The following is a 230,686-nucleotide window of genomic DNA, read 5'->3' on the forward strand; positions in this document are numbered from 1 at the left end:
CGCACAAATAGCAATGCGATTTAATCGCWAATTACAAAATCCCTCCAGCCCTCAACACGTCCATAATAGAAGGGAAAGTATTTTTCACTACCGGGCCAAGATGGTTTTACGCCTGCRCTCGTTTCTAACGAGCGCACAAATAGCAATGCGATTTAATCGCTAATTACAAAATCCCTCCAGCCCTCAACACGTCCATAATAGAAGGGAAAGTATTTTTCACTACCGNCGCACAAATAGCAATGCGATTTAATCGCTAATTACAAAATCCCTCCAGCCCTCAACACGTCCATAATAGAAGGGAAAGTATTTTTCACTACCGGGCCAAGATGGTTTTTATCTAACCAAACGGCCTCGTCTATACCCTCTTCCTTTTGAGGAACCAACTTTGGCTCGCCTTTTACAGTCATCCGGTACCAGTTGGTTTTCTTAATCACCATTTTTGAACCATAAGGATAAACATGGTAAGTTTTACAAAGCTTTTCTTCTCGTTTAGCCACTTTAATTCCGCATTCTTCCTCCACTTCCCTTACCGCTGTTTCCTTCATATTTTCACCTTCCTCCAGCTTTCCTTTTGGCAGATCCCACTTTTTGTTCCTAAAAATAAAGAGGTAATTTCCATTAACGCTTTCTACCAAACCGCCAGCTGCTTTAATAATCTCACAGTTCTTTTTAAGCTTCCTGAATGTTTCCTGAGGGTTTTTGGTTAAGAAGATGTAGCTTTTTTTAGACCCATTTTTTAATTTTTTGTAAAATGTCTGCAAATCAAAATCCTGAAATTCAAGCTGTTGAATTTTTTCTTTTTGTTCTGGCAAAACATCTGATATAAAGAGGGTGTTATCGTTAATATAAATTCTGTATTTTTGAGCCATGTATAATAAAAGTGATATTGAACTAAAGGTAGCGGAATTTTTATTACAAATAAAGGCAATTAAATTACAACCTAATAATCCTTTTACCTGGGCATCTGGTTGGAAGTCGCCAATTTATTGCGATAACCGAATTACGTTATCTCATCCTCAGGTGAGAACGTACATACGCCAGAAATTAGCACAGGCCATCCAAGAAGAATTTGGTTCGGTAGATGTTATTGCTGGAGTAGCAACCGCTGGAATTCCACAAGGCGTTTTAGTAGCTCAAGAGTTGGGATTACCTTTTATTTATGTTAGAGCTAAAGCAAAAGAACACGGTACAGGAAGCTTAATTGAAGGTGAAGTGGTAGAAGGGCAACGAGTAGTGGTAATTGAAGATCTTATTTCTACAGGAAAAAGCAGTTTACAAGCCGTGGATGCATTAAGAAGCGCAGGTTTATCGGTTGCTGGTTTAGCGGCAATCTTCACTTACGGATTTGAAAAAGCAGAGGAAAATTTTGCTGCCGCTAAGTGTCGTTACCTAACTTTATCTAGCTATGCTGCCTTAATTGATTATGCTGCCGAGCACAGCATCATCGCCAAAACCGACATGGAGTTATTAGGAAAATGGCGTTTAAACCCATCACAGTGGGGACAAGTTATCAGTCCTGAGTCTTAAGTCCAAAGTCCGCACTATTTAAAATTAACCTATAAAAATATATAATGACGATTATTGAAAGCGCTGTAGAGGTAAGTAAGCCCGTTGCGGAAGTTTATGCTTTTCTCTCAAACATGAATAACCATCAACAATTGATGCCCGAAAATATTTATAACTGGGAATCTACAGAAGACGAGGCACGTTTCACCATTCAAAACATGGCAAAATTAGCGATCGCCATTTCTAATCGTGTTGAAAACCAAGAATTAACAGCAATCCCCACTGAAAAAGCACCTTTTGAGGTGGAATTAAAATGGACAGTTGCTGATAATGGAAATGGCACTACCATTGCAAAACACATCATCTCTGCAGATTTAAATATGATGATGAAAATGTTGGCTTCTGGTCCACTCCAAAAATTAGTCGATCATCAGACACAGAAATTAAAAGAAATCTTGGGGTAAAATACCGCTAATTGCCGAATGTTTTAATTGATCTTGAAGAAAGTTAATTAGCAAAACATATCGAAAAGCATCTGTTGACCACAAATACAGATGCTTTTTTTGTGCCTTTAGGTTTTTTTCATAGCTGCAGTACTCTGGCCACCTAAACCTTATTGAAATGGAAAGCTCCCGATTTTTATCGGGACTTGTAATGGAAAGAAGGGCTACAGTTGCCAAGAACCAGTTACTTAGGTTTCCAAATTATTTCAAATATTTAATACGACAAAATTTCAGTACAAACCTCTAATAATCAGTAAATTAGTCATTATAACTTGAATCATACAGACAAAATTTCCGATTGTAAAATCAAATTTGCTGTGGCATTTGTTTTGATTAAAACGGTTATATGAACTTCAACAACTTTACAATAAAAGCCCAGGAAGCAATTCAACAGGCTTCTGAAATAGCCCAAGGCAACCAGCAACAGGCTATTGAATCGGCACACCTGCTTAAAGGTTTGCTTACTGTTGATGAAAACGTGGTTTCTTATGTTTTGAAGAAACTAAACGTGAACCTTAATTTACTCAACCAAAATCTTGATGCAGAGATTGCAAGATTCCCGAAAGTTAGCGGAAGCAATGTCTATCTGTCATCAAATACAAATAGTGTTCTGCAAAAGGCACAAACATTTTTAAAAGAATTTAAAGATGAATTTGTATCGGTAGAACATCTCCTGTTAGGAGTTTTGGCAGTGAATGACAGTACATCCAAATTATTAAAAGAGCAAGGTGCTAACGAAAAAGACCTTAAAAAAGCCATTACTGAACTCCGTGGCGATAACCGCGTAACGGACCAAAATGCCGAGGCATCTTATCAGGCTTTGGGCAAATATGCCCGTAATTTAAATGAGTATGCCGAAAGCGGAAAGCTCGATCCGGTAATTGGCCGTGATGAAGAAATCCGTCGGGTAATTCAAATATTATCTCGAAGAACAAAGAATAATCCCATTTTAATTGGTGAGCCTGGTGTGGGTAAAACGGCAATTGCGGAAGGAATTGCTTTCAGAATTATTAAAGGTGATGTACCTGAGAATTTGAAAAGCAAAACCGTTTATTCCCTCGATATGGGCGCATTAATTGCTGGAGCGAAATACAAAGGTGAGTTTGAAGAACGATTGAAAGCGGTAGTGAAAGAGGTAACGCAAAGCGATGGCGATATCATTTTGTTTATCGACGAAATTCACACCCTCGTTGGTGCAGGCGGCGGCGAAGGTGCTATGGATGCGGCTAACATCTTAAAACCTGCTTTAGCTCGTGGCGAATTAAGGGCAATTGGTGCCACCACTTTGGATGAATATCAAAAATATTTAGAGAAAGATAAAGCCCTGGAACGTCGTTTCCAAAAGGTGATGGTAGAGGAACCTGATACACAGGATGCAATTTCTATTCTTCGCGGTTTGAAAGAACGCTATGAAACCCACCACAAAGTGCGGATTAAAGATGAAGCAATTATCGCTGCAGTAGAAATGAGTCAGCGTTATATTTCTGATCGTTTCTTGCCAGATAAAGCCATCGATTTAATGGATGAAGCGGCTTCAAAATTACGCATGGAAATGGACAGTGTTCCAGAAAATGTAGATGCTTTGGATCGCGAAATTATGCGACTTGAAATTGAACGTGAGGCGATCAAACGCGAAAAAGATGACCGTAAAGTTCAGGATCTATCAGAAGAAATTGCCAATTTATCTGCTGAACGCGATGAACTGAAAGCAAAATGGCAGGGAGAAAAAGACCTTGTTGATGCGGTAAATAATCAACTGGAACAGATTGAGCATTATAAATTAGAGGCTGAACAGGCCGAACGTGCCGGAGACTATGGCAAAGTTGCCGAAATCCGTTACGGAAAAATTAAAGAAGCGCAGGATCAGGTAGAAAAGCTGAAAGCTGATTTGGAAAACCAGCAGACGGATAGCCGAATGCTAAAAGAGGAAGTAACTGCCGATGATATTGCAGGCGTGGTAGGTAGATGGACGGGTATCCCGGTTACCAAGTTAATTGCCAGCGAAAGGGAGAAATTGCTAAACCTTGAGCAAGAATTACACCAGCGTGTAGCTGGACAGGATGAGGCTATAGAAGCCATTTCTGATGCTATTCGCCGCTCGCGTGCAGGTTTACAAGACAAGCGCAAACCAATTGGTTCGTTTATTTTCCTTGGTACAACTGGGGTAGGTAAAACAGAGTTGGCAAAGGCTTTGGCAGAATTTTTATTTAACGATGAAAATGCCTTGACCCGGATCGACATGAGTGAATACCAGGAGCGACATGCTGTTTCCCGCTTAATTGGTGCGCCTCCAGGATATGTAGGCTACGATGAAGGTGGGCAATTAACAGAAGCCGTTCGGCGTAAACCTTATTCGGTTGTATTACTTGATGAGATTGAAAAAGCGCATCCGGATGTGTTTAACATTTTGTTGCAGGTGTTAGATGATGGCCGTTTAACTGATAATAAAGGCAGAACGGTGAATTTTAAAAATACAATCATCATCATGACATCGAATATTGGAGCGCACTTAATTCAAGATAATTTCAAAAATTTAAGTGATGAAAACCGGGATGAAGTAATTGCAAAAACTAAAAACGAATTGTTCGAGGTATTGAAACAAACCATCAGACCGGAGTTTCTAAATCGAATTGATGAGTTAATCATGTTTACTCCGTTAAATCGCAATGAACTTAGAGATATTGTGGCTTTGCAATTTAAACATGTACAGCAGACACTTGCTGAAATGGGAATTGAAATGGATGCAAGTGAAGAAGCACTTGATTGGTTGGCACAGCTTGGTTACGATCCGCAGTTTGGTGCCCGACCACTGAAAAGAGTTATTCAAAAGAGAATCTTGAATGAATTATCGAAGGAAATATTAGCCGGCAAGATCGATAAAGACAGTAAAATTAAGTTAGATATGTTTGATCACAATTTTGTGTTCCTGAACCAAAAACAAGATTAAATATTATATCAATAAATGAAATCCCGCAGATTAATTTCTGCAGGATTTTTTTTGTGCTTCAGCTTCAATATTCAGCGTTAAACTGAACATTCCGCCTACGCTGCTTTTCTATTGCTTTTTACTCCAATTATGATTAATATTGGTTACACACAAAAACACAACACAAATGAAACCTAAATTAATCATCTTGGTGCTTCTATGCGCCATCAGTTGGCATAGCCATGCGCAAACTGAAAAGGGTTCTGGCTTCGCCGGAATAAGCCTGAGCTTCGGAACCTCGAAACAAAACGATGCTACAGCCAGTATTAACACCTTTACGGCAACGCCGAGGGGCGGCTATTTCATTGCAAATAATCTCGCTATCGGGCTTGAAATTCCTTTAAATCTTTCAAAGCTCCGCGGCGAAAGTTACATTACATGGGATGAAGAAGATGGGCGCTACGAAGACCGTTATGGTCCGAAAGAATTTAGCTTCGGACTCTCGCCTTTCATTCGCAAGTATATAGACGTTAAAGAACGTTTTAAATTTTTCGTTCAGGCAAATCTGCTCCTGCAAATCAACACATTCAATCGGGTAGATGATGCAGGTTATCTGATTCGAACAGATGCACGAGCAAAAGGTTGGGGCGCTAGCTTAGCTCCGGGCTTTACCTATTTTTTATCTGATGATTCAAGCCTCGATTTTTCATTCCCAATCTTAAGCTTTTTCCACCAAAATTATTATGCCGAAGAATCACTATATAATTTTGATAAGAAGAATAACCTGAGACTGGCACTTGATAACTTCACACCCACTTTTACCATAAACTTCCACTTCTAAAAATCCTCTTATGAAAAACCTGTTTAACCAAGTTATGGGCTTAAGAAGCTCCGTAGTCGTTATCCTGCTATTCATTACGATGCAGGCAAATGCACAAAGATTCCGTGGGAAAATAGAATATTACAGTAGCGCAATATCTGAATTTGATGGAAAAATTAAATCCATTGATCATGTACAGATTGAATATTATCTCAGTGCACTATCTGAATTTAATGGAAAAGTTAAAGCCATTGGAAATATTTCAGTAGAATATTACCTCAGTGCCATACCAGAATTTAATGGTAAAATAAAATCTATTGGCAATAAAAACGTAGAATATTATTTATCTGCCTTACCCGGGATTACAGGTAAGATAAAATCCATCGGTTCCGTTAAATTCGAATACAATTTTAGTAATTCCCCGCAAAGTGATGGGAAGGTAAAATCTATTCAGAATGAAGGTGACGATCTGGATTCTGAAGATGCATTAGACAATTACTATTTAATTGAACGGTTAAATCGCCAATAATTTAAGATTTAGAAGTTTATAGGATGTATCATAAATCAATATCACCGAACATTGTCGTGTAAAGCTTTTCGAAACTGCTTTAAGGCTTTTGAGCAAGTTTTTACGATAGTTTAGGGCTGCCATTTCGTATTTATGATACATCCTCTTTTTTATTTACTATCCACTGAAAATCCATTTACACGATAAGCCGACAGAATTTATTCCGTTATAATTTCCTTAAAAATTCTTTTCTTATATGTTTGCATCGCCAAATCGGCTTGCTAAATATCCTTATAGCAATTACATCCTGTAATACCAGCTTTATTTAAGCTGCTTTAAATTTAAATTTTTCTTTGTAAGCGGTTATCTCCTATCGGGATAATTGATTTCGAACATACGCTTGACGTTAGTTTTGGAATACAGGCAGAGAACGAAGACCAGAATTTATTAATTACCCATAAAATCAATTGTTTGAAATGAAAAGAATTATTACTAGCTTATTTTTACTGGTTATTGCTTACACACAGGCAAATGCACAAAGTGATGCCTAAAGCAAAAGATGATTTAAGATTTCAGGTTGGTGCAAGTCTCCAAAAATGAGGTGCCGGAATTGTCACGACGCTTGATTATGGCTTAGGGCAAAGCTTCTTCATCGGCGCACAAGCAGTTTATTTACTTGGCATAAAATCCTTCGAAGGGATAGAAAAACCAGGCTTCCGCGACCGTTTTGATCTTAAAGCTAGATTTAATGCAAATTTAGGAAGTGTGATTGGTTTGCCCGCTAATATAGATTTATACCCTGGATTAAATCTGGGCCTTAAAAACTTTGGCGCTCATGTTGGCGGAAGAGTTTTCTTTAATAAAGGCTTCGGGCTTTTTACAGAAGCACAATTTCCGATCGCAAAGTATAATGTTGATGCAATCGGCTATGAGCGATTGAACAACCAATTCTCTTTTAACATTGGCGTTACATTCGATTTAGGAAAATAGTATCCTAACAAATCGCAGTTTTCAGTTAAAATTCAACCATTTTAAAGCATCGGCATTTAAGCCGATGCTTTTTCATTTCCTAAATTTAAACTTTCCATTAAAACCATCTAAAAAGCTAGTTCTTATTTTTTTTTGTGTTATAATTTCGTCAACCTAATTTCGATGTTGTATTTTGAAAATTAACCAATCATTTATTTTTTATTGCTTTCAATATTGGGTAAAAATCCGGTTAGTAACCCGATCAGGGGCAAAAATGCACAGATACTAAAAACATATTCAATACTGGTAGAATCTGCAAGTTTGCCTAACAGTGCAGAACCTATCCCACCCATTCCAAAAGCAAAACCGAAAAACAGTCCAGCCACTAAGCCAACCTTCCCGGGAATTAATTCTTGTGCATAAACCAGAATGGCAGAAAAGGCCGAAGCCAAAATCATCCCGATAGGAACGATTAAAATACCTATCCAAAATAAATTGGCATGAGGTAGCAATAATGCAAATGGTGCTGTGCCTAAAATTGAAGCCCAAATCACATATTTACGCCCTATTTTATCGCCAATTGGGCCACCTAATAACGTTCCTGCAGCTACTGAAAATAGGAATACAAATAAGTAAATCTGCGAGGTTTGTACAGAAACGTCAAATTTATTGATGAGGTAAAAAGTAAAATAGCTGGTTAGACTGGCCATGTAGAAATATTTCGAAAAAATAAGCAACAACAGAATCACTACCGAAAAAACAATTTTATTTCTCGAAAATTGATTGGCGACAGTAGCAACAGCAGCTTTTTTGCTTCTGGAAAGGACAAAACCTTTGTACCAATTACCTACATAACTCAAAATCACGATGGCCAATAATGCGATGATCGAAAACCAAACCACACTAAATTGGCCATAGGGTACAATAATCCATGCAGCTAACAGCGGCCCTAAAGAGCTCCCTGCATTTCCACCCAATTGGAAAACCGATTGTGCCAAACCTCTTTTCCCTCCAGATGCGGCATGCGCCATTCGGGATGCTTCAGGGTGAAATATAGATGAGCCAACACCGATTAGCGCCACCGAAATTAACATGGTGTAAAAATGGGTGGATTGTGATAAGGTAATTAAACCGATTAAAGTGAAACCCATGCCGACTGCTAATGAATATGGTTGCGGTTTTTTATCGGTATACATCCCTACAAATGGCTGCAATAAAGAGGCGGCCAGCTGGAAGGTTAGCGTAATTAAGCCAATTTGAGAGAAACTGAGTTTGTAATTTGTTTTAATGATAGGATAAATTGCCGGAATAAGCGATTGAATAGTATCATTTAATAAATGTGAAAAACTTAAGGCAAACAATATCGGGAATACGGTTTTTTCGATAATGGCTTTTGAAGGATTCTGCTCGTTCATAAAAGAAAATAAATACGATGTCAAAAGTAGTGATAAAAATTTCTAACTTAATTAAGCGCTACAGCGTGACTCTCAAACATTTTTACCGAGATGTGGTTTAATCCTTATGGAAAAAAACAGAAAAATTGTGGGCCTTTGTGGAAGTCTTAGAAAAGGCTCTTACAACGCGATGTTGCTTAAATTTGCCGGAACGTTAGTACCAGAGGGTACAGAATTTGAAATCGTTTCTTATGATGATGTTCCGGTTTATAACGCCGATTACGATACACCTGAAATGCCAGAAAGACCATCAAGCGTAGTTAAATTTAGAGAAGCTTTGGCTCAGGCAGATGCTTTTATTATTGCCTCCCCAGAGTACAATTATTCTGTTCCCGGAGGATTGAAAAATGCAATTGATTGGGCCAGTAGAGGAAAAGATGCGCCATTAATGCACAAGCCCGTTGCGCTACTAGGTGCTACTCAGGGCATGTGGGGTACAGTTAGAATGCAAACTGCATTTCTTCCGATTTTTACTTTTTTGAATATGAACCCCGTTTTACAGCCGGAAGTTTTAATTGCCCAAGCACAAGATAAATTTGATGAAGATGGAAATTTAACAGATGATAAAACCATCAGTTTGATCAAGAGAAAGATTGAGAATTTGATTCTCTCCTGTAAAGTTTAAGAGATTCTACAAAAGATTATAAAACCTTTGTTTGAGATGATGTTTATTATCCGTTGAGGTTGATTAGCTTGTTGAAAGACCTGGTTAAATATAGATCGGGTGTTTCGACAGGCTTCACAGGACAGCATTTGGGGAAAAATAGTCATTAAGATACAGCCTTCTCACTTTGTAAGTTAACAGAAATTGCTTCTCACAGTTGTGATTTTATGTTTGATTGAATTAACCCGCAGCATGACTGCAAACCTTAAATGATATCTAAGGCTCAGCTTGGATATCCTCCACTACAACTGAAAAATTCCTTTCAGTGATATTCCTAAAAGATGTCAAAGCTTCCGAAAAAAGCTGACAAGAATCGGAAATAAAACTAAATTGTCAATTTGGCACCTGGCAAAAATTAATCACTCGATTAAGTTTTAGTCACACAAAAATAATAAAGAATTAACATGCATTTTATATCTAATTCGCTATTAGGCGATTGGCTAAAAACTGATTTTTTAATGACGCTGACAGCATTTTCTGGCACTGACATTGACTTTTAACCAAATATAGTCAGATATTAAAAAAGTAAAACTGGCTGTTTTTTTTAAACAAATAAATAATAAAAAAGATGAAAAAACTATTATTATCAGTAGTAGCAGTTGCAGGTTTAGTGTATGGAGCAAATGCACAAACAGAAAAAGGAAAAGTAATTTTAGGTGGTAATGTGGGCTTCAATTCTACAAAAGTAGAAGGTGCAGCAAAATCTGATGTTAGCTTCAGCATAGTACCAAGTGTTGGTTATTTTGTTGACAATAATTTCGCAATTGGTACCGGCGTAGGTTACAATTACAACAAACAAGTAAGTGAAAATAGCTTAAACCAGGCATTCGTAGTAGCACCTTTTGGCCGTTACTATGTTGGTTTATCAGATCAATTCAAATTCTTCGGACAATTATCAGTTCCGATGGCGTTTGGAAACAATAAAATAGTAAATGACAATGGCGATACTGGCGCTAAAGTAGCCTCTACAACCAGCATTGGCGTAAACATTGCACCTGGTTTTGCTTTTTTCCCTACCAAAAGAATTGGTATCGAAGTATCAGTTAACGGTTTAGGGTACAATAACCTAAATGTTAAAAATGAGATCACAGGTGGTGAAGTTTCCTCAAACTCATTCGGTTTAGAAGCAAATACTTTCGCTCCAAAATTGGGCGTTCAGTTCCACTTTTAATCGGAACATTTTAGTTAAAAAAAAGCCTCAGAATCACAGATTCTGAGGCTTTTTTTGCTTTCGGCATTTCGACCGAAGTGGAGAAATCTTTAAAAAATGAGTAAAATCCTTAAATAAATTCAAAAGGCCGAACGTGTGAAATGATAATCAGGTAATCTGTGAACGACTGATTCTTATTTCTTTTCTCTTATCGCTTTAAATTCCGATCCATCTTTCCACTTCGGATAAACATCTTCATTACTTAAACGGTAACCCATATCAAAAACCAATCTCACGTCTTGTACAATTCCAGATAAATCCCAGGTTTTTGCATCAAAATTATCTTGCGGTGAATGATATCTGAATTTGGTAAAATCAGCTACTTGTTTTAAACCCCACTCCCGGCCATTCTTTACATTATCAACTCCAGAACCCGTAAATAGCGATGGTACGCCAACTTTCGCGAGGTTAAAATGATCAGAGCGGTAGTATAAACCAGAAGAAGGAACCGGATCTGGAACCACAACCCTACCCTGTTTTTTAGCAGAAGCAGAAGCGTAATCTTCTAACTCAGACTGACCGAAGCCATACACCACAATGTCTTTGGTTTTGCCGGCAATCCCCATCATATCCATATTGATATTGGCAACCGTTTTATCTAGAGGAAAAGAAGGATGTTTGGCATAGTATTCTGATCCCAGTAAACCCTGCTCCTCCGCGGTATAGGAGATGAATAGAATAGTCCTATTTGGTGCTTTTGGCGATTTCTTAAATGCCGAAGCGAGTTCAAACAACGATGCTACACCAGTTGCATTATCAACCGCACCATTATAAATAGAGTCTCCCTGAATCTTCTCACCAATGCCTAAATGATCCCAGTGAGCCGAATAAATAATAGCCTCATCTTTTCGGGTAGTGCCCGGTATTTTTGCCAAAACGTTATAAGTAACCGACTTTTTGATCGTATTCTTTACAGTCAAAGAAGTGGTTGCATTTAAATCTACCGCCTTAAAATTTTTGCTCCTGGCAGCCGAAAATAAGGCATCACTCTCACCAGCCATTTTGAAAAGTGCCTTGGCCTTATCCAAAGAAATCCAGCCTTCAATAACCGTTCTATTCATGCCGTTATCTGCCGATTGCAAATTCAGCTTCGATTTCGACCAGCCACTGCGCACCACCGTCCAAGGGTAAGCTGCAGGTTCAGTATCGTGAATAATTAATACTGCAGCTGCACCCTGCCTCGAGGCTTCCTCGAATTTATAAGTCCAGCGACCGTAATAAGTCATGTTTTTGCCCTTAAATAAATTCGAATCCGAAAAGCCCGGATCGTTGATCATAACCACAACCGTTTTACCTTTCACATCCAGATTTTTATAATCATCCCAACCGTATTCTGGAGCTACAATGCCATAACCCGCAAAAACCAATGGCGAATTTTTTATGTTCACTTCATCTTGTACACGGCGTGATCCTGCAACGAAATCCGTCAAATAATCCAAACTTAAACTCCCTGATTTCCCTTGAATCACCATCTTACTTTCAGGTACCGATTTAATCTCCACCATAGGCACTTCCTGAAAAAAGCTATCGCCATTGCCAGGTTCTAAACCCAATTGCTCAAATTCTCGCTTTAAGTAATTGATGGTTTTGGTTTCGCCGTTGGTAAAAGGTTTTCTCCCTTCCAGGCTGTCAGCAGCAATTGCTGATAAATAGTGAGTTAAGCTCGAATCGTTGATGGCTTTGATGGCCAATGAGTCTGGCCCGTTGTTAGTATTATTTTCTTTTGCCTGCTTGCAGGAGTGAGCAAACAAGGCAATTGCCACCCCGTAAAATAAGATTTTGTTCATTGAGGATATTTTAAGCTGGTAATTTAGGAATTTTTTTGATTTAATGTTTTTAAGGATCTGGAGCGCAACAACAGAAGCATTTTTTTGATTTAGCTTCCCGCTTATCATCTTAAGTTTTAAACATCGATAAGATGGCGATAGCAAAGTAATTACAAATTAAAACTTAATCATTACTATCGGGGCTAGATGGCGAGAACAGTAAAAATATCAAAGCTCCAAATGCGAAGCAACTTCCGGTTTCCCCTATTGCGATCGTGCAAATTTTTATTTTAGAAGGATCAACTGGTGTTTTATATGTTATGTACTTAGCACTAAATCTGAAAAGCGATTTATTTGATAAAAGATTCGTAAAACCACCAATTTGTTAAAGATTTACGAATGTTATTTAATTCGGCTTTGCGAAATGCGTAAATTTAGATGTTGGCAGTAATTTTACAGACCGACTGCTACCAAAAGAAAACATTGACATAAATGAAAAAATGTTTTTACATTTCAGGACTATTACTAATTATTTTTGGTTGTTTATCAGGAATGATTTTAGATGCACTCACTTTTATTATAGCAATTTTAGGAATAATTTTAGCACTAATTTCTAATCAGAAGCTTCGGTTAAAATTACTCACAGTTGTTGTTGTTCCGCCAATAGTAATTTACGGACAAATAATATTCTTCTTCTCTAATTCCTAAATACATATTATGAAAACAATATTTGCACTTTTACTTTTGACAATTTGTACCCAAACATTTGCACAAACCACAAAATGGACAAAAGAACAAGAAGACGAAATTACAGGAGATCAATCAGCTAAATTTGATGATGATAACCTGGTTGATTATTTCAGTACTACACACTTAAATGATGAAGATAATATGCTGCGAAATGTACTCTCAATCAATTTATCTTCGTTGAAAAGTGAAATTAAAATTAACTTATTGAACAATAGCATTCTCTATAACAATAAAAAATCTGCTTACTATACATTCTGCACTATTAATGAAAATAAAATATGCCAAGTAGTTTTCGACTATATGGACCAAATTGCAATTCCCAATATTTCTGGTGAAAAAAAAGATTTGAAAGAAAAACTAAAATTTCGATTTAATCCAAACAACAAAAAAGTTCAAGTTATTGGTTATGAATTAAGTTATAAAAAAGGTTCAAAAATTGTTAAAAAATCTTTCAACTTTTTGACTGGAAAATATATAGCTACCTGTAAAAATAATGGGAAAACAACTAATGGAAGCGGTTGGGCTAAAGAACTTCAAAATATTTATGTAGAAAATTGGAATGTCGCATTTTTACGTGACAAAATATTTTGGTATGGAGAAGAAGTGGAATAAAAACTACCGCCAACAAGGATTTTGCGTCAGGCGGGCTGATTGCAAAATTCAACAGTTGTTTTTCAATTAAACAGTAGTAATAAAACCAGCATTTGTGCTTTGATTTCCTGCCCGAACGCAAAGCCCCGAAATGTTAGCGGTAATTTTGTCGAACACCGACATCTGAAACAGAGAAAGTAAAAGAAAATGACATTAATTGACTTCTACGAAGGAGTAAAATTGAACAGTGGATGTGACAGAGAAATTGGTTAATTGAAAATTATTGATATTCATCAAATTCCTGTCCCAATTCTCTAGTTTCAACTGGCTAGTTTTTAGGGAGGGGCTCAGGTGAACCTACATAGTTCATCCCTTGCCGCGGACTATCAATATTAGATAAACATTTCGCTGTAGTTTTACAAAATCGACCTTAAAACACTATCAAAATGGAGAAAAAAATAATCTCAACCATAATCATTGCAACGTTTCTAACAATTATGGGTTGCAGAAGCGACAAAAAAGAACAACCAAGAGATGCTATTGTTAAAGTACAGAAAAATCGTAATCCACAAAATGACAGCCTACATCGTGAAGACACCCTAACTGAAGACAAAAAAGATCCAAATATCAATCCTGTTTACACTTCAAAGTCTATCAACATTGAAAATGCATTAATAAACGGACATAAAATGATATTATCTAAAACTGAATTTAACACCATATATCCAAGAAACGATTCGGTAAAAACGACGCTCTGGGAATGTGGAAATCCTTTTGAATGGTTGGATAAAGAATGGATGATAAAAAAGTATGGCCCTGAAAATAAAGAAAAAGGAACGTTTGAAAGATTCAACAGTGAAATTACAACTATCTACCTGAAAAAAACTGAATATAATACCAACAACCACCTGGTATTATTTGATCGGGCTTCAGCTGAAAACAATTCTTTTAAAATAATCAGTCATAATATTACATTAGATAGGAATACAACTCTGGAAGGATTCAAACAAATATTTCCGAATGCGGAAATTGAAAAATTAGCTAATAAGAACGAGGTTAGAGCCAGATTTTCCTTAGGAGAAAAGAGAGATGATGCCTTTTTATTTTATTTCAAAAATGGAAAGTTAAATTACTTTACTTTATGGTGGCTTTTGTGTTAAAGAACATGGCTGGAAGCTGGGACAATTGATCATGAATATTTCCTCGTCGACAAAAAAGGAAATCGGAAAAAAATAAATATGCTTTGGAATTACAAACAACAGACGACAGAATTACCAGGAGTATTATTATCTGGCTCTGGTAGTACAACTGGAGCAATGCCGGATGGAGGTTCATCAAGTGGATCTCCTTTAGCAATTCATTTCACAGACTTTACGGTTTTTAACAAAGACACAACTATAAGAGACGAAAGAAAAGAATTCAAATTTCAACAACGGTTTGACTCATTGACAACCACATTAGTAGACGAATATAGAAAGAAATCAGGCATATAGCATCACCTTGCCAAAAGTAAAGCGGATGTGAGAATGTACATTGAAGCAATAATAAATGGTAATTTTAAAGGTTCCGACAGAATATTTATATGAAGTAACATTTTGTAGATTATTAACCTTTTTTTCTTAAGATTGTCTGTAGTTGCATCTTTCGATTACCAATAAAGTGTAATAGCGCTCATAACAACAATACATGAATAAAGTAATATTTAGATTCTGGTTAACTAATATCCTAACAGGCATAGCTTTATATATCATCTTTAGAATTGTAATTTCGGAAACAAATCATGAGGACGGAGATTTTTGGACGTGGCTTTTACAGATTTTAGATATACTGTTAAACTTAGCCTATTCGTTTATATACCTAATCGCAATGGCGATTTGTTCATCAACAATTTTCCTTAACTTGATTGATAAAATAAGAAATAATGTTTACCTCTCTTTTTTAACATTTCTAGGATTACCAGTATGCGGTGTCGTTTTTATCGCAGGAGTAATGATAACTGAAAAGCTTTTAGAACACGATGAAGTTACTATATTTAGAAATCTATTAACCTTCTCGATAGCCTATCTACTGTTTACCACTCTACAATTCTTGCTATTCAGAAAAAAAATAAACAAACCGGATTTTAATGAGGTAAAGAGTTATTGAGAAAAGAGTAAGGTTAAAGAACACAAGTGCCCATGCCATTTAAATGCAACAAACCCATCGATCCCTCGATGGGTTTGTTTTTAATCGGCTAATTCTTTAATAAATTTACCGTCTGCATTATACCAAACATTCACATCGGGTGTGCCTTCAATATCTACCTTATAAGTAATTTTTCCACCAGTATTTATCCAGTCTACATCCTCAATTCGTCCTTTCGGATATTTAGATTTAATACTTTTTGCTATTGAAGCAGGCAACTGATTATGGGGGATGTCTTTTTCCTGCGATACAACTTTTCCAACACTTGTATAAGTTACTTTGTGATCAACTTTTGCTAAATCGAAGTCAGCTTCATAGTTTCCACTCTTCATTTCCCAATCTATATCAGTAGCTTTTGGAAAAGCCTTCATAAAAGCATTTTTTACCGCTGCAGGTACTTTGCTTTTGTCTATATCTTGAGCATTGCTGCTGGCCACTCCTCCCACCAGGAAGAATGCTGCCAAAATGGTGCTTTTGTAATTCATATTAAAATAACATTAGGGCACAAAAAATGTTTGAATAGTTGCCTCAAGTGATATTTAGTAGCCATTAACAAAAATGGCTACTAAATCGTAAGCCATTTTATACTGGATTAAAAAAAATTTTAATTACTTACCGGTTTTCTCCACATCTCTATCCATCTCTACCAAATCAACTTCGGCGGGATCAGAAAAATCACCAATCAAGTACTTGTTAAAATGATCTGCCAATTTCCAGAAGGCATATTCCGTCATATCGCCGAAACCATGGCGCTGACCAGGGATAATTAGAAAATCGAAGCGTTTGCCAGCTTTCATTAAGGCGTTAGCAACCCGAATGGAGTTTGCCGGATGCACATTGTTATCTACATCGCCATGCATCAATAATAAATGACCTTTTAAATTTTTTGCCAGATCAGGGTTTTTATCGATGCTATATTTAAATGAAGTATCACCTTTTATAGATACAATTTCCTTTACACCATGGTGTTTTTCACTCCACCAACGGTTGTAAATACTATTGTCGTGGTTACCCGCATTAGAAACTGCTGCTTTAAAGAAATTGGGATAAACCAACATGGCAGCGGTAGACATAAATCCACCACCTGAATGCCCGGTGATGCCTACCTTTGTATCATCAATATAGTGGTATTTAGCGGCGAGTTGTTCAATTGCAGTTTTCTTATCTGCCAAACCATAATCGCGAAGGTTTCCGTAACCATAAGTGTGGTACCATTTGGAGCGGGAAGGATTTCCACCGCGGTTACCAACTGTAATCACAATATAACCAAATTGCGCCAGGCGTTCAGTACGATCCATTGATTTACTGAAAGCTTTATTCACCGCTTCTGTTTGTGGCCCAGGATAAACATACTCAATAATTGGATATTTCTTATTCGGATCAAAGTCAAAAGGTTTGTACATTACACCATAGAGATCGGTAATTCCATCATCAGCCTTCACAGTAAAAGGTTCAGGAAATTTATAGCCAGCAACCATTAAAAGCGATAAATCAGCTGTTTCCAAGTCCATTACTTTTCTACCGTTTTTATCATTTAAAGTAGATTTCGGCGCCGTGTTTACCCTCGAATAATTATCAACGAAAAAAGTATTATTATCATTCATACTGATGGCGTGATCGTAATCGCCGGCATTTAACAATTTAAGGTTAGAACCATCAAAATTGATGCTGTACAAATGTAAATAATATGGATCCTCTTTAGCCTCTCTCCCATTGGCTGTAAAATAAAGTACGCGGTTTTTTTCATCAATATTCACAATGCTTTCACAGTGAAATGAACCTTTTGTGATTTGATTCTTTAGCTTTCCGTTTCCATCAAATAAATAAAAATGTGCCCAACCATCGCGTTCACTCCAGTGGATTAATTCTTTGCCGTTGTTTACCAAACCAGGGCGGTTTACCTCTACGTAAGTGTTGAAACGCTCATCAATTAAAGGCGTAACTTTGCTCGTGGCGATATCAATTGTACCAATATCAATTCGTTTTAAATCGCGGCTGGTACGTGAAAAATAAAATCTGCTGTCATCACCTAACCAGATGGAAGGACGAAATTCGTTGTCGCGATCTTTTGCCAAAGAAGGTTTGCTCCAAACTGAAACACTTTGATCTTTAAAGGCTGAAACATTTAATTTCTTGAATGATTTCGCTGCAAAATCGAACAACAAAATCTCGTCTTGAGGTGCCTCAGCTTCGCCCGGCATTTGGTATTTATAAGTTTCTAAAGTGGGGCGGCCAGGCGTAACGCTATTGATTACCCACAAATCTTTAACCTTGCGGGAATCGGTACGATTTAAAATGAAATATTTAGCATTTGGCGACCAAAGCACATAAGCACCCCTGCGCTTTTTATTGTTTTTTTCGTTTTCTACATTGTTTTCACCATCTCCATCACTTCCATAAGAATAAAATTTAACCCCATCCTTTGTAAGTTGATGGTCGACAATGGTACTATCTTCTTCGTTTTTAACGGCTTTTTTATAGTTATCCTTATCCATCCAATACAGGTTGTAGTTGCGGGAAAAAATAATTGCCGATGAATCCGGCGCAACAGCTCCCCAACTTGGTTTTGGTTTTGGTTTGCTAAAGTTTGCAACCTCGGTGAGTTTAGCTGTAGCCAGATCATATTTAAATGAAAAGATTTTCTTCTGTAACGAATCGGCCGCTTTTTTATCTTTACGATCGGGTTTTACCTCATCAATGGAGCTTTTAACCTCAAAAGAAATACTCTTCTCATCCGCAGCAAATTTTAGATTTTCCAAAGGAAGGTGTTCCGCATCAAAGGGATCGCGTACAATTAGCGTAATGTCTGCAGCAACTTTGGCGTTATCGAACATTAATTTTTTGCTTTTCGCAGCCGGATCTACTAAATACCAGAATTTCCCTTTCGGACTTTCGAAAGTATACCAAAAACGATTGGTCAATTTTAGCCAATGCGGGTCAACCGAGGTAGAATACACCATTTTCTTCAACTTATTTGGCGAAAATCGCGAAGCAAGTTGATAATTCGCCTTAGGCTGAGCCGGATTATTTTCTGTTAAAGTAAAAGTTTTGTTTTGTGCCGCTACCGTTAGCGATAAAAACTGCGCACAAAGAACGAGTTTGTAAAGTTTGTTCATCAAAGTTGGTTATGAGCCGCTAAATTATTTAATAAAAGCTGATTATATCCCCGCAAATTGTAATAAAACAGTTAGCTAGCTTTATTTCCTAATTGAGAAAATATTTATCAACAACAGTTGTTTACCTGTATAATAACTTAGCAGAATTTATAGTTTTGTAGACATATCCATAAATATGAAATACAAATTATTAACGATTATATCAGCTGGAATAATATTATTTACTAGCTGTCAATCTAAATCTCAAACCAGCGATGCTGATGGCAAGGATTCTACAGCACAAGCATCCACATCGGTAGAAAATACAGAAACTGCTGTTGATGTATCGAAGATAAAAGTGGCGGATGCGAAAACGGTTCTAGCCAGAAAACAAGTTCCTATTTTGTGTTATCACCAGGTAAGAAACTGGAAACCAACTGATGGCAAAGTAGGTAAAGATTATATTGTAGAGATCCAAAACTTCAAAGATCAAATGAAAATGTTGGCCGACAGTGGCTATCACACCATTTTGCCCGATCAGCTTTATGCTTACTTAAATACGGGTGCTGCGCTACCGAGTAAGCCTATCATGTTAACTTTTGATGATACGGATTTAGATCAGTTTACCATCGTAAACCCAACTTTAAAGAAACTAGGCTATAAAGCTGTCTATTTCATCATGACTGTTTCCATTGGCAAAAAAGGAAAATTTGTTGATTACATGAGCAGCGACCAGATTAAGCAACTTTCTGATGAAGGAAACGTGATTGGTTCTCATACTTACGACCACAAAAATTTTAAAAAATACGCCGGTAAAGATTGGGAGGAGCAGTTAGATAAACCTACAAAACGCCTGGAAGAAATTACGGGTAAAAAGATGACTGAATTTGCTTATCCATTTGGATTATGGAATGCCGAAGGAATTCCTGAATTAAAAAAACGTGGTTTTAGAATGGCTTACCAACTATCTACCAAACGCGATGAAAAGGATCCATTATTTACCATCCGTAGAATTATTGCAAGCGGCTATTGGAGTCCTAAAACATTAAGCAACAGCATTAAAAATAGTTTTTGATGATCATAAACCTCGGCGAAAGTCGGGGTTTTGTTTTATAAATGAAGTTCAATTGAATTTGATTTAAAGGTCCTTGCTTTAAAATCTGGCATTAGTAATAAAGAATGGGATGCCTTTGAAAAAGAATTTATTTTATCTGAAAACGCAGTATCTTTGATCAAATAAATACATCAAAAATTGATCTCGAATCTCAAACAAACTGCTCAACGCCTTCTGCTGATCACATCTATTGGATTAGCATTAGCTTCTTGCAACAGCAATAGCGCTGAAGAAAAATCTGAACAAAAAAATAATGCATTTGCAGCTGTAAACGACACCACAAAGGCCGAAGTAAAACCTGCTGATGCAAAAACGATCCTGGTCCGAAAAGAAGTGCCGGTATTATGTTATCACCAAATTAGAAATGCCTTAGCCAGCGATAGCAAACGAGCTGGTGATGATATCATTTCTCCTGATAAATTTAAACAACACATTAAAATGCTCGCCGATAGCGGTTACCACACAGTGCTTCCCGATCAACTTTACAATTATTTGGTTTATGGAACTAAACTGCCTGAAAAGCCAATCATGATCACTTTTGATGATACAGATATGGATCAGTTTACAGTTGGAAATTCTACCCTTAAAAAATATGGTTTTAAAGGGGTTTATTTCATCATGACGGTTTCCATTGGGAGAAAAGGCCGCATCAGTTATATGACCAAAGAAAACATTAAGCAATTGGCTGATGAGGGAAATACCATTGCCAGTCATACCTACGACCATAAAAACTTTGCACAGTTTACCGAAGAGGATTGGAGAACCCAGATAGACGAACCCACGAAAAAACTTGAGGAGATAACCGGAAAAAAGGTCGAATATTTCGCTTATCCTTATGGTGTTTTCAAAGCGGCAAACTTGCATAAATTAAAAGAGCATGGATTTAAAGCGGCCTTTATTTTATCTACAGCGAGGGATGAGAATTATCCACTTTACACCATCCGCCGCATCATAGATCCCGGTAGGTATTCTGCTAAAAATCTGTATTATAGCATTAATAAAAGCTTTAATAAAACAAAAAGCTAGTTCTATCTGTAACTGATGTAGATTAATATACAATCGTTTTTATCCCCTCAAAAAAATTTATTGATACAGATGAAAAATTATTTCCTTTTGTTACTCCTAAGTGTTTCACTACTTTTTGCTTGCAATAGTTCCAAAAACGATAATGCTGCAACAGATGATTCTGGCAAAGAGGCTACTGTAAAAACTGAACTTGAAAAAAAATTTTACAAAAGGCTTGAGGGAACAATTGCAGGAAAGCCTGTTGTGATGAACCTGCAAAGGTTAAATGACGAGATTGAAGGCAATTATTTTTACGAGGGCTCTTGGTTAAACCTGTCTATCGATACCCTGATAGGTAAAGATAGTGTAGTACTTTTTGAGAATAGCTTTTACGATTATTATTTTGATAAAGATGCAAAACAAAACCATTTAGGATTAAAATGGACTGGTAATGGCTTCAAAGGCACTTGGTCTGATGGTAGTGGAAGTAAAACTTTCCCTGTTTTACTTGCAGAAAAGTACCCAGAGGGAAGTTACCAGTTTACCACTGGATCTTATGCCGATTCTATTAAAGCTTTTGCAGGCGATGAAAAGTCGCCCCATGCCACTATCGGCTTCGAATATTTAAAGGCAGTTAACAATGATAATGCTGGAAAATGGCTAGATGATCAGCTTAAGCTAATTTCGGGAATCAATAAAGGAACTGCGGATAGAGCAACAGGTTTCAAAAAAATTGCAAGTACCTACTTGGATGATTACAAAAAAGAAATTGGAGCGGAAAAAAAATCTGGTCCCGATCGTGGATATGAGCTTTGGATGAACTACTCAAGCAATAGCCAGCAATCTATCTCCTATAATCAAAATGGTTTTGTGGTTATCGATTTCTTAACCGATGCATACACAGGCGGTGCGCATGGGAACTACGGAAGTACCATGTTTTGCCTTGATGTAGTGAATAAAAAACAGATGTCATTAAGTGATATTGTTAAAATTGATTCAAACTCACTGCACGGTTTGCTGGAAAAAAACCTTCGCAAGCAATACAATATTAAGCCTCAAGATCAAATCAGTACGGTTTTATTCGATAATTTCTTAAAGCCGAACAATAACTTTTACTTCAATAAAAATGGGCTGGCGTTTATGTATAATCCTTACGAGGTTGCCAGTTACGCTCAAGGTCAGATTGTAGTATTTATTCCTTTCAGCGAGTTAAAAACCTATTTAATTCCTGATTTCGCAAAAAGACTCGGAATAAGTTAATGGTGCTGAAAAAGTTTTGATGGCTCGCTGGTCTGGATTTGCAATCCAAAACCCAGAACTGTAATTTTAAATCAATTTTAAGATGAAATTGCAAATCTCGACTAACTGTGGTTACAATATGAACATCGCTGGTCTGGATTGCCAATCCAAACCCCAGCACTGTGGATTTAAAAATCCACAAACCAATAACAAATTTGTAAATCTCCAGAGATAAAAAACCTAGAGAATTTCTTTGATCAAGTATTTATTTCCATTAAAGCTGATTTCATCGCCCACTTTACGCCAAATGAACGCTCTACCGATGGGTGCCGCTTGAGAAACAGCGATAAATTTTTGGGTTTCAAGGTTTAATTCGCCAGCACTAATACTGATATAAAAATTGCCCTCGGAAGTTAGGACCAAACTACCATTTTTTACTTCTTTGGCTGTATCAACATTTTCAATTTGCTGTAAAGCGATTTTCTGCTGACCTGCCTCATAAAGCAATTTGCTGTTTCTATCCATTTCCTGCTGCATCATTTCACGTGTAGTTTCGTATTTATCGCCTGCACTACTTTTGGTATCGTCGTTTGATGCCTGCCTGGCTTGCAGCATGGAATACTCAATATTTTCTATTCTATTTTGAATAAAAGTTAAGCACAGCTGATACAGTTGAGATTTTAATGTGGACATGTTTTAGAGAAAAATATTAAATGAATATTGAAGTGATGGAAATTAGCAAAGAGACTTGAGACTTACGCCTAATAACTCCAGACTTATTCTTCAATCCACTTTACTTTTTCTTCCATTGAACTGCGGTTTGGCATCCATGGTTTTTCGTTATGATACCCCATATAGAAAAGTCCGATACATTTTTCATTTTCGTCTAAACTTAGAAATTCTCCTAAATGATCGATTAGTGGTGGTGAGCTCCAATAAGCACCAACTTTTAAACTTTCGGCGGTTAGGGCCATATTTTGAACAGCACAAGAAACAGCAGCTAACTCTTCCCATTCGGGTACTTTACCACTTACTGCCATTTGAATTGCAATGATACAATCTGCGTGGCCGGTTTTTTCGGCAAAACTATCATATTTTTTTTGAAGAAATTGTTGCGGAGAAATATGCGACTGATAAAGTCTTCCAAGCTCCTCCCCTAATTTTTTTAGACCTGCTTTTCTAATTACGGTAAAGCGCCAAGGTTGGGTTAATTTATGTGTGGGCGCATAATTGGCGCTTTCTAGAATCTGATTGATCACCTCAACCGAGATTTCTTTTTTAATATAACTCGCTGGAAAAATACTGCGACGTTCTTTTATAATTTGAGATACAATTTCGTAATTGGTCATTTGGTAAAAATAGTTAAAAGCAAAAAGATTACAACTGAAAGCCTATATCAAATATGTTAAAACCTAAAATTTTTTACTTTCCGCTGTCTCGAAACTTTCACTTTCAACTTTTCACTTTTTACTTTCCACCTTCCACTTTCTATGCTGAACTTTCCACTTTTCACTTTCTACTTTTTCAGTTGTTTCCTAATCTGTTTTACTTTTGCAAAAAAAGCGATACTCTCCTGATCCACTAAAAATTCCATTGTTTCAATTAATTCGTTTCTAATCCATGGATGTTTGGGAATTAAATTGGCGAGAATATTTAAGCAGTGCGATTTTACCGCGACAGGTATCTTTCCGTCAATCAGCCAGGCAAAAACCACCTCAACAATGCGATCAGTATCATAATTCCCTATTAATTCCTGCACTTCCGTGGTGGCTTTCTTATGCGTCATAAAAGCCAAAATTTTTACATAATGCCGAAGTGTAGATAAATTTTGCTGTGAATGAAGTTTTTGCAGAAAATAATATGCGAATGGCAAAAAGCGTTCCTGATGATTGGAGTAAACACGCTCTAAAATCCAAGCTGCCCTAAAAGAGATTTGTTCATGATGATGAAAACTTAAATCGATTAAATCTTTGGAAGAAAAATTTTCCATCGAGGCCAATGCCTCAACTTCTACTTTCCCAATAGGACGGTTTATGACAGCTAATAAATTTTGCATCGTACCATAAAATTAGCTAATTTTTTTTAGTTCCGACAGCTGAAGCCGAAGGCAATGGACAAGAAAAATCTAACATCATCGCTTATGATTTCAAAGAAACAAATTAGTGAACTCAATGCGCTGATTTGCAAAAAAATACGTAGGCATATTACCTTTTTCATTGTTATTGGTTAAAAACTAACCAATACTGTATTGCATTTAATTGCCGTAGATTTCAAACAACGGACTTAATAATTTTGAAATTTAGTTTTTGCCAAAAAATGGAGTGTAGCTGTAAACCTTGCCAAAAGCCCCTTACTTAGTTTAATAAACCAGATTGAACGGAAATACTTTTTGTTGTAGATTTTAACATGCTCATCCCTACCAAAACAAAAAGATTGGAGGGAAAGCGGGACTGCAATTGCGATGAAATACCGAACACTGATTTTCAAATAAAAGCAAATACTACCTCACTATTGCCTTTTCTCTTCGGACTATAAACCCTATCTTTGCGGCTTATTTCTATTTATTATGATTTCAGTTTCTAATTTATCATTACGATACGGCAAACGCACACTATTTGAAGATGTTAACTTAAAGTTTACCCAGGGCAACTGCTACGGTGTAATTGGAGCTAACGGCGCAGGCAAATCTACTTTCCTGAAAATTTTATCGGGTGAAGTAAACCAGACTTCGGGTAGCGTTGCCTTTACTCCAGGCGAAAGAATGGCGGTTTTAAAACAAAATCACTACGAATTTGATGAGGTTTCGGTATTGGAAACGGTGATGATCGGCCATAAAGAACTGTATGCCATCATGAAAGAAAAAGACGCCATTTACATGAAAGAAGATTTTACCGAAAAGGATGGCGAACGTGCCGGAGAGTTGGAAAATATCTTTGCTGAAATGGATGGTTGGAACATGGAAAGCAACGCAGCAACTATGTTGAGCAACCTTGGTATTACGGAAGACAACCACTATAAATTGTTGAAAGAGCTTGATAATACCCAAAAAGTACGGGTTTTGTTGGCTCAGGCATTATTTGGCAACCCAGATATTTTATTACTCGATGAGCCGACTAACGATTTGGACATCGAAACGATTGCCTGGTTGGAAAACTTCTTGGCAGATTACCAGAATATTGTACTGGTAGTAAGTCACGACAGGCACTTTTTAGATGCCGTTTGTACGCACATTGTGGATATCGATTTCGCGAAAATGAGCATCTATACGGGTAACTATACCTTCTGGTACGAATCGAGTCAGTTGGCGTTGAAACAACGTAGCGACCAGAACAAGAAGATGGAGGATAAGGTAAAGGAGCTGCAGGAATTTATCCGCAGGTTTAGTGCCAATGCATCAAAATCGAAGCAGGCTACCTCGCGTAAGAAAGCTTTAGATAAAATAGATATTACTGAGATTAAGGCGTCAAGTCGTAAATATCCAGCTATTATCTTCAACAATACCGGCCGCGAAGCGGGTGACCAAATTTTACAGGTTGATGCTTTATGCAAATTAGGAAATGATGGTGTATTGTTCGATAAAGTAACCTTCATGGTAAATAAAGGCGACAAAATAGCCGTGTTATCTCAAAACAGTTTAGCTACCGCAGCATTTTACGATGTTTTAACAGGTAGAACACCAGCAGATAAAGGCGAATTTAAATGGGGTGTTACCATCAGCACAGCTGATATTCCGAATGATAACTCTGAATATTTCGATGGAAAAGATGAAAACCTTGTCGATTGGTTACGTGAGTACTCTGGAACAGATGCTGATGAGCAGTTTGTACGCAGCTTTTTAGGTCGGATGTTATTTTCTGGCGAAGAGGTGTTGAAAAACGTAAAAGTACTTTCGGGAGGAGAAAAAATGCGTTGTATGTTCTCGAGAATGATGTTGCAACAAGCCAATCTTTTGATGTTTGATGAGCCAACCAACCACTTGGATTTAGAATCAATCGAAGCGTTGAACAATGGTATGAAAGATTTCAAAGGAACCATTTTGTTTACTTCACGAGATCACCAGTTAACGGAAACGGTGGCAAACAGAATTATTGAGATTACGCCAAAAGGTACTATTGATAAGTTGATGACTTACGATGAGTATATTAACAGCTCTGATGTTGCAAAACTGCGTGAGGAAATGTATTCGTAATAGTTATTGCTAAAATATATTTTGAAAAGCGTTTTGATATTAACTCAAAACGCTTTTTCTTTTACGAAACCCAACGCCGTTAAAATGTACTATAAGAAGCTACGTCAGGTCAATAAGAAGAAATAAAAATTAATAACCATTGTAGCGTTTTCATCCCGTTAATCGTTTTATGATAAAAAGTGTTAATGGCCATTAACCAATTTTATTTAGAAATTGATTTAAAACATGAAAACTCATTTGAAAAACTTTAGCTTAACTACAAAAATTGTACTCTCTCTTCTCGTTATAACTACTATATTTTCTGCCTGTAAAAAAGATTGGGATGATACCCCAATTGAAGCCGCTGGTATTGGATATGTTCATGCATCGCCAGGCACCGGATCGCTTGATTTTGTTTTAGACAACTCTAAGATCGGCAATTTTACCTACACTAATGATCGGGGTTACTATGCAGCTTACCCAGGCACCAGGATTATCGGTGTAGCAAAGAAAGACTCATTGAAATATTTGACAAGTGGCACAGCAACTTTAAAAGGCGGGTCTTTCTATTCGGCTTTTGTAGTCGATACATTGAAATCGACCAAAATTTTATTGGTTGAAGATGATTTGAAAGCTCCTGAAACTGACAAGGCCAAAGTGCGCTTTATTAACTTAAGTCCAGGTTCTGGTAAGTTAGATTTAGCTGTTGAAGGTAATGCTACTGCATTGTTTACAGCAAAAGCATTTAAAGAATATTCTACCTTCAGTTCCGTTAATCCTTCAGATAGCTACACTTTCCAGGTAAAAGAAGCCGGCTCGGCAACGGTTAAAGCAAGCTTACCAGCTGTAAAAATCGAAAAAGGAAAAATTTATACCATTTGGGCAAAAGGACTTAGCAGCACTACCGACAGTACTAAATTTGGTTTGGCTGTAATGACTAACAAGTAAAATCTACCAATGAAATAACATCGTTCTAAATTGGAATGGTGTTATTTCGTTAATTTTGCAACCGGAAAAGTTAAAAACCAGCATACTAATCAAAGTAAAAATAGTCCTTCCCAGGAGTGATAAAAAAGATACTCAGTTTTGAGGAAATTTTAAAAGGCTGCGTAAAAAACGACAATAGCTGTAAAGAAATGATGTACAAATCTTTCTATGGCTACTTAATGGGTATTATTTTAAGATACACTAAGAATGTTTCGGATAGTGAAGAACTTGTGAACGATAGCTTTATTAAAATATTTAAACACGTTGCTAATTTTAAATCTCCAAAAAATCCTGAAGAATTACAACGCTCCTTTAAAGGTTGGATTGCACAAATCGCATCCCGAACTGCGATAGATAAAATCAGAAGTACAAAGGCGCAATTTTATGTTGATGATTTGGGTGAAGACGAACATCCTGTAACGCAGGTTTCTATTGCATCAGAACTGCATGTAAATGACATCTTGAATTTGCTCAATCACTTACCTGATACACAAAGGTTGGTTTTTAACCTGTATGAGATTGAAGGCTTTGCACATGAAGAAATTTCGAAAATGCTAAATATCCCAGAAAGTTCCAGTCGGGTTTATCTCACGAGATCTAAAAATAAACTTCGCACACTTTATCAAAATACAATGGTTGGATCATATAAGAAAAATGGATAAAGAATTAATTGAGCATATCGCCACGCAACTTCAACAGCACGAGGAACAATACGTTCCAGGTGCATGGGAGCGTTTTTCTGAAAAGAAAGATAAGCGAAGCCGTTTCGTTTTGTGGCCGATGTGGGTTGCTGCTGCTTTGCTTTTGGTTGTTGGAGGTACGTTCTTAATATTTAATAGTCAAAATCACAAGAGTGATTTAGCGGCTATTAAATCAAAAAAAATTGATCAAAAAGAAGTTGAGGATAAACGGATACCTGAAGTACCAAACTCCAATGTAGCGCCTAAAACCGCTTTAAATTTACCAATAGCAAAAAATAATCAACCTGAAAATAGAGCGATACAAGCAACCACTTTAACGGTGAATCGCCACAACACCAATCCTATTATAAAAAGCATTCATAATACGCTAGCCAATACATTACCTCCCATTTCACTGAGCTCATCCAGCAACAAAAAATTTGAAATTAAAGGAGAAACCAAACAAGAAAAAACATTTAAAAAGCCAACTTTTGAGGATCTTTTAGCACGAGATAGCAGAGCAAATGAATTGAAAGGCACAACAAAAGCGCCAATTAATTCTAAATGGGAACCTGGAATTTACGTGGCGCCTGCAATGGGAAATGATAACAAAGTAAACATGAATTATGGTTTTTCACTTTCATATAACGTAGCCGATAACCTTTCTATAAGTTCGGGAATTGCCTATTCATCATTGAGTTCTACCAGCAATCCATCAACCCAAATTGGAGCCGCAAGTGATGCTGTAGCGAGTTCTGTGCCGAATTCGAGTCCGATAAACTCTTATTCAAGCAATTCGAGAAGTTTAGAATCCGTTAATGCCAGTGTTAGGGGTATTAATATTCCACTAGAATTAAAATATAATATTAGTAAGAAGTTTTATACTGGGGTTGGGGTTTCGGCCTTGGCCATTCTGAACAACAAGCAAGATAATAATTACTTAGTTAGCACTGGCAGAAATATCACCGTTGCTAATACTGCAGGCGTTGCAGAGCAGAAAATGCTCATCGTTACCGAACGTGTTTCAGAAACTCAAGCCCAATCGCTGCGGGTTGCTGATAAATATATTGGCTTTTATAATTTTTCATTAGGCTACAAACAAAAAATTTCGAAGAAAACCGATTTCGCCATCGAACCGTTTTTAAGGCTTCCGATGAAAACCTTTTCAAATGACAACCTCAATCTTACAAACGGTGGTTTGAGGTTGAAAATCGATTTTTAAAGATTGTTATAAATGATTTACAATTGCCATTATACATCTTTATTATATTTGTAGATGATTAAGATGAGCGCAAAGCTGCAACAGCTAGGATTTATATTCTTACTTTTTATTGGTTTTAGTGCGAAAGCACAACACGACCCAAGCGATCAGATGGATTCTCCAAACTGGGATGTAATTGGAGGCATCAGTTTCAAAACCGTTAAACCGACAGAGAAATACGCGGTTTACAATGCGAAGATTAAAAAATTTGAAAATAAGCCTTTTGAGCTTTCAGGCTATATTGTCCCCATAAAAGATGGGATGAAGCAAACTAAGTTTATGCTCTCTACCCTTCCTATCAACCAATGTTTTTATTGCGGTAAAAATGGAATTCCGATTATGGTTTTGGTAGAAATGGCCGAACCTATAAAATTTACTTATCAACCCATCACGGTTAAAGGGGTGCTAAAATTGAGTAACGCCAATACGATGGATAATCCACCAGTGCTTTTATCTACTTCGAAATTGCTTTAAACAAAAAATCCCGATCATAAATCGGGATTTTTCTTTATAAATCATCTGATACTAGTGACCAGAATGACCGTCAGCTCCATGAGCATGACCATGCGCTAATTCATCCTGAGTTGCTTCGCGAACGTTTAAAATTGTTCCTGCAAATAAAAGATTTTTTCCAGCCATTGGGTGGTTCAAATCAACTGCAACAGTTTCATCATGAACGGCAGTAACACCAGCTCTAAACTGGTTTCCGTTGTTATCCTGCAAAGGAATCACATCTCCAACAGCCGGAACTTCGCCACCTGCTTCTGTAAACATCGTTTTAGGCAAATCTGCGAAAGCACCTGGATCAATTTCTCCATAACCATCAGCAGCAGTTAATTCGAAGCCATATTCATCGCCAGTTGTTAAGCCTGCTAAATGTTCTTCAAATTTAGGCAACATCATGCCAACGCCATATAAAAATACTAAAGGATTTTGCTCATCAGCTTTTTCAACAAAAACTTGTTGTCCTTCTTCGTTAGTAGTGTGCAAATCGTAAGTTACTGCGACTACTGTGTTCGGTGAAATATTCATTTAAATTGTTTTAATGTAAATACGCTAATGCTTCCTCAACAGTTTTAACCGGTAACTGGCATACTTTATTTCGGCAAATATAAACTTTTGTTTCATTGCTTTGCTTACCTTTTAACAGCGGCAAGTTACTTTTTGTTCCACCCAATGTAATTTTATTTGGAATATAATGATTGCTTAACTCCAATTTAATAGCATCAGTTTCTAAACCAACAATAGCAATTTCATTTATTCCCTGTATCTCATTGAGCAATTGAATAGCCCAGTTGGAATAGGCCGATCCGTAGGTTTTTATTTTTGGAAAAATTGCTGTCAACATTTCGTCGGCCTTGGTAATGTAGGCTTCTACATCGAAAAGTAAACCAAGTTTTTTTAAATTCTGAGCCATTGTAGAATTTGAAGCAGGAATCACATTGTCCATGATCTCATGTTTACGGGCAATCAGACTTTCGCTTTCAGCCGAAGTATAGAAAAACATTGGCGAATCTGGATCACTGAAGTTTGTAATCACATAATCGGCTAATGCCTTTGCTTCAATCAACCAATACTGATCAAAATCGTATTCATATAAACCAATAAGCGCTTCAATTAAAAACGCATAATCATCCAGAAATCCGGTGATGGATGCTTTGCCATTTTTAAAATTCCGGTACAATCCACCGTTTTTGTCTTTTACATTTGTTAGCACAAATTTCGCTGCAGCCGCAGCTTTAGCATAGTACAATTCATGGTTCAACACTGTTGCTGCATCTGCTAATGCTTTAATCATCATCCCATTCCAGGCAGTAAGGCATTTATCGTCTAAACCAGGTCTTATTCGCCTATCTCTTACTTCGATGAGTTTTGCTCTTGCAGATTGAACTTTATCATACAGCGTTGCGGCATCAATTCCATATTTTTCAATCAAGTCATCATCCGCAATTGTTTTGCGCAGAATATTGGTTTGCTCCTCTTCCCAGTTCCCGTCTGTTGTAACATTGTAATAGTCTGCCAACAACTTTGCGTCATCACCTAATATGGAATTAAACTCTTGTTTATCCCACACATAAAATTTCCCTTCAACACCTTCACTATCCGCATCTAAAGCTGAATAAAATAAACCATCGGGCGAGGTCATTTCCTTAAATACCCAATCGATTGATTCGACAGCGGTTTGCTTAAATGAATCGAATTTAGTGCATTGGTAAGCCTCAATATATAAGCTGATCAGCTGGGCATTATCATAAAGCATTTTTTCAAAATGGGGAACATGCCATTTATCATCAACAGAATAACGGGCAAAACCACCTCCAATCTGATCATAAATCCCTCCGCGGCTCATCTCTTCTAGTGTATGGCAAACGGCCGTAAACACTGATTCATCGTCTTTTAAAAATCCGTAGCGTAAAAGAAAAGCCCAGTTATTGGGAAGGGGAAACTTCGGAGCACGATTATATCCCCCAAAACCGATATCAAAATGTCTTTTCCAGGGTTCGATAATTTCCGTTAAATGCACCTCTGTATACTCTTCCTCTTTAGGAGACGGAATGATTTTCTCGCTATCCTTGATGCCTGATATTAATCTATCAGCATACTGAATGGCTTTATCAGGTTCGTTCGCCCACAATGCGGCAACATTTTCCAAAATATTGATCCAATCATTTTTTCTGAAATAGGTACCCCCGTAAACTGGGCGCTGATCGGGTAAACAAATACAGTTTAATGGCCATCCACCGCTACCGGTCATCAGTTGGATGGCATACATATAGATCTGATCAATATCCGGCCGCTCTTCCCGGTCGATTTTAATACAAACAAAATGCTGGTTCATCACTTCGGCAACTTCATGATTTTCAAAACTCTCCCGCTCCATCACATGGCACCAATGGCAGGCAGAATAACCAATACTAACTAAAATGAGCTTATTTTCAGCTTTTGCTTTCTCTAACGCCTCTGTTCCCCACTCGTACCAATGAACAGGATTGTAAGCATGTTGCAAAAGATATGGTGAGGATGCATTAATTAAACTATTGGGCTCAGAATGTGTATTTGACATGGCGGTTTGGATCAATTTAAAAAATGTAAATCTATAAATTATCTACAAGCCTGTTTCGATTTAGTTTTTGTTTTTATACTTTAGTTGGAAATCTACTTGATCATGGAACGGAGGGAAAATGACTTATTGAGTGCAATAAGGGAGGTTGTTAATCAATCTCGCTTGAGGGTTTTCCGTTTGGCAAATTCGGCCCTACTAGAATCTTATTGGCAAATTGGTAAACTCATTATTGAGGATGAACAAAATGGGAATGTTAGAGCAGATTATGGAAAGGCTACCCTGAAAAATCTTTCCAGCCAGTTAACAATAGAATTTGGGAAGGGTTTCGATGAAAGTAACCTACGTAACATTCGAAGGTTTTATTTGTCATTTCCAATTCGTGACGCACTGCGTCATGAATTGAGTTGGACACATTATCGATTGCTTTCCAGATTAGAATCAGAAGACAAAAGGATATTTTACATTAACGAAGCCATAGCATCTAATTGGAACAGTAGAGAATTAGAAAGGCAAATCAATTCTTTATCTTTTGAGCGAACAATAGCCGAACCCAAAAAAAATGATTCAAAAACCGACATACAGCACTATATCAAAGACCCATACATTTTTGAATTTTTAGGGCTAAATGCTTTGGAGGAAAATACAGAGAGGAATTTAGAATCAGCTATTATAACCCATATCCAAAAATTTTTACTTGAATTTGGAAAAGGTTTTGCTTTTGTAGCTCGTCAACAACACATCATAACAGATACTTCAGATTTTTTTATTGACCTGGTATTTTATAATTACATTTTGAAGTGCTTTGTAGTGATCGATCTTAAAACTAAAGCATTGAGTCATTAAGATATTGGACAAATTGATATGTATGTAAGAATGTACGATGATTTAAAAAGGAATGAAGGAGATAATCCAACCTTAGTACTGTTGCTCTGTACAGAAAAAGACGAGACTATCGTGAAATACTCTGTACTAAACGATAATGATAAGTTATTTGCAAGTAAGTATTTACTGTACTTACCAAAAGAGGAAGAATTGATTGCGATCATTGAACAAGATAGACAACGCTTTGAATTAGAAAATGAATAGAGAATTATGAAAATCACCCATACCGAAATCTACCGCTTCAGCATCCCGATGGAGCCCTTTGTAATTGCCACGGGCACCATGCATTTTGCACAAAATGTGCTCATCAGAATTTACACTGATGCCGGAATTCATGGAATAGGCGAATGCTCGGCTTTTCCGATGATTGTTGGCGAAACCCAGGAAACCTGTATAGCGATGGCGAAAGACTTTGCTGCTATTTTGAAAGGAAAAAATCCTCTGGAAATCCCTGAGCGGATGAACGACTTGCTGGGTTATGCAGACCATAACAATACCATAAAGAGCGCTTTTGACATGGCATTGTTTGATATTGCAGCAAAACATGCGGAGTTGCCACTCTACCAGTTTTTAGGCGGAACAAGAAGAACCATCGAAACAGATATGACCGTTGGTATTGATACGCCTGATGGAATGGCAGCCACGGCGCTAAACTATGTACTAAAGGGTTGCAGAATCATTAAAATCAAGCTGGGTAAAAAAGTGAGCGATGATATTGAAAGAGTAAGATGCATTAGAGAAGCTGTTGGAAACGATATTACTTTACGTTTGGATGCGAACCAAGGCTGGAGCTTTGACGATGCTTTATTCGCCCTTGGTGCACTGGAGAAATACAACATTGAGTTTTGTGAACAACCCATGAGAACCTGGTTCGATGATAAATTGCCGGAGTTAAATGTCAATTCCCCGATTAAATTAATGGCTGATGAGAGTTGCTACAACCATCACGATGCCCGGAAATTGATTAATAGTCAATCGACAACCTATTTAAATATCAAATTTTCAAAATCAGGTGGAATTTTAGAAGCGCAAAAAATTCATGAAGAAGCGCTGCAAACTGGCGTAAAATGTATGATAGGGAGCATGCTGGAAAGCAGAATAGCACTGACTGCGAACCTTCATTTTGCACTGGCCAGTCCTAATGTCGAATTTTTTGATTTAGACACAGCGTTGTTAGGTCATCTAGCTGATCCATGCGTTGGGGGTTTAACCTACAATGGTTATTTTCTTGATGTTCCTGAAGAAATTGGAATAGGCGCAGAAGCTGATGAATTTTTCCTGGAGAAATGTGAAAGCTGGACGATTTAGTCCAGTTGTTCATACTTTCATTGGTTTTCCTGCATGCGCCTTTAGAAATTAAATTATTTGTTAGCGAATTTGGTGATTAATCAATGATTGATAACCAATTAAACCTAATAAGAGATTGCTTTGTCGGCTGAAAAATCCTTCTCGCAATAACGAAAACGGTTATGCATCATTACTGATGGAATAATGACTAGTGAACCAATGCCTAATGAACTAATAATCTAACCAACGCCAAACTATCGCCATTAAAAGCGTTAAAATCCACTACGTGACCAATGCCATTAATTTTTGCTTTATCAGAATGCTGCCAAAACTTCCAGCGACTTTTATCCATCCTTAACTTTGGTTGGTAGTAATGCGCAATCCATAAGGGATATTCCTCGAAATGTTCTTCCAGATAATCCTCATAGAACTTTAAGCCCGAATAAATAATAGGCCTTACTTTGGTTTTAACTTCAACATAATTGAGAAAATCGGCCAGCTCGGCTCTCATTTTAACTGGAGAAACGCCGTCTAAACTTTCAATATCGACGACTGGCGGCAAATCGCCCTTTTCAATATTCACCACCTGTAGAAAAAACTTCGCCTGGGTTTTTCCATCTCGCTTAGGCCTGAAGAAATGATAAGCACCACATATAATCCCCACTTTCGGAGCTTCACGCCAATTCCTCTGAAAATAAGGATCCACTTGTAAAAGACCTTCTGTCGCCTTAATAAATGCGAATTTCACTTTCACCCCATCATCTTCCATATCTTTCACTTTTTGCCAGTTTATTTTTCCCTGGTAATAAGACACATCAATTCCGTGTATGGTATATTTTTTCGGGATTTTAATGTTGAAACTTTCATAAGTGCGGTAGTTGGGGTCTTGCCCCCAATCTTTTATCCATCGCCAGGTGGCCACAAAGCCATTCAGAATGTAGCCGTAATAGAATGGGGAAAGTAGAATCAGCAATAAACCGGCAATAACCACTTTCCACTGCGTAGGAAAAGGCTTAGATTTCTTTTTACGCACCGCAGGTTTTCTGGTAACAGGTTTTCTCGTAACGGGTTTTCTCTTCTCTGGCGGCATACTTTATTTGAGGGTACTAAGTTGAGGAAAATGAAGAACAAATAAAAAAGGTTTTGCTGCATACTTCGAAAGGATGTTGACTTTGTCGAACTGGAATTAAATCCAATAGTTAAATAAAAAGTTCATTACTTTTGCGCACCAGATAAATCATGTTCAAGCTTATACTCAACACCTATAAAACGTCTTTCAGCGGATTAAGCCGAGAAACCTGGCTTCTAAGCATTGTGATGATGTTTAACAGATGCGGAAGTATGGCCGTTCCATTTATGGGTTTATATGTTACGCAAAGCCTGCACCGCTCCGAAATGGATGCTGGTTTAATTATCACGCTATTCGGCGTGGGTTCCATCCTGGGTTCGGCAACTGGCGGAAAATTAACGGATATGATTGGTTTCCGCCCAGTACAAATCCTTTCCTCCATTATCGGTGGCATTTTATTCATCTTGTTTTCCACCATTACACATTTTACTAGTTTGTGTATATTGGCAGTGGTGATCAGCTTTTTTTCTGAGGCCTTTCGACCGGCGAATTTTACGGCGGTTGCACATTATGCCACCGCAGGAACGATTACGAGGTCTTACTCATTAAACAGGTTGGCAGTAAATATTGGTTGGTCAGTTGGCATCAGTTTAGCTGGAATAATTGCCTCATTCAATTATAAACTACTTTTTATCGTTGAAGGTGGTGTAAGTATCATCGTAGGTTTGCTTATTTTATCTTTTCTTCCACAGGTAAAAGGATTCATAAAAAAGGCTAAAGAGAATGCCTTGAATATGGTAATTATGAAACCTTGGAAAGATATATTTTATGTGAAATTTATCTTATTAACCACCATATTTATTACCTGTGCGTTCTTGATGTTTAGGGTAGTTCCGGTTTTCTTTAAAGAACAATGGCACATTGATGAGTTTGCCATTGGGATTATTATAGGAATCAACGGCGCAGTAATCGCTTTGTTTGAGATGATTATGATCAATAAAATCGAGGCTAAACGACCGCCAATGTTCTTTATCATCATCGGAGCAATTTTCTTCTCAGTCTCTTACCTGATGCTTAGCGCACCAATTGGCTTCCATTTGTTGGGGGCAGTTTTGGTAATCGTAATATTTACCGGCGGGGAAATGTTCTCGCTGCCTTTTATCAACACAATCGTTATTAGCCGAAGTAATGAGCATAACAGAGGCTTATATGCTGCTGGTTATACCTTAAGCTGGTCTTGCGCTCAGGTAATCGGCCCCTTGGCTGGGTTTTTTATTGCTAAAAACCTGGGCTACAACTGGCTTTGGTTCAGCCTTGCCTGTATGTTATTGTGCTGCGCCTGGGGATTTGGCAGGCTTGGGAAGGTGAAGGCTGAAAGTTTGGAGTTGAGGGTAGAAGGTTGAAAGTTCAATGTTGAAAGTTCAAAGTTGAAGATTGAGAGTTTAAGGTTCAAAGTTTATGGATGAAAGTTCAGGGTTCAAAGTTAAGTAGGAACTTACTATTGTAAACTGGATTGGCTAATTATCAAACTTACCATCATTACCCTACCATCTTGTACTTCCAACTTATAGCCTGTAACTTTTAACACAAAATCCATAACTAAAAAAAGTTCAAAGCGAGGTTTTAAATTAGCTCCGCTTTGAACTTTTCTTCATATAGAATTAACCTCCAGGCTACCTACACAACATTTGTTATCTGTAAAAACTACTTCACCTTTTGTGCTTTTACGCCTTCGTTTGTGATTTTTACAGGGAGGATCTTCCCATTGGCATCAAATTTCATTTCATCGATGCAGGTAACCCGATGATTACCATCCGTTTCACTTAATGGCCTGCGGTGATAAACAATGTGATAAGTACCTTTTTTCTCGTTAATTAATAAGGAATGGTGCCCCGCCCCTCTTGCCACTTCCGGGTCTTGCTTCAAAATTTTATCAACCCTTTTAAACGGACCAAACGGCGAATCTGCAATGGCATAGGCTACAGAATAATCTGGACCAGTCCAGCCGCCTTCGCTCCACATAAAGTAATATTTTCCGTCTTTGATAAACATGTAAGGACCTTCAACATAGTTTTCTGGCGTAATTTCTTTGAAAGTAGTTCCATCTTCAAATGGTACAAAACCGGTAAAATCCTTGTTCAGTTTGGCAATGTTACAGTGTTTCCAACCTCCGTAAATTAAATAATACTGACCATCTTTATCTTTAAAAACGAACTGATCAATGGGCTGTGCACCATTATGAAATTTATCAACCAAAGGCTTCCCTAAATGATCTTTGTAGGGTCCTTCAGGCTTATCAGCAACGGCAACTCCGATTCCACCTATTTCGTTGTCGCTTTGAATGTCGTTTGCTCCGAAGAACAGGTAATACTTTTTATCTTTTTGAACAATTGCCGGAGCCCACATGGCCTTATTCGCCCACTTCACCGCAGCAGTATCCAAAACACGGGAATGTTTTTTCCAGGTAACCAAGTCATCAGAAGAGAAAGCATCCAGAAAAACCTGCTCTTTGTACCTTGCAGAATAGGTGGGATAAACCCAATATTTGTTATTGAAAATCGCAGCTTCCGGATCTGCATACCAACCCTGAAATATGGGGTTTCCTGATTGCTTAATCGTTTTACTACTTTGAGCAAAAGAACTAAATCCTGCTAAAAGTAAAAGAGATGAGAATATGTATTTCATGTGCACAATTTATGAAAAAATATGAATTATAAAATTGAATATGATTTTGGGAAAAGCAAAGATCTCGTTACCATCAGTTTCTTCAGCCCCGCTCCCGTTTCTGCTCCGATGAAACCTGTGCAACAAGCAAGCATGCAAACAAAAATAAATGCAGCTGCTACATCGGGAGCATCCACTTTAATCGGGTTTAGGCGGCCAGTATGGTGGTGATGTGAAACTAAACCCGTTAACCATAAACCTGACAGCGCTAAATAGCCCGGAATGAAGCGCAGCGAAGTGAGGACTATGAGCAATGGCGGGACTACAGTACCAATGAAAATCTGCCTCTCATTTTCAAAAAAAATCCCTGTCTGAACAAGCAAACAGGGATTTTAACTTAGAATTATAAAAAACGACTTATTTACTTAGCTCTGCAAAATATTTATGGAACAAAGGCAAAGTTTCAATTCCTTTATAGTAATTGTAAATGTCGTATTTCTCGTTTGGTGAATGCAAAGCATCGCTATCTAATCCAAAGCCAAAAAGGACAGATTTAATACCCAAAACATCTTCAAATAACGCTACGATTGGAATACTTCCTCCTCCACGTGTTGGAATGGCTTTTTTACCGAAACTATCTTCAATCGCTTTTTCTGCAGCCTGATAGGCAACACTATCGGTTGGGGTAACCACCGGTTCGCCACCATGATGAGGCGTTACTTTTACCTTTACATTTTTAGGGGCAATGCTTTCAAAATGTTTGGTAAAAATTTCTGAGATTTCCTCAGAACTTTGATTCGGCACCAAACGCATCGAAATTTTCGCATTCGCTTTGCTTGGCAATACGGTTTTAGCGCCTTCACCAATGTAACCACTCCAAATTCCATTAACCTCCAATGTCGGGCGGGTTCCTGTACGCTCTAAAGTAGAGTAACCTTTTTCACCCCAAACCTCATCAATAGCTAAATCTTCCTTATATTCAGTTTCATCATAAGGAGCAGAATTTAAAGCCTTCTTCTCTTCATCACTCAATTCTACCACTTTATCGTAAAATGCAGGAATGGTAATATGGTTATTTTCATCGTGTAACGAGGCAATCATTTTGCACAATATTGTAGCTGGGTTAGCCACTGCGCCACCGTAAACACCTGAATGTAAATCGCGGTTCGGCCCAACAACTTCCACTTCCATATATGCTAAACCACGTAAACCCGTTTCTATTGAAGGATGCTCCATGCTGATCATCGAAGTATCAGAAATTAAAACCACATCGGCTTTTAAACGTTCTGCATTGTCTTTAACAAAAATACCAAGATTTGCCGAACCAACTTCCTCCTCGCCCTCTATCATAAACTTAACGTTACAGGCCAAAGTATTAGTTTGCATCATCAACTCGAACGCCTTCACATGCATGTAAAACTGGCCCTTATCATCACAAGCACCACGGGCGTAGATTTTTCCATCGCGTACGGTCGGCTCAAACGGCGGTGTTTGCCATAATTCCAGGGGATCTGCAGGTTGCACATCGTAGTGACCATAAATTAAAACGGTTGGTAAAGCACTGTCTATTATTTTTTCACCATAAACAATTGGATAACCGGCGGTTGGACATATTTCAACGTGATCTGCACCGGCATCTTTTAGTTTTTGCGCCACATAGTCAGCTGTTTTTAAAACATCAGCCTTATATTTTGGGTCGGCACTCACTGATGGAAAACGCAATAGTTCGAACAACTCGTCTAAAAAGCGTTGTTTGTGCGTTTCTACGTAATTTTTAATCTCTTGCATAACAAAATGAATTTGAGCAAATATATGATTTTACCATAAAAGCCCTTGATTTATCGTTTGTATTTTACTTTTATGAAATGTGTTTTTTGAGGAAAAAATTAGTTGATATCATTTAAATTTGACAAGGCACTTAGTTTGTTAAGTAATTGTTGTTTTTAAATAAAATTCAACCTTACGAAATATTTTTTAAACCATTTTTTCGTAAATTGCACTTTTAAAATTATCCAAAAAGCCGAGAAATGATTCTTCAAAATGAAAATTAGCATTAAGTTCAGTACTTTTTTAGTATTGCTATTTTCCATCAGTATTTCTGGTTTTACGCAAACAACAAGCCCGCCTCGGGTAAGTTGCCCTGAAGCAGCTCAATTTTACGCTAGAGACAGTATTAATATTGTAACGTTTGGTGCAAGTACGGTTGAGGGGGTTAATGGAGCGGGCTTTCAAACTATGTTGAGAAACAACTTTTTGAATTGTTATCAAAACAAAGTTGTTGACATTACTAACCATGGTATTGGAGGCCAAACTACTTTTCAAGGCTTGTTACGAATAGATAATGCGATAAAAGACCGAACAGGTTTTATTGTAATTTCGATGGGCATTAATGATGCGTTGGCAATGGTTAACGGTAAAGGAAGCGTGGCCGAAACGGAGGCCAACATGCGTTCTTTGATTAGTATCAGTTTAAAGCAAAACCTGGTTCCAATTCTTTGTACGCTACAAAATGTAGACGATAGAAACAGCGCTCCGCTGGCTCAGGCGAACGTAAACATCAGGGCTTTAAATGTTGTTTACAGGCGTCTGGCCATTGAATATAAAATATATCTAGCAGATGTGAATGCAGCCATGAGAAGAGATTTCACCTTGTATCAGGATGCTTTTCATCCAAACGCCAGAGGTTATAGATTAATCAGCTATGTCATTTTCGATGCCATTAACAAAGCGATTTTTGATAAGTTTTTGATGTTTGTGGTTTCACAGAACTATCCAAATCCAGCCGGAACACAAACTTACCTTGATGTGGTTTTGCCAGAAACAGATAAACTTACCATACAGGTTTATGATATGATGGGCAGGTTAGTAAAAACTGTTTTGAATGAATATATTAATACTGGTAAGCATACTCTGGAAATAAATACCTCTACTTTTGTACCGGGGATTTATTTTTTCAAACTCACTTCCGATTCAGGGCAGTACAATGCCGCAAAAAAGTTTATCGTAGCGAGGTAACAAAAGATTACAGCTTTAGTCTTAAAACAGATTAATAAGTTTTATATCTTTAAAAATGCCTACTGACACTTTTACAAACGAAGAAATTGATATTAATTCGTTACCAAAATACGAAGAAATTTCTTTGAAAAAACCCCACTCCAATTATTGGAAAATCATCTGCATCAATTTAATCATCACTTTTCTAGTTATTGGCATTACTGCTACTTTACTAATTTTTTTCAATGAGAAAACACAGCCACATGCCTTAATCATCGTTGGCATTTATTTAGTAGTTACCATTGTTACCGTTTTGCTTTTCTATGTTAGTTTTAAGAAACGTGGATATGCCATCAGAACCAAGGATGTAATTTATAAGAGTGGCATCATTGCCGAATCAACTACGATTGTGCCGCTAAACAGAATTCAGCATATCGAACTAAATGAAGGTTTTTTTTCAAGAATGTTTAGTTTGGGTTCGCTGCAAATATTTACTGCAGGCGGCCAAACAGGTCACATCCACATTGCGGGCATACCAATTAATGAAGCAAAAAGCATAAGAGATTTGCTATTAAATAAGCTTGAATTGCTTGAGACACCTGAGATTGAAACTAAACTGAAAGTTAATGAATAGCGATTTCAGTAAACCCCAGCGAGAGTCTGCTTTCGGAATAATCGTAATGGCAGCCCATACTGCGTTTAAAATTGGTAAGGCAACATTTTTCCTGGTTATTTATGCGTTTGTAAAAATGAGTGCAGCCTACACCGCATATGTACTTCTTGGTGTTGGTGTAATTATTTTGCTTTGTGTAGTCTTTTCTTATTTATGGTATCTGAACTTTACTTTTTTTCTAGATAAGGAAAAGCAGGAATTCGTAGTTAACAAGGGAATTTTAAATCGCGATCAGGTAATTATTCAGTTAGACAAGATTCAGCAGGTTAATATCAACCAAAATATCTTACAGAAAATGATTGGCGTTTATGGCCTTAAAATAGATACTGCCGGAACAAGTGGAGAAGAAGTAAGTATCAAAGCCATTGACGAAGTTTCTGCTTACAATTTAAAGGAGCATTTATTAAGAGGCAAAACTGCTGCTACCGAACACGCCAATGTATTGACAGATGAGCTACCAATAATCGATGAAGTTCCTTTTTTGAGGGTAAGTACTTGGACACTGTTTAAGGTGGGGCTAACCTCTAATTACGGCCAAAGTTTAACCGTAATTCTCGTTTTCTTTATGTACACCGTTCAGGAAGCAAGGCATATTATGGACATTTTCGGCCTTGATAAAGGAGCTGTGCAAAGCACTGTTTTAGGTTTAGCCACCTTATTTTCTGTTGCAGTAATTGTGGTTATTTTTTTGATTGTGCTATTGTCAATCAACCTCATCAGAACTTTTTATAGATATTTCCAACTGGAGGTAAGTCAGCATAAAAACTCCCTGCTATTATCTTCTGGATTGATTGCTAAAAAAAATACTTTAATTAACCCTACCAAAGTTCAAATTACGAAACATAGCCAAAACTACTTTCAAAAGAAACTTAATCTCCTCAACATCAGTTTAAAACAGGCGCATTTTGGCGAAAGTAAAAAGGGTAAAGAAATGCAGGGCAATACGCTTGAAATTGTGGGATGTGATACCTTTGAAAGGGATGAACTATTGAAGATGATCCTAGGACAGGTTCCAACTCTAGGGAAAACTTTCGTTCCAGATTGGCGCTTTTTGAATTTGCCTATTTTCTTTAAACTGATCTTACCAGTGACGATCTTTATGCTTGTTGCTTTGAATGTTCCAGAAGTGAAACCCTTTCTGGGCTTCGCAGCAGCCTATTTCATTGTCGGAATTCTGATGATTTACATCAGTTACCGAAGACACCGGATCTCCGTAAATCAGCAGTTTATTATCAAAAAAAGTGGAATTTGGGATATTTCAAATGAAGTGATCGTTCCACACAAAATCCAGGCAATTACGGCTTCACAATATCCATGGCACAAAAGCGTAGATGTGGGACATTTGTGCCTACATACTGCAGCTGGACAAATTCATTTCAAATATGGGAATTACAGCGAGATCAAAACTTTAGTGAACTATTGGCTTTACCAGGTGGAGAGTGGTAATAAAAATTGGATGTAACAGTTTCAAGGTTGTTGCTCCAGATCACTAAGGTTATTCTTTTTTGCGAAAATCACCTTTAGTCTGCCGGAACTAAAAAGATTCAAGACACGAAAATAAATGGCAAATTTTTCCCGCAGACAACGCAGATTTTCGCAGATTTCCTACCAAAACTATTTACAATCTGCGGGAGCAATTATAGCGTCATAATCCCTTTTATATTTGCTGTCTGTTTATAAATCGCAATTACTTCATCAGCATTTTGAACTTGCTTCTTTACCGTTATTGAAACATATTTGCCTGTTTTAGAAGGTTGCTCTAAAAATTCATCATTTGGCAAAACAGCACGTAGATCTTGGATTTTCTCTACGCCGCCCGTCAAAATAAATTTGAAGTTGTAGATGCCTGGAAATTTTTCTACATTTTCCAGCTTCTCTTTTAAGTTAGCATAAATATCTGTACTGTTTCCCTCTGGGATGTTAGTGAATTCTATGTCCTTGTTTATTTTTTTCTCTTCCATAAGTACAACATATCAAATTTTATTCCCAAATCACTAAGGTGAAATTTTGGCAGAAAATTATCTATGATTGCCAATTCACTAACTAATTTAACCAGTGAGATTTCAACATAGATTGCAGTTCTCTTATTCATTATGTAATTAGTGATCACTATTTCGAAGTTTATATTTTACGCGACTTTTGCTTTTCAAAAAACACGGGCCTCTATTTCTCCACAAATTCAATAAAAAACTTTTGAATTGTTATTTTTGAACCTCAAAAAAACAGGAGCCGATTTGGACTATTTAGAAGGATTAAACCCACAACAAAGAGCAGCAGTAGAGAATACAAAAGGACCGGTAATGATTGTTGCAGGTGCTGGTTCGGGCAAAACCCGTGTAATTACTTATCGTGTAGCGCACCTCATTCAAACAGGAACCGACCCCTTTAATATTCTGGTTTTAACCTTTACCAACAAAGCCAGTAAAGATATGCGAGAGCGTATTTCGAAAGTGGTTGGCGCTGAGGCTAAAAACATTTGGATGGGTACTTTTCACTCTGTTTTTGCCAAAATTTTACGGGTAGAGGCAGAAAAAATTGGTTATCCAAACAACTTTACTATTTACGATACCGATGATAGCAAGAGTGTTATCCGTGCTATTTTAAAGGAAATGCAGTTAGACGATAAATTATATGCCGCAAACTTTGTTTTTGGACGTATTTCTTCTGCAAAAAATAATCTAATTTCCTGGGGTGAATATCAATCAAACGATCAGATTCAGGCCGAAGACATTCAAAACAAGCGTCCTTTAATTGGCCAGATCTATGAGCAATACGCGAAACGCTGTTTCAGGGCTGGTGCCATGGATTTTGATGACTTACTATTTAAAACCAATATTCTGCTAAAAGAACACCCTGAGGTGTTGAATAAATATCAACAAAAATTCAGGTATTTAATGGTGGATGAGTATCAGGATACCAACTTTTCTCAATATACCATTGTGAAAAAACTGGCCGCTGCTTACCAGAACATTTGCGTGGTTGGAGATGATGCACAAAGTATCTACGCCTTTCGTGGAGCCAACATTCAAAACATCTTAAACTTCGAACGCGATTATCCTGATTTAAAGGTTTATAAACTAGAGCAGAACTACCGCTCTACCCAAAATATTGTTGATGCTGCAAGCAGCATTATCGCCAACAACAAAAATCAGTTGGAAAAGAATGTTTTTTCAGAAAATGTAGAAGGCGATAGAATTAAGGTTTCCCGTGCTTTTACTGATAATGAAGAGGGCAAATTGGTTGCCGAATCAATTATACAGGAACGCGGTTTAAAGGGTTACCAATACCATGATTTTGCCATTCTGTACCGTACCAATGCGCAAAGCAGAGCAATGGAGGAAGGATTGCGCAAGCTGAATGTTCCTTATAAAATATATGGAGGTACCTCTTTTTATCAACGTAAAGAGATCAAGGATTTAATTGCTTACTTCCGTTTAACTTTTAATCCGAAGGATGAAGAAGCCATTAAAAGGGTAATCAATTATCCAAAACGTGGAATTGGAGATACTTCCATTGATAAAATCATCGTAGCTGCCGATCAAAATAATATCACCATGTGGGATGTAATTTCGAATGCGCATCAATACGTTGATGGTCGATTGGCTAACCAACTGAACGACTTTTCGATGATGGTTCAAAGCTTTCAGGCAGAGGCTAAAAAGCTTGACGCTTACGATTCAGCTTTGTTTATTGCACAACACGCAGGTATATTGAAGGAACTTTATACCGATGATAGCGTTGAAGGGAGGGCAAGATACGAGAACATTCAGGAGTTATTAAATGGTATCAAAGAGTTTGCCGAGCGTGAAGATATCGAAGAGAAAGGCCTGGATATTTTTATGCAGGATGTAGCACTTTTAACCAATGATGATAAGGATGGCGACAAAAACAAGGATACGGTTTCGTTGATGACGATTCACTCTGCCAAAGGTTTGGAGTTTAAAAACGTATTTATTGTCGGCTTGGAGGAGAACCTTTTTCCATCGCAAATGTCGGTTAATTCCCGTTCCGATTTGGAAGAAGAACGACGGTTATTTTATGTGGCCATTACACGTGCTGAAATTAAGCTAACCATAACCTATGCTACTTCTCGTTACCGTTGGGGAACATTAACTAACTGTGAGCCAAGCCGTTTTATCAACGAAATTAATCCCAGATTTTTAGAGTTAGATGTGAAACCTGCTAAAAGCAACGTTTTTGAAGGCAACTTTGATGATGAACGCAAAACCTGGACTTCGCAACCTCGTGATTTCTTTAGCAAACCCAAACCTGCGAGCACTACTTCTGCCCCACCGCCTCGTCCGAAAACAACTTCGCTATTGGCAAAGGCACACGTTCCAAGCCCTGGCTTCGCCCCCTCACAACCACACGAATTTCAAGGTGGCATGGAAGTAGAACACGAAAAATTTGGCTTTGGAAAGATTATTAGCCTGGAAGGAAATTTACCCGATGTTAAGGCAACCGTATTTTTCCAGGATTTAGGCAACAAGCAGTTGTTATTGAAATTTGCAAAGCTAATGATTGTGAAAAATTGATATTGTATAAGGCTTAGTTGCCTTACACAATATCAATACAACCCCATTTAAGCTGGCACTATACCAAAATACACTTTGTAATTTGCATTGTGGCCGCGAAGGTTATTGGTAGAAAACTTGTAACCTACATTTTTATAATTTGAATTGTTGGTTCGTCTGGCCAGGAGGATAAGGTCTTTCCCGGTGAGTACAATCCTTTCGCTTCCAATCTTATCATCGCCAAAGCCAAATAAATTATTTACCGCTTTCGCCACCTCGGGAATAAATTTTTGAATCAACGGACCAACCACCGCTGCAATTGCACCGCCAACAACGGGAATCAGTCCCAAAGCGGCAGTTCCTAAACCATGCGCTGCTGTCATAGCGGTCTGAATTTCCTTTCTAAATTTTTCCGGATCACCGTGATCATTCTCCATTAACGTGATTTCAAGAATCAAACCATTGGGTTTGCCTCTGTAAATTTCAATCAAGTCAGGTCTTGATGTATCAGAATCTACACTGCTATAGGTTTGCGATCTAAAGGCGGCACTAGAAAATGGTGAAACCACTCCCATCAATACATATGGCTCGTCTGCGCCCGATGTTTCGCCTGTTTCTCTCAAACAAACTAAGCCGGTATAGTGAAGCACAACATCATTTAAATCTAATGCACCGGTATCTGGCCACCAGTAAATACCGCCGCGTTGAAAGGAATTAACCCTTCCACCATCTGGAAAGTTACTTTCATCTGAGGTTGGATAACCTAAATACGATCTTTCCCAACCCAAATCTGCCCATCTCCGGCGAATGTCGCCCCAAATTGCTTGAGCTCCAGTCTGTGGCGACCATATGATGGTGGCCTGATCGCCGTTGAAGTGATTGAATCGCCCTGTTCCATCCCAGCAAGGCGATTCATCGGTATTGGGTATGCCCCAATTTACGCCACCTAAGGCGACCCACTTTTGATAAATGGCACCATGGATTTCCAATACAGATCTAGTATTGCTATTGTAACAAACACAGGCCAATTCGCCGTACCAGGCAATCCCATCTTTCCTTAAAAGCTGACCAAGAAATTTACTTCCACCCAATTCATCGAAGCGCTTTTTCAACTTCGACTCAATACTTGAGATTACTGCGGTTTCTAGTTTCTTAGGAAACTTGTAATCTTTTAAAGCTTCTACAGAAACTTTTAATGATGATAACTTTGACATAACATTTATAGTTTAAATAAGAGGTAAAATAATTCTTTAACTACATCACTTAAATCGATTAAGCTGATACGAAGTTGTAAAATTAAACTGCTGTTAATCAGAGAAATGAGCAAATTACGGTTACTACCTAGCGAATTGCCAGTATCAGTGAGTAAGAATTTGACATTAGCGCTAAGAATTGACTGATGCGTTGTAATTTATTTATTTCGTGGACAACAAACACTTGAAAAACCCCAAAATTTCCTTAATATTGGATTCCGTTCTCTCGTTGAAACACCATGCAACTCACCCGATTAGAAATTAAAGGATTTAAAAGCTTTGGCGACAAGGTGACCATCAATTTTAATGAAGGTGTTACAGCGATTGTTGGCCCGAACGGTTGCGGAAAATCGAATGTAATTGATGCCATGAGATGGGTGCTTGGTGAGCAAAGTACAAAAGCCCTGCGTTCTGAGAAGATGGAAAACATCATCTTCAATGGCACAAAAAACCGTAAACAAGCCCAATTAGCTGAGGTTTCTTTAAGCTTTGATAATACTAAAAACATCCTCCCAACAGCTTACTCTCAGGTTACGGTAACCCGAAAACTCTATCGTAATGGCGATAGCGAATACCGTTTGAATGATGTTCAATGCCGTTTGAAAGACATTACCGACTTATTCTTAGACACCGGAATTGGCTCAGATAGTTACTCTATTATCGAGCTAAAAATGGTCGATGAAATCATTACAAATAAAGAACATAGCCGACGATCTTTATTTGAAGAAGCCTCAGGAATATCGAAGTACAAACTTCGCAAAAAACAAACTTTCAGCAAGTTGAAAGATACTGAGGCAGACCTTGAGCGTGTGGAAGACTTGCTTTTTGAAATTGAAAAAAACTTAAAAACACTTGAAAATCAAGCTCGTAAAGCCGAACGCTATTATAAATTAAAAGAACAATATCGCGAGCTAAGCGTTGAATTGGGAACCCATCGAATTGCTTTTTTTCGTACTGATTTAAATGCATTGGAGAGCCAGGAGCAAAACCAGCAGGTACTAAGAACTGAACTCAGCACCAAAATTGATACTCATGAAGCTGACCTGCAAAAGCTCAAACTGGGCAGTATAAATCAAGAAAAAAACCTTTCCATTCAGCAAAAAGCAACAAACGAACTGGTTTCAAAAATTCGTGCTTACGAAAGTGAAAAGAAAGTAAAAAATGAACAAATGCGTTTCTTGCAAGAAAAAGAAACGCGTTTATCGGGAGAGCTGGAGAAAGATAAAAACCAGGTTAACCACATCAAATACAATATCAAGCGTTTGAATGAAGAGGTTTTAATTGAAACAGAAGTTTTCAACAAACTGGAATCTGACTTAAAACTTCTGAAATCTTCTCTTGATACGCTTCGCGAACAACAGCAGATAGAAAAAAATAGAGTCGAAAACTTGGTAAAATCCGTTAATGAATTACAAAACCAGGTTTATCAATCGCAAAAGGAAATTGATATTTTAAACATCCAAAAAGATGCCCTGGTGCAGGAAACCAACAGAAATTTTGATGATACTGAAACAAAAACATCAGAATTGAAAGCCTTTGACCATGCTTTGGCTGAATTGGATATTCAGGTTGCGGAAAAGCAAAGCCAGATTAAACAGCTAAAAGAGGCTGAAGAAATTCTAAAGGAAAAACTAACTCAATCGGAAATTAGCTTAAGCACTAACAAGGAAAAACTGACGGCCGAAAACCGTAAGAAAGATGCCAAGCAGAATGAATACAACCTTACAAAATCGCTTGTAGACAGTTTGGAGGGCTTTCCAGAGTCTATACGTTTCTTAAAAAAGAACAATGCTTTCGCAAAAAGTGCATTGCTCCTATCTGATATTTTGTTCTGTAATGAAGATTATCGGATTGCTATCGAGAATTATCTGGAACCAGTAATGAACCATTATGTGGTTGATCAATATTCCGATGCCGTTCAGGCAATTAACTTATTGACGGATGCTAGTCGTGGGCGGGCAAACTTTTTCATTTTGGAAAATATCCCTGATAAAAACCCAACGTTGAATACACATGAAGGCTTAATTTCAGCCCTATCTGTTATCGAAGTAGATAAAAAGTACCAGCATCTCTGCAACTTACTTTTGCAAAATGTATATATCGCTGTTGAAGAGCAGGAAAATCTTTTCAGAGCCAAATCAACCGAAACCGTAACCATTTTGGCAAAAAATGGAAAATATGCGCAGACAAAGTTCACTTTGGCAGGTGGTTCAGTAGGATTGTTTGAGGGTAAAAGAATCGGTCGTGCCAAAAACCTGGAGAATTTAGCAAAGGAAATTAAAGCTTCAGAATCGCTAATTAACCGATATACTACAGCAATAACCGCTGACACTGATAATATTTTTAATCTAAAAGAGGCTTCAAAAGTTAATCAGATTAATGCTTTGCAACAAGAGTTGAATCGTTTCATTAACGAACAAATTTCTGTTCAAACACGTCGCGATCAATACCAGGAATTTATTACAACCAGTGAAAATCGCAAAACCGATATCGCCCAAAAAATTGTTTCCATAGAAAAATCTCTATCGGAAAAATTGCCTGCTTTGGTTGATTTGCAAAGAAAGCAGCAGCAAGATCATTTAAACCTGCAGGAACAACAAATCAATTATCAGGAGCTGGCCGACCAGGTAAATGACTCAGCTGGTAAGTGTAACCAGGACAATATCCGCTTCCATCAACAACAAAACAAACTATCGAGCCTGGAGAAAGATTTAGACTACCGGTTTGTACAGGAAGAAGCTTTGAACAAGCGCATTGCCCAAAATGACAAAGAACTTCAGGACACTTTAACGCAAATTACAGCAACTTTACAACATACCGATTTGAGCGATGACACACTTTTAGAAATGTATCAACAGCGTGAAGAAATGGAAAAAGGTCTTGCTGATGTTGAAAAAGAGTACATCGAAAGCAAAGGCAATATTAATGAGCTGGAGAATAATCTGACCAATATTCGCAAGAGCCGGGAGGAAACGGATTTCCTTTTAACCGAGATAAAGGATAAAAAAAATACACTTAAAATCGACCTAAACTCGCTCAAAGAGCGATTAGCGGTAGAATTCAATATCGACATTAACAATCTTCTGGATACGGAAAGCGAAGTAGAAGCATCTGAAAGTGAGTTTGAAATTCGTCAGAAGGTAGAAAAAATGAAGCGCCAACTGGATGAATTTGGTTCCATTAACTCCATGGCGATGGAAGCCTTTAAGGAAATGGAAGAGCGGTATACCTTTATTCAAAATCAGAAAAAAGATCTCAACGCGGCAAAAACCGATCTTTTGCAAACCATTAAAGAGATTGATGATACTGCAAAAGAAAAATTTATGCAGGCTTTTACACAGGCACGTGAACATTTCATTGTGGTTTTCCGGTCTCTTTTTAACGAGGAAGACAGCTGTGATTTGATCTTATCTGATGTTAACAATCCTTTAGAGGCAGATATAGACATCGTTGCGAGGCCTAAAGGTAAAAGACCGTTATCAATCAACCAGCTATCTGGGGGCGAAAAAACTCTTACTGCCACTGCTTTACTGTTCTCACTTTACCTTTTGAAACCTGCTCCATTCTGTATTTTCGATGAGGTTGATGCCCCATTGGACGATACCAACATCGATAAGTTTAACAATATTATTAGGAAATTTTCCGACCAATCTCAATTTATTATAGTGTCTCATAACAAAAGAACTATTGCCAGTACCGACATTATTTATGGCGTTACGATGGTAGAACAGGGTGTCTCTAGAGTTGTAGCGGTTGATTTAAGAGAAGTTGCAGCTTAAGCTGAAAGGCTTAACGGATAAAGCAGAAGACTTATATCTAAAAATGCTTTCTAGAACATTATTAAATTGCAGAAGATAATCTAACTGTTGTCATGCTGAGGAAGTAATTTATTTCATAAAAATCAATATAAATGACGTTAAGAACGCTCGTCGTTGCGGGGCACGAAACAATCTCTTTAATAAAATAATACACCAAATTAGATTTTACCAAAGGTATTCCTCTGGAACTTCTCCCGATGAAAAATCGATTTCGCCTGCCTGCCGCAGGCAGGCAATGACGGAAAGTTAAAACCGTCAATGGTAGTCACGAAGCATGACAAAACCACAACTCCATAACAGCATAAAAATATATTTCCATTTCAATCTCTCAATAATTAATATCTTTAAACATAATTTAATCACACGTCATTGCAAAGCATGAAGCAATCTCCTTCTTTAATTTCTGTTTAAGTTTTAGGGTTGCTTCGTGCCTCGCAATGACGAAAAAAAACAATATGAAAATCCTTTATATTATCCCCTTAGCCATGATGCTAAGTTGCTGTTCTTCAGTTAAAAATCAAACTTCCGCTGGCTCAGGCAAACTAGATAACCAACTTTTAAAAGATGTGGAAGTTTTATCTTCCGACGCCTATCAGGGGAGAAAAACCGGCACAAAAGGTGCTGAAATGGCAAGAGCTTACATTATTGAGCGTTTTCAAAAACTTGGTCTAAAATCTTATCCTCAAAATGTTAAGTACGCACAAGAGTTTACATTTAATGCCAGAAGTGGCGCAAAAGTAAACGGCACAAATATCATTGGCTACATTTCTGGCAAAGGAACAGATGTGATTGTAGTTTCAGCTCATTACGACCATTTGGGAGTCGTGAAGGATCAGGTATTTAATGGTGCCGATGACAATGCATCGGGTACGGCAGGCTTACTTAAAATTGCTGCCTACTTTGCGAAGAACAAGCCTAACAATACGATTATCTTCGCCTCATTTGATGCAGAAGAAATGGGTTTACAGGGCGCAAAAGCATTTGTGGCTAACCCACCTGTAAGTATCAATACCATAGCAGTAAACATAAATATGGATATGATTAGCCATAGCGACAAAGCTGAACTGTACATCGCTGGTACATTCAAATATCCAGAGTTAAAGAAATATATTGATACCAACAGAAAAGAAATCAAAGTTATTTTAGGTCATGATGACCCCAAAATGGGGCATGATGATTGGACAAACCAAAGCGACCAAGGAGCATTCAATGCTAAAAATATTCCTTTTTTATATTTTGGTGTGGAAGACCATAAGGATTATCACAAAGCAACAGATGAATATTCAACCATCACCAAACAGTTTTTCAGCGATGCCGCAAATGCTGTTCTAGAGGTTGTTAAAGCAGTAGATAAACAAACTGGCTTGCAACAATCATTAAAAGACAAAATGAGGATGATGGATAATCCGCAGAAGGTTAATAAGTTTTAATTACTGCGGCACATATACCACATACTTAGTTTCAAAAAAATCTTCCTCAAAAAATTCTGAAAGCGGATACAATTCTGCTTTCAATTTTGATTCTTTTATTTCTTCATCTAAATCGCCACCTTTCAAATATAAAATACCATTTGGAATGGCATTAATGGCGTCTTTTTTAAATTTACCTTGAATCCAGGGATAAAATTCGCCTAAACGAGTTACCGCTCTGGAGACAACAAAGTTGAATTTTTCTTTAACCTGTTCTGCCCTTAAATGATCGGCTTTTAAATTATTCAATCCCAAAGCAGAAGCCACTTCCTTAACCACTTTTATTTTTTTTCCAATTGAATCGACCAATTGAAACTGGGTCTCTGGAAACAAAATGGCTAATGGAATGCCAGGAAAACCTCCGCCTGTACCCACATCTAAAACCGATTCACCGGCTTTGAAAGTACAGATCTTTGCTATCCCAAGCGAATGCAGTACATGGCGTTCGTATAATTCTTCAATGTCTTTTCTGGAAATTACATTGATTTGAGCATTCCAAAAAACGTATAATTCAAACAGTTGCGCAAACTGATCGATTTGTTGCGCAGTTAAATCAGGAAAATATTTTAGAATGATATCAGGTTTTACATCAGCCATGCGGTAATTCTTAAAGGGTTTTCACTTACTTCCAATTCACTTTTTTCTTTCCAAAAAGGGCAAGAAATCCGTTAAGGGTTAAAAAGAAAAACAAAAGTATATCTAAAATCGGGAACCACCAACGTAAATCGCCATAGTTTAAACGTTTCAACAATTTTGGATAGACGAAACACCTGATCACGATGCTCAGCAGCAATATTCCACCAGCAATATACTGGGCTTCCCGGCTTAAAAACATACATCCTGCAAAGAATCCATAAAATAGAAATTGGATAATGATCTGCAGACTTAAAATGAATTTATGTTTCGGCTTATACATTTTACCCGCACCGAAATGACGCTTTTTTTGGCGCAGATAGCCGGCCCAGGTATGGTTCGGCTCACTCCAAACATGACTTTCTTGATTCATTCTAATTTCGGTATTGTGCTTGTTGGCATGTGCGTTAACAAATAAATCATCATCCCCCGAAGGGATATGCATGTGAGCGGCAAAACCTTTGTGCTTAAAAAAAAGCGATTTTTTATAGGCCATGTTTCTACCTACTCCCATGTAAGGCATCCCTTTTATAGCAAAACCCAGATAGTTTACCGCTGTAAAAAAAGTTTCAAAACGAATTAAGGCATTTAATAGGCCTGTTCGCTTTAAATAAGGTGAGTAGCCCAAGACGATTTCGACATTTTCATCGCTTGGCTGTTGCATATCCATTAACCAACTTTGAGAAGCAGGTGTACAATCAGCATCAGTAAAAACCAACCAATCGTATTTTGCAGCCTTAATTCCCATGGTAACAGCAAACTTTTTACCCGCGAGGAATTTATCATTATCTAAAATCTTCACTACTTTCAGGTTGGAATACTTTTTCTCCCAGGCCTCCAAAAATTCTTCTGTACCATCCCAAGAGCGGTCGTTAACCACCACAACTTCAAAATTTGGGTAATTCTGGTTGAGCACTGATGGAAGATATTGTTCGAGATTTTTGATCTCATTTCTCGCACAGATGATTACACTTAATGGCTTCTGAGCTATTTTGGGTACTTCTTCAATACTGGTATTAGCGAGTTTCAAATGAACGAAAAGAACATAATAAAGTTGCACTAGTAAGCAAAATGCCAATAAAGAGAGCAAAATAATTTCAAGCAGGGTTAATATCACGATGTTAAAATAAATAGGCGCAAATTTCACATTTTTAATCTGCAATCCGCCTGATGTTGAAAAAAATAGGTCGCATAAACCAATAAGTAAATTTTAGGGATCATTCTATTCATTAGCTTTAGGCACTAAACGCTAGAACATTACCTACAGGTGCGCTAAATTTGTTACTTTTGCAACCTATATGAAATTTACTTTACAGGCTAAAGATCCTTTATCAAAAGCCAGAGCAGGAACGGTTACAACCGCCCACGGGGAGATACAAACACCAATTTTTATGCCTGTTGGCACCGCAGGAACCGTTAAGGCTGTGCATCAGCGAGAGCTAAAGGAAGATATTGAAGCTCAAATTATACTGGGAAATACCTACCATTTATATTTAAGACCTGGGTTGGATATTTTAGAAGGTGCTGGAGGTTTGCATAAATTTATAGGTTGGGATCGTCCGATTTTAACAGATAGCGGCGGTTATCAGGTATACTCGTTAAGTAAAGTTCGTAAGATAAGAGAGGAAGGCGTAACGTTTCATTCGCACATTGATGGCTCAAAACATTTGTTTACACCAGAATATGCTATGGACATTCAGCGAACGATTGGCGCTGATATTATTATGGCCTTCGATGAATGCACACCTTATCCTTGCGATTATACCTATGCAGCAGAGTCAATTAAAATGACCCATCGCTGGTTAAGACGGTGTTGTACCCATTTTGACAATACAGAACCAAAATATGGCTTCGACCAAACGTTGTTTCCTATTGTACAAGGCTCGGTTTATAAAGATCTGCGGATAAAATCGGCAGAATTTATTGCCAGCATGAACCGTGAAGGCAACGCCATTGGCGGTTTATCTGTTGGAGAGCCTGCTGAGGAAATGTATGCGATGACGGAAGTGGTTTGCGATATATTACCTTACGAAAAACCCCGTTATTTAATGGGCGTTGGAACACCAATTAATATCCTGGAAAACATTGCCCTTGGAGTCGATATGTTCGATTGTGTAATGCCTACAAGAAATGCCCGTAACGGAATGCTTTTTACCCGAAATGGGATAATCAATATCAGAAATAAGAAGTGGGAAAATGATTTTTCTCCTTTAGATGCAGAAAGTGACTTACACACTGACCAGGTGACCAGCAAGGCTTACCTAAGACATCTCGTTCATAGCAAAGAGATGCTTGGCGCACAAATTGCAACATTGCATAATTTGCACTTCTATTTGTGGTTAGTGAAGCAAGCCCGCGAAAAAATAATTGCTGGCGAATTTTACGAATGGAAAAACAAAATGGTCAAAATTTTAGGCAATAAACTATAAAATGAGTCTAATAAAAGGGAGAATTAAAATTATCGATCAATATATTATTGGTAAATACCTGGGCACTTTCGTGTATACCTTGGCTATTTTCGTGATCATTATTGTTGTTTTTGATTTATCAGAAAAGATGGATGATTTCATGAAAAGCGGGCTTAGCTTCTGGGGTGTACTCACCAAATACTACGCAGGCTCCATCCCTTTTTACGTTAACATGCTCTCCCCACTCATCAACTTTATAGCCGTAATATTTTTTACTGCTAAGATGGCTGATCAAACTGAAATTGTTCCCATATTAAGTGGGGGTGTAAGTTTCAATAGATTCTTGTTCCCTTATTTCGTATCGGCTACCATCATATTTTCAGCAAACTTGGTCTCTAACCTTTACATTTTACCCTATACCAACACCTTAAAAAACAGCTTCGAAAATACCTTCGTAAAACGAAATGACCCGTCAACGAAATCAAATATTCACATGAAACTGGATAACAAAACTTACATTTATATTGAGAGTTTTGATAATAAAACCAACTATGGTTATCGCTTCACACTGGATAATTTTAATGGAGATGTGATGGTAAAAAAAATCGTTGCAGATAACATAAAATGGGATTCGTTAAAGAGAAAATGGCAGTTGAGCAACTATTCTATTAGAAAAATTGATGGTCTGAAAGAAAGCATGATTTATGGAAGTGGTAAAGTAAAAGATACCATTTTAGACATGCGTCCTGATGATTTTTCTGCTTATGATAATGTGGTTCAAAATCTATCTACAAAGGAACTTTCAGAGAAGATCAGAAAGGAAAAAATTCGCGGAACTGGTATCATGAACGATCTTGAATTCGAGAAATTCAAACGCTATTTGCATCCTTTATCTGCCTACATTTTAACACTGATTGGCGTAGCGTTATCTTCCCGAAAAGTTCGCGGTGGAGTTGGAGTATCATTGGGAATTGGAATCTTTATTAGCTTTGCCTATATCGTGTTTAATCAATTCACACAAATGTTTTCTACAAAAGGTGGGTTACCCCCATTTTTGGCAGTAATCTTACCTACAATCGTATTCGGTATGTTAGGCATTTACCTTCTCCGAAAAGCTCCAAAATAGAGATGGACATCAATAAAAAGAATTTAATTATTCTTCATTTAACGGTTTTAATTTGGGGCTTCACCGGAGTGCTGGGCAAAGTAATCTCGATAGATGCAGTACCTTTAGTTTGGTATCGTGTTTTGATTGCAACCTCAACTCTTTTCCTTTGGTTTATCGCTACTAAAAAGAATATAAAAATCACAAAACGGCAGTTTATACAGTTCTTTTTAACAGGTGGAATTGTAGCCATTCACTGGATATTTTTCTTTTATGCAATTAAGGTTTCTACCGTTTCGGTAACGCTGGTCTGCCTCTCCTCTTTTACATTATTCACAGCCATTTTAGAACCGCTGATCAAAAAACAATCCATTCAAATGGGTGATGTTCTAATCGGGTTATTAATAATTCTGGGAATTTATATGATCTTCAAATTCGAAGGCCAATATACTTTGGGGATTATTTTCGGACTTTTAGCAGCAGTCGCCTCCAGTCTTTTTTCTACTATAAATTCTACACTCGTTCAAAAAAGTGAGCCCTCTATTATTGGCTTTTATGAATTGGTTGGTGGATTATTTTGGATTACCCTATACCGCATTTATGATGGCTCATTGCAAAATATGAGCTTTAATTTAAGTGTAAATAACTGGATTTATATTGGCATTCTTGGTACACTTTGCACCTCGGTTGCCTATATTGCAGGCGTATCAGTAATGAGAACTTTATCGGCCTTTCGCGTAGCGTTAGTAACCAATTTAGAACCCGTTTATGGAATCATACTCGCTTACTTTTTCTTTAAAGATAAGGAGCAAATGACTGGTGGTTTTTACATTGGAGCAATGATTATTTTAGGCGCTGTATTTCTTTATCCTGTTTATAAAAAGAGGTATAATAAGGGATAATTTAAATTTGGAATTTATGCTATAATTCCCACTTCAATTAGCCTTATTTAAAGTGCGAACGAACTGGAATTCGTATGGTATTCGTTGTCGATTTGAGACAATGGAAAACGATGCAAATTCATAGGATAAAAGGTATAAATTCAAGTCTCCACAGAACCAGATTTTATTTAAATTTCCAATTCGACAGCCAGCAATTATAAGTGAAAAATTGCGAATTCTCAGTAAAAAATACCAAGAATTCTAACAACAAATTTCTCAAATAGACACCTAAATTTTAATGGTATTCCATTTAAATTTAGATGTCTATTGGAGCGTTAGTGCGAGCTGATAGTGCATATTCAATAAAATTTCCCGCTAGTGATAAAAAAATAGATCACTTATTAAAAAACATCCTAAACAATTCATAAACAGCAAATTAAGTCAATAAAATAATTTTTTCATTATATCTTATATTCTTTAATTTATCGACGGATATTGCAAGGAATTGCAATTTAAAAAGGCAAACCAGGCATTTTTGATACTTAAATCTCCCCTTAAAATATACATTTAGGAGGAAGGTTAAGTCCAAAATACCTAAAAAAAACGATGCATTTTCGCCATATAAAAATTATTGAAATGTACTTTTTTTGGATTTCAAAGAGCCTAATACCCAAAACCGTTAAACTAAATTCTTTTAAAAAATTTTGGAAACGAGGTTCTCTCAAAGATATTAGCCGAGTTTATTTAATGACATATTGTCATCGCACTTAAATATGGAGTGTTTAGTTTAACTGATTAGACTATTCCTACAAGCTACAATCACCAGATGACTTTAGCGATCATGAGGCGAATTATGATCACAAAAAACCAGGTCTATGACTAAAAAATCTATGGACAAAACGAGAATCGAAGACAAAAAATATCATCAAATTTTACAGAATTTACTTAAAAAGGAATGTTAATTAAGAGCAATTCAGATCGAAAATTTCGATAGGAGTCGGAAAAAATAAATTCAAATCCGTAACACCCCCCGCAGTATTGAGCAAAAAATTTTGAAGAAAATCGATTAATAAGTGTACATTAATGGCAGATTTAGACAGATTAAAAAAAATAGAAAATCATATGTCGAGATCTAAATTATAGATTAAATTGTCATATAAAAATTGGTAACATCTAAATTTACTTAATTTACATATAATTTTTAAAATCAATAACTTATATGTTTCCATATCAATAAAAAATCTACAAAAATTAAAAGTCAAAAAACAATTAAAACTAAATATTTTAGCAATCAATTCAAATGCATTCAAATAAAACAAACATCGTACTATTTATCAGGCATTTAACTACTATTATATTAAGCTTTGTTTCACTATCTGTTTTTGGGCAGATTTTTAGCACAGCACAGAACCCACTTAGTGTAAGATGGAACTATATCCAGTCTGGAGGCTTCAAAATTATCTATCCTCAAGAGATGGAGAAGGAAGCACAAAGAATGGCGAATACACTACCCTTCATTTACCCTAAAATCGGCTTAGACTTGAGGCAACAAAATACCTCCATCCCACTCCTCTTACAGAACCGCGGAACCATAGCAAATGGCTTCGTTCAGTTAGGCCCGAAGAAGTCTGAATTCTACACCACACCACCACAATATTTTGATAGTCAAGATTGGCTGAACAACCTTGCAGTTCATGAACTTCGACACATTGCTCAGTTTGACAAGTTGACAGGATCACAAAGACGTCCCTTTCCAGAGCTGGTTTACTTCGCCTATTTCGGTGCCGGCTTACCTACCTGGTTTTTCGAGGGAGATGCCGTGGTGAATGAAACTGCACTCACTCAATCAGGACGAGGGCGGCAGCCCAACTGGATCATGCCTTTTCGGACATCAATTTTAGAAGGCAAAAAATTCTCGTACAGCAAAGCCTATTTCGGATCGAACAGAGATGTAACACCGGGCTACTATCAAACCGGATACTTAATGGTTGCCGACATGAGAGAAAGGTATGGACAGTTCATTTCCGACAGCTTACTGGCCGACATCAGAAAAAGACCATTAAGGATTTATCCTTTTTCGCAAAGCCTGAAAAAAATCACTGGAAAAAATACAAGAAAGTATTTCCTTTCCACACAAGAAAAGCTAACAGAAGATTGGAAAAAACAGGATGAAAAAACTTCAAAAGATGAGTATGAAAATTTAAATAAAAAAACATCACTGGCAACGAACTATTTTCTTCCAGTTCGTTTTAATAAAACCAAGATTTTAGCGCTCAAAGAAAGCACCCAAGATGCCCGTTATTTTGTGATCGTAAATGAAGATAAAAGTGAACAAAAATTATTTGGAATTGGTTACCAGGAACAGCCCTGGTTTAGTTACAAAAATGACGTTTTGGTTTGGGATGAAATTCGCTACGACCCCAGGTACAAGCAGCGAAGTTACAGTGTAATTTGCTCATACAATTTTAACACGAAAAAATTCAAAAGGCTCAGCAGTCAAAGTCGGCTCTTCTCCCCTAGCCTTTCGAGTGATGGCAAGAAAATAGTCGCTGCAAAAGTTGAACTCAACAACCAGTTTAACCTTGTAGAAATTGATGCCTCATCTGGTAAGATCTTGAAAACTTATTCTAACACTGAAAACGAAATTCTACAAACACCGAGTTTCGACAAAACCGGAAATCGAATCGCTTACATTAGCGTAAGCGAGAATGGAAAAAACTTATGGCTGCTGGAGGACGAGAAAAAAACGCAACTCATTTCTAACAGCCGACAACAACTCAGTCGGCCAATTTTTATCGGCGACAAAATTCTTTTCAACGCACATTTTAATGGCATCGATAACATCTACAGTATTGATATCAATTCTAAAAAAATAAATGCTTTGAGCAATTCAAAGTATGGCGCTTTTAACCCAACCGAAACTGATAATGAAAAAATCATTTTTAACGATTATAATATCAACGGTTATGAAATTGCAGAGAAAGCAATAACGGAGAATCCAGTTGGAGAAAACACCTTTGTAGATTTTTCTGCAGCAGCAGAAAAGCAAGAACGTGCGGGTAATGTTTTCGAAAATATTCCCGACAGCGTTTTCCAGAGCAAGCGCTTTCGTCAGGGCTTAAACCTGTTTAGTTTTCATAGTATAATTCCCGTAATCGACAATGAATATGTTTTCGGCCTTGAGCTGCAGTCGAACAATTTGCTTAATACGATGGACTTCTATACCGGTGCAAAATACCATCGCGACTTGAAGCGTTTTGAGTATACCGCAGATATTAGCTATAAGGCGCTCTACCCTGTTTTTAGCGTTCTCTATCGGAACCGACCAAAACGAACGTTCTATCGAGCTAAAAACGCGATTCAGCAAGGAGATTGGAGAGAGAACTTCATCAAACTTAACGCATCGGTACCGCTATCATTTAATGCAAGGAATCAAAACTACTCATTCACACTCAATGCGGCAACCAGTTTTACACAGCGATACCTTGCAGAGAATATGCCGACTAATTTCATTCGAGAGTTGAAATTTCCAATGGAATATAATTTTACTTTTAATCACAGTGTGCGAACTACCGAACGAGACATTGCGCCAAGATGGGCACAGATTTTAAGGGCAACTTATAACCACCAACCATTTGATAAAAATTTAACCGGCGAAATCCTTGCGCTGGAAAGTTTCTTGTACTTCCCAGGGCTGGCGAAAAACCATTCTTTCCTGGCCAGTTTCAACTACCAAAAAGCGAGCGGTGCCAATCAATATGCTACTGAAATTGCAACGGTTTACGGCTACAACAATATCCTCGCGAAAAGCAAATTGCAAAACAGCATGCTTTTCAATTATCGTTTTCCATTTGCTTTTCCAGATTGGGAATTGAGCTCTTTAGCCTATGTGCGAAATGTTAGAGCGGGTTTGTTTTGTCATTATGAAAACATTGGTGTAGACAGCAACATTGGCCAACCTAAAACCTATGGCGTAGAACTAAACAGTAGTTTAAATCTTTTAAGATACCAACCCGTAGTTGATGTTGGGGCGAGATTGGTTTTCGTTAACAAAATTTACAATCAAAACCCGATATTAGAATTTTCTTTCAATTATTCATTTTAAGTGAAGCAAACCATATTCTTATTGAGATTTTTCTTTCATCAAAATCAAAAAAAAGACTATTTTCACCATACTTGAACAAAGAAGCAAACCAATAATACAATTTGTTGTTTATCAATCAGTTTTAACAAATACCAGACTTATGAGTGGAAAAACCATATTCATCATCATCCTTACCGCATTACTAACTGCTTTCTTATTCCTAAACAGTGATGAAGTAGCATTCAATTTCATTATTGTGGATGGTGTTTTTGTTTCTAAACTGATCGTAGTCGGAGTTTGTGTAGTGATTGGGTTTATTATTGGCTTCGTTGCAGGCCGACCTAGAAAAACGGTGAGTAGTTACGATACTGAAATTGAGAAAAATCAGCCAGTTAGCAACAAAAAGGAATTAAGTGATGAGGACAGGGATTATATTTCTTAACACCACTTGATTTGAACTCATGGCTCATGTACAATGAATATAAGTCTTTGAAAAGCAAAGCCTGAAGACCGATCAATCGTGAGTCGGGCTTTTCTCTAAATCTTTTAAAAGGCTTCTATCGTATGGAGGCACGAAGCCTATGTTTCATCGGAGACAGATTCTTCGTACCTCAGAATGACAGCATTAAAGAAGCTGCTGCAATTTTAAAAGAATATCGCTGCAATCCCATTTAAGAAAGCAAGGTAATTGCAACTATTCAGGTTAGCCCAGCGCAGTCATAATTTCGCCATAAAGCAATCCACTTCCGCCACCGTAATGCTGAATAATCTTCACATTACGTTTTAGCTCGTTTATACGCTTTCTAAGCACCTTTTCACACTCAAGATCAATTCCGTTACCTAAAAGCACCAAATCAACATCCTGCGTCTCTAAAATAGAAAAAGCTTCCTCGTCTGTACAAACACAAATGCCTTTCCATTCAGGTCGGGCGTTAAGCAATCTGTTCATTACGACAGTAATTTCTGTGTCTCGACCGATATAAAGTATAGTAGTTTGCATCATATTTTCGTTAAATTTAAACGTAAAAAGTTGCGAGTAAGAGCTTTAGCCCTATCACCCGCAACTCTTAACACGTAAATGAATTATAATTCCATCGGAACATCCATTAATAACACTTCTGCGTCTGCAGAGTTTGCTTTAAAACTGATGCTGTCCTTATCCCAAATCCCCAAACCATCTCTTTTGTTTAATGTTTGGCCGTTAATGGTAACTTCTCCATTAATCACAAAGGCGTAAACACCGTTTCCAGCTTTTTTGATTTTGTATTCGGTTTCGAAGCCTTCATCAAATTTACCCAATGAGAACCATGCATCCTGATGAATCCAAACTCCCGCATCATCTTGGTTTGGTGATAAAATCTGTTGAAAGTTGTTATGACGAGCTTCAACATCTAATGTTTGCTGGTCGTAACGTGGCGTAACATTTTTCTTGTTAGGGAACAGCCAGATTTGTAATAAATTTAACTGTTCGTCTGCCAAAGCGTTAAATTCACTATGGCTAACCCCGGTTCCGGCGCTCATTACCTGGATTTCTCCACTTTTAATTACTGCGGAGTTTCCCATGCTATCCTTGTGTGCAATGGCTCCTGCTAATGGAATCGTAATGATTTCCATATTATCGTGTGGGTGAGTTCCAAAACCCATTCCACCATCAATCAAGTCATCATTTAAAACCCGCAAAACTCCAAAGTGCATTCTTTCAGGATTGTAGTAGTTGGCAAAACTGAATGAGTGGTGAGCATTTAACCAACCATGATTTGCATGGCCTCTGGTGTTTTCTTTGTGCAAAATAAACTGTGACATAAATTTCCTTTCTTGTTTATGATACAAATTTACTGCAGGTTCGAAACCTGTGCATTGATGTAGGGTAAGAAAGTTTGCGGTTTTGAGTTTCGAGCTAGTGGTTCGAAGTTAGGAGTGCTCCATATCGCGTTGTTGAAACTGATCACCGATAAGGGCATGCAAGGCATCAAAAACAAAAGCGGGGCTATCGTAACCGACGCCCCACTGCAATTGCTTTTCTAAAAATTCGTAATTCGTAAATCTAGAATTGTTTACAAAAGCGCCTGTTCAATATCTGCTAAAATATCATTAACATGTTCCAAACCGATTGACAAACGGATAGAGCCTTGTTCAATACCCACAACATTGCGTTCTTCTTCTGTAAGTTTGCTATGTGTACTTGTTGCCGGGTGCGTAGCGATTGAACGTGTATCGGCCAAATTTGCAGAGATGGAGAACATTTTCAGGCCATCCATAAATTTGCGGGCGCCTTCAACGCCACCTTCAACCACAATAGTGACGATACCACCACCCTGCTTCATTTGCTTTTTAGCAATTTCATACTGAGGGTGAGAAGGAAGAAACGGATATTTAACCAATTTAATTTTTGGATGTTTTTCCAAATACTCAGCCACTTTTAAAGCACTCTCGCAGTGGCGATCCATGCGAACAGCCAGGGTTTCTAAACTTTTAGATAAAATCCAGGCGTTAAATGGCGACAAAGCCGGGCCACTATGACGTGCAAATGCAACAACTTCAGTAATTAATTCCTTCGTACCTAAAACAATCCCACCTAGCACTCTTCCTTGTCCATCGATGTATTTGGTAGCCGAATGGATAGAAAGATGCGCACCTAATTTAATCGGCTGCTGCAAATATGGCGTTGCAAAACAGTTATCAACTACTAAAAGCTGATGATGTTTTTTGGCTAAATCGCCAAGGAAAGCTAAATCTATAATATCAATACCAGGATTTGATGGCGTTTCAACGAAAATCATTTTGGTATTCGGCTTAATCAAAGCTTCCCAATCTTCCGGTTTATCCAAATCAGCATAGTCAAAAGTTACACCCCATTTAGAGAAAACATTGGTTAATAACTGATGTGTCGAGCCAAAAACTGAGCGACTGGAAACGATATGGTCACCGGCTTTTAAGAAGGCTCCAAATGTGGTGAAAATAGCAGCCATTCCCGTTGCAGTAGCAAAACCATCTTCAGCACCTTCTAACAAACACATCTTCTCTATAAACTCTGAGGTATTTGGATTTGAATAACGGCTGTACACATTGCCCTCTTTCTCGTTTGCAAATAAAGCCCGCATTTCTTCAGCATCATCAAACTTATAACTCGAGGTAAGATAAATTGGTGCAGAGTGTTCTTTGTGCGAACTGCGTTCGGTTTGAGTGCGTATAGCTATGGTTTCAAAATTTTCGGATTTCATTTGTTTTGTGATATTAGTATTGAGATTTGTGATACGAGATTCCAGACCTTAAGCCATAAAACTTTTACCCTAAACCTTATTTATGTTGTATGTAAAATTAATCTTCGCAGAGCGACCTAAAATGTTAGATACGGAACAATATTTATCGAACGTCATAGCCAAAGCCCTTTCCACTTTTGTTGGGTTTAAATCGCCTGATAAATCGAAGTGAATTTCAATTTCATCGAAAATAGGCGGCATCTCTTCATCTTTTCTAGTGGCATTGATGGCGATTTTAATATCTTCAAGTGGTTCTTTCTGTTTGGTTAACACATTTACCATGTCTATTCCACTACAACCACCAAGGCCAACCAAAAGCATTTCCATAGGTCTGAAACCTTTGCCTTCACCACCAATAGCAGCTTTCGCATCTAATTCGACGGTAAAACCGCTTTCATTTACTGCTTCGAAATTAAATTTTCCGCTTTTGCGGATGAGATTTATATTCATTTTGTAGTATCGAGTATTTAGTATCAAGTATCAAGACGATTTTGCTTTAGTCTTTCAGCTTTTACCTTTCAGCTCTTTTTAAATATTATAATAAACTAAATTGTCTTTTTCCAGTTCGGGCAGTTTAACGGGTGCGTTAAAAATTGCAAAAACAGACGAGCCGCTACCACTCATTAAAGCGAATGTTGCGCCTGCATCGTATAAACTGGTTTTTATTTGATGAATTTGGGGATATTTTGCGAATACCGATGGCTCGAAATCGTTGATAACCTTATTCTTCCATGTTGTTGGCGACAAATGTATGATTTCTTTTAAGGATTGCAAAGGCTTTTGAGGTTTTACAAGCGCATAAGCATCCGCTGTGCTCACGTGTACAGGCGGTTTCACTAAAACTTTAAACCAGGCTGACAAATCTACTTCGCACATTTCAAATTCATCGCCTTTGTTAAAGGCGTAAACAGGTTTATTTTCGATAAAAAAAGCACAATCTGCACCAAGCTTACGGGCGTAATTCTCCATGTCTGTAACCGATAGGCCCAACTTAAATTTATCATTTAACAATTTTATAAGGAAAGCGCAATCTGATGAGCCACCTCCCAAGCCTGCACCCACGGGAATGTTTTTCAATAAATTAATCTGCTGCGCAGGAATTTCAAAATCTTGTTTAATCAGATTGTAAGCTTTTACACATAGATTATCATTAGCATCGCCTGGAATATTAATGCCATGAAGTTTGCAGGAGGTGAAATCAGCATCGGTAATTTCAACTGAATCTTTGATATCAATTGGATAAAAAACAGTTTCGAGGTTATGATAACCATCGTTGCGTTTCTCCGTAATATTTAAGCCAAGGTTTATTTTTGCGTTTGGAAAAGATAACATTCGGATTTGAGATTTGAGATTTGAGATTTGAGATTTGAGATTTGAGATTTCCCCTCAAAGTCAAATACAGTGCTGATGCAAACATACAAAAGTCAGGCTTGTTTAAAAATCCGTTAATGTAGAAAACTAAAAGATTTCGTGATTAAGATTTTTTACATATTTGTAATTAATAATTTATTTAAGATTTGGAAGCCCCTTCAGGGTTCGGAGTTATGAAACAATATTTAGATTTAATGCAACATGTGCTGGATCATGGCGCACAAAAACACGACCGCACGGGAACAGGAACGATTAGCGTTTTCGGTTATCAAATGCGTTTCAATTTGCAGCAGGGCTTTCCGATGGTTACCACGAAGAAGCTACATTTAAAATCTATCATACATGAATTAATCTGGTTCTTAACTGGCGATACAAACATTAAATACTTAAAAGATAATGGCGTTCGCATTTGGGATGAATGGGCAGATGAAGATGGAAATTTAGGCCCTGTTTATGGTTCGCAATGGAGAAGTTGGCCAACGCCAGATGGACAACACATCGATCAGATTACCAACATTATTAACACGATTAAAAACAATCCAGATTCGCGAAGAATTATTGTTTCTGCTTGGAATGTGGCAGAAATCGAGAATATGGCTTTGCCTCCTTGCCACGCTTTCTTTCAGTTTTACGTTGCCGACGGAAAGTTAAGCTGCCAACTCTATCAACGTAGTGCCGATATTTTCTTGGGCGTGCCTTTTAATATCGCTTCTTATGCTTTATTAACCATGATGGTGGCGCAGGTTTGTGGTTTAGAAGCGGGCGATTTTGTTCATACTCTAGGCGATGCGCATTTGTACAATAACCATATTGAACAGGCACATTTGCAATTAAGCAGAGAGCCGAAATCACTTCCAGCTATGAAAATCAATCCTGAAGTAAAAAGCATCTTTGATTTTAAATTCGAGGATTTTACATTAGAGAATTACGAGGCTCATCCGCATATTAAAGGAGTGGTGGCGGTATAGTTCATTAGTAATTCGTTCAATAGTTCATAAGTATCATTAGGCTAAACGCTTATAAAAAATCTCTATTCTAAACTCATCCCTTATAATTAATGTGTGAACAAAATAATTATGAGTTATAATCGAATTGAAGATTTGGAGGTGTATATGCTTGCTGAAAATTTATCAAATGAAATTTGGGATATTACAACGACATGGGACTTTTTTGCTAAAGATACCATAGGAAAACAAATTTGCAGGGCTGCAGATTCAATTAGTGCAAATATTGCCGAAGGTTATGGTCGTTTTCATTTCAAGGAAAATAAGAACTTTTGTTGCTACAGCAGAGGTTCTATTTTAGAAACAAAGTCTTTCTTAAGAAAAATGCGACATAGAGGGCTCGTCAATGAAGAAATTTACACACAACTCTTTGCCAAACTAGAAACAGTACATATAAAGCTTAACGCTTATATAAAATACATTGGAAAAGGTCAGTCTGGCACAAAATCATGAACAGATAAACCCAATGAACAAATGAAACTATTGAACTAATGAACTATTGAACTAATGACTAATGACTAATGAACTAAAAAATCCTTCGCTTGCTATAGCAGTTGCGGTGGGAGAAAACTTCGCGATAGGAAAAAACAACCAGCTTTTATGGCACATGCCTGCTGATTTAAAGTTTTTTAAACAAACTACTTCTGGTCACACGGTTGTAATGGGCCGTAAGACCTTCGATTCTGTCGGTAAACCTTTACCAAATCGCAGAAACATTGTCATCACGAGAGATTCATCGTTAAAAATTGATGGCGTTGAGATTGTGAATAGTCTTGATGAAGCATTAGAAATTACTAAAGCAGAAGAGAAACCTGTTTTTGTTGTTGGTGGTGCGGAAATTTATCGCCAGGCTTTACCAAAAACAGACCTACTTTATTTAACTACAATTCATCATACTTTTGACGCTGATACGTTTTTCCCAGAGATCGACAGAAATGAATGGGAAGTGGTGAGCAGCGATCCGCATAAAGCGGATGAGAAAAACAAATATGATTACACTTTTGAAGTGCTTAAAAGGAAATAATCATAGAAAGTGGTAATTCAGAGCCTCGAAGCAATCTTAATGCTTTTGCTATAAAGGTTTGCTTTTATAATTGCTTGAAATCTTTCTATTGTTGCCAAATAGGCGAAAGCCTTGCAAATAATAGAAGCATTATGCATTTAGCCGAAAATAGGATTACCTGTCTTCCCACTTAAACCTGACAATAGCGGCAGCCTCCGATTTTTTGATCGGAGCTACAGCGGTTGGCAGGACTGAACCAAAGCCGAATACTACTGCAATTGCTTTCCAAATAAATCAAATCTTAATTTTGGTGCAAAAAGAAGATCTATGTATCGAATGCATGGGTATAATTATCTGCCGAAAATTAATCTTAATAAATTATCAACTAAGGGGTTCTATAATTTAAAAATTTAATTAGATTTGCCGACTTGTTAAAAAACAGCGAAAGACAAATTATTTTAAACAAACAATGCAAGGAAAAGGTTTTATTAAGTTTATAGCGATAGTATTGGCTATCGTTTGTGCGTATGCACTTTCCTTTACTTTGGTAGCATCCAAAGTAGAGAAAGACGCAAAAAACTATGCGAAAGGTGATGCAGCCAAAGAAAAGGCTTACTTAGATTCGATGAGTACCGAGAAAGTTTACCCGCTTGTTGGGTTCACTTACGGCGAAGTTAAATCGAAAGAGATTAATTTAGGCCTAGACTTAAAAGGCGGTATGAACGTAACGATGGAGATATCGTTAGCGGAATTGGTTAAATCTTTGGCGGGCAACCCTACTGATGCTAACTTTAACAAAGCAGTTCAGAACGCACAAATTCAGCTAAATGCTGGCGGTAAAGATTACATCAAAATTTTTGTTGATGAATTTGAAAAATTAAGTCCGGGTGTAAAACTTGCTGACTATTTTTCTAATCAAGACAATGCATCGCAATTAAAACCAAGCGCTAGCAATGGCGAAGTTGAATCTTTCTTAGAGAAAGAGGCTACAAGTGCTATCGATCGCTCATTTACTGTTTTACGTTCTCGTATTGATGGTTTCGGCGTTGTGAGTCCGAACATGCAAAAACAAGAAGGTAGTAACCGCATCTTAATTGAGATGCCAGGTGTGCAGGATAAAGAACGTATTGCTAAACTTTTACAAGGTTCTGCCGAATTACAATTCTGGCAAGTATACCAGGTACAGGAAGTAGCACCTTTGTTAGAAAACATTAACAAAACTTTAGCTGCAACTTTAAAAACTGAAACTCCTGCGGCTACTACAGATACGGCTGCTAAAGCTGGCGGCAAATTAGCCGGCTTAGAGAATGCTGCTAAAGACTCCACTGCAAAAGGTGGCAAATTAGCTGGCTTAGGTAAAAAAGATTCTACCGCAGTAAGAGCTGAATTAGCAAAATCAAATCCATTATACGCAGTTTTAAGTCTTCCTATTTATCAGGGAGAAAACGGACAACAACAATTAATGCCAGGTGCAGTTGTTGGTATGTCGTTACAAAAAGATACTGCAAAAGTTAATAACTACTTAAAACTTCCTGAGGTTGCCGCAGCAATTCCATCTACGATGAAATTTATGTGGAGCGTTAAACCTAGAGAAGGTTCTAAAGTATTTGAACTTTATGCTATTAAAGTTACCAGTGCTGATGGTAAACCAGATTTAGGTGGTGAAGCAATCAGCGATTCACGTGCTGACTTTGATCAAAAAGGTAAGCCAGAGGTAACCATGTACATGACCAGCGAAGGTGCTGCAAAATGGAAAAAAATTACTGCTGAAGCTGCTGCTGATCCTAACAATAAAAAATCTATCGCTATTGTGTTAGATAACATGGTTTATTCTGCTCCTACTGTTCAGAATGAAATTGGTGGTGGTGTTTCATCAATTACCGGTAACTTCACACAGGCAGACACTAAGGATTTATCAAACATTTTAAAAGCCGGTAAATTACCTGCGCCTGCTCGTATTGCTGGTAGTTATATTGTTGGTCCAACTTTAGGTGCACAAGCTATCCATGATGGTTTAATTTCATTTGTGATTGCGTTTATCGTAATCCTGATCTTCATGGCATTGTATTATCACCGTGCTGGTTGGGTTGCAAACTTTGCTTTATTGGTTAACTTGTTTTTCATCATCGGTATTTTGGTATCGCTTGGTGCAGTGTTAACATTACCTGGTATTGCGGGTATTGTGCTAACCATTGGTTTATCCGTAGATGCGAACATTCTAATTTTCGAACGTGTACGTGAAGAGCTTGCCTTGGGCAAAAATATTCCTACAGCAATTAAAGAAGGTTTTAAACATGCAATGCCATCTATCTTAGATGCAAACATTACCGTATTTATTTTAGGTGCTATTCTTTACGCTTTCGGTAGCGGTCCAGTTCAAGGTTTTGCAACTACCTTGTGTATCGGTATCCTTTCTTCATTATTTGCTGCTGTATTAATTTCAAGATTGGTTTTCGAAGCGATGTTAGATCGTAAAATGGAAATTAGCTTTGATAATCAGTTTACACGTAATGCATTTAAAAATTTAGCTTTCAACTTTGTTGGCCGTCGTAAAATCTATTACATCATTTCAACGGTGATCATCTTAGCTGGTATCGGCATGTATTTCAAACATGGTGGTTTAAATCTTGGCGTAGATTTTAAAGGTGGTAGAACTTACCTTGTACACTTCGATAAAGCGGTTAACACTGAAGATATCAAATCTCAGTTAACTCCTGTTTTCGGTAACGAAACGCCTGAGGTTAAAACAGCAGGAGAAAACAGTCAGGTTAAAATTACCACAACTTTCCACATCGAAGATCAAGATGTGAAAACTGATAAAGTGGTTGAAGATGCTTTAAACAAAGGTTTAGCAGGTTCGAAATATGAAATTGTAAGTTCACAAAAAGTGACGCCAATTATCGCCAGTGATATTGTTAACGGAGCTTTTTACGCGGTATTGATTTCATGTATCTTCATGTTTATCTACATCGTAGTAAGATTTAAAAAATGGCAATATGGTTTAGGTGCTGTGTTGGCATTGGCCCACGACGTTTTGATGGTACTTTCTTTCTATACTATTTTAGATGGGGTTTTACCATTCTCATTAGAAATTGGCCAGGATTTTATTGCAGCAATTTTAACAGTAATGGGTTATACCATGACAGAAACTGTTGTTGTGTTTGACCGTATTCGTGAAAAACTTAAAGAAGCTGGTAAAGAAGATTTACATGGTGAAGAACGTAACCAATTAATCAACTTTGCGTTAAACAGTACATTAAGTCGTACGATTTTGACTTCGTTAACTGTGTTCTTCGTGTTATTGGTGATCTTCATTTTTGGTGGCGATAGCATCCGCGGATTTATCTTCGCCTTGTTAATCGGCCGTGTTATCGGTACATATTCATCATTATGTATCTCTACTCCTATAGTAATTGATTTGGGTAGTTCGGAAGAAAAGAAAAAATAAGATCCAGATTCTAACAATGTATAAAACGCCTTCCTGATCAATTGGGAAGGCGTTTTTTTTCAGCCTCACCCTTTGGAAATTCGTGGTATGGAAAGTTTTCCAGCCACCCTCTCCGGACGAGTGGGTTTTGGCAGACTGTGATTTAAACCCATCGGTTCAAACCACATCATTTTGTTTCCTTCTCTCCCGGAGAGGGATTTGCACTAACTTCCCATAACCACAACCGTTAATAGGGTGAGGCTTTATGTTCCTAATCCCCTATCTATCGACGATTGACGTGTACTAGATAACCAATATTACAGACAATAATACGGTGAGGCTTTTTGACAAACAAAACCCGAATTTCTTCGGCACCTTCAGCCCTTTTGTACACTTTATTCGCTGCGCTCCATGCTCGTTTCCATCTGGTTTATTTTAGCCAAAATGTGCTAAAAACCAGCAAAAACCAACTCGGTCATATCAAAGTTATATCTATGTAGAAGCGCTTAAGAAACGGTTTCAAAACCTCAATTTCTAAACCTTTTGGCTATCTTTTTGTTACATTAGTAACAGATAAAGCGATTTAAGATGGATTTACAACTTCCTAAAAGTGAATACCCAAGAGTAGTTATAGTTGGCGGTGGATTTGGCGGGATAGAACTAGCTAAACGATTAAAGAATAAACCTTTTCAAGTAGTTATGCTTGATAAACATAATTATCATACTTTTCAACCTTTACTTTACCAGGTAGCAACAGGCGGATTGGAAGCTGATTCCATTGCATTTCCCTTGAGAAAGATTTTTAAAGGGCAAAAAAACCTAATCTTTAGGGTAACTAAAGTGACGGAAGTAAATGCTGCTGAAAACTGTTTGATGACAGATATAGGAAAAGTGAGTTATGATTATTTAGTAATTGCAACTGGTTCGACCAGTAATTTCTTCGGCAACAACGAAATTGAAGCGAACTCAATGCCTATGAAATCGATTCCAGAAGCTTTAGACTTAAGAAGTCTGATTTTGCAAAATTTCGAGAAATCGTTAATAGAAAAGGATTTAGATAAAAAAAGCGCTCTATTAAACTTCGTGGTAGTGGGTGGAGGCCCAACAGGTGTGGAAACTGCTGGAGCAATTTCAGAACTGAAAAGGCATGTTATTCCTAACGATTATCCAGAAATGGATGTGAGTAAAGTGAACATTTATCTGATTGAAAATTCTCCTGAACTCTTAGGACCAATGTCGCCACAGGCACAACAAAAATCTAAAGAATTCTTAATTAAGATGGGTGTTCAGGTAATGAACGATACCCGTGTTTTAGGTTACGATGGTCATACCCTTTCTTTACAAGATAAGGCACCAATCTTAAGTTCGACAGTAATTTGGAGCGCTGGAGTAAAAGGCGTGGTATTGCCAGGCCTTGATCAAGCGGAAGTGGTTCGTGGTGGAAGATTAAAAACTGATACCCAAAATCTGGTTGTCGGTTATCGAAATATCTATGCCATTGGCGATGTTGCGGCGATAATTGATGAGGCCACTCCAAACGGACATCCTGGAGTAGCTCCAGCAGCTATCCAACAGGGACATCATCTAGCTAAGAACTTAATTAACATCAAGGAAAATAAACCGTTAGAAAAATTTAAGTATTTCGATAAAGGTTCTATGGCTACAGTTGGCCGGAACAAAGCTGTGGTTGATATTGGCAAAATTCGTTTTCAAGGAGTTTTCGCATGGTTTACCTGGATGTTCGTTCACTTGATGACACTTGTGGGATTTAGAAATAAAATTATTGTATTTGTAAATTGGGTTTGGAGTTATTTTAGTTATGATAGAGGAACGAGATTGATTATCAGAACGTTTGCTAAAGACCGGAGTGTCGACTACAGAGCCGAAGTACCCAGCGTAAAGGAGGTTCATTAGTTATTGGTCATTGGTCATTGGTCATTGGTCATTGGTCATTGGTCATTGGTCATTGGTCATTGGTCATTGGTCATTGGTCATTGGTCATTGGTCATTAAAGTAAACTCGATTTGGCGATCACAGTTTTCTCTAATCTTCTTTTCTTTGCGAAAAACTTTGCGCACTTTGCGGTTAATAACAACTAAGCCAAATGAGTAATCAAAAATTCAAACTTGTGGAATGCCCACGTGATGCCATGCAGGGTTTACACAATTTCGTCCCAACGGATTTGAAATCACAATATCTTAATCTTCTCCTTCAGGTAGGTTTCGATACACTCGATTTTGGAAGTTTTGTATCACCAAAGGCTATTCCGCAAATGGCAGATACGGCTCAAGTATTGGACCATTTAGATTTAACTCAAACGTCAACAAAGCTATTAGCAATTGTAGCCAATTTAAGGGGTCTAGAAGACGCTATAAAACATGAACAAATCAATTACTTAGGTTTTCCATTTTCCATATCGGAAACATTTCAGCGACGCAATACAAATTCGAGCATTTCGCAATCGTTAAATACGGTTGAAGGAATGTTATCTCTTTGTGATCAAAACAACAAAACTGCTGTTATTTATCTCTCCATGGGGTTTGGAAATCCTTATGGGGATGAATGGAATTACGAGATTGTAGAAAAATGGGCTGACATTTTAGTTGCAAAAGGCGTTAAAATTCTTTCATTAGCAGATACGGTTGGGGTTTCGACTCCCGAAAAAATCACATCTATCCTTCCAAAACTGATTACAAAATTCAACAAAACTGAAATTGGTATTCATTTGCACTCTACCCCTGTAGAACGATTTGAAAAGATTGAAGCCGCATACCGCTCTGGTGTAAAACGGATAGATTCTGCCTTAAAAGGTTTTGGGGGTTGCCCTATGGCTGCAGATGATCTTACCGGTAATATAGCTACTGAAGATGTAATAAGCTTTTTGAACTCAAAAGGTGAGACACTCCATCTAAATATCGATAAATGGAATCAGGCGATGGCTTTGTCAGGACAAATATTTGGGTAAGCTAATTTGTTGTGCTTTTTCAGTCGGTCGTCATTGCGAGACACGAAGCAATCTTACTACTGGGAGTGATAATGTAAGCTTAATGATTTACATCAAAAGCCTTTAATCAATAGCCAAAGCATTAAGATTGCTTAGTACTTCGCAATGACGACTAGTTAACAACTACACTTTTTTCACCATCTTGAAATGCTGAATTCCTGCCTCTTCAAATTGTTCCCCTTCAGCAACAAAACCGAACTTAGCATATAAACTCATCGCATCTAATTGGGAATTTAAGTAAATATAATGTGCGTCTTCGGGTAAATCAGAAAGCGCTTCTGCAATTAGTGCTCTCCCTACACCCTGACCCCTAAAATCTTGCAACACTGCAAAGCGTTCTAATTTGTAGCCTAAATCCGTTTTGCGCCACCGGCATGCGCCACAAGGTTGGCCATTGTGCGTAGCCAAAAAATGAATTGATTCATCTTCATGCTCCCATTCTAATTCTGGTGGGCAGTTTTGCTCATCAACAAATACAATTTTTCTAATGGCAAATACTTTATCTAAATCTTCGGGGTGGATCACCTTTTGAACCTGTAAGCTCATTATTTTTCTTTTTTAAAGTGTTTATTCAATTTCAATTTCTCCTCATTTAATTCTTTAGCCACATCTATAGAATGTGAGCAGCGAATATCAGCCTCTTTCTTGGCAAGTGCAGCAATGGTTACATAAAAGTGATGTAACTGATCTAATTCTTTTTCACTCAAATCCTCAATATCAACCATCCGGTTACTTGCGCCCTGTTGTGCCGCAATAAGTTCGTTCAATTTAAGCTGGATAGCCTTTCCATCTTTATTCTGTGCTTTTTGGATCAGGAAAACCATTAAGAAGGTGATAATCGTAGTACCAGTATTAATAACCAGTTGCCAGGTTTCAGAATAGTGAAAAACCGGTCCTGTAACTGCCCAGATTACAACAATTGCCGTGGCTGCAATAAACGCAGCAGAGCTACCTGTAAACTTGGTAGCGGCGTTAGCGAAACGTTCAAAAAGGTTATTATTTACTGGCTCGTTAGTTCTATTTATCATCGCAATATGTTTGCTTAAATGTAAAAATAAAAACAAACAAAAGCGCCATAAGTTTTTAAACCTATGGCGCTTCCGTCTAAATATCGAATGATGATTTTTGAATGACTGATTAACTATTTTCAGCTTAAAAAATTCAATTCAACTTATAATTTATCGTTCGCATTGATGCAATTCAAATCTTCGAAAGCAACGGTTAAACGTTTAACAAAAGCTTCTTCAGCTTTACGTAGCCAAACACGTGGATCGTAGTATTTCTTATTTGGTTTATCATCACCCTCAGGGTTACCGATTTGGCCTTGAAGATAAGCCTCATTCTTTTTGTAATACTCTAAGATACCATCCCAGAATGCCCATTGCATATCTGTATCGATATTCATTTTGATAGCACCATAAGAAATTGCTTCTCTGATTTCTTCCTGAGAAGAACCAGAACCACCATGAAAAACAAAGTTGATTGGTTTTTCAGCGCTCAGGTTAAATTTCTCTTTGATAAAGTCTTGAGAATTTTTCAAAATAACCGGTTGTAATTTTACATTACCAGGCTTGTAAACGCCATGTACGTTTCCAAATGCAGCAGCAACAGTAAAGCGAGGAGAAACTTTGCTTAATTCTTCGTAAGCGTAAGCAACTTCGCTTGGTTGGGTATATAATTTCGAGCTATCTACATCGCTATTGTCTACACCATCTTCTTCACCACCTGTAACACCAAGTTCGATTTCGATGGTCATGTTCATCTTCGCCATGCGTGCAAAATATTTTGCAGAAATCTCCATATTTTCTTCAATCGGCTCTTCCGAAAGATCTAACATATGTGATGAAAACAAAGGTTTTCCAGTTTCAGCGAAGAATTTTTCACCGTGGTCTAAAAGGCCATCAATCCAAGGCAACAATTTTTTAGCGGCGTGGTCGGTATGTAAAACCACAGCAACACCATAATGTTCTGCCAATAAATGCACATGTTTAGCTGCCGATACAGCACCTAAAATACATGCTTGCAATTTTTCGTTATCCAAAGATTTACCTGCATAAAACTGCGCTCCTCCATTAGATAACTGAATCATAACTGGCGAATTTACTGCCTTTGCAGTTTCCATTACAGCATTAACCGTGTTTGTACCGGTTACGTTAACTGCTGGTAAAGCAAACTGATGTTTCTTAGCCTGCTCAAATAATTCTTGAACGGCATCTCCGTAAATTACGCCTTTGTAGCCTTTTAAACTCATCTCTTGTTAATTTTATTAAGTTCGAAGTTATAAAAAAAAATTACAATCCAAGCTTTTGTAACAACAGAATTATTTGCCTTACAAGCATATAAGGCCAGTTTAGTGTAATAATAACATTATCCTTAGTGTAAAATTCACACTCTTAACACTAATAGCTTTTTTTTATCCACAGGCTATTACTTAGAATTAAGTTGAAATAGCGCATCAGTAACGCTTAAAACAGTCTGTCGATAAAAATAGTTTGTCAGCGTTACTTTATTAATTTGATAATTTAAATTTGATTATTGGTTAATATCAAACTTGCATATATTTTTCGTTTCTTTGCAATCCAATTCTTTAAAAAATTATATGGCTTGGTTTAAGAGAGAAAATAAAGGTATCATTACCACAACCGAAGAGAAGAAAGAGGCACCAGATGGCGTGTGGAATAAGTGTCCGAATTGCAAAAAACCGCTACATCAGGCAGAGTTACAGGAAAACAAGTACGTTTGCCATTACTGCAACTACCACTTGAGAGTAGGTTCTAAAGAATATTTTGAAGTTTTATTCGATAATAACGAGTTTAAAGAGCTTTTCCCAAATTTAACATCAGGCGATCCTTTAAATTTTAACGATAACAAACCTTATACCGATAGAATTATTGAAAGTCAGGCTAAAACTGGCTTAAAAGATGCTATCCGTGCTGGTGTAGGAAAAATCGAAGGACAGGACTTAGTGATTGCCTGTATGGATTTTGCTTTTATTGGTGGTTCAATGGGTTCGGTTGTTGGCGAAAAAATTGCTCGTTCAATCGATTATAGCATCAAACACAAAATTCCGTTCCTGATGATTTCTAAATCAGGCGGTGCCCGTATGATGGAAGCTGCATTTTCGTTGATGCAAATGGCTAAAACTTCTGCAAAATTGGCGCTGTTAAGTCAGGCTAAAATTCCATACATCTCTTTGCTTACTGACCCTACGACGGGTGGCGTTACAGCATCTTATGCCATGCTTGGAGACATTAACATTGCAGAACCAGGCGCATTAATTGGTTTCGCTGGCCCAAGGGTGATTAAAGAAACCATTAAAAAAGACTTACCGAAAGGATTCCAAACTTCAGAATTTGTTTTGGAACATGGTTTCCTTGATTTTATTGTAGATAGAAGAGCTATGAAAGCTAAAATAGGCGCTTTTATTAAGATGATGAATAATTAATTTGGTTTAATAGCCATTGGTCAATAGTTCACCGGACATTGGTTCATTAGTCATTGGTTCACTATTGCAAACTGACTAATTGATTTAAAAAAAGATATGAAAAGCAGGGCTTGAATAACTTCGGTTATTTCAGTCCTGCTTTTTGCTTGTAGTCCCGATCGAAAAGATCGGGAGCTACCGCGGCAATCAGGTTTAACTAACGGAGAGTTTCCGCTTTATCAACCAGCCAAAAACGAACGAAAATTTGGAGTGTGTTACCGAATGTGATTTACTTAAAATAACCAAATAGATTTGGATTTATTAATTCAGTAAATCGCAACAACTTGTACCTCATGAGTATTAATCCAAGCTACGAATACATTAAACCTGAAGGGTCAATTGCCGATTTTGTGGATCGCTTTTCCTCACTTGAAAATCTATCTGACGCAAACAATGGCGTCATTATTCCAAACGGGAGGATTGATCTACTGTTCTCTAAAACTGTAGACAATCATTTTCAAATCACACTAATGGGACTAGAAACAAAGCCAAAATTGACACCGAAACTCAATGTTTCATCATTTTTTTCCATCAGTTTCACGCCACTTGCTATAGAATACATCTTACGTCATCCCATTGCTGACATATTAAACAGCGGCAAAATATTAGCAAGCAACTTTTGGGATTTTAACGTAGATGACCTCAATAATTTTGGTGAATTTTGTGAAAAAGCATCACATAAAATAAAATTACTTATTTCTAAAGAAGTAGATGAGCGCAAGCGAAACTTATTTCATCTAATTTTTGCCACTAATGGCGAAATGAGCATCAAAGAGCTTTCTGAAAAAGTAGCCTGGAGCGAACGACAAATCAATCGCTATTTTAACCAGCAACTAGGAATTTCATTAAAAGCCTACTGCAATATCCTGCGTTTTCAAGCCTCACTTCCACACATTAAAAACGGACAACTTTCTCCCCAGCTGAACTTTACCGATCAATCGCACTTTATCAAAGAAATAAAAAAACTTTCCGGCGTCTCTCCGAAAGAGTTATTCAAAAATCAAAACGACCGTTTTTTACAATTTTTAGTTTACGACAAGAAATAATTTTGTAGCATAAATTTTAAATTATGTTACTACAAAATAAATCAATTGCCATTATTGGCGGTGGTCCCGGAGGACTGACACTAGCCAGACTCTTAGCACTTAAAGGTGCAGATATTAAAGTTTACGAAAGAGATTTCGATAAAAATGCACGAGTACAAGGTTCTCCGCTTGATCTGCACGACGAGTCTGGTTTGGCGGCGCTTCGCAAAGCAAATCTATTGGAAGAGTTTAAAAATAATTTTCTTCCAGGAGCCGACAAAAAACTCATCATGAATGAACAGGCTGAAATACTTTTTAGCGATCATGACTATAAAGTCGAAGAAAATTTTGAGAACGAACACTTCCGTCCAGAGATAGATCGCGGTGTACTAAGAAAAATTTTGTTAGCATCTATAGATCCTTCTACTATCATTTGGAACAGTCACTTTATTGCTATGGAACAAAAAAACGATGGTTGGATGCTACATTTCGAAAACAAGGCGTCTGTATATGCCGACGTTGTGATTGCCGCTGACGGAGCCAATTCAAAAATCCGTCCTTACGTTACAAATATTAAACCATTTTATTCTGGTATCACTATGCTAGAAGGAAATATTTACAACGCGGAAAAAGCAGCTCCAAATATTTTTAAGCTATTAAGAGGTGGAAAAATCATGGCTTTCGGAAATGAGAAAAACATACTAATGGGTCAAAAAGGCAATGGAGAGATTGGCTTTTATGCTAGTTTTAAAACTGATGAAAACTGGGCCAAGAATAATGGACTGAATTATAGCGATAGAGCCCAAATGTTAGATTGGTTTAAGGCAAATTATACCGAATGGAGTAATATTTGGGGCGAATTATTTGAAAGTACAACCGTCCCATTTATTCCACGTCCAATTTATTGCATGCCTTTAGATCAAAAATGGAAGTCGCTATCCAATCTAACTTTAATTGGAGATGCAGCACATGTTATGCCTCCATTTGCCGGAGAAGGCGTAAATATGGCCATGCTTGATGCTCTCGAATTAAGCGAACATTTAACATCTAACCAGCATCAAACTTTACTTGAGGTTATTTCTACCTATGAAAGTAGCATGCTTAACCGAGCGGCCATTGTGTCGAAGGAATCGCTTGATAATGGTTTTTTAATGCATACTGAAAATTCGCTAAATGATATGTTGAGTTTCTTTTCAGCACATTAACAACCAAAACATAAGATAGCAGACTTACGCGACTGGACTTAACTTTGCAACATTTCTATTAAAAAGGCTTCAAAACCGACTTATTACCTAATTTAGAAGTCTATTATAAACAGAATAAGCCTGCAAATGAACCTACCATAACAATAAATTATGGTAACTCCATCTGACAACCTAAAAAATAAATATATACAGATGAATAAAAAACTACTTTTGCCAACATTACTCCTCTTCACTTCCTCTTTTGCTTTTGCACAAGACAAAAAGTTAATCGACAACATTGTAAAAGAAGTAAATGAGAACTCACAATTAGAAAAACTAGCGCATGAGCTTTTAGATGTGGTTGGGCCGCGTTTAGTGGGTTCACCGCAAATGAAACAAGCGAATGATTGGGCGGTAAAGAAATACAGCGATTGGGGAATCTCTGCCAAAAATGAAAAATGGGGCGAATGGCGTGGATGGGAAAGAGGTGTTACGCATATCGATTTGGTTAGTCCGCGGTTAAGAACTCTAGAAGGCACGCAACTAGCCTGGAGTCCATCAACCAATGGGAAAGCGATCAATGCTGAAGCCGTAATTCTACCTGCAATTACCGATTCTGTTTCTTTTCAAAAATGGTTACCAAACGTAAAAGGCAAATTGGTTCTCATTTCTATGAATCAAATTTCTGGCAGACCAGAGAAAAACTGGGAAGAATTTGCAACAAAAGATTTATTCGAAAAATATAAAAAGGAAAAAGCAGAAGCATTAAAGGTATTTGCAGCAGGCATCGCTAAAACAGGGCTAAATGCAAAAGCACTGGCACTTGCCATCGAAAATGCAGGGGCTGCTGGAATTATCATCAATAATTGGTCGCAGGGTTTTGGTGTAGATAAAATTTTCGGTGCCAATACTACAAAAATCCCAACTCTAGATTTGTCGGTTGAGGATTATGGTTTAGTTTACCGTTTAGCACAAAGTGGGAATAAGCCCATGTTAAAAATTGAATCTGCGTCTAAGGAACATGGTGTAGTACCAACATTCAATACTATTGCAGAAATTAAAGGCAAGCAAAAGCCAAAGGAATATGTGATGCTATCGGCCCACTTCGATTCGTGGGATGGTGCCAGCGGTGCAACTGATAATGGTTCTGGAACAATTATGATGATGGAAGCGATGCGCATTTTGAAGAAATTTTATCCAAATCCGAAACGCACCATTTTGGTTGGTCATTGGGGAAGTGAAGAACAAGGATTAAATGGCTCGAGAGCTTTTGTAGAAGATCATCCGGAAGTTGTTGGTAATTTGCAAGCATTATTCAATCAGGATAATGGTACAGGACGTGTGGTTAACATAGGTGGCCAAGGTTTTGCAAAATCAAAAGATTACATTACCCGTTGGTTAGCGGCTGTACCAGATACGATTAAAAACCAAATTAAAACTAGTTTCCCTGGCACCCCTGGAGCAGGTGGTTCTGATTTTGCATCTTTTGTAGCTGCAGGAGCATTAGGTTATTCGCTAAGCTCTACAAGCTGGGATTACGGAACATATACGTGGCATACCAATCGCGATAGCTACGACAAATTGGTATTTGACGAAATTCGAAGCAATGTAATTCTAGCTGCGATTATGGTTTATATGGCTTGTGAAGATCTTGAAAAAACTTCGACAGAGAAAGCAACGGATTTACCAGTAAACGAGCGAACCGGAAAGCAAGTTACATGGCCTGAGGCGAGAAAAGCTACCAGAAAAGGCGGTTTATAAGCAACTAAGAGCTAAAGAGAGCATTCAAAATGGATGCTCTTTTTTGTTTGATATGGATATGTTAATCCGTTTCCTTCAACAATAAACCCGATAAAGTGGAAGTACTTTTTTGTAGCCTATATTTAAAATATTGCTTCGTCGTTCGCCCATGGGATTAACGAAGGGCTGCAAGCTGACAAAAGTTAAAAAAGATTGAAACGATAGCGGGACTTTCGGAACCGAAGAACTACTACAAGTGCTTTCCAAATTAAATCGTTAGAAAAAGGTTTCTAAGTAGTAACGGAGAGATAAGTGCTACTCTTCTTTTTTCTTAAATTTATAAAACAAATAACCCAGAAACGGCAAAATTAAGATGCTACCTAACAATAAGGCTACGCCCAAACTATAAATCGTTTTTGGTGGACCAATCGCCTCAAACAACGAAATGGCATCACCATTTTTCAAGAGTATAAAATTTGGAAAGTGTGCGTAACTAATGGCCAACAAAATCATTGTTACCTGAAAGCCAGCTAAAACTCTCAAAGTTTTTGTTTCTCCTTTTATCAGAAGATACCATAATAAAATGAGCGACAGACTTGCTAAAATAATAGAAGCAAGACCAACTGTATTTTTGAAAACCCAATCGATTAGTGGAATACCATCAAACTGCGCTGCAATGAAAACCATTGCCCCAAATACGACGGCAGCAATATTCATGTACTCTGCTTTTTTAATAAACCTTCGCTTATCTTGTTCATCGTCGGTTTCGCCAATCAGGTAAATGGCTGCAAGGAAGCCACATAAAGCGACAGTAAATAAGCCGACGGATATAGAGAACCAATTTAACCAACTCCAAACGTAGGCAGTTAAAAAATCTTTAGCATTAAGATCAATGTGGCCAGAAATTACACTGCCTGCGATGATTCCTAAAAATAAAGGCGTTATGAAACTGGAGTACCTGAAAATTCGGTTGTAAAGCCATTGCATGTCATCCTTAATCGCATCGTAATGGCGGAATACAAAGGCCGTACCGCGGGCGATAATTCCAATGAGCATGATTAACAATGGGATATGGAGATGCACAGACATGGTGGTATAAATGTATGGAAAACCCACAAAGAGAATTACAATTGCGATGATTAGCCACATGTGATTTGCCTCCCAAACAGGACCAATAGCCTGATACATTGTTTTCCTGGTTCTACTTCTATTCTTTGTAGAGGTAAAGAGTTCGATAATCCCGGCACCAAAATCAGCACCTCCCAATAAGAAGTACAGCAAAATAGCCAGACATAAGAAGGTAACTACAACATATTCCATATTATGATTTCAAATCGTGGCTATCAGATTTATCGTAAACAACGGGCACCATTTTAATCTGCCTGTAAAGGAGAAAAGTAACTACAATGCTTAACGAGATATAAATTGCTGAGAAAATGTAAAATGAATAAGCAATACCGGGCATAGGCGTAACAGCATCTTTCGTACGCATGATTCCATAAATAATCCATGGTTGTCTTCCTACTTCAGTTACCACCCAGCCAGCTTCTAAGGCGATGTAGCCCAAAGGAATAGATGCTACGAAGAGTTTAAGCAGCCAGCGTTTATCTATTACTGATCGCTTTCTGATCATATTGATAAAGAAAATCACTGAAATAAGAGCCAAGAGCGTACCGATACCCACCATAATTTGAAAGGCATAATGCGTAATCGCGACCGGTGGATGTTCATTTTCAGGAATTTGATCTAAGCCCTTAACCTCTGCATGAAAATCGCCATGCGCAAGGAAACTGAGCGCACCAGGTATTTTTATCGCTCCCTTTACAGTTTTATCTTTTTCGTTAACAATTCCTCCGATTAATAGCGGCGCTGGTTTCTCTGTTTTATAAAGCGCTTCCATCGCAGCAAGTTTTGCAGGCTGTCTTTCAGCTACATCTTTCGCAGAAATATCTCCACTCAAAGGTTGCAATATAGCTCCAATACAAGCAAAAACAGCCGCAATTCTAAATGCTTTGAAATGAAAATCTCTGTTTTTATTCCGTAAGATCATAAGCGCGTGTACGCCCGCAACTGCAAAACCTGTAGCCGTAAAAGCAGCTAAACACATATGCAAAGCTTGCGAAAACCATGCCTTGTTAAACATAGCTTGTATAGGGTCGATATTCAAGTACCTGCCATTTACAAAGTCGAATCCTGCAGGGCTGTTCATCCAGGCATTTGCAGCAACAACCAATATTCCTGAAGCCAGGCCGCTAACACCAACAACTACCCCAGTAAACCAATGAAACCATTTATTTAGCTTATTCCAACCGTAAAGAAAAAAGCCTAATGCAATGGCTTCGATAAAAAATGCCGTACCTTCCAGAGAGAAGGGCATCCCGAAAATAGGCCCTGCATGTTCCATAAATCTTGGCCATAACAAGCCCAGCTCAAATGATAACATCGTGCCAGACACGGCACCCGTGGCAAAAAAAATGGCAACTCCCTTACTCCAGGCTTTTGTTAGGTTTTTGTAGACTTCCTGATTGGATCGTAGCCACTTATAGTGAGAAACCGCCATGAAAAACGGCATCACCATTCCGATACAAGAAAAAATAATATGAAAGCCCAGGGAAAGAGCCATTTGCGAACGTGCCGCTAAAAAATCATCCATATCTGATATTGGATTTGAATAGACAAATATAACAGATAAGAGGTAGCTTTATATAGTTAACAAATGGCTATCTCCTTATTTTTCAAATATAGAATGTTTATAAATTGGAAAAAGATTTGGCAAAATTAAGCCGCAGATTTGTAGGTGAATTTTAAAACATCTAAATCTACGGCAAAAATTTTAAACGCCTTTTAGCTCATCATAAGCAGCTGTTAAACTTCGTTGAATACCTTCTCCTTGCCATTCCGGAGCATTTGGTATTGCAGTTGCTTTTAATATATCTTCTTTTGATTTACCTGCCTTTATTTCAGCACCGACAAAACTTAGTAGATTTTGAAGATAATTTTGAAATGCCTTGATATCCGCTTTGTTTCCAGTAACTTTTTCTGGCTCACGGCTATGGCCAAAGATAAATAAGGTATCGTTATCAAACTGATTATGTATTTTTTCTAAAGCAGTAACCCAATTGCCGATATGAGCACCATTTTCTCTATCGATATAAGGATATTTTCTATTGGAAACCAGGTCGCCGACATGAACGATGTTTGCATTTTCAAAATGGTAAACAGCGTCGCCATTTGTATGGGCAGAACCATAGTAGTAAGCACTAATCTTTTCATCGCCCACAGGTGCTTTCCAACCGGTACCGAATGTAGTATCTGGCAACAATTGTTTATCTAAACTATTTGCTTTCTCTGCCCCTCTTTTCTGATTAACAAGCGAGTTTTGATGCGCCACTACTTTTTCCGCCAAACCTTTGAAAGCGATGTTACCCGCGGTATGATCGCTATGATGGTGCGTGTTGATTAAATATTTAAAAGGTTTTTCGCCAAGTTTTTTCAATTCTTCGATAACATGCGGTGCCGATGTTGGAAACTGCGCATCAACAACAAAAAAGCCATTTGATGAATTTAACCAGCCTATAGTTCCACCCTGCTCGGTGAAAATGCCGACGTTGTTTCTCAATGGCTTGAAGTTATATGCCCGCAACATTTCTTGCTGAGCGAAAACATCCGCTTTATAAATTGAGAGCAAGGCCATTGCCAATGCAGAATTTTTAATAAAATTTCTTCTTTCCATTTTTTTAATCAACATAAAAAGCCACAACAATGCTGTGGCTTAAATTTAAAAATTTATACGCTAAATACCAATGCGCTAAATGCCAGAACCTGGTGTAGTGCCTGGCTCGTGACCTGGTCCAAATGCATTGTTCTTTCGGTTTTTATCCTTTTCGAATAAATTCGTAGCCTGTTTAGAAGATTTATTATTGTCAAGAGAATCATGCTCTCTTACATCTTCAACTTCTTTATCTAGTAAGTCATTCTGAATAACTTTTCCCTTTTCTTTATTAGTTTCCATAGTATTTCAAATTGATGTACTAATGCAACAAGCGAAAATGGAATATTGTTTTTTTTAGTTCTTTAAGGAATCATTTTGACACAAGATACCCACTCCTTTCAATTGAAAAGTTTTATTTGCTTTAAATTTGAACTTACAGCATTGAACCTGACAGCTTTCTCAACTCGTGAATACAACCAAAAGAATTGAATTTACGTTTATGAATTTTGTTAAAATGATGCGATGACTCAAACGAAAACGGTGATAAGATGAATTTGTAAATATGCTTTCTGCTGTCTGATGTGTTCAGATTCTCGGTGTTTGCTACTTGAGCATTAGTTTTTTGATTTTCCATAACGATAAATTTATAAAAGCAGGCTGCTTTTGAGTGTGAATTAAATTTTCGAAAAATGCATTTGTCTCTCTATCGAAGAAATTTCTGCAAAGCTGTTTACTAATTGCTTAACCTTATCCTAAAGAGATATTTGATAAGATTTCGTTGAGGAACTCATGTCTCTTGGCTGTTGGATAGCCTTTATCTTAATTAAATGTAAGTTTTTGTTTTGAGATTTGCAAGGGATTTAGAAATTGACGTTGACTGACGTCAACAGTAATGAAATGCAACTAACTTAGAACTAAAGCTATTAATATCATTGCCGTTCTGCTTCAGCAGGCGGATTTGAAAATTTAATACCTTTCCCAAGCACTCAAACCTATGTTAAATAAACCTGATTGCCATGGAAACCAAAAGCTTTTTCTGCTTTGGTTGGAATAAAAAGCAGGACTAACCTTAATCAATGAGCTGCATTTGCTTTCTAAAAAAAACGCCAAAAAAAAGTCTCGAATTGCTCCGAGACTTTTTCCTATTTGGTTACTGATATTTTTAGGCTAAAGCATTTTGCTTTACCACCATTTTAACTTTATCAATTACGTAATCCAGTTCCTCTTTAGTAGTATATTTACTGAAAGAAAAGCGAACTGATGGACGATTTGGGTCGGCTTTGATGCCATTTAAAACGTGAGAACCAATGTTCGAGCCTGAAGAACAAGCGCTGCCGCCAGAGGCACAAATTCCATTGATATCCAAATTAAACAACAACATATCGGCCATGTCCATTTCTGGAAATGACACATTTAAAACAGTATAAAGACTCTTGTCTGCATCTGTTTCTCCGTTGAAACCAATTCCCGGAATCTCTGCAATCAATTGTTCTTTTAGATAATCTTTCAACCCCTGAATGTGGCTTTGATGCTCTGCCATTTCTGCATAGGCAATTTCCAATGCTTTGGCCAGACCAACAATGCCGTAAACATTTTCGGTACCACCACGCATGTTACGCTCTTGTGCACCCCCATAAATCATCGGTGGAATTTTGATATTGCTATTTACATACAAGAAACCCACCCCTTTCGGACCATGTAGCTTATGTGCCGCACATACAATGAAATGGGCTTTTAATTCACGCACATTGTGTACGTAATGCCCCATGGTTTGCACTGTATCGGCATGATAAATGGCGTTATATTTTTCGCAGATATCGCCAACTTTAATCATATCGGTTAAAGTACCCAATTCGTTATTTGCATGCATTAGCGATACAAAAGTGCGATTATTGTTTTGCAATAACTCTTCCAGGTGGGCATAATCTACATTGCCTTTTTCATCAATATTTACGAAACTTAATTTATCAATTTCGCCATTTTTAAGCATCGTATTTAAGGTATGTTCTACCGCGTGATGCTCTATTTTAGAAGTGATGGCATGCTTAATTCCATAAGCAGAAATGCCACACCGGATAGCAGTATTATCAGCTTCGGTACCTCCAGAAGTGAAAAATATTTCGGAAGGTGATGCACCTAAAAGACCAGAAACCGTTTTACGAGCTTTTTCTACCAGCGTTCTAACCTCTCTTCCTAGTGCATGAATAGCAGATGGATTGCCAAAATGGTTTTCCATTACATTGGTCATTTCAGCAATTACGTCTTTATCCAATGGCGTTGTAGCTGCATTATCTAAATAAACTCTTTTCATGTACTAGTTTAATTTAAGTATTTCTTTGATGTCTGAAATAATTTTGTTCGCTAAATTTTCTGCTGTGGCTTCGTTCTCCGCCTCGCTATAAATGCGGATAATTGGCTCGGTATTAGATCTGCGCAAATGAACCCAGGTTTTATCGAATTCGATTTTTAACCCATCGATAGTGCTATAAGGTTGGTTTTTGTACTTTTCTTCAACCTGCTTTAACAAATTATCGATATCCATTTCTGGTGTAAGGGTAATTTTATTTTTTGAAATATGATATTGTGGGTAACTGCTTCTCAACAATGAAATAGATTTTCCGAATTTGGCTAAATGGGTTAAAAATAATGCAATACCAACCAAAGCATCTCTGCCGTAATGCGATTCTGGATAGATAATGCCGCCATTACCTTCGCCCCCAATAATTGCATTGGTTTCTTTCATTTTGTTAACTACATTCACCTCGCCAACCGCTGATGCATTGTATTCAGAACCAGCTTTTTCAGTAACATCTCGTAACGCCCTTGTAGAAGAAAGATTCGAAACGGTATTTCCTGGCGTATTTTTCAACACATAATCGGCAACGGCAACTAAGGTATATTCCTCACCAAACATGCTTCCATCTTCATTCACAAAACATAAACGATCCACATCTGGATCAACCACAATACCTAAATCGGCATTTTGCTTTTGTACTTCTTTTGAAATCTCAGTTAAATTTTCAGGAAGCGGCTCAGGGTTATGTGGAAAGTGACCGTTAGGCTCGCAATATAGTTCGGTAACTCTTGTTACGCCCAAGGCTTTCAACAAAGCAGGAATAAAAATTCCGCCTGTCGAGTTTACACAGTCAATAACAACCTTAAAATCAGCTTTTTTGATGGCTTCTACATCAACCAATGGTAATGCTAAAACCTTATTTATATGTTTCTGCAGGTAAGTATCATTTTGAATAACCTTACCTAATTGATCCACCTCCGCAAATTCAAAACTTGCACTTTCTGCTAAATCGAGCACTTCTTTTCCATCTAAATCGCTGATAAATTCTCCATCTGCGTTTAGCAACTTCAGGGCATTCCATTGTTTCGGGTTATGGCTTGCGGTTAAAATAATTCCTCCTCCTGCTTGTTCATCCGGAACTGCAACTTCTACTGTTGGTGTTGTTGAAAGGCCTAAATCGATTACCTGAATCCCTAATCCTTGAAGGGTTCCAATAACCAAATTGTTCACCATTTCGCCCGAAATACGTGCATCGCGACCTAATACGATTCGTTTGTTTCCTGTTTTTTGTACTACCCAGCTACCAAAAGCCGCTGTAAATTTTACTATATCTATCGGAGTTAAGCCGTTTCCAGCTTGTCCGCCAATGGTTCCTCGTATTCCTGAGATCGATTTTATTAAAGTCACTTTGTGTATTTTATTTGAAGCTCAAAAATAAGAAAAAAAACAAGATAGCAGCTATTTTAGGCAGCCCTGGCTTGTTAATTTACATTGTATTTATATCTATTTATACGATATATTTAATAGAAATTCGGTTAAGGTTTTAGTCAAACGTGAGATTGGTTTTTATTTTTTTTTGGAAAGCAAGAGTACTAGTGCATCTGTTTCTGCAGTCCCGCCATTCATTACAATCTTTTTCAAACCTCTGTCATTCTGAGGTACGAAGAATCTGTTCATCGGTTGCAGATGCTTCGTGCCTCAGCATGACAGTATATTCAAGGTTGCTGCAGTAAAAAAGTATTTCCATTACTGTCGGGTTTGGAGGAATCAAGAATTTGAGGGAAAACTAATAACTGCTGCCGTCATTGCGAGGCAAGAAGCAATCTTACTACTTAAACTTTGTCTTCGTTTAACCAAAAGCTTTAAGATTGCTTTGTGCCTCGCAATGACGATTGATCTAAAACAAACCTTTCTTTCTAAACCTGACAACAGCGGCAGCCCCGAGTTTTCCTACGAGGGCTACAGCGAATGGCAGGACTGCAAATCCCGATAGAAATGTGAATGCCGATTTCCAAAACAAAATCATTTTAACAATTATAAATTGCGTCGCTGTGAAATTAATGTACTTTGTTTATCTCAATTTTATCTAAGTTTGCAAATTCCAAAACAAAAAGGCTTTTTATATGCAACGTAAGTGGTTTCAATATTGGTTTAATTCGCCATATTATCATATTCTTTATCAACAAAGAAACGATGCAGAAGCCGAATTTTTCATCGATAAGTTAACAGAATATCTTAGTCCGGCGGCCAATTCGAAAATGCTTGATATTGCTTGTGGGAAAGGTAGGCATTCTATTTATCTCAATAAAAAAGGCTTTGATGTTACAGGAATCGATTTATCAGAACAAAGCATAAAATACGCCAGGCAATTCGAAAACAATAAACTGCATTTTTTGGTGCATGATATGCGTAAATTGTTTTATATCAACTATTTTGATGTTGCGTTAAACTTATTTACCAGTTTTGGTTATTTTGATACCGAGAAAGAACACGTAAATGCGCTTAAAACGTTTAGAAAATGTTTAAAAACCAATGGAACCCTGGTTATAGATTATTTTAACACAGAAAAAATCGTTCGAAATTTAAATCATTGCGAAATTAAATCGCTTGATGGCATTGCTTTTAATATCACTAAAAATGTAGTGGAAGGGAAGATTATCAAAAAAATAAATTTCGATGATAAGGGCAAAACATACAATTTCGAAGAGCGGGTTCAGGCTTTTAGTTTTGAAGATTTTGAGCGTATGTTAACCAAAGCAGGCCTGGTGGTTCAAAAAGCTTTCGGGAGTTATGCGCTCGACAATTTCGATGAATGCAACTCCGATCGTTTAATTTTAATTTGTAAAAAGGCATGATAGAAAGCATACAGCAATTTGATGTTGAGCTTTTTCTGAAAATCCACCGTGGACTTTCTAATGGCTTTTTCGATTGGCTGATGCCTTTAATGCGCAATCGTTTTTTTTGGTCGCCGCTGTATATTTTTATTATTGTTTTCTGCATTAAGCAGTACAAAAAACAAGGATACTACATTATTGGAATGGTACTTTTTACCTTCGCCACAGGCGATCTGATCGCATCTCGTTTAATAAAGCCGTTTGTGGCCCGTGTAAGGCCTTGCAATGATTTCAGTTTGGCAAATGATATTATTCACCGGGTGCCATGCGGCAGTGGATTAAGCTTTCCATCAGCCCATGCTACCAATCATTTTGCTATTGCTGTGTTTTTAATTTGCGTATTTTACAGTCGCTGGAAGCCTATTTTGCCTCTTGGACTATTTTGGGCAGCAATAATTAGCTTTGCACAAGTTTACGTGGGCGTTCATTACCCGATAGATGTAACTACAGGTGCACTATTGGGAACTTCAATTGGTTTTATCTGTTCGAGAATATTTAAAAAATTACAACCCGAATTTTAATGGAAGCTTGGAAATTTGCCGTACTTTTTTTCTGCGCTTTTTTAGGCGGCTCGGCCATTTTTTTGGTCAAAAGTGATAAATCAAAATTACTGAAATTAATCCTTTCTTTCAGTGGCTCTTACCTATTTGCTATTACAGTTCTGCACCTTATACCCGACGCCTATAGCGGGCCCGACAAAGGCGAAATTGGTATCTTTATATTGGTAGGTTTCTTATTGCAGGTTTTTTTAGAGCAGTTTTCTGAGGGTGTAGAACACGGGCATATCCATAAACACCACGATGGAAATGTTTTTCCGTTCGGAATTATGATTAGCCTTTGCCTGCATGCTTTTTTAGAAGGTATGCCACTTGCCAAAGATCAGCATAACGAACTTATTTTTGGAATCTCATTACACCACATTCCAGCGGCATTTGCTTTGGCAAGCATTTTAATGCAAAACCATTTCAAAAAAGGAAGTATCATCATGTATTTGATAATTTTCGCCGTGATGGCCCCTCTTGGCTTTTATGTAAGTGTTGGTTTGAGTAACGGAACCATTGGAGGTATCGATGCTTATTTCAACAAAATTATGGGAATTGTAATTGGCATTTTCCTACATATTTCCACTACGATTTTATTCGAATCGAGTGCAGACCATAAAATTAACACCCGAAAAATGATTGCTGTTCTACTGGGAATTGGCGTAGCATTAATTGGTTTCTTTGCCGGGCATTCACACTAGCATTTCCAATTTGGCAAGGTTTTATCTGAAAATATTCAGTATATTAGAACATGGAAGAAGTTGTAAATGAGCCAAATGTAGAATACAAAAAAAGGCATTTCACTGTTACTGAATACCTAGAGATGGAAAAGGCATCACAAGAAAAGCATGAGTATTTTCAGGGCGAAATATTTTCAATGGCTGGCGCAAGCACAAATCATAATGAGATTTTCACCAATATCTTTTTAGAAATTGGAGGTAAGCTGAAAGGTAAACCGTGCCGCCCTTATGGCAGCGATCTTCGTACTCAGATAACAGCAAATGGTTTATTCACTTATCCTGACATTTCAATTTATTGTAATGGCTTAAACCAAAGTGATATTGATAAAGAAAGCTTTGTTGAACCCACAGTAATTATCGAAATACTTTCTCCATCGACAAGGGATTATGATAGAGGTCATAAATTCGACCTTTATAAGGATATTCCAACGCTTAAAGAATATATTCTTATTGATTCAGAAGCTATATCAGTTGAGGCTTTTTACTTAAACGAAAAACAAAACTGGGAACTGATTGAATACAAACAAATTGAAGACACCGTTAAGTTTGTTTCAATGGGTTTTGAGGTAGCTTTGAGTGATATTTACAATCGAGTTCGGTTCTAAAACTTAAAATCTAAAAAATTACTTTTTCTCTTTCTTCTTCCCATAACCCCAGGGACAATGTTTACACTTGTTCTTACAACAATATCCACGTTTTAAATGATATGCCGCTGTGAAAACCATTAATCCGTCTTCGTTAAAATAAAAGTCTTCGCCCTCTTTCATAATTAATGAGTGAATGATTGAATTTTGAATGAGTGAATGTTTGTAATCATCATAATTTTAAAAATCCTTAAATACTAAAATACCTGATCCTTAGTTTAGTATTTTTACCTCCAGCTTACCAATGAAATATTCTTTTAAGTGATTGCCATCTCCATGCAAGGTCCAAACCTGTTTCGGTTGAACTTTTTTAATAGTTTCTAAAATCGCATCCCAATCTGCATGATCGGAGATGTAAAGAGAAATTCCATTTTGTTGTTGCAGATTCTTCCAACCCGACGCAAAAGCCCGAACAACATTTATCGCTTTGTGGTAACTATGAAAAACCATCGGCGGAACAATATAAACCTGGTGCTCATGATTATTCTTCATCACCTTTCTATCATAAATTTTATAGTTACCAATTTTCATCCCGAAGTCTTCGTAAATTTTAACAAAGGGCATAATACTATGGTGAACCATCACATTTTTTGTAGGACAATGTTCACTTAACAACTGAATAATACGCTGACTTTTCCCTAAAGCATAGGCACCCAGCATAATATTAGCTGAAGTTTCGTTCAGTTTCATAATTTCATCAACCGGAGAAGGGTGCTTGGTTTCGGGGTTGGCGAACGTGCTTTCCGTAATTAAAACATCTGCCTTCACAAACTCGAAAGGCTCGCAAGTAGCATCTGGCTCTATTTTATAATCCCCTGTGTAAAGGTATTTTACATCTTGATATTCCATTAAAACCTGCGCTGAACCTAAGATATGCCCTGCAGAATAGAATGTGATGGCTACATCCTTAATTTTAAACGTTTCATGGTATTTTTTGAGATGAAAATCTACCGCCGCAAATTTACGGTAACGGTGTTTCATAAAGCTTTCTGTTGCAGCAGTGCAGTAAACATTCTGACTTCCACCGATAGCGTGGTCGCCATGCGCATGAGAAACCACCGCATCATTTACAGGTTGTTGTGGGTCTAAGTAAAAATCGCCATAAACACAATATAAACCTGTTGGCGTGATGGTGATAAAATCGTCTAAAATCATGACCAGGATATGTTGGATTTGGGGATAAGGCAGGATTTTAGGCTATTACACATATTATTAAGAAATGATTTGATAAAATATTTGAGATGCATATTAACTACGCTGATTGGCGGCCCGGTTTAAAAACTCTTTATGGAGCGCAAGAACTTGTTCAATAATAGAATTTGTTTCATCATTCATGATAAAATGATTGGCCATTTTAGCTTTTTCGGCATCACTCATTTGCTTGTCCATCCTTGCTTTAACCTGTTCTGCAGTACTATTGTCGCGTTGCATCACACGGTTTATTTTCACATCCGTTGCCGCAGTAACCAAAATTGTTGTATCGCACATTTTATAAGAACCACTTTCGAAAAGCAAAGCAGCTTCTTTTAACGTGTAAGGAGCTTTAGGATTCACATTGGCTTCCCACCTATCAAAAGCCCTAAAAACTGCAGGATGAACTAAGGCGTTTAACTTCGCCAATTCGGCTTCATTATTAAACACAATACCTGCGATGTGTTTGTTGTTTAGCTTTCTGTCTTCGAAATAACTTTCCTCACCAAAGGTTAATTTTATAGCTTCAATAAGCAATTCATCTTCAACCATCATACTTTTGGCTTCAGTATCGGCATAAAAAACCGGGATACCCAAAACCTCGAAAACCTTACAGACTGTTGTTTTGCCACTACCAATTCCACCTGTTATCCCAACTTTATACATTATTTTTCTACTACAAAATCTATTTTCGATGGGCTTACACTAATCAGTTTGCAATAATCCGGAAACTCAGTAATTTTTACTGCAAACTGGCGATGGTTTAGGTTTTTCCATTCATCAACATCAATGGTTGCCGTAATAAAATTTGCATCAACTTGCGCATAACTGCCCAAGGCAACCAAAAACGTTACCTTAACTTTCTTTGGATAAAGCTTTATACTATTATAATTTCTGTTATTTAATATCTTTAACGGCACCTCAACAGTTTTCTCGGTAAACTCATCAACTGTAAGTTTTACTTCGGTTGATGATGGATAAATACTTACGTTTTTATGGATACTATGTTGGAGACCAATTCGAGCTGTGGTACTGTTCTGTAAATTATTTATTTTTAAAGTATCTGTAGGCCAAGCAACTATTTTGCTTAATTCTTCTTGTGGCCCGGCTACAGTGACTGTTTTTGGGTTAAGTATTACCTCACTCGCCAATCCATACTGTTTATGAAACGCCAGTTGACTTACCAATTTTATATTAACTTTTTTAATGATCTGCTTTGTAAAATCGAAATACAAGGTATCTGGCTTAACCGAGATCACCTTTTGTGCACTTCCTACTTGTTTGTTGATATTGTAAAGCTGATCGGATAGAACCACAAAGTCCCTTGCGTTTAGTTGACTCAAATTAACTGAAATTGATGGCGGACTAATCCTTAATCGGGCAAAGACAAGTTGCCAACCTGTGCCTTCCACCTCTAAATCTAATGTATCAGTTTGTAAAGGATAAAAAGCTCTTTTAGCAGGTTTATTTTTGAATACAATAACCGTTTTCGCTATGTAATTGTATTTGTTATTCAATGCCATGAAGAGCCAAGCCGCTATAGCCAAAAATAAACAGGCTAATAGTGTTAAAACACGTCGTCTTTCAATTTTAGTTAATCTAATAAAGGGCATATTATAAATTAAACAACTTACCGCATCATTTGTGCTCGATAAAGCAATTCTTCCAAATGTAACAATTTATTAATTCCTATATAATAAAAGAAAACGGAATTTGAAAAGAGGTTTTCTATATTAGCATCATCAATCTGAATTATGAAAAAAAACATCTTATTACTGCTGCTCTCCGCATTATCATGTTATGCATTTAGCCAAAAACGTTCAAACGTTTATTATTTTAAAGATGGGGTTCCTGTAAAAAACAATGAATCAGCCGATTACCGAAGGGTTATTCAAGAACCAGACTCTGGATCTAAATTTTATAACCTTTACGAGTTTTACGCAGATAATACGGATAAAACAATTGGCAAGCTATCTAAATTTGAACCCAATCTGGTTTATGAGGGAGAGCTTAAACGCTTTAGTAAAAAAGGAATTTTGATTGAAAAAACTAATTATCTTAATGGCAAGCCAACTGGCGAATCATCATCATATTATGCTAATGGGCAGTTGGCAAGAGTTATTCTATACGATGATGTGGATAAATCTGATAAACAGAAACGTTCTGCTTTCAAAGTGATTTCGGGTTTCGATTCGTTAGGAAATCAGTTTATAAAAGATGGCAACGGACGTTTAAATATGAATAAACGTGAAGAAGGAGATTATGTGAATGGTTACAAAGATGGTGAGTGGAAAGGCAAAATAGGTAAAGATAGCTATGTTGAGAGATATAAAAATGGATATTTTGTTGACGGTATTACAACATTTGAAAACGGAGAGACGAAAAAGTATAAAACCGAAGAAGAAAAGCCAGATTATCCGGGTGGAATAACTGAATTCTACAGGTATTTATCCAAAAATCTTAAATACCCATCTGAGGCGCTTAGAAATAAGATCTCTGGAAAATTATTTATCAGTTTTGTTATTGAAAAAGACGGAAAATTATCTAACTATAAGTTTAAAAACGACCTGGGTTATGGAACCAGGGAAGAAGCCATCCGTGTTTTGAACGAGTGCCGCAATTGGAACCCCGGTTTACAACATGGCATTCCAGTAAAGGTTTCGTACAATATTAATATCAACCTGGCGCAACAATAACAAACAAAAAAGGGTTCCGAAATTCGGAACCCTTTTTCATGCTAAATGCATTGATTATGCTTTTGCTACAGGAGGAACAACTGCTTTAGTTGCATCTAAAGAAACCGCCGATTTATCGAAGCGAATTTTCACTCCACCTTCTACTTCGATTAAGAAAGTAGTATCGTTCATATCGGCGATACGGCCGTGAATACCTGCAGTAGTGATAATCTTATCACCTTTTTTTAATCCTTCTATTAATTTTTTATGGTCTTTAGCTTTTTTAACCTGTGGACGGATCATGAAAAAATAGAATACTACCGCGATAGCACCTAACATAATTAATTGTCCGTATTGGCCAAATCCACCTGCTGCTTGTAAAATTACTGTTGATGTCATTTCTTATTTATTTGATTATTGATTGTAAGTAAGGGTATAGGTACAAACCAACCTTACCATTTTATTTTTTTGTAAGCACCTCGCCTACCAAGTGTACCGTTGAAACTGTTGGGTTTGCATTTGAAGTTACTGTTACCACTTTATCCTGCATTCCTTCTTTTCCTGTACTATTAAACACAACTTTAATTACACCTTCTTTTCCCGGTAAAATAGGTTCTTTCGGCACTTCCGGAACTGTACAACCACAAGTGGCTGTAGCATTAGAAATAATTAAAGGGCTTTTACCTGTATTCTTGAATTTGAATTGGTGTTCCACACTTTCACCTTGGTTAATTTTTTCGAAATCAAAAATATCTTTCTCAAAAACGATTATTGGTGCATCAGGTGAGGCAATTGTAGCTGCTGCCAACGAATCATTTCCTGCAACCTGATCTGTAGAATTGTTTGCATTTCGGCAAGCTGTGAAAGAGATTGCTGCAATAGCAATGATGAATAGTTTTTTCATTATTAGTCTTCAATTAATCCGCGACCGATTTTTTTAATCGTATTTGTCTTCTTCAGGTCGCCTAAAATTTTGTCTAAAATACCGTTAATAAATGAATTACTTTTCGGCGTACTGTAATCTTTTGATAGCTCCAAATATTCGTTAATGGTTACTTTAACAGGAATAGATGGAAAGTTTAAAAGCTCGCAGATGGCCATCTTCATCAAAATGGTATCCATTAAAGCGATCCGTTCAGACTCCCAATTTTTTGTACGCTCTGCAATCAATTCCTGATATTTAGCATCATTCTGCAAGGTGTGTACAAATAAATCTTGCACAAATTTGCTGTCTTCTACCCAATCTGCGCTTATTTCGGTGAGTTTATTTTTGAAAGGATCGTCGAAAGTAAAGTTCTTCAACGTTTTTGCAACCATTCCTTTCATCACCTCGTGATCTACCTGCCAATTGATAAATTTCTCTTCGAAGACCTGGATAATACCCTGGTTTTTTAAAATAATTTTTCTGAAAATATATTTGATAATATCTTTTGACGATTCTAAGCTTTCGTTCGGATCTGCAAGATAATCGGCATATTCCTGAGATGCTTTTAAAGAATTATAAACTGTTTTACGAATTTCTGGATCGAAGCCCCAGTCTACTTTGTATTTTTTTACCGCAGAAACGTATTCTGGGTTTTGCTGCATTAAAACGCTAAACTTATTGTGTAGCAGTTTCATATTTGGATTTAAGTCCTCAGCGGTTTTAAGGTATTTGTTAGCACGTTCTGCAGCATCGTTTGCTGTAAATTCTGTAACTTCAACCATCAATGATAACATCCAGATGTACATTTCGTACACGCTATCAATACTTTGCATTAAAGTTTTCAAATCTCCTTTAATGTCTTTTTTGTCTGCCATGTGCCAAGCAAAAATATTTTGCAAAGCTTTGATTCTTAAGTGCCTTCTATTTAACATGAATGTAAGAACGAGTGCGGTTTATAAAACCTATTTTAATAATTATTTAATATGATGATTTAATTTTTTTAACATCTGCAATACGCTTTTCAGCAATTCTGTTTGCAGCAATATTTGTTGATATTTTCTCGGCTTTACTCAACTTGATTACGTTACGTGTAGCCTCGTAAATATTTTCGGTAAGTTGCACTGTACGTTTTTTTCCAAAGCCAGTCCATTCAGAGTAACAAGCAATTAAGCCACCAGCATTAATTAAATAATCTGGCGCAAATAAAATGCCTTTTTTCAAAAGCAATTCGCTGTCTAAAACCTCATCTTTTAACTGATTATTGGCCGAACCTGCAATAATTGCAAACTTCATTTTTTCAATGGTTTTATTATTAACCGTTGCTCCCATCGCACATGGCGCATAAACATCGGCATCGCAACCAAAAATTTTATCAGCTTCAATGGGTTTTGCTTTATATTTTCGGGCAACATAAGTCAATTGCTCCTGGTTAATATCACTAATTAAAACCTCCGCATTTTCCTTTCTAAGCAAAGCTACTAAATGTTCGCCCACGTTGCCAATTCCTTGTACTACAATTGTCCTACCCGCGAGCATATCAGTTCCAAAAACCTCTTTCACACTAGCTTTAATGCCTAAATAAACCCCCTGTGCCGTAAACGGAGCTGGATTTCCTGCACCTCCAATTGATTCGGGAACGCCTGTTACATAATTGGTTTCCATGCGGATATACTCCATATCCCGAGTATTGGTCCCCATTTCTTCAGCTGTAATAAACTCGCCATTAAGATTTTTAATAAACCTACCATAGCTACGCATTAAAGTTTCGGTTTTATCTTTACGAGAATCGCCGATAATTACGCCTTTCCCGCCACCCAAATTTAATCCGGTTATTGCCGATTTATAGGTCATCCCACGCGATAAACGCAAGGCATCTTCCAAAGCTTCGCCCTCAGTCGCATAGCTCCACATCCTAGTTCCGCCTAAAGCCGGACCTAAGGTAGTATCATGTATCGCGATAATTGCCTTTAAGCCCGTATCAGGATCATTACAAAAAACCAATTTTTTATGCCCGTAAGCACTCAATTGCTCTAAAATGGAAAAATCTGACGAAGAATTTGCTGGCATATTGAACGTTCGGCTAATCTGCTGCAAAATTAAAATAAAAAACGATTAATACACTTATATAAATAAACTATTTGCGCTGCTACTATAAACAATTATTGAGCTGGTTTTCTCAAAAGCAATTTCTGCTATATTTTTGCAAATACAATCTCTCGATTGCTAAAATTTTGACAAGTTGCGCAATAATATTTGTTGGTGTTAGCTTAAAATGTCTTAACAAAAGGTATTGTTTAGGCACTTGGTTATATAATTAGCTGTTATTGATAATGCTTTAAATCAAACAACCTCTTCGATCTCTTTAGCTTAACCTTTCGCAACCTAATAATGTCATTATTTTTTTAAAGCTTAGCTATTGAAACATAAATATGCGGCACGAAATAACAAATTTATCTAAGTTTGTATTGCATGAAACATCTAAGCAGATTAAACAAATACTTTTTAAAATATAAGTGGTGGATTATTCCGGGCAGTATTTTCGTGGTCATCTCCAATATTTTTGGCGTGGTGCCAGCTCAGGTAATCGGCTATGCGGTAGATTTAATTACTGAAAATGTTCAGGTTTATAATCTTTTTGGAGGTTTTAATCGTCAGGAAATCATTTACGATATTTTTAGCAGCAACCTATTATTTTTTGGATTGCTGGTGGTGGCATTGTACGTATTAAGGGGTTTGTTCCTGTTTTTTATGAGGCAAACCATCATTCTCATGTCTAGGCACATTGAGTTTGATATGAAAAACGATATCTATCAGCATTATCAGAAATTAAGTCTGGGTTTTTACCGCCGCAACAATACCGGCGATTTGATGAACCGGGCAACTGAGGATGTGAATCGCGTGAGGATGTATGTTGGACCAGCGATTATGTATACCATTAACACATTTGTTTTATCTGTGCTGATCATCTGGTCTATGTTTGATGTAAACTCGAAATTGGCCATATATTGCTTGTTGCCTCTTCCCTTTTTAGTTATCATTATATATTATGTAAACACTTTGATTTTCAAGAAAAGCGGAAAAATCCAGGAACGTTTATCAGATTTATCAAGCTTTGTGCAAGAACGCTTTTCAGGTATCAGAATTATTAAATCTTATGTACGCGAAGATTATACCCGGAACATGTTTGAGATTCAAAGCAATGAATATAAAAAAGATTCTATGAGTTTGGTAAAGGTTTCTGCCCTTTTTTATCCTACTATGCTTTTGTTAATTGGCTTGAGTTCCATTTTAACTATTTATGTGGGTGGTAACCAGGTAATGAATGGCAGTATTACAGCAGGAAATATTGCTGAGTTCATCATTTACATCAACCAGTTAACTTTCCCGGTAACCATGCTGGGTTGGGTAACCTCTTTAATACAACGGGCGGCGGCATCTCAAAAGAGAATTAACGAATTTTTAGACATTCCTTCCGATATTCAATCAGCAAACAATGAAGAAAAAGAAATTCAAGGCAACATCAAATTTGAAAATGTTAGCTTCGTTTATCCTGATACCGGAATATTAGCACTTCAAAATTTAAGTTTTGAAATTAAGAGTGGTGAGTTTGTGGCAATTATTGGAAAAACAGGTTCTGGAAAATCAACATTGGCAAACTTAATTATGCGGATGTATGATGTGGAGCAAGGAGCTATCAGTGTTGATGGGGAGAATTTAAAATCGTTAAACCTTAAATATTACCGCAACCAGATTGGCTTTGTGCCACAAGAGGTTTTTCTATTCTCTGATACGATCAAAAATAATATTGCTTTTGGTTTAGATAAAGTTACGGATGAAGCAGTATATGATGCTGCCAAAAATGCATCGGTTTATCATAACATCATTGATTTTGATGAAAAGTTTGAAACCATGTTAGGCGAAAGAGGAATCACACTTTCCGGGGGACAAAAACAACGTGTATCCATTGCAAGGGCATTAATTAAATCTCCAAAAATTTTGATATTCGACGACTGTTTATCCGCTGTTGACACTAAAACAGAAGAGGAAATTCTCCATAATTTGGGTAAAATTATGAAAGATAAAACCAGTATCTTAATTGCGCACCGGATTTCAACCATAAAAAATGCCGATAAGATTTTGGTACTGGACGACGGTAAAATAATAGAACAGGGTACACATGATGAATTGCTTAACCTAAACGGAAGTTATACTGAGCTTTATCATAACCAATTATTGGAGGAGGAAACAAGAACAATTTAAATTGTATCAAAATTGTATTTTGTACTTTAAATATTTGCTTTATATTTACCGAAACCAAAAACCAACATCAATACCAACCATGGGAGAATTCGACAACAAGGAAAGAGAAGAAGTTTTTTCAAAGAAAGTAAGAGCAGGTAAGAGAACTTATTTCTTCGACGTGAAGGCTACTCGCTCAGGTGATTATTATTTAACCGTTACTGAGAGCAAGAAAAGATTAGAAGACGGTGTATTCGTAAAGCATAAAATCTTTTTATATAAAGAAGATTTCGAAAAATTTGCTGAAGGATTAAACGAAACTGTTGACTATATTAAAACTCACCAGGATGTTGTGGAAAAACGTTATGAATATTCTGAAAACGGAGAACACACCACAAAAACAAATGATGATTTTTCTTTTTAATAAATTATAATTTCAAAATAAAAAGCCCTTGTTTCATCAACAAGGGCTTTTTTATGTACTGGGTTTTCTACTGCATTATGCACCGGCCATGCCGGCACCAACCATAAATATTAGCAAAAAGTAAAAGGCTATTATGGCAATGGTAATCGATCCCCAAAATTTAAATAAGGATTTTAAGCTCGCCATTGCTGAATTTAAACTTTCCTGATCACCAAATAAGACGCCCTGTTTACCTTTATTAGCTATTTTATTAAGCAAAATGCTTGGATAAAACAGCAGCAAACCCAGTACGAAATAAACTATTGTTACTATTGTTGTTCCACTTGAACCCAATTGCCCCATTTGAGTGGCCACAGCAGGGTTACTATTAATTAATGCAGGTATGCTAAAGGCCGCAATAATTACGAAAATTGAAACAACAAAACCAACTACGGAAAGAAATTTTGCCCATTTAGTGATATCATAAAGATAACTGCGTATATCTTCTGTTACTACTAATTTCACTTCAGCTGGTTTCTGCTCCTCAAATTCTTCTATCATCTTATTTTAATTTTCGATAAACTTAGATAAAATATACTGGCGCTACAAATTCGGATCTCTAAATAAAGGTTTAAAAGCTTATCTTTGCCGCCTGAAAAAGGTGAGAAGTGAGAAGTGAGAAGTGAGAAGTGAGAAGTGAGAAGTGAGAAGTGAGAAGTGAGAAGTGAGAAGTGAGAAGTGAAATCGTAAATCGTAAATTAAAAAATATAAATGGCATTACAATGTGGTATTGTAGGTTTACCAAATGTTGGAAAATCGACTCTTTTTAACTGTTTATCAAATGCAAAGGCACAAGCTGCTAATTTTCCGTTTTGTACAATTGAGCCAAACGTTGGCGTAATTACTGTGCCTGATGATAGATTGACCAAACTTGCTGAATTGGTTAAGCCAAACAAGGTACAACCCAATACGATTGAAATTGTTGATATTGCAGGTTTGGTAAAGGGCGCTTCGAAGGGTGAAGGTTTGGGTAACCAGTTTTTAGGAAACATTCGTGCTACGAATGCAATTATCCATGTTTTGCGTTGCTTCGATGATGGCAATGTGATCCATGTTGATGGTTCGGTTGATCCCATTCGCGATAGAGAAATAATTGATACAGAGTTGCAATTAAAGGATTTGGATACTGTTGACAAGCGTATTCAAAAAGTGGAAAAGATGGCAAAAACGGGTGGCGATAAAGATGCTAAACGTACTTATGAAATTTTAACGGTTGTTAAATCTCATTTAGAAAACGGAAAATCTATCCGCACCGCAGCAATGCCTCAGGAAGACTTCGATTTTATCGAAGATTTAGGCTTATTAACTCAAAAACCAGTAATGTATGTTTGTAACGTTGATGAAGCATCGGTAGTAACTGGAAATAAATATGTTGACTTAGTAAAAGCAAATGTTGCAGATGAAAAAGCTGAAGTTTTGGTTATTTCAGCAAAAATAGAATCGGAGATTGCCGAACTGGAAAGCTACGAGGAGCGCCAGGAGTTTTTAGCAGATTTAGGCTTAGATGAATCTGGGGTAAACAAATTAATTCGTGCAGCTTATAAATTATTAAATCTCTACACTTATTTCACCGCAGGTGTACAAGAAGTAAGAGCCTGGACCATAACAAAAGGCTTTACGGCCCCACAAGCAGCTGGTGTGATCCACACCGATTTTGAAAAAGGATTTATCCGTGCTGAAGTAATTAAATATAATGATTTCGTAACCCTGGGTTCGGAAAATGCTTGTAAAGATGCAGGTAAATTAGGCGTTGAAGGAAAAACCTATGTAGTAGAAGATGGCGACATTATGCACTTTAGGTTCAATGTATAACCCGTAAATTCTCTAAAGTAAATTTAAAGGTATAGAGCCACTCCAAAGAGTGGCTTTTTTTTGGGATTTATTTGCCACGGAAACACTCAATTAGGCTTGAATCGCCGTATTGAAAGGCCAACTCAGCAAAACTTAAATAGTTGCTCAATCTTAATTTCTTAAACCCGATCGAAGTGACATCCCCCTGCTTTTTCATCAGGGATATAACGGCAAGCGGGAACAGACAATAAAAAGAGATGCTGTCTTTGCTTTCCAAATAACTGAAACAGTACAAAATTCGACCTTACGATCTCATTTCAAACCGGCACAAGCGAAACTAAATTGCTAAACCGTAAGCTGCCAGTTGCGCTTTCGTATCCTCATAATTGATATGATGAATGCCTTTCAGTCCTAAACCTTCGGCAACCTGAACAAAAAGCATTCTATCGTCTATATATAAACTGGTTTCTACATCGCTCTGCGAAATATCTATCGCCACTTTGAATATATCGGCATCGGGTTTGCGGAAATGAACGAAACTAGATGACACAAAAAAATCAACAAATTCATTCAATTTAAAAGTGCTGATTCGATATTGATTTAACTCTCTCCCTTCGTTACTGATTACTGCAACTTTTAAATGATACTTTTTCTTCAAATCACAAACCAATGCTACCATTTCAGGATAATCTAGGGATTTACTAAACATGAATTCTTTGAAGTCATCATAGCTAAACGACCGTTCTTGAAAGAAAACAATGCGTTCTAAATATTCATCCAAGGTAAGTTTCCCCACCTCATAAGTATCAAATGTAAGGTGATGGCGTTCCTCCAGATCAACAGAATCCAGATTAAATAATACCGCAGCTTCGCCCCTTGCTTGCCTATCCCATCCGTTTGTTAACAATACCCCACCAATATCGGTGAAAAGCGTAGTAATTTTCGTTTGCATTTTTAAAAATTAAAGTAAGATTCCACTTAAAAACAATATGGCAAAAGAGAAGTAAATGATTAAACCGGTAACATCGACCAACGTAGCCACAAAAGGCGTAGAAGACACTGCCGGATCGGCACCTACCTTTTTTAGAAGCAAGGGCAACATAGAACCCATTAGGGTTCCCCAAAGTACAACACCTATTAAAGAGCAGCCTACCACCAGCCCAATTCTAATATAATGATCGGTAAAGCCAGGCCAAAATAGCTGCCATGAGGCGATAACTGCGAAGCTTAATAAACATAAAGTACAACCTAATAATATGCCAGAGAAAATTTCTCGTCGCATTACATTCCACCAATCTCTAACGGTAACTTCGCCAAGAGCCATAGCTTGAATAATTAAGGTTGCAGCTTGCGAACCACTATTGCCACCGCTTGAAATGATTAAAGGAATAAATGTTGCCAAAATTACAACCTGAGCAATTTGATTCTCGAAATTCGACATTGCAGCGATGGTAAGCAGCTCTCCGAAAAATAAAACAATCAACCAAACCACACGCTTTTTATATAATTCAAAAACAGGGACATCCAAGTAAGGTTCATCTAATGCTTGAGACCCCCCTATTTTGTGAATATCTTCTGTATATTCTTCGTTTGCGATCCAGAGAATATCATCAACGGTTACAATACCCAAAAGAATATTATTCTCATCAACAACAGGCAAAGCCACCCGATTATTCATCCTGAAAATGCTGATGGCGTCTTCCTGCGGATCATTCGCCTTCAACGCGATAAAGCGTTTATCGGTTAACTCCCCTATTATCGCTTCGGGATCGGCCAGTAAAACTTCCCTGATTCGAATATCATCAAGCAAAACTCCATCTTTATCAATTACATACACCACATCGATGGTTTCCGAATTTTTACCATACCGTCTGATGTGTGCCAAAACTCGGGAAATAGACCACTCTGGCTTCACAGCGATGTAATCCGGAGTCATTAAACGACCGATACTATCCTCTTTGTAACCTAAAAGTGCAAGAGATTCTTTTCTTTCTTCCGCAGGCAAAAGGGTAATCATTTTCTTAACTACATCACCCTTCAGCTCGCTAAAAAGTGCGGTACGATCATCCGGAGGCAGATCTTTAATGATCTGATTTAGTTTATTTCCAGTAAGTTTTTTAATAATTCTTTCCTGAGTTGGAAAATCCAGAATTCGGAAAACGTTAACAGCCCTGTTTGAAGATATTGTTTCGATAAATTTGGCTGCGTGTTGTGGAAGCTCGTCAATTAACTCTTCTACATCCGAGATATTCAGTTCATCAAGATAACGCTTTAACGCCTTATCATTCTCTTTTTCAAGCAATTGCTGAACCTCTTCTACAACCAATTCTTCCATAAACGATTCCTTTATTCTTTACATGCCTAAACCTTCATTAGCGGTTCGCAAAGGTGCATTTTTATTTTTAGAAATGCCAATTTAGACGTTAACAGCATGTTAAATTTTGACTTCCCAGTTAGTTAAACTAACACAATACCTAGATTAACAATTTAGAAAGGTATCGGTAAAACATAGACTAAGATTAATTCCAACAAAAAACCACCATAAAATAACTATGGTGGTTAAAGATGTGCTCCCGACGAGATTCGAACTCATATCGATGGTACCGGAAACCATAATTCTATCCATTGAACTACGGGAGCAAGGCTGCAAATATAGAAAATCAAAATGTTAGTTTCTTGTATTATTGAAGGTAAAATCACCATTATTTGAATAAAGTTTGAGGTTGATGTTCCTGATTAAAAAGAATTCAATACAAGTTCTTCGAAAAAATTCCGTTATAGGTTTAATCGTTATTTGTAGTTTTGACTGAAACACAAATTAAACCTAAAACAAAAATTTTAATATGAACATTACCAAAAATCTTTTTTTAACTGCAATTATTGGCCTTTCTACTGTAACAATTTACTCTTGCAAGAGCAAGAAATTAATAACCAAACCAGATCCTGCTCCTATTTCAAAACCGACCCCACCAGTTGAAGAAAAGAAACCAATTGCACCTCCACCAGCGAAAGAGGAAGTTGTAGTTGTTGAAAAACCAAACTTCAATTTAGACAATATTCAATTTGAGTTTAATTCGTTTGTGTTAAAAACGTCGTCGTTTGGTATCTTAGATAAAGCTGTAGCTGAAATGAAGAAAGCCCCAAATACTAAATTTGTTCTCCATGGCCATTCATCTGCAGAAGGTACTCCAGAACACAACATGTCGCTTTCAATTGATCGGGCGAATGCGGTAAAATCATATTTTGTTAACGCCGGCTTGGATGGTTCAATTTTCACAATTGTGGGTCACGGTGAAAAGGAGCCAATTACGTCAAATGCAAGTGAAGAGGGAAGAGCTGTAAACAGAAGAACTGAAATTAAGGTTCAGAATTAGCTATCGGTTCTTGCTACGCTCAAACGGATTTAAAAAAAATGAACAAGCCGTTTGAGTAACATCCAAATAAATAAAAAATCACTTTAAAGCCTCTAAATGAGGCTTTTCTGTTCATTATAAAATTTATTTGAAAATATTCACCTATTTTTCTAACTTTCACACTTTCACAAACTGCTTATTATCTCTTTCATCTAGACATCTGTATCGTGCATCCTATACTCATCAGGAATAATTTAAAAATACTCGGTAAAGGTAATCAAGTTATTGTATTTGCACATGGCTTTGGGTGCGCACAGAGTTCATGGAAGTACATGACAGATGCATTTCTAGATGATTTCAAAGTGATACTCTTTGATTACGTTGGTTCTGGCCGCTCGGATAAAACTCAATACGACTACCACAAATACTCCACTTTAGATGGTTATGCCTGTGATGTTCTTGATATTATCGAAACTCTTGGACTAAAAGACATTATTTTCGTTGGCCATTCGGTAAGTAGTATGATTGGGATGATTGCCGCTTTGCAAAAACCCGAAGCTTTTAAGAAACTCATTTTTATTGGGCCTTCTCCGAGATACCTTAACGATAGGGATTATATTGGTGGTTTTGAAGCTGCTGATATTGAAACCATCTTCACACAAATTGCCGAAGATTATGTTAGCTGGACTAAGGCAATCGCTCCAATAGTGATGAATAAAGCTGAAGAACCAGAATTAGCTGGTTTTCTGCAAGGCTGTTTTGAAGAAACAGAGCCAAGCATTGCTCTGGCCTTCGCTATGGCAACATTCAAAGCAGATTACCGCGATCATTTAAAGAAGTTTGATATTCCGAGTTTAACGCTGCAAAGTAGCAATGATATCATGGCACCCTTCTCTGCTGGTGAATACATTCATCAAAACACAAGAAATAACTTCTTCGTGGTGATGAAAGCGACCGGGCATTTTCCACACATTAGTGAACCTGAGGAAACCATAAGGGAGATTAAGGATTTTATCGCTCATGAAAATATTCACACAACACGTGATGAGCTCTACGCCTAGCTTATTTCTGTTTTACTGAATCTACAAAATGTTGGGCTTCCGCTTTTGCTTTATTGCAAATGGCGTGAATACACTCCAATTGTGATCCCATCTCGGATAAATCCATATTTTCTAATGAACGCAAACTGGTCTCCAATTTAGACCTTAAGCCCACAATATAAATTGTTGACAGCGTACGAAGAGCAATCATCTTGATCTCTTCTCCTCTCTTTTCTTCAAAAATTTGTTGTAATTCTAACAAGTCCTGGTTAATCGTTTCGATAAATTTCTCTATTACTTCGATCTCATATTCCTCATCGCCTAAACTAACATCTTTTAAATAGCTTAAATCAATAACTTCATAGGCATATTGATCCCCAGATTTTAGCTTCTCCTTTGGTAAAAACTGGGTAAGCATCCCCAACAGTTCAATCTTCTGGATAGGCTTACTAAAACATCCATTCATGCCAGCGGCAAAGCATTTATCCTTAACTTCGTTAATATTAAAAGCGGTTACAGATACGATCGGTACCTCTAGCCTAAGTTTTTGACGAATGATTTTAGTCAGTTCGATACCATCCATTTTCGGCATCGTGAGATTAAGTAATATTAAAAAAAATGAGTGCGATTCAAGCAAAATTTGCGCTTCCAGTCCGTCGCTGGCAATTTTGAAACTAAAATCGTATTCTCGTAAATAGTTGGCTATTAGCTTTTGATCGATTAGGTTATCTTCTACTATTAAAACGTCAATTTGTTCTCTCATAAACATCTAATCACACACTAAAGAGTTTGCATCCGCTTGTTTAGTGATGATTTATAGGCATCAGAAACTGGAACAAAATGTTGCTGAATAATCAGCGTTCCGCCCTCAATGGTATCTATTTTGCTAATATTTACGATAAACAACCGGTGTACCCGAGAAGACACATCTATCGGCAACTTATCTTCCAGTGACTTTAAAGAGGAATGAATTGCGTATTTTTTTTCATCCAGGTAAATTTTCACATAGTCACCTTTAGCTTCCAAATAATTAATGTCTGCAAGTTTTATTCGTCTGATAATGTTAGAATCCTTAATGAATATAAATTCATTCTTTTTGGAAGGCATAAACAAATTTTGATTCTTGTAAATTTCTTTCGCCTTGATAATCGCTTTTAAAAACCGATTGGGCGTTATGGGTTTGGCAATAAAGTCAACTACATTTAAATCGTAGGCATCAGATGCATAATCTCGTTTCGAGCTTATAAAAACAATCAACAGCCTTTTATCTCCTAAAGCTTTAACAAGTTCAATACCAGTAATACCTGGCATTTCAACATCAAGAAGCAGTAAGTCATTTTTATTATTTGCTAATATCTTGTAAGCATCTGCAGCATTCTCACATTCTGCAATTAGTTTTAAAGAGTCCTCAATTTTGAATAAATTTTTGAGGACACTTCTCGCTATTGCATTATCATCATCAATAATCAGACAGTTCATTTTATATGGTTAGCGTGACACTAAAACTAATCAATTACTTGAAAAGTCAATTGAACGTAATTAAAATGAATGAAATGAATAATTACTTGCAAAACTAAAAACCGATAAAATTTTCACCACGTATATAAGCCCATTCAACTTGCAAAAGTGCCTTTCTAACGACTGAATATTAACCTGCTAAGCCTTTAGAAACACTTTTGACGACAGAAAATCATTTAAAAAAATTAGAATAATCTCATGAACACAATTAAAACAATTACACTTTCGCTTTTAAGCTTAGTATCCATCTCTCTACATGCGCAATCGTTCAAAGAACCTGTTGCTTACAAACTTAAAAATGGAATGACCATCATCATTTCGGAAAATGATCACTCACCAAAAGCTTACGCAAGTTTTACTTTAGATAAAAAAGCATTCGCTGGCAGCAAAGACGGTATAGTTGAAATGCTAAACGCAGTTTTGAACGAAAGCATTACAAGCGACAATTTATCTTTTAAAGATAGAAGCGGCAAATTAGCTGCCTCAGCAGATATTTTTGATAAAGAACTTTCAATTATGGCTTCTCTTTTGCAAAATGCAAACATCAATGAGAAAACATTTAATACAGGAAAGGCAAAACTATTAATGAGCCTAAAGTTGCACGATTATGATTACGATCAAAGCGTTAATGAAACTTCAATAGCAAATCTAACATTTAGCGATGTCTTAAATTTCTACAACGAAATTTCTCCTGAGAAAACATTTTTAACAATTGCTGGTGATGTAAACACAGTTTCAGCTAAAGCTTCAGTGAAAAAGGCCTTCGGTTTATGGAACACCAATAAAGTGTATCGAAACGAAGTCGCTTCGAAATAGCATTTTATAATTCAGTGATTTTGCCCTTTGATTAAACCTCAAAGGGCTTTTTTATGCTTAAATGTTACAGATTTTTGCTTTAATCGCTGTTAACATTAAGTAATCATTCGATATATTAGCCTAATAATTTATTTCTCAAGATGAATAAAATTTACACTACTATTTTCCTGATTGCTTTTGGCACTTATACCCAGGCTCAGACAATTGTTAATCGAAATCAGGATATCGAATCGATGGTAAAATCTGTTAATAAGGATTCGCTTAAGCAGTATATTTCGACCATGGTTAATTTTGGCACAAGAAGTACTTTAAGTGATATAAAAAGTAAAACCAGGGGAATTGGCGCAGCGAGAAATTGGGTAGTTGCTAAGTTTAATCAATTTGCAAAGCAAAGCGATGGAAGATTAACAGCCTTTTTAGACACTACAACTTTTCAACCAGACGGAAAACGAATTGATAAAGCAACTTTGTTAGGCAATGCGGTAGCTATTTTAAAAGGAACTGATACAAATGATAAACGGGTTTATGTTGTTAGTGGTCATTTAGATAGTCGGGTAACTGACGTAATGAACCGAACCAGCGATGCGCCCGGTGCTAATGATGATGGTAGTGGGGTTGCCGGTGTGATTGAAGCGGCCCGTCTCATGAGTAAATATAAATTTTCTGCCACAATTATTTTTGTTGCGGTAAGTGGCGAAGAACAATCATTATTAGGATCTGGATTTATGGCAGCCAAAGCCAAAAAGGAAGGTTGGAATATTGATGCAATGCTAAACAATGATATGATTGGCAGTAACAACAGCAGCGAAACGCAAATTATCGACAATACCCGACTGAGGGTTTTTAGCGAAGGCTTACCCAGTTACGAGTTGGATAAGAATGCAAAAGCCATTCGTCAGTTTGGGCTAGAAAATGATGGGAAAAGCCGGCAATTGGCTCGATATGTAAAAGAAGTTGGCGAAAGATACGTGGATCAACTCGAAGTGAAGCTTATTTATAGAAATGACCGTTTCTTGCGGGGTGGAGACCATACACCCTTTGTTGAAAATGGATTTCCGGCAGTGAGAATTACAGAAATGAACGAAAATTTTGACCACCAGCATCAGGATTTAAGAACCGAAAACGGGATTCGTTATGGCGATTTACAAGAGTTTATGGATTTTGAATATCTCCGGAAAAATACTGCTGTAAACATTTCAGTTTTGGCTAGTCTGGCAAAAGCACCATCGAGTCCTGTAGAGGTAAAAATCGATGTAAAGAACCTGAGCAATTCATCATCTTTGTATTGGAAAGCGCCAACAAATGGCCAGGTAAAAGGTTACTATGTACTGATGCGTGAAACGAGCAGCCCAATTTGGGAAAAGAAATTTTTTACCACAGCAACCGAATTAAAAATTCCTTATAGCAAAGACAACTATCTATTTGCGGTACAAAGTGTTGGTAAAGATGATAGTGAGAGTTTGCCTGTGGTTCCAGGAATTGGCCGCTAATGAAACTTTTAAGATTTGTGGTTGTTTAATTTCCAAAAATTAGAATGAAATTTAAACCTGTAGCTTTTTTAATAAATATTTTCATCACCTTGGGTATTGGTGCTTTAGGAGGTTTGGCAACTTCTGAATCGGTTAAAACATGGTATCCTACATTAAACAAACCCTCATTTAATCCTCCAAACTGGTTGTTTGCTCCGGTTTGGACGAGCCTTTACATATTAATTGGCATTGCGGCTTATTTAGTTTGGATAAAACGAGATAAAATCGCTCATTTTCCAAGGGTTTTAGCGATTTATTTTATCCAATTAATCTTAAATTTATGCTGGTCGTTTATCTTTTTTTCCCTTCATGAAATAGGCTTCGCATTATTCGAAATCATCATCTTACTGATCGTAATTGTGGCTAATGCAATTGCATTTTACAAGATCGATAAATGGGCGGGCTATTTATTCATACCTTATATTCTTTGGGTAAGTTTTGCATCATTTTTAACTTATAGCATTTTCATGTTGAATTAATTTTAAAAGAAAACACTATTTTAGAGGAGTGGTAGCTTTTAAAAGATTTTTGCTGATGCTCTTCATTTTGTGCTGTGCTAAGCTACATGCGCAAAAAGTAGGCCTTGTATTTAGTGGTGGTGGCGCCAAAGGACTTGCTCACATTGGCACACTTAAAGCATTAGAGGAAAACCAAATTCCGATAGATTATATTACCGGAACATCAATGGGCGGGATTGTCGGTGCAATGTACGCCGCAGGCTATTCACCTAAGCAAATTGAACAAATTGCGGTAAGCAAAGAATTTCAAAACTGGGTAAACGGAAGATACACGAGCGATTATACCTATTACTTTCAAAAAAACGCACCAAATGCATCGATGTTAACAGCCAAAGTGGCCATTGATACTGGCTTTCACTTTAGTTTTCGCTCCAATATCATCAACGATATTCCACTCAATTTTGCTTTTTTAGAACTCTTTTCTCAAGCATCCGCAGTTTCGAAAGACAATTTTGATAACCTCTTTGTGCCTTATCGTTGTATGGTTGCCGATGTACTTTCGCAGAAAAGCATCACCGTAAGTAAAGGAAGTTTAGCCGAAGCAGTAAGGGCTACAATGACCGTTCCCATTGTTTACAGGCCAATTAAGTTGGATGGGAAATATGTTTTTGATGGAGGTTTGTACAATAACTTTCCAGCCGATGTAATGGAAAAAGAATTTAAACCCGATTATGTAATTGGCGCAAATGTTTCGTCAAAAACTTATAACGAATATCCAAAAAATATTGATGACAGATTGATGAACCGCTTTTTGGTTTACATGTTTCTATCTAAATCCGATTCTACCATGATTGGCAAAAACGGCATCTATATTCAGCCAGATTTAGGCACCTATAGTGTAACCAATTTTGCACCGGTAGAGGATTTAATTAAAAAAGGATACGATGCCACCATGGCTGACATGCCTCGAATTAAAGCCCTGATCACGAAAAGAGTCGACCCACAGGAGCTGGAACGGAAAAGGGCAGCATTTAATTCGCGTAAACCCGATTTAAATTTCAGCAGTATCATTGTTTCCGGGGTAAATAGTCAGCAAAAAAAATATGTGGAGCGGCTCTTTAAAAGTGATAAGGCCACCTTTAATCTAGAAGATATCAAACGGGGTTACTATAAACTAGTGGCCGATCAAACTTTCGAAACCATTTACCCTAAAATATCATACCAGGCCCTTACTGACAATTATACTTTTGAAGTGGTTGCACAACCGAAAAAAAGCTTTAAACTCGATTTAGGTGGCAACATTTCGACCAGGCCAATAAGCAACGTTTTTTTGGGTGCAGAATATAATTACCTCAATAGAAAAGCTTATACTTTTGGTACCAGCTTTTATTCAGGTAGATTTTACGAATCGGTTCAGGTTAATGGCCGGATCGATTATCCCACAAAACTGCCCATTTTTTTAGCGGCTGAGCTTACTTATAATCACTGGAATTTCTACAATACGAGTAAAATTTTTATCGAAAATCCCCGTCCCATTTATATAGAGCAATCGGATAGAAAGATAGATTTGATGATGGGTGTACCACTAAACTACAATACAAAGGTAGTTTTGCATGCTAATTTCATCAATAATAACGATCGCTACAGTCCCAATAATACTTTTTCTGTAGGTGATTTATTGGATCAAACCATTTTCAACGGTTTTAGAGGGTCGTTAAATCTGGAGAAAAATTCGTTAAATAGAAAACAGTATGCCACCAATGGTCAAAGTTTTTCTCTCAGTGTAAATTACACAACCGGTCGCGAAAATTATAATCCAGGTAACATATCACGTAATATCCCTGGTTTTTCAAAACCAATTGGCGTAAGCAGGTTACGGCAATGGGGAAGTATCAAACTCACCCAGGAAAACTATTTTTTACACCTTAATAAATACACTTTAGGCTACATTGTAGAAGGTGTAATTTCAAATCAACCCCTGTTTAACAATTATTATTCTACTCTTTTGGTTTCTCCGGCATTTTACCCGATACAAGATAGCCGATCGCTCTTTTTAGATAAGTTTAGAGCCACCACATACGCAGCTGGAGGAATAAAAAACATTTATAACTTTAGAAAAAATTTGGATTTTAGATTGGAAGGATACTTATTTTTGCCACATAAAGAGTTCGAATTAAATAATTTTCAAGATGTAGATTATGCAAGAGCCATAAGCAAAATACGCTATGCGGCTACAGCTGGCGTAGTTTATCATACGCCTGTGGGCCCTGTAAGCTTAAGCTACAATTTATATAATGATGCAATTAAAAGAAATGGTGTATTATTACATATCGGTTATCTAATTTACAATAAACGTTCTATCGAATGAAGCGAATCATTTTACTCTTATCCCTGTGTTTAATCGGTTTTTTTAGCTCGGCACAAACTGCAGCCATCAACAATTTTTTGGTAAAAGAAAATCTGCTTAAAAATAATAAGCTGGCCATCATAGCTGCTGATTCATTAAATGTTCCAAATGAAAATATTAATGGCACCTATACCTTTAGCGTTAGCGGCTTTACCCAGGTATTAAAATTTAACGATGGAATTGCGGTGCTCCCCCTTCCTATCGATAAATCGACATTTGTATATATCAAACATCAAAACGATACGGGCACCCATAGCAAGCTGGTTTACGTGTATAAGAAAGATGCTGACCTCACCCCGTATGCTATCAGCAGCTTATGGCTTTTTATTATTCCTATTGCACTGGTTATCATCGCATTTGCATTCAGAAAACTTATCATTTTTGTTGTAATAGCTTTTTTGATATTTGTTTATTTTAACCACAGTAGCGGTTTGAATATTGGCACATTTTTCGAAAGTATTTTTGATGGTTTGAAAAATTTATTCTGATTTGGAAAGCAAAAGCAATGACCTGTTTAACGCAAGTCCGGCTTTTTGCTAAATTCCCGATGCTATTTCAGTGCGGATTGTTCTGCAAAGCCATCGGGAGATATCGCTTCAATCCGGTTTATTAGATTAATACAATGCTACTATTAAAGTTCGCCCTTCCACCGTTTTAAAATTATCACACTAAAATGCGTATTGCCGTAATAGACTTAGGAACGAATACATTTCATTTGCTTATTGCAGAAGTTGTAAAGCAAAACTTCGATATACTTTACAAAACCAATGTACCTGTTAAACTCGGCGAAGGAAGGATTAACGAGAACATGATCATACCGACAGCTTTCAATCGTGGTCTAGCCTGCTTGGAAAACTTTGCAGAAACCATCAAAGAATTTAAGGTAGACCAGGTTAAGGCCACCGCAACTTCAGCTGTGCGAAGCGCCAAAAATGGAAAGGATTTCGTTGAAGCTGTTTTACAAACCTGCGGAATTTTGATTGAAGTGATTAGTGGCGATGATGAGGCAGAGCTGATTTATCAAGGTGTAAAGCTGAGCGGTGCGATCAAACAATCATCTTTGATTATGGATATTGGAGGCGGAAGTGTAGAGTTTATCCTTTGTGATACCGAAAAATTGATTTGGAAAAAGAGTTATAATATCGGTGCAGCCCGTTTAGCGCAACATTTTTTCAAATCCGATCCTATTAATGATGAAGACAAAAACGCACTTTTATATCACATCCAAGCCGAATTAGCAGCGCTATTTGAGAAATGTGAACACTACAAACCCAAAATTTTAATTGGATCTGCAGGTGCATTTGAAACCTTTGCTGAACTAATCATCAAGAGAAAGAATTATCCTGTAGATATTGCGACAGCCAAAACCTACGCATTTAACTACGATGAATACATCGAAACCGCTATTGAACTTTTAAATCGCAATCACTCGGAACGAGCAGCCATGAAAGGTATGATTCCGCTTCGGGTAGATATGATTGTGATGGCCACCCTAATTACAAACTACGTACTGGGCAGAGCAAAAATTAATGAAATCATCCTCTCCACCTATGATTTGAAGATGGGTTCGCTCGCAGGCTTTTTATAAGATTAATTTCCCTTTCTCGGAACATACATTATTTCCCCTACAATCATTGGTTCCATTTTTAATAGCAAATCAACTTGCTTTTCTACAGCGTAATTTAAGGTCATGTTGGCAGAGAACCGGGCGCTTTGAACAGCAAGGATTTTGTTTTCCTTAGTGATTCCGCTGGTGAATTTTATCTCGTAATGACCATTCTTATCAGTAGAAGCATAATATCTGGTATTCAAAATAACCACTCTAATTCCTGTCAGTGGTTTTTTATTTGCATCTAAAATTCTGCCGCTAATCTTTTTTATGGTGATTGGTTTCTTCTCATCTGCATAGCTACGCAGTTTTTCGACGATCTGCGTTTCTGGCTTTTCCGTTAGTACCGAAGCATTAACGTTCTGCGTAAAAATGCTTACGCCTATGGCTAAAACCCCAATATATTTCATCCAGTTTCTATTGGCAGGCGCCACTACCAGATGGTAATTAAGTTGGTTGAGTTGAGTCTCGGTTAACCTTCCGCAAACTTCTGATGAAGCATTCGCTAATGTTTTAATAATATCAGCGTTACTATATCCGGTAAAATCTACCACACATTTATTGCAAGCCTGGCAAAAATTAAATCCATCCTTTTGATCCATCTCCTCCCAGTTTTGAGTGCAAGGTTCAGCAATGGTCACTAGTGCGTTTGAATTTTTCATCTTTCGGTGTATTTGGTTACATGATGAAAAATCGTTTAGGATTCCACAGATGGAAATAAAAAAATAAGGTTAATTCATCTGATTGGAATTTAATGATATGAATACTTTTGAAATTTGGTAAAAAGTTTAATGTTTGCAATTCTAATTCAGTTACTTCTTAAGCAAAATAGAAAAGCTACTACAAAGATTATATCGCGTCTGTTCATTACAACTCGGAAGATGAAGTGTTTTTTGGAAAAGTGATTGGGATAAATGATCTCATTACTTTCGAGGGTTCTTCTGTGAGCGAATTAAAAAATGGCTTTTTTGAGGCTGTTGATGATTATTTGGAAACTTGCAAAGAACTAGGTAAATCGCCCGACAAAACCTACAAAGGAGTTTTCAATTTAAGGATTTCATCAAGTTTGCATAAACAAGTAGCACTCTCTGCATCGCAATATAAAATGACTTTAAATGATTTTGTAAAAACAGCATTATCATAAGCTGTTAACCATAAAAGCGATGTTGTGGCTGAGTTAACAAAGTAATCGCTTAAATAAATTCAAGCAATTCTCGATACAATTTCTCTGTAGGTAAACCCATTACGTTGGTGTAAGATCCTTCAATGCGTTCTACCACTACAATTCCCCACCAATCTTGAACGCCATAACTTCCTGCTTTATCAAATGGTTTGTAGTTGTCGATATAAAAGTCAATTTCCTCACGTGTAACAGCTTTACAATAAACCTCGGTTCGATCATAGAAAGAAAACATTTTGTTGCCTTTAACAAGCGTTACTCCAGTATAAACCTCATGTTTATTTCCCGATAGCTTAGCAAGCATTTCCTGTGCATGATTTTTATCTCTTGGTTTTCCCAATATTTCTCCATTCAGGGCGACAATTGTATCGGCAGTAATCACTACTTCATTGCCTGCTTCAAAGGCTTTTGCTTTTTGCTCCGAAATATAAACGGCTATTTCTGCGGGACTCAAATGTTCGGGGTAGCTTTCATCAACATCTCTAAGTTCGACTTTGAAGTTTAGGCCCATAAGTTTAAGCAGCTCTTGCCTGCGTGGAGATTTTGAAGCAAGTATAACGGGAATTTTATTCAACATAATTTTCGGAAAGCGCTAAAATAACAAAAGCGACAGAAATGCCGCTTTTGTTATTATCATTTTTTAAAACTTAGTTATTTCCACCGCGTTCCTGCATGCGTTTTTGCATTTCAGCACGTTGCTCCTCTTGCCATGTTTTGTAAAGCTTTTTTTGGTCTTCAGTTAAAACGGCGTTCACTTTAACATCTCCTTCCGCACGAAATTTTTGCATTTTCTCTCTCATCGCGTCTCTGTCTCCACCTTGAGCTTCCTCACGCATTTTTTTCATTGCATCAGCTTGCTCAGTAAACACAGTGGTCAGCTTTGTTTTTTGATCATCGCTTAGCTTCAACTTTTCATCAAGTTGTTTTACACGATCTTCTGGTTTCATCATCATACCACCGCGACCACCACCTTGCTGCGCATTTGCATAAGTTATTACCGAGAATAACAATGCACAAATCATCATTAATTTTTTCATGTTTTTTGTTTTGAAATTTAGACTTGTTGGAGTAAATCTGAAATCAAAAGTTTAAAGGAAGAGTGTAACTTCGCTGTTGCAAATCGAACTGGCTTTTCGATTGCTGATAGCGGATAGAAAGTAGCTTAAGTTTTAGGAAATACAATTATTTGCTTGAATCAGCAGCATTAGGATGTTCATCATACCACTTGCCTTGCACCTTCATCACTTTTTCGATAATATCGCGAACAGCGGTTTTGCCGCCGGGGTATGGGGAAATAAATGTCGATACGGCTTTGATTTCCTCTACGGCATCAGCGGGACAAGTAGCTAAACCAACCAATTTCATCACATTTAAATCAGGAATATCATCACCCATGTAAAGCACTTCTCCGGCCGTAATTTTCTTATCAGAAAGATATTGTTTAAAGATGGGAACCTTATCGCCAGACCCCAAAAACACATCAGTTATACCTAGGTTGAAAAAGCGTTTTACCATGGCAATGCCATCTCCACCTGAAATAATGCACAAGTTATAACCTTTTTTTACCGCCAGTTGCATGGCGTAACCATCTTTGATATTGAAAGTACGCAATGATTGGCCGTTATCAGTTACCTGAACAGAACCATCGGTAAGCACACCATCAACATCAAAAATGAAGGTTGTAATTTCTTTTAATTTTTGGAGAAACATTTGGAGTTGAAGGTTAAAAGTGGAAAGTTAAAAGCCGGCTTATGAATGCAGACTCCAAACTTATTACTAATCTTGATTATCTCTCCACTCGTAAACCCAGGCAGATTGAATTTGCTCTAAATGGCCTTCGCTACTTTCTTCACGGGTGCCTTTGAAGTTAGGTAATTCCAAAACCCACTCTAACAAATCGGTAAAACGGATGCGGTAAATCTTGGTTTCGCCAAACTCATCTCCAAATTTTTCATATAAAGACATTGCAATATCTTCATAATCGTTCCAGTAAAAGGGTAAGGCAAATTTATCGTTGTTCATGTTTTTATTTTTAGGTTGTAATGATGGGTAATTTTTGTTGGAAAGTTTAAGGGTTATAAAGCTATCAGTTAGAAGCTTAATCTCTTCGGACTTCGGACTGAATACTTCAGACTAAAGAAGCCTAGTGTCCCATAAATCCAGATTGATCAGGAATGGTAACTTCAATATCGCCATTAATCACTACACATTGGCAGCCCAAACGTGAGGTTATTCGTGGTCTTACCGCCCTGTCAATAAAATCTTCTTCTTTATCAGAAATTTCTTCAATGTTATCCATTCCCTGGGTAACGTAAACATGGCATGTACTGCATCCGCAAACACCGCCGCAGTTGTGTTGAAGTTCGATGCCGTTATCCAGACACACATCCAAAACCGACTCTCCAGCCGCTATAGGTAATTCTACAGGTGCATGATCTGCTTCTTCGAAATTTATTTTTAGTTTAAAAATGCTCATAATATTTTGCAAAAGTAAGAAGCAAAAGCCGTAAAAATGCTATTTAGGCATTAATTTTATGCTCTTGCTTAAAGTTTGATAAATGTTCTGCAATTCAGGTTGGCTTTCCAACAAACCTAAATGCTTATTCATAGTGTTCTCATCTCCTCGCACAGCGGGACCAGTCTGCACTTTCTCTGGTAAATTATTCATCACCTTATCCGCCGTTTCGGCAATTAATGGCCTGATGATGTTGAAATCAAGGCCATTTTCTACAAGAACTTGATTCGCTAAAGCATAAAGATGATTGGGAAAATTACAGGCAAAAACAGCGGCAAGGTGAAGTGCTTTTCTTTTTTCTCCATCTAATTCATAAACCTGATCGCTTAACGTTTGAGCAAGTTTTTTCAAAATCTCTAGCTCATTGACGTTACTCGCTTCAATGCAAAGCGGAATATGATCAAAAGAAACTTCTTTCACTTTGGAGAAAGTTTGCAGTGGATAAAAAACTCCGGCTCTTGCTGTGTAATTCTTAATCGAAGAAATATCGGTTGTACCTGAAGTATGAACTACAAGCCCCTCAACATTTTTTAACGCAGCAGCAACGCGTTCAATAGCATCATCCTTAACTGAGATGATGTATAAATCGGCAGTCTGATCCACTTCGGATAACTCATTTATGGCTTCGGCATTTATTTTTTGCGCAAGTAAATTGGCGTTCAACAGATTCTGGCTATAAACCTGCATCACATTTTCTGCTTTGGCAACTAATGCCTTAGCTAAGTGTGTGGCTACATTTCCAGATCCTATTAAAACAATGTTCATCTACTTATACTACTTTGGCTTCTTTTCGTCTTCTGAAAATAGATAGCAAAAAGCCTATTACCATAATAATAGTACCTGCCCAGTATAAGTTAATGAAAGGAAACTCAATGGCTTTAAAAACTACCCAGTCTTTTGCTTGTTGAGGTTTCTCAAAGATCTGAAGTTCAACCTTTTTCTCGTCAGGTAAAACCTGCGCAAAACGGAATTTCAAATCCAACTCATCCACTTTACGAGCAAAATCAAATGTGTTATTTCCTTTGATCAAAAACATTGGCTCGGCAGTATAGACTTTACCGGCGGCATTAATTTCTAAAGGTAAACCAACAGCATAATCACCTTGGGCTAACACTAAATCTTTAGCAACAGGCTTGTTATTTAATGCTTTTACAGTTATAATTCCACTTGAAGTATGAATGGTATCCCCTACCGAAACCTTAACAATTCTTGGTGCTTTATAATTTTCATCGTCCGAGTGACCTTCGTGATCTTCATGCGACTCCTGTTTTACTGCAGCACTTGTAATGTGCGTATACACATCGTAAGTTAAATAGTGCTTTGTATCTGGTGAAGCAATTAATCCCATCTTTTCATTATCCTGAACGTGAGGATGTAAATTGAAATCCTCTTTCACTTTACCTTCCTTATCTAAAACCTTAAAATTTAGGGTATAAATAGTGTTTGGCAGTTGCGTGGTGTCAGAGACATAAGTTACCGTATACTTACCCATCTGTTTGGGCTCGTTTTTATATAACATGATGTTTTCACCCGGCTTTTCAGTCTTCTCGAAATCCTTTACAGGAATGAAATTATTTGCGTTGATAGATAGTGGTTTATTCGTAGCCGCAGAAATAAGTGCACCCAAAATTAAGAATGCAAAACCAATGTGTGCTATTGCTGAACCAGCCAATTTTACCTTTCCTCCGAAAGCTTGATATAGAATTGCAGCATTTGAAAGTACAGCAAAAATACAGCTAAAAGTTATCAGGATGTACATGGTATTGGTATAGATATCGGCAACGTATACCAAACCAGCGGTTAAAACCAGCGAAAACAATATCACTGAGATTAAGCTGCTGTAGAATTTCCTAGGATCAGTTCTTTTGTATTTTAAGTATTGGGAGAACCCTGAAATTAACGTTACCAAAACCGCAAAAGGCGCTTGCCACTTGTTGTAATACTTAACCGCATCAATCGGCGGCGAAAAATTAGTACCAAAGGCTTTATTAAATACCGGAACTGATGTAGAGAAAATAACCTGAATACAAGCAACAGTTACCACTAATGCACCAATAAACATCCAAAATTCACGCGAATAGGTTTCCTCATCTTTAGTAGTAATTGGTAATTCTTTCCACCTTTTAACCACCAAAAATATAGCAAGGGCAGCAAATACCACGTTGTATAAAATCAAGTGACCAAACATGCCCATATCGGTAAATGAGTGTACAGATGTATCACCTAAAATTCCGCTTCGGGTTAAGAATGAAGCATACAATACCAATAAGAAACTTAAGAAAACCAGGGCAAGTGCGGTAAAGTAAGCATGACCTGTATTTTTGTAAGCAATCATTACGTGTACTGCACCGATTAAAGTTAACCACGGAATTAGCGAAGCATTTTCTACCGGATCCCAGGCCCAGAAACCTCCAAAGTTTAGCGCTTCGTAAGCCCAGAATGACCCCATAATAATTCCGGTACCCAAAACCATCACCGCAAAAAGCGTCCATGGCATTGCTGGTTTAATCCAGTCTTTATAACGTTTTTGCCACAAAGCAGCAATTCCGTAGGCAAAAGGTACCACCATACTTGCAAAACCTAAAAACAGGGTTGGCGGGTGAATAACCATCCAGTAATTTTGCAATAGTGGATTCAAACCTCTTCCGTCGGTTATAAATGTTAAGTATTTTGCAAAGTTTTCAGGATTTGCGAAAACTACGGGAGCCATCGCTTTCAAATCAACCGCATCTCTCAATAATATAAATGGAGAACTACCAATGCGTTCGCCAAAAATTTCTACACCCAACATCATCGAGGTTAAAAAAACTTGAGAAAATGCTACAACGGTCATTACAGGCCGTTCCCAGGTTTTGGCCTTCCAAATTAAAAGCGCACCTAAAAATGATTGCCAAAAAGCCCAAAGCCAAAAACTTCCCTCCTGTCCTTCCCAGAAAGCAGAAACGATATAGTAAATCGGAAGTTCTTTTGAAGAGTGAAAATAAACATAGTTGTATTCGTTATAATGGCCAAGGATCAGGTAAAAAAGCACCACACCGATGCCAATTATACTCGCCCAGTTAACCAAAAAACCTATTCTACCAAGGTTACGCCAAGATTTATCTTCTAAATTTTCTTTGCGACTGGCAAAAAAATATGCAATTGTTGAAAGTAACGATGCACTAAAAGCCAACACAATAAAAAACTGCCCGATTTTACCCGGCAACAGGTTTTCGCCTACAAACTGAATATCCATTAAAATTAATTATATTTTTTTTCGCCGTACTTACCAACTGTATCCACCTTACCATCTTTATTCACTTCAACAAGATTATCATTGTATTTAGATGGGCATTTCATTAAAATTTTCGACGCGTAGAATTTGTCCTTATCCATTTTTCCGATAAGAACTAATTTCTCAGATTTTTCAAAATCCTGAGGTTTTGTGCCATTATAAATCACCTCACGAACTTCTCCTTTTTCATCTTTCATATGGAATGCAAAATGATTAGCATCTTTCACAGCATCGTAATACATTCCTTTTGATTTTTCCCAATAACCCATTACGTGCTCCTCTTTTTGTGAAGAAGCCGCTTCTTTGAAATTTGAATAAGTATCTGTATTGGCGTTTAAGCTAAATAAGATTCCCACCGAAATAGCAATGGTAATCAAACCGATGATTGCACTTTTTTTCATTTTGTATGTTATTGTAAAAGCTGGCAACAAAGATAGAAAAATAGCCATAGCGAACGCCAGTTAACAATTTTCTTGTCTTTATATTGACAATTAGCTGATTAATACGGAAACCAAATTTTGGTTAAGATTTACAAATCGATAACTGTTAAAAAAATTCATTAAATAATATTTAGAAAATGAGCAAACAGCAATTCTTAGTTTAATTAGTCCCGCCATTTGCTTTAGCCCTCATCCAATGAAAAATTGGCTTTCGGGGCTACCGCTTTTTGTCGGGTTTATTAACCCAGGTTAAGTGCACGGAAGCGAACACCGCTTAAAATTTCTTATCGGATAGTCCCTTCACCTGCCGAAATCCGAAGTGCTTTCAAATTGGAAATGAAAATCGATTAAAATTTCGCCTTTAATGATTAAGTTTGAAGCTTCAGATTATTCCTCAATTGCGTCCCATTTATTTAAAGAATTTTTATGAACCTTAGACAGTTCTACATTTTAGTTGCAGTTGCATTTATCATACCCATATTGAGTTCATGTTTTCAGGTTGTTGAAGAGATTACCATGCGAAACGACGGCACAGGCGATGTAATGCTAACCATTAATTTGAGCCAGAGTAAAACTAAAGTGGCATCATTAATGCTGTTGGATAGTGTTCAGGGATATAAAGTGCCCAGTAAGCAAAAAATTCAAAAAGAACTAAATGAGGCAGCAGCCTATTTGCGCAAAAGCGAAGGCATCACCAATGTTAAAACCACCAGCGATTTTAATAATTATATCGCTACCATAAGTTTTTCTTTCAAGGATGTTTCGAATATCAACAACATTACCAAAAATATCCTTGCGCAGCAGAAAATCAAAGCAACAAATACCTCTTCTTACACTTATAATAAAACAACCAAAACTTTTAACCGGAAATATCAAGCAGTTGCATCAGCAAAAACCGAGTACAATAAACTTAAAAGTAAAGATAAGGCGGTGTTTAACGGCGCAATGTATACCAGCATTTACCGCTTTGAGTCTCCAGTTACTAGCACCTCTAATTCCGCCTCAAATCTTTCCAAATCCAAAAAAGCGGTGATGCTTAAAGCAAGTGTGATGGATTTAATAAATGGAAAAATTAACGTTTCCAATCAAATACAACTATCTAAATAAAAATGAAAAAAATTCTAATTGCGGTCTCCATTCTATTTCTCGCTAAATTAAATTACGCTCAAGATCTAGTCAAAAAAATCCCTTCAAACGCTTTTACTGTTGCTACCATCAAAGGCGACAATGTGTTTAAACTGATGTTTGTTAAAGATTTTAATGAGTCGTTTCTCGGCAAAAAATTATTAACAGAAACTTCAAAATCCCTTGATCAAAATCTAAATAGTGTTGAAGATTTTGGTGTGAATTTGGAAAAGAACATGTACTATTTCAACCAATTGAGCGATAGTATTACCTACAATTGTTTTTTGATTCCGCTTAAAGATGCTACGAAATTTGAAAGCCTGATAAAGGATAAAGACAAAAAAATCATAGTTGAGGGAAATGTGAGCACATTGAAAATGCCCGATAACGGGGGCATTATTATCAAGTGGAATAAGGATATGTTGTATTTCATTACAGGGAGCATCCGAAGTTCTTTCTTTGCCGATTCTGCAAATTCTGCCCGCTACGGAATTAAGGACATTAAATATCAAACTAATTATGAAGATGTTGCTGCGCTAGAAAGTACTACAACTGTAGATAGTACGGCAGCTGTTGCCAGCGATGTGATAGTTGTAGACGTTCCTGCACCTCCTACTATTGGCGAATCATATCCTCAAATGGAAAGCCGTGAGGTAGTAAAAAAGAAGCAGCCGACACAAAAAAGGAAGATTGCTACGAAGAAATCAAAGGGAAAAAAGAAAGGTGCAAAAAGCAAACCTAAAGCGATTGCTAAAAAACCGAAAGAAGTTATAGAAATAAAGGAACCAATGATTGAGGTTGTGGATTCACCTCACATGGAAGATGGATATACAACAGATAGTACCGCAGTAATGACTGAAGCCGGCTATGCTGACGACCGATATGATGAATATCAAAAGGAAAGAGCAGAACAGGACAGCTTGAAAAAAGAGCTGGCTATGGTTTGGATGACAGCAGAAGCCAATAAAATATTCACCGCGAATTATGAATCCATAGAAAAAAATAAATCTTACACCTCTAGTTTAGATAGCAAAGCCATCGCCGAACTTTGGGTTTCCAGCCTACAGGATGCTTACAATTCCATTGCTCCCGAATTTGGTACTTACGGAAAATCGGGTTTAATGAAAGGTTATGGCAGTTTAAATGCAAAGCTTTTTATGGATGAAAAAAGTTTTCGCATTTCTACAGGATTAGAATTAGCCAAAGATCAAGCCGATGCCTACAAAAAAATAATAAATAGGAAATTAAATAAAAAGTTTCTGAAGTATGTTAATAGTGATAAAGCAATTGGCTTTATGGGTTATTCTATTGATACAAAAGCCTATTTAGAAGAGTTTCCTAAATTAATGAAACAGACTTACGGTTCGTTTTTAGGAAAAAATATGGAAGAAGAAATTGAATTGGGAACCGATTTATTTTCGCTTTTGTTAGATGAAGAAGCGGTAAGTATGGTGGTTAAAGGCGACGCCATGTTTGTAATTAATGGCTTAAATACCAAAGATGTTACCTACACCACTTACGATTATGATGATGATTATAACCGTAAAGAAGTAACAAAAACCAAAAAAGAAACTTTGCCTGATTTCTTGTTTATGTTTTCATCAGAAGATCACCGATTGATGAACAAGCTGATTAAGTATGGCTTGAATAAAAACTATGTTACGGTTAACAACAACATTTATAAAATTGAGGAGAAGAAAAGCCCAGTTGATATTTACTTTATGATTAAAGATGGTATCGTTTTCTTTGGCAATTCTTTAACAGAAATGGAAAGTATCAGCAACAATACTTTCGTTCCGGCAATTAATAAGTCGCACAAAACGCTTTTGGCAAAAAACAATTTTAGTTTCTTATTCAATGCGAAAAACCTGGTAGGCAAAGTGCCAACGGAAGAAATTGGTGGGGAAGAAACGGCAAAGAAATTCAATGAAACTTTGGGCAAAATGGGCAATATTTATATGAAATCGAATCCAATTAAGGGAAATGTAGTTTCTGCAGACATTAGTGCTGAAATACCTAATGGACATGAGAATGCTTTAAAATATCTGTTTTCGTTAATTGAAAATGCTTCGAAATAATTCACCAATTAACCACAGGTAAAAATGATGAACACAGATTTAACTTGTTAAAAATCTGTGTTCATTTATGAAAATCTGCGGCAACAAATGACGTATGAAGAAATTTCTAAAAATAGCAGCAGTGATTTTAATATCGCTGCTGATTTTTTTTATTGGTACGCTCAAGTACAGGAATTACAGTGCCAATCAAATAACTATTCCAGAAAATACCACTTCTTTAGTAAAGATAAGTGTTGATGAAATTTTAAAAACCTTGGCGCTCAATGCCATCTCAAACCCGGTTCATTACTTTAAATCAGATACGGAGAAAAATATTGGGCGTTCATTTAAGCGCATAGACCATGGATTAAGCATTCCTGCAAACCTATATTTGTATACCATAAAGGATCAACCGAACACCTCGTTTTTTACCAAATTCAAAATCATAAATCTCAAAAATTTTGAACATTTTATAAGCAAAACCATAGGTTTTCAAATTAAAAAGGGTAGCAAGAAGCTTAATTATGCAAAATCTGTATTGGGTAACGTAGCAATCTGTTACGACGAAAAAAGTGCTGTTGTAGTTTTTTCAAGTCAGATTGCAAACTTTGATGCGGCCCTGAAAGATGTTCTAAATGAAAAAAAATTCAAAAAAATGAGTGATGGTGGATTTAGCCAGCTGATCAGTTCCAATAGTCACGTCGCTTTTGAAGAAAATGCTCAGTTTGCAGAGCTTAATTTTAAAAGTGGCGAAATCAGTTTCAATGGCATTTTTAACACACCAGAAGGAGTGAAAATTAAGACCGGGCTTTACAGCTACCAACCGGCCAATACAAACAATGTAATGAACTTTTGGCTGAATGCAGATTTCGAACGAAACACCAAAAAGGAACTCAAGCTAAAAAATGTGCTTATTGAGCAAGATAGCCTGGTAAAATACTATCAAGGTTACATTGATATGGAATGGACAAATACCATAAAACAAACGGATTCGATCATAACTTATGAATACAACGATGATTTCGAAAAGGTGCAGAAAGTAACACTTCAGCAAAAAGATGTTCCAAACTTCCTGATCAATATTTCTGCTGATGCTTTGCCGTTAAAAAATTACCTGGCCCGTCAAAACTTTATAAATTTGGATAGTTGCGTAGTTAACAAATCGGTCTTTCCTCTTTACCATGTATTTGTTGGGGGAGATAGCAAGCAACTTACCCTCAGCACAAAGAAAGGAACTTCCCTTCATCAATATTCGCAAAAAACCAATAATTTCCTTTCCTTGAATCTAAATTTTAAACAACTAAACCGACAATTTAGCTTGCCAATAATAACCAGGTATCTGCAGAGCTTGAAATATTTAACCGTCACAGCTCAAGCTACCGGTGACCAGAAAATTGCCTTACAAGGCAAATTAGAAATGAATAATCAAGACATTAATGGCCTTTATCAACTCCTGAAAACCCTGTAGAATTTTATCATTCCAATATTCTTAATAAATTTATTGCAACAAACTAATAGCAAATATGCTCCACGACAATCTTATTTTAATCCTCATTTTGTTACTCGGCGTGACATTATTGGTGATGGTTGGTCAGAAATTAAAGATTTCATACCCTATTTTTTTAGTATTAGCAGGATTAATTATCGGATTTATTCCTGGTATCCCTCATGTAAAAATCGATCCTGATATTGTCTTCCTGCTCTTCTTACCTCCACTTCTTTATGAGGCCGCATGGTTTACCTCATGGAAAGATTTTTGGGAATATAAAGGAGGGATCTTTCTAATGGCCGTTGGTTTGGTGATTATTACATCAATGGCTGTAGCTTATGCTTCCGTTGCATTTATACCGGGCTTCACTTTGGCATTAGGATTTTTACTGGGTGGAATTATTTCGCCCCCAGATGCCGTTGCTGCAGCCGCTGTACTTAAAGGATTAAAAATTCCAAAAACGGTAAGTGCTTTACTAGAGGGCGAAAGTTTAGTAAACGATGCTTCCAGTTTAATCGTGTTTAAATTCGCATTGGTCGCTGTTACCGCCGGAACTTTCGTTCTGCATGATGCAGCGATAGATTTTGTTTCCGTAGCGGGTTGTGGTATTTTGGTTGGTTTGGCTATTGGCGGTATCTTTTACGCCATACACAGATGGCTTCCTACAACCGAAAACATTGATACTGTGCTTACGTTGATTACGCCTTACTTTATGTATATCGTAGCAGAACATTTTGAGGGTTCGGGTGTAATGGCAGTTGTTTCTGGAGGTCTATTACTCTCCAGTCAATCACATATTATTTTAACTTCAAGCTCGCGAATTAAAACCGTTTCGGTTTGGTCTGCCTTGATATTCCTTTTAAATGGTGTAGTTTTTATTTTAATAGGTTTGGCATTGCCAGATATTGTAGCAGGGCTTGGCCCAGATTACCCGATAGGTAGAGCAATAGGCTACGGCGTGGGAATAAGTGTACTTGCTTTGGTAGTCCGTTTTATCTGGCTCTTCTCCACTGCCAGGATCACCAAGATTTTCAATAAAAAATCAAGAGTACGTTACCAAGACATGACCTGGCATTCATCGTTAGTAATTGTTTATGCCGGAATGCGGGGCGTAGTTTCTTTAGCCGCAGCATTATCTATTCCGGTAATGATTTCCGATCAGATTCCATTTCCATTAAGGAACTTGATCTTATTTATCACCTTCGTGGTTATATTCGTAACGCTGGTGGTACAGGGCTTAACGTTACCGTTTTTTATCAAGTGGCTAAATATTCCAGCTCCGAAACATAAATTATCTGAACAGGAACAGACCAGCCAGATTAAACTTAAATTAATTGATCTCTCGTTGGATAAACTAAAAGCTGATTATCAATATCAATGTACCCACAATGAGTTAATGGTAAATTTAAAAGCCGAACTCCAACACTCGTTAATTGAAAAGAAAGATACTCTGAAAGCCTTTAAAGCTGGACAGATCGATCAGGTAGATTTGAAAGCATATCATGAAATTGTGCTGGCTTTGATTCAGGTTCAAAGGGATGAACTACATCATTTGAAAAGTAACAAAAACTACGACGATGATATCATTAGAAAAGAAGAATGGCGTTTAGACTTGGAAGAGTTGAGTATCACATCCTCTGAATAAGGATTTACCATTGGAGTTTTAACTTTGAGTATTTGCTTGCCTGCAGCAAACAGGCGAAATCGATTTTTAATCGATTGAAGTTCCCGAGGAATGCCTTTGGTACAATCTCATTTGTGGTATTATTTTATCATAAGATTGCTTCATACCTCGCAAGGACGACTGTTCAAAGCAAAAGAACTAACATTTCAAAAAAAAATCCTTGCAAATTTTACATCTGCAAGGATTTATAATAAGATTGCGAATCTTGATAAAATCGAGATTCGCAATTACAGTTATAGGCTATGGCCAAACACCTAAGTTCATGTAAGAAACAGCAATTTTATCAATCGAATTAACAAATGCCGCAGTTCTTAATGTTTGGGTCGCTGGTTTATTTACCAAAGTCTCACGGATCTCGTGGTAAGAATGAATCATTGTATCTTCCAAACCAGAGTTCACCAATTCGATCTCAGATGCACCTTTAACAATCATTAAGCGGTGTTCTGGAAGGATAGTTTTCCCTGTCAAATTTTCTAATGTATTAATTAGGTTAGCATTTGAGTTAGCTGCATAACGGTTCTCCATGCGGCCAAAAGCCACGTGAGAAAGATTTTTTAACCACTCAAAATAAGAAACCGTAACACCACCGGCATTGCAATACATATCTGGAATAATAATTCCGCCCATTTCTGTGAAAATAGCCTCAGCTTCTGGAGTTGTAGGTCCGTTAGCGCCTTCGGCAATAATTTTTGCTTTAACGTTGCGGATGTTATGCTCTGTAAATTGGTTTTCTAAAGCTGCAGGAACAAGGATATCACAATCCTGCTCTAAGCCGTCCATCGAATTTTTGAAATCTGTAGCACCTGGGAAACCAAGGATTGAACCCGTATTTTTACGGTGTGCAAAAACTTCATCCACATTTAAGCCGTTAGGATTATAGATTGCTCCTTCGTACTCACATAAACCAACGATAGTTGCTCCAAATTCGGCCAGGAATTTAGCAGAGTGATAACCCACATTACCCAAACCCTGAACAATTACTCTTTTATCTCCTAAACCAGCTTTGAAACCAAGTTTAGCCATATCTTCTGCAACATCTACGCATTCACGAACGGCATATGCAACACCACGGCCAGTAGCTTCTTTACGTCCGCGGATACCGTGGAGCGCAATTGGCTTACCCGTTACACAACCTAACGCATCTAACTGACCAGGATTCATGGTCATATAAGTATCTGCAATCCAACTCATTTCGCGTTCACCCGATCCATAATCAGGAGCAGGAACGTCGATACCAGGACCAATAAAATTTTTCTTGATTAACTCTGTTGTATAACGACGAGTGATGGTTTCTAACTCGGCAACACTATATTGTTTAGTGTTGATTTTGATACCACCTTTAGCGCCACCAAATGGAACGTTTACAATGGCACATTTGTAAGTCATAAGGGCTGCAAGCGCCATTACCTCATCTTCGTTAACCATTTCGCTGTAGCGAATACCACCTTTTGTCGGACTCATGTGATGCGAGTGCTCGACACGCCAAGCATCAATTACTTCGAAACCATTTCCACGGCGAATTGGAAATTGGAAACGATAAACACTATTACACGCTTTAATCTGGTTCAATAAACCTTCAGGATGGTTGGTGAATTGAGCCGCACTGTCAAAGTTCTTGCATACATCAGCAAAAAACTTGTTCTCGTCTGCTAGATTAGCCATTATTTCTTTTTTATGAATTAAGTATGCCGCAAAATTGCCTAAAAAAAACGCATATATCCAAATGAAAAAATACTTAGTGTAAAGCCAACACCAATCAAAACTGAAGAGAAAGACAGCTTCAAACTGTTTAAACTTAGTTTTTAGGTGAGTTTTCTTTTTCGATTTTTTTTAATCTTTTATCGATAGAGAAAAGGTAAGCCAATAATCCAAGCAAAATGATCACTATGCAGGCAACAACAACGTAAATTTTACCATCGCTACGCAACTTATCCGCCATTTCTACGCCGTTATCTTGCGCAAATAGCTGAATTGTAGCAAGCATTAATATTAAGGAGAACAATATCATTTTCATGTTAGTTTTTAATTTTTGGTGTTTTAATTTTGGGTGGCGAGTTTGTAATCCTTTGTCCTTGCTCATTATTCTTTTATCCCTGCTCTTCCCTAATTCGATTGTTGCTGTCTGTTTTGTAATGAGCGTAGTCTGAATTTAATGGTGTAAACCCAGTACCCAATTAATATCCAGCCTAAGCATGCCGGATAAAATACCATCCGCATTCGGCTATCTAAATCGTAGCTGTTAAAACCAGGGTTACCGCCATTACCAGGATGTAGTGAATCTTTTAAACGTGGTAAAACGAATAGTAGAACCACCATCATTGGGAAAGCGAAGATGTTATAGATAGCAGAAATTTTAGCTCTTTTTTGTTCCTCATCTATCGCATTGCGAAGAATTAAATAAGCAAAATATAGTAAAACTGAAATGGCTGCAAAGTTTTGTTTAGGATCGAAACTCCAGAACTGGCCCCAGGTATATTTCGCCCAGATGGCACCGGTAACTAATCCTAGAAGACCGAAAATGATCCCTGCATTTACGCTCTCTACAGCTTTCATATCATCAATTTCACTTTTGGAGCTAAGAGATTTAATGCTGTAAAAGACAGAAATGGAGAACAATACAATCATGGCAAACCACATAGGAACATGGAAATATAAATTCCTGATTGATTCATTTAAAATAGGCAAGCGAGGCACGCCAAGCAACAAACCTGCAATTGCAGTATAAACTACCAGCACTGAACCTAAAATTTTCCACCAAGTTTTATTCATACATATATTAATTTTGAAGGAGTGATTTTTGTATGAGTGAATGTTGCCGCTGTTACTCAATAATTTCAAGCGATAGAAATCAACATTCTCTCAACCATTCATTCTATAATTCAATCATTTTTTAGTCCCTCCAAAGGTAAGGAAATAACAATAATGAGGTGGCAACTGTAAGCACATTTACAACCAACAACATTCCAATTTCATCGTAACTATTCTCCCAGGGCAAGCCATCAACTGCATTCTTTGCTAATTTTATTAAAAGTATGAGTACTGGAATAATAATCGGGAAGCTTAAAATTGCCATCAGCATTCCGCCGTTTCCTGCTTTACTTGCAATGGCTGAAACCATGGTAAAAACCGTTGAAAAACTGATGCTACCCATCACGACGGCTACGTAATATAAAAGCAAATCGGGCGGTGTAAACGAATCGAACACCAAAGTATAAAAACCTAATGCGATGGTAGTTAATACCAACATTAGCAAAACGTTATAAACTGTTTTCGATATTATAACCGCAGCCGGACTCGCTAAAACGTAGCTATATAACTGTTGTCCTTTAGTTTCCTGCAAAAAACTTTTTGAAACCCCGTTGATAGATGCAAATAAGATAATTATCCAGAACAATGCATTCCAGGCAAGCTTATCGCCTAAGCTGACAAAAGATAAATAGCAGGTAAAAATGGTGGAAACTACATACAATAATACACCGTTGATGGTATATTTGGAGCGCCACTCTAACAGCACTTCCTTGTGGATTAAATATTTAACCTCATTGGCCAATTGCATAACCGCAAAGATACTTTTATTGATAAATATTGTAAGGGTAATTTGTTGGATTGTTGTAATATTGTATAAAGTTTTAGCTGTTAAATATTAGCACGGAAACACTGAATACAAGAAAAACTATCTGTTAGATTACTTAAAAAGTATATAATGTTTTTTTTATTCCGTGGACTCCGTGCTTCCGTGGGCAAAAATATTTTATGGATTATAAGAAAAAACGAAGCTAGCTACAAAATTAAGTCTGCCTCAGAAACACAGAATACACTGAAAATATTAGCCACTGATGAAAAGGATAAACATAGATAAGTTATTTCATTATTATTGTAAGCCAACATCTGTGTTTATCTGTTAACATCTGTGGTAAAAAATATGGATTACGCATCAGTATTAGAATCACCAATTGGAAAAATAACCATCTTAGCTGACGATGATTTTGTTTACGCCATCACTTTTTCAGAACAAGATATTGATGAGTTAAGGGAAAATGAGTTGACCAAAATTGTGGCAAAGCAACTTGAAGATTATTTTGAAGGGGATTTAGAAGCTTTCGATTTCCCAATAAAACAAAAAGGAACTGAATTTCAGCAAGGGGTTTGGCAAAACCTACTCACCATTCCTTATGGCGAAACTACCTCCTATGCTAAGTTTTCGGCACATCAACCCTTAGCTATTCGGGCAATAGCTGCTGCTAACGGCAAAAACAATATTGCTATAGTGGTTCCTTGCCATCGAGTAATTGGTAGTGGAGGAAAATTGGTAGGTTATGCCGGTGGCTTATGGCGAAAACAATGGTTGCTGCAACACGAGAGAGAGGTTTCACAGAAAGGTCAAACAGAATTAAAATTTTAGCATGGACAAATTATCAGATAAAGCCGATACCAAAAATATAAAAGCCATTCGTTTAATCAATATTACCGACGGGAAGTGTGATTTTGAATCAGGAACAATACCAATCAGACAGCATATCAACGCTAATTACTTCTTCGCTCAAACAGATGTCTCCTTGCAATACAGTCCTCATGCTGCACCACGTAGACAGTACGTTATTACGCTTAAAGGGAAATTAAAATTTACGGTGAGTAACGGTCAATCCTTCATTCTTGAACCCGGAATTATTTTAATAGCTGCAGATACATTTGGTGAAGGACACACTTGGGAAATTTTAGATGGAGAAGAGTGGGAAAGGATTTATATCCCGCTGGAAGATGGTGCTGATGACCATTTTACAGCGGTTTAATCAAACAAAGGCCAGATGCTTTCAAGTTAGATTAACTGACGGTGGTTGAGTTTCCTAATTCTTTCCCTTTTTGAGTGCTAAAAAGCATAAAAATTACGCCCACTAAAAGCACAATCCACCCCCATTGAAAATGCACCACTTTACCAATTAATTTATTGGCAAAACCGTACTTCGTATAATTATTAGCTGTAAAATAAACTGCAATAACTGCCAGCACATACCAGATGGCCATTACGAAACTCATAAACCGAAAGGCACCTGCTTTTCTGATAAAAAGGAAAAGAACAGAAATTGCAATGATTGCATAGGTAATAAAAAATAGACGGGCATCAGACTGATATAAGTTCCAATTTCCTTTTATCGGCACCTTTAACATTGGACAAAAACCTGCCACTACGCATAACAAAATGCCTAACCAGGCTCTGAATTTATTTAGAATTAACATTTTGATTCAAGATTTAAATTTTTCCTGCGGGTTGATTACACTGATTTAAAGACTCCATAGACTTTAATAATTGATTTTGCTATTAGATCATATCTTATCACTAATTTGTTTCGCATTTTCTAATGACTAATGACTAATGACTCAATTACTGCCCTTCAATAATACCCATCTTTTCCGCGAAATGCGCACAGTAATCACGTAAATCTTCAACAATTAAGGTTTCGTTTGTAGCCTTTAAAAAGCTATCACCCATGGTTTGCAACGTTTCGTAGAAAAACCGTTTCATCTCATCAACAGGCATATCCTTTGTCCAAAGATCTATTTTCAAAGTATTTTTATAGTTGTGATCCCAAACGGATAAAAACATCGCTTTAGCTGGTACTTTATCTGCATTACCAGAATCAGTACTTTCCCATAGGATGTTATCAGGATTATTTGCCTCATCTAACTCAACTGTTAGTTTTATTTCTGCTGTCTTCATTTTCAAAAATTGATTATACCGATAAAAAGTATGCAGTTATCAGTTTATTTTTACGGTTGCAAAGATGCTTATTTTTTGATTTGATTGCACCGATGAATGAATTGGAAAGATTTTTTTACGCTTGAATTACGCTATTTTTCTAATGATAATGATCAGGATGACGGTGATAACAATAAAGATAGATTCTACAAGCCAAATCTTCTTCAAATCTTTAAGTGTGAAACGGAAAATTAAATCGGTAATAAAAGTAACCAAGATCAGGCATCCTAAAATAAGCAGATAAAAACCACTCATGTCGATCTGTCTCGGTGCAGTATCTTTAGCAGTTAATAGATTAAAAACCGCTAGGCCTAAACCAGCGGCTCCAATGATGTTTAAAGGGGTAATCCTCAATTTCATTTCACTACTTCTTCTTATCGAAACGTTTACCTTTTTTAAAACTTTTAATTTCTTTTCCAGCCTTAGCTTTAGCTTTTTCTCTTGCCTTCTTATCTATTGCTGCAGCATGTTTTTTCTCATGGAAAGCGCCTTTAAAATCAGGGTCTTCCTTGCGTTTTTGCATGTCAATTTCCTTGGCAATATGCTGACGTTCCTCGTAAGGCGTTTCATCAATGTAAACACCTTCCGGGATTTCAGCTACAGGAATATATTGGCGAATTAGCTTTTCAATTTTACGGATGTAGTATTTTTCAGCATCAGTAGCGAAAGTAATGGCGTCGCCCTTGGCAAAAGCCCTACCCGTTCTACCAATTCTATGCACATAATCCTCAATAATAATGGGTACATCAAAATTAATTACATGACTTACGTCACTCACATCAATTCCCCTACTGGCTACATCAGTGGCCACCAATACCCGGATATTACCTTCTTTGAAACTATTTATGGAGTTAATTCTGGTATTTTGTCCTTTATTAGCATGAATCACCCGAACGTTGTCGGCACCATATCTTCGTTCAATAAAACTAAAGATATTATCTGCTACTGTTTTAGTTTTACAAAAAATAATCAACCTGGTAAAGGCCTCATCATTTTTTAAAAGATGTTGTAACAGATTGATTTTTGTTTTAAAATTTGGAACGTAATATAAGGTTTGCGTTACATTAGCAGCAGGTGTAGCCTGTGCAGATGCCTCAATTACAAGCGGGTTATTTAAAAAATCTCCAGCAATTTTTTGAACTAAATCGCTCATTGTTGCAGAGAACAACAGGTTTTGGCGTTTGCGTGGAACGATTTCTAAAATCCGATGTATCGAACCAATAAAGCCCATATCCATCATTTTATCGGCCTCATCAAGTACCAAAAACTTTAAGCTTTGCGTATTAATATCTCCATCCAAATATAAATCCAGAAATCTTCCAGGCGTAGCAATTAAAATATCAACGCCTTTTGCTATTTGCTCTTTCTGCGTTTTCGGACCAATTCCGCCAAAAATTACCAGCGAACGCAAGTCTGTATAAGTGGAGAACAGCTTCACCTGCTCAGCTATCTGCATGGCCAGTTCACGTGTCGGCGATAAAATTAAAGCCCTCGGATTTTCACCCTGAGCATATTTTAACTGCATTAAAATGGGCAAAACGAAAGCCGCAGTTTTTCCAGTTCCGGTTTCGGCAATACCAAAAATATCTTGTCCTGATAGCACCGGTGCAATTGCTTTTTCCTGTATGGGAGTGGCAACGGTATAACCTGCATCGGCAACTGCATTTAAAATTTGCCTATTTAATTTAAATTCTTCGAACGATTTTGCCATAGCGCACAAAGATAGGCTTTTTAAGCTGAAAGGCTTAAACTAGTGTGAAGTTCGGAGTCGTGAGACGTGAGCTAATGAAGCTAAAATCACTTAAAGAGATTTAGGGGAAAGCAATATCAGTAGTTCTTCAATGTCGGTATCTCTTTTATTATTTCAATCTTTTTTAATCTATGTCATTCTGAAGCACGGAATCTCTTTCGTCGGTTACAGATGCTTCGTACCTACTATTGACGTTTTTAACTTTACGTCATTGCCTGCCTGCGGCAGGCCGGCGATCCCGATTTTTTATCGGTAGAAGTTCCAGAGGAATACCTTTGGTACAATCTCATTTGTTGTATTATCTTATTAAAGAAGATTGTTTAGTGCCTCGCAATGACGACAGTTCTTAACCTCATTTATATTGAGTTTTATAAAATTCAGGCTTATTTAAGTCAAAACAACAACACCACACTTAATTTACACCTTTCGTCCGCCCAATCTCGTCACTTTTTACTTTATTCTTTCGGCTTTGTACTTTCTACTAAAACACTACCTTTGAAACCATGAATGCTTACCTGATAAAAGCTGCAACAATTGTAAATGAAGGTCAGAAATTTGTTGCCGATGTATTAATTAAAGATGGATTTATTGCCAAAATAGGTCAAAACCTTTCTGCAGCCCATGCACAAGAAATTAATGCTGAAGGGCAATACCTTTTACCAGGAATGATTGATGACCAAGTGCATTTTCGCGAGCCAGGTTTAACGCATAAAGCGGATATTTTTACAGAAAGTATGGCAGCTGTAGCAGGTGGAATTACGTCTTTCATGGAAATGCCAAACACGGTTCCAAATACTTTAACGCAAGATTTACTTGCTGATAAATATGCAATTGCTGGCGAAACTTCATTAGCCAATTACTCATTTTATATGGGTGCCAGTAATGACAACATTGAAGAAGTTTTAAAAACCGACCCAAAAAATGTGTGTGGCATAAAAGTTTTCATGGGTTCATCAACTGGGAATATGTTGGTTGATAATGAAAAAACATTGGAAAACATTTTTAGCAAAGCACCAATCTTAGTGGCCACACATTGCGAAGATGAGGCCACTATCCGCCATAATTTAGCCGAATTTCAGGCAAAATACGGCGATGATTTAACGATAGAAATGCATCCCTTAATCCGTAGTGCTGAAGCATGTTACAAATCTTCTTCTTTAGCGGTTGAGCTGGCGAAAGCCTACCAAACGCGTTTGCACATTCTTCATATTTCAACGGCGAAAGAAATTGCACTTTTCGATAATAGCATCCCATTAAAAGATAAAAAAATAACTGCAGAAGCGTGTGTGCATCACCTTTGGTTTAATGATAAAGACTACGCAACTAAAGGAAATTTCATCAAATGGAATCCTGCTGTTAAAACGGAAGAAGATCAGAATGGTATTCTTCAGGGTGTTTTAAATGATAATATTGATGTGATTGCAACTGACCATGCGCCACATACCTTAGAAGAAAAACAACAGCCTTATTCACAAGCTCCATCAGGCGGACCATTAGTTCAACATGCTCTGCCTGCTTTATTGGAAATGCATTTACAAGGCAAAATTTCATTAGAGAAAATAGTGGAGAAAACGGCGCATAACCTGGCTATCTGTTTTGATATCGAAAAACGTGGATTTATTCGCGAAGGCTATTGGGCAGATTTAGTTTTGGTTGATTTAAAAGACTCATGGAAAGTAACCAAATTAAATAATTTCTACAAATGTGGCTGGAGTCCTTTTGATGGAGATACTTTCCAAGCCAGCGTTACACACACTTTTGTGTCAGGAAATTTGGCTTATCAGAAAGGCAGATTTACTACCGACCAGATTGGAAAGCGCCTAACTTTTGCCAGATAGGTTTGTTATATTTGTTTATCAATCAAAATGCAAACATTAATCGTGTATCCTAATTAAATTCATGACGACGGCATTATTGTTATCTTAAAAATTCAATCTTTAAAAGGCCACTATTAACAGTGTTTAGACATTCAATATACAAAACACTTTTGGTTTCAATCAGTCTAGCTACTCTGATTTTCCTTTTCGGCTTATTCCCAAGCCTTATTCAAAAGTATTATTCAACGGGTATTTATCCCTACATTTCTTCGTCACTAAGGTTTGTATCCTCTATTTTTCCTTTTGCCATTGGTGATATTGTTTACGCATTAATTATTGGTTTTATCGTTTACAGAATCATCAGGTTTTTCAAAAAAAGAAAATCTTTAAAGAGAAAACACAGAATTATTGTACCGCTACAGGTTTTAAACTTTTGTTTAATTTTTTACATTATCTTCAAGCTGGTTTGGGGCTTAAACTACAGTCGGCCAAGTGTGAGTGAAGTGTTAGGTATTGGAAGCGAAAAGTATAGCGTACAAGAGTTGTGTCTTTTGGGTGAATATTTTGTTAAAAAAACAAATGATTTAAAGTTAAAGCAGACGGGAATTCCCTCTTACTCTATTAAGGAATTGGAAATCAGCTCAGCCAAAGCCTATAACTTCATGGAGAGAAGGAATTCGCTATTCCGCTATAAAAATTCCTGTTTAAAATCTGTTTTAAGTCCGTATTTAGTGAGCAAAGCAGGAATAGAAGGTTATTATGCGCCATTAACCGGCGAGGCAAACATGAATATGGCCTTGCCTGATTTTGTAAAACCTTATGTTTCTTGCCATGAAATTGCACATCAAATAGGCACTTCGTACGAAGATGAGGCTAATCTTTTAGGCTATTTAACTGCAAGCAATAGTCCCGATGTGAATTACCAATATTCGGCCAACTACGAGATGCTGAGGTATATCTTGTTTGAAATTAGAATGAAATCTCCCGATGATTACAAAATACTTCACGATAAATTATCTCAAAAAGTTTTAGATGATTTTAGAACGGAGAAAGAATTTTGGCGAAAATACAATGGCGACATGTTCGGATACATGGATGCCGCATTTGATAGTTTCTTAAAGCTCAACAACCAGCCTAAAGGAATCGATAGCTATCAGGATATTGTGATTTGGCTTTGGAATATACATAAGAAGGAGTTAAAGGTTGAGCGTTTACAGTTATAGGTTGAAAGTTAAAAGTTCCAGGTTGACAGTGCAATTTGAATGGTATTTACGCCCAGAACATACAACCTATTACATACAACTTATAACGCTTATCCATGTATCGCCTCTCTCGTTCCGAAGCTTTGGATTAACTCCCCTTCAAATTCCAGCCACTCTTTCCAGCGCTTATCTACATCAACATCAGTAGAATATTTACGGGCAAAATTTAGAAAAGTAGTGTAATGTCCAGCCTCCGAAACCATAAGCTCGTGGTAGAATTTCGCTAATTCTTCATCTTTTATATTAAGAGAAAGCACTCGAAAACGCTCGCAACTTCTGGCCTCAATCATTGCAGCAAACAACAGCCGATCAACAAAAGCCTGGTTTCTGCTACCGTCTTTTTTACTGAACTTCACTAAACGGCCAACGTAATCGTCCTTCCGTTCGCGACTTAAAGTGTAACCGCGTTGTTTAATAATTTCAATTACCATTTGAAAATGCTGCATTTCTTCAATTGCAATGGCTGTTAGTTCATCAACTAAATCCTGGTGCTCAGAGTTTTGGGTGATTAAAGTAATGGCGTTCGATGCTGCTTTTTGTTCGCACCAGGCATGGTCAGATAAAATTTCTTCTAAATTCGATTCAGCAATATTCGCCCAACGTGGGTCTGTCAACAATTTTAATCCTAACATGTGGTGGTGTAATTGAGCTGCAAAATTAAGAATATTTAAGATACGTTTAATATCTCCCGCAGATTTAGAAGATAAATGCAGATCAAAATTTTAATCTGCGAAAATCACATTTATCTGCGGGAGCAAAAAAAAAGAGCTTATTTTGTAGAAGATGAATAGAAGCGCAAAAAAAATATTGATCATTGGATTGGTTTGGCCTGAGCCTACTTCATCGGCAGCTGGAACAAGAATGATTCAATTGGTTGATTTATTTTTGCAGAAAGGTTATCAGGTCACTTTTGCCTCGGCGGCATCGAAAAGTGATTTCAGTTTTGATTTCTCACACACTTCAGTAGTTGAGGAGTCAATAAAACTAAATGATGAAAGTTTCAATTTATTTCTTCAAAAGTTAAACCCCGATATTGTACTCTTTGATCGTTTTATGGTTGAGGAACAGTATGGTTGGCGGGTTCAGCAGGAATGCCGCGATGCGCTTCGGATTTTAGACACTGAAGATTTACATAGCCTGCGAAGTGCCAGACAGCAAAGTGATAAAAAGCAGTCGGAAATCGATTTATTTTCTGATACAGCAAGGAGAGAAATTGCTTCTATTCTGCGTTGTGATCTTTCGTTGATTATTTCTGAGGTGGAGATGAAAATTTTGGAAGAAACTTTTAAAATCGATCTTTCGTTACTCTACTATCTCCCGTTTCTTGAAAACGAAATTACAGAAGAATCCATTAAAAACTGGACTTCTTTTGAAGAAAGGGCAGATTTTGTTTTCATTGGTAATTTTCTACATGAACCGAATTGGAACACTGTTCAGGTTTTAAAAACCAAAATTTGGCCCACATTAACGAAGAAACTACCTGGGGTAAATATGAATATTTATGGTTCTTATGCTTCTCAAAAAGTATTACAGTTGGAGAATAAAAACGAAAAGTTTTTTATTCGTGGAAGAGCCACTGATGCAAGGCAAGCGATTTCAACGCACCGGATTTTACTTGCTCCTATCCAGTTTGGTGCTGGTGTTAAAGGAAAATTTATCGATGCCATGCAAGTTGGAACGCCATCTATTACCACTTCAGTTGGTGCCGAGGCCATGAAAGGTTCGCTGGATTGGAATGGATTTATTGAAGATGACTTAGAAAACTTTATAGAGAAAGCAATTTTGCTTTACAATGATGAAACGGTTTGGTCTATAGCTCAACAAAATGGCATTAAGATCATTAATGAGCGATATTCGCCTACGCATTTTGCCGACTTATTTATAAGTGTTTTGGAAAATCTGGATATCCAGAATCATCGTCAGCATAATTTTATTGGTCAGATTTTAAATCATCATACTATGCAAAGCACAAAGTATATGTCGTTGTGGATTGAAGAGAAGAATAGAAAGTAGTTTGTCTTAGCCCGACAGGCTTTCACTTTTTCTTGATAAAAACGGACAAAGCCGTGTGTTTCTATCTGTTTAGTAGCAGTGTCTAGCTCCCCTCCTTATTTTCATGGAGGGGTTGGGGGTGGTTTTCTTCCTAAAAGCGTTTTACTTCTGTTTATAAACCTGATTGGCGGGGAAAGCCCAAACTTTTTTCTGTTTGGCTTGTACCAAAAGCAGGGCTGCTTTTCACGAAGCATTACAGAACCATTCATTTCCAATCAGATTTTGGGATTTTCAGGATAAGAAAAGATTACGGACCAGGATTTTAGGATTGAAAGATGAAACAGAACTTACGGCTTTTATCTCCGAACTTTCCGTTCTTGGGCTTACCGGCTTTCTTTACAACATTAAAACATTTCAATCTCTAAACATTGCAACAATCTGCGTAAATTCGCAGCATGGCAAAAATTTCAATTAACCTTGCTACAGGTTCGTTTCAGAAGGAAGAAATTATAGTAGGCATAGATTTAGGCACCACAAACAGTTTGGTTGCTTTTATCAATCCTGATAAAAATCCGCAGGTAATTAATGATGCTGGTAAGGGAATTTTGGTTCCTTCGGTAGTATATTTCAACAGCCAAAACGAAGCAATTGTGGGTAATGAGGCGAAAGAGTTCTTAACTACAGACCCGGCTAATACCATTTTCTCGGTGAAGCGATTACTTGGCCGCTCTTACAAAGATGTTGCTGAACACAAAGATATATTTTCTTACAAAGTGATTGATGATGACACAGATGCTTTGGTAAAAATTCAAGCGGGAGATCGTTTTTATACGCCAATCGAATTATCTGCTGAAATTTTAAAAGAACTTAAAGGGAGAGCAGAACATGCTTTAAAAACACCTGTGAATCGGGCTGTTATAACTGTTCCGGCGTACTTTAACGATAGTCAGCGACAGGCCACAAGGGATGCCGGGAAACTTGCCGGACTTGACGTCATGCGGATTGTTAACGAACCAACCGCAGCAAGTTTGGCCTACGGAATCGGGCTTGATCCGACTGAGCAAAAAACCATTGCCGTTTACGATTTAGGTGGTGGAACTTTTGATGTTTCTATCCTCCAAATTCAGAATGGAATTTTCGAAGTTTTGGCTACCAATGGCAACACTTACCTTGGCGGCGATGATTTCGACCGGGCGATTTTAAACTATTGGATCGAGAAAAATAAATTTGATTTTGCAGCAGTTGCTGCAGATAACATTTTAATGCAAACCTTGCGTTTAAAGGCTGAAGCAGCTAAAAAAGCGCTTTCTACGCAAAATTTATATAACGAGCAGGTGGGCGAAATCTGGTGTACTTTGGATAAGCAAACTTTTGAGCAATTGATCACCGCAAAGGTGGATGAAACCATCACCGCATGTAAAAACGCTTTGAAAGATGCAGATTTAACTTCAGCAGATATTGATGAAGTAATTTTAGTGGGCGGTTCTACCCGTACGCCATTTGTAAAGCAAGCGGTAGAGAATTTCTTTGGCAAAAAACCGCAGGATAATATTAATCCTGATGAGGTTGTGGCTTTAGGTGCTGCTATCCAGGCTGATGTTTTGGCTGGAAATCGTTCTGATATTTTATTGCTTGATGTTACTCCTCTTTCGCTTGGTATCGAAACGATGGGTGGTTTAATGGATGTAATTATCTCCCGTAACAGCAAAGTGCCTACCAAAGCCGGTCGCCAATACACCACTTCGATTGATGGGCAGGTAAATATGAAAATTTCTGTTTATCAGGGTGAACGCGATTTGGTAAAGGAGAATCGTAAACTAGCGGAATTCGATTTGAAAGGAATTCCGGCGATGCCTGCAGGTTTGCCGAAAGTAGATATCAACTTTTTGCTAAATGCTGATGGAATTTTAACAGTACAAGCTATTGAACTCCGTTCGGGTGTGAAGCAGGAAATCGAGATTACACCAAGTTATGGGTTAAGTGATGATACAGTTGAAAAAATGTTGTTGGATAGCATTGAATTTGCGCAAAGCGATGTGGAGCAACGCATGTTGATTGAGGCTCGAAGTGAGGGCGAGCAACTCCTTTACACTGCAGAGCGTTTTATTGAAAAGCATGCTGAACATTTAACAGACGCAGAAATTGCCGAAACAAAAGTTCATATCGAAGCTTTGAAAACTGCTTTAGCCACACAGGAAAAAGATACGATTTTGAAAAAAGCCGATGAGTTGAATGAGTTCACTCGTCCGTTTGCTGAACGTGTAATGGACGCGGCGATTTCCACAGCGATGAAAGGTAAGAAGATAGAGTAAGTCCGAGGTTGGGAGTTGGAAGTCCGATGATATTAATTCTAATTCATTTAAAGCATTTCACTTTGAGCTTGTTTCATAATCATTTGCGCTATATGGAAAAACAAATCTAAATTCATCATTCAATTAAAAACCAATGCTGAGGAATTTGTTTTGTATTATTTTCAGTTTGTTAATTCTATCAAATTGCAGTAACAAAAAGAAAAACATTGAAGAAGAAGAAACCATCATTACCGCACTTCTTCCTGCAATAATTGACTCAACCTGCATGGATTTGAGGATATACGAATTTCGACTACCTGTACCTAAATCAGTTTATGATAAAAATAATAAGTTTATCAGATTTGATTATTCTAATTTAGCAAAAGATTCAATCATCTATAAAGGAAGACTAGATTCTTTAAATAAAGACACGAGTACCTTATATGTGCAGTTTAATCCTATATTAAAAGATGTTGATGAAAAATACAAACAGGAATTATTTTATCACTTCAAAATTAAAGAGGAAAAAGAAAGGCCAAGAAATGAAACGCTAACAATTCCTTACCAAAACATCAAAACCAAAAAGAAATTTAAACTTCAAATTTCTTCAAAAATGCCAAAAATTAATAAGGCCGATGGTGTTTTTAGCAATTATGGTTCAAGTTTTTCCGGTTCGTTTTCTATCTCTAGAATTTATTTTGACATGGAAAGGAATTTTGGAGTTCTAACTGTTGGTTATTTCTGTGGAACGAGATGTGGAGAAGGGTTTACCATTTTTATTAAAAAAGTAAGCGATAAATGGATAATCGATGAAATTGTAAATACTTGGATTGCTTAATGACAATGAATTTTCTTACCATACATCAAAACTTCTCTGCCCCTAACCTATTAACTTTGCTATATAAATTTTAGCAATTATGGAATTAGGTATCGGCATGTTCGGCGATTTGCAAGTTAATGCAAAGGGAGAAATTCAACCCGCCCAACAAAGACTTCAGGAAATTATAGAAGAAATTAAATTGATGGATGAAGTAGGATTAGACTTCTACGGCATTGGTGAACACCATCGTCCTGATTATGCAGTTTCGAGTCCGGAAATTATTTTGGCTGCAGCCGCAACGGTTACCAAAAATATTAAGTTGAGTAGTGCAGTATCGGTTTTGAGCTCATCAGATCCAGTAAAGCTTTACCAAAATTTTGCTACTATCGATTTAATTTCTAATGGAAGAGCCGAATTAATGGCTGGTCGCGGGAGTTTTATCGAATCCTTTCCCTTATTCGGCTACAATCTTCAGGATTACGATGAACTTTATGAAGAGAAATTAGCGCTGCTTTTAAAAATTAACGAAGAACCAAAAATAACCTGGAAGGGAAAATTCAGGCCCGAGCTTGTTAACCAGGAGGTTCTACCCCGTGCTGTTAATGATCATTTAAAGATTTGGGTGGCTGTTGGCGGTACACCAGAATCAGTTGAACGTGCCGGACGATTGGGTTTACCTGTGATGTTTGCGATTATTGGTGGGCAACCTTCGCAATTTAAGCCATTATTTGATTACTACAAAAAAGTTTATCAGGCTTATGGCCACGATATGAGTAAATTTGAAGTTGGTGTACATATGCACTCACTATTTGGCGAGGATAGTCAGGAAACAGCAGATTATTATTATCCTTTATACTCCGCTCAAATGAATAGAGTAGGAAAAAGCCGTGGTTGGCCTCCGTTCCAAAGAAACCAATTTGAAGCCGGCAGAAGTGCTAACGGCGCTTTGATTATTGGCGATGCCGCAGAATCTGTTGATAAAATTCTTGCTATGGAAGAAACCTTTGGCTTAACCCGTTTCTCAGCACACATGGACGTCGGCGGACCATCACACGCGGCAATGATGAAATCGATAGAAATCTTCGGGAACAAAATCGCCCCGGAAGTGAGAAAAGCTTTGTCGAAATAGTCTCAGAGCCTCCTTTCGAAATGGGCTATTCGCGATCGAGAAATCTTTGAAATGGCAAACTTCGGTTTTTAAAAATTTTCAGCTGTGCTCAGTAAAAGCAGCTAATAGACGCTTAATACTTATTGCCTTTCGAAATCAGATTGACGAAAGTATAAACATAACAACCTATACAAACGCCTAGAAAGCTTTCGAGCAAAGCAAAAATTATCATCATAACGGATAGCGTTAAGGCCACTGTCAAAAAACTAAGTATAAATGTCGCGGTAATCAATAGGCAGAAAACAAAGCCCATGGTTGCCGCGAATTTTTTAGGCGCTAAATCGGTCATGTTAGGCTTTAAGCTCAAAGCCTTAGCTAAATTAATAGCTATAAACTTCATCGGACTGAACTTTCCAGAACTAAAGGCCCTTAAAGCGAAATCGCCAGTTAGGAAAAATATTGCCCAATAATTTGAGAATACAACACAGCCAATTGCAATGCATGCAACCATAAATGCAATCAATCTAACTACATTTTCATTTACTCTTTCTGCTGAGATGGGACAGGATATTTCCATTTATCTTTTTTCAAAGCTACCAATTTAAATACACCAATCGAATATTTTCCTTAACCTTGTAAAATTCATTCCTATATTTAATAAATTAACGACTACCGAAATATAGAATGGATAATTCAGAGAGATTAAACTTCCTTTTAATGAAGCTCGAAAATTTATTGCTTAGGCAACAAGGTTTTGAGGCAGAAATAGAAGCTTTAAAACAAGAAGTAAGGGCTTTACAATCGCCAAGCGCTGCTTATGTTCAACCGTCAACACCAATTGCCGAACCTATTCTTGCACCTCCGCCTAGAAACACTCCGCCAAGTACGGTAAATCAAAATGACCCTGCACCACAAGCTGTTCCAAGTCCATTTCAACCGCCAGTAAATCAACCGCAAAATAATTTTGCAGATCGGTTTACACGTGAAAACATGGTTAAATCGGATTTTGAGAAGTTCATCGGAGAAAATCTGATCAGCAAAATTGGTATTCTTATATTAATTCTTGGTGTATGCATCGGGGCAAAATACGCTATAGATCATGATATGATCAGCCCGCTCACCCGGATTGTTTTGGGTTATGCGGTCGGAGCCGGATTAATGGCTTTCGCAATTAAACTCAAAGAGAAATACGAAAACTTTTCGGCTGTATTGGTTAGTGGTGCCATCGCCATCATGTATTTTATTACCTATGCAGCTTATGATTTCTATTCGCTTATTCCGCAGGCTTTAGCATTTCTGTTGATGGTTGTCTTCACTTCTTTTACTGTTGTAGCTGCCATAAAATACAATAAGCAGGTTATTGCCCATATTGGTTTGGTTGGTGCTTATGCTGTTCCTTTTTTACTCAGTGATGGTTCGGGAAAAGTTGGAGTATTGTTTACCTACATGGCTATCATTAATATTGGCATCTTGATTTTGAGCTTTAAAAAGTATTGGAAGCCACTTTTTTATGCATCTTTCGGCCTAACCTGGATCATATTTCTTTCCTGGCGATTAAATTTAAGAGGTGAAGAAGATCATTTTGCCCTATCGCTTTTATTTTCTTCAGTGTTTTTCATCATTTTTTACGTCACCAATTTAGCTTATAAGGTGTCAAAAAAGGAAATCTTTGGCTTTAGTGATGTCGTTATTTTGCTTTTGAATTCTTTCATTTACTACGGAATCGGATATTTTATTTTAGCTGCCAACAAGAATAGTATTGAATTATTGGGGCTTTTTACGCTCGCAAACGCCGTGATCCACTTTGTAGTAAGCTTAATTATCTACAAGAAGCAGCTTGCTGACAAAAACCTATTTTACTTGATTTTAGCCATGGTGATCACTTTTATTACGATGGCGGTTCCGGTGCAACTTAATGGCGGTTGGGTAACTATTTTCTGGGCAGTTGAGGCTGCTGTACTCTTCTATTTGGCAAGGATAAAAGGCATTGCTATTTACGAAAAGCTATCATTTCCATTAATATTTTTAGCGTTCTTTTCCCTTTTAGAAGATTGGGCAAGGTTTAATGACGTAAATTATGGAAATGCACCACATGTGCTTCCATTTTTAAATGTCAGCTTTTTAACTGCTTGTATCTTCATTGGGAGTTTTGCTTGGATGCTCAACATCAATACTAAGGAAACAGAAAAATCAGGCGATTGGCTCTGGATAAGAAGCATTTTGAATTATGCGCTTCCATCGATTCTGGTTTTAACTGTTTACATTACTTTCCGAATAGAAATTGTCCGTTATTTCAGCGGTTTATTAGAGTCAACAAAAGTTACACTCCGTCAAAGAAATGGTTTTGACGATGCAAGCCATGCTTTTAATTATAATTACGAAACCCTTACAACGGCCTGGCTTTATATCTATTCTATGTTTTTTGCAGCTGCGCTAACCTTTCTAAATATTAAAAAAATTCAGAAAAACGAGCTAGCCATTGCAAATCTTATCATCAACCTTGTGATGATACTACTTTTCCTAACGAATGGATTATACACGCTTAGTGAGCTGCGTGATAACTATTTATCAACGGAAAACGAATATTTTAATATCAGTTCATTTAATATTGTTATCCGATATATATCAATAGCATTTTTTGCACTGCTTATTGCTCAATGTTATTATTTGCAAAATTCAGGCTTGCTTAAAAAGAACTTCAAAACTATGTTCGAGTACCTGCTTTACATTTCAATTTTATGGGTAATTAGCAGTGAGTTGATTAACATTTTGGAGCTATCTGGAACAGATAAGAGTTACAAACTTGGTTTGAGCATTCTTTGGGGAATTTACTCCTTATTCCTCATCGGAATGGGACTTGCAAAAAACAAAAAACATTTAAGGATTGGGGCAATAGTATTGTTCGGCATAACGCTAATTAAACTTTTCTTTTATGATATTTATTCGTTGAGTACAATCGCTAAAACTGTGGTTTTTGTCTCGTTGGGAGTGCTTTTACTTATAATTTCTTTTCTCTACAACAAATACAAATATTTAATTATTGATGATGTTAAAACTGAAAATTAGTATTCTTTTGGTGTTTTTGCTTGGTCATGGAATTGCTCAAGCACAAATTAGCAGCTATAAATTCAAAAGAGATATTAGCGGTGTTAATTCAATTTGGCATGGCATAAAACTACCCGAACAATTGTATGCAGCCGAAAATAAAGGCTTCCAGGATTTAAGGATTTTTGGTATGACTGGAAAAGATACCACTGAAGTTCCTTATTTGCTAAAGCAGCGGGTAGATCAAATTATTTCGAAGGAAGTAGACTTTAAAATAATTAATAAAAGCTCAGATTTAGGCCTTTATTATTTCACATTTCAAGCCAATGTGGCGACTGCAATTAATCAAATTAATTTATCATTCAAACAAAGTAATTTTGATTGGCAAGCTACTTTGGAAGGCAGTAACGATAATTTAAAATGGTTTTCTATTTTGAAAGATTACCGCATTCTTTCAATTAAAAATAATGATACCGATTATCAGTTTACTAAATTGAGTGTTCCAGATTCAAAATATCAGTATTTCAGAATTGCCTTGAAAAGCCCGGTTCAGCCAGAATTATTAGAAGCAAAAATTTTGAAAACCGATACTATAAATGGCACTTATCAGGATTTAAAATATAGAGCTTACCATTTATATAATGATGCCAAAGCTAAGGAGACAGTTATAACCGTTGATTTAACCCGTCTAATGCCTGTATCTAATTTAAAACTTAATGTTAACAGCGACTTTGACTTTTATCGCTCTTTTAAAATCGAATACGCTACTGACAGTGTCAAAACAGAAAAGGGCATGCAATATAATTATGCTGAGTTATATAACGGAACTTTGAGTTCCCTCGAGCAGTCAACATTTAATTTTCCAAATACCATTGCCTCGAGAATAAAAATAACCATCCAAAATAACGACAATAGACCTTTAAGCATAAGCGGCCTAGAACTGAAAGGAAATATCTTCGAGCTGGTTGCTCGTTTCGATAACCCAACTCTCCAGTACGCTCTATATTATGGAAATAATAAAGTTGCTGCCCCAAATTATGAAATTGAAAAGTTTGAAAGTAAAATCCCTTCTGTTTTAGCTGCTTTAACCATTGGCAAAGAGCAGCAAAATCCAGCGTATGCTGAAAAAATTGAGAAACCATTATTTGAAAACAAGGCTTGGTTATGGGTTTTAATGGCAGTTATTATAGCATTGTTAGGTTGGTTCTCATTTAAAATGTTGAGGAATTAAGATCGTATTAGAATGAAAGTTAAGCATAACATAGAAAACTCGATATGCTAAGAAGTTTGATACTTCATATTAAACATATACAGACAAATACAGAGATCATTTGATAGATTAAAAACATGAAAAATATTTTTCAACCCGCTGTAAATAAAGAAGTTATTGAAATAATTAACAAATTAAGCCCAAATACTTCACAGCTTTGGGGTAAAATGAACGTTTCTCAAATGCTGGCACATTGCAACGTAAGTTATCAATTGGTATATGATAGCAAACATGCAAAGCCTAATCTATAATGAAATTCATCATGAAAGCTTTTGTAAAGAACATTATCGTAAGTGAAAAACCTTATAAAAGAAATAGCCAAACTGCGCCATCGTTCGTAGTTACCGATGAAAAAAAAATTGAGAAAGAAAAAATCGCTTAATTTCTTACATCAATCAAACACAAGAGTTGGGCGAAAATCATTTCGACGGAAAAGAGTCACACTCTTTTGGGAAGCTAACCAAACAGAATAGAACAAAATGTTTTACAAGCACTTAGCCCATCACTTAAATCAATTTGGAGCTTAGAATTTAACTAATTTATGTAAATTCATGGTATGAAAAGATTAACTATTTTAATTGTGTTAATCATCCCGTTCATTCTATGCACTTCCTGGGGTTTCTTTGCGCACCAAAGAATAAACAACCTTGCAATTTTCACCCTTCCGCGAGGCATGATCCTATTTTACAAAAAAAATATAAAGTTCATTACTGAACATGCTGTAGATCCTGATAAACGAAGATATGCCGATACCCTGGAAGCACCCAGGCACTATATCGATGTAGAAAATTATGAGAAAAATATCGATAGCATTCCGGAAAAGTGGAACGATGCATTAGCGAGATATGGTCAAAAACATTTAAATGCAAATGGTATTGTACCATGGCAAATTCAGCGTACTTATTTTAGTCTGGTAAAAGCATTTGCTAATCGTGATTCGATAAAGATTTTAAAATACTCTACAGATTTAGGCCATTATATCGGTGATGCCCATGTACCATTGCACACCACTGCAAACCACAACGGCCAATTAACAAACCAAGTTGGCATTCATGCTTTTTGGGAGAGTAGATTACCGGAGTTGTTTGCTTCGAACTATAACTTTGTTGTCGGCAAAGCGAAATACATCGAAAATCCTTTGAAAGAAGCCTGGAAGATCGTTAAACATACTCATAGCTTGGCAGATACAGTTTTGACTTTAGAAGCAAGGTTGGCAGCCGCTTTTCCTTCCGATAAAAAATATAGCTTTTCTGAACGGAACAATACCGTTTTAAAACAGTATTCCGTAGAATACTCAAAAACATATCATGATCAAATGAATAAGATGGTTGAGCGCCAAATGCGAGCTGCTATTATAGAAATTGGATCATTTTGGTATTCTGCCTGGATAGATGCAGGACAACCGGAGCTTAAGAACCTGGTGAAGCTAGAACCTAACCCAATTGAAAAACAAGCAGCCGAAGAGGCGGAAAAGAAATTTCTGCAAGGCACCGTGATTGGGAGAGAACTTTAACTTAGGCGTAAGCATAAATGAAAAAGCCGCAAATAAACAGGTAAATCTGCTTATTTGCGGCCTAAAGTATCAAACTAATATTTTAGTCTTCTTTAATTTCTTCTTCGATAATCTCTTCAACTTTTTTCTTTGAAAAGATTGACTTCGCGGCACCATAAATTACAGGCACGAATGTTCCAACTGCAATGATTAGCACCAAAATTTCAAAATTCTTTTCTACAAATGGAATTTTACCAAGCAGATAACCTGCAAACAATAAACTCGCAATCCAGGCAATACCCCCCAAAATATTGTAATAAGTAAATTTACCGAACGACATTCTTGCTGCACCGGCTACGAAGGGCGCAATAGTTCTGATGATTGGTAAAAACCGGCTAAAAATAATGGCTTTAGCACCGTGTTTTTCAAAATACTCATGCGATTGGTGGTAATATTTCAGCTTGAGAATTTTGTTATTTTCTTTAAATACTTTGATTCCAAAAAATTTACCAAGTTGATAGTTAACGGAGTTGCCTAAAATAGCAGCAGCAATTAAAATAAAAAGCATAAACCAGATGTTTAAGCCAGTACCATCGCCAGCCACCAAAGCACCTACAGCAAACAGCATGGAATCGCCGGGTAAAAATGGGGTAACCACAAAGCCGGTTTCAGCGAAAATAATAATGAAAAGGATCAGGTAAGTCCAGGTTTTATATTCCTGCATAATTACTTCTAATGTTTCTTTTGTATTAGTAAGTAATTGTATGAGTAAGTCGAAAAATTCCAAGTGATGTTAATTTTAATTTGTCAAAAGTATGAATATCGAAGGGATAATTTAGTAACTGTTCTAAGAATTAATTATTTGCCACTAATCGCTCTTTAAGCTTTCCATTTTTAGCACCCTCAATAATTACAGTGTAGACCTTGCCTTTTGCGAAGTTGGTGTATGAAATTGAATCCTGCACGCCTGCAGAGTCAACCAGATTTAGTAGGATCGAAGTGTTACTCCTGCCTACATCAGAAATTTGTTTATAAGTTGTTTTCTCTCCATAACCAATGCTTTCTACAATCTTTCCACTTTTATCTTTAATATCTACTTTGGAGCCTAATGTATGGCCTAAATTAATAAACATGATTTGTGCTACGTTATTATTTTGCCTAACGGTATCTTGATAAATAATCATTTCAGGTTTTGTGGTAGCCAAAGTGTTTTTTATCGTGTAATAAACTGAATAATTTTTACCTAGCGCAAAACTTTGTTTCAGAGAACTGTTTGTAACGCCGGTAACGCTATTTCTTGAATCAATTAGATATTCTTTATCGCCTTCTACAACAAAATACGAGGTGTTGGTACTTGTTGCCAAAGCAGAAACCCCGGTAACACTATTGAATAAAGCTTGATTGAAATAAAAATTTTGAGAGGTATCAGAAATGACTGTGTTAAATATCCTCACCTTTGCATCTCCAACAATTGAATTATCGTTTTTAATACAAGCACTAAATAAAACAACGGTAAAAACTAAAATTATCAGCTTGGAAGAATTCAAAAAATTACGTCTTTTCATAAAAAGGAATACTGTTGTTATAAAACGTAAAGATAATGGAAAGCATATAAACTTATGAATTAATTATCAGTTATAATGTGGGCTTCTAAAGCTGTGGACGTGCTTCCACTAAACCAGATGGTGTAAATTTTTCCTGCTTCAAGTAAGGTTCCATCAATGGTTTTAATACTTCCTGAGCCTACAACATTATACCTAAGGCTCATTCCAGCATCCACCTGAAAGTAAGTAGATGCTTCTTTGTAGAGTAAACCGTTAACAAATTGAGTGCCCGCTTGAACGCTGACATTTATGCCCGTTAAAAAAAAAGGGGTTAAGTTAATGAGTTTAATTTTCGCTTTGCCCGCTTCGGTATTGCTTAAATTATCCTCAAAAGTTATAATTTCTCTCGCTCCGGTACGATTACCAACTAAAAATGTAGAGTAAGTCAAAGATGGAGTAAAATTAAAGACTGATTCTGTTGGGAGATTTGCTGATCCCATAAATTTAACACTTCTGCTTCCCGAAACAACCTTTAAATAATCAGTTGATTCAGTAAAGGCAATTGCAGTAGTAGAATTCTTTTGGCCATCTACGTAAATATCTTGATTTGCTTCTGTTAAGGTAGCATTTATGAATTTAACTTTAGCCTCTCCTTTTACTACTATATTCGGATCTGGCTTTTTACAGGCTATTATGCAGTTAATAAATAGGACAAAGCATAGAAAGTGTGAGCGTTTAGTAAAGATTTTCATAGTTAGATTATTTGGTCGGTAAACAAAGATGGCTCGGTCAAAAACCAAGCCACCTTTAATATTCTAACTTTTGAAAATATATTTTAATAACTGTTGTTAAGCATTACAGGCATTACCAACATCAATACATCTTCATTTTCATCGTTGGTTTGAGGAATCAAAAGTCCCGCTCTATTTGGCGTAGATAATTCTAAAGTAACTTCATCACCGCTCAAATTGCTCAACATTTCGATTAAGAAACGGGCATTAAAACCAATTTCAAGATCTTCGCCATCGTATTGGCAGCTTAAACGCTCATGTGCTTCGTTAGCAAAATCCAAATCTTCTGAAGAGATATTCAACTCGCTACCGTTAATTTTTAGTCTTACCTGATGGGTGGTTTTATTTGCAAAAATAACTACGCGACGTAGAGTATTTAAAAATAATCCCCTGTCTATAACCAGTTTATTAGGATTATTTTGAGGAATTACTGCTTCATAATCAGGATAACGTTCGTCTATTAAACGACACACTAAGTTGATATTTTCGAACTTAAAGAATGCACTTGTAGCATTATAATCAACGGATACATTAATATCTGTTGATGGCAAAGCTGCCTTTAAAAGTGTTAAAGCTTTTTTGGGCAATATAAATGATGTTGCTTTATCAGCTTTACTATCCATTCTGCGGTAGCGAACTAATTTATGTGCATCAGTTGCCACAAAAGTAATATGCTGAGGAGATAACTGGCAGAATACACCAGTCATTGCCGGGCGTAACTCATCGTTACTCACTGCAAATATCGTTTTTGTAATGGCTTCAGTTAAAACTGATGCAGGCAAATTAACGGATGATGCATTTTCAACCACCGGGATTTTTGGAAAATCATCGCCATTTTCACCACTTAGTTTATATTTACCGTCGCCAGCACTAATTTCTATTGCGAAAGAAGTATCATCAATATTAAAAGCAATTGGCTGATCGGGTAACGTTTTAAGTGTATCTAATAAGATTTTAGATGGAACCGCAACCTTTCCCTCCTCCTTTGATTCTACAGCCAAAGCAGTTGTCATGCTGGTTTGTAAATCGGTTGCAGAGATCGTTAAGTTTCCGTCTTTAATTTCGAAAAGAAAATTTTCTAGTATTGGTAAAACCGTACTGCTGCTTGACGCACCATTTACAGTTTGCAAGTGTTTTAATAAAGTTGATGTGGATACAATAAATCTCATGATATCATTTAGTCTTCTTCAAAAATATAAAAATTATTTAGCGTACTTGTATTTGCGGTAATAATGTTGAAAAATTGCAAAGAATATTAACAATAGCATTGGAGCAACTACATTTATAAACTGCCATTTGGTTTTTTCGAGTTTAATTTTGGCTTTATCCAACAACCTTATTTTAACTTCTTTATCGCGTAAGCTAATTAAGTTATCATCATCGGTAAAATAATCCACAATATTTAATAAAAGGGCTTTATTACCGAATGTGCGCTGCGAATAACGATCGAAACCTAGGGGAAATGCAGAACCATCTTTGTCTGAAACCTGATTTTTAAAAATGTCACCATCTCCTAACACAATCATTTTTGAAGATTTACTGTTGGCGACATTTGTATAAGGTCGATCAATCCCCGCAGGTAGTGGCCGGCCTGCAAAAACCGATGGGAATCGGCCCTCTAACATCAAACCTACATGCTGTGGCGAACTTTGAAACTCACGTGGATCTAGTTGCTCTGCAATCATCTGCAAACTAAAGGGTTTAGGCAAATTATAAATCTTGTTATATGGCGAAGTAGATAAAATATAAGATTTTTGAATACCTTTTACGCCAATTGTATCTACTGTACTTGGAAATTCAGATTTAATTCCATCTAATTTCTTTACAACGCTGTGAGTGGTATCGGGAAGTAGAATTGGATAGTAAATCCAATGCATGAGCTGCATTTGACTTTGGCCGCCAACTGCTCCGGTTGAAACCGGAATTTCAACATTGTTCGCTGGATCGGCGACGATATTGTAATTTACCCTGGCGCCATACATAAAAAGCATATCATCTAAATTCAGGTCTCTTGCCGTTGCCAGCTGGCCGTTTTGGGTTCTTAAATTTTCTAAATCCGCATTATTTTGATCGATGCTCCAAAGCACACGACCGCCATTCATTACAAAATAATTTATTTTATATTTCTCAGTTTCTGTAAAAGTTTTTTTAGGCTTCGCGATGATCATCATGTTCAGCTTATCCAAACCTTCTTTAGTAATCGTATTTAAATTGACACGACCCACAATGTAATTATTAGCTAAAGTTACTCTTGCATCCTCCAGTTCTAAATCGGTCAATTCGTCGTTAGATTCTGTAAAGCCAATCCGTGGATTGTAACCGTTGAGCACCTTTTTTAAATTAGAAGTAAACGTGTACTCTAAATTCTCTATCGATCGGTTAATATTTTCTTCATAGCCACCTGCAACATTAAAGTTTTGCAGCAGTTTAACCGGCATTTGTTTCCCATCAACCTCAATTACCGCTGCTGGAACAACAATTTTTTCAGTAGTACCGCTCTCGGTTTTTAATGCTGTTCTTGTAGCCTCAATCCCATCCTGGGCCATATTGTAAATTACGGTATCTTGCTCTTCAACAGTTAAACCAGCTAAAGGATCTACGTAAACCAGTTTCACTTCCGCAGTAGAATAAGCCTTAAAATCAGAAAGCAAATCTTTAACTCCTGTTTGCAAACGTTTAAAAGCTGGTGGAAGCTGACCATCTAAAAACACAGTAATCGTAATTGGTTTTCGGTTATTGGTTAAAAGTGTTTTCGTTTTTTCGCTTAAAGTGAAGCGTTTATCTGCAGTAAAATCGAAGCGATGAAAAAAATAGTTACCTGCTACATTTAGCAAAACTAAGGCTGTAATAAATACAACTGAGTTTATCCATTTTTTATTCTTAGCCATTATCGTTTCCCTCCTATCACTAACTTGGTAAAAAATAAAAACAGGCAAGAGGCTGTAATGAAATAAATTAAATCTCGGCTATCTAGCACACCTCTACTAATGGAGTTATAATGTTGATTTATACCTAAATTGGTAATAAAACCTTCTATGTTTTGAAGCGAAATAACTTGACTGCTGTAATCGAAACCCAAGAAAGCAAAAGCACATAAGGCCGCACAGATTACAAATGCAACAACCTGATTTTTGGTTAATGCCGAAGAAAATAAGCCAATTGAAGTAAAGGTTGCACCTAACAAAAACAAACCTATATACGATCCGATTATCGCTCCAGAATCTACATTGCCTTCCGGAAATCCCAGTTTGGATAACGAATAAACATATACTAAAGTTGGGATCAATGAAAACAATATCAATACCAGGCTGGCTAAGTATTTTGCGATAATGATCTGCCAAATGGTAATTGGCCGGGTAATAAGCAATTCATAGGTCCCTTCACGTCTTTCTTCAGCAAAAGATCGCATGGTAATTGCAGGAATAAGAAACATAAATAAATAGGGAACCAGGCTGAAGAAGCCACCTAAATCAGCATATCCATAATCAAGAATGGAGGTATCAGGAAAAAACCAAAGCAAAAGACCAGAAACCAATAGAAAAATGCCGATGGTGATGTAAGCAACCATCGAACTTAAAAAACTGAATAACTCGCGTCTAAAAACTGCGTACATGTGCTAATAAAACGTCGAAGTTAACCATTTATTTGAGCATATTAAAGATGATTTCGAAGTAAATACGCCTTAAATAATTCACTAACATTAGTAATACTTTCGTAATTCGGTTTTATAAAACCAATGCCCGGATGGTCCTGATCCCAAGTTATAAAACGAAATGATCAACAACAGGGTTGTAAGTATTCATTTTAAACAAAAAAAGCTTCTTGAAATTAATCAAGAAGCTTTTAAATATGATTGTATTGTTTAGAAAGAATAACCAAAGCCTACCGAAAATACTTTATTTTTAAATTTAACATCTACTTCACTTGGCTCATCAATAACGCTACTTAAACCTAATCCATAACCAGCATGGATATTTAATTTATTGTTGAATTGAAAACCAGCTAAAAAGTTTAATCCAAATTCTCCACGTTTAATGCCATCATTTGAATCGAATTCGATTTTTTCCTTCTCAGAACCATATTTAACGTTTCCACTTAAAGCATAAGCAAAATAAGGACCAGCACCAATAAATACTTTTCCTGCATTGTTCACTTTAAAATTAGCAAGAACGTTCACTGGCAACTCAAGATAATTTAAGTTTAAAGTAGCTGACTCATTAGTTAAATCTGATTCTTCGAAATCGAAAGTATCTCCGCCCAATTTGCTTCCCTTTCCAATAAAACTTAAGCCCGGTTGAATGGAAATAATGTCTGACAGTGCAAACTCTGCCGTTCCACCAACATAAAATGATATTTTTGAATCGAAACCAATTGACGTACCTCCAGCAGAAATACTCATGCTTGGGAAAGCAACACCTGCTTTTACACCAAAGGTTACAGGTTTACTTGTTTGAGCTGATGCTGCATAGCCTATGCCAGCAAGCATTAATAAAGATAATAATGTTTTTTTCATTTGATTTTTGATTAAACGTATATTTAGTTGATGCAATAGACGTTAATTATCATCAAATAGTTACGCAAATCGGTCGAAAAAAATTATATCTACCTGATTATCAGAAACAATAATATCAAATCAAAAAAATTAATTTAATAGTGCCAATTCTATTTATTACTCTACAGGCCAAAAACATAGGCAACACGAATACCTGCAAATCCTTTTGAGCTAGAATTATTAATACCCAAAATGTTGGTTTCATTTTTACCTGCCCAAGCTTCGTAACGGATGCCAACATCAAGTTTATTGCGGCCAGATAATTTGAATTGGTTCCCTATTCCGGGCGACCAAATAACTACATTTCGTTGCCCGTTAATGGACAACCCTGCTCCTACCTGAGCTTCAGCGTAAAAACTTTGGCTTTGGTATTTAACACCCGCTTTAAGTGGAATATAAGTTAAATCGCGTACATTGATTAATTGGTTGCGTTTTCCGAAGAAATTCATAATACCTGCATTAACTGTTAATGCTACTTGCGGTGATACTGGAAAATCTGCCTTCGCAGAAGCGCCCAGACCTATTCCGGATAAACTGAGAAAATTTCCAGATGGAAGTCCAAATTCGGCACCGATGCTGATATTAGAAGAAGTTTGTGCTTTCGCATTTAAGCATAAAAAAAGGATAGCAGCAAGAACCAAGAAACGTAGTTTAAACATAGATTAAGCTGTAAGTTTTCTAAAAATAGCTTCTAAAGAGTTGTTATTATTTGATTTCTTGATTCCTTCTAGTGAATCGTTAGCTACAATTTTGCCTTTATTTATGATAATAATATCATTGCAAATGGCCTCAACTTCCTGCATGATGTGCGTGGAGATGATGACTGTTTTGTTTTTGCCAAGCGCTTTGATCAGTGCTCTGATCTCTACCAATTGATTTGGATCTAGGCCAGACGTAGGTTCATCCAGGATTAAAACATCAGGATTGTGAATGATCGCCTGAGCCAAACCAACTCTCTGGCGATAACCTTTAGATAACATTCCTATTTTTTTATGTTGCTCAGGTGTTAAGCCAACCATTTTAATTACTTCATCAATACGGTGAGTTAAATTTTTCATTCCATAGGCTTGGCCTACAAAATTCAAAAATTCCTTGATGTACATGTCGGTATAAAGCGGTGTGTTTTCTGGCAGGTAGCCAGTATACTTTTTTGCTTCAATGGCTTCTGTTAAAATATTTCTGCCTGCAATTTCAGCGTGGCCCGAGGTGGGTTCCAAATAACCGGTAAGCATGCGCATCGTAGTCGACTTTCCTGCACCATTCGGCCCCAGGAAACCTAAAATCCGTCCTGGTTTGACTTCAAAACTAATCGCATCTACCGCCTTTTGGTTATGATAGTGTTTGGACAAATTTTTTACTAAAATACTCATCGTGTTATTTTTAACCTTATTTTTTTTACGTCGGATGTTTCAGTTAGTTAATATTGGCTGAACTCAGCTTCTTATTGTACCGAAATTTATCCAATTGTTCGGCAGCTTGGGCAATGTTATCCGATGACAAAATATCTGCTCCATTATTGACCAAATGATAGTAAACATTTTTGGCAGGATTGGCAATCGAGCTTTTATCGATGTTGCCCATTGTACCGAGAATGGTTGTAATACCTTTTTCATGTAGATAACCGTACAGTTCTTTATCAGGCGCACTTACGCCCACAAAAGCTACAATTCGATTATTTGGGATACCCAAATTGTTTAATCGCTTCAGTTCAGATTTTTTTTGTACTGATGCAGAAATCATTAAGTCGGGCGCCAATTGATGTACTTCCTGTGCCTGATTTGCTGTGTAAGTGATGATGATTGAGTTGCTTTCAACTTTATACCGCTTCACTTTCTCAATTACCTTGGCATAACTCACTCCACGTTTCAAATCGATGGTGAGCAAAACCTTGCCTTTGCTCCAGCTCAATACGCTATCCAAAGTTGGAATTTTGAAACTAGTTTCTTTTCCATCGTCATCTTTCAGGTTAAAAGCTTGGAGCTCTTCGTAAGTATAACTTCCTATTTCTCCTTTACCTGTCGAAGTTCTATCCAGTTTATCATCATGCATAATCACCATTACCGAATCTTTGCTGTATGCAATATCAAATTCGATCACCATCGGGTTATACGTGGTGGCGTTTTCGAAAGTTTCAATACAATTTTCAGGGAATCCAGGCATTGGTCCGCCGCGGTGAGCGCTAATTAATGGATAGCGTTTCTCAGGCGACCATTTTAAGAACTGATATAATTCTTCGGCTTTATTGAATTTAATATAATGATGAACTTTTTCTTGTTGCTTACAGGCAGTGAAAACTGAGATTGCAGCAAAGAAAAGTAGATAGTGAAACTTCATGTTTCAAAAATAGGAAAAAATGGGTGATGTAAAATGGAATTCTTGGCGTTATGCATTTTAAACCTGAATAGATTCGCAACTTTCGCCACCTTAAACCCGATTGCAGCGAACACGTAGTGCAACGAAGTAAAGCGCAAAGCGGGACTGAAATAAACTGATAAGCACTGTATTTGCTTTTCGAAAAAACTTTAAACATTTAAGGCATTTAAGAACATCAAAGCAGGGGTTTTTACTTTAATCTTTCAGCTTTAGTCTTTCAGCTCAAAATAATTATCTTTGCCTGCATTATGGCTCAAAAGAATAACGACGAACAATTTAAAAATGTAATATCACACGCTAAAGAATACGGTTTCGTGTTCCAAAGCAGCGAAATATATGACGGCTTAAGTGCCGTTTATGACTATGGCCAATTGGGTGCCGAGTTAAAAAATAACATTAAAACGTACTGGTGGAAAGCCATGGTACAAATGCATGAAAACATTGTGGGCATTGATTCTGCGATTTTTATGCACCCGAAAGTTTGGAAAGCAAGCGGACACGTTGATGGTTTTAACGACCCCATGATTGACAACAAGGATTCGAAAAAACGTTATCGTGCTGATCAACTATTAGAGAATAAAATTGATGAACTATATGCTGAACTTTCCAATTTCAGTACTGAAAACAAAGTTAAATTTGAAGAATTTCAGCAGGAGATTTTAAATTTGAGCGATGAAGGCCAAGCAAGCTGGGTACCGAGTTTTAAAGATGAGGAAGGAATTTTAGACAACACAAAATATCCTTTTGTTGATGAAGCAAGCTGGAGATTTGTTAAAAAAGGCTTAGCCCTCGAGGTAGAAATGAACCTCGCCCTCAAAGCTGAGAATTTAGCACAGCTGAAAGATTTAATTGTTGACTATAAAGTAATCTGCCCAATCTCAAAAACATCTAACTGGACAGATGTCCGCCAATTTAACCTGATGTTTAGCACTCAGTTTGGAGCTATGGCAGAAGGTAGTGATGAAGTTTATCTTCGCCCGGAGACTGCCCAAGGTATTTTCGTAAACTTTTTGAACGTTCAAAAATCAGGAAGAATGAAAATTCCTTTTGGTATTGCACAAATTGGAAAAGCTTTTAGAAATGAAGTAATTGCCCGTCAGTTTATTATGCGTATGCGGGAGTTTGAGCAAATGGAAATGCAATTCTTTGTGCGCCCGGGAGAAGACAAAAAATGGTTTGAATACTGGAAAGAAGCTAGACTTAAGTGGCACAAAGCTTTGGGAACTTCATCAGAAAAATACCGCTACCACGACCACGTTAAATTAGCGCACTACGCAAACGCGGCAACTGATATTGAGTTTGAATTCCCATTCGGATTTAAAGAAGTAGAAGGTATTCACAGCAGAACTGATTTCGATTTAACGCAACACCAGGAGTTTTCGGGAAAGAAAATGCAATATTTCGATAACGATTTAAACGAAGAAGGTAAACCTTACGGAAATTATGTTCCTTACGTAATCGAAACTTCAATTGGTTTAGACCGTATGTTCTTGCTAACGATGATTAATGCTTTCGAAGAACAAGATTTAAGCACTGAAGAAAAACAAGATAGCCGTACGTTATTGCGCTTACACCCTGCTTTGGCACCTTACAAAGTGGCTGTTTTCCCATTAACTAAAAAGGATGGTTTACCAGAAAAGGCTCGAGAAATTATGGATACTCTGAAATTTGATTTCAACTGTATTTATGAAGAAAAAGATGCCATTGGAAAGCGCTATCGCCGTCAGGATGCTGTTGGTACCCCATTTTGTATTACAGTTGATCACCAAAGTTTAGAAGATAATACCGTTACCATTCGCCACCGCGATAGCATGGACCAGGAACGTGTTGCGATTGCAGACTTAGCCGACATTGTGGGCAAAGCGGTAAGCTGGAGAACGCTTTTGGCATAATAGAATCTCCATGCGCTAAAGCAATTCTTTGGCTTTGAATTTAGCGCAGCATCACATCGTATAATTAGTCGCAGGTTAAAAAGTTGCGACTTTTTTGTTTAAAACAGTCACAAACGTTATCAAGATCATCAGTTTTAGCCAGAATTTACAAACTCAAAATCTTCTTTAAAAATACATTAAGAAATACAAAACCTTCTAATTTCCGTACCACTCGTGGTTTTCTACCCTGGTAATCTCCGGCTTCCCGATTTGATTGAGATACCTTCTGGCACCTACCAGCGTTTTATATTCCCGCTCATCGAAGTTGAATGCTCCAGGCTTTAAGCTATTAATTCTAACCATTCCTGCTGACTGTATAAACTCCCCATCGCTCATATAAATGGCCGTATGCGTTATTCGCCCCTTGAGGTCACCCTTCAATTTCGCGGCTGCGAAGAACAGTAAATCTCCCGCTTTTAAATTCTTCAGGCACTGATCAATGCTAGTAGAATCATTCTCGAGCACCTCAATCTCCTCACCAATCAACGCCTGCTGCGAGGCATCTCTGGGAATTACAATCCCGTTTAGAAAATAGCTGGTTTTGGTAAAGCCGCTGCAATCAACGCCTTTAACTGATGTGCCTCCCCATAAATACGGAACGCCCAAAAGTGTTTTGGCACTGCTTAAAATGGCATCCGCAGTCGGGTTGGTTTGTTTCCGCCAGGTTGAAAACGAAGTTCCTTCGACTTTTTTAATATGCCCTATTCTCTTGTCAGGAAATACCACCCGGTAAAAGTTTTTCACTTCAGCTGTTACTTCTAAAATGTTCCCTTTCACCAAGTCGGAAACCCGAAGAGATTTTTCATCAGCTTTGCTGTAAGCGTGGCCATAATCGGCCAAATAAATCATCCGCTTCGCGTTTTTCCAACGTTCAAAGCTTTGTCGATTCATCAGGCTAACTGCTGCTCCATCCGTATAAGAAATGTAGCCGTCTGGTGTTTTAACCAAATAGTATCCACCTTGCTTTTTTAGTACTTGCACAGGAGTGCCCAAAGTCATTTGTGTCATCATTTCTGCCGCGTTTTGGGGCGCTGCTCTATTGTTGCAAACTGAAAGATTAGCCAAACCAAACTCCAAACCATTGAGTGATTTCGATGGTAAAAGCTCGCTAATTTTCACAAGTCCGGTTTCTTGGCTTAACTTAGAAGCTAACATTTGTAATGCTTTTTCAGACGTGCTTTCTGCGTAAATGGTATCGCCTTTAAAGCCAACCTTAAAGTAAACTGATCGCTTATCGGGCGCAAATTCTTTTTTTACAGCGTTAGCAATTACCCGGTAAGCGGCGGTATCAACCTGGGCTTTTAAAGATATTGTTGTTCCAAGTAGCAGAGCCAGAATAAACATTCGTATCATGTTCTAAAATTAGTAATAATCCATAAATGCAGTATTCAATGAGTTGTAACTAATCACTTACCTGGCCAGATTTTGGTTTAATTTCTATCTCTAAAAATAAATGATTTTGAACGGCGTTATTGATGAATACCGTCACTTTAATGAACAAACTATTTTTAGCCTTTTTATTCCTTATCGTTATCGGCAGGCAGGTAAATGCCCAAACATGGACCGACGCCGAGTTTCAAAGAGCCAATACGGCAGCAAATGCTCCCTACTTAACGAATGAAGAAAAAGATATTGTGATGTACATGAATTTAATCCGCATGGATGGAGCAAAATTCTATTATACTTTTCTGGATGATTACATCTATAACTACAATGCTAAAGTTCGAAAATACCGCAACTATAATCAACTACGTATCACCCAAGATAACCCTTACTATACCTCCCTGCTTAAGCATTTACGCGGCGTTAAGAATTTGCCGATGTTTTATCCTGATGAAAAATTAAGTGCATTGAGTAAAAGCCATGCCTTAGATTTAAAAAAATACAACTTAAGTTCGCATGAAAGCAGTAATGGCAATTCATTCACAAAACGCCTTTCAAAGTTTTTTCCTAACCTCACCAAAAGCGAAAATATTGATTTTGGCTATTCAAAAAGCCTAGATATTGTTTGCCATTTACTTCTGGATTGCGGGGTGCCCGAGTTAGGGCATCGATTTAACATTATCGATCAAAAAAACAAACTTAACACAGTTGGCATAAGCATTCAAGGCCACCCAACATACACCTGGTGTGCAGTGATTGATTTTGTTGCGCAGCCCGCCTACCAAAATAACGCTAAATAAATATTGGGGCTTCTAAATGGTTTGTCTTAACTTATTCAAAGTGGCTTCAGCCAGCATCATTTTGCATTTTATTTAACAATTGTGCCAAATCTTTCTATTTTTGGCCAAATAATTCCATAATGCGTAAAGCCATTTTATCTTTTATCGACTTTTTTTACCCACCGTTTAAAAGATTTATTTCCTTACATAATTTCAGGTATTTAGCTACCGGCGGAAGTACTTTTGTACTCGGCTTGGTTGTCTTCTATCTGGCTTATAATTATTTATTTTTAACAGAAGAAGTTAAAGTTTTAGCGATGACGCTGAAACGGAATACGATGGCTTTAATTGTTGAGTTTGCAATTGTAATTCCTTACAGCTTTTTACTTAATAAATATGTGATTTTTACGCATAGCGAAGTTAAATCGCGTACTCAATTATTTAGATTTATAAATCTACAGTTCATTAACATGTTGTTAAACTATGTGTTATTGAAATTTTTTGTAGAAATGCTGGGAATCTATCCTACCATTTCGCGGTTGGTTGTATCAGTTGGCATCGCCGGTTTTAGTTATCTCTACCAACATTACTTTACTTTCAGCGTTAAAAAAATTGGGGATAAGAAAGTTGCCAAAAAGCACTAATTTCTTTTTGAAAAGCAGTTTCAGTAGCATTTAGGTTAATCCGGCCCCGCCCTCATTTCAAATCGCTCCCGATGAAAAATCGGGATTGCGTGTTTTCCATTAAGTCGGGCTTAGCTAGCCTTGGTCGTGGTTCTGTTTATGGTTGAGAGCACATTCCCAAAAAAACCATGTTGATGAGCACAGTCTGGTGTGATTAAACGGGATGGAAGCGGTATCTTTTTTACGCATTTTTAATGCGTAAAAGATTTAGCGAACAGCCCGGCTACCCATTGAAATGAAAGGCAGGTTTAGCTTTTCAAATGATTAATCTATTTATTAAAAATTAGCATTTATTGCCTCAAACCTTTATTACGCTGTGCTGTTAATTTAAGCAGTCGCTTATTTGCTAACATAAAGGCAACACCATATATTAGCTCCCGACCAACTTATTTTCATAAACCATGAGCCATTTTAATGACTTTAATAATGCTCAGGTAGCCAAACTACCCAAGCATTTAAAACAGTTTATTGTTGACCAAAACTACGAGAAATATACGCCTATAGATCAGGCGGTTTGGCGGTATGTGATGCGACAAAATTATAGCTACTTAAAAAACGTGGCATATTATCCATACATAAAGGGTTTACAAAGAGCAGGGTTGAGTATAGAACATATTCCTGATTTGCAAACCATGAATGATAATTTGGGTAAAATTGGTTGGGGTGCAGTTACTGTTGATGGTTTTATTCCACCTGCAGCTTTTATGGAATACCAGGCTTATCGGGTTTTGGTTATTGCCGCTGATATCAGGCAAATTAACCACATTGAATATACGCCTGCTCCAGATATTATTCACGAAAGCGCCGGGCATGCTCCGATCATTGCAGATACTGACTATAACAATTACCTCAGTTACTTCGGTTCTATTGGTGCAAAAGCGATGTTCTCTGCCAAAGATTTTGAACTTTATGAAGCGATTAGAAAGCTCTCTATTTTGAAGGAAGCTGTTGATGCCAACGATAGCGAGATCGCCAAATCAGAAAAAGAACTTCGGTACATTAATGAGAATATGGGCGAACCATCTGAAATGGCTTTGCTGGGTCGGCTGCATTGGTGGACAGTGGAATATGGCTTAATCGGAACTTTGGAAAACCCAAAAATCTATGGTGCCGGATTACTTTCTTCCATCGGTGAAAGTGCGAGTTGCATGCAAAGGCATGTTGAAAAAATTTGGTATAACATGGATACCATCAATTATGCTTACGACATTACTAAGCCACAGCCGCAATTATTTGTTACAGAAACTTTCCAAAACTTAATCGATGTTTTAGAAACCTTTGCAAATACCATGGCGTTTAGGGTTGGAGGTGCAGAAAGTGTAATGAAAGCGATTGATTGCAAGAACGTTGCTACCGCAGTGTATAGCTCGGGTTTGCAGGTTAGCGGCATATTTACTGATATTGGCCTAAACGCTGATGATGAAGTAACATTTATTAAAACAACTGGCGTTTCGGCATTGGCTTTCGCAGGAAAGCAGCTTGAAAATCACGGCAAAGATTATCACAAAGATGGGTTTTCCTCTCCCGTTGGAAGACTCAAAAGTTCGCTAAAGCCCCTCGAAAATTCTAGTGATGAAGAAATGGAATTGGCTGGGCTTTACCTCGGCAATAAAACCAATTTGACCTTTGAAAGTGGCATTACCGTAGCGGGCAAGGTGAATAATATTTTAAAAAGAGCGGAAAAGATAATATTAATTACGTTTGAGGAATGTACCGTTACCGAAGGCAATGGAAACGTTTTATTTAAACCCGAATGGGGAATTTACGACATGGCCGTTGGGGACAAAATTGTATCGGTATTTAATGGAGCTGCAGATAAAGATGCTTTCGAAGAAATTACCTTGGTTAGTTTGGAAAAAACTCAGCAAATCGTTTATGATGATAAAACCTTAAAACTTCATCAATTTTACAAGACCGTTCGGGAGATTAGGGAGAGCGGTGATCATTTAGCGAAGCTGCCTGATATATTTGATCAACTTAGAACCAACCACAGGCAAGACTGGCTTTGTGCCTTGGAAATTCTAGAACTTGTTTACCATAAGAAAATCTACCATCAATTGGAAAGGGATGTTTTAATTTACCTTGAGCTTAAGGCGGCCCGAGAAGCCGATCATCGTAAATTAATTAATGATGGTTTGCATGTGATTAAAAATCCGGTGAGCCAGTTAGTTGTGGAATAGTCGAAATGCAAATAATTTAAGCCTGCCGAAAATTAATTTTAATTGATTAAATTTGATTATGATAATTGAAATTCAGCAACCCGTTACTAAAGAAAAAGTGCAAGAAGCAATAAAAAAGGTGTCGGAAGGAGCTGCAAAAAAAAGCTTACGTAAGCACTTCGGCAAACTTCAGCGTGGACTTGACGGCGTTGATTATCAACAAAAAATAAGAAATGAGTTCATTTAGTTTTGTTGCTGATACAAACTTTCTCATTAATGTTCACGAGGGTTTAGAAAAAACCGAACCCTTTCTAGATGGAACTGCAATCGTTTCAGTAATATCTGAAATTGAATTATTAGGCTGGCATTTGCTTAAGGAGAACGAGAGATTAGGACTAAAATCTTTACTAGAAGATTGTGTAATAATTGAATTGAATTCTGAAATAAAAAATATTGCGATCTCAATTCGTCAGCAATATCGAGTAACAACTCCCGATGCGATAATCGCAGCCACTTCAAAATTTTTGCAAATTCCACTAGTTACTTCCGATAAAGGTTTTAAGTCGATAGTTGATATCGAACTAATTTTAATTTAGCAAACAACAGCAATTTCAAGCTGATATCAATCAAAAGAATAAAATGAACATTATAATTACCGGGGCAAGCAGCGGAATTGGTTTCGAAACAGCTTTAGAATTCAGTTTACAAAAGGAAAACAAAATTGTCGCTATTGCCCGTACAGCAGATAAGTTGCGGAAGCTTCTAGAAATTGCGAGGGGAATTAATCCTGATTGTACTTTATTACCTGTAGAGTTTGACATCGTAAATGATGATTATGCAGCGCTCATTCCATTTTTGAAAGAGCGACTGGGGCATGTAGATATTTTAATTAACAATGCGGGCGCATTAATTAACAAACCTTTTTTACAAACTACAGAAGCAGATCTTGCCGAAATGCTCCAAAGCAATGTGATCTCACATTTCAGGATGATTCAGCAAATTCTACCACTGATGCAAACTGGCGGACACATTGTTAACATCGGAAGTATGGGCGGTTTTCAGGGCAGCGTTAAATTTCTTGGACTGGCGGCTTATTCTGCCAGTAAATCGGCTTTGCACACACTAACGGAATGCCTTGCGTTTGAATTGGCCGAAACGGGAATTAAAGTAAACTGTTTGGCCTTAGGCTCTGCCCAAACTGAAATGCTGGAGGCAGCGTTTCCAGGATATCAAAGTCCGGTTATGGCCTTTGAGATGGGTAAATATATTGCCGATTTCGCTAAAACCGGGCACAAATTTTTTAATGGAAAAGTATTGCCAGTTGCGGTAACTACACCCTAATAACAATTTTATAATGGTAATTTATCTTTTTGTTTAAAAGATTTGATTACTTTTCCTGAATTAAATACTAATTAATTGTCCCGAGAATAAACTATATATCAATCTAAATTTAAATTAATGGAAACAAACAAAAACTTCACCACTACGGGCGATGGCAAAACGGCTGGCATCGTAAGTTATTTTACCATCATTGGTTGGCTAATTGCGTACTTCGCAATCCATAAAGACAATAAAACCGAACTTGGTAGCTATCAATTAAGACAAACTTTGCTTTTTGCAATCGTATCAACGGTGCTAGGATGGGGTTTAAGTATTTTATTGACTATTTTAATTGTTTCTACTAATATTGCTTCTTTAGGGATTATTGCGACAATTGTTCAGATTGGTCTTTTTGTACTTTGGATTATTGGTTTAATTGGAGCAATTAATGGTCAGAAAAAGCCAATTCCGTTAATTGGAGAAAAAGCACAGACTTTGTTTCCTGGAATATAATAAAATTTCAAAGTTAATTAAGAAGCTCAAGTTTACTTGAGCTTCTTTTGTTTTAACTGGTTTTCCACATTTTAAGCTGCCTTAGATTATTTTTCTATCTTTGGCTCCAACATATGAAGAAAATAATCATTCCAATTCTGTTTTTCATTTTGTCTGCAACCGCAGGAAAAGCTCAAACCATCATACCAGCACAATACCAGGAAATGGTTAAAAAACTGGTTGCCAATCTACCAAAAGAAGCTAAGGCTCCATCAGGTAATCAAGAAACCAAATCTGAAACACTTATCGATTTTGCTAAAAGCATGTTAGGTATTCGCTACCGTTACGCTACAAGCAATCCGAAAATAGGTTTTGATTGTTCTGGTTTTGTAAGTTATGTTTTTAGCAATTTTGGTTTTAAGGTACCGCGTTCATCACGTGAATTTAGTGGCGCAGGTAAAGAAACTAACCTGGAAAATGCAAAAGTGGGTGATGTTTTAATTTTTACAGGCAGTAACTCAAAAATAAGACGTATCGGTCATGTAGGCATCGTTTACTCTATCGATGAAAACGGAATAAAGTTTATTCACGCCTCTTCGGGAAAAGCTCATAGTGTAACCATTACCGAGCTTAACGGACATTACAGAAACCGCTTCATGAAGATTGTAAGTATTTTATAGCGTTATTTCTTTAGGTACTTCCACATTCTCGGCTTTCCTTCGCCAAGCCATTCCAAAGCGGTTTCTAAACGCTTTAGTTTAGTAGCTTCAGTTTTTGCCTCTTCTAGCCAAATCACATATTCTCTTTTATTTGATTCGCTAAAATTCTGAAAAAAACGTAATGCAACCGGATCGTTCTGTAAAGCATCAACAAGAAACTGGGGCACAATTAACGGCGGCTTTTCAGCACTTTTTGGTTTCGGCGGAAGTTTAATACCTGCTTCATTAAGCTGTATTGCCTGCTGAATATAAGCCATCAGCACTTCGTCTGGCGGTAAATCTGCAAACGTCTTGATTTTTCCGAGTGCACCCATTGCGTTCGTTCGATCTTTGAAAAGATTGAGTTCGTCTGTCATTAATGAGCCTTTCCAAAAACCAAAAGCACAATGGTTTTTGAATGAAGCCATATGGCAAACCGGACCTTTGAGCTCAAAAAATGGCATGCTCCATTTCATCTTTTCTTCTATCCGGGCATCTGCTTTGTGAACTAGATTTCTTAAATGATCCAAAATTGGAATGGCGAATTCAGCAGAATTTATAATGTACTGATCAACCTGAACGATAGTATGCATGATGTTTGGTTTTAGAAATTAAATTCAAAGTAAAACGACTTTTAAAGCAAGTGTTACCTCCCCGCTCTCGAGAAAGGTTTTGGCGAGTTCGTGCAGCTCTCGCTCCCTGTTGGTAGCATCACCTATTGTGGCATCCAAAATTTCCTTCACTTCAGGATGCGAGCTTACCAAGTCAACTTCCTGCTCATCTGGCAGCACTTCAACATTACCTAACATCCCCAAATCATTCCCGGTTAACACTTTAGATAAACGAACCGCTTTAGGCAAAGCATCTACCCCTATTCCGAGCTTAGCCAAAGGTTTGGCCACTTTAAACAAATTGTTTTCAGTAACCCGGCAGTACCAATCGCCACCCAAGCGGGCTACCAAATCAATTTTCTTTTGATCGATTTTCCCACTGTTATCCAAAATATCTTCATTGATGTGGATTAACTTTATTTCAGCGAGTATTAAATTACCAGCACCATGGCTATCGCCTAAAGGGATTACCTGATTAACCACACATTCAAACTGAACTGGTGCTTCTGCAACCCTTGGTGGAGAGACTAAATCAGATGCTAGCATCGTGAAACCTGCTTTTTGAAACTCATTGACGCCTTTTGCATATTCGGTACTGGCTAAGCTCATTTGCTGTACCATATCGTAATTTACAATATTGATAACGCATTCTTTCACCTGTAATACGTTCTCTAATGTGTGTTTTGTGGTATTATCACGAACCCTTCTTGCTGGCGAAAAGATACAAATGGGCGGCTTTGTACTAAACATATTGAAAAAGCTAAAGGGACTCAAATTAATATTTCCGTCAGCATCAATAGTAGAGGCAAAGCAAATTGGACGAGGTGCTATTGCATATTGCAGGTAATCTTGCAGTTGCACAGCACTTAAATCTTCAGTTTTTAGGGTTAACAAAGTTGGAATGTTTTAGTTGTTGAAATGTTGGAAAGCTTGAAAGTTAGGATATGTTAATGTTGGAAAGTTGAAATGTTTTAAAGTTATAACTGTTTGATACTACTTTTTGCTCTTAAGGTTCTTCTTTTTTAATTCAAAATCTCTCAAATAATCTATAAATCGCTTAGTTTTTGCTGAAAATTCAATACACTTATCATACAAAAAATTAAAATCATTTGCGATAATTTGTTCGCTGCCTGAACGACTATTATTTTATTTCAAAACTCAACTGAAGAACCTTTGGCATAAGTTAAAAAACGTACAAAATCAGGATTATTATTGTATTCAAAACCCTCAGCAACATTATCAGACATTGACATGGGTGCTCGTCGAAATTGGTCCTTTAAGCCGCGTCAGATTTCATCGGTTCAGAATCAGAAATACGATAAGCTCTACTCCAACTTGTTTTGCCAACTGCCAAATTTCCAAATCCTCAAACTTTTCAATCTTTGCCATAACCAAAACGTTGAATGATTAATTTACATGTATTGTGACTATACCACCTGAACGTTTCAATGTTAAAACGTTTCAATTTTTTAACAGAGGATAAAAGTTTTATTTCTTCAAAGCTAATATCGAGAAATCGGTGTCGGCTTTTGTAATGTTATTGGTTAGCGCACCTAAACCTGTGATTTCCATTTCCACCACATCGCCGGGTTGCAACCATTGTGTTTTATAATTTGGATCATTTAATAAACCGGTTCCGTTCAGCTCGAGGAAGCAGCCCGTACCCACCGTTCCCGACCCAATCACGTCGCCAGGAAGAACGTCTACTCCATAAGCACAACGTTCAATGATCTCGGCAAAGGTCCAATCCATATCCGCAGCATTGCCATTGGATACCTCAATACCGTTTACACGACAAGTCATTTTCAAATCGTAAGCATTCCCCACGTGGCCTTCTTTTGCTGGCACTTTATATTTTTCAAGTTCATCTGGCGTAACCAACCACGGTCCAATCACAGTAGAAAAGTCTTTCCCTTTTGCCGGACCAAGATTGAGTAGCATTTCTTCCATTTGTAGGGTGCGGGCGCTCATGTCATTCATCACCATATAGCCAGCGATGTATTCATCAGCCTCTGCTGCTTTAATATTTCTACCTTTTTTACCAATCACAATTGCCAGCTCAAGTTCGAAATCGAGTTTATCGAAGTGATCTGGCATACACTCAATTTCTCCCGTACCCTGAATAGCATTATGGTTTGTAAAATAAAATATAGGATACTCATCAAATTGAGGGATCATATCAACTTTACGGTTTCTTCGTGCTGCTGCAACATGTTGCCTAAAAGCATAACCATCTCTACAACTGGTTGGGTGAGGAACCGGAGCCAAAATTTCATAAAAGATTTCCTCTTTAGCCAATAACAATCCATCTTTAATTTGTAAATCAATCTTTTTTGCCCGTTCCATCAGTACTTCTCCTCCTTGCAAAAATTCATTCATTGTATCAGGAAGCAGCTTATCACAACTGTTTAAATTATAGATGTGGCCATCTATGAACAGGCCAAGGTGCTCTCTATCTTCAGTTTTATAACTTACTAATTTCATATAAATTTGGTTAAAGTACGTTGTAAAGCTAATAATTTAGGACAGGAAAAGAAAAATGCCTGAACTATTTAAGTTCAGTATATTTTTGCAGATCTTTTTTAATTAATGGAAAATCTTTAGCTTCCAACTTTTTATAATATCGTTTGTTCGCGAAAAGTTCACCTGTTAACAGACCCAATGAAACGCCAACAGGAATACCAACAATGATCAGAACTACCGATTCCAGTACATTTGAGCTTTCTACCGAGAGGGCAAGAAAAACAAGGGCACCAGCAATTGCAAATGGTGCCACAACTCCACGCCTGTGAATAAATAACTTGTCTATATTTTCCGCTTTCAGTACGCTGGTATCACCATTATTTCTCACCAAAATAAGTTGTTTATCTTCTGCGGCATAGAAAAAACCACGGTATCGCTTGCCAGAGTGCTCAACAACCTTAATTTTGTATTTCCATTTCTTTTGAGCCGATACGGTGAAGCAACTTAGTAAGCAGATGAGGAGCGTTACGAATATTTTCATCAAAGTTAGGTTAGAATTAAAGATAAAGAAATTTCATCTTAAAAATAAAATCATTACTTTAGCATCATCAAAACCATGATTTTAAAAGCATTACATATCAATTTAGTGAACGACGCAATAGCTGCCCGTCGCTATAAAATGCTATCCAAATTAATCATGGCTCAATATTCTCTGTAATTCTCATCACCTTTCCCTATAAATTGAAACGCCTTTGCGTTTTGATTGTTTATTCTTTTAGATCTTATTTCTAACCTAACTTATATCATTATGCCTGTTTATCATAAATTGGGGCAGATACCAGCAAAACGTCACACGGTTTTCCGTAAACCCGATGGAAATTTATATGCCGAAGAACTGGTTTCAACCGAAGGTTTTTCGAGTTTATATTCCTTGGTTTACCATTGTCATCCGCCTACCATTGTAAAACATTTAGGTGAACCTTACAGTGTAGAACCGAAAATTGCTCGTGAAAAGCATCTTAAACATACCAGCTTAATCGGTTTCAATATCAAGCCTGAAGATGATTTTTTGAAAAGCAGAAAACCCGTTTTGGTGAATAGCGATTTACATATCGTGTTGGCCGCTCCGAAAAAATCAATGACTGATTATTTCTATAAAAACAGCCAGGCTGATGAAATGATCTTCATTCATGAGGGTTCTGGAAAACTGAAAACGGGTTTCGGGGAAATTAAATTTGCTTACGGAGATTATCTGATCATTCCAAGGGGAACAATTTATCAAATGGAATTTGACAATGAGGCAAATAGATTGTTCATTGTTGAAAGTTTTAGCCCGATCAGGCCTCCTAAACGATACCTTAACCAGTATGGACAGTTAATGGAGCATTCGCCATACTGTGAAAGAGATTTAAGGTTGCCTGAAAATTTGCAAATGCATGATGAACATGGTGATTTTAAGGTACTCATCAAAAAACAAGGTTTAATTTACCCTTATACTTACGGCACACACCCTTTTGACTATGTAGGCTGGGATGGATATCATTATCCTTACGCATTCTCGATCCACGATTTCGAGCCGATAACTGGCCGTCTGCATCAACCGCCTCCGGTACATCAAACATTTGAAGGGCATAACTTTGTGGTTTGCTCTTTCGTTCCACGAAAATACGACTACCATCCAGATTCTATTCCAGCGCCCTATAACCACAGCAATGTAGACAGTGATGAAGTGCTTTATTACGTCGATGGTGATTTTATGAGTCGCAAAAGCGTGGTTAAAGGACAAATTACGCTCCATCCCGGCGGTATTCCGCATGGTCCGCACCCAGGAACAGTGGAAAAATCAATTGGAAAAGAAAAAACAGATGAGCTAGCCGTAATGATTGATCCTTTTAAACCGCTGATGCTTACGCAAGATGCAATTGATATAGAAGATGAAAATTACCACAAAAGCTGGCAGATTAATGTAGAATAAAAGTGGTCGGGAGTCGAAAGTCCAATGCTATAGAGTGTGTAACACAGCAATTCAAATCGACTTTAGGCTTATTAAAATAAAATCATCCGACCTCGGCCGCCCGACTTCGGACTTAGTAAAATTTAAATCTTCGGATATCTAAATTGGATTCCGGACTATCAAAAAAAATATGGAAACACTAACATTCGCAGAGAAAATAGCCAAGGCACAGGATTTTCTGCCTATTAATGGAACAGATTATATAGAATTTTACGTGGGCAATGCAAAACAAGCTGCTCATTATTACAAAACCGCTTTTGGCTTCCAAAGCTTGGCTTACGCCGGTCCGGAAACTGGTGTTCGCGATAGGGCATCTTATGTTTTACAACAGGGAAAAATCAGGTTAATCCTAACTACGGCCTTGAAATCTGAACATCCAATTGCAGAACATGTTAAAAAACATGGCGACGGAGTTAAAGTGCTTGCCCTTTGGGTTGATGATGCTTATAGTGCATTTGAAGAAACGACGAAACGCGGCGCAAAACCCTACATGGAACCTAAAACCTTAACTGATGAAAATGGTGAGGTTAAAATGAGCGGCATTTACACCTATGGCGAAACGGTGCACATGTTTATCGAAAGAAAAAACTATTCTGGCACATTTATGCCAGGCTATCGGGTTTGGGAAAGTGATTATAAACCTGCAGATGCCGGGCTTTTATACATCGACCATTGTGTAGGCAATGTGGGTTGGAACAGGATGAATGAAGCAGTGCAGTGGTACGAAGACGTAATGGGCTTTGTAAATATCCTTTCTTTTGATGATAAACAAATCAACACGGAATATTCAGCTTTGATGAGCAAGGTAATGAGTAATGGTAATGGTTTCTCAAAATTCCCTATTAATGAGCCTGCAGAAGGTAAAAAGAAATCGCAAATTGAAGAGTATTTAGAATACTATGAAGGTGAAGGCGTACAACACATTGCAGTAGCTACGAAAGACATTGTTAAAACAGTTAGAGAACTAAAATCTCGTGGTGTTGAATTTTTAAGTGCGCCACCGGAAGCCTATTATGATATGATGCCACAGCGGGTAGGCAAAATTGATGAAGAAATTTCTTTGTTAGAAAGTTTAGGGATTTTAGTTGACTGTGATGAAGAGGGTTATTTACTTCAGATTTTCACCAAACCGGTAGAAGATCGCCCGACACTATTTTTCGAAATTATACAACGCAAGGGCGCTCAAAGTTTTGGTGCAGGAAATTTCAAAGCATTATTCGAATCTTTAGAACGTGAACAAGAGTTAAGAGGAAATTTGTAGGTACTTAAAATAAGTCGCCATTTCCAGAAACAAAGCAATCTCTTTAACATGAGATTGCTTTGTTATTTACTGATTTATAGGTATTTGCTTTTTCAAATTATTTGATTAGTTTTAGGTACACACAAAAAAACCAAATAAATATGAGAGCAAAATTGACCTTGCTGATCCTTTTGATGATCACATTCAAAGGATTTTCACAAAACAAATCCGAAACAATTCAAACCATCAATGAATTACTAGCTAGCGCTATTGGCGGTACTGACAGTATCTTAATTAAAGGGCAGATTACTCAGTTGAAAATTACAGAAAATGCTTTTAAAGTTGATGATGACGGCAAAAGCGGTCACTTTATAATCAAACTCGAGAGCGAAAATGAATCAATTAAAAAAGACGGCATGACGATGATCAGCGATTGGAAAGGCTTTAAGGTTCATCCGTCAACTGACAACACAACGTTGAAAGCGATCTATCCAATTTTCGAGAAAAGAGATGGCGAACCAGAGAATGATAAAAATGGAATTAAATACTATTGTTTAGCTGGAAATGAAGACAAGCTGATTGCCTCTCTGTTGCACCTACAAAACCTGTATTCAAAAAAATAAGTTAAAGAAAAGCCAGGTGACGTGGCTTTTCTTTTCATTTAAAGCACTTCGCCGAAGTGTTTATAATTGGATTTGATGGTATCGAAAACCTCCGTCATTTTTCCACCCAACATTAACTTCGCCATCGATTCTGTCATTCCTTTTATTTGCGCCCACTCTATTTTTGGCGGCATGGCCAGCGCATTAGGATTTGTCATAATATTTAGCAGCACCGGTCCGCTTTCGGTTAACGCGTTAGCAATAGCGGTTTCTACTTCATCAGGCTTTGAAACTGTTATACCTTTGAAACCCATGGCTTGTGCTACGAGTGCAAAATCAGGATTAACCATATCTGTTTCATTATCTGGCAAGCCATCAACTTCCATTTCTAGTTTCACCATTCCTAGCGCCCTGTTATTAAAAACAACCAATTTTATAGGAAGATTATACTGGTTAATCGTAGCCAAATCACCCAATAACATTGATAAACCGCCATCTCCACATAAGGCTATTACTGGCTGTTCCGGATGTGCGAGAGCAGCGCCAATTGCCATAGGCATTGCATTAGCCATAGAACCGTGGTTAAACGAGCCTAACATTTTGCGTTTGCCTGTGCCATCAATAAACCGGGCTCCCCACACGCAACACATTCCGGTATCAACCGTAAAAATTGCATCATGAGCAGCCAACCGATTAATGGTTTCAGCCACAAATTCAGGTTGAATTTTATTTTCCTCACCTTGATCCTTTACATAAACCTGTTGGTTTTCCTTTACCTTTTCGTAAAATTCAAGTTGTGATTTCAAAAATTTATCGTCTGTTTTGGCCTTCAATAGTGGAAGAAGTGCCTTCAAAGAATCAGCTACATCGCCACACAAACCCATGGTTAATTTCGCTCTTCTTCCAAGCCTTTCTGGTCTTTCATCTATCTGGATAATTTTGTTCTTCACCGGCATGAAGTTCACGTAAGGAAAATCAGTTCCCAATAGCAGTACCAAATCTGCTTCATGCATGGCATGATAACCAGAGGGTTGTCCTAAAAGACCAGTCATCCCTACCGAATATGGGTTATCATATTGAATACCCATTTTCCCTCTGAATGAAAAGCCAACTGGTGCTTTTAACTTAGAAGCCAGTTCTACCACTTCATCATGCGCTTCGGTTGCACCAATACCGCAATAAATCATCACTCTCTTTTCTTCATTTAGAAGCTCAGCAAATGCAGCTAATTCTCCATCTGAAGGGCGAATGACAGGCTTGTTGCGGAATATTTGCATCGCAGTTACACTTTCCACGGCATCCATTTCGGCCACATCACCAGGTAAGCCAAAAACCGAAACGCCTTTTTTATGGATAGCGGTTTGAATAGCCGTTTGAAACATACGTGGAGCCTGTTCGGCAGTAGTAGCCACCTGGTTATAGTAACTACAATCATCAAAAAGTTTTATGGTGTTGGTTTCCTGAAAAAATTCAGTTCCAAATTCGCCGGTAGGAATAGTAGATGCAATGGCAATCACCGGCACATGAGATCGGTGCGCATCGTAAAGGCCATTTATTAAGTGAACGTGCCCCGGGCCGCAACTTCCTGCACAGCAGGCTATTCCATCTAGCTCAGCCTCAGCGGCGGCAGCAAATGCACCCGCTTCCTCATTCCGAACATGAATCCATTTAATTTTACCATTTCGCCTTACTGCATCATTGAAATAATTCAGACTATCACCAGTAACGGCATAAACCCTTTTCACACCAGCTTCAACAAGCATTTCTACAAGTTGCTCAGCAACATTTTTGGCCATACAATTTTAGATTATGATCAACATCACTATGATGATGACAGGTTATAAATATTCTCTTGCTTACAATTGTTTGAAGCCAGAAAAAGAAATAATCGAATCTGACTGTTTACAGACTGGGAATTCGACCAGGATTATCTTCTTCACTAAAACTTCATAAATGAAATGCACCTTTGAATAACAAAATATGAAGCGATTTCTGTTTTGTTAAATTCTAAAAACTCATAATTAGTTTTTTAGTTTTCCGGTTACCCTTATCTGATACCTCATGTGTTGCAAAACACATGAGGTTTTTTTATTCTGTACTTTCTTTAAGCATCTGATATAAATCAGTGGCTGCGCCATCAAACTTGTTTCCGTTAACATAAAATGAAGGCGTACCATTTACGCCACTTCTTACGCCGCTCTCAAAATCATCTTCTACCTTTTGTTTTACTTCAGCATTGGTACTATCAGCTTGAAATTTTTCAATATCCAAACCAATCGTTTCTGCTAACTCATCAAATAAATCTTCATCCAAACGATATTGGTTTTCGTAAAGGGCATCATGCATCTCCCAAAACTTACCTTGCAAGCCTGCTGCTTCAGCAGCTCTTGCAGCCGGAAAAGCGAATGGATGTGCTTCCTGTAGTGGAAAATTCCTAAATACGAAGTTAATTTGATCGCCAAAGGTTTCTTCAATTTCTTTTACAATTGGATAGGCATCCCCACAGTAAGGACATTGATAATCGCCATATTCTACAATGATAATTGGTGCATCTTGTTTTCCCTGTGCATGATCTTTCTCCGTAACTTCCGGTTTTAGCTTACTCATAGTTTCTATTTTTTATCTAATGCTTCTAAGGCGTCCAAAATTCCATCAGCCCCTGGGTTTACTGCCGTAGGTGATAAATAGCTCCAGGCGATTTCCCCCTCTTTATCAATAACAAAAAGTGCCCGCTTACTTTCGCCAGCCTCTTCATCATATACGCCGTAAGCCTTAGATACTGCTCCTTTTGGCTCAAAATCTGCCAGGAGCGGGAAATGCAGATTTCTGTCTTTTTCAAAAGCCAGGTGGCACCAAACACTATCCACAGAAATACCAAAAATCTGGGCATCGTGTTTACTAAAATACTTCAGCATTTCATTGTAAAGGGCCATCTGATCGCTGCAAACCGGACTCCAGTCTGCAGGGTAAAATGCCAGAATCACATTTTTACCTAAAAAATCTTTTAACTTAATTTTTTGATCGGGAGTGGCATTCAGCTCAAAATCTGGTGCTTTGGTTCCTTTTTCTAACATGTTATGGGTTTTAAGAATTCAAATATATAACCAACACGAGTAAGTAAATGTTGTTTTCTAGTTGAGGTAATTGCTAACCAAGCTTCTGCCGTTTGATGAGGTAAGCCTGCAGAATCGGGTAAAATCCATCGTTGATATCTGCATCTACCAAGTCAATTTTGTTTTGAGCGCATTTCAAATCAAGCTCTTGTCTGTAAGCAGAAACTGAAGCTTTGTAATTCTCTTTCACCTGGTTCGCATGAACTTTAATAGTGGCTCCTGTTTCCATATCCACAAACTGATATGGACGGTTTTCAAAATCAAAGTCCACTTCTTTTGCTTTATCAAGCACGTTAAATACCACAACTTCGTGTTTATTAAATTTCAAATGCTGTAAAGCATCAAAAAAATCGTCGGTGGCTTGGCTGTTGATTTGACTACTGAACAAATCACTGAAAATAATTACGAGTGACCGTTTGTGAATCAATTCCGCCACCTGGTGTAAAGCGCCACTTAAGTTTGTATGGGCATTCAACTTTGGTTTCTCCAAAAGATCTTCCAGCTGGGCAAACAAAAACTTTTGATGAGCAGTTGTAGATTTTGCCGGAGAATTCAGCAATACCTCGTCAGCAAAAAGACTTAAACCAAAGGCATCACGCTGCCTTTTTAATAAATACATGAGTGAAGCACTGGCCTCGATGGCGAAGGTAAGCTTATTTTTTTTCGGTTCCGGAAAATACATCGATGAGGAAACATCGATTACAAACTGACAGCGTAAATTTGTTTCCTCTTCAAAGCGCTTGCTATAAAGTTTATCGGTTTTAGCGTAGAGCTTCCAGTCGATATTTTTTACGTTATCGCCATTATTGTATTGGCGATGTTCAGCAAACTCTACCGAAAAGCCGTGAAAAGGACTTTTATGCAGTCCGGTGATAAAGCCTTCAACTACTTGCTTTGCTAATAATTCCAGATTGCCAAAACTGGTATCATTTTCATACTTTACCGTCTGCATATCGTAAAGCTAATAAAAGATTTACGAATTATATAGGTTTTTAGCATTCATAACAACATAATATTCTAGAGAAGCAGGGATGAGAATATTTTGAAAACGGTTTTGGGGGACACAAGGTTTAGAAGGAAGGATTTCCGCTATCGGATGGTTTATTCACCTGCTGAAACCTCAAGAGATGGTTGGTGAAGACACCAACCATTAGGGCGAATGGATTGAGGAGTATTTATCTATCTGTTAATGTACTCGCCTGCCCAACCGACTATATTCTATCGGCTGGTATCTCCACCCGCCGGAAGCTCAAGAGATGGTTGGTGAGGACACCCATCATTAGTACGACGATTGCAAGCCTATCTATCGGCTGGTGTCTCCACCTGCCGAAACTAACTACCTTTTAGCTATCTTATATAAGTTACCATTATCAGTCACTGCGTAAAGTACTCCATCCTTTTCTACCAAATCTCTGAAGCGCTCGCCTTTACCTTCCAATAAACGCTCTTCGCCAACAACCTTGTTTTCTTTGATTACTAAACGAATAATATGTGAGCCACTTAATCCGCCAACAAACAAATTTCCTTTCCACTCGGGTATTACATTGCTATTGTAAAAAGCAATCGAGCCTGGAGAAATTACAGGGTTCCAATAGTAAACCGGTTGCTCCATCCCCTCCTTTTGTTGAATGCCTTCTCCAACTGCCTTTCCACTATATTCAATACCGTAGGTAATAATTGGCCAGCCATAATTTTTGCCGGGTTTAATTAAGTTTAGCTCATCGCCGCCACGTGGACCGAATTCCGCTTCCCATAAATCGCCAGTTTGTGGATTGATGGCCAAACCATCTGGATTACGCAAGCCGTAAGCATAGATTTCAGGCCTAGCATCTGCTTTGCCAGCAAAAGGTCCATTAGCTACAGCTTTACCTTCTGTTGTTAAATGAAGAATTTTGCCTAAAGAAGAATTTAAATGTTGTGCCTGAATTCTTATTTCTTTATCCGAACGTTCTCCGGCGCTCACAAACATATCTCCGTTTTTATCGAAAACAATTCTCGACCCGTACTGCAATTTACCCGTATGGGCAGGTGTAGCACGATAAATTACTTTTTGATTTTCAATCTTCGTTTCATCAGCAGACAGTTTTCCTTTTGCTATTGCAAGCACAACTCCTTTAGTTTGCGGTTCTGAATACGCAAAATAGACCATTCTATTTTTTGCAAAATTAGGATCAAGCGTAACATCCAACAAACCACCCTGACCAGAGGCATCTACCTTTGGCAGGCCTGTGATTTTCTTGCTTGATTTTCCATCAGCAGTAAGCACCACCATGGTTCCTTGCTTTTGAGTAATCAGAAATCCGCCATTGGGTAACACCGAAATTGCCCATGGATTTTCAAGCTTTCCATTGATGATGGATATTTCTAATGAAGTGGAAGTTTTTATGCCAGCAATACGCGTTTGACCAGCGAAAGCTGGTTTATAATCGGCAGTTGGTTTGCCAGATTCTACAGGATTTTGGGCAGCTACATCGGTAACGCTAAAACAATTTACAGCTAATGCAGCGATGAATATACCTAATACCTTGTTGTTAATTAATTTCATGGGGATATGGATTTTTAGTTTAAAGAAACGAAAATATTTCTTCATTAAAAAACCCGTATCCTTTTAAAGAACCCGGGTTTTAAATATGTTACAAGCTTAAGCTAAATGCTCAGACTGATAATGGTCGTAGCTTAAAACTTCAGCTTTTTTCTTAAGCCAATTGCTTGTTTAATTTTTCAGCTAACACTGATTTTGGAACTGCACCAACTTGTTTGTCAACAACCTGACCGTCTTTAAAGTATAATAAAGCTGGAATATTGCGGATACCAAATTGAGTCGAAATTTGAGGGTTATTATCAACGTTCACTTTTCCAACAACTGCTTTACCATCGTATTCTTTCGCAATTTCTTCTACTACAGGACCAACCATGCGACAAGGGCCACACCATTCTGCCCAAAAATCTACTAATACGGGTTTATCTGATTTTAATACAAGCTCCTCGAAGTTTGCATCTGTGATTTCTAATGCCATAATTATTTTTTTTATGTTCAAATATAGGTATTCAATTGTAATGCCAACTATAGTGTAATGTCAATTTGACATTGTTGTGGTTTGTTTCATTTAACGCTTATTAAGAGCAAGTAAACAATCTTTCTAATCTAGATTTTTACACTGAGTCTCAAGAAACTTAGTTTAACTTATAGTTTACAACATTGAGCCCAACCAATTGTTCTAAGAACTTATTGTTAGGATTGATTTTCAAATTCTTAGAAGGTAAATCCAACATAATTTGCTTCTCAGTATCGAAAACAGCGAAGTTAAGTTGGCAGTTTTGCTGCTCTGAATTTGCCTTATTGTCTGCTAAAATGAGTTCAATTTCCCGCATCAGCTCTTCATTCACACGTTCAATCGGCACTTGTATGGTTAAGCTCTTAGCCAGCTTGTCCCTTAATTCAGACATTAGATTTATGGCCGTTATCTTAAATTCCCAATCGCCTGCTTTACCAAAGCGCTCACCTACTCTGCCTCTGATTTGTAAAAAGTAACCTTCGGTTAAAAAAGATTTGAATTTTAGAAAATCTTCTCCGAATAGCGCCATTTCGCAAGCATCCTCATAATCTTCAAATACAAATGTTCCGAAAGGCTTACCGGTCTTCGTAATTCTTTGCGATGCCGCTACGACCAACCCCCCCACACAAAGTTCACGGTTTTGAAGTTTAGCAAATTCAGCTAACACTTCTTCGTTGGTATCGCCCATCCGTACTTTATTGATGATGCTAAGTTGCCTTACGCCATGGGTACAAAACTTATCGAGTTCTAATTTATAGTTATCCAATGGATGGCCTGAAAGGAAAATCCCGATAGCATCTTTTTCATATTTCAATCGATCCATCAAAGCCCATTCAGGAGAAACCGGTAAAGTGGGTTCTAATATTAAATCGGCCTTTGAACCACCAAATAATGACCCTTGCGAAGTACTTTCATTATTTTGAAAATCGTTAGCAAACTTGATGATTTTTTCGATCCCATTCATTTTATCGTTCGGACCTATGTAAAAATACTGTGCCCGGTGGCCACCAAATGCATCAAAAGCACCGCTATAAACGAAACTTTCATATGCCTTTTTATTTACAATACGGGTATTAGATCGCTTTGCGAAATCGTAAACAGAAGCATAAGGACCATTTCCCAATCGCTCTTCGATAATACTTTCTACCGCCTTCTCTCCTACTCCTTTAACCGCCGACATCCCGAAACGCACCTCGCCCCTAACATTTACAGAGAACTTTAAATCAGATTCGTTAACATCGGGACCTAAAACGGTTACGCCCATCTGCCTACATTCTTCCATAAAGAAAGCTACCTGTTTAATATCGCTCATATTATTGGAAAGTACTGCAGCCATATATTCTGCCGGGTAATGCGCCTTCAAATACGCCGTTTGGTAAGCAATCCAAGCGTAACAAGTAGAGTGCGATTTGTTAAACGCATAAGAGGCAAATGCTTCCCAATCTTTCCAGATTTTTTCGAGCGTTGTAGCATCATGACCTTTCTCTGCCGCCTGTTTTACAAATTTAGGCTTCATTTTATCCAAAACGTCTTTCTGCTTTTTACCCATCGCCTTCCGCAAAACGTCGGCTTCACCTTTGGTAAAACCTGCTAATTTTTGGGATAAAAGCATCACCTGCTCCTGATAAACGGTGATACCATAAGTTTCCTTCAGGTATTCCTCGCAGGCATCTAAATCATATTGAATTTCTTCTTCGCCATTCTTCCGTCTAACAAAACTTGGGATATATTCCATCGGCCCGGGGCGATAAAGCGCATTCATCGCAATTAAATCATCAAAAACCGTAGGCTTCAGTTCCTTCATATACTTTTGCATACCCGGACTCTCATACTGGAAAATCCCAATGGTTTCACCTCGCTGGAAAAGCTCATAGGTCATTACATCATCAATTGGGAACGTATCCGGATCGAGGTTAACGCCATGTCTTTTCTTTACTAGTTTAACGGTATCTTTTATTAACGTAAGGGTTTTTAAACCCAGAAAGTCCATTTTTAGCAGACCAGCACTTTCTACAACGGAGTTATCAAATTGAGTAACATATAAATCAGAATCCTTTGCCGTAGCCACCGGAACGAAATTGGTGATATCGCTTGGCGTGATAATTACTCCGCAGGCATGGATACCTGTATTTCTTAACGAACCCTCTAAAACCTGTGCCTGTTGAATGGTTTCTGCACTTAGGTCTTTCAAAAGCCCCATCGCCTTTAATTCCTGAACACGCTCGTATTCATCCGGACGCAAAGCATCTTTGAGTGCTTTCTCATCCAGGTTGAAGATTTTTGCGAGCTTCATATTTGGAATCAGCTTGGCGATTTTATCTGCCTCAAATAAAGGCAAATCTAAAACCCGGGCAGTATCACGGATGGAAGATTTTGCTGCCATGGTGCCATAGGTAATAATTTGGGCAACCTGACTGGAGCCGTATTTATTAATTACGTATTCCATTACTCTACCACGACCCTCATCGTCAAAGTCGATATCAATATCGGGCATGGAAACACGATCCGGATTTAAGAAACGCTCAAAAAGGAGATCGTACTTTATTGGGTCGATGTTGGTGATCCAAAGGCAATAAGCTACTACAGAGCCTGCAGCTGAACCACGACCCGGACCAACAGACACATCTCTGCGACGGGCTTCAGCAATAAAATCCTGCACAATCAAGAAGTAACCCGGGTATCCCGTTTTCTCGATGGTAGCCAGCTCAAAATCTAACCGTTCGGTAACCTCTGGTGTTAATACGCCATAGCGTTTTTTGGCTCCTTCGTAGGTCAAATGCCGTAAAAATTTATTTTCACCACGTTTTCCCCCGTCAGTTTCATCCTCAGCAACCAAAAACTCTTCAGGAATATCAAATTTCGGCAAGAGCACTTCACGAGCAAGCTTGTAGGTTTCTATCTTATCTACAACCTCTTGTATATTTAAAATGGCTTCGGGCAAATCAGCAAAAAGCGCTTTCATTTCCTCACCCGATTTAAAGTAGTATTCTTGATTCGGCAAGCCATATCGGTAACCGCGGCCGCGGCCTATTGGCGTGGCTTGCTTTTCACCATCCTTTACACAAAGGAGAATATCATGCGCATTTGCATCCTTTTTATTGATGTAATAGGTGTTGTTGGTCGCAATCAGCTTCACTTCATGCTTGCGGGCCAGGGCAACAAGCGACGCATTAACGCGGTCTTCATCTTCCTGATTGTGGCGCATCACTTCTAAATAGAAATCTTCGCTGAATTTTTCTTTCCACCAAACCAAAGCTTCTTCAGCCTGGTTTTCGCCCATATTTAAGAGCTTATTCGAAATCTCTCCCGAAAGGTTTCCAGATAACACAATAATATCATCTTTATACTGCTCAATTACATTTCTATCAATACGCGGAACGTAATAAAACCCTTTTGTATAAGCAATGGAAGACATTTTGGCTAAATTGTGGTAGCCTTTTTTGTTCTTCGCCAACAGCACCATTTGGTAACCATTATCCTTCACCGTTCTATTTAAGTGATCATCACAAACAAAAAACTCTACCCCAATAATTGGTGTCATTACCACTTCAGTTGGTCGTTCTCCGGCTTCAATGGCTTCTGCATTTTTAGCTTCAGCTGCTTTATTGTGATTTAAAACTGCATTTACAAAGTGAAATGCACCCATCATATTGGCATGATCCGTCATGGCGACAGCAGGCATTTTTTGCGATGCCGCTGCTTTTACAAGTGCTGGGATGCTAATGGTACTTTGAAGGACCGAAAATTGTGTGTGATTGTGTAAATGCACAAAAGTTGCCGCAGCCAGCTCCTGTTTATTTTCTGCAAGCTCCTGTTTAGAAACCCCGCCACCTTCAGCTTTTTGAAGGCGTTTACGAATCTCATCAGAAGCGGCCTTTAGGTTAATATGCGGAATTCCGAAGTCTGGAATAGAACCAGCATTATATTCCCGAAAACGCGGAAAATATTCTGCATCAACTAAAAGTTCTTCTTTTTTGAAGACATCTTTTTTAATTAATTCCAGAAAACAACGCGTTGTGGCTTCCACATCGGCAGTGGCGTTGTGGGCTTCATTAAACGGAACGCCAAATAGATAAGAGTGTAACTCCGTTAATGTTGGCAATTTAAATTTACCGCCTCTACCTCCCGGAAGTTTTAAAAGCTCTGCAGTTACTTCAGTACAGGTATCTAAAACAGGCATTTCTGCCATGCGGTTTTCAACGCCAAAACGGTGAAACTCACATCCCATAATGTTTACGTCAAAACCCACGTTCTGACCTACGATGAATTTGGCTTTTGATAAAACAGCATTAAATTTTTCTAAAACCTCAGCTAATGATATGCCCTGCTCGGCTGCGAGTTCAGTAGAAATGCCATGAATTCGCTCCGCATCGTAAGGGATATTAAATCCATCTGGTTTAACTAAATAATCTTGATGTTCAACCATCCTCCCCATCTCATCATGCAATTGCCAGGCAATTTGAATGCAACGCGGCCAATTATCCGTATCTGTAATTGGAGCATTGTAATTACGTGGCAAACCCGTGGTTTCAGTATCAAAAATTAAGTACATATTATTTGTAAAGAATTAGCCGTTGTAGAATATAAACGGTTCATCAAAAATAGACAATTTGGTTAGCGGATTTGTCAAATTTTATCAACAAAAGAATAAAGTATTGCTGTGCGCTGTTGACCGAAATTTATAATCTCGGCTGTATGTGATGCGGGTTTGAAATCCATACCATCAATAATTAAAGAATACAAATCCCGTTTGGCAACGCTCACCTAAATCGTGTTTAAACGATATCAATTTCTCAGGATTGACGAAATAAGATCAGCAAAGATAAAGTTGATAAAAGCGTTTCATAAGCTCGGATTTGTTTTTATCTTCGATAGATAATTAAGAGCAAACCTTAAAATTAAATATATGAAAGTAACGGTTGTAGGTGCGGGCGCAGTTGGTGCTACTTGTGCAGATAATATTGCAAGAAAAGAATTAGCGAATGAACTTGTTTTGTTAGATATTAAAGAAGGTTTTGCCGAAGGTAAAGCCATTGATATGATGCAAACTGCTACGCTTTTGGGCTTCGACACAAAAATTACTGGTGTAACCAACGATTATAGTAAAACAGCAGGATCTGATGTTGTTGTAATTACTTCAGGCTTACCGCGTAAACCCGGCATGACCCGTGAAGAGCTTATTGGCATCAATGCTGGAATTGTTAAAGGTGTTGCAGAGAATATTTTAAAGTTCTCTCCGGAGGCGATCATGATTGTGATTAGCAACCCGATGGATACCATGACCTATTTGGCTTTAAAATCTTTAGGCTTACCAAAAAACCGAATTATCGGTATGGGTGGAACGCTTGATAGCTCTCGCTTTAAATTCTATTTATCGCAGGCGCTAGATTGCAATCCAAATGATTTGCAGGGTTTTGTTATTGGCGGCCATGGCGATACCACTATGATTCCGCTCACTCGTTTAGCTACCTATCAAAGTTTACCGGTAAGCAATTTGCTAGATAAAGCTACGCTTGATAAAGTAGCTGCTGATACGATGGTTGGCGGTGCAACTTTAACCGGACTAATCGGAACTTCTGCCTGGTATGCACCCGGTGCAGCGGGAGCAGCTTTAGTAGAAGCTATTCTTCGCGATGAAAAAAAATTATTTACCTGCTGTGTTTCTCTCGAAGGAGAATACGGACAAGAAGATATATGCCTGGGCGTGCCTGTAATTATTGGTCGCAGTGGCTGGGAGAAGATCATCGATTTTAAATTAACTGATGACGAACAAGCGGCATTTAATAAAAGTGCTGATGCCGTTAGAAATATGAACAGCGTTTTAGCGGAGATGAAACTAGTGTAAATGAGTTCAATTTCCATCCCATTAAAATTAATAAACTTACAAGACGATGGCTTCCACCTACTAGTGGAAGTTGTTGTTTTTAAGGAAAAGCATTTTGCCGTTTTAGATACCGGCGCATCAAGAAGTGTGTTCGATAAAAAACTAATTGAACAACATCTGGCTGAAACTTTGCAAGTTTCAGAAGAAATAAATGCTGCAACATTATTTACCACAACAAGTACCATTCAGGCTACTATTCCTGAAGTTAAGATAGGAAGGCTGAAGATTAAAAACTACGAAACTGTTGCTTTTGATCTGCAGTCTGTTACTGATACCTATCAGCAATTCGGCCATCCACCCATTATCGGAATTATTGGTGGTGATATTTTGATGCAATATAAAGCGGTTATCAATTACGAAAAATCGACACTTAGACTTTACAAATAATTCCAGTGAAAAAAGATATTATTGATCGAAATGATATTGTATTATTGGTGGATTCATTTTATCAAAAAGTTCAGCAAAATGAGCGCATCGGTCCGATATTTACCCAGGTAATGCAAGTAGATTGGGCGCATCACCTCCCTAAAATGTACGACTTTTGGGAAAGCATCTTATTCGGAAAAGCAATATACAAGGGAAATCCAATGCTCACCCATTTCGATATTAACAAAAAAGCATCTTTAAAAAACGAAGAATTTGATACCTGGAAAAACATCTTTTTTAATACCGTTGATGAATTATTCGAAGGAGAAAACGCTACAGTAATTAAGCAAAAAGCCCAATCTATAGCAGATTTAATGCACTTTAAATTAAACTCACCAAAATCCAAAATCAATATCGTTTAGTATTGTTTCATTTTTGATGGTTTCTTACTAAATTTAGCTAACCAAACAAATTAAACATGAAATTTTTAAAAGTACTGCTAGGCATCATTGTCTTATTAGCAATCATTATTTTAGTAGGTGGTTTACTTCTGCCAAAGAACTATTCAGTCTCCAGGTCGACAGTAATTAATGCACCAGACAGCATTATTTATAAAAACATTGCTGATTTTAAAGAATTCTACAAATGGAATCCATGGGCAAAAATGGAGCCGAGCGCTGAGGTATCATTTACAGGAACGCCAGGCAATCCAGGTCATCAATACAACTGGAAAGGCAAAGAAACCGGCGCTGGTTATATGAAAATCACTTCAGTAAATCCCAACAAAAACATCAACATCGATTTAATGTTTATTGAGCCATTTGAAAGCTTGGCTGATACAAAATTTGATATTACGCCAGAAGGAACTGCTAACAAAGTAACCTGGACAATGAGCGGAGAAAACAACATCATTAGCAAATGGATGTGTTTAATAATGGGTGGAATGGATAAAATGATCGGTAAAGATTTTGAAAGCGGATTAGCAAGTCTGAAAGAAAAATCAGAGAAAGAGAATTAATCGGATTTAAGTATTGCAAGCCTCTTAGTTTTCATAATTAAGAGGCTTTGTTTTTTGGTTATTTTTTGACAAACAAACATTTATGCCGTTATTGCGTTAAAAATCAATAATCTTATAATTTACGATCAGTAGATTTTCTTATTTCTTAATTTTAGATTATTAACCAACGAATGAATATATTATTAGTAGAAGACGAGCCAAACGTGGTTTCTGTAATTTCAAGAGGTTTAAGTGATGAAGGTTTTACAGTGAGTGTTGCGCCTGACGGATTGATCGGAAAACAGCTCGCGGCAGACAATCAATTCGATTTAATTATACTTGACATCATGCTTCCAGGTATAAATGGATTGGAGCTTTGCAAAATCATCAAATCAGAAACGCCAAACGTTCCTGTTATTATGCTAACCGCTTTAGGCACTACAGAAAATGTGGTTAATGGTTTAGATAACGGCGCTGATGATTACCTAATAAAGCCGTTTAAATTTGCTGAGCTTTTTGCCCGTATTCGAATGCTGCTTCGTAGATATAATGGTGCTGCTAATTTGGATCAGATTATTAACATCGCAGATCTGCAGATTAATATGACTGCAAAAACGGTTAAGCGCAATAATCAAGAAATCATATTAACGGCTACAGAATATCGTTTATTGGAGTTTATGGCCAAAAATAAGTCTAAAATTTTATCCCGAATAGATATTTTGGAAAGCGTTTGGGATATTGATTTTAATTTGGGCACCAACGTGGTTGATGTATATGTAAACTACCTCCGTAAAAAAATAGATAAACATGCTGATCAAAAACTGATTCATACTGCGGTAGGTTTAGGCTATGTTTTAAAAGGTTAAAAAAAATGAACATTGCCAAAAAGATCACTTTATTATTTGCCATACTTTCAGCAGTAATTATTTCATTATTAAGTGGATTTGTTTGGTATTTTTCTAATGAATTTGCGTTTGAAGATTTTTATAAACGCTTAGAAGCAAGGGTAAATATTTCTGCGCAAATTAAGCTTTATGAAGATGCCAATAACCCTGCCTACGCCAAAATGCGTAACCGGTATCTGGAACGTTTACCATCGGAAAAAGCATTCATTTTCGAAGTTAAAGACATCAGTGAACATCGAATTGACAGTGTTTTGCCACAAAGCTTTTATAAGAAGATAAATGCGGGCTCTATGTCGCGTTACCGTTCAGAAAATCACTTTTATGCAGGCAAAGCCTTCAAAATAAACAATAAAGATTATATGGTTATTGTTTCTGCAAATGATCCAGTTGGTTTTAGAGAATTGAAAGATCTTCAGCGGATCCTGCTTATTGGATTTTTCCTCTCTGTTCTACTCTCATTTGTGGTTGGATGGAAATTTTCTAATTATATGTTGATGCCCTTGCGAAACATCATTAAAAGTGTTAAAAAGATAAAAGCAGAAAACCTGCATATGCGCTTAGAGGTAAAAAGTGGCAGCGATGAGATGTCGCAATTGGCGCAAACATTTAACAACATGCTAAACCGGTTAGAGACCGCTTTTGAAACGCAGAATAATTTTATCAGTAATGCTTCCCACGAACTTCGAACACCATTAACAGTAATTAGTGGAGAGGTGGAACTGGCCATGCGTGCTAATACCGACCCACAGAAGCAGCAATTAGCTTTAGACAAAATTAAAGGTGAGGCCGAAAGACTGGAACATATCTTAACCAGTTTGTTAGGTCTGGCACAATCTGGCTTTAATGGAAAAAATCAACCTTGGGAACTGGTTAGGATGGATGAGTTGCTGTGGGAAATTAAAGCTTCGGTAAATCAGGTTCATCCAGAAAGTAAAATAGAAATAGACTTTTCCAAACTCCCCGATGATGATGAATTATTGAGTTTGAAAATAAACAAAAACCTGATTAAACTTGCCCTTACCAATATTGTAAGCAATGCATGTAAATATTCGAACGATAAATTGGTAAACGTTGCCATCGAAACAAGTGCTAATTCGCTTTCAATCGCAGTTACCGACCAGGGTATTGGAATTCCTCAAACAGATATTCAACATATTTTTGAACCATTTTACAGGGCTTCAAACACAAATGATTTTAAAGGCTACGGAATAGGGCTTCCTCTATCATTGAACATCATTAGATTACATCGCGGCAGCATTGCTATTAAATCGCAGGAAGGAATAGGTACAGAAATTAAAGTTTTACTACCGCTCACCAGCATTTACTAATGCTATTGGTTAAATTTGTTTCTTAAATTCCATAAAATTTCTAATTTTGCCTACAATTACTAGATAATTGCATATTTCTACAACCTACATCTCTGGGTTTTATTAATTCTAATCCCGTTCTAATCTTATTCTTATTTCGCTGTAATCTTATCGCTGTAAACTTGTATAAATATTTATTCATTTAACAAGATAAAGCCATGAAAACAGTATTAGTACCAACAGATTTCAATTTAGAGAGTACAAAAATCATTGATGGTTTAACGCAGACTCAACCCCACGAAACCTTCAATATAATTTTTGTTCACGCATTCAAGTTATCAGATTCTATTACTGATATGTTAATGTTGAGCCGAAGAAGCAGAGATTACGAAAACATTAGCGACGAGTTTTACCAGACTTTGAATAATTACAAGGCGAAGTTTACTAATCAAATAAATACCATTGGCATAGAGTATTTCTATGGTAGCACAGTGGCTGCCTTCAAAAACTTTATCGAAGCATTTGAGGTAGACTTTATTGCTTATCCTAAAGACTATAACTTTAAGCAGATCAACAAATATAGTATCGATCCAAAGGTACTAACCGCTCGTTGTGGCCGCGAGGTGTTAGAATTAAATATCATGATGCTTCATAATCAAGAAAATTTAATCGAAACTAAAATTCATGAAAACGAATTAAAAGCGGCAAACGCTTAATTATTAACGAAATAAACTTAAGACCATGCTGTTACGAAATAATATTCCCCTCACCTATATATTTGGAAAGATTAAGAAAGAATTGCTTTTTGTAATTGCTTATTCAGTTGGAATCGTCATTCTTTATCAAAACTTTCATGTTACCCGAATCTCAATTCCCATAACAGTTCCAGCTTTGCTGGGTACCATTATTTCGCTATTGCTAGCGTTCAGATCGAACCAAGCTTATGATAGATGGTGGGAAGCCAGGATTTTATGGGGTGCCATTGTTAACGATTCCCGATCACTTTCCAGACAGATTCTTTCTTTTGTAGAAAACCCATATGGTTCTGATGAGATTGAAAGGTTCAAAGAGAAATTCATTAAAAGGCAAATTGCCTGGACTTATGCATTAAGTCAGGCTTTAAGAGGTTTTAATCCACGCAAAGGCTTAGAACAATATTTATCTGCTGATGAAATGGAGTTCATTAAAAGACGTAAGAATGTTACTGCCACCCTGTTGGAATTACATGCAATGGATTTAAAGAAAGCTTTGAATGAAGGCTGGATTAACAAATATCAACAAATTGAAATCGACAAAACGCTTACCGCCTTGTGTAACCATATGGGAGGCTGTGAACGGATTAAGAACACCGTTTTTCCGGTAACTTATAGTAAATATATCAACATGTCGATTCATTTATTCATTGTTTTATTGCCGTTTGGTTTGATTGAATATTTCGGTTACATGGAAGTTCCATTGGTTGTTGCTATTGCTGCATTTTTCCTTTTGGTAGAGAAAATGGCTGTTCACCTGCAAGATCCGTTCGAAAACAAGCCAACCGATACGCCGACCACTACTATTTGTAGAACAATTGAGCGTGATCTTTGCCAGATGATTGATGATAACAAGATACTGGAAGATAAGCCACAAACTGAATTGGCTCAGGTAGGCTCATATTACATCTTATAAAATCTTAATTCTTAGTTCTGTTCCAGGTTTGGAATAGGTTAGTTAAAAACAATAGGTCTTTTCCCTGGATGGGGAAAAGCCTATTTATTTTTGTGCCAAGCTATAACACCTACACAATCAAAGCTTTTTTCCACTGGTGAGGAATAAACCTAAGCGCATATCTAGGTTTAAAAATCTCTTTTAATTTATTTGAACCTAATTGCTTTTAATGGCGAAACTTTGCTGATGAGCAGAGAGGGAATAATTAATACGATTAAACAAACCAGAACGGTTAAAACGTTCAAACCTAATACATCTAAAAAATGAAATTCTATTGGTGCATAAGCCAAAAAATACGATGATTGGTTGAGTTTAAAAATATGTGTTGCCTGTTGAAAGAACCCTAGGCCGAGGCCTAAAATATTTCCAAGCAGTAAGCCGATCCCAATAAGGTAGGCGGCATTATACAGGAAAATCCTCATGATACTCCAGTTACTTGCCCCGAATGACTTAAGCATTCCGATCATATTTGTACGCTCCAAAATCATAATTAACAATGCAGTAACCATATTAATTACACCTACAATCAACATTAAGATTAATAAAACCCTTGTATTTACATCAAGTAGGCCCAACCAGGTAAATATATTGGGGAAATTTTCGATAATGGAAAACGAGCGCAGATTTTGTGGTAAACTTTCAAAAATATCTGCCGAAACTTTATTAATAGCTTTAAAGTTTTTTATCCGGATTTCTATCCCACCAATTTGATCTGGCTTCCAGTTGTTTAAGCGTTTAATGATATTTAAGTTCCCAAGCACAAAGCTTTTGTCGATATCTTCCACCCCAATATCATAAATCCCCACAATTTTAAATTTACGTGGGCGCAACTGGTTTTGAACAAAATACATAATGAAATCATCTCCAGTTTTAAGCTTCAACCGATTGGCTGTGTAATTGGAAACCAGTAATTCCTGCATGGCAGCGGTGCTATCCGAAAAATCGATAATAGTTCCGCTTATAATGTGCTGTTTAATATAATCCCAGTTGTAGGTTTTGTCGACACCCTTAAAATTAATGCCTTCAATTTCATCATTGGCCGATAAAATAGCTGGCTTGGTAGCAAAGGGATAGAAATATTCTACATCCGGATTATTGGTTAGCTTCTTTCTGGTTTCGCTATCCAGCACAAATGGAGAATGTTCAAAAGAGTTGTTTAAATCATAACGGGTAATTTGCACATCGCCCAGATAACCCCGCACTTTATCTTGAATTTCGGTTTTAAAGCCTTTAATAATGGCGATAGTCAGAATCATTACGGCAAGGCTAAGCATTACACCTGCAATGGCTATGCGAACGATGAGTTTGGAAAATGGTCGCTCAGATTTAATAGCGATTCGGCCGGCTATAAAGTATTCGAAATTCAATTTGATTATTTTGTAACAGCAAAAATGCTTAAATCCTTTTTAAAAATGGTATATATTTGGAATATATTGGTCAACTTTAAACAACAAGATCCAAATAACAATAATCAAATAAGTTGCTAAATTGTTTTGTCGATTAACATCCAAAACCAAATCGTAAAATTTATCCAAAATGAAGAAATACATCAGTTTTGCACTAACCTCACTAATTGCCCTTTCTGCTTGTGGGCAGGGACCAAAAACTTTAGAGCAAGAAGTTGGAAAAGGCGATCCAAGTAAAAAAACAGTTATCAGAAAAATTAATACTCCTGTAGAAACAACGATTAGAACTGGAGCGGAACAAACCGAAAAATACTTGTCGCTTTTAAAAGGAAAACGTGTAGGGATGGTTGTTAACCCGACATCAATTATCGGTACACAAACATCGGTTGATAGCTTATTGAAACTCGGTGTTAAAATTCAAAAAATATTTGGCCCGGAGCATGGTTTTAGAGGCGATGCAAGTGCGGGGGTTAAAATAGATGATGCCGTTGATGCCAAAACCGAAATTAAAGCTGTTTCACTTTACGGAAAGCACAGTACGCCAACTACAGAAGACTTAGCTGATATTGATGTAATGATATTTGATATTCAGGATGTTGGAGTGCGTTTTTACACCTATATTAACACTTTACAACATGTTATGGAAGCTTGTGCGATCAATAAAAAAGAGCTCTTGATATTGGATCGTCCAAATCCTAACGGTTATTTAATTGATGGCCCAATACTTGATCCTAAATTTAAATCTGGTATCGGTATTCAACCTATTCCAATTGCACACGGACTAACTGTTGGCGAGTATGCGCAAATGCTTAACGGCGAAGGGTGGCTAAAAGACAAGGTAAAATGCAAAATCACAGTAATTAAAAATGCAAACTACAACCATGATATGGAATACGTGTTGCCAGTAAAACCATCGCCAAATTTAAATACTGCGCAATCTATACTGCTATACCCATCTACCTGTTTATTCGAAGGAACATATTTAAATCACGGTCGTGGTACAATGTTTCCTTTTACTATTGTGGGCGCACCGTACCTGAAAGGGAAATTCGATTTCAGTTTTACACCAAAAAGCATCAAAGGCATGTCAGAAACTCCATTGTTTCAAGATCAGGTTTGCTACGGTTTGGATTTAAGGAAATATGATACTGCTGAACTCCGCAAAACAAAACAGGTTAATATTTCCTGGTTGATTGAATTATATAATGCGTCGCCGAAGAAAGAAGATTTTTTTAACAACAAGCTGAGTAAAGAAATGGGAACGATTGAGAAACTAGTAGGCGTTGGCGATTTTAGGCAACAGGTAATTGATGGGAAAAGCGAACAGGAAATTAGAGCAAGTTGGGAGCCGGGATTGAGTGCTTACAAAAAAATGCGGTTAAAGTATTTGCTTTATAAATAATGAGTGAGTGATTGAATAATTGAGTGATTGAGTGATCAGAACCAATAATTGAAACATTACTGCTGAAAACGTTGTTTTAAAAAGAGATAATGGCATTCATCATAGTCTAACACAAAAATCAATCATTTACATTATGAGCGGTCCAAAAAAAGAAAATAATAATCCAGGAAGTAATTATCAGGAAGAAGTACCTAAAGGCAGGGAGCCAGAAGATCATAAAACGGTGAGAAAACCGAATGACAGCTTGCCAAATAAACCGCCAAAAACAGAAAATCCAGCTAAGCAGCGGGAAAATGAAGAACAGCCGGTAAACCCAATCAAAAAGGCACCAAAAGAATAATTTTAAATCGGATATATATAAAAGCCAAGTTTTTAAACTTGGCTTTTATTTTAACAACTACTTTATTTTCAAAGCGAAATAGAATGTCGACCCTTTCCCTTTTTCACTTTCAACCCATATTCTGCCACCTTCATTTTTGACAATTTCTGAAGAGATATATAACCCGAGCCCCAAGCCTGGATAAGTATGTTGCAGATTCCCACCTACCCGGTAAAACTGATCAAAAACCAAATGTTGTAAGTCTCTGGAAATTCCAATTCCGTAATCTCTAACGCTCAAAATTACTTCATCATCATACAAATAACTCGCTACAAAAATTCTATCGGCATCATTGGAATATTTAATCGCGTTTGAAAGGAAATTAACAATTACCTGCCCTATTCGCTCTTTATCAGCATAAACTGAAGCATTGCTATTTACATCTAATTCGATCCGATGTTGTGAGGTGGTATGCTGTATTTCATCGACCATTTCATTTACTAACGTATCAAAGTCAAAATCAACGGGATTGAATGTCATCTTTCCTGATTGAATTTTAGTAACATCGAGCAAATCGCCAATTAATCCGGTTAACCTGTTAAGTTGTATGTCCATCTTATGAACCATATTGGCTTTCTTTTCATCGCCTTCTTTGCGAATCATTCTTTCCAGCACCTGTGTGTAAGCCTTGATACTGGTTACAGGCGTCTTCAATTCGTGACTGGCAATGCCTAAAAACTCATCTTTCTGTTTTTGAAGCTGAACCAGCTTGGTCACATCGGTAGCACAGTGCAAAATGGCATAAACTTTCCCTTCCGCATTGCGCAAAGGCTTGTAGGTAAAGTTAAACCACTGTGGCTTCATCTCCCCATCTACAGGCAAAAATGCCATCTGCTGATCTGCATGGTAAGGCACACCTGTGCGATAAACCTCTTTTAATAGATTAATAAAAGGTTGGCCTTTAAGTTCAGGGATTGCCTCTTCGAACGGCAAACCAATAATGCTTTTATCTTTGCCCCAAAACTTGAGCATTTCATCATTTACGATAGATACGATAATATCTTCTGTCTCGTAATAAGCTGTGGCCATTGGTGTATCAAGCACCAAATTCCTAAAACGCTGTTCGCTTTCTTCAAAAGCCAGACGAGATCTTACCTGGATGCTAACGTCATTAGCAACCACCATCACCCCTGTTATATTTTTGTCTTTATCACGAATGGGATCATAAACAAAGTTGAAATAGCAATCTTCCAATAAGCCATCGAATTCCAGTTTTGCATAAGTTTCATAACCATAATGCGCTACACCGTTTTGATAAACATCCTGCAACAATTTCGGAAAAGGCTGGTTTTTGATTTCAGGTAAGGCATCGATTATTTTTTGGCCCAAGATACTTTTGTCTTTACCCCAAATTTTAAGAAGCTCGTCATTTGCATCCTCAACTACAAAATCATTACCGCGAAGTATCCCAATGGCAACCGGTGCATCGTAGATCATTTGCCTAAAAAGCGCTTCGCTCTCTTTACACTTCAATTTAGCATTAACCAATTCTGTAACATCTGTAGCGGTATTTAAAATTGCCCAAACTTTACCGTTTTCGTCTTTTAAAGGTTTGTAAATAAAATCGAAGTAAAACGTTTGAAGAACACCATTATTAATTAGTTCAACCTTATCTTCCTTTGCTTCGTAGGCAATACCGGTTTCAAAAACATTTTTTAATAGCTGGATAAATGGTTGACCGTTTAATTCAGGCAAAGCAACTTCTAAAGGCATTCCAATTACAGATTCATCTTTGCCCCAAGCTTTCAAAATCGCTTTATTGGCAATCTCGATGATGAGTTGTTCGCCTACATACAAACCAATAGGCATCGCCGATTCTTCCGTTATGATAGAAAATAAAGAAGCTTTGTCTTGTAAATTTATTCGCATTGTTAAACATAAATAATCAATCTACTTACTACCTGTAGCTTTTAAAAAAGATAGAAGCACTTTTTCATCATGCTCTAAACCTACTTTTCCGATGGTTTTGTGGTTATTCATTTTCTTCAAATACTTTTCAAGTTCATTGTTCTCGTAAGCCGTAATTAAAATAGGATACACGTAAGAACTTTTACAAACGGCCCGGGTATTGCCCAATTTTTTAGCTACACAATCTAAAACACTAACTACCGTTTTCTTGGTGTTAAGTTCCCAATCTTTATCTGCCGCACATTTAGAAAACTGGCGTAAGGCTTCAAGCGTTCCACCCCAGGTTCTAAAATCCTTTGCGGTAAAATCATTTCCTGTTATTTCTTTAATGTAATTGTTAATTTTTCCTGAGTCGATCCCTCTATGCTCCTTACCATTTGTATAATATTGGAATAAGTCCTGTCCAGGAATATCGCGGCATTTTTTTACAAGTTTAGCCAGGCTTCTGTCGTTGAGTACCACATTTTGCTTAACTCCTTTTTTACCTATAAAATCGATATGGATTTTACTTCCATTTATTTTAACATGCTTATCTCTTAAGGTAGTGAGTCCGAAAGAGCCATAAAGTTGCTTGTAACTTTCATTGCCAACGCGAATTAAAGTTTTTTGCAAAACATCAACAGAAATCGCAAGCACTTTCCGCTCATCCAATTCTTTCCGTTTTAAATCCTTCGCCAGTTTTTTTCTTGCTTCGGGTAAGGCTTTACCGAACTCATATAATCTAAAATATTTATCATCAGAGCGACGGCTTGTCCACTTTGGATGGTATTTATATTGTTTTCTTCCCGCAGCGTCGATTCCAGTAACCTGTAGATAAGCATTTGGCTTATTGGCTATCCATACTTTTTGCCAGGCTGGCGGAATAACCAAAGATTTGATTCTGTCGAGATGCTTTTCATCCTTTATTGTTTGGCCGTCTTTGTCTTCATAATGAAATTTACCGGATTTACCTTTACGATAAATACCAGGCATGGAATCGGTTACGTAGACCAATCCGCTAGCTTTAACCACATCTTTCCCTTGTACCATTTTAACCTATAAGGATGATTTATTTTTAGTTATTTTGCAAAAACTTAATGTAAATATTTACGTTGATTTAGAAACACAACACTTTCGTATGAAAATAGTTTTTATGGGTACGCCCGATTTTGCAGTGGCCTCGTTGGATGCTTTAGTTAAAGCCAAATTTGATATTGTAGCAGTCATAACTGCTCCTGACAAACCAGCCGGTCGCGGACAAAAACTAAATGAAAGTGCAGTAAAAAAATATGCGGTTGAACATGATATTCCGGTTTTACAGCCTGAGAAATTAAAAAACCCCGAGTTTTTAGCGCAACTAAAATCATTTGATGCAGATCTACAAGTGGTTGTAGCTTTTAGGATGTTGCCCGAGGTGGTGTGGAACATGCCAAAGAAGGGAACTATAAATCTGCATGGCTCGCTTCTGCCGCAATATCGGGGGGCAGCTCCAATCAACCACGCTATTATTAATGGAGAAAAAGAAAGCGGCGTAACCACTTTTTTCTTAACCCATGAAATTGATACGGGCGATATTATTCAAAGCGCCACTACCCCAATAGCTGATGATGAAACTACAGGTGAACTTCATGATAAACTAATGCAGATTGGCGCCGAGCTATTGGTTAAAACGGTTAAAGCGATTAAGGAGGATAATTACCAGGAACAGCCTCAACCACAGAGCGAGGTATTGAAACATGCACCAAAAATTTTTAAAGACGATTGCAAAATAGATTGGAATCAGCCTGCCCAACAGGTCTATAATCTCATTCGCGGCCTGAGCCCTTATCCAACTTCATTCACATTTTTAAATGATAAAACGCTAAAAGTGTTTAAAGCTGAATTGGAAAACAAAGAGCCAGGAATTGCAGCAGGTGGATTTTTAACGGATGGAAAAACTTACCTGAAATTTGCTGCGAAAGACGGCTTTATCAAACTGATTGATATTCAGTATGAAGGTAAAAAACGAATGTTAATTGAAGATTTTCTCCGAGGAATGAGGTTGTAATTCTTATTAGTAATAATCCAATTTTAAAGACTATTCAGCTTATCAACTAAAAACTTCGAAACCTCATTAAAATAACGTTTCCTGCCGTAGCCCATTACCCACTGAATACCTTGAGTTGCGTTAGTGATGAAAACTTCTTCAGCTTCTTTCAAAATTTCAGGGTTTATTTGAGCCTCAGTCAGAGTTAGATCATTCATTCTACATAATTGCATAACAGCGCTGCGCATTACCCCGCTAATACAACCTTCGGTTAAAGCTGGTGTGTAAATTTGATCATTATAAACAATGAATACGTTTGCACTAATGCTTTCGCACAAAAAGCCATTTTGATTTAAAATCATGGCTTCATCTAAACGATTTTGGCTCTTGAAAATTCCCGCCATCACATAAGGCAATGCATTGGATGTTTTGAAGTTTGACAGCTTGTTTATTGGCTTCGTAATTTCGTCGTAAACATCAATAATTAACCCTTTATTATTCAGTTCGTATCGATTGCTTTGCAGCGGTATGCCTTCCAACACATATCCGGCCTTATTAATTTCGGGTGTGTAAACTCCAGCTCCCTGACGATAAACAGATAATCGGAACCGAACATTACCATTCCATCTGTTCTTTTTAGCGAGATCGGCTGTTTTTTGGCGAAGAAAATAATCGTCCATTAAAGCATGTCCATCCATTTTCAGTGCCTTCATTCCGCTAACCAAACGGTCTGCATGAAAATCTGCAAACTGCAATTTATTGTCAATCATCCTAATGCTTTCAAACAGCCCGTCGCCAAATTTGAAACTTCTGTTAGAAGCTGTCAGGATGGGAACATTAACCGCATGAAATTCATCGTTAAAAAGAAGGTACTGTTGAGACATATTTTATGATACAGCAATGTAATTTTCCCATTTATTCAATGCAGCTTTAAAATCGCTAGGTAGAGGTGATTCAAAATGCATATATTCTTTTGTTGTTGGATGAATAAAACCTAAACTTTGTGCATGTAAAGCCTGCCTGGGTAGCAACTCAAAACAGTTGTCTACAAATTGCTTATATTTATTAAACGTAGTTCCTTTCAAAATCTTATCGCCTCCGTACATTGCATCGCTAAATAGCGGATGCCCGATGTGCTGCATGTGAGCTCTAATTTGATGGGTACGACCAGTTTCTAATTCGCAACTGATGAGCGTAACATAGCCTAAACGCTTCAAAACTTTATAATGCGTTACCGACCATTTCCCTTTTGCTTCCTCATCGTAGATATCCATCACCCGCCTATCTTTTACACTTCTACCGATGTAACCGGTAACAGTTCCATCATTTTCTATATCGCCCCATACCAAAGCAATGTATTTTCTGGTTATGCTGTGATCAAAAAACTGCCTGGCTAAATGCGTAATCGATTTCTCGTTTTTACTGATAAGAAGTAGTCCCGAGGTGTCTTTATCAATTCGATGGACCAGCCCAGGCCTTCCGTCGTTGCCTGGTAATTGAGGCAATTGTTCAAAATGGAAAGCCAAGGCATTTACCAAAGTCCCTGTATAATTATTAAAACCAGGGTGAACAACCATTCCAGCCACTTTGTTGACGACCAACAAATCGCTATCCTCGTAAATAATATCAAGTGGGATGTCTTCAGGATAAACCTCAGTATCGCGAGGAGGATGAGGCAAAACAATTGAAATTTCATCAAAAGGCTTCACCTTATAACTTGCCTTTATCTGCTTTTGATTAACCAAAACATTGCCTGCATCAATTGCATTTTGTATCCGGTTCCGAGAAGCATTCTCCACACGAACCATTAAAAATTTATCAATACGCAACAAAGATTGCCCTTTGTCTACAATAATTTTTAAATGTTCATATAATTCCTGCTCTTCCGATTCCTGCAATTCTACCTCATTTTCCATGATGCAAAAATAACCTTTTGAGACCAAGATTTTTTACCGTAGCTAAGTTTTACTAAAATTAGTTCTATTGATTTATAAAGTATACAACCAGTGCTAAAAATAAATACAAATGTATGTCTATTGATGGACAGCAAGTTAAATTCATGTTAAGAAATTAATTTATTTGTCAACAAAACAATATTGGCTTATTTTTTGTAGTTGTGATGATCTAATCGATAACAATTATGAAAAATTTTACTCAAAACGTTAAGATTGTGCTTAATTTTTTTCCTTATTTAGTTAGGAAAATATACTTTAAGTAGAGTAAATCTAAAAAAAACGCCAAAAAAACACTTGCATTCAACAGGTGTTTTTTATTTTTACAGGTGTTTCAAAATATCTACAGTCCTGTCCAAAAATTAAAAATTAATCCATTTAGCAATCTATTTGTTAAACGAGATGACTTAATTGATCCATATATTTCAGGAAATAAGTGGCGCAAGTTAAAATTTATACTGGAACGGGCAACAATCGAAGATAAAAACCACTTGATTACCTTCGGAGGCGCATATTCCAATCACTTGGTAGCCACTGCAGCGGCAGCAGCAAAATTTGGTTTTCAATCTACAGCATTTGTTCGTGGGGAAGAAGTTAAAAACGAAATGCTTTTACTTTGTTCCCTTTATGGAATGAAACTCATTTTTACTAATCGGGAAGGTTACAAGGATAAATCGTTATTGTTCGAGAAAAAATTTGGCCAGGATAAAAACGCTTATTTTATTGATGAAGGTGGCGCATCTCCGGAAGCCGTTATGGGTTGCACAGAAATTGTTGATGAACTAAGAGAAGATTATGACCACATCTTTGTTGCAGCAGGAACGGGAACTACTGCTGCAGGCCTATTAAAAGCAATACAAAATAAAAACCTGGATACTAAACTCCATGTGATACCCATATTAAAAGGTGGAGAATTTATCCGCGAAGAAATTTCTAAATACACCAAAATCTCCGAAAATCTCAACCTGCATACCACGTACCATTTTGGTGGTTATGCCAAAACGCAACCTGAATTAATAGCATTCATTAAAAGCTTCACCGCTCAAACCGGAATATTAATTGATCCAGTTTACACGGCAAAAATGTTTTATTCCATCCTTGATCTTCAGAAGCAAGGTAAAATTCGGGAAACAGATAAAATATTAGCCATCCATACCGGCGGGTTACTCGGAATATTCGGAATGAAGGATAAGTTTTAGTTAATTGTGTAAGTGCAAATTCTGTCGCAGAAAAAGATAATTTTTCATTTCAAAGCACTACATGTTAGCGGAATCATGCCGTTTCTACCAAAAAAGTTTTCCACATTAAAAAAGTCCAAAACCTGTTTTTGTCTATAATCATACTTTAAACAGTTTAAACCTATTTTTTGCATTGATGGTACAAAAAGTGCTTAAATTTTGATTTTAGGCACATTTAACTAAATTTGATTTACACCAAAACCAAATTTATGTACCAATTAACAGTACCCGCCGATCGCGTTAACGAGTCTCTTAGTAAACACATTTTGGCCGATGGCTTCGACCTGACCTATGATATGGAGAAAAGCCATGGTGCATACATATACGACTCAAAATATAATAGAACACTACTTGATTTTTTTACCTGCTTTGCGTCAGTGCCTTTGGGCTATAATCATCCAAAAATGGTTAACGACGAAAGCTTTAAGAAAAACTTGTTGTTGGCTGCTATGGCAAACCCATCAAATTCTGATGTATACACTCAACAATACGCTCAGTTTTTAGAAACTTTTTCAAGAGTTGGCATTCCGGATTATTTGCCCCACGCCTTTTTTATCGCCGGTGGTGCATTGGCCGTCGAAAATGCAATTAAGGTAGCTATGGACTGGAAAGTGCAGAAAAATTTTACCAAGGGTTATACCGAAGAAAAAGGCTTTAAAGTTTTGCACTTCGAAAGAGCTTTTCATGGAAGGTCTGGCTATACCTTAAGTTTAACAAATACGCTACCAGATAAAACGAAATGGTTTGCCAAATTCGACTGGCCCAGAGTTTCAATTCCCGATGTTAAATTTCCCCTTTCAGACAGCAATTTAGATCGTGCTATCCAAACTGAAGACGATTCTATTGCACAAATAAAAAAAGCTTTCGATGAAAATAAGGACGACATATGTGCTATTATTGTCGAGCCCATTCAATCAGAAGGCGGCGATAATCACTTGCGTGAGGAATTTTTAATTCAACTTAAGACACTGGCCGATGAAAATAATGCTTTCTTGATTTTTGATGAAGTTCAAACCGGAGTTGGCTTAACCGGAAAATTTTGGTGTCACCAGCATTTTAGTGAAAAGGCTCGACCAGATATTGTGGCATTTGGTAAGAAGATGCAGGTTTGCGGTATTTTAGTTGGGAACAAGGTAGATCAGATTGAAACCAACGTGTTTAAAGTTCCAAGCAGAATCAACTCTACATGGGGCGGAAATTTGGTAGATATGGTTCGCTCGTCGCAAATTCTTCAGATTGTTGAAGAAGATAAATTATGCGAAAACGCGGCTCAAGTTGGAGCATACCTTAAAGATAACCTCTCCAAGTTTGCCCAGAAATTCGATAAAATGAGCAACGTTCGCGGCCGGGGATTACTCTGCTCTTTCGACTTTCCAAATAAAGAAATGCGGAATGATTTTATTAGCAAAGGACTAGCACAAAACGTCATGTTTTTGGGTTGTGGAGAGAAAACAATTCGCTTCCGCCCAGCACTTTGCATAGAACAAAAACATATTGACGAAGGCCTGACGGTTATGGAAAAAATATTGCCTTTATTGTAGCCATGAGTCGAAAATCACTTATTTATTTAATTTCCGCAGCTGTTGTAATTTTAGTTTTGCTTATGGTTAAAGATACTTTTAACCAACCTGGAATTGAAGAGATGAAAGCTGGATTTAAAGAAATAGTGAAATATAGAAATGCGAATAATACTGGCCCCGTACAGCGGATTTACGTAGTTACAGTTAAAGATTCCGTTTGGAAAGAAATGGAGAATTATGGTAATTTAATGCCACACACCAAATATGGAAATACCAAAGTTTACTTCTTTATGGAAAGCGCAAATGTGCCTCAAACACTGCAGCCAGGAGAAGTAAACGTTGATCCCCAATTTAATAAATCATGCATCGCCTTATACGAGAAAAGTGCAATGAGCCAGGTGGTATTTAATAAGTATCCATTTTAAAATCTTTCTTCGGCGCAGGTGGGAATTCTAATGCCTTTTCCCTCGCTATGTGCCCGCACAGACAGAAAAATAATGGGTTAATTATTTGAAAATGAGCGGCTTGAAACTTTTGGCACTTTCAGCCCCGTTTTCCCTCCTGCCGATGAAAAACCGGCATCCGTCCACCCGGGTTTATAAATAAAGTTTGATGCTTTTTGGGTAAATAGACCCACCGTTTGAAAAACAGAACTACGTTAAATAAACCAGACAGTTGCGGCAGCTCACGATTCTTCATCGGGACTACAGCGAATGGCGGGACTAAAGGATCTATGAAAGGCTGATTTTCATTTCCAAATCAAACACCAAGTAATAAATTCATCCTGCTATACAAATGCCGAAAAGCCGGTAATCGCTCTACCTACAATTAGTGTGTTAATCTCTTTAGTACCTTCATAAGAGTAAATGGCTTCTGCGTCGGCCACAAAACGAGCAACATTATACTCCAATAAAATTCCATTCCCTCCCATTACTTCGCGGGCTTTGCTCACTACATCACGGGTACGTAAGGAGCAGAAAACTTTCGCTAGCGAGGCATGTTCATCTCTCAAAAGGCCTTGATCTTGTAGCTGCGATAGCCGAAAGCACAGCGTTTGCATCGCAGTTAAATTCGATAACATTTCTACCAGATGATTTTGGATTAACTGAAACGAAGCAATGGGTTTCCCGAATTGTTTTCGGGTTCTGGTATATTCCAGCGCATTTTCGTAAGCACCACGGGCACAGCCAACGGCCTGCCAGGCTACACCTGCTCTCGTCATTTGCAAAACCTTTGCCGTATCCTTAAATGAATTGGCATTTTGTAAGCGATCAACCTCCATCACTTCACAGTTGGTTAGCGTAATAATTCCATTCTGAACGATACGAAGGGCCATTTTATCCTGCATCTTTTCTACTGCAAAACCTGGATTATCCTTTTTTACGATGAAGCCTTTTACCTCATTGTCGGCTTCGTCACGAGCCCAGATGATTAAAATATCGGCAAAAGTTGCATTACCGATCCACTTCTTTTGTCCGTTTAAAATCCATTTACCGCCTACATTTCTGCAGGTTGTTGTCAAACCACCTGCAGCAGCTGAGCCTACTTCAGGCTCTGTTAAACCAAAGGCGCCAATAATTTTGAACTGCTGCATAAGCGGCAGCCACTGTTGCTTTTGTTCTTCCGAGCCACATAAATAAATAGACCCCATGGCTAGACCACTTTGAACCCCAAAAAAGGTAGATATCGAAGTATCGATTCTGGCCATTTCCATAGCCAAAATGCCTTCCATTAAATTCGATTTGCCGGGACAGCCATAACCTTTATAAGTTAAGCCACATATATTAAGCTCAGCGAGTTTGGGGATAATTTCGAAAGGAAATTCTGCCTTATTCCAGTAATGATTTACAATTGGCTTAACTTCTTTTTCTAAAAAAGCCCTCACCTTTAATTGCAAAGCCCTGTCTTCATCCTTCAAAGCCTCATCTCCCAAATGATAAAAATCACCTTCAATTGGTGGTAATTCTTTCTTTTTACCAGAGCCACCACCCATCATCTTCATCATTCCCGATATTTGCTTATCATCAAGATTTGAAATGGTTTCGACCATTTTAGGCAAGTCAACTTTTTTCGATAAAGCATCTAACTTAGCAAAATCTACGTGTTTAAAGAGATTGTATGCATTTTTAAGTGAAGAGAATATATTCGCCATTATTATTCGTTTTGAGAATAACAAATGAGTGACGCTTTTGTTGGAACTTGCGAGTTAACCACAAACAGAGCAAAGTCTATCCAAAGAAGAGTAGAAAAATGATTTATAGAGAGTTTGCCTTAGTGTTCTTGCGAATACTTCCTTTTCTTTGCGCCTAAATATATTTTGGCATTACCTCAAATCAAACAAATTATCAACACCCAACAACTTTCTTGAGGTAAAACCCTCGCCAAATGTAGCGCCAATGCTTTTACCAAACTCCCTCGAACGACCAATTACAGTTTCGAAAAACTCTGGCGAAGAAATATAAGTTTGCAAGCCATCTACATCAGGATTATAGAATTGCGTTTTGAAGGCTTTAATGGATTCAATCTTCTTATCCATGTGATCAGAAATATCTACGATAATATCTGGCTTTAAATAACGATCTTGAATATATTGCAATAGCAATCTTGGTCGGTGAGCCGCCTGGTTTACACCATCTAAATCAGTTTCTATTTTAGGAAGTCCTGATAAAAAAACAGAATCGTACACCAAATCTCCTGCCCTACCATGATCTGGGTGACGATCTTCCAGCGCATTGCTTAAAATAATTTCAGGCTGGTATTTTCTGATCATTTCAATCACTTTGAGCCTATGAAACTCATCGTTTTGAAAAAATCCGTCGCGAAGCCGAAGATTTTCGCGGGCGTGCAATCCTAAAATTTTAGCAGAATCTGCGGCTTCTTCATCTCTGGTTTCTGCGGTCCCACGAGTCCCCAATTCACCACGGGTTAAATCTACAATTCCAACTTTTTTACCTAAGGCAATATGCTTTAAAATAGTTCCTGAGCAGCAAAGTTCTGCATCATCAGGATGAACGGCTATGACTAAAATATCTAACTTCATTATTTATGATTGGAATTTTCATTCAATAGTTGATGGACTTTCTTTTTGATTTTCGAACTTAAAGGTTTAGTGAATGGAAAATAGAAATCAACCAACTCTCCCTTTCTATTCAAAAGATATTTATGAAAATTCCACCGGGGTTTAGCGTTCAGCTTACCGTTCTGCTTCTTCTCACTTAAAAAGAGATAAAGCGGGTGTGCATTTGCGCCACGCACCATAATTTTATCAAAAACCGGAAATTTTACGCCATGATTAACTTCGCAAAAACTGGCTATATCTGATCCATCTAGTGGTTCTTGTTTGCCAAAATCATTCGTAGGGAAACCCAAAATCTCGAAGTCAGGATGATCTATTTCGTCCTTCAATTGCTGCAGCTCTTTCAACTGCGGAGTAAAGCCGCACTCAGACGCAGTGTTTACAATCAAAACAACTTTATTTCGATAAGCCGATAAAGGCTGATCTTCACCATTGATCTTTTTAACTTTAAAGGAATAAATATTAGGAATGCTATTTTGCATTAGATTATTGATAAAATCCAGAAGTACGAATGATCGATTCTATATCTCTATCTTCGTTAGGATTATAGGTGCTTTTTAAATTATGCCCCACTACTCTGGCCACAATCTGATAGGAGAATGCAGCGAACCCACCCTTGGTTTGCTTAACAATGTCATAAGTGGTTCGGCCCACTTCCCTGTCAATAAGCTTAGTAAGTATTTGGCCCTGCGTAATGGTTAACTCCTTTATTTCACGGTTAAACATGTCTTTAATTTCCTTATCACATTGTTTAACCAACTTCTTTTGTTCTCTTTTTTCAGGTGTTCTTGCTATCTCCTCCTCTAATTGCTCATATCTCCGTTTCGCGAATTTAGCATAAGGCATAACTTTTAAAACGTTGTATCGCAAGCGATTATAAGCAGCTTTCTCTGCAGGAGATTTCCAAATTCTGTTTGCGTAAATACTCACATCCAACAGCTGCATCCAGGGAATCATCACACCATTATCATTTGTTGATGCTACACGAATGGTATCTGCTTTGCCCAGTTTTGGAAAAACCGGTTGGACAGGGTCTTGAGCTTTTAGCTTTTCACTAAAAATCATGACAATAAACAGAATGATTAGCCCTTTAAATTTCATAAATTTATACCTTCACAAAGTTAGGTGTTATTTCATATATTAGTCGTTCAACAGAACTAATATAAGTTTTATTAATAGATAAGACGAAAATTTTTACGCAAAAAAAACAAATGAAAACAGAGTTAGTGATTGATTTAGAGGCGGAAAAGCAAGAGATTCTTAAAAGATACAGGGCATTACTGAGGGCAAGCAAATCTACTTTGCAAAAAGGAGATAAAAAAGAGATTCGAAAAGCTTTTGATATGGCATTGGAAAGCCATAAAGACATGCGTCGAAAATCTGGCGAACCCTATATTTATCATCCAATTGCTGTAGCTCAAATTGCTGCAGAAGAAATTGGTTTAGGTACTACCTCAATTGTTTGTGCCCTGCTTCACGATGTGGTAGAAGATACTGACATTACTTTAGAAGATATTGAGCGTGAATTTGGCAAGAAAACCGCGAAAATTATTGATGGGTTAACTAAAATTTCAGGGGTTTTCGACACCAATAGTTCTTTGCAGGCAGAGAATTTCCGTAAAATGTTGCTTACGCTGGCGGATGATGTTCGGGTAATTCTGATCAAACTTGCAGATCGTTTGCATAACATGCGCACTATGGATTTTATGCCTCGACACAAGCAACTTAAAATCGCTTCGGAAACGATTTATTTATACGCGCCACTCGCCCATCGACTAGGTTTATACGCCATAAAATCAGAATTGGAAGATCTTTCGATGAAATATCTTGATCCTGACACCTATAAATTTATTGCTAAAAAACTAAACGAGAAAAAGGCAGAAAGGGCATTATTCATCAAAAAATTTGTTGAGCCGATTGACGAGATCGTTCATGAGCAGGGTTTAGTAGCCGATGTATACGGCCGTCCAAAATCTATTCATTCGATCTGGAATAAGATGAAAAAGAAAAACATTCCTTTCGAGGAAGTTTATGATCTTTTTGCCATTAGGATTATTTTGGATAGTGCTTACGAAAACGAAAAAGCCGATTGCTGGAAAGCTTATTCGATTGTTACAGATTTATACCGCCCTAATCCCGATCGTTTACGCGACTGGGTTTCTTCGCCAAAAGGAAATGGTTATGAAAGTTTGCACACCACCGTAATGGGGCCTCGTGGGCAATGGGTAGAAGTGCAAATCCGTACGCAACGGATGAATGAAATTGCCGAAAAAGGTTTTGCAGCACACTGGAAATACAAAGAATCGAGCAATGATAACGGTTTGGATCAATGGATTCAAAAAGTTAGGGAAATGCTTAATAATCCTGAAGCCAACGCTTTGGATTTTCTTGATGATTTTAAAATGAATCTGTTTTCGGATGAGATTTTCATCTTTACACCAAAAGGAGCATTAATTCAATTGCCTTTAGGTGCTACAGCTTTAGATTTTGCCTTTGAAATTCATACTGGCGTGGGCGCTACCTGTATTGGAGCGAAAGTTAACCACAAATTAGTACCAATTTCTTACAAGCTCCAAAATGGAGATCAGGTAGAGATTATCACTTCCAGTAAGCAGACACCGAAAGAAGACTGGCTGAATATTGTGGTTACGGCGAAGGCGAAGTCAAAAATTAAATCATCTTTAAAAGAAGAAAAACGCAAAATTGCTGACAACGGTAAAGAGATATTAGAACGTAAACTGAAATCGTTGAAGATTACTTACAACACCGATAATTTACAGAAATTAAGCTATTTCTTTAAACTGCCATCAACGCAAGAGCTTTTTGTCAATGTGGCTTTAGGAAAAATTGAGCTTAAAGACATTAAGGAGTATCTAAATACGGAGAAAGAAGTAGAGAGCCGTGCACCAGAACGCCCTGAAAACCTATCTGTTGATGGGATTAAGAATAAGATAAAAGGCGGTGATTCTGACATCCTTCTGATTGGCGAAGATATGCAGCGTATTGATTATACCCTTGCTGCATGTTGCAATCCCATTCCCGGCGATGACGTTTTTGGTTTTATTACGGTAAGCGATGGCATAAAAATCCACCGGACAAATTGCCCGAATGCAGCACAACTGATGGCTAATTACGGCTACCGAGTGGTAAAAGCGAAGTGGAATAAACAGCAGGAACTAACCTTCTTAACCGGCTTGCGTATCGTTGGAATTGATGATGTAGGATTAATCAATAACATCACGAGGGTGATTTCAACAGATTTTAAAGTTAACATGAGATCAATTACGGTTGACACGAACGAGGGGATTTTTGACGGTTCCATTATGATCTTTGTAAATGACACCGAACATCTGGAAAATTTGATTAGGAATCTGTTAAAAGTGAAAGGCGTTACAGGAGTAACCAGGTTTGATGCATAATTAGTCCGAAGTCTTTTGTCGGTAGTCCAAAATCTAGTTCGCAAATTGAAATGATCTTTGACTCATAACTGTCGACCAATGGCTGATGAAATCGGACTTATTACAACATTTCAACAATCTAAAAATTAAACAGTCAAACAATTTGACTACCTTTGAACGGAGTTTAAAAACTATGTCTGAACAAAATACAAATGAGCTCGTTCGCAAGATTTTTGAGGCTTATTTAGAGAACAAAAATCTACGCAAAACACCGGAGCGTTTCGCTATCCTGGAAGAAATATATTCCCGAAACGATCACTTTGATGTTGAAACCCTTTACATCCACATGAAAAACCAGAAATATCGCGTAAGCCGTGCTACGGTTTATAACACGCTGGAATTATTGGTTTCGTGTGACCTGGTTACCAAACACCAGTTTGGTAAAAACATGGCGCAATTCGAAAAATCTTATGGCTATCGTCAACACGATCACGTAATTTGTATTGAGTGCGGAAAGGTAGTAGAATTTTGCGATCCCCGTATTCACCAAATTCAAACAATGGTGGGTGATCTTTTAAAATTTGACGTAAAACACCATTCTTTAAACCTTTATGGTTTTTGCTCAGATTGCAGCATGGCCAGAAAAGTAAATGAAACCGCCGGAGCGGCAAAGCTTGAAGCAAATTAAATCAATCCACAAAATAAAACCAGCTTAAATTTTTAATAATGACGCAAGTAGATGTACTTCTCGGCCTACAATGGGGCGACGAAGGAAAGGGAAAAATCGTTGATGTACTCAGTCCAAAATATGATCTTATTGCCCGTTTTCAGGGTGGCCCAAATGCCGGACATACTTTAGAGTTTGATGGCAAGAAATTCGTTTTAAATACTATCCCATCAGGAATTTTCAACGAAAAAACCATGAACCTTATCGGTAATGGTGTAGTTATCGATCCAATCATTTTAAAAAGAGAGCTAGATAATTTAAAAAAAGCTGGTCATGATCCAGTTGCCGACGGCAAATTGGTAATTGCCCGTAAAGCACACTTAATTTTACCAACCCACCAATTATTGGATGCCGCGAACGAGGCTAGGATGGGCAAGAATAAAATCGGCTCAACCTTAAAAGGCATCGGTCCAACTTACATGGATAAAACCGGCCGTAACGGTTTACGCGTTGGAGATACCACTCTTCCTGATTTTAAAGAGCGTTATACTAAGTTGGTAGAAAAACATACTGAGATCCTTTCGCATTATGAAGGTTTTGAATATGATTTGACTGAAAAAGAAGCCTCTTTCTTTGAAGCAATTGAATTCTTAAAAAGTATACCTCATGTAGATAGCGAGCATTTTGTTAATGGCTACCTAAGAGAAGGGAAAGCGGTTTTGGCCGAGGGTGCGCAAGGCACCTTGTTAGATGTTGATTTTGGTTCATATCCATTCGTAACTTCGAGCAATACTACAACTGCAGGTGCTTGTACCGGTTTAGGCATTGCTCCAAACAAAGTTGGTGCTGTTTATGGTATCTTCAAAGCATATTGTACGCGTGTTGGCGGCGGTCCTTTCCCAACCGAATTAGATAACGAAGTGGGTGAAAACCTTCGTGCTTTAGGTCACGAGTTTGGTGCAACTACAGGCCGTGCCCGTCGTTGTGGCTGGATCGATCTTCCTGCATTAAAATATGCGATCATGTTAAACGGTGTTACCGAATTAATTATGATGAAAGCTGATGTATTGGATACTTTCGATACGATTTACGCTTGTACCCATTACGAATATAATGGTGAAACCATCGATTACATGCCTTACGATATCATTTCAATTGAACCAAAACCGGTGTTGAAAGCAATTGAAGGTTGGGCAACTGATGTAACTAAAATAACTTCTGTTGAAGAGATTCCAGCAAAATTGAACGATTACATCGCATTCTTAGAAAAAGAATTAGAGGTGCCGATTAAGTTCCTTTCAGTAGGACCAGATAGAGCACAAACCCTGGAGTTACGCTAGTAGATTCGTCATCTTGACAATAAGTGAAGATCTTTTTATTAGCAAACCGTAAAAATATTTAAGCAATCCATTTTGGGTTGCTTTTTTTATTTAGAAAGCTCAGCAACCGCTACTATTAACGTTACTCCCGCCAATGTTGCAATTCCCGCGTGAAAGCTTATTTGAAACTGAAAGAATGTGCTACTGGAGCTTTCTACTTATGTCGGGTTTAGTTACCTTTGCCGCAGTTTGAAAACCTCACAAACCAAATCTGATTTTAAACATAAAGCTTTGCATTGGGCGAACCAATTCGAGGTTTGCTGCTTTTTAGATTCAAACCAATATAAAGATACTTATTCGGCGTACGATTTTATTATCGCTGCTGGTGTTCAAAAAGAGTTACAACATTCTAGCAAAAATGCTTTTGAAGCACTGAAGGTGTTTTATGAAAACGACAAACAATGGATGTTTGGTTTCTTCAGCTACGACCTTAAAAATGAAATTGAAGATCTTGAATCGCACAACATCGATCACTTAAATTTTCCAGATTTATACTTTTTCATCCCGAAGTATTTGATTGCCTGTAAAAACGGTAAAGCGAATGTTTTAATTGGATCAGATTCACTGTTAGATGAAATCAATATTTTTAATCCACCAGAAAAGGTTATAGAACAGCAGGTAAACATTAACCAAAGAATTAACCGGAATGAATATTTAGAAAGCATCGAAAAACTCAAAGACCACATTCTTCGTGGCGACATCTACGAAGTCAATTTCTGTCAGGAGTTTTTTGCCGAGAATGCAGAAATTAACCCTGTGGGAACTTTCAGCATGCTAAATGAGATTTCTCCTACTCCATTTGCCGGATATTTCAAAGTTTACAATCAATATATCTTATCAGCTACTCCAGAGCGTTTTCTTTGTAAACGGGGTCCAAAGTTAATTTCGCAACCTATTAAAGGTACGGCGAGGAGAAGTGATAATCCAAGTGAAGACGAGAATATCAAAATCCAACTCAGAAACGACGTGAAGGAACAGTCGGAAAATGTGATGATTGTAGATTTGGTTCGTCACGATTTAACCAGATCAGCGGTTAAAGGCTCAGTAACAGTGGAAGAGATGTTCGGCATCTACAGTTTCTCACAGGTACATCAAATGATTTCGACTATAAGTTGTCAGCTCGATCCTGACGTTCATTTTATCGATGCCATCCGAAATGCTTTCCCAATGGGCTCAATGACTGGTGCACCCAAAGTTAAAGCCATGCAGTTGATCGAACAATACGAGGAAACAAAAAGAGGAGTTTACTCAGGCTCATTTGGCTGTATCAGCCCTAATGGAGATTTTGATTTCAATGTAGTGATTAGAAGTATTCTCTATAATGCGGCTAATAAATACTTATCGTTTCAGGTTGGTGGAGCAATAACTTACCAATGTGATTCTGAAAAAGAATACGAAGAATGTTTACTTAAGGCTAGTGCAATTTTGAAAGTGCTAGGCAGTCATTAGTCATTAGTCATTAGTCATTAGTCATTAGTCATTAGTCAAAAACAGCAGGCCAAATAACTTGTTTTCCGTCCAACAAAAAAGGTGGAAATTTTGCTGAGCAAATCTTTCCACCTTTAACTTTTCACTTTATACTTTCTACTCTATTTTTTGTAATACTTCATCGCCTCTGGCAAATCTCTTTGTATTTGTGCAATACGCGATTGATCTGTTGGGTGAGTACTTAAAAATGCTGGTGGTTTTTGCGAACCTGCACTTTCTTGTGCCATCCTTTGCCAAAAACCGATCGCTGTACTAGGATTATAACCGGCCATTGCCATGAATGATAAACCCATTTTATCAGCTTCTAATTCTTGGTTTCTACCATATTTGAGAATGGTCAATTGTCCACCAATACCATAAGCCTGGTTAATATAATCTGCGTATTTCGAGTTGGAAGATGCAGCTCCAACTAATGCTCCTCCAACCTGTGCAGCCTGCATTTGCGAAGCCCGCTCTGCCGAATGCTGAGCAATAGCATGTGCAACTTCATGGCCCATAACGGTAGCCAAACCCGCTTCATCTTTCGTTACAGGTAAAATACCAGTGTAAACGGCAATTTTTCCCCCTGGCATACACCAAGCATTTATTTCTTTACTATCGATTAAATTATATTCCCATTTATAATTTTTAATCTGTTCACCAAACCCGTTCTGGTTCATATATTGAGTTACGGCAGCAGCAATTTTTTGCCCCACACGTTTTACCATAGCGGCATTGCTGTTGTTAGAAGCAACTACTTTAGTTTGAGGATCACTTAACAATTGTTGATATCCTATTGCAGCTTGTTGTTGCAATGAACTATCGTCTACCAAGCTGAGTCTGCTTCTACCAGTTAATGGAACTGTAGAACATGAATTAAATAATAGAATACCAGCAACACTTGCTGTTAAAAATAACTTTTTCATATTGAGAATTTAAATGATCAGTGATACTTGTTTTGCAAGCTGAATTAGTAAACAGCAAGACAACAAATATGTTTTGGGTGAATGTGTTTTTGTTAATTAACCAGTTTTTTTCCTAAACAAATACACTTTTGATTCTTTGCCTTTTAGCAATCTCTCGAGATTTTTTTGGTGGGTGACTAATATTAAAATACATACCACCATTCCATATAACACTTCAGATTTTATAGAAACCTGAAACAAAAAAACCACACTTAATGGAAATGTAAAACCTGCACAAATGGAACTTAAGGATACATATTTCGTTAATAATAGCACAACCACAAAAACCAGAACACAAAGCATAGAGGCTTCGAAATTAACTGCCAAAATCATTCCAAAAAGAGTGGCAACGCCTTTGCCCCCACGAAAACCGGCAAAAACAGGGAATAAGTGGCCCATCACTGCGGTTACGCCAAGCGCCAATTGGTAATTTACAAAAACAACTGAATTTTGAGGCCCAGTAACAGACATGCCTATGAGATAAGCTAAGTTGGTAGCGGTGTATCCTTTAGCAATATCAATAATCATTACGGCTATACCAGCTTTCTTACCCAACACCCTGAATGTGTTGGTAGCACCTGCGTTTCCACTTCCATATTCCCGTACATCAACGCCATAAAACGCCTGACCGAGCCATACAGCAGTTGGTATTGATCCAAAAAGATAGGCAACTAATAATGCACTGAGAGAATAAACCGTAACCATAGCCTACAATGATACAAAAAATAAGCCTTCCATTTTATAGCAAATCATTTAGTATGCCTTTAAACTAATGTCTAAACTTTTAACAGAATGTGTAAGTGCACCCATTGATATAAAGTCTACACCACAGGCTGCATATTCAGCAACGTTCTCTTCCGTAATTCCACCCGATGCTTCAGTGATAAACCGACCATCTATGAGTTTTACGGCAGCTCTTAAATTATCGAAACTAAAATTATCCAACATGATGCGATCAACACCACCAATTGCTAATACTGCAGTTAATTCCTCAATATCCCTCACTTCAATCTCAATTTGTAGCGATTTTTGGTTGTGTTTAAGATATTGTTGAGCGGCTCCAATTGCATTTGAAATTCCCCCAGCATAATCCACATGGTTATCCTTAATCAAAATCATGTCGTACAAACCAATTCTATGGTTTACACCTCCACCAATCCTTACGGCCCATTTCTCCAGATAACGCAAACCAGGTGTAGTTTTACGAGTATCTAATATTTGAGTCTTCGTCCCTTTTAAAAGCGAAACAATGCGATTGGTTTTAGTTGCTATGCCGCTCATTCTTTGCATGCAATTTAACACCAAGCGTTCTGCAATGAGAATGGAATGTGTACTTCCTTCTACCGTTAAACCAATATCTCCGAATTTAACTCTAGCTCCATCATTGATCAATACATCAACTTTTAAATCGGCATCTACCTCTTTAAAAATTTCTACTGCTAGTTCCATACCCGCTAAAATGCCATCTTCTTTGATAATCAATTTGGCCTTTCCTAATGTTCCGGCTGGAATAGTTGATAATGAAGTATGATCGCCATCGCCAACATCTTCAGTTAATGCATTTTTTATGAACGGGTGTATAAGTTGAATATCCAAAATATAGATTTTAAAAGGCAAAAATAAGAATTATTTGTTAGCAGACAATTTACTGACAGATTTAAACGAATGCTGGAATTATTATTTGGTATCGAAAATCATCTATAGCTCTTCATTAGCTAAAAGGATTTTTATAAACTTCAGTCTAAAAAGAAATAGTGATTGTCGGGAATAAACAAAAAGCCTTGTTTTAAAAGGAAGCTAAAGAAGTGATTAATCCTTCGCAGGTTCGATTCGTAATTCGGTAATTAAAAAGCTATTATTTAATTTCTTCATGGTTACTGAAACTCTAAAAGTTTCTTTTGAAGTGCTTAAAAGAATAACACCAAAACGGTAGTTAGGATTAGTATTAATTTTGTGGAAAATACTTGTTTTAACGGGTGGATGTTTGATGAAAAAATCTCGTAATATTTGTTCTCCCTGTGCTTTTGAGTATACATCTTCATCGTCAATAATGATAAGTTCGATAGTTGATGCGAAATTTTTTGCAATTTCTTTAGCGTTACTAGATTTAAAATACGAAGATAAATCATCAATGATATCACCCTGAAAGGCTTTAGGACTAAATAATGATGATAAACTAATAATTAATAAAAACAAGCTCCGGATCATTTCTGTATTTTATAATCTCGGTATAGCTAAAATTATGCCATTAGCTTATCAAAAAATAGATTACATCATTTGTATAAGCTTCAATAAAGTTATATTTGCCCTGATATCAAAACACTAAAACATGTTTTAAATGAAAATGTTTTATCAGTGTTCAATTAAATTTTAAAATTAATATGATAACTAATAAAAAACTTGCGCTTATAATTTTAGATGGCTGGGGTTACGGAAGAAAAGATAATTCGGATGCGGCCTATGCTGCCAACACTCCTTTTTTCGATTCATTAATTAAAAATTATCCCAACTCAAAACTTGAGGCTTCTGGTGAAGCGGTGGGTTTGCCAGCCGGACAAATGGGAAATTCGGAAGTAGGCCACATGAATTTAGGCGCAGGCAGAGTAGTTTATCAAGAACTTGGAAGAATTAACAAATCTATTGCAGACAGGGAATTACATGTTAACCCGATTTTGTTAGCTGCTTTTGATTATGCAAAGCAAAATAATAAAGCTGTGCATTTCATTGGACTGGTTTCAAATGGCGGAGTTCATGCCCATATCGAACACTTAAAAGCTTTGTGTGATGCCGCAAATGAAGCACATGTTGAAAAAACTTTTGTTCATGCTTTCTTAGACGGAAGGGATACAGACCCAAATTCTGGTTTAGGTTTTATTAGCGATCTTCAAAATCACATTAAAAACACATCGGCTAAATTAGCTACCATGGTTGGTCGCTACTACGCAATGGATCGCGATAATCGCTGGGAACGTGTGAAACAAGCTTATGATGTAATGGTTAACGGTGTTGGTGAAAGAACACAAGATGCTTTGGCTACGATTAAAAAATCTTATCAGAACGGCGTAACAGATGAGTTTTTGCAACCAGTTGTACTCACCCAGGATAATGGCGAGCCAGTGGCGACCATCAAAAATGATGATGTGGTAATCTGCTTCAATTTCCGTACAGATAGAGGAAGAGAAATTACAACTGCGCTAACGCAAAAAGATTTTCCGGAGCAACACATGCATAAATTGCCATTGTATTATGTTACGATGACTACCTATGATGAAAGCTTTGAAAAAGTAAATGTAATTTTTACAAAAGACGATTTGACGAAAACGATCGGTGAGGTTTTAGCCGAAAACAATAAAAATCAAATTCGCATTGCTGAAACTGAAAAATATCCTCATGTAACTTTCTTTTTCTCTGGAGGAAGAGAAACTGAATTCGCTAACGAAAAACGTATTTTAATACCTTCCCCAAAAGTAGCAACTTACGATTTACAACCGGAGATGAGTGCTGCAGGAATTACCGAAGCCATTATTGCAGAAATGGAAACAGGTTGGCCAGATTTTATTTGCTTAAACTTCGCCAACCCTGATATGGTAGGCCATACCGGTGTTTTCGATGCAGTAGTAAAAGCGGTTGAAACTGCCGACAAGTGCGCAGAAATAGTAGTGCGCAAAGGGATGGAAAATGGTTACTCCTTTATCTTGTTAGCAGATCATGGAAATTCAGAATATATGGTAAATGGCGACGGTTCTGTTAATACTGCCCACACCACCAATCTTGTTCCTTGTATTTTAATTGACAGCGACTATAAAACCATTGCTGATGGTAAATTGGGCGATATTGCTCCTACTGTTTTAAAAATTTTAGGTGTTCCAATTCCTGAAGAAATGACAGGAAATGTGTTAGTATAATGAATAGAAGAATTTATATTTTACTCCTTGCTGTTGCCTTTGTTTCTTGTAATGAAGATAAAAAATCTAAAGCAAATACAAATTTGCTGTACTTTGATTTGAAAGGATATTTCGAAAAGGAGGCTGTTCGTTTGCAGAAACTTAATCCAGTAGTGAACAAAACAGTATCAGTTAACGGCAAGCAAGAAAGCAAAAAAATTAAGATAGCAGACTGGAAGAAAGAATTTGCTGTGTTTATTAATGCTGATATTAACAAAGCTTCTTGGAGGGGAAGTTTTGATATTAGCGAGCAAAATGGTGTAGATTATTATACTTCAGATAGTAAGAAAATACCGATCAAGAGGGTTTCTATTAAATGGAACGGTGAGAGAGCAGGTCTAATAGAAGTTATCATCGCCAATAAAAACATCCTTTTTCAATCTAACGATACTTTACGTTATTATCCTGATAGCTTGTACGCGATCAAAAAACAGCAAAAAATAAAGCTGCTGAACACTAAGAGTTATCAAATTACTGGGAAATTGAAATAAAAAAACAGGCTTTGAAATTTCAAAGCCTGTTTTCTTATCTCTATTTTAATGAAGCGATTTGCGCCTTATCGTAGGCAACCCAATCTATAATATCCTTCCGGAGCGGCTGCATAGTTAACACCTTTTGAAAATCTGCGATTGAATTGTTAAACAGTGCAACACATGCGGTCTTCTCATCTTTCCGTTTGGCCTTATACGATCTAAAAATCGCATAGTCTTTATAAGCTAAAGCACGATTTTGAAACATTTGCGTATCCTCATCACCATTAATTTCAATGGCCTTGGTAAAATCTTTAATTGCAGCGGTATAAAAATTTTCACGCATGGTGTTTAATGACTCCTTTGGATCGTTCGCTATATTTAACCTTGCTTTTCCACGATAGTAGTATGCAGAAACTTCTGATGGTTTTACTGTAATTAAACGACTGTATGTTTCAATACACTTTTCATATTGAGCATTTTGAAAATATGAATAGCCTAACATCTGCAAAATTTTAGCATTCTCTGGGGTTTTAGCATCGGCTTTTTCCAGTTGGGTAACGGCAGTTTTATAATCTCCTTTGATCATTGCCTGCATGCTACGCTCGTAATTGTTTTGTGCAAAAGTGCTGGTAGATGATAATATGATTAATCCTAAAATTGCGTGTCTAAAATAGTTCATGTAACGAATAATATGTTTTTGTAATTCTACCGCCAAAAAAGACGAAATTTGTTGCAATATAATCCTATTCTGATAATTTAAAAGTTTTTTAATTTTTGGAAATAAAAAAATTCTATATTAAACAAAAGCTTAAACGTTAAAAACTTCATTATATGATATTGGCCGATACAATATATTACTCTGCCTTTTTAACATAAGATTAATGGTATTTCTACTTTGGCACAAGAGTTGGAAATATTAGTTGAATAACATAAACAAACAAAGTGAAGACGATTGAACTGCCAGTTTGTCGTTAGAGGAAAAGTGATAATGAGTAAAGAAGATATATTTGATTTCCATAATGCTATGCCGATAATAAATGAGGATACAGAGTTTTTTCCCCTAATGTCTCAACAAGACGAGGAGGAAATGAACAACGAGGAAACACCTGAAACCCTGGCGATTTTGCCATTACGAAATACTGTTTTATTCCCTGGAGTAGTAATTCCAATTACCGTTGGAAGAGACAAATCAATCAAGTTAATTAAAGAAGCTTACAAAGGAAACAAGATTATTGGAGTAGTTTCTCAAAAGGATGTTTCGATAGAAGACCCTACTTTTGAGCAACTTAACACCGTTGGTACAGTAGCAAATATTATAAAGTTACTGCAAATGCCTGATGGCAATACCACCGTAATTATCCAGGGTAAGCAGCGTTTTAGCCTAATTGAAGAGGTGCAAAACGAACCTTATATTAAGGCTGTAGTTAAAAAATTCGAAGAGCAAAAACACAAAGCCGATAAGGAGTTTAAAACCTTAATTGCGTCTATCCGCGAAATGTCTGCGCAAATTATTCAGCTGTCGCCGAATATACCAAGTGAGGCGAGTATCGCACTTAAAAACATCGAGAGCAATTCATTTTTGATCAATTTCATTTCTTCAAATATGAATGCCGAAATGGCCGATAAGCAAAAAATCCTTGAAATGGACAAATTGCAGGAACGGGCGCAGAAAGTAATGGAGCTTTTGATGGTAGAACTACAGATGTTGGAATTGAGAAATCAAATCCAATCCAAAGTCCGTACTGATCTTGATAAGCAACAACGCGATTACTTCTTAAATCAACAGCTAAAAACAATTCAGGAAGAATTAGGTGGAAACTCTGCCGATTTAGAATTTGATGCCCTTCAGGAAAAAGCTAAAAAGAAAAAATGGGCACAACCTGTTGCTGATCATTTCGATAAAGAATTAGATAAACTTGGAAGAATGAATCCGGCAGCGCCAGATTATTCTGTTCAGCTCAATTACCTGGAATTGCTTTTAGATTTACCTTGGAGTGAATTTACCAAAGACAATTTCGATTTAAAACGTGCCCAACGGATTTTAGATAAAGATCATTTTGGTCTGGAAAAAGTAAAGCAACGTATCGTTGAATATTTAGCAGTTTTAAAGCTAAAACGCGATATGAAAGCGCCGATCCTTTGTTTAGTTGGCCCTCCGGGAGTTGGTAAAACATCTTTAGGAAAATCAATTGCCAAAGCATTGGGACGTAAATATGTTCGTATGGCTTTGGGCGGTATTCGCGATGAAGCTGAAATTCGCGGTCACCGCAAAACTTACATCGGTGCAATGCCAGGGCGTATTATTTCATCAATCAAAAAAGCGGGCGCAGATAACCCTGTGTTTGTTTTGGATGAGATTGATAAGGTTGGAACTGACCATCGTGGCGATCCATCATCAGCTTTACTTGAGGTTTTGGATCCGGAACAGAACAACGCTTTTTACGACCACTACGTTGAGGTAGATTACGATTTATCAAATATTTTATTCATCGCAACCGCAAACTCACTAAGTACTATACAGCCAGCTTTGCTAGATCGTATGGAGATTATCGAGGTGAATGGTTACACGATTGAAGAAAAAATCGAAATCGCTAAAAAATATTTATTGCCTAAGCAAAAGGAAAATCATGGTTTGCAAAACAGGGATATAAATCTGAAACCTGCTTTGATTGAAAAAGTAATTGAAGATTATACTCGTGAATCTGGCGTACGTGGTTTAGAGAAAAAAATTGGTTCCCTGGTTCGTGGTGTAGCTACCAAGCTTGCAATGGAAGAAGAGTATAATGCTACGCTAACGAATCAAGACGTTGAACGTATTTTAGGCGCACCCATTTTCGATAAAGATTTATACGAAGGCAATGAAGTTGCTGGTGTAGTTACAGGCTTGGCATGGACAAGTGTGGGTGGCGATATTTTATTTATAGAATCGAGCTTAAGTCCAGGTAAAGGCAAGTTAACTTTAACTGGTAATTTAGGCGATGTGATGAAAGAATCAGCAGTGATTGCTTTAGCCTATTTGCGTGCTCATGCTGCAGAATTTGGCATCGATTACACTTTATTCGATAATTGGGATGTTCATGTTCACGTACCTGCCGGTGCTACACCAAAAGACGGGCCATCAGCGGGTATTACGATGCTTACTGCTTTAACATCAGCATTTACGCAACGCAAAGTTAAGCAACATTTAGCCATGACCGGAGAGATTACTCTACGTGGCAAAGTACTTCCGGTTGGCGGAATTAAAGAGAAAATTCTTGCGGCGAAAAGGGCGAATATCAAAGAAATCATTCTTTGTAAGAGCAACCGTAAAGATATTTTAGAAATCAAGGAAAGCTATATCAAAGACCTTAAATTTCATTACGTAACAGAAATGAGTGAGGTGATTGAATTGGCGTTAACAAAAAACAAAGTTAAAAAGCCATTGGATTTGAGCATTAAAGTTGCTTCAATAGTCAACTAAATTGTAATCTTTTAGCTGATTGATTAATAATCCAATAACTATAAATACATTTATGGCCCCGATAAAGTATCGGGGCTTTTTTATGAAATCACTTTTCACCACCCTACTTCTTGGTTTAATCTCTTTAGGTTGTTTTGCACAATCATTTAAAAATGAGTTTGGTTTTAAAACTGAAAACGATGCGTATTTAGCCACTTTAAATGATCGTTACTATACTAATGGCCTGTTCATCTACTTTCGCAGAGCGATAGATCCAGCTACCTTTTCTGAAAAAGTGGAGAAGAAAACCTATGAAATTTCAGCCGGACAAAAAATGTATACCCCTTACTGGGGTCAGGTAGCTAAAAAGGAAGATCAAGATAGACCTTTTGCTGGCTATTTGTACGCTGGAGGCGCTTATTCAATCTTTTATAAAAATGAAAGTGTATTGAAAACGAGCCTAGAACTCGGTACCGTTGGACCAAACTCTCTGGCTCAAGACGCACAAAAGTTCTTACATAAAACAGTGGGTTTTTATACTCCGGCTGGATGGGAATATCAAATTAAAAATGAATTAGCGGTTAATTTAGCAGCCAATTATAGTAAACTTCTAATTCGATCTAACGATAAAGTGGTAGATTTAAGCGGAGCTGGCTATGCAAACCTGGGAACTACGTTTTCTGGCCTGGGCGCTTCAGTTTTGTTTAGAGCAGGCAGACTAAACCAGTTATTTAACAGCGCTTACCACAATGCAGTAATTGGAAATTCAAAAACTGCGGCTTTAAATAGATCAGAGTTTTTCTTTTACTTAAAGCCACAGTTAAATGTAGTTGCTTACGATGCAACCATACAAGGAAGTTTATTTAATGATGATAGTCCATTAACATTTGGAGTGAAACCAATTGTTTTTGAGCAACAATTCGGCGTAAATTATAGCTCGAAAAGATTCACAGTTGATTTCAACATCATCTTTAAAACCAAAGAAGTTAAAAGTATAGCTAAAGCACAAAATTATGGCGGCTTAAGTTTGTATTATAGATTTGGGAAGTAATCTTTTAAAGAGATGGGCAGTTCACAACTGCCCGATCCTTCAAATATTTAATTTGCTAATCTTACTGCTTTTGCAACCAAATACTGATCGAAATAAGCTTTCACTTGAGCCTTTTTAGTTGCGTCATTGATAAAACTGTAAATTGGAACAAGCCCTTCATCCAGAGCTCCTATAAACCTGGCCCTATCCTCTGTTGTAGAGCTCACCCAATTTGAAATATTGACTATCATTTTTTTCCCAGCTGTTTGTGTTTTCAATCTTTGTATATCGCCACCAACAGAATTGTAATACACTTTAGCTGCAGAATTTGCATTTAAATCAGCTAAGTTAACATCGTCTAAGTAACCACTTGGCAATCCGAAGGTATTTTTTAAGGCATATCTTTGCCCTTCCATACTAATTTTTTGTCTATCTCCTTTTGCTGCAATAGCCTGGTACATCACATCAAACTTTGCACCCACTTTTACCCCAACTAAAACGTGTGTTCCGTATTTATTAATCAAGTTTTCAGCACTCAAAAGATTGATATCCTGCTTAAACCCATTAGTTAAAAAACCATTAACCGATTGGTCATAATAAAAACGATGACGTTTTCTTATCATGTAGTAAGAATAATATGCATATACATATTTTGAGTCTTTGGTATCATTAACGGGGAATGCTTCATTTAAGATTTGCCCAAACAGCATTAAACCTTTTGTTTCCTTAAATGAGTTTGATAATTTCTCGGATAAATCTACAGCATTATTTGCAACAAGTGTAGTCCAAGAAGATTCTGTACCCCTGCTTAAATTAACTGAGTGCAAAGGATCAGCATCAAAGCTGGGCATATCAACTACACTTGCTCTAATTGAGGCTTCACTGTTAAAATTCTCGGTTACATCGTAACCATAACCTAAATAATTAAAGGTACTTGACGATGGATATAGCGCCTGAGATTCTTTAGTTGCTCCATTAATAGCTACATCAATATCGGGCGATAACGGCTTTGGTGGTTCGATTTCTTCGGAGTTTTTCTTACACGAAGCAAGGGTGGCAAATACGGCCAGCATAAATAAGATTTTTTTCATGTTGTCATTTGTGTGTGTCATCAAAATTAGAAAAATCAACTTAGAATTTAGTTAATTAAATAAGATTTTTGATATGGTCTACAGCGTATAATCAAACATCCCGAATAGCAAAGTATAACTAAAAATCGCGAGTGGAACGGTTTTTCTTTTTTTCTGAAACTGCTGCTTTATTTTTTAATCGCTTTTGGATAACTGCCTTTGGAATTTTCGTAGACTTTCTTTTTTTCTGAATCTGAAGAGAACGTTTAAGCAGGTCGATCAGTTTAGCAATGGTTTTCTCTTTGTTGAGCAGCTGACTTCGTTCTTCTTGCGAAACAATATGCAATAAGCCATCATTGTCCATTCGGTTTTCGAGTCGCGATTTTAAAAGCACCTTTTCCTCTTCATTAAAAAAAGTGGCATTGTCCAAATCCAAGATTAATTCGACTTTACTGGAAACTTTATTAACGTTTTGCCCACCCTTGCCCCCACTTCTGGAGGTTTTGAAGGTAACTGACTTTAAAATTTCTTCTCGTGTGGGTAACATCATGCAAAAGTATAAAGAATAGTAATCTAAAAAAAGCAACTAAATTCAGCGCTTTTTTTACCTTTGCAACAGAATGAAAAAAAACGTGGTTATAGCTATTGATGGCTACTCATCTTGCGGAAAAAGTACTTTAGCAAAGGCATTGGCTAAAAAATTAGGTTTTATTTATGTAGATAGTGGTGCGATGTATCGGGCAGTAACGCTGTATTTCTTAAGGAATGAGATTGATATTTCTAATGACGAAGCCGTTACTGATGCGCTACAACACATCGAATTAAATTTTCATTCTCGTGATTATGAATCACACATTACTTTGAACGGAGAAGAAGTTTCTGACGAGATTCGTTTAATGCCTGTTTCTGAAAATGTGAGCGAAGTTTCTGCTCATAAAATTGTTCGCCATGAAATGGTTAAGCAACAACAACGCATGGGCAAATTGAAAAATATTGTAATGGATGGGCGAGATATCGGTACCACCGTTTTTCCAAACGCACCCTTAAAGTTCTTTATGACAGCTGATCCCAAAATTAGAGCAGAGCGCAG

General features: G+C 37.3%; 215 protein-coding genes, 1 tRNA gene and 1 pseudogene (1 of these 217 cut by a window edge). 113 read left to right on the top strand and 104 right to left on the bottom strand.

Translation table 11 applies throughout. The annotated features are described in order from the left end of the window. Window positions 1-257: 257 nt before the first annotated feature. Window positions 258-869 (bottom strand): NUDIX hydrolase, encoded by a 612-nt coding sequence (locus ASE92_RS16515; RefSeq protein WP_056851230.1) that lies wholly within the window; start codon window positions 867-869, stop codon window positions 258-260. Here ASE92_RS16515 and pyrE point away from each other — a divergent pair. From pyrE to ASE92_RS21760, 6 genes are all read left to right on the top strand, one after another. Further along, window positions 868-1,527 (top strand): orotate phosphoribosyltransferase, encoded by a 660-nt coding sequence (gene pyrE / locus ASE92_RS16520; protein ID WP_056851231.1) that lies wholly within the window; start codon window positions 868-870, stop codon window positions 1,525-1,527. The genes ASE92_RS16515 and pyrE overlap by 2 nt on opposite strands. A 44-nt stretch (window positions 1,528-1,571) precedes the next feature. Further along, window positions 1,572-1,970 (top strand): SRPBCC family protein, encoded by a 399-nt coding sequence (locus tag ASE92_RS16525; RefSeq protein WP_056851232.1) that lies wholly within the window; start codon window positions 1,572-1,574, stop codon window positions 1,968-1,970. 385 nt (window positions 1,971-2,355) lie between these two features. Continuing rightward, window positions 2,356-4,956: an ATP-dependent chaperone ClpB gene (gene clpB, locus ASE92_RS16530; protein ID WP_056851233.1), complete on the top strand. Its 2,601-nt coding sequence runs from the start codon at window positions 2,356-2,358 to the stop codon at window positions 4,954-4,956. Between the two features lie 166 nt (window positions 4,957-5,122). Beyond that, the gene (locus ASE92_RS16535) at window positions 5,123-5,776 is read left to right on the top strand and encodes an outer membrane beta-barrel protein (protein WP_157255773.1); all 654 of its coding nucleotides are present in this window, start codon (window positions 5,123-5,125) and stop codon (window positions 5,774-5,776) included. Between the two features lie 10 nt (window positions 5,777-5,786). After that, complete coding sequence (locus ASE92_RS16540; RefSeq protein WP_056851235.1) at window positions 5,787-6,284, top strand: hypothetical protein; 498 nt, start codon at window positions 5,787-5,789, stop codon at window positions 6,282-6,284. Window positions 6,285-6,872: 588 nt separating this feature from the next. Beyond that, window positions 6,873-7,253 (top strand): DUF6646 family protein, encoded by a 381-nt coding sequence (locus ASE92_RS21760; protein WP_369817434.1) that lies wholly within the window; start codon window positions 6,873-6,875, stop codon window positions 7,251-7,253. A 191-nt stretch (window positions 7,254-7,444) separates the two neighbouring features. Here the strand turns inward: ASE92_RS21760 and ASE92_RS16550 are convergent, their stop codons facing one another. Then, window positions 7,445-8,647 (bottom strand): MFS transporter, encoded by a 1,203-nt coding sequence (locus ASE92_RS16550; RefSeq protein ID WP_056851237.1) that lies wholly within the window; start codon window positions 8,645-8,647, stop codon window positions 7,445-7,447. A gap of 106 nt (window positions 8,648-8,753) precedes the next feature. On the opposite strand from ASE92_RS16550, the gene ASE92_RS16555 reads away from it, so the two are divergent. Together ASE92_RS16555 and ASE92_RS16560 are read left to right on the top strand one after the other, a co-directional pair. Further along, the gene (locus tag ASE92_RS16555) at window positions 8,754-9,311 is read left to right on the top strand and encodes an NADPH-dependent FMN reductase (RefSeq protein WP_056851238.1); all 558 of its coding nucleotides are present in this window, start codon (window positions 8,754-8,756) and stop codon (window positions 9,309-9,311) included. 607 nt (window positions 9,312-9,918) lie between these two features. Continuing rightward, window positions 9,919-10,521 (top strand): outer membrane beta-barrel protein, encoded by a 603-nt coding sequence (locus ASE92_RS16560; RefSeq protein WP_056851239.1) that lies wholly within the window; start codon window positions 9,919-9,921, stop codon window positions 10,519-10,521. A gap of 173 nt (window positions 10,522-10,694) precedes the next feature. On the opposite strand, the gene ASE92_RS16565 is transcribed toward ASE92_RS16560, so the two are convergent. After that, entirely contained in the window at window positions 10,695-12,347 is a 1,653-nt protein-coding gene (locus ASE92_RS16565; RefSeq protein ID WP_056851447.1) for a M28 family metallopeptidase, read from the bottom strand. 696 nt (window positions 12,348-13,043) lie between these two features. On the opposite strand from ASE92_RS16565, the gene ASE92_RS16570 reads away from it, so the two are divergent. From ASE92_RS16570 to ASE92_RS16585, 4 genes are all read left to right on the top strand, one after another. After that, window positions 13,044-13,688 (top strand): hypothetical protein, encoded by a 645-nt coding sequence (locus ASE92_RS16570; protein ID WP_056851240.1) that lies wholly within the window; start codon window positions 13,044-13,046, stop codon window positions 13,686-13,688. 425 nt (window positions 13,689-14,113) lie between these two features. Beyond that, window positions 14,114-14,827 carry a hypothetical protein gene (locus tag ASE92_RS16575; RefSeq protein WP_056851241.1) on the top strand — a complete coding sequence of 238 codons (714 nt, stop codon included), beginning with the start codon at window positions 14,114-14,116 and terminating at the stop codon, window positions 14,825-14,827. A gap of 78 nt (window positions 14,828-14,905) precedes the next feature. Then, complete coding sequence (locus tag ASE92_RS16580) at window positions 14,906-15,160, top strand: hypothetical protein (RefSeq protein ID WP_056851242.1); 255 nt, start codon at window positions 14,906-14,908, stop codon at window positions 15,158-15,160. A 193-nt stretch (window positions 15,161-15,353) separates the two neighbouring features. Further along, on the top strand, window positions 15,354-15,812 hold the full coding sequence (locus ASE92_RS16585) for a hypothetical protein (protein ID WP_056851243.1): 459 nt from the start codon (window positions 15,354-15,356) through the stop codon (window positions 15,810-15,812). An 80-nt stretch (window positions 15,813-15,892) separates the two neighbouring features. On the opposite strand, the gene ASE92_RS16590 is transcribed toward ASE92_RS16585, so the two are convergent. Together ASE92_RS16590 and ASE92_RS16595 are read right to left on the bottom strand one after the other, a co-directional pair. Beyond that, the gene (locus tag ASE92_RS16590; protein WP_056851244.1) at window positions 15,893-16,336 is read right to left on the bottom strand and encodes a PepSY-like domain-containing protein; all 444 of its coding nucleotides are present in this window, start codon (window positions 16,334-16,336) and stop codon (window positions 15,893-15,895) included. A gap of 123 nt (window positions 16,337-16,459) precedes the next feature. Continuing rightward, a complete protein-coding gene (locus ASE92_RS16595) occupies window positions 16,460-18,967 on the bottom strand; it encodes a DPP IV N-terminal domain-containing protein (protein ID WP_056851245.1) in 2,508 nt (835 codons plus the stop codon). Between the two features lie 175 nt (window positions 18,968-19,142). On the opposite strand from ASE92_RS16595, the gene ASE92_RS16600 reads away from it, so the two are divergent. From ASE92_RS16600 to ASE92_RS16610, 3 genes are all read left to right on the top strand, one after another. Then, window positions 19,143-20,021 carry a polysaccharide deacetylase family protein gene (locus tag ASE92_RS16600; protein WP_056851246.1) on the top strand — a complete coding sequence of 293 codons (879 nt, stop codon included), beginning with the start codon at window positions 19,143-19,145 and terminating at the stop codon, window positions 20,019-20,021. A 177-nt stretch (window positions 20,022-20,198) separates the two neighbouring features. Beyond that, window positions 20,199-21,086, top strand: a complete 888-nt coding sequence (locus ASE92_RS16605) for a polysaccharide deacetylase family protein (RefSeq protein WP_082455100.1) — start codon at window positions 20,199-20,201, stop codon at window positions 21,084-21,086. A gap of 69 nt (window positions 21,087-21,155) precedes the next feature. After that, window positions 21,156-22,325, top strand: coding sequence for a DUF3298 and DUF4163 domain-containing protein (locus ASE92_RS16610; protein WP_056851247.1), 1,170 nt, complete (start codon window positions 21,156-21,158; stop codon window positions 22,323-22,325). A 219-nt stretch (window positions 22,326-22,544) separates the two neighbouring features. On the opposite strand, the gene ASE92_RS16615 is transcribed toward ASE92_RS16610, so the two are convergent. The 3 genes from ASE92_RS16615 to ASE92_RS16625 all read right to left on the bottom strand — a co-directional run bounded on the left by ASE92_RS16615 (window position 22,545) and on the right by ASE92_RS16625 (window position 24,360). Next, window positions 22,545-22,997 carry a hypothetical protein gene (locus tag ASE92_RS16615; RefSeq protein WP_056851248.1) on the bottom strand — a complete coding sequence of 151 codons (453 nt, stop codon included), beginning with the start codon at window positions 22,995-22,997 and terminating at the stop codon, window positions 22,545-22,547. A gap of 83 nt (window positions 22,998-23,080) precedes the next feature. Beyond that, window positions 23,081-23,653: a nitroreductase gene (locus ASE92_RS16620; protein WP_056851249.1), complete on the bottom strand. Its 573-nt coding sequence runs from the start codon at window positions 23,651-23,653 to the stop codon at window positions 23,081-23,083. Between the two features lie 167 nt (window positions 23,654-23,820). Then, the gene (locus ASE92_RS16625; RefSeq protein ID WP_056851250.1) at window positions 23,821-24,360 is read right to left on the bottom strand and encodes a hypothetical protein; all 540 of its coding nucleotides are present in this window, start codon (window positions 24,358-24,360) and stop codon (window positions 23,821-23,823) included. A 510-nt stretch (window positions 24,361-24,870) separates the two neighbouring features. Here ASE92_RS16625 and ASE92_RS16630 point away from each other — a divergent pair. From ASE92_RS16630 to ASE92_RS16650, 5 genes are all read left to right on the top strand, one after another. Beyond that, entirely contained in the window at window positions 24,871-26,493 is a 1,623-nt protein-coding gene (locus tag ASE92_RS16630; protein WP_056851251.1) for an ABC-F family ATP-binding cassette domain-containing protein, read from the top strand. Between the two features lie 225 nt (window positions 26,494-26,718). Beyond that, window positions 26,719-27,420, top strand: a complete 702-nt coding sequence (locus ASE92_RS16635) for a DUF4397 domain-containing protein (protein WP_056851252.1) — start codon at window positions 26,719-26,721, stop codon at window positions 27,418-27,420. A gap of 116 nt (window positions 27,421-27,536) precedes the next feature. Next, complete coding sequence (locus ASE92_RS16640; RefSeq protein WP_082455101.1) at window positions 27,537-28,121, top strand: RNA polymerase sigma factor; 585 nt, start codon at window positions 27,537-27,539, stop codon at window positions 28,119-28,121. Beyond that, entirely contained in the window at window positions 28,114-29,361 is a 1,248-nt protein-coding gene (locus ASE92_RS16645) for a hypothetical protein (RefSeq protein WP_056851253.1), read from the top strand. The genes ASE92_RS16640 and ASE92_RS16645 overlap by 8 nt, the downstream gene beginning before the upstream one ends. A 63-nt stretch (window positions 29,362-29,424) precedes the next feature. Beyond that, window positions 29,425-29,874: a hypothetical protein gene (locus ASE92_RS16650; RefSeq protein WP_056851450.1), complete on the top strand. Its 450-nt coding sequence runs from the start codon at window positions 29,425-29,427 to the stop codon at window positions 29,872-29,874. 51 nt (window positions 29,875-29,925) lie between these two features. Here ASE92_RS16650 and ASE92_RS16655 read toward each other — a convergent pair whose 3' ends face one another. Beyond that, window positions 29,926-30,432: a peptidylprolyl isomerase gene (locus ASE92_RS16655; RefSeq protein WP_056851254.1), complete on the bottom strand. Its 507-nt coding sequence runs from the start codon at window positions 30,430-30,432 to the stop codon at window positions 29,926-29,928. A gap of 10 nt (window positions 30,433-30,442) precedes the next feature. Next, window positions 30,443-32,464: a thioredoxin domain-containing protein gene (locus ASE92_RS16660; RefSeq protein WP_056851255.1), complete on the bottom strand. Its 2,022-nt coding sequence runs from the start codon at window positions 32,462-32,464 to the stop codon at window positions 30,443-30,445. 102 nt (window positions 32,465-32,566) lie between these two features. On the opposite strand from ASE92_RS16660, the pseudogene ASE92_RS16665 reads away from it, so the two are divergent. Together ASE92_RS16665 and ASE92_RS16670 are read left to right on the top strand one after the other, a co-directional pair. Beyond that, a pseudogene (locus ASE92_RS16665) lies at window positions 32,567-33,550 on the top strand (YhcG family protein). Between the two features lie 6 nt (window positions 33,551-33,556). Next, window positions 33,557-34,654 carry a mandelate racemase/muconate lactonizing enzyme family protein gene (locus ASE92_RS16670; RefSeq protein WP_056851256.1) on the top strand — a complete coding sequence of 366 codons (1,098 nt, stop codon included), beginning with the start codon at window positions 33,557-33,559 and terminating at the stop codon, window positions 34,652-34,654. 202 nt (window positions 34,655-34,856) lie between these two features. Here the strand turns inward: ASE92_RS16670 and ASE92_RS16675 are convergent, their stop codons facing one another. Continuing rightward, complete coding sequence (locus tag ASE92_RS16675; protein ID WP_056851257.1) at window positions 34,857-35,723, bottom strand: glycoside hydrolase family 25 protein; 867 nt, start codon at window positions 35,721-35,723, stop codon at window positions 34,857-34,859. Between the two features lie 149 nt (window positions 35,724-35,872). Between ASE92_RS16675 and ASE92_RS16680 the strand changes: the two genes are divergently transcribed. Further along, the gene (locus tag ASE92_RS16680) at window positions 35,873-37,105 is read left to right on the top strand and encodes an MFS transporter (RefSeq protein WP_056851258.1); all 1,233 of its coding nucleotides are present in this window, start codon (window positions 35,873-35,875) and stop codon (window positions 37,103-37,105) included. Between the two features lie 301 nt (window positions 37,106-37,406). Here the strand turns inward: ASE92_RS16680 and ASE92_RS16685 are convergent, their stop codons facing one another. The 3 genes from ASE92_RS16685 to ASE92_RS16695 are packed head-to-tail and all read right to left on the bottom strand — an operon-like array spanning window position 37,407 to window position 40,154. Beyond that, entirely contained in the window at window positions 37,407-38,387 is a 981-nt protein-coding gene (locus ASE92_RS16685) for a glycoside hydrolase family 43 protein (protein ID WP_056851259.1), read from the bottom strand. Window positions 38,388-38,413: 26 nt separating this feature from the next. After that, on the bottom strand, window positions 38,414-38,749 hold the full coding sequence (locus tag ASE92_RS21555) for a hypothetical protein (RefSeq protein WP_056851260.1): 336 nt from the start codon (window positions 38,747-38,749) through the stop codon (window positions 38,414-38,416). A 34-nt stretch (window positions 38,750-38,783) separates the two neighbouring features. Next, the gene (locus tag ASE92_RS16695; RefSeq protein WP_056851261.1) at window positions 38,784-40,154 is read right to left on the bottom strand and encodes a dipeptidase; all 1,371 of its coding nucleotides are present in this window, start codon (window positions 40,152-40,154) and stop codon (window positions 38,784-38,786) included. A gap of 252 nt (window positions 40,155-40,406) precedes the next feature. Between ASE92_RS16695 and ASE92_RS16700 the strand changes: the two genes are divergently transcribed. Genes ASE92_RS16700 through ASE92_RS16710 form a run of 3 tightly spaced genes read left to right on the top strand, consistent with a single transcriptional unit; the run spans window position 40,407 to window position 43,495 of the window. Then, window positions 40,407-41,381, top strand: coding sequence for an SGNH/GDSL hydrolase family protein (locus ASE92_RS16700; protein WP_056851262.1), 975 nt, complete (start codon window positions 40,407-40,409; stop codon window positions 41,379-41,381). A 55-nt stretch (window positions 41,382-41,436) separates the two neighbouring features. Continuing rightward, window positions 41,437-41,994: a PH domain-containing protein gene (locus tag ASE92_RS16705; RefSeq protein WP_056851263.1), complete on the top strand. Its 558-nt coding sequence runs from the start codon at window positions 41,437-41,439 to the stop codon at window positions 41,992-41,994. Beyond that, on the top strand, window positions 41,987-43,495 hold the full coding sequence (locus tag ASE92_RS16710; RefSeq protein ID WP_056851264.1) for a PH domain-containing protein: 1,509 nt from the start codon (window positions 41,987-41,989) through the stop codon (window positions 43,493-43,495). Before ASE92_RS16705 ends, ASE92_RS16710 begins: the two co-directional genes overlap by 8 nt. 175 nt (window positions 43,496-43,670) lie before the next feature. On the opposite strand, the gene ASE92_RS16715 is transcribed toward ASE92_RS16710, so the two are convergent. Beyond that, window positions 43,671-43,994 carry a DUF493 family protein gene (locus ASE92_RS16715; protein ID WP_056851265.1) on the bottom strand — a complete coding sequence of 108 codons (324 nt, stop codon included), beginning with the start codon at window positions 43,992-43,994 and terminating at the stop codon, window positions 43,671-43,673. Window positions 43,995-44,267: 273 nt separating this feature from the next. On the opposite strand from ASE92_RS16715, the gene ASE92_RS16720 reads away from it, so the two are divergent. Beyond that, on the top strand, window positions 44,268-46,568 hold the full coding sequence (locus tag ASE92_RS16720) for an ATP-dependent helicase (RefSeq protein WP_056851451.1): 2,301 nt from the start codon (window positions 44,268-44,270) through the stop codon (window positions 46,566-46,568). A gap of 47 nt (window positions 46,569-46,615) precedes the next feature. Here ASE92_RS16720 and ASE92_RS16725 read toward each other — a convergent pair whose 3' ends face one another. Beyond that, the gene (locus ASE92_RS16725) at window positions 46,616-47,761 is read right to left on the bottom strand and encodes an LGFP repeat-containing protein (RefSeq protein ID WP_056851266.1); all 1,146 of its coding nucleotides are present in this window, start codon (window positions 47,759-47,761) and stop codon (window positions 46,616-46,618) included. A gap of 278 nt (window positions 47,762-48,039) precedes the next feature. Between ASE92_RS16725 and smc the strand changes: the two genes are divergently transcribed. Beyond that, entirely contained in the window at window positions 48,040-51,579 is a 3,540-nt protein-coding gene (gene smc / locus ASE92_RS16730) for a chromosome segregation protein SMC (protein WP_056851267.1), read from the top strand. A 494-nt stretch (window positions 51,580-52,073) separates the two neighbouring features. Then, on the top strand, window positions 52,074-53,048 hold the full coding sequence (locus ASE92_RS16735) for a M28 family peptidase (protein ID WP_082455112.1): 975 nt from the start codon (window positions 52,074-52,076) through the stop codon (window positions 53,046-53,048). Here the strand turns inward: ASE92_RS16735 and rsmG are convergent, their stop codons facing one another. Continuing rightward, window positions 53,049-53,684, bottom strand: coding sequence for a 16S rRNA (guanine(527)-N(7))-methyltransferase RsmG (gene rsmG / locus ASE92_RS16740; protein ID WP_056851269.1), 636 nt, complete (start codon window positions 53,682-53,684; stop codon window positions 53,049-53,051). 25 nt (window positions 53,685-53,709) lie between these two features. Continuing rightward, window positions 53,710-54,882 (bottom strand): glycosyltransferase, encoded by a 1,173-nt coding sequence (locus ASE92_RS16745; protein WP_235527384.1) that lies wholly within the window; start codon window positions 54,880-54,882, stop codon window positions 53,710-53,712. 136 nt (window positions 54,883-55,018) lie between these two features. Between ASE92_RS16745 and tgt the strand changes: the two genes are divergently transcribed. The 5 genes from tgt (at window position 55,019) to ASE92_RS16770 (ending at window position 62,640) form a co-directional block, all read left to right on the top strand. Beyond that, window positions 55,019-56,149, top strand: a complete 1,131-nt coding sequence (gene tgt, locus ASE92_RS16750; RefSeq protein WP_056851270.1) for a tRNA guanosine(34) transglycosylase Tgt — start codon at window positions 55,019-55,021, stop codon at window positions 56,147-56,149. Between the two features lies 1 nt (window position 56,150). Continuing rightward, window positions 56,151-57,254, top strand: a complete 1,104-nt coding sequence (locus ASE92_RS16755) for an LptF/LptG family permease (RefSeq protein WP_082455102.1) — start codon at window positions 56,151-56,153, stop codon at window positions 57,252-57,254. A 2-nt stretch (window positions 57,255-57,256) separates the two neighbouring features. Then, window positions 57,257-58,135 (top strand): DMT family transporter, encoded by an 879-nt coding sequence (locus ASE92_RS16760; protein ID WP_056851271.1) that lies wholly within the window; start codon window positions 57,257-57,259, stop codon window positions 58,133-58,135. Window positions 58,136-59,414: 1,279 nt separating this feature from the next. After that, window positions 59,415-62,219 carry a hypothetical protein gene (locus tag ASE92_RS16765; protein ID WP_056851272.1) on the top strand — a complete coding sequence of 935 codons (2,805 nt, stop codon included), beginning with the start codon at window positions 59,415-59,417 and terminating at the stop codon, window positions 62,217-62,219. 139 nt (window positions 62,220-62,358) lie between these two features. Continuing rightward, complete coding sequence (locus tag ASE92_RS16770) at window positions 62,359-62,640, top strand: hypothetical protein (RefSeq protein ID WP_056851273.1); 282 nt, start codon at window positions 62,359-62,361, stop codon at window positions 62,638-62,640. A 261-nt stretch (window positions 62,641-62,901) separates the two neighbouring features. On the opposite strand, the gene ASE92_RS16775 is transcribed toward ASE92_RS16770, so the two are convergent. From ASE92_RS16775 to ispE, 5 genes are all read right to left on the bottom strand, one after another. Continuing rightward, a complete protein-coding gene (locus ASE92_RS16775; RefSeq protein WP_235527385.1) occupies window positions 62,902-63,201 on the bottom strand; it encodes a hypothetical protein in 300 nt (99 codons plus the stop codon). An 80-nt stretch (window positions 63,202-63,281) separates the two neighbouring features. Further along, window positions 63,282-64,001, bottom strand: coding sequence for a pirin family protein (locus tag ASE92_RS16780; protein WP_056851274.1), 720 nt, complete (start codon window positions 63,999-64,001; stop codon window positions 63,282-63,284). Window positions 64,002-64,252: 251 nt separating this feature from the next. After that, window positions 64,253-65,419: an O-succinylhomoserine sulfhydrylase gene (locus ASE92_RS16785; RefSeq protein WP_056851275.1), complete on the bottom strand. Its 1,167-nt coding sequence runs from the start codon at window positions 65,417-65,419 to the stop codon at window positions 64,253-64,255. A 69-nt stretch (window positions 65,420-65,488) separates the two neighbouring features. Then, the gene (locus tag ASE92_RS16790; protein ID WP_056851276.1) at window positions 65,489-65,908 is read right to left on the bottom strand and encodes an OsmC family protein; all 420 of its coding nucleotides are present in this window, start codon (window positions 65,906-65,908) and stop codon (window positions 65,489-65,491) included. A gap of 78 nt (window positions 65,909-65,986) precedes the next feature. Then, entirely contained in the window at window positions 65,987-66,790 is an 804-nt protein-coding gene (ispE, locus tag ASE92_RS16795) for a 4-(cytidine 5'-diphospho)-2-C-methyl-D-erythritol kinase (protein WP_056851277.1), read from the bottom strand. Between the two features lie 212 nt (window positions 66,791-67,002). Between ispE and ASE92_RS16800 the strand changes: the two genes are divergently transcribed. The 6 genes from ASE92_RS16800 (at window position 67,003) to ASE92_RS16825 (ending at window position 75,228) form a co-directional block, all read left to right on the top strand. Next, window positions 67,003-67,797, top strand: coding sequence for a thymidylate synthase (locus ASE92_RS16800; protein WP_056851278.1), 795 nt, complete (start codon window positions 67,003-67,005; stop codon window positions 67,795-67,797). Window positions 67,798-67,905: 108 nt separating this feature from the next. Next, on the top strand, window positions 67,906-68,286 hold the full coding sequence (locus ASE92_RS16805) for a four helix bundle protein (protein WP_056851279.1): 381 nt from the start codon (window positions 67,906-67,908) through the stop codon (window positions 68,284-68,286). A 61-nt stretch (window positions 68,287-68,347) separates the two neighbouring features. Continuing rightward, window positions 68,348-68,857 (top strand): dihydrofolate reductase, encoded by a 510-nt coding sequence (locus ASE92_RS16810; protein WP_056851280.1) that lies wholly within the window; start codon window positions 68,348-68,350, stop codon window positions 68,855-68,857. A gap of 448 nt (window positions 68,858-69,305) precedes the next feature. Continuing rightward, window positions 69,306-72,284 (top strand): protein translocase subunit SecDF, encoded by a 2,979-nt coding sequence (gene secDF, locus ASE92_RS16815; protein WP_056851281.1) that lies wholly within the window; start codon window positions 69,306-69,308, stop codon window positions 72,282-72,284. 567 nt (window positions 72,285-72,851) lie between these two features. Then, window positions 72,852-74,177: an NAD(P)/FAD-dependent oxidoreductase gene (locus ASE92_RS16820; protein ID WP_056851282.1), complete on the top strand. Its 1,326-nt coding sequence runs from the start codon at window positions 72,852-72,854 to the stop codon at window positions 74,175-74,177. Between the two features lie 190 nt (window positions 74,178-74,367). Next, on the top strand, window positions 74,368-75,228 hold the full coding sequence (locus tag ASE92_RS16825; protein WP_056851283.1) for a hydroxymethylglutaryl-CoA lyase: 861 nt from the start codon (window positions 74,368-74,370) through the stop codon (window positions 75,226-75,228). A gap of 162 nt (window positions 75,229-75,390) precedes the next feature. On the opposite strand, the gene ASE92_RS16830 is transcribed toward ASE92_RS16825, so the two are convergent. The 3 genes from ASE92_RS16830 to fbaA form a co-directional block, all read right to left on the bottom strand. Next, window positions 75,391-75,813 (bottom strand): GNAT family N-acetyltransferase, encoded by a 423-nt coding sequence (locus ASE92_RS16830; RefSeq protein WP_056851284.1) that lies wholly within the window; start codon window positions 75,811-75,813, stop codon window positions 75,391-75,393. Next, window positions 75,813-76,295, bottom strand: coding sequence for a low affinity iron permease family protein (locus ASE92_RS16835; RefSeq protein ID WP_056851285.1), 483 nt, complete (start codon window positions 76,293-76,295; stop codon window positions 75,813-75,815). Before ASE92_RS16835 ends, ASE92_RS16830 begins: the two co-directional genes overlap by 1 nt. Before the next feature lie 143 nt (window positions 76,296-76,438). Next, a complete protein-coding gene (fbaA, locus tag ASE92_RS16840; RefSeq protein WP_056851286.1) occupies window positions 76,439-77,518 on the bottom strand; it encodes a class II fructose-bisphosphate aldolase in 1,080 nt (359 codons plus the stop codon). A 348-nt stretch (window positions 77,519-77,866) separates the two neighbouring features. Between fbaA and accD the strand changes: the two genes are divergently transcribed. From accD to ASE92_RS16860, 4 genes are all read left to right on the top strand, one after another. Further along, a complete protein-coding gene (accD, locus tag ASE92_RS16845; protein WP_056851287.1) occupies window positions 77,867-78,712 on the top strand; it encodes an acetyl-CoA carboxylase, carboxyltransferase subunit beta in 846 nt (281 codons plus the stop codon). A 332-nt stretch (window positions 78,713-79,044) separates the two neighbouring features. Then, complete coding sequence (locus ASE92_RS16850; RefSeq protein WP_056851288.1) at window positions 79,045-79,797, top strand: AraC family transcriptional regulator; 753 nt, start codon at window positions 79,045-79,047, stop codon at window positions 79,795-79,797. Between the two features lie 23 nt (window positions 79,798-79,820). After that, window positions 79,821-80,981: an NAD(P)/FAD-dependent oxidoreductase gene (locus ASE92_RS16855; RefSeq protein WP_056851289.1), complete on the top strand. Its 1,161-nt coding sequence runs from the start codon at window positions 79,821-79,823 to the stop codon at window positions 80,979-80,981. A gap of 192 nt (window positions 80,982-81,173) precedes the next feature. Beyond that, window positions 81,174-82,721: a M20/M25/M40 family metallo-hydrolase gene (locus ASE92_RS16860; protein WP_056851290.1), complete on the top strand. Its 1,548-nt coding sequence runs from the start codon at window positions 81,174-81,176 to the stop codon at window positions 82,719-82,721. Between the two features lie 294 nt (window positions 82,722-83,015). On the opposite strand, the gene ASE92_RS16865 is transcribed toward ASE92_RS16860, so the two are convergent. The 6 genes from ASE92_RS16865 to glmM form a co-directional block, all read right to left on the bottom strand. After that, complete coding sequence (locus tag ASE92_RS16865) at window positions 83,016-84,020, bottom strand: cytochrome d ubiquinol oxidase subunit II (protein WP_056851291.1); 1,005 nt, start codon at window positions 84,018-84,020, stop codon at window positions 83,016-83,018. Window position 84,021: 1 nt separating this feature from the next. After that, window positions 84,022-85,353, bottom strand: coding sequence for a cytochrome ubiquinol oxidase subunit I (locus ASE92_RS16870; RefSeq protein WP_056851292.1), 1,332 nt, complete (start codon window positions 85,351-85,353; stop codon window positions 84,022-84,024). Window positions 85,354-85,533: 180 nt separating this feature from the next. Further along, a complete protein-coding gene (locus ASE92_RS16875) occupies window positions 85,534-86,433 on the bottom strand; it encodes an MBL fold metallo-hydrolase (protein WP_056851455.1) in 900 nt (299 codons plus the stop codon). A gap of 75 nt (window positions 86,434-86,508) precedes the next feature. After that, window positions 86,509-86,712, bottom strand: coding sequence for a hypothetical protein (locus ASE92_RS16880; RefSeq protein WP_056851293.1), 204 nt, complete (start codon window positions 86,710-86,712; stop codon window positions 86,509-86,511). Window positions 86,713-87,574: 862 nt separating this feature from the next. Continuing rightward, on the bottom strand, window positions 87,575-88,723 hold the full coding sequence (locus ASE92_RS16885; protein ID WP_056851294.1) for a cysteine desulfurase family protein: 1,149 nt from the start codon (window positions 88,721-88,723) through the stop codon (window positions 87,575-87,577). Between the two features lie 3 nt (window positions 88,724-88,726). After that, entirely contained in the window at window positions 88,727-90,115 is a 1,389-nt protein-coding gene (glmM, locus tag ASE92_RS16890) for a phosphoglucosamine mutase (RefSeq protein ID WP_056851295.1), read from the bottom strand. A 716-nt stretch (window positions 90,116-90,831) separates the two neighbouring features. On the opposite strand from glmM, the gene ASE92_RS16895 reads away from it, so the two are divergent. From ASE92_RS16895 to ASE92_RS16910, 4 genes are read left to right on the top strand one after another with little or no spacing between them, the layout of a single operon-like run. Then, window positions 90,832-91,563 carry a bifunctional 2-polyprenyl-6-hydroxyphenol methylase/3-demethylubiquinol 3-O-methyltransferase UbiG gene (locus tag ASE92_RS16895; RefSeq protein WP_056851296.1) on the top strand — a complete coding sequence of 244 codons (732 nt, stop codon included), beginning with the start codon at window positions 90,832-90,834 and terminating at the stop codon, window positions 91,561-91,563. Beyond that, entirely contained in the window at window positions 91,560-92,123 is a 564-nt protein-coding gene (locus tag ASE92_RS16900) for a phosphatase PAP2 family protein (RefSeq protein WP_056851297.1), read from the top strand. The genes ASE92_RS16895 and ASE92_RS16900 overlap by 4 nt, the downstream gene beginning before the upstream one ends. Next, a complete protein-coding gene (locus ASE92_RS16905; RefSeq protein WP_056851298.1) occupies window positions 92,123-92,845 on the top strand; it encodes a ZIP family metal transporter in 723 nt (240 codons plus the stop codon). Before ASE92_RS16900 ends, ASE92_RS16905 begins: the two co-directional genes overlap by 1 nt. A gap of 50 nt (window positions 92,846-92,895) precedes the next feature. After that, window positions 92,896-93,489: a Uma2 family endonuclease gene (locus tag ASE92_RS16910; protein ID WP_056851299.1), complete on the top strand. Its 594-nt coding sequence runs from the start codon at window positions 92,896-92,898 to the stop codon at window positions 93,487-93,489. 18 nt (window positions 93,490-93,507) lie between these two features. Here ASE92_RS16910 and ASE92_RS21290 read toward each other — a convergent pair whose 3' ends face one another. The 4 genes from ASE92_RS21290 to ASE92_RS16925 all read right to left on the bottom strand — a co-directional run bounded on the left by ASE92_RS21290 (window position 93,508) and on the right by ASE92_RS16925 (window position 96,332). Further along, complete coding sequence (locus ASE92_RS21290) at window positions 93,508-93,651, bottom strand: DUF5522 domain-containing protein (protein WP_162237770.1); 144 nt, start codon at window positions 93,649-93,651, stop codon at window positions 93,508-93,510. Between the two features lie 90 nt (window positions 93,652-93,741). Further along, window positions 93,742-94,683 (bottom strand): exonuclease, encoded by a 942-nt coding sequence (locus ASE92_RS16915; RefSeq protein WP_056851300.1) that lies wholly within the window; start codon window positions 94,681-94,683, stop codon window positions 93,742-93,744. A 93-nt stretch (window positions 94,684-94,776) separates the two neighbouring features. Next, window positions 94,777-95,385: a dephospho-CoA kinase gene (coaE, locus tag ASE92_RS16920; RefSeq protein WP_056851301.1), complete on the bottom strand. Its 609-nt coding sequence runs from the start codon at window positions 95,383-95,385 to the stop codon at window positions 94,777-94,779. Then, a complete protein-coding gene (locus ASE92_RS16925) occupies window positions 95,385-96,332 on the bottom strand; it encodes a hypothetical protein (protein WP_056851302.1) in 948 nt (315 codons plus the stop codon). The genes coaE and ASE92_RS16925 overlap by 1 nt, the downstream gene beginning before the upstream one ends. A 141-nt stretch (window positions 96,333-96,473) precedes the next feature. Between ASE92_RS16925 and ASE92_RS16930 the strand changes: the two genes are divergently transcribed. Beyond that, on the top strand, window positions 96,474-97,415 hold the full coding sequence (locus ASE92_RS16930) for an energy transducer TonB (protein ID WP_056851303.1): 942 nt from the start codon (window positions 96,474-96,476) through the stop codon (window positions 97,413-97,415). Between the two features lie 54 nt (window positions 97,416-97,469). Here the strand turns inward: ASE92_RS16930 and yajC are convergent, their stop codons facing one another. The 4 genes from yajC to ASE92_RS16950 form a co-directional block, all read right to left on the bottom strand. Next, window positions 97,470-97,793, bottom strand: coding sequence for a preprotein translocase subunit YajC (gene yajC, locus ASE92_RS16935; protein WP_056851304.1), 324 nt, complete (start codon window positions 97,791-97,793; stop codon window positions 97,470-97,472). A gap of 61 nt (window positions 97,794-97,854) precedes the next feature. After that, window positions 97,855-98,298: a DUF1573 domain-containing protein gene (locus ASE92_RS16940; protein WP_056851305.1), complete on the bottom strand. Its 444-nt coding sequence runs from the start codon at window positions 98,296-98,298 to the stop codon at window positions 97,855-97,857. Window positions 98,299-98,300: 2 nt separating this feature from the next. Then, window positions 98,301-99,251, bottom strand: a complete 951-nt coding sequence (gene nusB / locus ASE92_RS16945) for a transcription antitermination factor NusB (RefSeq protein WP_056851306.1) — start codon at window positions 99,249-99,251, stop codon at window positions 98,301-98,303. Window positions 99,252-99,297: 46 nt separating this feature from the next. After that, on the bottom strand, window positions 99,298-100,386 hold the full coding sequence (locus tag ASE92_RS16950) for a Glu/Leu/Phe/Val dehydrogenase (RefSeq protein ID WP_056851307.1): 1,089 nt from the start codon (window positions 100,384-100,386) through the stop codon (window positions 99,298-99,300). Window positions 100,387-100,788: 402 nt separating this feature from the next. Between ASE92_RS16950 and ASE92_RS16955 the strand changes: the two genes are divergently transcribed. Both ASE92_RS16955 and ASE92_RS16960 read left to right on the top strand, forming a co-directional pair. Then, window positions 100,789-102,579, top strand: a complete 1,791-nt coding sequence (locus ASE92_RS16955) for an ABC transporter ATP-binding protein (RefSeq protein WP_056851308.1) — start codon at window positions 100,789-100,791, stop codon at window positions 102,577-102,579. A 79-nt stretch (window positions 102,580-102,658) separates the two neighbouring features. After that, complete coding sequence (locus tag ASE92_RS16960) at window positions 102,659-102,982, top strand: DUF3276 family protein (RefSeq protein WP_056851309.1); 324 nt, start codon at window positions 102,659-102,661, stop codon at window positions 102,980-102,982. A 75-nt stretch (window positions 102,983-103,057) separates the two neighbouring features. On the opposite strand, the gene ASE92_RS16965 is transcribed toward ASE92_RS16960, so the two are convergent. Further along, a complete protein-coding gene (locus tag ASE92_RS16965) occupies window positions 103,058-103,522 on the bottom strand; it encodes a DUF5362 family protein (protein WP_056851310.1) in 465 nt (154 codons plus the stop codon). Between the two features lie 210 nt (window positions 103,523-103,732). Between ASE92_RS16965 and ychF the strand changes: the two genes are divergently transcribed. Continuing rightward, window positions 103,733-104,833: a redox-regulated ATPase YchF gene (gene ychF, locus ASE92_RS16970; protein WP_056851311.1), complete on the top strand. Its 1,101-nt coding sequence runs from the start codon at window positions 103,733-103,735 to the stop codon at window positions 104,831-104,833. 316 nt (window positions 104,834-105,149) lie between these two features. Here ychF and ASE92_RS16975 read toward each other — a convergent pair whose 3' ends face one another. The 3 genes from ASE92_RS16975 to ASE92_RS16985 form a co-directional block, all read right to left on the bottom strand. Further along, window positions 105,150-105,764 (bottom strand): HAD hydrolase-like protein, encoded by a 615-nt coding sequence (locus ASE92_RS16975; protein WP_056851312.1) that lies wholly within the window; start codon window positions 105,762-105,764, stop codon window positions 105,150-105,152. Between the two features lie 9 nt (window positions 105,765-105,773). Next, window positions 105,774-107,147 carry a magnesium transporter gene (gene mgtE / locus ASE92_RS16980; protein WP_056851313.1) on the bottom strand — a complete coding sequence of 458 codons (1,374 nt, stop codon included), beginning with the start codon at window positions 107,145-107,147 and terminating at the stop codon, window positions 105,774-105,776. Between the two features lie 233 nt (window positions 107,148-107,380). Further along, a tRNA-Arg gene (locus ASE92_RS16985) sits at window positions 107,381-107,452 on the bottom strand. A 203-nt stretch (window positions 107,453-107,655) separates the two neighbouring features. Between ASE92_RS16985 and ASE92_RS16990 the strand changes: the two genes are divergently transcribed. After that, window positions 107,656-108,186 (top strand): OmpA family protein, encoded by a 531-nt coding sequence (locus ASE92_RS16990; protein ID WP_056851314.1) that lies wholly within the window; start codon window positions 107,656-107,658, stop codon window positions 108,184-108,186. Between the two features lie 206 nt (window positions 108,187-108,392). Continuing rightward, window positions 108,393-109,226, top strand: a complete 834-nt coding sequence (locus ASE92_RS16995; protein WP_056851315.1) for an alpha/beta fold hydrolase — start codon at window positions 108,393-108,395, stop codon at window positions 109,224-109,226. A 1-nt stretch (window position 109,227) separates the two neighbouring features. Here the strand turns inward: ASE92_RS16995 and ASE92_RS17000 are convergent, their stop codons facing one another. Next, window positions 109,228-109,968, bottom strand: a complete 741-nt coding sequence (locus ASE92_RS17000; protein WP_162237771.1) for a response regulator — start codon at window positions 109,966-109,968, stop codon at window positions 109,228-109,230. 17 nt (window positions 109,969-109,985) lie between these two features. Beyond that, the gene (locus ASE92_RS17005) at window positions 109,986-110,684 is read right to left on the bottom strand and encodes a LytTR family DNA-binding domain-containing protein (RefSeq protein ID WP_056851317.1); all 699 of its coding nucleotides are present in this window, start codon (window positions 110,682-110,684) and stop codon (window positions 109,986-109,988) included. Window positions 110,685-110,921: 237 nt separating this feature from the next. Between ASE92_RS17005 and ASE92_RS17010 the strand changes: the two genes are divergently transcribed. The 6 genes from ASE92_RS17010 to ASE92_RS17035 all read left to right on the top strand — a co-directional run bounded on the left by ASE92_RS17010 (window position 110,922) and on the right by ASE92_RS17035 (window position 117,521). Continuing rightward, window positions 110,922-111,539, top strand: a complete 618-nt coding sequence (locus ASE92_RS17010; protein WP_056851318.1) for an insulinase family protein — start codon at window positions 110,922-110,924, stop codon at window positions 111,537-111,539. A gap of 140 nt (window positions 111,540-111,679) precedes the next feature. Continuing rightward, window positions 111,680-113,029 (top strand): M28 family metallopeptidase, encoded by a 1,350-nt coding sequence (locus ASE92_RS17015; protein WP_056851319.1) that lies wholly within the window; start codon window positions 111,680-111,682, stop codon window positions 113,027-113,029. Window positions 113,030-113,073: 44 nt separating this feature from the next. Next, window positions 113,074-113,547, top strand: a complete 474-nt coding sequence (locus ASE92_RS17020) for a TspO/MBR family protein (protein ID WP_056851320.1) — start codon at window positions 113,074-113,076, stop codon at window positions 113,545-113,547. A 55-nt stretch (window positions 113,548-113,602) separates the two neighbouring features. Further along, window positions 113,603-115,894: a patatin-like phospholipase family protein gene (locus ASE92_RS17025; protein ID WP_056851321.1), complete on the top strand. Its 2,292-nt coding sequence runs from the start codon at window positions 113,603-113,605 to the stop codon at window positions 115,892-115,894. Further along, window positions 115,891-116,421, top strand: a complete 531-nt coding sequence (locus tag ASE92_RS17030; protein ID WP_056851322.1) for a hypothetical protein — start codon at window positions 115,891-115,893, stop codon at window positions 116,419-116,421. The genes ASE92_RS17025 and ASE92_RS17030 overlap by 4 nt, the downstream gene beginning before the upstream one ends. A gap of 185 nt (window positions 116,422-116,606) precedes the next feature. After that, entirely contained in the window at window positions 116,607-117,521 is a 915-nt protein-coding gene (locus tag ASE92_RS17035; protein WP_056851323.1) for a hypothetical protein, read from the top strand. A 2-nt stretch (window positions 117,522-117,523) separates the two neighbouring features. On the opposite strand, the gene ASE92_RS17040 is transcribed toward ASE92_RS17035, so the two are convergent. Continuing rightward, window positions 117,524-118,204: a carboxypeptidase-like regulatory domain-containing protein gene (locus tag ASE92_RS17040; protein WP_056851324.1), complete on the bottom strand. Its 681-nt coding sequence runs from the start codon at window positions 118,202-118,204 to the stop codon at window positions 117,524-117,526. Window positions 118,205-118,428: 224 nt separating this feature from the next. Here ASE92_RS17040 and ASE92_RS17045 point away from each other — a divergent pair, with 224 nt between their 5' ends. Beyond that, on the top strand, window positions 118,429-118,686 hold the full coding sequence (locus tag ASE92_RS17045; RefSeq protein ID WP_200926447.1) for a type II toxin-antitoxin system HicB family antitoxin: 258 nt from the start codon (window positions 118,429-118,431) through the stop codon (window positions 118,684-118,686). Between the two features lie 49 nt (window positions 118,687-118,735). On the opposite strand, the gene ASE92_RS17050 is transcribed toward ASE92_RS17045, so the two are convergent. The 8 genes from ASE92_RS17050 to ASE92_RS17085 all read right to left on the bottom strand — a co-directional run bounded on the left by ASE92_RS17050 (window position 118,736) and on the right by ASE92_RS17085 (window position 124,912). Continuing rightward, the gene (locus ASE92_RS17050) at window positions 118,736-119,299 is read right to left on the bottom strand and encodes a nucleoside triphosphate pyrophosphatase (protein ID WP_056851326.1); all 564 of its coding nucleotides are present in this window, start codon (window positions 119,297-119,299) and stop codon (window positions 118,736-118,738) included. 70 nt (window positions 119,300-119,369) lie between these two features. Continuing rightward, window positions 119,370-119,759 carry a hypothetical protein gene (locus tag ASE92_RS17055; protein ID WP_056851327.1) on the bottom strand — a complete coding sequence of 130 codons (390 nt, stop codon included), beginning with the start codon at window positions 119,757-119,759 and terminating at the stop codon, window positions 119,370-119,372. A gap of 145 nt (window positions 119,760-119,904) precedes the next feature. Further along, complete coding sequence (locus ASE92_RS17060; RefSeq protein ID WP_056851328.1) at window positions 119,905-120,432, bottom strand: HAD family hydrolase; 528 nt, start codon at window positions 120,430-120,432, stop codon at window positions 119,905-119,907. Between the two features lie 66 nt (window positions 120,433-120,498). After that, window positions 120,499-120,744, bottom strand: coding sequence for a Fe-S cluster assembly protein IscX (gene iscX / locus ASE92_RS17065; RefSeq protein WP_056851329.1), 246 nt, complete (start codon window positions 120,742-120,744; stop codon window positions 120,499-120,501). A 121-nt stretch (window positions 120,745-120,865) separates the two neighbouring features. After that, entirely contained in the window at window positions 120,866-121,198 is a 333-nt protein-coding gene (locus ASE92_RS17070; protein ID WP_056851330.1) for a 2Fe-2S iron-sulfur cluster-binding protein, read from the bottom strand. Window positions 121,199-121,237: 39 nt separating this feature from the next. Beyond that, entirely contained in the window at window positions 121,238-122,002 is a 765-nt protein-coding gene (locus ASE92_RS17075) for a Rossmann-like and DUF2520 domain-containing protein (RefSeq protein WP_056851331.1), read from the bottom strand. Window positions 122,003-122,006: 4 nt separating this feature from the next. Next, complete coding sequence (locus ASE92_RS17080) at window positions 122,007-124,472, bottom strand: heme lyase CcmF/NrfE family subunit (RefSeq protein WP_056851332.1); 2,466 nt, start codon at window positions 124,470-124,472, stop codon at window positions 122,007-122,009. Between the two features lie 5 nt (window positions 124,473-124,477). Beyond that, on the bottom strand, window positions 124,478-124,912 hold the full coding sequence (locus tag ASE92_RS17085) for a cytochrome c maturation protein CcmE (RefSeq protein WP_056851333.1): 435 nt from the start codon (window positions 124,910-124,912) through the stop codon (window positions 124,478-124,480). 465 nt (window positions 124,913-125,377) lie between these two features. On the opposite strand from ASE92_RS17085, the gene ASE92_RS17090 reads away from it, so the two are divergent. From ASE92_RS17090 to ASE92_RS17105, 4 genes are all read left to right on the top strand, one after another. After that, window positions 125,378-126,058: a hypothetical protein gene (locus tag ASE92_RS17090; protein WP_056851334.1), complete on the top strand. Its 681-nt coding sequence runs from the start codon at window positions 125,378-125,380 to the stop codon at window positions 126,056-126,058. 2 nt (window positions 126,059-126,060) lie between these two features. Beyond that, entirely contained in the window at window positions 126,061-128,154 is a 2,094-nt protein-coding gene (locus ASE92_RS17095; protein ID WP_056851335.1) for a hypothetical protein, read from the top strand. Between the two features lie 94 nt (window positions 128,155-128,248). Continuing rightward, window positions 128,249-129,601 carry a hypothetical protein gene (locus ASE92_RS17100; protein WP_056851336.1) on the top strand — a complete coding sequence of 451 codons (1,353 nt, stop codon included), beginning with the start codon at window positions 128,249-128,251 and terminating at the stop codon, window positions 129,599-129,601. Window positions 129,602-129,656: 55 nt separating this feature from the next. Further along, entirely contained in the window at window positions 129,657-131,267 is a 1,611-nt protein-coding gene (locus ASE92_RS17105; protein ID WP_056851337.1) for a Na+/H+ antiporter, read from the top strand. Window positions 131,268-131,546: 279 nt separating this feature from the next. Here ASE92_RS17105 and ASE92_RS17110 read toward each other — a convergent pair whose 3' ends face one another. The 4 genes from ASE92_RS17110 to ASE92_RS17125 all read right to left on the bottom strand — a co-directional run bounded on the left by ASE92_RS17110 (window position 131,547) and on the right by ASE92_RS17125 (window position 134,862). After that, window positions 131,547-132,968, bottom strand: a complete 1,422-nt coding sequence (locus tag ASE92_RS17110) for a Glu/Leu/Phe/Val dehydrogenase (RefSeq protein ID WP_056851338.1) — start codon at window positions 132,966-132,968, stop codon at window positions 131,547-131,549. Window positions 132,969-133,101: 133 nt separating this feature from the next. Further along, window positions 133,102-133,320, bottom strand: a complete 219-nt coding sequence (locus tag ASE92_RS17115) for a CcmD family protein (protein ID WP_056851456.1) — start codon at window positions 133,318-133,320, stop codon at window positions 133,102-133,104. Window positions 133,321-133,409: 89 nt separating this feature from the next. Further along, the gene (ccsA, locus tag ASE92_RS17120; protein WP_056851339.1) at window positions 133,410-134,075 is read right to left on the bottom strand and encodes a cytochrome c biogenesis protein CcsA; all 666 of its coding nucleotides are present in this window, start codon (window positions 134,073-134,075) and stop codon (window positions 133,410-133,412) included. A gap of 121 nt (window positions 134,076-134,196) precedes the next feature. Further along, window positions 134,197-134,862 (bottom strand): heme exporter protein CcmB, encoded by a 666-nt coding sequence (locus tag ASE92_RS17125; protein ID WP_056851340.1) that lies wholly within the window; start codon window positions 134,860-134,862, stop codon window positions 134,197-134,199. 366 nt (window positions 134,863-135,228) lie between these two features. Here ASE92_RS17125 and ASE92_RS17130 point away from each other — a divergent pair, with 366 nt between their 5' ends. Together ASE92_RS17130 and ASE92_RS17135 are read left to right on the top strand one after the other, a co-directional pair. Beyond that, on the top strand, window positions 135,229-135,708 hold the full coding sequence (locus tag ASE92_RS17130) for a methylated-DNA--[protein]-cysteine S-methyltransferase (protein WP_056851341.1): 480 nt from the start codon (window positions 135,229-135,231) through the stop codon (window positions 135,706-135,708). A gap of 1 nt (window position 135,709) precedes the next feature. Continuing rightward, window positions 135,710-136,096, top strand: coding sequence for a hypothetical protein (locus tag ASE92_RS17135; RefSeq protein ID WP_056851342.1), 387 nt, complete (start codon window positions 135,710-135,712; stop codon window positions 136,094-136,096). 31 nt (window positions 136,097-136,127) lie between these two features. Here the strand turns inward: ASE92_RS17135 and ASE92_RS17140 are convergent, their stop codons facing one another. The 4 genes from ASE92_RS17140 to ASE92_RS17155 all read right to left on the bottom strand — a co-directional run bounded on the left by ASE92_RS17140 (window position 136,128) and on the right by ASE92_RS17155 (window position 138,772). Then, entirely contained in the window at window positions 136,128-136,541 is a 414-nt protein-coding gene (locus tag ASE92_RS17140; RefSeq protein ID WP_056851343.1) for a hypothetical protein, read from the bottom strand. 145 nt (window positions 136,542-136,686) lie between these two features. Further along, complete coding sequence (gene gldC / locus ASE92_RS17145; protein ID WP_010602534.1) at window positions 136,687-137,022, bottom strand: gliding motility protein GldC; 336 nt, start codon at window positions 137,020-137,022, stop codon at window positions 136,687-136,689. A 126-nt stretch (window positions 137,023-137,148) separates the two neighbouring features. Beyond that, window positions 137,149-137,421, bottom strand: coding sequence for a hypothetical protein (locus tag ASE92_RS17150; RefSeq protein WP_056851344.1), 273 nt, complete (start codon window positions 137,419-137,421; stop codon window positions 137,149-137,151). 4 nt (window positions 137,422-137,425) lie between these two features. Continuing rightward, window positions 137,426-138,772: a DEAD/DEAH box helicase gene (locus tag ASE92_RS17155; protein WP_056851345.1), complete on the bottom strand. Its 1,347-nt coding sequence runs from the start codon at window positions 138,770-138,772 to the stop codon at window positions 137,426-137,428. Between the two features lie 542 nt (window positions 138,773-139,314). On the opposite strand from ASE92_RS17155, the gene ASE92_RS17160 reads away from it, so the two are divergent. Beyond that, window positions 139,315-140,649 carry a dihydroorotase gene (locus ASE92_RS17160; protein ID WP_056851346.1) on the top strand — a complete coding sequence of 445 codons (1,335 nt, stop codon included), beginning with the start codon at window positions 139,315-139,317 and terminating at the stop codon, window positions 140,647-140,649. A gap of 119 nt (window positions 140,650-140,768) precedes the next feature. Next, window positions 140,769-141,851 carry a DUF3810 domain-containing protein gene (locus ASE92_RS17165; protein WP_056851347.1) on the top strand — a complete coding sequence of 361 codons (1,083 nt, stop codon included), beginning with the start codon at window positions 140,769-140,771 and terminating at the stop codon, window positions 141,849-141,851. Between the two features lie 89 nt (window positions 141,852-141,940). Here the strand turns inward: ASE92_RS17165 and ASE92_RS17170 are convergent, their stop codons facing one another. Next, window positions 141,941-142,522, bottom strand: coding sequence for a tRNA-(ms[2]io[6]A)-hydroxylase (locus tag ASE92_RS17170; RefSeq protein WP_056851348.1), 582 nt, complete (start codon window positions 142,520-142,522; stop codon window positions 141,941-141,943). Window positions 142,523-142,673: 151 nt separating this feature from the next. Here ASE92_RS17170 and ASE92_RS17175 point away from each other — a divergent pair, with 151 nt between their 5' ends. From ASE92_RS17175 to ASE92_RS17195, 5 genes are all read left to right on the top strand, one after another. Then, window positions 142,674-143,903 carry a glycosyltransferase gene (locus ASE92_RS17175; protein WP_056851349.1) on the top strand — a complete coding sequence of 410 codons (1,230 nt, stop codon included), beginning with the start codon at window positions 142,674-142,676 and terminating at the stop codon, window positions 143,901-143,903. Between the two features lie 193 nt (window positions 143,904-144,096). After that, on the top strand, window positions 144,097-144,357 hold the full coding sequence (locus tag ASE92_RS17180; RefSeq protein ID WP_157255775.1) for a hypothetical protein: 261 nt from the start codon (window positions 144,097-144,099) through the stop codon (window positions 144,355-144,357). After that, a complete protein-coding gene (gene dnaK / locus ASE92_RS17185) occupies window positions 144,338-146,194 on the top strand; it encodes a molecular chaperone DnaK (protein ID WP_056851351.1) in 1,857 nt (618 codons plus the stop codon). Before ASE92_RS17180 ends, dnaK begins: the two co-directional genes overlap by 20 nt. Before the next feature lie 133 nt (window positions 146,195-146,327). Then, the gene (locus ASE92_RS17190) at window positions 146,328-147,011 is read left to right on the top strand and encodes a hypothetical protein (RefSeq protein WP_157255776.1); all 684 of its coding nucleotides are present in this window, start codon (window positions 146,328-146,330) and stop codon (window positions 147,009-147,011) included. 79 nt (window positions 147,012-147,090) lie between these two features. Beyond that, window positions 147,091-148,122 carry an LLM class flavin-dependent oxidoreductase gene (locus ASE92_RS17195; RefSeq protein ID WP_056851353.1) on the top strand — a complete coding sequence of 344 codons (1,032 nt, stop codon included), beginning with the start codon at window positions 147,091-147,093 and terminating at the stop codon, window positions 148,120-148,122. 112 nt (window positions 148,123-148,234) lie between these two features. Here the strand turns inward: ASE92_RS17195 and ASE92_RS17200 are convergent, their stop codons facing one another. Then, complete coding sequence (locus ASE92_RS17200; protein WP_056851354.1) at window positions 148,235-148,678, bottom strand: DUF4395 domain-containing protein; 444 nt, start codon at window positions 148,676-148,678, stop codon at window positions 148,235-148,237. 140 nt (window positions 148,679-148,818) lie between these two features. Here ASE92_RS17200 and ASE92_RS17205 point away from each other — a divergent pair, with 140 nt between their 5' ends. The 4 genes from ASE92_RS17205 to ASE92_RS17220 all read left to right on the top strand — a co-directional run bounded on the left by ASE92_RS17205 (window position 148,819) and on the right by ASE92_RS17220 (window position 153,929). Next, window positions 148,819-151,167, top strand: a complete 2,349-nt coding sequence (locus tag ASE92_RS17205) for a DUF2339 domain-containing protein (protein WP_235527386.1) — start codon at window positions 148,819-148,821, stop codon at window positions 151,165-151,167. Next, the gene (locus ASE92_RS17210) at window positions 151,148-152,377 is read left to right on the top strand and encodes a DUF3999 family protein (protein ID WP_056851356.1); all 1,230 of its coding nucleotides are present in this window, start codon (window positions 151,148-151,150) and stop codon (window positions 152,375-152,377) included. Before ASE92_RS17205 ends, ASE92_RS17210 begins: the two co-directional genes overlap by 20 nt. A 116-nt stretch (window positions 152,378-152,493) precedes the next feature. Beyond that, window positions 152,494-152,667, top strand: a complete 174-nt coding sequence (locus tag ASE92_RS21560; protein ID WP_235527387.1) for a hypothetical protein — start codon at window positions 152,494-152,496, stop codon at window positions 152,665-152,667. Between the two features lie 305 nt (window positions 152,668-152,972). Continuing rightward, entirely contained in the window at window positions 152,973-153,929 is a 957-nt protein-coding gene (locus tag ASE92_RS17220; protein ID WP_056851357.1) for a zinc dependent phospholipase C family protein, read from the top strand. 82 nt (window positions 153,930-154,011) lie between these two features. Here ASE92_RS17220 and ASE92_RS17225 read toward each other — a convergent pair whose 3' ends face one another. The 10 genes from ASE92_RS17225 to ASE92_RS17270 all read right to left on the bottom strand — a co-directional run bounded on the left by ASE92_RS17225 (window position 154,012) and on the right by ASE92_RS17270 (window position 163,129). After that, a complete protein-coding gene (locus ASE92_RS17225) occupies window positions 154,012-154,695 on the bottom strand; it encodes a VTT domain-containing protein (RefSeq protein WP_056851358.1) in 684 nt (227 codons plus the stop codon). A gap of 67 nt (window positions 154,696-154,762) precedes the next feature. Then, the gene (locus tag ASE92_RS17230; RefSeq protein ID WP_056851359.1) at window positions 154,763-155,473 is read right to left on the bottom strand and encodes a hypothetical protein; all 711 of its coding nucleotides are present in this window, start codon (window positions 155,471-155,473) and stop codon (window positions 154,763-154,765) included. Window positions 155,474-155,532: 59 nt separating this feature from the next. Then, entirely contained in the window at window positions 155,533-156,204 is a 672-nt protein-coding gene (locus tag ASE92_RS17235) for a DUF4397 domain-containing protein (protein WP_056851360.1), read from the bottom strand. A gap of 83 nt (window positions 156,205-156,287) precedes the next feature. After that, complete coding sequence (gene dnaN, locus ASE92_RS17240; protein WP_056851361.1) at window positions 156,288-157,412, bottom strand: DNA polymerase III subunit beta; 1,125 nt, start codon at window positions 157,410-157,412, stop codon at window positions 156,288-156,290. 33 nt (window positions 157,413-157,445) lie between these two features. Then, on the bottom strand, window positions 157,446-159,131 hold the full coding sequence (gene gldG, locus ASE92_RS17245) for a gliding motility-associated ABC transporter substrate-binding protein GldG (RefSeq protein ID WP_056851362.1): 1,686 nt from the start codon (window positions 159,129-159,131) through the stop codon (window positions 157,446-157,448). Beyond that, the gene (gene gldF, locus ASE92_RS17250) at window positions 159,131-159,856 is read right to left on the bottom strand and encodes a gliding motility-associated ABC transporter permease subunit GldF (protein ID WP_056851363.1); all 726 of its coding nucleotides are present in this window, start codon (window positions 159,854-159,856) and stop codon (window positions 159,131-159,133) included. Before gldF ends, gldG begins: the two co-directional genes overlap by 1 nt. Before the next feature lie 249 nt (window positions 159,857-160,105). Beyond that, entirely contained in the window at window positions 160,106-160,756 is a 651-nt protein-coding gene (locus tag ASE92_RS17255; RefSeq protein WP_056851364.1) for a porin family protein, read from the bottom strand. Window positions 160,757-160,917: 161 nt separating this feature from the next. Beyond that, entirely contained in the window at window positions 160,918-161,454 is a 537-nt protein-coding gene (locus ASE92_RS17260; RefSeq protein ID WP_056851365.1) for a hypothetical protein, read from the bottom strand. A gap of 3 nt (window positions 161,455-161,457) precedes the next feature. Then, complete coding sequence (locus ASE92_RS17265) at window positions 161,458-162,165, bottom strand: ATP-binding cassette domain-containing protein (protein ID WP_056851366.1); 708 nt, start codon at window positions 162,163-162,165, stop codon at window positions 161,458-161,460. Window positions 162,166-162,208: 43 nt separating this feature from the next. Beyond that, window positions 162,209-163,129 (bottom strand): glycerophosphodiester phosphodiesterase family protein, encoded by a 921-nt coding sequence (locus ASE92_RS17270; protein ID WP_056851367.1) that lies wholly within the window; start codon window positions 163,127-163,129, stop codon window positions 162,209-162,211. Between the two features lie 287 nt (window positions 163,130-163,416). Here ASE92_RS17270 and ASE92_RS17275 point away from each other — a divergent pair, with 287 nt between their 5' ends. Continuing rightward, entirely contained in the window at window positions 163,417-165,060 is a 1,644-nt protein-coding gene (locus ASE92_RS17275; protein ID WP_056851368.1) for a glycine--tRNA ligase, read from the top strand. Between the two features lie 195 nt (window positions 165,061-165,255). On the opposite strand, the gene ASE92_RS17280 is transcribed toward ASE92_RS17275, so the two are convergent. Next, window positions 165,256-166,452, bottom strand: a complete 1,197-nt coding sequence (locus ASE92_RS17280; RefSeq protein WP_082455106.1) for an SH3 domain-containing C40 family peptidase — start codon at window positions 166,450-166,452, stop codon at window positions 165,256-165,258. Between the two features lie 140 nt (window positions 166,453-166,592). Here ASE92_RS17280 and ASE92_RS17285 point away from each other — a divergent pair, with 140 nt between their 5' ends. The 8 genes from ASE92_RS17285 to ASE92_RS17315 all read left to right on the top strand — a co-directional run bounded on the left by ASE92_RS17285 (window position 166,593) and on the right by ASE92_RS17315 (window position 172,595). Then, the gene (locus ASE92_RS17285) at window positions 166,593-167,282 is read left to right on the top strand and encodes a CAP domain-containing protein (protein WP_056851370.1); all 690 of its coding nucleotides are present in this window, start codon (window positions 166,593-166,595) and stop codon (window positions 167,280-167,282) included. Between the two features lie 119 nt (window positions 167,283-167,401). Continuing rightward, window positions 167,402-167,905: a GtrA family protein gene (locus tag ASE92_RS17290; RefSeq protein ID WP_056851371.1), complete on the top strand. Its 504-nt coding sequence runs from the start codon at window positions 167,402-167,404 to the stop codon at window positions 167,903-167,905. 440 nt (window positions 167,906-168,345) lie between these two features. Further along, window positions 168,346-170,124 carry an aromatic amino acid hydroxylase gene (locus ASE92_RS17295; RefSeq protein WP_056851372.1) on the top strand — a complete coding sequence of 593 codons (1,779 nt, stop codon included), beginning with the start codon at window positions 168,346-168,348 and terminating at the stop codon, window positions 170,122-170,124. Window positions 170,125-170,182: 58 nt separating this feature from the next. Then, window positions 170,183-170,350, top strand: a complete 168-nt coding sequence (locus tag ASE92_RS21220) for a hypothetical protein (protein WP_157255777.1) — start codon at window positions 170,183-170,185, stop codon at window positions 170,348-170,350. Then, window positions 170,337-170,699 (top strand): type II toxin-antitoxin system VapC family toxin, encoded by a 363-nt coding sequence (locus ASE92_RS17300; protein WP_056851373.1) that lies wholly within the window; start codon window positions 170,337-170,339, stop codon window positions 170,697-170,699. Before ASE92_RS21220 ends, ASE92_RS17300 begins: the two co-directional genes overlap by 14 nt. Before the next feature lie 43 nt (window positions 170,700-170,742). Continuing rightward, window positions 170,743-171,444, top strand: coding sequence for an SDR family oxidoreductase (locus ASE92_RS17305; protein WP_056851374.1), 702 nt, complete (start codon window positions 170,743-170,745; stop codon window positions 171,442-171,444). Between the two features lie 117 nt (window positions 171,445-171,561). Next, window positions 171,562-171,936 (top strand): DUF4870 domain-containing protein, encoded by a 375-nt coding sequence (locus ASE92_RS17310; RefSeq protein WP_056851375.1) that lies wholly within the window; start codon window positions 171,562-171,564, stop codon window positions 171,934-171,936. 113 nt (window positions 171,937-172,049) lie between these two features. Further along, the gene (locus ASE92_RS17315; RefSeq protein ID WP_056851376.1) at window positions 172,050-172,595 is read left to right on the top strand and encodes a C40 family peptidase; all 546 of its coding nucleotides are present in this window, start codon (window positions 172,050-172,052) and stop codon (window positions 172,593-172,595) included. A gap of 2 nt (window positions 172,596-172,597) precedes the next feature. Here the strand turns inward: ASE92_RS17315 and ASE92_RS17320 are convergent, their stop codons facing one another. The 5 genes from ASE92_RS17320 to ASE92_RS17335 all read right to left on the bottom strand — a co-directional run bounded on the left by ASE92_RS17320 (window position 172,598) and on the right by ASE92_RS17335 (window position 176,228). Then, the gene (locus ASE92_RS17320; protein ID WP_056851377.1) at window positions 172,598-173,206 is read right to left on the bottom strand and encodes a YdeI family protein; all 609 of its coding nucleotides are present in this window, start codon (window positions 173,204-173,206) and stop codon (window positions 172,598-172,600) included. 24 nt (window positions 173,207-173,230) lie between these two features. Then, window positions 173,231-174,118, bottom strand: a complete 888-nt coding sequence (locus ASE92_RS17325) for a flavin reductase family protein (RefSeq protein ID WP_056851378.1) — start codon at window positions 174,116-174,118, stop codon at window positions 173,231-173,233. Between the two features lie 257 nt (window positions 174,119-174,375). Continuing rightward, entirely contained in the window at window positions 174,376-174,477 is a 102-nt protein-coding gene (locus ASE92_RS21765) for a four helix bundle protein (protein WP_082455107.1), read from the bottom strand. A 235-nt stretch (window positions 174,478-174,712) separates the two neighbouring features. After that, window positions 174,713-175,708, bottom strand: a complete 996-nt coding sequence (locus tag ASE92_RS17330) for a fumarylacetoacetate hydrolase family protein (RefSeq protein WP_056851379.1) — start codon at window positions 175,706-175,708, stop codon at window positions 174,713-174,715. Window positions 175,709-175,772: 64 nt separating this feature from the next. Further along, window positions 175,773-176,228, bottom strand: a complete 456-nt coding sequence (locus tag ASE92_RS17335) for a hypothetical protein (RefSeq protein ID WP_056851380.1) — start codon at window positions 176,226-176,228, stop codon at window positions 175,773-175,775. A gap of 267 nt (window positions 176,229-176,495) precedes the next feature. Between ASE92_RS17335 and ASE92_RS17340 the strand changes: the two genes are divergently transcribed. From ASE92_RS17340 to ASE92_RS17350, 3 genes are all read left to right on the top strand, one after another. Further along, on the top strand, window positions 176,496-177,662 hold the full coding sequence (locus tag ASE92_RS17340; protein WP_056851381.1) for a homogentisate 1,2-dioxygenase: 1,167 nt from the start codon (window positions 176,496-176,498) through the stop codon (window positions 177,660-177,662). 169 nt (window positions 177,663-177,831) lie between these two features. After that, a complete protein-coding gene (gene hppD, locus ASE92_RS17345; protein WP_056851382.1) occupies window positions 177,832-178,962 on the top strand; it encodes a 4-hydroxyphenylpyruvate dioxygenase in 1,131 nt (376 codons plus the stop codon). A gap of 140 nt (window positions 178,963-179,102) precedes the next feature. Then, window positions 179,103-179,564, top strand: coding sequence for a hypothetical protein (locus ASE92_RS17350; protein WP_056851383.1), 462 nt, complete (start codon window positions 179,103-179,105; stop codon window positions 179,562-179,564). A gap of 38 nt (window positions 179,565-179,602) precedes the next feature. On the opposite strand, the gene ASE92_RS17355 is transcribed toward ASE92_RS17350, so the two are convergent. The 7 genes from ASE92_RS17355 to dnaE form a co-directional block, all read right to left on the bottom strand. Next, window positions 179,603-181,339: a thiamine pyrophosphate-dependent enzyme gene (locus ASE92_RS17355; protein ID WP_056851384.1), complete on the bottom strand. Its 1,737-nt coding sequence runs from the start codon at window positions 181,337-181,339 to the stop codon at window positions 179,603-179,605. A 292-nt stretch (window positions 181,340-181,631) separates the two neighbouring features. Then, window positions 181,632-182,150, bottom strand: a complete 519-nt coding sequence (locus ASE92_RS17360; RefSeq protein WP_056851385.1) for a thioredoxin domain-containing protein — start codon at window positions 182,148-182,150, stop codon at window positions 181,632-181,634. Between the two features lie 5 nt (window positions 182,151-182,155). Then, window positions 182,156-182,617, bottom strand: coding sequence for a redoxin domain-containing protein (locus tag ASE92_RS17365; protein ID WP_056851386.1), 462 nt, complete (start codon window positions 182,615-182,617; stop codon window positions 182,156-182,158). Between the two features lie 73 nt (window positions 182,618-182,690). Beyond that, on the bottom strand, window positions 182,691-183,608 hold the full coding sequence (locus tag ASE92_RS17370; RefSeq protein ID WP_056851387.1) for a DUF58 domain-containing protein: 918 nt from the start codon (window positions 183,606-183,608) through the stop codon (window positions 182,691-182,693). Between the two features lie 384 nt (window positions 183,609-183,992). Continuing rightward, window positions 183,993-185,201 (bottom strand): PQQ-dependent sugar dehydrogenase, encoded by a 1,209-nt coding sequence (locus tag ASE92_RS17375; protein ID WP_056851388.1) that lies wholly within the window; start codon window positions 185,199-185,201, stop codon window positions 183,993-183,995. A 151-nt stretch (window positions 185,202-185,352) separates the two neighbouring features. Continuing rightward, entirely contained in the window at window positions 185,353-185,673 is a 321-nt protein-coding gene (gene trxA / locus ASE92_RS17380) for a thioredoxin (protein WP_056851389.1), read from the bottom strand. Window positions 185,674-185,830: 157 nt separating this feature from the next. After that, window positions 185,831-190,264, bottom strand: a complete 4,434-nt coding sequence (gene dnaE / locus ASE92_RS17385; RefSeq protein ID WP_056851390.1) for a DNA polymerase III subunit alpha — start codon at window positions 190,262-190,264, stop codon at window positions 185,831-185,833. Between the two features lie 354 nt (window positions 190,265-190,618). Here dnaE and mdh point away from each other — a divergent pair, with 354 nt between their 5' ends. The 8 genes from mdh to ASE92_RS17425 all read left to right on the top strand — a co-directional run bounded on the left by mdh (window position 190,619) and on the right by ASE92_RS17425 (window position 196,839). After that, complete coding sequence (gene mdh, locus ASE92_RS17390; protein WP_056851391.1) at window positions 190,619-191,557, top strand: malate dehydrogenase; 939 nt, start codon at window positions 190,619-190,621, stop codon at window positions 191,555-191,557. Beyond that, on the top strand, window positions 191,558-191,983 hold the full coding sequence (locus ASE92_RS17395) for a retropepsin-like aspartic protease (protein WP_056851392.1): 426 nt from the start codon (window positions 191,558-191,560) through the stop codon (window positions 191,981-191,983). Between the two features lie 5 nt (window positions 191,984-191,988). After that, window positions 191,989-192,384 carry a group III truncated hemoglobin gene (locus ASE92_RS17400; protein WP_056851393.1) on the top strand — a complete coding sequence of 132 codons (396 nt, stop codon included), beginning with the start codon at window positions 191,989-191,991 and terminating at the stop codon, window positions 192,382-192,384. A 56-nt stretch (window positions 192,385-192,440) separates the two neighbouring features. After that, the gene (locus tag ASE92_RS17405) at window positions 192,441-192,980 is read left to right on the top strand and encodes an SRPBCC family protein (protein ID WP_056851394.1); all 540 of its coding nucleotides are present in this window, start codon (window positions 192,441-192,443) and stop codon (window positions 192,978-192,980) included. A 170-nt stretch (window positions 192,981-193,150) separates the two neighbouring features. Beyond that, complete coding sequence (locus ASE92_RS17410; RefSeq protein ID WP_056851395.1) at window positions 193,151-193,825, top strand: response regulator transcription factor; 675 nt, start codon at window positions 193,151-193,153, stop codon at window positions 193,823-193,825. Window positions 193,826-193,830: 5 nt separating this feature from the next. Continuing rightward, window positions 193,831-195,192: a HAMP domain-containing sensor histidine kinase gene (locus tag ASE92_RS17415; RefSeq protein ID WP_056851396.1), complete on the top strand. Its 1,362-nt coding sequence runs from the start codon at window positions 193,831-193,833 to the stop codon at window positions 195,190-195,192. A gap of 197 nt (window positions 195,193-195,389) precedes the next feature. Beyond that, entirely contained in the window at window positions 195,390-195,887 is a 498-nt protein-coding gene (locus ASE92_RS17420) for a hypothetical protein (RefSeq protein ID WP_056851397.1), read from the top strand. Between the two features lie 25 nt (window positions 195,888-195,912). Continuing rightward, window positions 195,913-196,839 (top strand): bestrophin family protein, encoded by a 927-nt coding sequence (locus ASE92_RS17425; RefSeq protein WP_056851398.1) that lies wholly within the window; start codon window positions 195,913-195,915, stop codon window positions 196,837-196,839. 185 nt (window positions 196,840-197,024) lie between these two features. On the opposite strand, the gene ASE92_RS17430 is transcribed toward ASE92_RS17425, so the two are convergent. After that, on the bottom strand, window positions 197,025-198,245 hold the full coding sequence (locus tag ASE92_RS17430) for an FtsX-like permease family protein (RefSeq protein WP_056851399.1): 1,221 nt from the start codon (window positions 198,243-198,245) through the stop codon (window positions 197,025-197,027). 169 nt (window positions 198,246-198,414) lie between these two features. Here ASE92_RS17430 and ASE92_RS17435 point away from each other — a divergent pair, with 169 nt between their 5' ends. Both ASE92_RS17435 and ASE92_RS17440 read left to right on the top strand, forming a co-directional pair. Beyond that, window positions 198,415-199,686, top strand: coding sequence for an exo-beta-N-acetylmuramidase NamZ domain-containing protein (locus ASE92_RS17435; RefSeq protein WP_056851400.1), 1,272 nt, complete (start codon window positions 198,415-198,417; stop codon window positions 199,684-199,686). Between the two features lie 133 nt (window positions 199,687-199,819). Beyond that, the gene (locus ASE92_RS17440; protein WP_082455108.1) at window positions 199,820-200,026 is read left to right on the top strand and encodes a hypothetical protein; all 207 of its coding nucleotides are present in this window, start codon (window positions 199,820-199,822) and stop codon (window positions 200,024-200,026) included. A 57-nt stretch (window positions 200,027-200,083) separates the two neighbouring features. Here the strand turns inward: ASE92_RS17440 and ASE92_RS17445 are convergent, their stop codons facing one another. Both ASE92_RS17445 and ASE92_RS17450 read right to left on the bottom strand, forming a co-directional pair. Next, window positions 200,084-201,934 (bottom strand): ATP-binding protein, encoded by a 1,851-nt coding sequence (locus ASE92_RS17445; RefSeq protein ID WP_056851402.1) that lies wholly within the window; start codon window positions 201,932-201,934, stop codon window positions 200,084-200,086. A 21-nt stretch (window positions 201,935-201,955) separates the two neighbouring features. Then, window positions 201,956-203,002, bottom strand: a complete 1,047-nt coding sequence (locus ASE92_RS17450) for a DNA topoisomerase IB (RefSeq protein WP_056851403.1) — start codon at window positions 203,000-203,002, stop codon at window positions 201,956-201,958. Window positions 203,003-203,090: 88 nt separating this feature from the next. Here ASE92_RS17450 and fmt point away from each other — a divergent pair, with 88 nt between their 5' ends. Further along, a complete protein-coding gene (gene fmt / locus ASE92_RS17455; protein WP_056851404.1) occupies window positions 203,091-203,999 on the top strand; it encodes a methionyl-tRNA formyltransferase in 909 nt (302 codons plus the stop codon). 23 nt (window positions 204,000-204,022) lie between these two features. Here fmt and ASE92_RS17460 read toward each other — a convergent pair whose 3' ends face one another. Together ASE92_RS17460 and ASE92_RS17465 are read right to left on the bottom strand one after the other, a co-directional pair. Continuing rightward, window positions 204,023-204,862: an aminotransferase class IV gene (locus tag ASE92_RS17460; RefSeq protein ID WP_056851405.1), complete on the bottom strand. Its 840-nt coding sequence runs from the start codon at window positions 204,860-204,862 to the stop codon at window positions 204,023-204,025. A 3-nt stretch (window positions 204,863-204,865) separates the two neighbouring features. Continuing rightward, window positions 204,866-205,894 (bottom strand): RluA family pseudouridine synthase, encoded by a 1,029-nt coding sequence (locus ASE92_RS17465; protein WP_056851406.1) that lies wholly within the window; start codon window positions 205,892-205,894, stop codon window positions 204,866-204,868. 365 nt (window positions 205,895-206,259) lie between these two features. Between ASE92_RS17465 and ASE92_RS17470 the strand changes: the two genes are divergently transcribed. From ASE92_RS17470 to ASE92_RS17480, 3 genes are all read left to right on the top strand, one after another. Next, window positions 206,260-207,129, top strand: a complete 870-nt coding sequence (locus tag ASE92_RS17470) for a 1-aminocyclopropane-1-carboxylate deaminase/D-cysteine desulfhydrase (protein ID WP_056851407.1) — start codon at window positions 206,260-206,262, stop codon at window positions 207,127-207,129. A 248-nt stretch (window positions 207,130-207,377) separates the two neighbouring features. After that, complete coding sequence (lat, locus tag ASE92_RS17475; RefSeq protein ID WP_056851408.1) at window positions 207,378-208,709, top strand: L-lysine 6-transaminase; 1,332 nt, start codon at window positions 207,378-207,380, stop codon at window positions 208,707-208,709. Between the two features lie 2 nt (window positions 208,710-208,711). Next, window positions 208,712-209,113 carry a hypothetical protein gene (locus tag ASE92_RS17480; protein ID WP_056851409.1) on the top strand — a complete coding sequence of 134 codons (402 nt, stop codon included), beginning with the start codon at window positions 208,712-208,714 and terminating at the stop codon, window positions 209,111-209,113. 362 nt (window positions 209,114-209,475) lie between these two features. Here the strand turns inward: ASE92_RS17480 and ASE92_RS17485 are convergent, their stop codons facing one another. From ASE92_RS17485 to ASE92_RS17500, 4 genes are all read right to left on the bottom strand, one after another. Continuing rightward, window positions 209,476-210,840 (bottom strand): acyl-CoA dehydrogenase family protein, encoded by a 1,365-nt coding sequence (locus ASE92_RS17485; protein ID WP_056851410.1) that lies wholly within the window; start codon window positions 210,838-210,840, stop codon window positions 209,476-209,478. A 171-nt stretch (window positions 210,841-211,011) separates the two neighbouring features. Then, a complete protein-coding gene (gene bshB1 / locus ASE92_RS17490) occupies window positions 211,012-211,728 on the bottom strand; it encodes a bacillithiol biosynthesis deacetylase BshB1 (protein WP_056851411.1) in 717 nt (238 codons plus the stop codon). After that, window positions 211,728-212,246, bottom strand: coding sequence for a glutathione peroxidase (locus ASE92_RS17495; protein WP_056851412.1), 519 nt, complete (start codon window positions 212,244-212,246; stop codon window positions 211,728-211,730). The genes bshB1 and ASE92_RS17495 overlap by 1 nt, the downstream gene beginning before the upstream one ends. A gap of 4 nt (window positions 212,247-212,250) precedes the next feature. Next, window positions 212,251-212,865 carry a DUF4294 domain-containing protein gene (locus ASE92_RS17500; protein ID WP_056851413.1) on the bottom strand — a complete coding sequence of 205 codons (615 nt, stop codon included), beginning with the start codon at window positions 212,863-212,865 and terminating at the stop codon, window positions 212,251-212,253. A 110-nt stretch (window positions 212,866-212,975) separates the two neighbouring features. Here ASE92_RS17500 and ASE92_RS17505 point away from each other — a divergent pair, with 110 nt between their 5' ends. The 4 genes from ASE92_RS17505 to ASE92_RS17520 all read left to right on the top strand — a co-directional run bounded on the left by ASE92_RS17505 (window position 212,976) and on the right by ASE92_RS17520 (window position 218,657). Beyond that, window positions 212,976-215,183 carry a bifunctional (p)ppGpp synthetase/guanosine-3',5'-bis(diphosphate) 3'-pyrophosphohydrolase gene (locus tag ASE92_RS17505; protein WP_056851414.1) on the top strand — a complete coding sequence of 736 codons (2,208 nt, stop codon included), beginning with the start codon at window positions 212,976-212,978 and terminating at the stop codon, window positions 215,181-215,183. Between the two features lie 172 nt (window positions 215,184-215,355). Next, entirely contained in the window at window positions 215,356-215,850 is a 495-nt protein-coding gene (locus tag ASE92_RS17510; protein ID WP_056851415.1) for a Fur family transcriptional regulator, read from the top strand. A 38-nt stretch (window positions 215,851-215,888) separates the two neighbouring features. Beyond that, window positions 215,889-217,169 carry an adenylosuccinate synthase gene (locus ASE92_RS17515; protein ID WP_056851416.1) on the top strand — a complete coding sequence of 427 codons (1,281 nt, stop codon included), beginning with the start codon at window positions 215,889-215,891 and terminating at the stop codon, window positions 217,167-217,169. Window positions 217,170-217,397: 228 nt separating this feature from the next. Then, on the top strand, window positions 217,398-218,657 hold the full coding sequence (locus ASE92_RS17520; protein ID WP_056851417.1) for an anthranilate synthase component I family protein: 1,260 nt from the start codon (window positions 217,398-217,400) through the stop codon (window positions 218,655-218,657). A 140-nt stretch (window positions 218,658-218,797) separates the two neighbouring features. Here ASE92_RS17520 and ASE92_RS17525 read toward each other — a convergent pair whose 3' ends face one another. The 4 genes from ASE92_RS17525 to ASE92_RS17540 all read right to left on the bottom strand — a co-directional run bounded on the left by ASE92_RS17525 (window position 218,798) and on the right by ASE92_RS17540 (window position 221,848). After that, entirely contained in the window at window positions 218,798-219,601 is an 804-nt protein-coding gene (locus ASE92_RS17525) for a M48 family metallopeptidase (protein ID WP_157255778.1), read from the bottom strand. 96 nt (window positions 219,602-219,697) lie between these two features. Then, window positions 219,698-220,345, bottom strand: coding sequence for a glycerol-3-phosphate 1-O-acyltransferase PlsY (gene plsY / locus ASE92_RS17530; RefSeq protein WP_056851419.1), 648 nt, complete (start codon window positions 220,343-220,345; stop codon window positions 219,698-219,700). Between the two features lie 48 nt (window positions 220,346-220,393). Beyond that, window positions 220,394-221,236: a carboxylating nicotinate-nucleotide diphosphorylase gene (gene nadC, locus ASE92_RS17535; RefSeq protein WP_056851420.1), complete on the bottom strand. Its 843-nt coding sequence runs from the start codon at window positions 221,234-221,236 to the stop codon at window positions 220,394-220,396. Between the two features lie 213 nt (window positions 221,237-221,449). Beyond that, window positions 221,450-221,848 carry a DUF4783 domain-containing protein gene (locus tag ASE92_RS17540; protein WP_056851421.1) on the bottom strand — a complete coding sequence of 133 codons (399 nt, stop codon included), beginning with the start codon at window positions 221,846-221,848 and terminating at the stop codon, window positions 221,450-221,452. 173 nt (window positions 221,849-222,021) lie between these two features. Between ASE92_RS17540 and gpmI the strand changes: the two genes are divergently transcribed. Together gpmI and ASE92_RS17550 are read left to right on the top strand one after the other, a co-directional pair. Then, window positions 222,022-223,545 carry a 2,3-bisphosphoglycerate-independent phosphoglycerate mutase gene (gene gpmI / locus ASE92_RS17545; RefSeq protein WP_235527388.1) on the top strand — a complete coding sequence of 508 codons (1,524 nt, stop codon included), beginning with the start codon at window positions 222,022-222,024 and terminating at the stop codon, window positions 223,543-223,545. Then, on the top strand, window positions 223,545-224,075 hold the full coding sequence (locus tag ASE92_RS17550) for a hypothetical protein (RefSeq protein WP_056851422.1): 531 nt from the start codon (window positions 223,545-223,547) through the stop codon (window positions 224,073-224,075). The genes gpmI and ASE92_RS17550 overlap by 1 nt, the downstream gene beginning before the upstream one ends. Window positions 224,076-224,115: 40 nt before the next feature. Here the strand turns inward: ASE92_RS17550 and ASE92_RS17555 are convergent, their stop codons facing one another. Beyond that, a complete protein-coding gene (locus ASE92_RS17555) occupies window positions 224,116-224,736 on the bottom strand; it encodes a tetratricopeptide repeat protein (RefSeq protein ID WP_056851458.1) in 621 nt (206 codons plus the stop codon). 309 nt (window positions 224,737-225,045) lie between these two features. Here ASE92_RS17555 and lon point away from each other — a divergent pair, with 309 nt between their 5' ends. Both lon and ASE92_RS17565 read left to right on the top strand, forming a co-directional pair. After that, complete coding sequence (gene lon / locus ASE92_RS17560) at window positions 225,046-227,517, top strand: endopeptidase La (protein ID WP_056851423.1); 2,472 nt, start codon at window positions 225,046-225,048, stop codon at window positions 227,515-227,517. A gap of 82 nt (window positions 227,518-227,599) precedes the next feature. Further along, window positions 227,600-228,547, top strand: coding sequence for a lipid A deacylase LpxR family protein (locus ASE92_RS17565; RefSeq protein ID WP_056851424.1), 948 nt, complete (start codon window positions 227,600-227,602; stop codon window positions 228,545-228,547). Between the two features lie 47 nt (window positions 228,548-228,594). Here ASE92_RS17565 and ASE92_RS17570 read toward each other — a convergent pair whose 3' ends face one another. Continuing rightward, window positions 228,595-229,617 (bottom strand): MAC/perforin domain-containing protein, encoded by a 1,023-nt coding sequence (locus tag ASE92_RS17570; protein WP_056851425.1) that lies wholly within the window; start codon window positions 229,615-229,617, stop codon window positions 228,595-228,597. Window positions 229,618-229,735: 118 nt separating this feature from the next. Continuing rightward, window positions 229,736-230,146: an alternative ribosome rescue aminoacyl-tRNA hydrolase ArfB gene (gene arfB / locus ASE92_RS17575; RefSeq protein WP_235527389.1), complete on the bottom strand. Its 411-nt coding sequence runs from the start codon at window positions 230,144-230,146 to the stop codon at window positions 229,736-229,738. A 70-nt stretch (window positions 230,147-230,216) separates the two neighbouring features. Here arfB and cmk point away from each other — a divergent pair, with 70 nt between their 5' ends. Continuing rightward, a protein-coding gene (gene cmk, locus ASE92_RS17580; protein WP_056851427.1) for a (d)CMP kinase crosses the window boundary here: on the top strand, window positions 230,217-230,686 show its 5' portion. It continues 211 nt past the right edge of the window; the window shows 470 of its 681 coding nt (coding positions 1-470); the start codon lies at window positions 230,217-230,219; the stop codon falls past the right edge of the window.

Source organism: Pedobacter sp. Leaf41 (genome assembly GCF_001422545.1).
Lineage (GTDB): Bacteria > Bacteroidota > Bacteroidia > Sphingobacteriales > Sphingobacteriaceae > Pedobacter.

Excerpts from the sequence above, each read along its gene's own strand:
- pyrE (WP_056851231.1), top strand. The coding sequence starts at position 868 with ATGTATAATAAAAGTGATATTGAACTAAAGGTAGCGGAATTTTTATTA.
- ASE92_RS16515 (WP_056851230.1), bottom strand. The coding sequence starts at position 869 with ATGGCTCAAAAATACAGAATTTATATTAACGATAACACCCTCTTTATA.
- ASE92_RS16525 (WP_056851232.1), top strand. The coding sequence starts at position 1,572 with ATGACGATTATTGAAAGCGCTGTAGAGGTAAGTAAGCCCGTTGCGGAA.
- clpB (WP_056851233.1), top strand. The coding sequence starts at position 2,356 with ATGAACTTCAACAACTTTACAATAAAAGCCCAGGAAGCAATTCAACAG.
- ASE92_RS16535 (WP_157255773.1), top strand. The coding sequence starts at position 5,123 with ATGAAACCTAAATTAATCATCTTGGTGCTTCTATGCGCCATCAGTTGG.
- ASE92_RS16540 (WP_056851235.1), top strand. The coding sequence starts at position 5,787 with ATGAAAAACCTGTTTAACCAAGTTATGGGCTTAAGAAGCTCCGTAGTC.
- ASE92_RS16550 (WP_056851237.1), bottom strand. The coding sequence starts at position 8,647 with ATGAACGAGCAGAATCCTTCAAAAGCCATTATCGAAAAAACCGTATTC.
- ASE92_RS16555 (WP_056851238.1), top strand. The coding sequence starts at position 8,754 with ATGGAAAAAAACAGAAAAATTGTGGGCCTTTGTGGAAGTCTTAGAAAA.
- ASE92_RS16560 (WP_056851239.1), top strand. The coding sequence starts at position 9,919 with ATGAAAAAACTATTATTATCAGTAGTAGCAGTTGCAGGTTTAGTGTAT.
- ASE92_RS16565 (WP_056851447.1), bottom strand. The coding sequence starts at position 12,347 with ATGAACAAAATCTTATTTTACGGGGTGGCAATTGCCTTGTTTGCTCAC.
- ASE92_RS16570 (WP_056851240.1), top strand. The coding sequence starts at position 13,044 with ATGAAAACAATATTTGCACTTTTACTTTTGACAATTTGTACCCAAACA.
- ASE92_RS16575 (WP_056851241.1), top strand. The coding sequence starts at position 14,114 with ATGGAGAAAAAAATAATCTCAACCATAATCATTGCAACGTTTCTAACA.
- ASE92_RS16580 (WP_056851242.1), top strand. The coding sequence starts at position 14,906 with ATGCTTTGGAATTACAAACAACAGACGACAGAATTACCAGGAGTATTA.
- ASE92_RS16585 (WP_056851243.1), top strand. The coding sequence starts at position 15,354 with ATGAATAAAGTAATATTTAGATTCTGGTTAACTAATATCCTAACAGGC.
- ASE92_RS16590 (WP_056851244.1), bottom strand. The coding sequence starts at position 16,336 with ATGAATTACAAAAGCACCATTTTGGCAGCATTCTTCCTGGTGGGAGGA.
- ASE92_RS16595 (WP_056851245.1), bottom strand. The coding sequence starts at position 18,967 with ATGAACAAACTTTACAAACTCGTTCTTTGTGCGCAGTTTTTATCGCTA.
- ASE92_RS16600 (WP_056851246.1), top strand. The coding sequence starts at position 19,143 with ATGAAATACAAATTATTAACGATTATATCAGCTGGAATAATATTATTT.
- ASE92_RS16610 (WP_056851247.1), top strand. The coding sequence starts at position 21,156 with ATGAAAAATTATTTCCTTTTGTTACTCCTAAGTGTTTCACTACTTTTT.
- ASE92_RS16615 (WP_056851248.1), bottom strand. The coding sequence starts at position 22,997 with ATGTCCACATTAAAATCTCAACTGTATCAGCTGTGCTTAACTTTTATT.
- ASE92_RS16620 (WP_056851249.1), bottom strand. The coding sequence starts at position 23,653 with ATGACCAATTACGAAATTGTATCTCAAATTATAAAAGAACGTCGCAGT.
- ASE92_RS16625 (WP_056851250.1), bottom strand. The coding sequence starts at position 24,360 with ATGCAAAATTTATTAGCTGTCATAAACCGTCCTATTGGGAAAGTAGAA.
- ASE92_RS16630 (WP_056851251.1), top strand. The coding sequence starts at position 24,871 with ATGATTTCAGTTTCTAATTTATCATTACGATACGGCAAACGCACACTA.
- ASE92_RS16635 (WP_056851252.1), top strand. The coding sequence starts at position 26,719 with ATGAAAACTCATTTGAAAAACTTTAGCTTAACTACAAAAATTGTACTC.
- ASE92_RS16645 (WP_056851253.1), top strand. The coding sequence starts at position 28,114 with ATGGATAAAGAATTAATTGAGCATATCGCCACGCAACTTCAACAGCAC.
- ASE92_RS16650 (WP_056851450.1), top strand. The coding sequence starts at position 29,425 with ATGAGCGCAAAGCTGCAACAGCTAGGATTTATATTCTTACTTTTTATT.
- ASE92_RS16655 (WP_056851254.1), bottom strand. The coding sequence starts at position 30,432 with ATGAATATTTCACCGAACACAGTAGTCGCAGTAACTTACGATTTGCAC.
- ASE92_RS16660 (WP_056851255.1), bottom strand. The coding sequence starts at position 32,464 with ATGTCAAATACACATTCTGAGCCCAATAGTTTAATTAATGCATCCTCA.
- ASE92_RS16670 (WP_056851256.1), top strand. The coding sequence starts at position 33,557 with ATGAAAATCACCCATACCGAAATCTACCGCTTCAGCATCCCGATGGAG.
- ASE92_RS16675 (WP_056851257.1), bottom strand. The coding sequence starts at position 35,723 with ATGCCGCCAGAGAAGAGAAAACCCGTTACGAGAAAACCTGTTACCAGA.
- ASE92_RS16680 (WP_056851258.1), top strand. The coding sequence starts at position 35,873 with ATGTTCAAGCTTATACTCAACACCTATAAAACGTCTTTCAGCGGATTA.
- ASE92_RS16685 (WP_056851259.1), bottom strand. The coding sequence starts at position 38,387 with ATGAAATACATATTCTCATCTCTTTTACTTTTAGCAGGATTTAGTTCT.
- ASE92_RS16695 (WP_056851261.1), bottom strand. The coding sequence starts at position 40,154 with ATGCAAGAGATTAAAAATTACGTAGAAACGCACAAACAACGCTTTTTA.
- ASE92_RS16700 (WP_056851262.1), top strand. The coding sequence starts at position 40,407 with ATGAAAATTAGCATTAAGTTCAGTACTTTTTTAGTATTGCTATTTTCC.
- ASE92_RS16705 (WP_056851263.1), top strand. The coding sequence starts at position 41,437 with ATGCCTACTGACACTTTTACAAACGAAGAAATTGATATTAATTCGTTA.
- ASE92_RS16710 (WP_056851264.1), top strand. The coding sequence starts at position 41,987 with ATGAATAGCGATTTCAGTAAACCCCAGCGAGAGTCTGCTTTCGGAATA.
- ASE92_RS16715 (WP_056851265.1), bottom strand. The coding sequence starts at position 43,994 with ATGGAAGAGAAAAAAATAAACAAGGACATAGAATTCACTAACATCCCA.
- ASE92_RS16725 (WP_056851266.1), bottom strand. The coding sequence starts at position 47,761 with ATGTCAAAGTTATCATCATTAAAAGTTTCTGTAGAAGCTTTAAAAGAT.
- smc (WP_056851267.1), top strand. The coding sequence starts at position 48,040 with ATGCAACTCACCCGATTAGAAATTAAAGGATTTAAAAGCTTTGGCGAC.
- ASE92_RS16735 (WP_082455112.1), top strand. The coding sequence starts at position 52,074 with ATGAAAATCCTTTATATTATCCCCTTAGCCATGATGCTAAGTTGCTGT.
- rsmG (WP_056851269.1), bottom strand. The coding sequence starts at position 53,684 with ATGGCTGATGTAAAACCTGATATCATTCTAAAATATTTTCCTGATTTA.
- tgt (WP_056851270.1), top strand. The coding sequence starts at position 55,019 with ATGAAATTTACTTTACAGGCTAAAGATCCTTTATCAAAAGCCAGAGCA.
- ASE92_RS16755 (WP_082455102.1), top strand. The coding sequence starts at position 56,151 with ATGAGTCTAATAAAAGGGAGAATTAAAATTATCGATCAATATATTATT.
- ASE92_RS16760 (WP_056851271.1), top strand. The coding sequence starts at position 57,257 with ATGGACATCAATAAAAAGAATTTAATTATTCTTCATTTAACGGTTTTA.
- ASE92_RS16765 (WP_056851272.1), top strand. The coding sequence starts at position 59,415 with ATGCATTCAAATAAAACAAACATCGTACTATTTATCAGGCATTTAACT.
- ASE92_RS16770 (WP_056851273.1), top strand. The coding sequence starts at position 62,359 with ATGAGTGGAAAAACCATATTCATCATCATCCTTACCGCATTACTAACT.
- ASE92_RS16775 (WP_235527385.1), bottom strand. The coding sequence starts at position 63,201 with ATGATGCAAACTACTATACTTTATATCGGTCGAGACACAGAAATTACT.
- ASE92_RS16780 (WP_056851274.1), bottom strand. The coding sequence starts at position 64,001 with ATGTCACAGTTTATTTTGCACAAAGAAAACACCAGAGGCCATGCAAAT.
- ASE92_RS16785 (WP_056851275.1), bottom strand. The coding sequence starts at position 65,419 with ATGAAATCCGAAAATTTTGAAACCATAGCTATACGCACTCAAACCGAA.
- ASE92_RS16790 (WP_056851276.1), bottom strand. The coding sequence starts at position 65,908 with ATGAATATAAATCTCATCCGCAAAAGCGGAAAATTTAATTTCGAAGCA.
- ispE (WP_056851277.1), bottom strand. The coding sequence starts at position 66,790 with ATGTTATCTTTTCCAAACGCAAAAATAAACCTTGGCTTAAATATTACG.
- ASE92_RS16800 (WP_056851278.1), top strand. The coding sequence starts at position 67,003 with ATGAAACAATATTTAGATTTAATGCAACATGTGCTGGATCATGGCGCA.
- ASE92_RS16805 (WP_056851279.1), top strand. The coding sequence starts at position 67,906 with ATGAGTTATAATCGAATTGAAGATTTGGAGGTGTATATGCTTGCTGAA.
- ASE92_RS16810 (WP_056851280.1), top strand. The coding sequence starts at position 68,348 with ATGACTAATGAACTAAAAAATCCTTCGCTTGCTATAGCAGTTGCGGTG.
- secDF (WP_056851281.1), top strand. The coding sequence starts at position 69,306 with ATGCAAGGAAAAGGTTTTATTAAGTTTATAGCGATAGTATTGGCTATC.
- ASE92_RS16820 (WP_056851282.1), top strand. The coding sequence starts at position 72,852 with ATGGATTTACAACTTCCTAAAAGTGAATACCCAAGAGTAGTTATAGTT.
- ASE92_RS16825 (WP_056851283.1), top strand. The coding sequence starts at position 74,368 with ATGAGTAATCAAAAATTCAAACTTGTGGAATGCCCACGTGATGCCATG.
- ASE92_RS16830 (WP_056851284.1), bottom strand. The coding sequence starts at position 75,813 with ATGAGCTTACAGGTTCAAAAGGTGATCCACCCCGAAGATTTAGATAAA.
- ASE92_RS16835 (WP_056851285.1), bottom strand. The coding sequence starts at position 76,295 with ATGATAAATAGAACTAACGAGCCAGTAAATAATAACCTTTTTGAACGT.
- fbaA (WP_056851286.1), bottom strand. The coding sequence starts at position 77,518 with ATGAGTTTAAAAGGCTACAAAGGCGTAATTTACGGAGATGCCGTTCAA.
- accD (WP_056851287.1), top strand. The coding sequence starts at position 77,867 with ATGGCTTGGTTTAAGAGAGAAAATAAAGGTATCATTACCACAACCGAA.
- ASE92_RS16850 (WP_056851288.1), top strand. The coding sequence starts at position 79,045 with ATGAGTATTAATCCAAGCTACGAATACATTAAACCTGAAGGGTCAATT.
- ASE92_RS16855 (WP_056851289.1), top strand. The coding sequence starts at position 79,821 with ATGTTACTACAAAATAAATCAATTGCCATTATTGGCGGTGGTCCCGGA.
- ASE92_RS16860 (WP_056851290.1), top strand. The coding sequence starts at position 81,174 with ATGAATAAAAAACTACTTTTGCCAACATTACTCCTCTTCACTTCCTCT.
- ASE92_RS16865 (WP_056851291.1), bottom strand. The coding sequence starts at position 84,020 with ATGGAATATGTTGTAGTTACCTTCTTATGTCTGGCTATTTTGCTGTAC.
- ASE92_RS16870 (WP_056851292.1), bottom strand. The coding sequence starts at position 85,353 with ATGGATGATTTTTTAGCGGCACGTTCGCAAATGGCTCTTTCCCTGGGC.
- ASE92_RS16875 (WP_056851455.1), bottom strand. The coding sequence starts at position 86,433 with ATGGAAAGAAGAAATTTTATTAAAAATTCTGCATTGGCAATGGCCTTG.
- ASE92_RS16880 (WP_056851293.1), bottom strand. The coding sequence starts at position 86,712 with ATGGAAACTAATAAAGAAAAGGGAAAAGTTATTCAGAATGACTTACTA.
- ASE92_RS16885 (WP_056851294.1), bottom strand. The coding sequence starts at position 88,723 with ATGAAAAGAGTTTATTTAGATAATGCAGCTACAACGCCATTGGATAAA.
- ASE92_RS16895 (WP_056851296.1), top strand. The coding sequence starts at position 90,832 with ATGCAACGTAAGTGGTTTCAATATTGGTTTAATTCGCCATATTATCAT.
- ASE92_RS16900 (WP_056851297.1), top strand. The coding sequence starts at position 91,560 with ATGATAGAAAGCATACAGCAATTTGATGTTGAGCTTTTTCTGAAAATC.
- ASE92_RS16905 (WP_056851298.1), top strand. The coding sequence starts at position 92,123 with ATGGAAGCTTGGAAATTTGCCGTACTTTTTTTCTGCGCTTTTTTAGGC.
- ASE92_RS16910 (WP_056851299.1), top strand. The coding sequence starts at position 92,896 with ATGGAAGAAGTTGTAAATGAGCCAAATGTAGAATACAAAAAAAGGCAT.
- ASE92_RS21290 (WP_162237770.1), bottom strand. The coding sequence starts at position 93,651 with ATGAAAGAGGGCGAAGACTTTTATTTTAACGAAGACGGATTAATGGTT.
- ASE92_RS16915 (WP_056851300.1), bottom strand. The coding sequence starts at position 94,683 with ATGATTTTAGACGATTTTATCACCATCACGCCAACAGGTTTATATTGT.
- coaE (WP_056851301.1), bottom strand. The coding sequence starts at position 95,385 with ATGTATAAAGTTGGGATAACAGGTGGAATTGGTAGTGGCAAAACAACA.
- ASE92_RS16925 (WP_056851302.1), bottom strand. The coding sequence starts at position 96,332 with ATGCCCTTTATTAGATTAACTAAAATTGAAAGACGACGTGTTTTAACA.
- ASE92_RS16930 (WP_056851303.1), top strand. The coding sequence starts at position 96,474 with ATGAAAAAAAACATCTTATTACTGCTGCTCTCCGCATTATCATGTTAT.
- yajC (WP_056851304.1), bottom strand. The coding sequence starts at position 97,793 with ATGACATCAACAGTAATTTTACAAGCAGCAGGTGGATTTGGCCAATAC.
- ASE92_RS16940 (WP_056851305.1), bottom strand. The coding sequence starts at position 98,298 with ATGAAAAAACTATTCATCATTGCTATTGCAGCAATCTCTTTCACAGCT.
- nusB (WP_056851306.1), bottom strand. The coding sequence starts at position 99,251 with ATGTTAAATAGAAGGCACTTAAGAATCAAAGCTTTGCAAAATATTTTT.
- ASE92_RS16950 (WP_056851307.1), bottom strand. The coding sequence starts at position 100,386 with ATGCCAGCAAATTCTTCGTCAGATTTTTCCATTTTAGAGCAATTGAGT.
- ASE92_RS16955 (WP_056851308.1), top strand. The coding sequence starts at position 100,789 with ATGAAACATCTAAGCAGATTAAACAAATACTTTTTAAAATATAAGTGG.
- ASE92_RS16960 (WP_056851309.1), top strand. The coding sequence starts at position 102,659 with ATGGGAGAATTCGACAACAAGGAAAGAGAAGAAGTTTTTTCAAAGAAA.
- ASE92_RS16965 (WP_056851310.1), bottom strand. The coding sequence starts at position 103,522 with ATGATAGAAGAATTTGAGGAGCAGAAACCAGCTGAAGTGAAATTAGTA.
- ychF (WP_056851311.1), top strand. The coding sequence starts at position 103,733 with ATGGCATTACAATGTGGTATTGTAGGTTTACCAAATGTTGGAAAATCG.
- ASE92_RS16975 (WP_056851312.1), bottom strand. The coding sequence starts at position 105,764 with ATGCAAACGAAAATTACTACGCTTTTCACCGATATTGGTGGGGTATTG.
- mgtE (WP_056851313.1), bottom strand. The coding sequence starts at position 107,147 with ATGGAAGAATTGGTTGTAGAAGAGGTTCAGCAATTGCTTGAAAAAGAG.
- ASE92_RS16990 (WP_056851314.1), top strand. The coding sequence starts at position 107,656 with ATGAACATTACCAAAAATCTTTTTTTAACTGCAATTATTGGCCTTTCT.
- ASE92_RS17000 (WP_162237771.1), bottom strand. The coding sequence starts at position 109,968 with ATGAGAGAACAAATTGACGTTTTAATAGTAGAAGATAACCTAATCGAT.
- ASE92_RS17005 (WP_056851317.1), bottom strand. The coding sequence starts at position 110,684 with ATGAACTGTCTGATTATTGATGATGATAATGCAATAGCGAGAAGTGTC.
- ASE92_RS17010 (WP_056851318.1), top strand. The coding sequence starts at position 110,922 with ATGAACACAATTAAAACAATTACACTTTCGCTTTTAAGCTTAGTATCC.
- ASE92_RS17015 (WP_056851319.1), top strand. The coding sequence starts at position 111,680 with ATGAATAAAATTTACACTACTATTTTCCTGATTGCTTTTGGCACTTAT.
- ASE92_RS17020 (WP_056851320.1), top strand. The coding sequence starts at position 113,074 with ATGAAATTTAAACCTGTAGCTTTTTTAATAAATATTTTCATCACCTTG.
- ASE92_RS17025 (WP_056851321.1), top strand. The coding sequence starts at position 113,603 with ATGCTCTTCATTTTGTGCTGTGCTAAGCTACATGCGCAAAAAGTAGGC.
- ASE92_RS17030 (WP_056851322.1), top strand. The coding sequence starts at position 115,891 with ATGAAGCGAATCATTTTACTCTTATCCCTGTGTTTAATCGGTTTTTTT.
- ASE92_RS17035 (WP_056851323.1), top strand. The coding sequence starts at position 116,607 with ATGCGTATTGCCGTAATAGACTTAGGAACGAATACATTTCATTTGCTT.
- ASE92_RS17040 (WP_056851324.1), bottom strand. The coding sequence starts at position 118,204 with ATGAAAAATTCAAACGCACTAGTGACCATTGCTGAACCTTGCACTCAA.
- ASE92_RS17050 (WP_056851326.1), bottom strand. The coding sequence starts at position 119,299 with ATGTTGAATAAAATTCCCGTTATACTTGCTTCAAAATCTCCACGCAGG.
- ASE92_RS17055 (WP_056851327.1), bottom strand. The coding sequence starts at position 119,759 with ATGAAAAAATTAATGATGATTTGTGCATTGTTATTCTCGGTAATAACT.
- ASE92_RS17060 (WP_056851328.1), bottom strand. The coding sequence starts at position 120,432 with ATGTTTCTCCAAAAATTAAAAGAAATTACAACCTTCATTTTTGATGTT.
- iscX (WP_056851329.1), bottom strand. The coding sequence starts at position 120,744 with ATGAACAACGATAAATTTGCCTTACCCTTTTACTGGAACGATTATGAA.
- ASE92_RS17070 (WP_056851330.1), bottom strand. The coding sequence starts at position 121,198 with ATGAGCATTTTTAAACTAAAAATAAATTTCGAAGAAGCAGATCATGCA.
- ASE92_RS17075 (WP_056851331.1), bottom strand. The coding sequence starts at position 122,002 with ATGAACATTGTTTTAATAGGATCTGGAAATGTAGCCACACACTTAGCT.
- ASE92_RS17080 (WP_056851332.1), bottom strand. The coding sequence starts at position 124,472 with ATGGATATTCAGTTTGTAGGCGAAAACCTGTTGCCGGGTAAAATCGGG.
- ASE92_RS17085 (WP_056851333.1), bottom strand. The coding sequence starts at position 124,912 with ATGAAAAAAAGTGCAATCATCGGTTTGATTACCATTGCTATTTCGGTG.
- ASE92_RS17090 (WP_056851334.1), top strand. The coding sequence starts at position 125,378 with ATGAACCTTAGACAGTTCTACATTTTAGTTGCAGTTGCATTTATCATA.
- ASE92_RS17095 (WP_056851335.1), top strand. The coding sequence starts at position 126,061 with ATGAAAAAAATTCTAATTGCGGTCTCCATTCTATTTCTCGCTAAATTA.
- ASE92_RS17100 (WP_056851336.1), top strand. The coding sequence starts at position 128,249 with ATGAAGAAATTTCTAAAAATAGCAGCAGTGATTTTAATATCGCTGCTG.
- ASE92_RS17105 (WP_056851337.1), top strand. The coding sequence starts at position 129,657 with ATGCTCCACGACAATCTTATTTTAATCCTCATTTTGTTACTCGGCGTG.
- ASE92_RS17110 (WP_056851338.1), bottom strand. The coding sequence starts at position 132,968 with ATGGCTAATCTAGCAGACGAGAACAAGTTTTTTGCTGATGTATGCAAG.
- ASE92_RS17115 (WP_056851456.1), bottom strand. The coding sequence starts at position 133,320 with ATGAAAATGATATTGTTCTCCTTAATATTAATGCTTGCTACAATTCAG.
- ccsA (WP_056851339.1), bottom strand. The coding sequence starts at position 134,075 with ATGAATAAAACTTGGTGGAAAATTTTAGGTTCAGTGCTGGTAGTTTAT.
- ASE92_RS17125 (WP_056851340.1), bottom strand. The coding sequence starts at position 134,862 with ATGCAATTGGCCAATGAGGTTAAATATTTAATCCACAAGGAAGTGCTG.
- ASE92_RS17130 (WP_056851341.1), top strand. The coding sequence starts at position 135,229 with ATGGATTACGCATCAGTATTAGAATCACCAATTGGAAAAATAACCATC.
- ASE92_RS17135 (WP_056851342.1), top strand. The coding sequence starts at position 135,710 with ATGGACAAATTATCAGATAAAGCCGATACCAAAAATATAAAAGCCATT.
- ASE92_RS17140 (WP_056851343.1), bottom strand. The coding sequence starts at position 136,541 with ATGTTAATTCTAAATAAATTCAGAGCCTGGTTAGGCATTTTGTTATGC.
- gldC (WP_010602534.1), bottom strand. The coding sequence starts at position 137,022 with ATGAAGACAGCAGAAATAAAACTAACAGTTGAGTTAGATGAGGCAAAT.
- ASE92_RS17150 (WP_056851344.1), bottom strand. The coding sequence starts at position 137,421 with ATGAAATTGAGGATTACCCCTTTAAACATCATTGGAGCCGCTGGTTTA.
- ASE92_RS17155 (WP_056851345.1), bottom strand. The coding sequence starts at position 138,772 with ATGGCAAAATCGTTCGAAGAATTTAAATTAAATAGGCAAATTTTAAAT.
- ASE92_RS17160 (WP_056851346.1), top strand. The coding sequence starts at position 139,315 with ATGAATGCTTACCTGATAAAAGCTGCAACAATTGTAAATGAAGGTCAG.
- ASE92_RS17170 (WP_056851348.1), bottom strand. The coding sequence starts at position 142,522 with ATGTTAGGATTAAAATTGTTGACAGACCCACGTTGGGCGAATATTGCT.
- ASE92_RS17175 (WP_056851349.1), top strand. The coding sequence starts at position 142,674 with ATGAATAGAAGCGCAAAAAAAATATTGATCATTGGATTGGTTTGGCCT.
- dnaK (WP_056851351.1), top strand. The coding sequence starts at position 144,338 with ATGGCAAAAATTTCAATTAACCTTGCTACAGGTTCGTTTCAGAAGGAA.
- ASE92_RS17190 (WP_157255776.1), top strand. The coding sequence starts at position 146,328 with ATGCTGAGGAATTTGTTTTGTATTATTTTCAGTTTGTTAATTCTATCA.
- ASE92_RS17195 (WP_056851353.1), top strand. The coding sequence starts at position 147,091 with ATGGAATTAGGTATCGGCATGTTCGGCGATTTGCAAGTTAATGCAAAG.
- ASE92_RS17200 (WP_056851354.1), bottom strand. The coding sequence starts at position 148,678 with ATGGAAATATCCTGTCCCATCTCAGCAGAAAGAGTAAATGAAAATGTA.
- ASE92_RS17205 (WP_235527386.1), top strand. The coding sequence starts at position 148,819 with ATGAAGCTCGAAAATTTATTGCTTAGGCAACAAGGTTTTGAGGCAGAA.
- ASE92_RS17210 (WP_056851356.1), top strand. The coding sequence starts at position 151,148 with ATGTTAAAACTGAAAATTAGTATTCTTTTGGTGTTTTTGCTTGGTCAT.
- ASE92_RS21560 (WP_235527387.1), top strand. The coding sequence starts at position 152,494 with ATGAAAAATATTTTTCAACCCGCTGTAAATAAAGAAGTTATTGAAATA.
- ASE92_RS17220 (WP_056851357.1), top strand. The coding sequence starts at position 152,973 with ATGAAAAGATTAACTATTTTAATTGTGTTAATCATCCCGTTCATTCTA.
- ASE92_RS17230 (WP_056851359.1), bottom strand. The coding sequence starts at position 155,473 with ATGAAAAGACGTAATTTTTTGAATTCTTCCAAGCTGATAATTTTAGTT.
- ASE92_RS17235 (WP_056851360.1), bottom strand. The coding sequence starts at position 156,204 with ATGAAAATCTTTACTAAACGCTCACACTTTCTATGCTTTGTCCTATTT.
- dnaN (WP_056851361.1), bottom strand. The coding sequence starts at position 157,412 with ATGAGATTTATTGTATCCACATCAACTTTATTAAAACACTTGCAAACT.
- gldG (WP_056851362.1), bottom strand. The coding sequence starts at position 159,131 with ATGGCTAAGAATAAAAAATGGATAAACTCAGTTGTATTTATTACAGCC.
- gldF (WP_056851363.1), bottom strand. The coding sequence starts at position 159,856 with ATGTACGCAGTTTTTAGACGCGAGTTATTCAGTTTTTTAAGTTCGATG.
- ASE92_RS17255 (WP_056851364.1), bottom strand. The coding sequence starts at position 160,756 with ATGAAAAAAACATTATTATCTTTATTAATGCTTGCTGGCATAGGCTAT.
- ASE92_RS17260 (WP_056851365.1), bottom strand. The coding sequence starts at position 161,454 with ATGTTTAAACTACGTTTCTTGGTTCTTGCTGCTATCCTTTTTTTATGC.
- ASE92_RS17265 (WP_056851366.1), bottom strand. The coding sequence starts at position 162,165 with ATGAGTATTTTAGTAAAAAATTTGTCCAAACACTATCATAACCAAAAG.
- ASE92_RS17270 (WP_056851367.1), bottom strand. The coding sequence starts at position 163,129 with ATGAAGTTTCACTATCTACTTTTCTTTGCTGCAATCTCAGTTTTCACT.
- ASE92_RS17275 (WP_056851368.1), top strand. The coding sequence starts at position 163,417 with ATGGCTCAAAAGAATAACGACGAACAATTTAAAAATGTAATATCACAC.
- ASE92_RS17280 (WP_082455106.1), bottom strand. The coding sequence starts at position 166,452 with ATGATACGAATGTTTATTCTGGCTCTGCTACTTGGAACAACAATATCT.
- ASE92_RS17285 (WP_056851370.1), top strand. The coding sequence starts at position 166,593 with ATGAACAAACTATTTTTAGCCTTTTTATTCCTTATCGTTATCGGCAGG.
- ASE92_RS17290 (WP_056851371.1), top strand. The coding sequence starts at position 167,402 with ATGCGTAAAGCCATTTTATCTTTTATCGACTTTTTTTACCCACCGTTT.
- ASE92_RS17295 (WP_056851372.1), top strand. The coding sequence starts at position 168,346 with ATGAGCCATTTTAATGACTTTAATAATGCTCAGGTAGCCAAACTACCC.
- ASE92_RS21220 (WP_157255777.1), top strand. The coding sequence starts at position 170,183 with ATGATAATTGAAATTCAGCAACCCGTTACTAAAGAAAAAGTGCAAGAA.
- ASE92_RS17300 (WP_056851373.1), top strand. The coding sequence starts at position 170,337 with ATGAGTTCATTTAGTTTTGTTGCTGATACAAACTTTCTCATTAATGTT.
- ASE92_RS17305 (WP_056851374.1), top strand. The coding sequence starts at position 170,743 with ATGAACATTATAATTACCGGGGCAAGCAGCGGAATTGGTTTCGAAACA.
- ASE92_RS17310 (WP_056851375.1), top strand. The coding sequence starts at position 171,562 with ATGGAAACAAACAAAAACTTCACCACTACGGGCGATGGCAAAACGGCT.
- ASE92_RS17315 (WP_056851376.1), top strand. The coding sequence starts at position 172,050 with ATGAAGAAAATAATCATTCCAATTCTGTTTTTCATTTTGTCTGCAACC.
- ASE92_RS17320 (WP_056851377.1), bottom strand. The coding sequence starts at position 173,206 with ATGCATACTATCGTTCAGGTTGATCAGTACATTATAAATTCTGCTGAA.
- ASE92_RS21765 (WP_082455107.1), bottom strand. The coding sequence starts at position 174,477 with ATGTCAATGTCTGATAATGTTGCTGAGGGTTTTGAATACAATAATAAT.
- ASE92_RS17330 (WP_056851379.1), bottom strand. The coding sequence starts at position 175,708 with ATGAAATTAGTAAGTTATAAAACTGAAGATAGAGAGCACCTTGGCCTG.
- ASE92_RS17335 (WP_056851380.1), bottom strand. The coding sequence starts at position 176,228 with ATGAAAATATTCGTAACGCTCCTCATCTGCTTACTAAGTTGCTTCACC.
- ASE92_RS17340 (WP_056851381.1), top strand. The coding sequence starts at position 176,496 with ATGCCTGTTTATCATAAATTGGGGCAGATACCAGCAAAACGTCACACG.
- hppD (WP_056851382.1), top strand. The coding sequence starts at position 177,832 with ATGGAAACACTAACATTCGCAGAGAAAATAGCCAAGGCACAGGATTTT.
- ASE92_RS17350 (WP_056851383.1), top strand. The coding sequence starts at position 179,103 with ATGAGAGCAAAATTGACCTTGCTGATCCTTTTGATGATCACATTCAAA.
- ASE92_RS17355 (WP_056851384.1), bottom strand. The coding sequence starts at position 181,339 with ATGGCCAAAAATGTTGCTGAGCAACTTGTAGAAATGCTTGTTGAAGCT.
- ASE92_RS17360 (WP_056851385.1), bottom strand. The coding sequence starts at position 182,150 with ATGAGTAAGCTAAAACCGGAAGTTACGGAGAAAGATCATGCACAGGGA.
- ASE92_RS17365 (WP_056851386.1), bottom strand. The coding sequence starts at position 182,617 with ATGTTAGAAAAAGGAACCAAAGCACCAGATTTTGAGCTGAATGCCACT.
- ASE92_RS17370 (WP_056851387.1), bottom strand. The coding sequence starts at position 183,608 with ATGCAGACGGTAAAGTATGAAAATGATACCAGTTTTGGCAATCTGGAA.
- ASE92_RS17375 (WP_056851388.1), bottom strand. The coding sequence starts at position 185,201 with ATGAAATTAATTAACAACAAGGTATTAGGTATATTCATCGCTGCATTA.
- trxA (WP_056851389.1), bottom strand. The coding sequence starts at position 185,673 with ATGGCATTAGAAATCACAGATGCAAACTTCGAGGAGCTTGTATTAAAA.
- dnaE (WP_056851390.1), bottom strand. The coding sequence starts at position 190,264 with ATGTACTTAATTTTTGATACTGAAACCACGGGTTTGCCACGTAATTAC.
- mdh (WP_056851391.1), top strand. The coding sequence starts at position 190,619 with ATGAAAGTAACGGTTGTAGGTGCGGGCGCAGTTGGTGCTACTTGTGCA.
- ASE92_RS17395 (WP_056851392.1), top strand. The coding sequence starts at position 191,558 with ATGAGTTCAATTTCCATCCCATTAAAATTAATAAACTTACAAGACGAT.
- ASE92_RS17405 (WP_056851394.1), top strand. The coding sequence starts at position 192,441 with ATGAAATTTTTAAAAGTACTGCTAGGCATCATTGTCTTATTAGCAATC.
- ASE92_RS17410 (WP_056851395.1), top strand. The coding sequence starts at position 193,151 with ATGAATATATTATTAGTAGAAGACGAGCCAAACGTGGTTTCTGTAATT.
- ASE92_RS17415 (WP_056851396.1), top strand. The coding sequence starts at position 193,831 with ATGAACATTGCCAAAAAGATCACTTTATTATTTGCCATACTTTCAGCA.
- ASE92_RS17420 (WP_056851397.1), top strand. The coding sequence starts at position 195,390 with ATGAAAACAGTATTAGTACCAACAGATTTCAATTTAGAGAGTACAAAA.
- ASE92_RS17425 (WP_056851398.1), top strand. The coding sequence starts at position 195,913 with ATGCTGTTACGAAATAATATTCCCCTCACCTATATATTTGGAAAGATT.
- ASE92_RS17435 (WP_056851400.1), top strand. The coding sequence starts at position 198,415 with ATGAAGAAATACATCAGTTTTGCACTAACCTCACTAATTGCCCTTTCT.
- ASE92_RS17440 (WP_082455108.1), top strand. The coding sequence starts at position 199,820 with ATGAGCGGTCCAAAAAAAGAAAATAATAATCCAGGAAGTAATTATCAG.
- ASE92_RS17445 (WP_056851402.1), bottom strand. The coding sequence starts at position 201,934 with ATGCGAATAAATTTACAAGACAAAGCTTCTTTATTTTCTATCATAACG.
- ASE92_RS17450 (WP_056851403.1), bottom strand. The coding sequence starts at position 203,002 with ATGGTACAAGGGAAAGATGTGGTTAAAGCTAGCGGATTGGTCTACGTA.
- fmt (WP_056851404.1), top strand. The coding sequence starts at position 203,091 with ATGAAAATAGTTTTTATGGGTACGCCCGATTTTGCAGTGGCCTCGTTG.
- ASE92_RS17460 (WP_056851405.1), bottom strand. The coding sequence starts at position 204,862 with ATGTCTCAACAGTACCTTCTTTTTAACGATGAATTTCATGCGGTTAAT.
- ASE92_RS17465 (WP_056851406.1), bottom strand. The coding sequence starts at position 205,894 with ATGGAAAATGAGGTAGAATTGCAGGAATCGGAAGAGCAGGAATTATAT.
- lat (WP_056851408.1), top strand. The coding sequence starts at position 207,378 with ATGTACCAATTAACAGTACCCGCCGATCGCGTTAACGAGTCTCTTAGT.
- ASE92_RS17480 (WP_056851409.1), top strand. The coding sequence starts at position 208,712 with ATGAGTCGAAAATCACTTATTTATTTAATTTCCGCAGCTGTTGTAATT.
- ASE92_RS17485 (WP_056851410.1), bottom strand. The coding sequence starts at position 210,840 with ATGGCGAATATATTCTCTTCACTTAAAAATGCATACAATCTCTTTAAA.
- bshB1 (WP_056851411.1), bottom strand. The coding sequence starts at position 211,728 with ATGAAGTTAGATATTTTAGTCATAGCCGTTCATCCTGATGATGCAGAA.
- ASE92_RS17495 (WP_056851412.1), bottom strand. The coding sequence starts at position 212,246 with ATGCAAAATAGCATTCCTAATATTTATTCCTTTAAAGTTAAAAAGATC.
- ASE92_RS17500 (WP_056851413.1), bottom strand. The coding sequence starts at position 212,865 with ATGAAATTTAAAGGGCTAATCATTCTGTTTATTGTCATGATTTTTAGT.
- ASE92_RS17505 (WP_056851414.1), top strand. The coding sequence starts at position 212,976 with ATGAAAACAGAGTTAGTGATTGATTTAGAGGCGGAAAAGCAAGAGATT.
- ASE92_RS17510 (WP_056851415.1), top strand. The coding sequence starts at position 215,356 with ATGTCTGAACAAAATACAAATGAGCTCGTTCGCAAGATTTTTGAGGCT.
- ASE92_RS17515 (WP_056851416.1), top strand. The coding sequence starts at position 215,889 with ATGACGCAAGTAGATGTACTTCTCGGCCTACAATGGGGCGACGAAGGA.
- ASE92_RS17525 (WP_157255778.1), bottom strand. The coding sequence starts at position 219,601 with ATGAAAAAGTTATTTTTAACAGCAAGTGTTGCTGGTATTCTATTATTT.
- plsY (WP_056851419.1), bottom strand. The coding sequence starts at position 220,345 with ATGGTTACGGTTTATTCTCTCAGTGCATTATTAGTTGCCTATCTTTTT.
- ASE92_RS17540 (WP_056851421.1), bottom strand. The coding sequence starts at position 221,848 with ATGATCCGGAGCTTGTTTTTATTAATTATTAGTTTATCATCATTATTT.
- gpmI (WP_235527388.1), top strand. The coding sequence starts at position 222,022 with ATGATAACTAATAAAAAACTTGCGCTTATAATTTTAGATGGCTGGGGT.
- ASE92_RS17550 (WP_056851422.1), top strand. The coding sequence starts at position 223,545 with ATGAATAGAAGAATTTATATTTTACTCCTTGCTGTTGCCTTTGTTTCT.
- ASE92_RS17555 (WP_056851458.1), bottom strand. The coding sequence starts at position 224,736 with ATGAACTATTTTAGACACGCAATTTTAGGATTAATCATATTATCATCT.
- lon (WP_056851423.1), top strand. The coding sequence starts at position 225,046 with ATGAGTAAAGAAGATATATTTGATTTCCATAATGCTATGCCGATAATA.
- ASE92_RS17565 (WP_056851424.1), top strand. The coding sequence starts at position 227,600 with ATGAAATCACTTTTCACCACCCTACTTCTTGGTTTAATCTCTTTAGGT.
- ASE92_RS17570 (WP_056851425.1), bottom strand. The coding sequence starts at position 229,617 with ATGAAAAAAATCTTATTTATGCTGGCCGTATTTGCCACCCTTGCTTCG.
- arfB (WP_235527389.1), bottom strand. The coding sequence starts at position 230,146 with ATGATGTTACCCACACGAGAAGAAATTTTAAAGTCAGTTACCTTCAAA.